This window comes from Thioalkalivibrio sp. ALgr3 (assembly GCF_000377325.1).
In the GTDB taxonomy this organism is placed as follows: domain Bacteria; phylum Pseudomonadota; class Gammaproteobacteria; order Ectothiorhodospirales; family Ectothiorhodospiraceae; genus Thioalkalivibrio.
Window position 1 is genome coordinate 55,481 of record NZ_KB897978.1, and the last position, 224,000, is coordinate 279,480.

General features: G+C 68.4%; 219 protein-coding genes, 2 tRNA genes, 1 other RNA gene, 1 pseudogene and 1 riboswitch (2 of these 224 running past the window's edge). Of the genes and pseudogenes, 128 read left to right on the forward strand and 95 right to left on the reverse strand.

Annotation, left to right across the window (positions count from 1 at the left end; all coding sequences use genetic code 11):
* The 3 genes in view from C998_RS0104540 to C998_RS0104550 are tightly spaced (at most 57 nt apart) and all read left to right on the forward strand, a layout consistent with a single transcriptional unit that may run on beyond the window.
* Positions 1-449, forward strand: partial view of a type IV pilus twitching motility protein PilT gene (locus C998_RS0104540; RefSeq protein ID WP_018869673.1) — the final stretch only. The gene continues 586 nt to the left of window position 1, outside the view; 449 of the gene's 1,035 nt are visible here — the last part of the coding sequence; its start codon lies off the left edge, out of view; its stop codon occupies positions 447-449.
* Positions 450-506: 57 nt separating this feature from the next.
* Positions 507-1,679, forward strand: coding sequence for a PilT/PilU family type 4a pilus ATPase (locus C998_RS0104545; protein WP_018869674.1), 1,173 nt, complete (start codon positions 507-509; stop codon positions 1,677-1,679).
* Between the two features lie 55 nt (positions 1,680-1,734).
* A complete protein-coding gene (locus C998_RS0104550; RefSeq protein ID WP_026279471.1) occupies positions 1,735-2,844 on the forward strand; it encodes a PilT/PilU family type 4a pilus ATPase in 1,110 nt (369 codons plus the stop codon).
* A 4-nt stretch (positions 2,845-2,848) separates the two neighbouring features.
* Here C998_RS0104550 and C998_RS0104555 read toward each other — a convergent pair whose 3' ends face one another.
* The 11 genes from C998_RS0104555 to gshB all read right to left on the reverse strand — a co-directional run bounded on the left by C998_RS0104555 (position 2,849) and on the right by gshB (position 11,462).
* Positions 2,849-3,745: a dihydroorotate dehydrogenase electron transfer subunit gene (locus C998_RS0104555; protein WP_018869676.1), complete on the reverse strand. Its 897-nt coding sequence runs from the start codon at positions 3,743-3,745 to the stop codon at positions 2,849-2,851.
* Positions 3,742-5,034, reverse strand: coding sequence for a dihydroorotase (locus C998_RS0104560; RefSeq protein ID WP_018869677.1), 1,293 nt, complete (start codon positions 5,032-5,034; stop codon positions 3,742-3,744). Before C998_RS0104560 ends, C998_RS0104555 begins: the two co-directional genes overlap by 4 nt.
* Entirely contained in the window at positions 5,031-6,041 is a 1,011-nt protein-coding gene (locus C998_RS0104565; RefSeq protein ID WP_018869678.1) for an aspartate carbamoyltransferase catalytic subunit, read from the reverse strand. Before C998_RS0104565 ends, C998_RS0104560 begins: the two co-directional genes overlap by 4 nt.
* Positions 6,038-6,559: a bifunctional pyr operon transcriptional regulator/uracil phosphoribosyltransferase PyrR gene (gene pyrR / locus C998_RS0104570; RefSeq protein WP_018869679.1), complete on the reverse strand. Its 522-nt coding sequence runs from the start codon at positions 6,557-6,559 to the stop codon at positions 6,038-6,040. Before pyrR ends, C998_RS0104565 begins: the two co-directional genes overlap by 4 nt.
* Entirely contained in the window at positions 6,549-6,950 is a 402-nt protein-coding gene (gene ruvX / locus C998_RS0104575) for a Holliday junction resolvase RuvX (RefSeq protein ID WP_018869680.1), read from the reverse strand. Before ruvX ends, pyrR begins: the two co-directional genes overlap by 11 nt.
* Positions 6,951-6,954: 4 nt before the next feature.
* The gene (locus C998_RS0104580; protein WP_018869681.1) at positions 6,955-7,533 is read right to left on the reverse strand and encodes a YqgE/AlgH family protein; all 579 of its coding nucleotides are present in this window, start codon (positions 7,531-7,533) and stop codon (positions 6,955-6,957) included.
* Between the two features lie 67 nt (positions 7,534-7,600).
* Complete coding sequence (locus C998_RS0104585) at positions 7,601-8,554, reverse strand: energy transducer TonB (RefSeq protein ID WP_018869682.1); 954 nt, start codon at positions 8,552-8,554, stop codon at positions 7,601-7,603.
* Complete coding sequence (locus C998_RS0104590) at positions 8,529-9,077, reverse strand: Gx transporter family protein (protein ID WP_018869683.1); 549 nt, start codon at positions 9,075-9,077, stop codon at positions 8,529-8,531. The genes C998_RS0104585 and C998_RS0104590 overlap by 26 nt, the downstream gene beginning before the upstream one ends.
* A 2-nt stretch (positions 9,078-9,079) precedes the next feature.
* Positions 9,080-9,460: a NusG domain II-containing protein gene (locus C998_RS0104595; protein WP_018869684.1), complete on the reverse strand. Its 381-nt coding sequence runs from the start codon at positions 9,458-9,460 to the stop codon at positions 9,080-9,082.
* Positions 9,457-10,518 carry an FAD:protein FMN transferase gene (locus tag C998_RS0104600; protein WP_018869685.1) on the reverse strand — a complete coding sequence of 354 codons (1,062 nt, stop codon included), beginning with the start codon at positions 10,516-10,518 and terminating at the stop codon, positions 9,457-9,459. The genes C998_RS0104595 and C998_RS0104600 overlap by 4 nt, the downstream gene beginning before the upstream one ends.
* On the reverse strand, positions 10,515-11,462 hold the full coding sequence (gshB, locus tag C998_RS0104605; RefSeq protein WP_018869686.1) for a glutathione synthase: 948 nt from the start codon (positions 11,460-11,462) through the stop codon (positions 10,515-10,517). Before gshB ends, C998_RS0104600 begins: the two co-directional genes overlap by 4 nt.
* Positions 11,463-11,591: 129 nt before the next feature.
* Here gshB and C998_RS0104610 point away from each other — a divergent pair, with 129 nt between their 5' ends.
* The 6 genes and pseudogenes from C998_RS0104610 (at position 11,592) to C998_RS0104635 (ending at position 21,338) form a co-directional block, all read left to right on the forward strand.
* Complete coding sequence (locus tag C998_RS0104610) at positions 11,592-12,014, forward strand: PleD family two-component system response regulator (RefSeq protein WP_026279473.1); 423 nt, start codon at positions 11,592-11,594, stop codon at positions 12,012-12,014.
* Between the two features lie 48 nt (positions 12,015-12,062).
* Entirely contained in the window at positions 12,063-12,428 is a 366-nt protein-coding gene (locus C998_RS0104615) for a PleD family two-component system response regulator (RefSeq protein ID WP_018869688.1), read from the forward strand.
* Positions 12,425-13,003, forward strand: coding sequence for a chemotaxis protein CheW (locus C998_RS0104620; RefSeq protein ID WP_018869689.1), 579 nt, complete (start codon positions 12,425-12,427; stop codon positions 13,001-13,003). Before C998_RS0104615 ends, C998_RS0104620 begins: the two co-directional genes overlap by 4 nt.
* A gap of 54 nt (positions 13,004-13,057) precedes the next feature.
* Positions 13,058-15,031: pseudogene (locus C998_RS0104625) on the forward strand (methyl-accepting chemotaxis protein); the annotation flags it as partial.
* 60 nt (positions 15,032-15,091) lie between these two features.
* Positions 15,092-20,776, forward strand: coding sequence for an Hpt domain-containing protein (locus tag C998_RS0104630; RefSeq protein WP_018869691.1), 5,685 nt, complete (start codon positions 15,092-15,094; stop codon positions 20,774-20,776).
* Between the two features lie 28 nt (positions 20,777-20,804).
* Positions 20,805-21,338, forward strand: coding sequence for a hypothetical protein (locus C998_RS0104635; RefSeq protein ID WP_018869692.1), 534 nt, complete (start codon positions 20,805-20,807; stop codon positions 21,336-21,338).
* Positions 21,339-21,360: 22 nt separating this feature from the next.
* On the opposite strand, the gene C998_RS0104640 is transcribed toward C998_RS0104635, so the two are convergent.
* From C998_RS0104640 to metK, 4 genes are all read right to left on the reverse strand, one after another.
* Positions 21,361-22,140, reverse strand: coding sequence for a 16S rRNA (uracil(1498)-N(3))-methyltransferase (locus C998_RS0104640; RefSeq protein ID WP_018869693.1), 780 nt, complete (start codon positions 22,138-22,140; stop codon positions 21,361-21,363).
* A 2-nt stretch (positions 22,141-22,142) separates the two neighbouring features.
* A complete protein-coding gene (metF, locus tag C998_RS0104645) occupies positions 22,143-22,997 on the reverse strand; it encodes a methylenetetrahydrofolate reductase [NAD(P)H] (RefSeq protein ID WP_018869694.1) in 855 nt (284 codons plus the stop codon).
* 94 nt (positions 22,998-23,091) lie between these two features.
* Positions 23,092-24,504, reverse strand: a complete 1,413-nt coding sequence (gene ahcY / locus C998_RS0104650) for an adenosylhomocysteinase (protein WP_018869695.1) — start codon at positions 24,502-24,504, stop codon at positions 23,092-23,094.
* A 19-nt stretch (positions 24,505-24,523) separates the two neighbouring features.
* A riboswitch (S-adenosyl-L-homocysteine riboswitch) is annotated at positions 24,524-24,602 on the reverse strand.
* Between the two features lie 30 nt (positions 24,603-24,632).
* Complete coding sequence (metK, locus tag C998_RS0104655; RefSeq protein ID WP_018869696.1) at positions 24,633-25,802, reverse strand: methionine adenosyltransferase; 1,170 nt, start codon at positions 25,800-25,802, stop codon at positions 24,633-24,635.
* Between the two features lie 340 nt (positions 25,803-26,142).
* Between metK and tkt the strand changes: the two genes are divergently transcribed.
* The 6 genes from tkt (at position 26,143) to C998_RS0104685 (ending at position 33,989) form a co-directional block, all read left to right on the forward strand.
* Positions 26,143-28,143 (forward strand): transketolase, encoded by a 2,001-nt coding sequence (tkt, locus tag C998_RS0104660; RefSeq protein WP_018869697.1) that lies wholly within the window; start codon positions 26,143-26,145, stop codon positions 28,141-28,143.
* Positions 28,144-28,184: 41 nt separating this feature from the next.
* A complete protein-coding gene (gene gap / locus C998_RS0104665) occupies positions 28,185-29,183 on the forward strand; it encodes a type I glyceraldehyde-3-phosphate dehydrogenase (protein ID WP_018869698.1) in 999 nt (332 codons plus the stop codon).
* Between the two features lie 131 nt (positions 29,184-29,314).
* Positions 29,315-30,493 (forward strand): phosphoglycerate kinase, encoded by a 1,179-nt coding sequence (locus C998_RS0104670; protein WP_018869699.1) that lies wholly within the window; start codon positions 29,315-29,317, stop codon positions 30,491-30,493.
* A gap of 42 nt (positions 30,494-30,535) precedes the next feature.
* A complete protein-coding gene (gene pyk / locus C998_RS0104675; RefSeq protein ID WP_018869700.1) occupies positions 30,536-31,966 on the forward strand; it encodes a pyruvate kinase in 1,431 nt (476 codons plus the stop codon).
* A gap of 62 nt (positions 31,967-32,028) precedes the next feature.
* Positions 32,029-33,093 carry a class II fructose-bisphosphate aldolase gene (gene fba / locus C998_RS0104680; RefSeq protein WP_018869701.1) on the forward strand — a complete coding sequence of 355 codons (1,065 nt, stop codon included), beginning with the start codon at positions 32,029-32,031 and terminating at the stop codon, positions 33,091-33,093.
* A gap of 107 nt (positions 33,094-33,200) precedes the next feature.
* On the forward strand, positions 33,201-33,989 hold the full coding sequence (locus C998_RS0104685) for a lipid-binding SYLF domain-containing protein (protein WP_018869702.1): 789 nt from the start codon (positions 33,201-33,203) through the stop codon (positions 33,987-33,989).
* Here the strand turns inward: C998_RS0104685 and bioD are convergent.
* Positions 33,920-34,636 carry a dethiobiotin synthase gene (bioD, locus tag C998_RS0104690; protein ID WP_018869703.1) on the reverse strand — a complete coding sequence of 239 codons (717 nt, stop codon included), beginning with the start codon at positions 34,634-34,636 and terminating at the stop codon, positions 33,920-33,922. The two genes, C998_RS0104685 and bioD, sit on opposite strands and share 70 nt — an antisense overlap.
* Complete coding sequence (locus C998_RS0104695) at positions 34,633-35,541, reverse strand: phosphoribosylaminoimidazolesuccinocarboxamide synthase (RefSeq protein WP_018869704.1); 909 nt, start codon at positions 35,539-35,541, stop codon at positions 34,633-34,635. Before C998_RS0104695 ends, bioD begins: the two co-directional genes overlap by 4 nt.
* Positions 35,542-35,640: 99 nt before the next feature.
* On the opposite strand from C998_RS0104695, the gene purE reads away from it, so the two are divergent.
* The 12 genes from purE to trpC all read left to right on the forward strand — a co-directional run bounded on the left by purE (position 35,641) and on the right by trpC (position 46,167).
* The gene (purE, locus tag C998_RS0104700) at positions 35,641-36,156 is read left to right on the forward strand and encodes a 5-(carboxyamino)imidazole ribonucleotide mutase (RefSeq protein ID WP_255349472.1); all 516 of its coding nucleotides are present in this window, start codon (positions 35,641-35,643) and stop codon (positions 36,154-36,156) included.
* Positions 36,157-36,163: 7 nt separating this feature from the next.
* The gene (locus tag C998_RS0104705) at positions 36,164-37,327 is read left to right on the forward strand and encodes a 5-(carboxyamino)imidazole ribonucleotide synthase (protein WP_018869706.1); all 1,164 of its coding nucleotides are present in this window, start codon (positions 36,164-36,166) and stop codon (positions 37,325-37,327) included.
* Positions 37,324-37,944 carry a class I SAM-dependent methyltransferase gene (locus C998_RS0104710; RefSeq protein ID WP_018869707.1) on the forward strand — a complete coding sequence of 207 codons (621 nt, stop codon included), beginning with the start codon at positions 37,324-37,326 and terminating at the stop codon, positions 37,942-37,944. The genes C998_RS0104705 and C998_RS0104710 overlap by 4 nt, the downstream gene beginning before the upstream one ends.
* Positions 37,945-37,947: 3 nt before the next feature.
* A complete protein-coding gene (locus tag C998_RS0104715; protein WP_018869708.1) occupies positions 37,948-38,613 on the forward strand; it encodes an energy-coupling factor ABC transporter permease in 666 nt (221 codons plus the stop codon).
* Positions 38,614-38,737: 124 nt separating this feature from the next.
* Entirely contained in the window at positions 38,738-39,061 is a 324-nt protein-coding gene (locus C998_RS0104720; protein WP_018869709.1) for a c-type cytochrome, read from the forward strand.
* Positions 39,062-39,211: 150 nt separating this feature from the next.
* Complete coding sequence (gene rpe / locus C998_RS0104725; RefSeq protein WP_018869710.1) at positions 39,212-39,901, forward strand: ribulose-phosphate 3-epimerase; 690 nt, start codon at positions 39,212-39,214, stop codon at positions 39,899-39,901.
* 48 nt (positions 39,902-39,949) lie between these two features.
* Positions 39,950-40,633, forward strand: coding sequence for a phosphoglycolate phosphatase (locus tag C998_RS0104730; protein ID WP_026279475.1), 684 nt, complete (start codon positions 39,950-39,952; stop codon positions 40,631-40,633).
* 98 nt (positions 40,634-40,731) lie between these two features.
* The gene (gene trpE, locus C998_RS0104735) at positions 40,732-42,219 is read left to right on the forward strand and encodes an anthranilate synthase component I (protein WP_018869712.1); all 1,488 of its coding nucleotides are present in this window, start codon (positions 40,732-40,734) and stop codon (positions 42,217-42,219) included.
* A gap of 111 nt (positions 42,220-42,330) precedes the next feature.
* On the forward strand, positions 42,331-42,924 hold the full coding sequence (locus tag C998_RS0104740; protein WP_018869713.1) for an aminodeoxychorismate/anthranilate synthase component II: 594 nt from the start codon (positions 42,331-42,333) through the stop codon (positions 42,922-42,924).
* A gap of 85 nt (positions 42,925-43,009) precedes the next feature.
* Positions 43,010-44,239 (forward strand): multidrug effflux MFS transporter, encoded by a 1,230-nt coding sequence (locus C998_RS0104745; protein ID WP_018869714.1) that lies wholly within the window; start codon positions 43,010-43,012, stop codon positions 44,237-44,239.
* An 83-nt stretch (positions 44,240-44,322) separates the two neighbouring features.
* Positions 44,323-45,354 carry an anthranilate phosphoribosyltransferase gene (gene trpD, locus C998_RS0104750; RefSeq protein WP_018869715.1) on the forward strand — a complete coding sequence of 344 codons (1,032 nt, stop codon included), beginning with the start codon at positions 44,323-44,325 and terminating at the stop codon, positions 45,352-45,354.
* Between the two features lie 3 nt (positions 45,355-45,357).
* Complete coding sequence (trpC, locus tag C998_RS0104755) at positions 45,358-46,167, forward strand: indole-3-glycerol phosphate synthase TrpC (RefSeq protein ID WP_018869716.1); 810 nt, start codon at positions 45,358-45,360, stop codon at positions 46,165-46,167.
* A gap of 15 nt (positions 46,168-46,182) precedes the next feature.
* On the opposite strand, the gene crp is transcribed toward trpC, so the two are convergent.
* Entirely contained in the window at positions 46,183-46,827 is a 645-nt protein-coding gene (gene crp / locus C998_RS0104760; protein ID WP_026279476.1) for a cAMP-activated global transcriptional regulator CRP, read from the reverse strand.
* Positions 46,828-46,951: 124 nt separating this feature from the next.
* Between crp and C998_RS0104765 the strand changes: the two genes are divergently transcribed.
* Together C998_RS0104765 and speD are read left to right on the forward strand one after the other, a co-directional pair.
* Positions 46,952-47,380 (forward strand): OsmC family protein, encoded by a 429-nt coding sequence (locus C998_RS0104765; protein WP_018869718.1) that lies wholly within the window; start codon positions 46,952-46,954, stop codon positions 47,378-47,380.
* Between the two features lie 85 nt (positions 47,381-47,465).
* Positions 47,466-48,275, forward strand: coding sequence for an adenosylmethionine decarboxylase (gene speD / locus C998_RS0104770; protein WP_018869719.1), 810 nt, complete (start codon positions 47,466-47,468; stop codon positions 48,273-48,275).
* 36 nt (positions 48,276-48,311) lie between these two features.
* On the opposite strand, the gene coq7 is transcribed toward speD, so the two are convergent.
* Positions 48,312-48,953 carry a 2-polyprenyl-3-methyl-6-methoxy-1,4-benzoquinone monooxygenase gene (gene coq7 / locus C998_RS0104775; protein ID WP_018869720.1) on the reverse strand — a complete coding sequence of 214 codons (642 nt, stop codon included), beginning with the start codon at positions 48,951-48,953 and terminating at the stop codon, positions 48,312-48,314.
* Positions 48,954-48,980: 27 nt separating this feature from the next.
* Positions 48,981-50,168, reverse strand: coding sequence for a (Fe-S)-binding protein (locus tag C998_RS0104780; RefSeq protein ID WP_081617411.1), 1,188 nt, complete (start codon positions 50,166-50,168; stop codon positions 48,981-48,983).
* Positions 50,169-50,271: 103 nt separating this feature from the next.
* On the opposite strand from C998_RS0104780, the gene C998_RS0104785 reads away from it, so the two are divergent.
* The 5 genes from C998_RS0104785 to C998_RS0104805 all read left to right on the forward strand — a co-directional run bounded on the left by C998_RS0104785 (position 50,272) and on the right by C998_RS0104805 (position 53,587).
* A complete protein-coding gene (locus C998_RS0104785; protein WP_018869722.1) occupies positions 50,272-51,009 on the forward strand; it encodes a YdiY family protein in 738 nt (245 codons plus the stop codon).
* Positions 51,010-51,057: 48 nt separating this feature from the next.
* A complete protein-coding gene (locus tag C998_RS0104790) occupies positions 51,058-51,363 on the forward strand; it encodes a ferredoxin (RefSeq protein ID WP_018869723.1) in 306 nt (101 codons plus the stop codon).
* Between the two features lie 65 nt (positions 51,364-51,428).
* Positions 51,429-51,505: transfer RNA gene (locus C998_RS0104795), tRNA-Met, on the forward strand.
* Between the two features lie 314 nt (positions 51,506-51,819).
* The gene (gene yjjJ / locus C998_RS14040; protein ID WP_018869724.1) at positions 51,820-53,214 is read left to right on the forward strand and encodes a type II toxin-antitoxin system HipA family toxin YjjJ; all 1,395 of its coding nucleotides are present in this window, start codon (positions 51,820-51,822) and stop codon (positions 53,212-53,214) included.
* A 163-nt stretch (positions 53,215-53,377) separates the two neighbouring features.
* On the forward strand, positions 53,378-53,587 hold the full coding sequence (locus C998_RS0104805; RefSeq protein ID WP_024328285.1) for a hypothetical protein: 210 nt from the start codon (positions 53,378-53,380) through the stop codon (positions 53,585-53,587).
* Positions 53,588-53,602: 15 nt separating this feature from the next.
* On the opposite strand, the gene C998_RS0104810 is transcribed toward C998_RS0104805, so the two are convergent.
* The 3 genes from C998_RS0104810 to C998_RS0104820 are packed head-to-tail and all read right to left on the reverse strand — an operon-like array spanning position 53,603 to position 56,561.
* Entirely contained in the window at positions 53,603-54,646 is a 1,044-nt protein-coding gene (locus C998_RS0104810) for a M14 family metallopeptidase (RefSeq protein WP_018869726.1), read from the reverse strand.
* A 16-nt stretch (positions 54,647-54,662) separates the two neighbouring features.
* The gene (locus C998_RS0104815) at positions 54,663-56,099 is read right to left on the reverse strand and encodes a hypothetical protein (RefSeq protein ID WP_018869727.1); all 1,437 of its coding nucleotides are present in this window, start codon (positions 56,097-56,099) and stop codon (positions 54,663-54,665) included.
* 3 nt (positions 56,100-56,102) lie between these two features.
* Complete coding sequence (locus C998_RS0104820; protein ID WP_018869728.1) at positions 56,103-56,561, reverse strand: hypothetical protein; 459 nt, start codon at positions 56,559-56,561, stop codon at positions 56,103-56,105.
* Between the two features lie 147 nt (positions 56,562-56,708).
* Between C998_RS0104820 and C998_RS0104825 the strand changes: the two genes are divergently transcribed.
* The 3 genes from C998_RS0104825 to C998_RS0104835 are packed head-to-tail and all read left to right on the forward strand — an operon-like array spanning position 56,709 to position 58,711.
* A complete protein-coding gene (locus C998_RS0104825; RefSeq protein ID WP_018869729.1) occupies positions 56,709-57,299 on the forward strand; it encodes an RNA polymerase sigma factor in 591 nt (196 codons plus the stop codon).
* The gene (locus C998_RS0104830; protein WP_018869730.1) at positions 57,292-58,215 is read left to right on the forward strand and encodes a hypothetical protein; all 924 of its coding nucleotides are present in this window, start codon (positions 57,292-57,294) and stop codon (positions 58,213-58,215) included. The genes C998_RS0104825 and C998_RS0104830 overlap by 8 nt, the downstream gene beginning before the upstream one ends.
* A gap of 19 nt (positions 58,216-58,234) precedes the next feature.
* Positions 58,235-58,711, forward strand: coding sequence for a DsrE family protein (locus tag C998_RS0104835; RefSeq protein WP_018869731.1), 477 nt, complete (start codon positions 58,235-58,237; stop codon positions 58,709-58,711).
* Here the strand turns inward: C998_RS0104835 and murU are convergent.
* From murU to C998_RS0104850, 3 genes are read right to left on the reverse strand one after another with little or no spacing between them, the layout of a single operon-like run.
* Positions 58,696-59,394 (reverse strand): N-acetylmuramate alpha-1-phosphate uridylyltransferase MurU, encoded by a 699-nt coding sequence (gene murU, locus C998_RS0104840; protein WP_019589056.1) that lies wholly within the window; start codon positions 59,392-59,394, stop codon positions 58,696-58,698. The two genes, C998_RS0104835 and murU, sit on opposite strands and share 16 nt — an antisense overlap.
* 8 nt (positions 59,395-59,402) lie before the next feature.
* Positions 59,403-60,434, reverse strand: coding sequence for an aminoglycoside phosphotransferase family protein (locus C998_RS0104845; protein ID WP_018869733.1), 1,032 nt, complete (start codon positions 60,432-60,434; stop codon positions 59,403-59,405).
* Between the two features lie 7 nt (positions 60,435-60,441).
* Positions 60,442-61,227 (reverse strand): metallophosphoesterase, encoded by a 786-nt coding sequence (locus C998_RS0104850; RefSeq protein ID WP_018869734.1) that lies wholly within the window; start codon positions 61,225-61,227, stop codon positions 60,442-60,444.
* A 110-nt stretch (positions 61,228-61,337) separates the two neighbouring features.
* Here C998_RS0104850 and dksA point away from each other — a divergent pair, with 110 nt between their 5' ends.
* Complete coding sequence (gene dksA / locus C998_RS0104855) at positions 61,338-61,739, forward strand: RNA polymerase-binding protein DksA (protein WP_018869735.1); 402 nt, start codon at positions 61,338-61,340, stop codon at positions 61,737-61,739.
* A gap of 18 nt (positions 61,740-61,757) precedes the next feature.
* Here dksA and argA read toward each other — a convergent pair whose 3' ends face one another.
* The 3 genes from argA to C998_RS0104870 form a co-directional block, all read right to left on the reverse strand.
* Positions 61,758-63,116: an amino-acid N-acetyltransferase gene (gene argA, locus C998_RS0104860; RefSeq protein ID WP_081617412.1), complete on the reverse strand. Its 1,359-nt coding sequence runs from the start codon at positions 63,114-63,116 to the stop codon at positions 61,758-61,760.
* A 129-nt stretch (positions 63,117-63,245) separates the two neighbouring features.
* A complete protein-coding gene (locus tag C998_RS0104865) occupies positions 63,246-63,779 on the reverse strand; it encodes a DUF192 domain-containing protein (protein WP_018869737.1) in 534 nt (177 codons plus the stop codon).
* Between the two features lie 15 nt (positions 63,780-63,794).
* Entirely contained in the window at positions 63,795-64,070 is a 276-nt protein-coding gene (locus C998_RS0104870) for a heavy-metal-associated domain-containing protein (RefSeq protein WP_018869738.1), read from the reverse strand.
* Between the two features lie 84 nt (positions 64,071-64,154).
* Between C998_RS0104870 and ilvD the strand changes: the two genes are divergently transcribed.
* The gene (ilvD, locus tag C998_RS0104875; protein WP_018869739.1) at positions 64,155-66,011 is read left to right on the forward strand and encodes a dihydroxy-acid dehydratase; all 1,857 of its coding nucleotides are present in this window, start codon (positions 64,155-64,157) and stop codon (positions 66,009-66,011) included.
* A 40-nt stretch (positions 66,012-66,051) separates the two neighbouring features.
* Here the strand turns inward: ilvD and C998_RS0104880 are convergent, their stop codons facing one another.
* Together C998_RS0104880 and C998_RS0104885 are read right to left on the reverse strand one after the other, a co-directional pair.
* Complete coding sequence (locus C998_RS0104880; RefSeq protein WP_018869740.1) at positions 66,052-66,654, reverse strand: DUF502 domain-containing protein; 603 nt, start codon at positions 66,652-66,654, stop codon at positions 66,052-66,054.
* 57 nt (positions 66,655-66,711) lie between these two features.
* Complete coding sequence (locus tag C998_RS0104885) at positions 66,712-67,749, reverse strand: lipid A deacylase LpxR family protein (protein WP_018869741.1); 1,038 nt, start codon at positions 67,747-67,749, stop codon at positions 66,712-66,714.
* Here C998_RS0104885 and C998_RS0104890 point away from each other — a divergent pair.
* Complete coding sequence (locus C998_RS0104890; protein ID WP_018869742.1) at positions 67,748-69,475, forward strand: potassium/proton antiporter; 1,728 nt, start codon at positions 67,748-67,750, stop codon at positions 69,473-69,475. The two genes, C998_RS0104885 and C998_RS0104890, sit on opposite strands and share 2 nt — an antisense overlap.
* Here the strand turns inward: C998_RS0104890 and C998_RS0104895 are convergent, their stop codons facing one another.
* Positions 69,476-71,536 carry a UvrD-helicase domain-containing protein gene (locus tag C998_RS0104895; RefSeq protein ID WP_018869743.1) on the reverse strand — a complete coding sequence of 687 codons (2,061 nt, stop codon included), beginning with the start codon at positions 71,534-71,536 and terminating at the stop codon, positions 69,476-69,478. It lies immediately after the preceding gene.
* A gap of 103 nt (positions 71,537-71,639) precedes the next feature.
* On the opposite strand from C998_RS0104895, the gene C998_RS0104900 reads away from it, so the two are divergent.
* The 3 genes from C998_RS0104900 to C998_RS0104910 are packed head-to-tail and all read left to right on the forward strand — an operon-like array spanning position 71,640 to position 73,221.
* Positions 71,640-72,020, forward strand: coding sequence for a thioredoxin family protein (locus C998_RS0104900; RefSeq protein WP_026279478.1), 381 nt, complete (start codon positions 71,640-71,642; stop codon positions 72,018-72,020).
* The gene (ampD, locus tag C998_RS0104905) at positions 72,017-72,625 is read left to right on the forward strand and encodes a 1,6-anhydro-N-acetylmuramyl-L-alanine amidase AmpD (protein WP_018869745.1); all 609 of its coding nucleotides are present in this window, start codon (positions 72,017-72,019) and stop codon (positions 72,623-72,625) included. The genes C998_RS0104900 and ampD overlap by 4 nt, the downstream gene beginning before the upstream one ends.
* Positions 72,622-73,221: a histidine phosphatase family protein gene (locus C998_RS0104910; RefSeq protein WP_018869746.1), complete on the forward strand. Its 600-nt coding sequence runs from the start codon at positions 72,622-72,624 to the stop codon at positions 73,219-73,221. The genes ampD and C998_RS0104910 overlap by 4 nt, the downstream gene beginning before the upstream one ends.
* Before the next feature lies 1 nt (position 73,222).
* On the opposite strand, the gene C998_RS0104915 is transcribed toward C998_RS0104910, so the two are convergent.
* Positions 73,223-73,540, reverse strand: a complete 318-nt coding sequence (locus tag C998_RS0104915) for a DUF2322 family protein (RefSeq protein WP_018869747.1) — start codon at positions 73,538-73,540, stop codon at positions 73,223-73,225.
* Positions 73,541-73,673: 133 nt separating this feature from the next.
* On the opposite strand from C998_RS0104915, the gene C998_RS0104920 reads away from it, so the two are divergent.
* Positions 73,674-74,453: an inositol monophosphatase family protein gene (locus tag C998_RS0104920; RefSeq protein WP_018869748.1), complete on the forward strand. Its 780-nt coding sequence runs from the start codon at positions 73,674-73,676 to the stop codon at positions 74,451-74,453.
* Positions 74,454-74,466: 13 nt separating this feature from the next.
* Here C998_RS0104920 and C998_RS0104925 read toward each other — a convergent pair whose 3' ends face one another.
* The 13 genes from C998_RS0104925 to C998_RS0104985 form a co-directional block, all read right to left on the reverse strand.
* Entirely contained in the window at positions 74,467-74,787 is a 321-nt protein-coding gene (locus C998_RS0104925; RefSeq protein ID WP_018869749.1) for a helix-turn-helix domain-containing protein, read from the reverse strand.
* Positions 74,784-75,794 carry a tRNA dihydrouridine synthase DusB gene (dusB, locus tag C998_RS0104930; protein ID WP_018869750.1) on the reverse strand — a complete coding sequence of 337 codons (1,011 nt, stop codon included), beginning with the start codon at positions 75,792-75,794 and terminating at the stop codon, positions 74,784-74,786. The genes C998_RS0104925 and dusB overlap by 4 nt, the downstream gene beginning before the upstream one ends.
* Before the next feature lie 43 nt (positions 75,795-75,837).
* Positions 75,838-76,689, reverse strand: coding sequence for a zinc-ribbon and DUF3426 domain-containing protein (locus tag C998_RS0104935; RefSeq protein WP_018869751.1), 852 nt, complete (start codon positions 76,687-76,689; stop codon positions 75,838-75,840).
* A 27-nt stretch (positions 76,690-76,716) separates the two neighbouring features.
* Entirely contained in the window at positions 76,717-77,598 is an 882-nt protein-coding gene (gene prmA / locus C998_RS0104940; RefSeq protein WP_018869752.1) for a 50S ribosomal protein L11 methyltransferase, read from the reverse strand.
* Positions 77,599-77,605: 7 nt separating this feature from the next.
* A complete protein-coding gene (gene accC / locus C998_RS0104945) occupies positions 77,606-78,949 on the reverse strand; it encodes an acetyl-CoA carboxylase biotin carboxylase subunit (protein WP_018869753.1) in 1,344 nt (447 codons plus the stop codon).
* A gap of 34 nt (positions 78,950-78,983) precedes the next feature.
* A complete protein-coding gene (gene accB, locus C998_RS0104950; RefSeq protein WP_018869754.1) occupies positions 78,984-79,442 on the reverse strand; it encodes an acetyl-CoA carboxylase biotin carboxyl carrier protein in 459 nt (152 codons plus the stop codon).
* A 6-nt stretch (positions 79,443-79,448) separates the two neighbouring features.
* Complete coding sequence (aroQ, locus tag C998_RS0104955) at positions 79,449-79,892, reverse strand: type II 3-dehydroquinate dehydratase (RefSeq protein ID WP_018869755.1); 444 nt, start codon at positions 79,890-79,892, stop codon at positions 79,449-79,451.
* A 139-nt stretch (positions 79,893-80,031) separates the two neighbouring features.
* Positions 80,032-80,604, reverse strand: a complete 573-nt coding sequence (locus tag C998_RS0104960) for a TlpA disulfide reductase family protein (RefSeq protein ID WP_018869756.1) — start codon at positions 80,602-80,604, stop codon at positions 80,032-80,034.
* Positions 80,601-82,910, reverse strand: coding sequence for a protein-disulfide reductase DsbD (locus C998_RS0104965; protein WP_018869757.1), 2,310 nt, complete (start codon positions 82,908-82,910; stop codon positions 80,601-80,603). The genes C998_RS0104960 and C998_RS0104965 overlap by 4 nt, the downstream gene beginning before the upstream one ends.
* Positions 82,898-83,230, reverse strand: a complete 333-nt coding sequence (cutA, locus tag C998_RS0104970) for a divalent-cation tolerance protein CutA (protein WP_018869758.1) — start codon at positions 83,228-83,230, stop codon at positions 82,898-82,900. The genes C998_RS0104965 and cutA overlap by 13 nt, the downstream gene beginning before the upstream one ends.
* A 34-nt stretch (positions 83,231-83,264) precedes the next feature.
* Complete coding sequence (locus C998_RS0104975) at positions 83,265-84,068, reverse strand: efflux RND transporter periplasmic adaptor subunit (protein WP_018869759.1); 804 nt, start codon at positions 84,066-84,068, stop codon at positions 83,265-83,267.
* Complete coding sequence (locus C998_RS0104980; RefSeq protein ID WP_018869760.1) at positions 84,065-85,369, reverse strand: TolC family protein; 1,305 nt, start codon at positions 85,367-85,369, stop codon at positions 84,065-84,067. The genes C998_RS0104975 and C998_RS0104980 overlap by 4 nt, the downstream gene beginning before the upstream one ends.
* 76 nt (positions 85,370-85,445) lie before the next feature.
* Complete coding sequence (locus C998_RS0104985) at positions 85,446-86,000, reverse strand: thioredoxin family protein (protein WP_018869761.1); 555 nt, start codon at positions 85,998-86,000, stop codon at positions 85,446-85,448.
* A 151-nt stretch (positions 86,001-86,151) separates the two neighbouring features.
* Between C998_RS0104985 and C998_RS0104990 the strand changes: the two genes are divergently transcribed.
* The 5 genes from C998_RS0104990 to C998_RS0105010 all read left to right on the forward strand — a co-directional run bounded on the left by C998_RS0104990 (position 86,152) and on the right by C998_RS0105010 (position 92,321).
* Entirely contained in the window at positions 86,152-86,652 is a 501-nt protein-coding gene (locus C998_RS0104990; protein ID WP_018869762.1) for an FxsA family protein, read from the forward strand.
* Between the two features lie 154 nt (positions 86,653-86,806).
* Entirely contained in the window at positions 86,807-87,097 is a 291-nt protein-coding gene (gene groES, locus C998_RS0104995) for a co-chaperone GroES (protein WP_018869763.1), read from the forward strand.
* 51 nt (positions 87,098-87,148) lie between these two features.
* On the forward strand, positions 87,149-88,816 hold the full coding sequence (groL, locus tag C998_RS0105000) for a chaperonin GroEL (protein WP_018869764.1): 1,668 nt from the start codon (positions 87,149-87,151) through the stop codon (positions 88,814-88,816).
* A 285-nt stretch (positions 88,817-89,101) separates the two neighbouring features.
* The gene (locus C998_RS0105005) at positions 89,102-89,749 is read left to right on the forward strand and encodes an OmpA family protein (RefSeq protein ID WP_018869765.1); all 648 of its coding nucleotides are present in this window, start codon (positions 89,102-89,104) and stop codon (positions 89,747-89,749) included.
* Between the two features lie 130 nt (positions 89,750-89,879).
* A complete protein-coding gene (locus C998_RS0105010; protein WP_018869766.1) occupies positions 89,880-92,321 on the forward strand; it encodes a transporter substrate-binding domain-containing protein in 2,442 nt (813 codons plus the stop codon).
* On the opposite strand, the gene C998_RS0105015 is transcribed toward C998_RS0105010, so the two are convergent.
* The 6 genes from C998_RS0105015 to C998_RS0105040 all read right to left on the reverse strand — a co-directional run bounded on the left by C998_RS0105015 (position 92,278) and on the right by C998_RS0105040 (position 104,765).
* The gene (locus tag C998_RS0105015; RefSeq protein WP_018869767.1) at positions 92,278-94,491 is read right to left on the reverse strand and encodes a bifunctional diguanylate cyclase/phosphodiesterase; all 2,214 of its coding nucleotides are present in this window, start codon (positions 94,489-94,491) and stop codon (positions 92,278-92,280) included. The two genes, C998_RS0105010 and C998_RS0105015, sit on opposite strands and share 44 nt — an antisense overlap.
* Before the next feature lie 96 nt (positions 94,492-94,587).
* The gene (locus tag C998_RS0105020; protein WP_018869768.1) at positions 94,588-98,775 is read right to left on the reverse strand and encodes a translocation/assembly module TamB domain-containing protein; all 4,188 of its coding nucleotides are present in this window, start codon (positions 98,773-98,775) and stop codon (positions 94,588-94,590) included.
* Entirely contained in the window at positions 98,772-100,532 is a 1,761-nt protein-coding gene (locus C998_RS0105025; RefSeq protein WP_231364955.1) for an autotransporter assembly complex family protein, read from the reverse strand. The genes C998_RS0105020 and C998_RS0105025 overlap by 4 nt, the downstream gene beginning before the upstream one ends.
* A 120-nt stretch (positions 100,533-100,652) precedes the next feature.
* Positions 100,653-101,738 (reverse strand): ABC transporter ATP-binding protein, encoded by a 1,086-nt coding sequence (locus C998_RS0105030; protein WP_018869770.1) that lies wholly within the window; start codon positions 101,736-101,738, stop codon positions 100,653-100,655.
* Positions 101,738-103,540 (reverse strand): iron ABC transporter permease, encoded by a 1,803-nt coding sequence (locus C998_RS0105035; protein WP_018869771.1) that lies wholly within the window; start codon positions 103,538-103,540, stop codon positions 101,738-101,740. The genes C998_RS0105030 and C998_RS0105035 overlap by 1 nt, the downstream gene beginning before the upstream one ends.
* A gap of 154 nt (positions 103,541-103,694) precedes the next feature.
* A complete protein-coding gene (locus C998_RS0105040; protein ID WP_018869772.1) occupies positions 103,695-104,765 on the reverse strand; it encodes a Fe(3+) ABC transporter substrate-binding protein in 1,071 nt (356 codons plus the stop codon).
* Positions 104,766-104,933: 168 nt separating this feature from the next.
* Between C998_RS0105040 and glnE the strand changes: the two genes are divergently transcribed.
* The 5 genes from glnE to C998_RS0105065 are packed head-to-tail and all read left to right on the forward strand — an operon-like array spanning position 104,934 to position 111,406.
* Positions 104,934-107,894, forward strand: coding sequence for a bifunctional [glutamate--ammonia ligase]-adenylyl-L-tyrosine phosphorylase/[glutamate--ammonia-ligase] adenylyltransferase (gene glnE / locus C998_RS0105045; RefSeq protein ID WP_018869773.1), 2,961 nt, complete (start codon positions 104,934-104,936; stop codon positions 107,892-107,894).
* A 35-nt stretch (positions 107,895-107,929) separates the two neighbouring features.
* Complete coding sequence (locus C998_RS0105050; RefSeq protein WP_018869774.1) at positions 107,930-108,850, forward strand: branched-chain amino acid transaminase; 921 nt, start codon at positions 107,930-107,932, stop codon at positions 108,848-108,850.
* 39 nt (positions 108,851-108,889) lie between these two features.
* Entirely contained in the window at positions 108,890-109,117 is a 228-nt protein-coding gene (locus C998_RS0105055; RefSeq protein ID WP_018869775.1) for a zinc-finger domain-containing protein, read from the forward strand.
* Positions 109,118-109,163: 46 nt separating this feature from the next.
* Entirely contained in the window at positions 109,164-110,600 is a 1,437-nt protein-coding gene (gene hldE, locus C998_RS0105060) for a bifunctional D-glycero-beta-D-manno-heptose-7-phosphate kinase/D-glycero-beta-D-manno-heptose 1-phosphate adenylyltransferase HldE (protein ID WP_018869776.1), read from the forward strand.
* Complete coding sequence (locus C998_RS0105065) at positions 110,597-111,406, forward strand: sulfotransferase (RefSeq protein WP_018869777.1); 810 nt, start codon at positions 110,597-110,599, stop codon at positions 111,404-111,406. Before hldE ends, C998_RS0105065 begins: the two co-directional genes overlap by 4 nt.
* A gap of 24 nt (positions 111,407-111,430) precedes the next feature.
* Here the strand turns inward: C998_RS0105065 and C998_RS0105070 are convergent, their stop codons facing one another.
* From C998_RS0105070 to C998_RS0105085, 4 genes are all read right to left on the reverse strand, one after another.
* A complete protein-coding gene (locus C998_RS0105070; RefSeq protein WP_018869778.1) occupies positions 111,431-112,723 on the reverse strand; it encodes a hypothetical protein in 1,293 nt (430 codons plus the stop codon).
* Entirely contained in the window at positions 112,698-113,378 is a 681-nt protein-coding gene (locus tag C998_RS0105075) for a sulfotransferase family 2 domain-containing protein (RefSeq protein ID WP_018869779.1), read from the reverse strand. Before C998_RS0105075 ends, C998_RS0105070 begins: the two co-directional genes overlap by 26 nt.
* 66 nt (positions 113,379-113,444) lie before the next feature.
* Positions 113,445-114,575, reverse strand: a complete 1,131-nt coding sequence (locus C998_RS0105080; RefSeq protein WP_018869780.1) for a glycosyltransferase — start codon at positions 114,573-114,575, stop codon at positions 113,445-113,447.
* Positions 114,565-115,374, reverse strand: a complete 810-nt coding sequence (locus C998_RS0105085) for a 3-deoxy-D-manno-octulosonic acid kinase (RefSeq protein ID WP_018869781.1) — start codon at positions 115,372-115,374, stop codon at positions 114,565-114,567. Before C998_RS0105085 ends, C998_RS0105080 begins: the two co-directional genes overlap by 11 nt.
* Before the next feature lie 24 nt (positions 115,375-115,398).
* Here C998_RS0105085 and C998_RS0105090 point away from each other — a divergent pair, with 24 nt between their 5' ends.
* The 4 genes from C998_RS0105090 to C998_RS0105100 all read left to right on the forward strand — a co-directional run bounded on the left by C998_RS0105090 (position 115,399) and on the right by C998_RS0105100 (position 119,046).
* Positions 115,399-116,325: a glycosyltransferase family 2 protein gene (locus C998_RS0105090; RefSeq protein WP_026279480.1), complete on the forward strand. Its 927-nt coding sequence runs from the start codon at positions 115,399-115,401 to the stop codon at positions 116,323-116,325.
* Positions 116,326-116,477: 152 nt separating this feature from the next.
* Positions 116,478-116,927, forward strand: coding sequence for a hypothetical protein (locus C998_RS14795; protein WP_155986657.1), 450 nt, complete (start codon positions 116,478-116,480; stop codon positions 116,925-116,927).
* Between the two features lie 71 nt (positions 116,928-116,998).
* Positions 116,999-117,766, forward strand: coding sequence for a sulfotransferase family 2 domain-containing protein (locus C998_RS14430; protein WP_081617413.1), 768 nt, complete (start codon positions 116,999-117,001; stop codon positions 117,764-117,766).
* A gap of 2 nt (positions 117,767-117,768) precedes the next feature.
* Entirely contained in the window at positions 117,769-119,046 is a 1,278-nt protein-coding gene (locus C998_RS0105100) for an O-antigen ligase (RefSeq protein ID WP_231364956.1), read from the forward strand.
* A 31-nt stretch (positions 119,047-119,077) separates the two neighbouring features.
* On the opposite strand, the gene C998_RS0105105 is transcribed toward C998_RS0105100, so the two are convergent.
* Genes C998_RS0105105 through C998_RS0105115 form a run of 3 tightly spaced genes read right to left on the reverse strand, consistent with a single transcriptional unit; the run spans position 119,078 to position 121,981 of the window.
* A complete protein-coding gene (locus C998_RS0105105) occupies positions 119,078-119,833 on the reverse strand; it encodes a sulfotransferase family 2 domain-containing protein (protein WP_018869785.1) in 756 nt (251 codons plus the stop codon).
* A 17-nt stretch (positions 119,834-119,850) separates the two neighbouring features.
* Positions 119,851-120,960, reverse strand: coding sequence for a glycosyltransferase family 9 protein (locus tag C998_RS0105110; protein WP_018869786.1), 1,110 nt, complete (start codon positions 120,958-120,960; stop codon positions 119,851-119,853).
* Positions 120,950-121,981 carry a lysophospholipid acyltransferase family protein gene (locus C998_RS0105115; RefSeq protein WP_018869787.1) on the reverse strand — a complete coding sequence of 344 codons (1,032 nt, stop codon included), beginning with the start codon at positions 121,979-121,981 and terminating at the stop codon, positions 120,950-120,952. The genes C998_RS0105110 and C998_RS0105115 overlap by 11 nt, the downstream gene beginning before the upstream one ends.
* A 140-nt stretch (positions 121,982-122,121) precedes the next feature.
* On the opposite strand from C998_RS0105115, the gene C998_RS0105120 reads away from it, so the two are divergent.
* From C998_RS0105120 to C998_RS0105130, 3 genes are read left to right on the forward strand one after another with little or no spacing between them, the layout of a single operon-like run.
* Positions 122,122-122,697, forward strand: a complete 576-nt coding sequence (locus tag C998_RS0105120; RefSeq protein ID WP_018869788.1) for an SIS domain-containing protein — start codon at positions 122,122-122,124, stop codon at positions 122,695-122,697.
* Complete coding sequence (gene gmhB / locus C998_RS0105125) at positions 122,694-123,266, forward strand: D-glycero-beta-D-manno-heptose 1,7-bisphosphate 7-phosphatase (RefSeq protein ID WP_018869789.1); 573 nt, start codon at positions 122,694-122,696, stop codon at positions 123,264-123,266. Before C998_RS0105120 ends, gmhB begins: the two co-directional genes overlap by 4 nt.
* Positions 123,266-124,546: a 3-deoxy-D-manno-octulosonic acid transferase gene (locus tag C998_RS0105130; protein WP_018869790.1), complete on the forward strand. Its 1,281-nt coding sequence runs from the start codon at positions 123,266-123,268 to the stop codon at positions 124,544-124,546. The genes gmhB and C998_RS0105130 overlap by 1 nt, the downstream gene beginning before the upstream one ends.
* Before the next feature lie 161 nt (positions 124,547-124,707).
* Here the strand turns inward: C998_RS0105130 and msbA are convergent, their stop codons facing one another.
* Together msbA and C998_RS0105140 are read right to left on the reverse strand one after the other, a co-directional pair.
* A complete protein-coding gene (gene msbA, locus C998_RS0105135) occupies positions 124,708-126,501 on the reverse strand; it encodes a lipid A export permease/ATP-binding protein MsbA (protein WP_018869791.1) in 1,794 nt (597 codons plus the stop codon).
* Positions 126,502-126,605: 104 nt separating this feature from the next.
* Positions 126,606-127,103, reverse strand: coding sequence for a SprT-like domain-containing protein (locus C998_RS0105140; protein ID WP_018869792.1), 498 nt, complete (start codon positions 127,101-127,103; stop codon positions 126,606-126,608).
* Between the two features lie 140 nt (positions 127,104-127,243).
* Here C998_RS0105140 and C998_RS0105145 point away from each other — a divergent pair, with 140 nt between their 5' ends.
* Positions 127,244-127,690, forward strand: a complete 447-nt coding sequence (locus tag C998_RS0105145) for a hypothetical protein (RefSeq protein ID WP_018869793.1) — start codon at positions 127,244-127,246, stop codon at positions 127,688-127,690.
* A gap of 68 nt (positions 127,691-127,758) precedes the next feature.
* On the opposite strand, the gene rnd is transcribed toward C998_RS0105145, so the two are convergent.
* The 5 genes from rnd to C998_RS0105170 all read right to left on the reverse strand — a co-directional run bounded on the left by rnd (position 127,759) and on the right by C998_RS0105170 (position 131,778).
* Positions 127,759-128,919, reverse strand: coding sequence for a ribonuclease D (rnd, locus tag C998_RS0105150; RefSeq protein ID WP_018869794.1), 1,161 nt, complete (start codon positions 128,917-128,919; stop codon positions 127,759-127,761).
* Positions 128,912-129,217 (reverse strand): DUF1244 domain-containing protein, encoded by a 306-nt coding sequence (locus tag C998_RS0105155; RefSeq protein ID WP_018869795.1) that lies wholly within the window; start codon positions 129,215-129,217, stop codon positions 128,912-128,914. Before C998_RS0105155 ends, rnd begins: the two co-directional genes overlap by 8 nt.
* Positions 129,218-129,298: 81 nt before the next feature.
* The gene (gene mreD / locus C998_RS0105160; RefSeq protein ID WP_018869796.1) at positions 129,299-129,790 is read right to left on the reverse strand and encodes a rod shape-determining protein MreD; all 492 of its coding nucleotides are present in this window, start codon (positions 129,788-129,790) and stop codon (positions 129,299-129,301) included.
* Positions 129,787-130,650 carry a rod shape-determining protein MreC gene (gene mreC, locus C998_RS0105165; protein WP_255349427.1) on the reverse strand — a complete coding sequence of 288 codons (864 nt, stop codon included), beginning with the start codon at positions 130,648-130,650 and terminating at the stop codon, positions 129,787-129,789. The genes mreD and mreC overlap by 4 nt, the downstream gene beginning before the upstream one ends.
* 81 nt (positions 130,651-130,731) lie before the next feature.
* Entirely contained in the window at positions 130,732-131,778 is a 1,047-nt protein-coding gene (locus tag C998_RS0105170; protein ID WP_018869798.1) for a rod shape-determining protein, read from the reverse strand.
* Between the two features lie 153 nt (positions 131,779-131,931).
* Between C998_RS0105170 and gatC the strand changes: the two genes are divergently transcribed.
* The 4 genes from gatC (at position 131,932) to hslO (ending at position 136,123) form a co-directional block, all read left to right on the forward strand.
* On the forward strand, positions 131,932-132,219 hold the full coding sequence (gatC, locus tag C998_RS0105175; protein WP_018869799.1) for an Asp-tRNA(Asn)/Glu-tRNA(Gln) amidotransferase subunit GatC: 288 nt from the start codon (positions 131,932-131,934) through the stop codon (positions 132,217-132,219).
* Positions 132,220-132,297: 78 nt separating this feature from the next.
* Positions 132,298-133,752 (forward strand): Asp-tRNA(Asn)/Glu-tRNA(Gln) amidotransferase subunit GatA, encoded by a 1,455-nt coding sequence (gene gatA / locus C998_RS0105180; RefSeq protein ID WP_018869800.1) that lies wholly within the window; start codon positions 132,298-132,300, stop codon positions 133,750-133,752.
* 11 nt (positions 133,753-133,763) lie between these two features.
* A complete protein-coding gene (gene gatB / locus C998_RS0105185) occupies positions 133,764-135,200 on the forward strand; it encodes an Asp-tRNA(Asn)/Glu-tRNA(Gln) amidotransferase subunit GatB (protein ID WP_018869801.1) in 1,437 nt (478 codons plus the stop codon).
* A complete protein-coding gene (hslO, locus tag C998_RS0105190) occupies positions 135,197-136,123 on the forward strand; it encodes an Hsp33 family molecular chaperone HslO (RefSeq protein ID WP_018869802.1) in 927 nt (308 codons plus the stop codon). The genes gatB and hslO overlap by 4 nt, the downstream gene beginning before the upstream one ends.
* 27 nt (positions 136,124-136,150) lie before the next feature.
* Here hslO and C998_RS0105195 read toward each other — a convergent pair whose 3' ends face one another.
* Positions 136,151-136,897 carry a molybdopterin-synthase adenylyltransferase MoeB gene (locus tag C998_RS0105195; protein WP_018869803.1) on the reverse strand — a complete coding sequence of 249 codons (747 nt, stop codon included), beginning with the start codon at positions 136,895-136,897 and terminating at the stop codon, positions 136,151-136,153.
* Positions 136,898-137,054: 157 nt separating this feature from the next.
* Between C998_RS0105195 and C998_RS0105200 the strand changes: the two genes are divergently transcribed.
* Positions 137,055-137,501 (forward strand): hypothetical protein, encoded by a 447-nt coding sequence (locus C998_RS0105200; RefSeq protein ID WP_018869804.1) that lies wholly within the window; start codon positions 137,055-137,057, stop codon positions 137,499-137,501.
* Positions 137,502-137,585: 84 nt separating this feature from the next.
* Here C998_RS0105200 and prmC read toward each other — a convergent pair whose 3' ends face one another.
* Genes prmC through hemA form a run of 3 tightly spaced genes read right to left on the reverse strand, consistent with a single transcriptional unit; the run spans position 137,586 to position 140,895 of the window.
* On the reverse strand, positions 137,586-138,452 hold the full coding sequence (prmC, locus tag C998_RS0105205; protein WP_018869805.1) for a peptide chain release factor N(5)-glutamine methyltransferase: 867 nt from the start codon (positions 138,450-138,452) through the stop codon (positions 137,586-137,588).
* Positions 138,452-139,537 (reverse strand): peptide chain release factor 1, encoded by a 1,086-nt coding sequence (gene prfA, locus C998_RS0105210; protein ID WP_018869806.1) that lies wholly within the window; start codon positions 139,535-139,537, stop codon positions 138,452-138,454. The genes prmC and prfA overlap by 1 nt, the downstream gene beginning before the upstream one ends.
* On the reverse strand, positions 139,534-140,895 hold the full coding sequence (hemA, locus tag C998_RS0105215; RefSeq protein ID WP_018869807.1) for a glutamyl-tRNA reductase: 1,362 nt from the start codon (positions 140,893-140,895) through the stop codon (positions 139,534-139,536). Before hemA ends, prfA begins: the two co-directional genes overlap by 4 nt.
* A 157-nt stretch (positions 140,896-141,052) precedes the next feature.
* On the opposite strand from hemA, the gene C998_RS0105220 reads away from it, so the two are divergent.
* The 9 genes from C998_RS0105220 (at position 141,053) to grxD (ending at position 148,430) form a co-directional block, all read left to right on the forward strand.
* Positions 141,053-142,774 (forward strand): tetratricopeptide repeat protein, encoded by a 1,722-nt coding sequence (locus tag C998_RS0105220; RefSeq protein ID WP_018869808.1) that lies wholly within the window; start codon positions 141,053-141,055, stop codon positions 142,772-142,774.
* Between the two features lie 5 nt (positions 142,775-142,779).
* Positions 142,780-143,403, forward strand: a complete 624-nt coding sequence (lolB, locus tag C998_RS0105225) for a lipoprotein insertase outer membrane protein LolB (RefSeq protein ID WP_196799377.1) — start codon at positions 142,780-142,782, stop codon at positions 143,401-143,403.
* A complete protein-coding gene (ispE, locus tag C998_RS14340) occupies positions 143,403-144,278 on the forward strand; it encodes a 4-(cytidine 5'-diphospho)-2-C-methyl-D-erythritol kinase (protein ID WP_026279482.1) in 876 nt (291 codons plus the stop codon). Before lolB ends, ispE begins: the two co-directional genes overlap by 1 nt.
* Positions 144,269-144,343, forward strand: a tRNA-Gln gene (locus tag C998_RS0105235). The genes ispE and C998_RS0105235 overlap by 10 nt, the downstream gene beginning before the upstream one ends.
* Positions 144,344-144,464: 121 nt before the next feature.
* On the forward strand, positions 144,465-145,421 hold the full coding sequence (locus C998_RS0105240) for a ribose-phosphate diphosphokinase (RefSeq protein WP_018869810.1): 957 nt from the start codon (positions 144,465-144,467) through the stop codon (positions 145,419-145,421).
* Positions 145,422-145,550: 129 nt separating this feature from the next.
* The gene (locus C998_RS0105245) at positions 145,551-146,249 is read left to right on the forward strand and encodes a 50S ribosomal protein L25/general stress protein Ctc (protein WP_018869811.1); all 699 of its coding nucleotides are present in this window, start codon (positions 145,551-145,553) and stop codon (positions 146,247-146,249) included.
* Between the two features lie 23 nt (positions 146,250-146,272).
* On the forward strand, positions 146,273-146,869 hold the full coding sequence (gene pth / locus C998_RS0105250; RefSeq protein ID WP_018869812.1) for an aminoacyl-tRNA hydrolase: 597 nt from the start codon (positions 146,273-146,275) through the stop codon (positions 146,867-146,869).
* A gap of 31 nt (positions 146,870-146,900) precedes the next feature.
* Positions 146,901-147,995 carry a redox-regulated ATPase YchF gene (ychF, locus tag C998_RS0105255; protein WP_018869813.1) on the forward strand — a complete coding sequence of 365 codons (1,095 nt, stop codon included), beginning with the start codon at positions 146,901-146,903 and terminating at the stop codon, positions 147,993-147,995.
* A gap of 96 nt (positions 147,996-148,091) precedes the next feature.
* On the forward strand, positions 148,092-148,430 hold the full coding sequence (gene grxD, locus C998_RS0105260) for a Grx4 family monothiol glutaredoxin (protein WP_018869814.1): 339 nt from the start codon (positions 148,092-148,094) through the stop codon (positions 148,428-148,430).
* Positions 148,431-148,493: 63 nt separating this feature from the next.
* Here the strand turns inward: grxD and rnt are convergent, their stop codons facing one another.
* The gene (gene rnt / locus C998_RS0105265; RefSeq protein ID WP_018869815.1) at positions 148,494-149,180 is read right to left on the reverse strand and encodes a ribonuclease T; all 687 of its coding nucleotides are present in this window, start codon (positions 149,178-149,180) and stop codon (positions 148,494-148,496) included.
* 229 nt (positions 149,181-149,409) lie between these two features.
* Between rnt and aceE the strand changes: the two genes are divergently transcribed.
* From aceE to C998_RS0105325, 12 genes are all read left to right on the forward strand, one after another.
* On the forward strand, positions 149,410-152,073 hold the full coding sequence (gene aceE / locus C998_RS0105270) for a pyruvate dehydrogenase (acetyl-transferring), homodimeric type (protein ID WP_018869816.1): 2,664 nt from the start codon (positions 149,410-149,412) through the stop codon (positions 152,071-152,073).
* A gap of 27 nt (positions 152,074-152,100) precedes the next feature.
* Complete coding sequence (gene aceF, locus C998_RS0105275) at positions 152,101-153,465, forward strand: dihydrolipoyllysine-residue acetyltransferase (protein ID WP_018869817.1); 1,365 nt, start codon at positions 152,101-152,103, stop codon at positions 153,463-153,465.
* Positions 153,466-153,481: 16 nt separating this feature from the next.
* Positions 153,482-155,263 carry a dihydrolipoyl dehydrogenase gene (gene lpdA / locus C998_RS0105280; protein ID WP_018869818.1) on the forward strand — a complete coding sequence of 594 codons (1,782 nt, stop codon included), beginning with the start codon at positions 153,482-153,484 and terminating at the stop codon, positions 155,261-155,263.
* A gap of 30 nt (positions 155,264-155,293) precedes the next feature.
* Positions 155,294-156,286: an OmpA family protein gene (locus tag C998_RS0105285; RefSeq protein WP_018869819.1), complete on the forward strand. Its 993-nt coding sequence runs from the start codon at positions 155,294-155,296 to the stop codon at positions 156,284-156,286.
* Positions 156,287-156,372: 86 nt separating this feature from the next.
* Positions 156,373-157,596, forward strand: a complete 1,224-nt coding sequence (locus tag C998_RS0105290; RefSeq protein WP_018869820.1) for an argininosuccinate synthase — start codon at positions 156,373-156,375, stop codon at positions 157,594-157,596.
* A gap of 43 nt (positions 157,597-157,639) precedes the next feature.
* The gene (locus C998_RS0105295) at positions 157,640-158,416 is read left to right on the forward strand and encodes a VacJ family lipoprotein (protein ID WP_018869821.1); all 777 of its coding nucleotides are present in this window, start codon (positions 157,640-157,642) and stop codon (positions 158,414-158,416) included.
* The gene (locus tag C998_RS0105300) at positions 158,413-158,931 is read left to right on the forward strand and encodes a hypothetical protein (protein WP_018869822.1); all 519 of its coding nucleotides are present in this window, start codon (positions 158,413-158,415) and stop codon (positions 158,929-158,931) included. The genes C998_RS0105295 and C998_RS0105300 overlap by 4 nt, the downstream gene beginning before the upstream one ends.
* Entirely contained in the window at positions 158,928-160,328 is a 1,401-nt protein-coding gene (gene mpl / locus C998_RS0105305) for a UDP-N-acetylmuramate:L-alanyl-gamma-D-glutamyl-meso-diaminopimelate ligase (protein ID WP_018869823.1), read from the forward strand. Before C998_RS0105300 ends, mpl begins: the two co-directional genes overlap by 4 nt.
* Positions 160,325-160,960: a flavin prenyltransferase UbiX gene (locus C998_RS0105310; protein ID WP_018869824.1), complete on the forward strand. Its 636-nt coding sequence runs from the start codon at positions 160,325-160,327 to the stop codon at positions 160,958-160,960. The genes mpl and C998_RS0105310 overlap by 4 nt, the downstream gene beginning before the upstream one ends.
* A complete protein-coding gene (locus C998_RS0105315; RefSeq protein ID WP_018869825.1) occupies positions 160,957-161,559 on the forward strand; it encodes an LON peptidase substrate-binding domain-containing protein in 603 nt (200 codons plus the stop codon). Before C998_RS0105310 ends, C998_RS0105315 begins: the two co-directional genes overlap by 4 nt.
* A 56-nt stretch (positions 161,560-161,615) precedes the next feature.
* Entirely contained in the window at positions 161,616-162,008 is a 393-nt protein-coding gene (gene trxA, locus C998_RS0105320; protein WP_018869826.1) for a thioredoxin, read from the forward strand.
* Positions 162,009-162,112: 104 nt separating this feature from the next.
* On the forward strand, positions 162,113-163,045 hold the full coding sequence (locus C998_RS0105325) for an AEC family transporter (RefSeq protein WP_018869827.1): 933 nt from the start codon (positions 162,113-162,115) through the stop codon (positions 163,043-163,045).
* A 3-nt stretch (positions 163,046-163,048) separates the two neighbouring features.
* Here the strand turns inward: C998_RS0105325 and C998_RS0105330 are convergent, their stop codons facing one another.
* From C998_RS0105330 to C998_RS0105400, 15 genes are all read right to left on the reverse strand, one after another.
* Positions 163,049-163,321 (reverse strand): HPr family phosphocarrier protein, encoded by a 273-nt coding sequence (locus C998_RS0105330; RefSeq protein ID WP_018869828.1) that lies wholly within the window; start codon positions 163,319-163,321, stop codon positions 163,049-163,051.
* The gene (locus C998_RS0105335; protein WP_018869829.1) at positions 163,293-163,718 is read right to left on the reverse strand and encodes a PTS sugar transporter subunit IIA; all 426 of its coding nucleotides are present in this window, start codon (positions 163,716-163,718) and stop codon (positions 163,293-163,295) included. Before C998_RS0105335 ends, C998_RS0105330 begins: the two co-directional genes overlap by 29 nt.
* Before the next feature lie 4 nt (positions 163,719-163,722).
* Positions 163,723-164,610, reverse strand: coding sequence for an RNase adapter RapZ (rapZ, locus tag C998_RS0105340; RefSeq protein WP_018869830.1), 888 nt, complete (start codon positions 164,608-164,610; stop codon positions 163,723-163,725).
* A gap of 5 nt (positions 164,611-164,615) precedes the next feature.
* Entirely contained in the window at positions 164,616-165,656 is a 1,041-nt protein-coding gene (hprK, locus tag C998_RS0105345) for an HPr(Ser) kinase/phosphatase (RefSeq protein ID WP_018869831.1), read from the reverse strand.
* A gap of 2 nt (positions 165,657-165,658) precedes the next feature.
* Positions 165,659-166,123 (reverse strand): PTS sugar transporter subunit IIA, encoded by a 465-nt coding sequence (locus tag C998_RS0105350; protein ID WP_018869832.1) that lies wholly within the window; start codon positions 166,121-166,123, stop codon positions 165,659-165,661.
* Between the two features lie 4 nt (positions 166,124-166,127).
* Positions 166,128-166,466, reverse strand: a complete 339-nt coding sequence (gene hpf, locus C998_RS0105355; protein WP_018869833.1) for a ribosome hibernation-promoting factor, HPF/YfiA family — start codon at positions 166,464-166,466, stop codon at positions 166,128-166,130.
* Positions 166,467-166,469: 3 nt separating this feature from the next.
* A complete protein-coding gene (locus tag C998_RS0105360) occupies positions 166,470-167,999 on the reverse strand; it encodes an RNA polymerase factor sigma-54 (protein WP_018869834.1) in 1,530 nt (509 codons plus the stop codon).
* An 84-nt stretch (positions 168,000-168,083) separates the two neighbouring features.
* Positions 168,084-168,824: an LPS export ABC transporter ATP-binding protein gene (gene lptB / locus C998_RS0105365; RefSeq protein WP_018869835.1), complete on the reverse strand. Its 741-nt coding sequence runs from the start codon at positions 168,822-168,824 to the stop codon at positions 168,084-168,086.
* Entirely contained in the window at positions 168,821-169,363 is a 543-nt protein-coding gene (gene lptA, locus C998_RS0105370; RefSeq protein ID WP_018869836.1) for a lipopolysaccharide transport periplasmic protein LptA, read from the reverse strand. Before lptA ends, lptB begins: the two co-directional genes overlap by 4 nt.
* Positions 169,360-169,938 (reverse strand): LPS export ABC transporter periplasmic protein LptC, encoded by a 579-nt coding sequence (lptC, locus tag C998_RS0105375; RefSeq protein WP_018869837.1) that lies wholly within the window; start codon positions 169,936-169,938, stop codon positions 169,360-169,362. Before lptC ends, lptA begins: the two co-directional genes overlap by 4 nt.
* A complete protein-coding gene (locus C998_RS0105380) occupies positions 169,935-170,471 on the reverse strand; it encodes an HAD family hydrolase (RefSeq protein WP_018869838.1) in 537 nt (178 codons plus the stop codon). Before C998_RS0105380 ends, lptC begins: the two co-directional genes overlap by 4 nt.
* Positions 170,471-171,448, reverse strand: coding sequence for a KpsF/GutQ family sugar-phosphate isomerase (locus C998_RS0105385; RefSeq protein WP_018869839.1), 978 nt, complete (start codon positions 171,446-171,448; stop codon positions 170,471-170,473). Before C998_RS0105385 ends, C998_RS0105380 begins: the two co-directional genes overlap by 1 nt.
* Positions 171,439-172,413 carry a calcium/sodium antiporter gene (locus C998_RS0105390; RefSeq protein ID WP_018869840.1) on the reverse strand — a complete coding sequence of 325 codons (975 nt, stop codon included), beginning with the start codon at positions 172,411-172,413 and terminating at the stop codon, positions 171,439-171,441. Before C998_RS0105390 ends, C998_RS0105385 begins: the two co-directional genes overlap by 10 nt.
* A gap of 18 nt (positions 172,414-172,431) precedes the next feature.
* The gene (locus tag C998_RS0105395; protein ID WP_026279483.1) at positions 172,432-173,379 is read right to left on the reverse strand and encodes an NAD-dependent epimerase/dehydratase family protein; all 948 of its coding nucleotides are present in this window, start codon (positions 173,377-173,379) and stop codon (positions 172,432-172,434) included.
* 4 nt (positions 173,380-173,383) lie between these two features.
* On the reverse strand, positions 173,384-174,469 hold the full coding sequence (locus tag C998_RS0105400) for an LLM class flavin-dependent oxidoreductase (protein ID WP_026279484.1): 1,086 nt from the start codon (positions 174,467-174,469) through the stop codon (positions 173,384-173,386).
* Between the two features lie 99 nt (positions 174,470-174,568).
* On the opposite strand from C998_RS0105400, the gene C998_RS0105405 reads away from it, so the two are divergent.
* The 11 genes from C998_RS0105405 (at position 174,569) to hisC (ending at position 183,945) form a co-directional block, all read left to right on the forward strand.
* On the forward strand, positions 174,569-175,189 hold the full coding sequence (locus C998_RS0105405; RefSeq protein ID WP_018869843.1) for a hypothetical protein: 621 nt from the start codon (positions 174,569-174,571) through the stop codon (positions 175,187-175,189).
* Between the two features lie 103 nt (positions 175,190-175,292).
* Positions 175,293-176,126: an ABC transporter ATP-binding protein gene (locus tag C998_RS0105410; protein WP_018869844.1), complete on the forward strand. Its 834-nt coding sequence runs from the start codon at positions 175,293-175,295 to the stop codon at positions 176,124-176,126.
* Positions 176,119-176,901, forward strand: coding sequence for a lipid asymmetry maintenance ABC transporter permease subunit MlaE (gene mlaE, locus C998_RS0105415; protein ID WP_018869845.1), 783 nt, complete (start codon positions 176,119-176,121; stop codon positions 176,899-176,901). Before C998_RS0105410 ends, mlaE begins: the two co-directional genes overlap by 8 nt.
* Positions 176,902-176,918: 17 nt before the next feature.
* Entirely contained in the window at positions 176,919-177,377 is a 459-nt protein-coding gene (mlaD, locus tag C998_RS0105420) for an outer membrane lipid asymmetry maintenance protein MlaD (RefSeq protein WP_018869846.1), read from the forward strand.
* A gap of 35 nt (positions 177,378-177,412) precedes the next feature.
* Positions 177,413-178,105 (forward strand): phospholipid-binding protein MlaC, encoded by a 693-nt coding sequence (locus C998_RS0105425; RefSeq protein ID WP_018869847.1) that lies wholly within the window; start codon positions 177,413-177,415, stop codon positions 178,103-178,105.
* Positions 178,102-178,434, forward strand: coding sequence for a lipid asymmetry maintenance protein MlaB (locus C998_RS0105430; protein ID WP_018869848.1), 333 nt, complete (start codon positions 178,102-178,104; stop codon positions 178,432-178,434). Before C998_RS0105425 ends, C998_RS0105430 begins: the two co-directional genes overlap by 4 nt.
* 99 nt (positions 178,435-178,533) lie before the next feature.
* Positions 178,534-179,793 carry a UDP-N-acetylglucosamine 1-carboxyvinyltransferase gene (gene murA / locus C998_RS0105435; protein WP_018869849.1) on the forward strand — a complete coding sequence of 420 codons (1,260 nt, stop codon included), beginning with the start codon at positions 178,534-178,536 and terminating at the stop codon, positions 179,791-179,793.
* Between the two features lies 1 nt (position 179,794).
* Positions 179,795-180,445 (forward strand): ATP phosphoribosyltransferase, encoded by a 651-nt coding sequence (gene hisG / locus C998_RS0105440; RefSeq protein ID WP_018869850.1) that lies wholly within the window; start codon positions 179,795-179,797, stop codon positions 180,443-180,445.
* Positions 180,446-180,456: 11 nt separating this feature from the next.
* Positions 180,457-181,524: a 3-deoxy-7-phosphoheptulonate synthase gene (locus C998_RS0105445; protein ID WP_018869851.1), complete on the forward strand. Its 1,068-nt coding sequence runs from the start codon at positions 180,457-180,459 to the stop codon at positions 181,522-181,524.
* Positions 181,525-181,546: 22 nt separating this feature from the next.
* Positions 181,547-182,851, forward strand: coding sequence for a histidinol dehydrogenase (gene hisD / locus C998_RS0105450; RefSeq protein ID WP_018869852.1), 1,305 nt, complete (start codon positions 181,547-181,549; stop codon positions 182,849-182,851).
* Between the two features lie 32 nt (positions 182,852-182,883).
* Positions 182,884-183,945 (forward strand): histidinol-phosphate transaminase, encoded by a 1,062-nt coding sequence (hisC, locus tag C998_RS0105455; protein ID WP_051076721.1) that lies wholly within the window; start codon positions 182,884-182,886, stop codon positions 183,943-183,945.
* Between the two features lie 42 nt (positions 183,946-183,987).
* Here the strand turns inward: hisC and C998_RS0105460 are convergent, their stop codons facing one another.
* Positions 183,988-185,109, reverse strand: a complete 1,122-nt coding sequence (locus C998_RS0105460; protein WP_018869854.1) for a trypsin-like peptidase domain-containing protein — start codon at positions 185,107-185,109, stop codon at positions 183,988-183,990.
* Between the two features lie 397 nt (positions 185,110-185,506).
* Here C998_RS0105460 and C998_RS0105465 point away from each other — a divergent pair, with 397 nt between their 5' ends.
* The 6 genes from C998_RS0105465 (at position 185,507) to C998_RS0105490 (ending at position 190,399) form a co-directional block, all read left to right on the forward strand.
* The gene (locus C998_RS0105465) at positions 185,507-186,253 is read left to right on the forward strand and encodes a Nif3-like dinuclear metal center hexameric protein (RefSeq protein WP_018869855.1); all 747 of its coding nucleotides are present in this window, start codon (positions 185,507-185,509) and stop codon (positions 186,251-186,253) included.
* A gap of 233 nt (positions 186,254-186,486) precedes the next feature.
* The gene (gene petA, locus C998_RS0105470; protein WP_026279485.1) at positions 186,487-187,092 is read left to right on the forward strand and encodes a ubiquinol-cytochrome c reductase iron-sulfur subunit; all 606 of its coding nucleotides are present in this window, start codon (positions 186,487-186,489) and stop codon (positions 187,090-187,092) included.
* Positions 187,092-188,501: a cytochrome bc complex cytochrome b subunit gene (locus tag C998_RS0105475; RefSeq protein ID WP_018869857.1), complete on the forward strand. Its 1,410-nt coding sequence runs from the start codon at positions 187,092-187,094 to the stop codon at positions 188,499-188,501. The genes petA and C998_RS0105475 overlap by 1 nt, the downstream gene beginning before the upstream one ends.
* Positions 188,501-189,238: a cytochrome c1 gene (locus C998_RS0105480; RefSeq protein WP_018869858.1), complete on the forward strand. Its 738-nt coding sequence runs from the start codon at positions 188,501-188,503 to the stop codon at positions 189,236-189,238. The genes C998_RS0105475 and C998_RS0105480 overlap by 1 nt, the downstream gene beginning before the upstream one ends.
* A gap of 100 nt (positions 189,239-189,338) precedes the next feature.
* Complete coding sequence (locus C998_RS0105485) at positions 189,339-189,965, forward strand: glutathione S-transferase N-terminal domain-containing protein (protein ID WP_018869859.1); 627 nt, start codon at positions 189,339-189,341, stop codon at positions 189,963-189,965.
* On the forward strand, positions 189,962-190,399 hold the full coding sequence (locus tag C998_RS0105490) for a ClpXP protease specificity-enhancing factor (RefSeq protein WP_018869860.1): 438 nt from the start codon (positions 189,962-189,964) through the stop codon (positions 190,397-190,399). Before C998_RS0105485 ends, C998_RS0105490 begins: the two co-directional genes overlap by 4 nt.
* A 9-nt stretch (positions 190,400-190,408) precedes the next feature.
* Here C998_RS0105490 and C998_RS0105495 read toward each other — a convergent pair whose 3' ends face one another.
* The 3 genes from C998_RS0105495 to C998_RS0105505 are packed head-to-tail and all read right to left on the reverse strand — an operon-like array spanning position 190,409 to position 193,958.
* The gene (locus C998_RS0105495; RefSeq protein WP_018869861.1) at positions 190,409-191,782 is read right to left on the reverse strand and encodes an FAD-binding oxidoreductase; all 1,374 of its coding nucleotides are present in this window, start codon (positions 191,780-191,782) and stop codon (positions 190,409-190,411) included.
* Positions 191,779-192,135, reverse strand: a complete 357-nt coding sequence (locus C998_RS0105500) for a YraN family protein (RefSeq protein ID WP_018869862.1) — start codon at positions 192,133-192,135, stop codon at positions 191,779-191,781. The genes C998_RS0105495 and C998_RS0105500 overlap by 4 nt, the downstream gene beginning before the upstream one ends.
* Positions 192,135-193,958, reverse strand: a complete 1,824-nt coding sequence (locus C998_RS0105505) for a penicillin-binding protein activator (protein ID WP_018869863.1) — start codon at positions 193,956-193,958, stop codon at positions 192,135-192,137. Before C998_RS0105505 ends, C998_RS0105500 begins: the two co-directional genes overlap by 1 nt.
* Before the next feature lie 105 nt (positions 193,959-194,063).
* On the opposite strand from C998_RS0105505, the gene rsmI reads away from it, so the two are divergent.
* The 19 genes from rsmI to lpxC all read left to right on the forward strand — a co-directional run bounded on the left by rsmI (position 194,064) and on the right by lpxC (position 214,247).
* On the forward strand, positions 194,064-194,960 hold the full coding sequence (gene rsmI, locus C998_RS0105510; protein ID WP_018869864.1) for a 16S rRNA (cytidine(1402)-2'-O)-methyltransferase: 897 nt from the start codon (positions 194,064-194,066) through the stop codon (positions 194,958-194,960).
* Between the two features lie 51 nt (positions 194,961-195,011).
* Positions 195,012-195,366, forward strand: an RNA gene (rnpB, locus tag C998_RS14345) — RNase P RNA component class A.
* A 274-nt stretch (positions 195,367-195,640) separates the two neighbouring features.
* The gene (mraZ, locus tag C998_RS0105515; protein WP_019021436.1) at positions 195,641-196,081 is read left to right on the forward strand and encodes a division/cell wall cluster transcriptional repressor MraZ; all 441 of its coding nucleotides are present in this window, start codon (positions 195,641-195,643) and stop codon (positions 196,079-196,081) included.
* Positions 196,081-197,016, forward strand: coding sequence for a 16S rRNA (cytosine(1402)-N(4))-methyltransferase RsmH (gene rsmH, locus C998_RS0105520; protein WP_018869866.1), 936 nt, complete (start codon positions 196,081-196,083; stop codon positions 197,014-197,016). Before mraZ ends, rsmH begins: the two co-directional genes overlap by 1 nt.
* Positions 197,016-197,300: a cell division protein FtsL gene (gene ftsL / locus C998_RS0105525; protein ID WP_018869867.1), complete on the forward strand. Its 285-nt coding sequence runs from the start codon at positions 197,016-197,018 to the stop codon at positions 197,298-197,300. The genes rsmH and ftsL overlap by 1 nt, the downstream gene beginning before the upstream one ends.
* Positions 197,288-199,000 (forward strand): penicillin-binding protein 2, encoded by a 1,713-nt coding sequence (locus C998_RS0105530; RefSeq protein ID WP_018869868.1) that lies wholly within the window; start codon positions 197,288-197,290, stop codon positions 198,998-199,000. Before ftsL ends, C998_RS0105530 begins: the two co-directional genes overlap by 13 nt.
* On the forward strand, positions 198,997-200,514 hold the full coding sequence (locus tag C998_RS0105535; protein WP_018869869.1) for a UDP-N-acetylmuramoyl-L-alanyl-D-glutamate--2,6-diaminopimelate ligase: 1,518 nt from the start codon (positions 198,997-198,999) through the stop codon (positions 200,512-200,514). The genes C998_RS0105530 and C998_RS0105535 overlap by 4 nt, the downstream gene beginning before the upstream one ends.
* Positions 200,511-201,884: a UDP-N-acetylmuramoyl-tripeptide--D-alanyl-D-alanine ligase gene (gene murF / locus C998_RS0105540; protein WP_018869870.1), complete on the forward strand. Its 1,374-nt coding sequence runs from the start codon at positions 200,511-200,513 to the stop codon at positions 201,882-201,884. Before C998_RS0105535 ends, murF begins: the two co-directional genes overlap by 4 nt.
* Positions 201,865-202,947: a phospho-N-acetylmuramoyl-pentapeptide-transferase gene (gene mraY, locus C998_RS0105545; RefSeq protein WP_026279487.1), complete on the forward strand. Its 1,083-nt coding sequence runs from the start codon at positions 201,865-201,867 to the stop codon at positions 202,945-202,947. Before murF ends, mraY begins: the two co-directional genes overlap by 20 nt.
* Positions 202,947-204,299, forward strand: coding sequence for a UDP-N-acetylmuramoyl-L-alanine--D-glutamate ligase (gene murD / locus C998_RS0105550; protein ID WP_018869872.1), 1,353 nt, complete (start codon positions 202,947-202,949; stop codon positions 204,297-204,299). The genes mraY and murD overlap by 1 nt, the downstream gene beginning before the upstream one ends.
* Positions 204,296-205,504 (forward strand): putative lipid II flippase FtsW, encoded by a 1,209-nt coding sequence (gene ftsW, locus C998_RS0105555; protein WP_018869873.1) that lies wholly within the window; start codon positions 204,296-204,298, stop codon positions 205,502-205,504. Before murD ends, ftsW begins: the two co-directional genes overlap by 4 nt.
* Positions 205,501-206,598: an undecaprenyldiphospho-muramoylpentapeptide beta-N-acetylglucosaminyltransferase gene (gene murG, locus C998_RS0105560; RefSeq protein WP_018869874.1), complete on the forward strand. Its 1,098-nt coding sequence runs from the start codon at positions 205,501-205,503 to the stop codon at positions 206,596-206,598. The genes ftsW and murG overlap by 4 nt, the downstream gene beginning before the upstream one ends.
* A complete protein-coding gene (gene murC / locus C998_RS0105565) occupies positions 206,595-208,019 on the forward strand; it encodes a UDP-N-acetylmuramate--L-alanine ligase (RefSeq protein ID WP_018869875.1) in 1,425 nt (474 codons plus the stop codon). The genes murG and murC overlap by 4 nt, the downstream gene beginning before the upstream one ends.
* Positions 208,016-208,990, forward strand: a complete 975-nt coding sequence (murB, locus tag C998_RS0105570; protein WP_018869876.1) for a UDP-N-acetylmuramate dehydrogenase — start codon at positions 208,016-208,018, stop codon at positions 208,988-208,990. Before murC ends, murB begins: the two co-directional genes overlap by 4 nt.
* Positions 208,987-209,937, forward strand: coding sequence for a D-alanine--D-alanine ligase (locus C998_RS0105575; protein ID WP_018869877.1), 951 nt, complete (start codon positions 208,987-208,989; stop codon positions 209,935-209,937). Before murB ends, C998_RS0105575 begins: the two co-directional genes overlap by 4 nt.
* On the forward strand, positions 209,934-210,713 hold the full coding sequence (locus C998_RS0105580) for a cell division protein FtsQ/DivIB (protein WP_018869878.1): 780 nt from the start codon (positions 209,934-209,936) through the stop codon (positions 210,711-210,713). The genes C998_RS0105575 and C998_RS0105580 overlap by 4 nt, the downstream gene beginning before the upstream one ends.
* A 14-nt stretch (positions 210,714-210,727) precedes the next feature.
* Positions 210,728-211,963, forward strand: a complete 1,236-nt coding sequence (ftsA, locus tag C998_RS0105585; RefSeq protein WP_018869879.1) for a cell division protein FtsA — start codon at positions 210,728-210,730, stop codon at positions 211,961-211,963.
* Positions 211,964-212,040: 77 nt separating this feature from the next.
* Positions 212,041-213,207, forward strand: coding sequence for a cell division protein FtsZ (ftsZ, locus tag C998_RS0105590; protein ID WP_018869880.1), 1,167 nt, complete (start codon positions 212,041-212,043; stop codon positions 213,205-213,207).
* A gap of 119 nt (positions 213,208-213,326) precedes the next feature.
* A complete protein-coding gene (gene lpxC, locus C998_RS0105595) occupies positions 213,327-214,247 on the forward strand; it encodes a UDP-3-O-acyl-N-acetylglucosamine deacetylase (RefSeq protein ID WP_081617416.1) in 921 nt (306 codons plus the stop codon).
* Between the two features lie 6 nt (positions 214,248-214,253).
* Here the strand turns inward: lpxC and C998_RS0105600 are convergent, their stop codons facing one another.
* Positions 214,254-214,697 (reverse strand): DciA family protein, encoded by a 444-nt coding sequence (locus C998_RS0105600; RefSeq protein ID WP_018869882.1) that lies wholly within the window; start codon positions 214,695-214,697, stop codon positions 214,254-214,256.
* Between the two features lie 51 nt (positions 214,698-214,748).
* Here C998_RS0105600 and C998_RS0105605 point away from each other — a divergent pair, with 51 nt between their 5' ends.
* The 4 genes from C998_RS0105605 to C998_RS0105620 are packed head-to-tail and all read left to right on the forward strand — an operon-like array spanning position 214,749 to position 220,665.
* On the forward strand, positions 214,749-215,618 hold the full coding sequence (locus C998_RS0105605) for a M23 family metallopeptidase (RefSeq protein ID WP_018869883.1): 870 nt from the start codon (positions 214,749-214,751) through the stop codon (positions 215,616-215,618).
* A 58-nt stretch (positions 215,619-215,676) separates the two neighbouring features.
* Positions 215,677-218,481: a preprotein translocase subunit SecA gene (gene secA, locus C998_RS0105610; RefSeq protein ID WP_018869884.1), complete on the forward strand. Its 2,805-nt coding sequence runs from the start codon at positions 215,677-215,679 to the stop codon at positions 218,479-218,481.
* Positions 218,481-219,698, forward strand: coding sequence for a bifunctional glutamate N-acetyltransferase/amino-acid acetyltransferase ArgJ (gene argJ / locus C998_RS0105615; protein WP_018869885.1), 1,218 nt, complete (start codon positions 218,481-218,483; stop codon positions 219,696-219,698). The genes secA and argJ overlap by 1 nt, the downstream gene beginning before the upstream one ends.
* A complete protein-coding gene (locus C998_RS0105620) occupies positions 219,679-220,665 on the forward strand; it encodes a Nudix family hydrolase (RefSeq protein ID WP_026279491.1) in 987 nt (328 codons plus the stop codon). Before argJ ends, C998_RS0105620 begins: the two co-directional genes overlap by 20 nt.
* A 28-nt stretch (positions 220,666-220,693) precedes the next feature.
* Here C998_RS0105620 and zapD read toward each other — a convergent pair whose 3' ends face one another.
* The 4 genes in view from zapD to C998_RS0105640 are tightly spaced (at most 55 nt apart) and all read right to left on the reverse strand, a layout consistent with a single transcriptional unit that may run on beyond the window.
* Entirely contained in the window at positions 220,694-221,464 is a 771-nt protein-coding gene (zapD, locus tag C998_RS0105625) for a cell division protein ZapD (protein WP_018869887.1), read from the reverse strand.
* A 55-nt stretch (positions 221,465-221,519) separates the two neighbouring features.
* Positions 221,520-222,131, reverse strand: coding sequence for a dephospho-CoA kinase (coaE, locus tag C998_RS0105630; protein WP_018869888.1), 612 nt, complete (start codon positions 222,129-222,131; stop codon positions 221,520-221,522).
* A gap of 9 nt (positions 222,132-222,140) precedes the next feature.
* On the reverse strand, positions 222,141-223,007 hold the full coding sequence (locus tag C998_RS0105635) for an A24 family peptidase (protein WP_018869889.1): 867 nt from the start codon (positions 223,005-223,007) through the stop codon (positions 222,141-222,143).
* 22 nt (positions 223,008-223,029) lie between these two features.
* Positions 223,030-224,000: the 3' portion of a type II secretion system F family protein gene (locus C998_RS0105640; protein WP_018869890.1), read on the reverse strand. 241 nt of this gene lie beyond the right edge of the window; only the last 971 of its 1,212 coding nucleotides appear in the window; the start codon falls outside the window, past its right edge; its stop codon occupies positions 223,030-223,032.

The window sequence follows — 224,000 nt, forward strand, 5'->3', positions numbered from 1 at the left end:
ACCCGGACACCATCCTGGTCGGCGAGCTGCGTGACCTCGAGACCATCCGTCTGGCACTGACCGCGGCCGAGACCGGGCACCTGGTGTTCGGCACGCTGCACACCAGTTCCGCGCCCAAGACCATCGACCGCATCATCGACGTCTTCCCGGCGGCGGAAAAGGACATGGTGCGCGCGATGCTGTCGGAATCCATGCGTGCGGTGATCTCGCAGACCCTGATGAAGAAGATCGGCGGCGGACGCATCGCGGCCCACGAGATCATGCTGGGAACCCCGGCGATCCGGAACCTGATCCGCGAGAACAAGATCGCGCAGATGTATTCCACCATCCAGACCAGCGCCGGCACCGGCATGCAGACCCTCGACCAGTGCCTGAAGGATCTGCTGGCCCAGGGGCAGATCAGTCGCGAGGACGCTCGCCGCAAGGCCGTGAACCCCGACGCGCTGTAAACTCGAGCCATCGCCGTGGTCGCCCGGCGGGGCGGCCACGCCAATCGGAGGATGCCCATGGATCGTGACAAGGCGATCAAGTACATGCACGACCTGATGAAGGCCCTGGTGGACCGGGGCGGGTCGGACCTGTTCATCACCGTGGGCATGCCGCCGGCGGCCAAGATCGACGGTCGCGTGGTACCGCTGACGGAGCAGAAACTGACCCCGTCGCATACCCAGGCACTGGCGCGCGCGATGATGAACGACAAGCAGTCGGCCGAATTCGAGCGTAATCAGGAATGCAACTTTGCCGTCGGTCTGGCGAGCATCTCGCGCTTCCGCGTGAACGTCTTTACCCAGCGTGGCAGCGCGGGGATGGTCATGCGCGTGATCAATTCGGAGATCCCGCGCTTCGAGGACATCCGCATGCCGCCGCAGCTGGAAGAGATCACCATGGAGAAGCGCGGCCTGGTGATCTTTGTCGGGGGTACGGGCTCGGGCAAGTCGACCTCGCTGGCGGCGATGATCGGTCATCGCAACCGGTCATCGTCGGATCACATCGTGACCATCGAGGATCCGATCGAATTCGTGCATCAGCACGGCAAGAGCATCGTGACCCAGCGCGAGGTCGGCGTGGACACCCACGATTACCAGATCGCGCTGAAGAACACCCTGCGTCAGGCCCCGGACGTGATCCTGATCGGCGAGATCCGCGACCGCGAGACCATGGACTACGCGGTTGCCTTCGCCGAGACCGGTCACCTGTGCCTGTCCACGCTGCACGCGAACAGCACCAACCAGGCGCTGGACCGCATCATCAACTTCTTCCCCGAGGACCGGCGCGAGCAGCTGCTGATGGACCTTTCGCTGAACCTCAAGGCGGTGGTCTCGCAGCGCCTGGTGCGTCGCGAGGACGACCAGGGGCGTGTGCCGGCGGTGGAGATCCTGATCAACACCCCCCTGATGGCGGATCTGATGCTCAAGGGTGCGGTGCACGACATGAAGGAGCTGATCTCGCGCTCGCGCGAGCAGGGCATGCAGACCTTCGACCAGGCCCTGTTCGATCTCTACGAGAGCGGCGAGATCAGTTACGACGAGGCCCTGCGCAACGCCGACTCGGTGAACGACCTGCGCCTGCGCATCAAGCTCGACAGCGAGCGCGCGCGGCGCGACGGTGCCCCGGCAGTGGCCGATACCGGCGGAGGGATTGCGGTGGAAGACGATCCGGAGGATTTCCGTGTCCGCTGAAGCACAGAACACCGGTTCCGACGGTGCGGCCGCCGGGGAGCCCGCGAAGCGCCAGCTGCAGATCGAGCCCTATCTCAAGCTGATGGCGCAAAAGTCGGCCTCGGACCTGTTCTTCCTCACCGGGGCGCCGGCGTCGATCAAGGTGGATGGCGTGCTGCAGCCCATCGCGCGACGGGCCCTGGCGCCGGGGCAGACCGAGGGCATCGCCCGCGAGATGATGAACGACCATCAGGCGCGCATCTTCGACGAGGAGACCGCGGTCAATTTCGGCCTCACCCGCCAGGGACTGGGCCGCTTCCGCGTAAACGTCTATCGCCAGCGCGGCGAGGTGGCGATGGTCATCCGCTACATCCGCAGCGCCATCCCCACGATCGAGCAGCTGGGGCTGCCGCCGGTGCTGAAGGACTTCATGAACTACCGTGACGGCCTGATCCTGGTCGTGGGTTCCACCGGGACCGGGAAGTCCACGACCCTGGCGGCGATGATCGACCACCGCCTGACCATCGATACCGGGCATATCCTTACCGTCGAGGACCCGATCGAGTTCCTGTTCCAGCACAAGCGGGCGATCGTCGGCCAGCGCGAGGTGGGGATCGACACGCCCAGTTACGAGCACGCCCTGCAGGAGGGCATGCGCGAGGCGCCGGACGTGATCATGGTGGGCGAGGTGCGTAACCGCGAGACCATGCGCGCCGCACTCAACTACGCCGACACCGGGCATCTGGTGCTGTCGACCCTGCATGCCACCAACGCCTCGCAGGCGCTGGACCGCATCATCAACCTGTTCCCCGAGGATCACCGTTCGCAGATCCTGTCGGACCTGTCCCTGAACCTGCGGGCGATCATCGGCCAGCGCCTGCTGCAGAAGAAGGATGGCTCGCGGGTGGCGGCGCTGGAGGTCCTGGTGAACACGCCCTACATCTCCGAGCTGATCCACAAGGAAGAGATCGGGGAGATCAAGGAGGTCATGGCGAAGTCGGCCTCGGTCGGCATGCAGACCTTCGACCAGGCGATCGTGAAGCTCTTCAAGTCGGGTGACGTGATGCTCAACGAGGCGCTGAGCAAGGCCGATTCGCGCGCGAACCTCGAGTGGAAGCTCAACTTCGGCGGCGGCGTGGGGGCCGCCGAGGAAGGCGGCGAGGAAGAGCTCAAGCCGCCGGAATAGCCCGTTACGGGGCCGGTTCGGGGAAGACGTCGGCGGAGGCGAAGACCGGCCCGTCGACACAGACCCGTTTCATCGCCACGCCTTCGCCGGTGCGCACCGGTACGGTACAGCCGGCACAGCCGCCCACCGCGCAGGCCATGAATTCCTCCAGCGACACCTGGCAGGGCAGGTCGAAGTCCGCGGCCAGTTCGGCGCAGGCCTCCAGCATCGGGTGCGGCCCGCAGGCGAAGATCTCCCCCTCCCCGCGTTCGGCGGGCTCCAGTCCGTCCAGCCAGGCGCGCGCGAGGTCGGTGACGAAGCCATCGAACGCCCCCGGAATCCCGGCCTTCGACGTGAGGCGGCAGGAGATGCCCCAGTCCTCCAGCAGCGGCAGCGTGCCGATGGCGCCGTCCGGCAGCCCCGGCCACAGGATCTGCGACGGCCGCGGGCGAAACGGGAACGGGACCTCGGATCCCAGGATCGCGCGGGTTGTGCCCGCCTCGCCCTGCTGGCGCAGACGGTCGGCGAGGAAGATCATCGGCGGGATGCCGACGCCGCCACCCAGCAGCAGGCGCCGCGGCCGCTCCGGGTGCAGCGTGAACGGCCGGCCGATCGGCCCCAGCACCTGCAGGCTGCGCCCCACGGGCTGTTCCGCCAGCGCCCGGGTGCCGTCGCCCACTGTCTTGTACAGGAATTCCACCCAGCCGGCGTCGGGGTCGACGCGCTGGATCGACAGCGGCCGCCGCATCGGCAGGCGCGGCGAGCACTGGATGTGGGCGAACTGCCCGGGCTGCGCGCGTCGCGCGCATTCCGGGGCCTCGACCCGCAGGATCCACTGGCCACTGCCCGCATCTTCATGCGCCAGGATACGGGCGGACTCTTCGAACAGGGTGCCGCGATGCGGCGGGTGCTGCGGGCTCATGCGTCGTCCTCGCCGGGGCGGGTCCAGGTGGGGCGTCCGGCGACCCAGGTCTCGCGGACCTCGCCGCCGAACGTCCAGTTGAAAAACGGGGTGTTGTGGCCGGCGCTGAGCCACTGATCCCGCCGGAGGTCGTGGATCGCGCCCGGGTCGAACAGCACGAAATCGGCCCGCGCGCCGGGCGTCAGGCGGCCATGTTCCAGTCCCAGCACCTCCGCGGGGCCGGTGGTGACCCGTGACAGGGCCTGTTCGAGGGTCAGCAGGCCGTCTTCCACCAGGCGCAGGGTCAGGGGCAGCAGCGTTTCCAGCGCGGCGATGCCGGGCAGGGTGTCGGCGAAAGGCCCCAGCTTGCTGTCGGCTTCATGCGGCTGGTGATCGGAGCAGATGGCGGTGATGCTCCCGTCGGCCACGGCCGCCCGCAGCCCGTCGCGGTCGCGCTGGCTGCGCAGCGGCGGGATTACGTGGCAGTCGGGATTGAATTCCGCTACGTCGACCTCGGTGAGGAACAGCTGGTGGGCGGCCACGTCGGCGCTGACCGGGAGGCCGTCGCTGCGTGCCTTGGCGATCATCTCCGCGCCCCGCCGCGTGGACAGCCGCGCGACATGCACCCGCGCCCCGGTCTGTTCCACCAGCGCCAGGATCGCGCCCAGCGCGGCGGTCTCCGCGGCCTCCGGGATGCCGGACAGCCCCAGGCGGGTGGACACCGGGCCCTCGTGCACGCAGCCGGAGCCGGTCAGCGCCGGATCCTGGGCCGACAGCACGGTGGTCAGATCGAAGGTGCTGGCATATTCCAGCGCGCGGCGCAGCACCAGCAGGCTGGCCAGCGGACGCTGCCCGTTGCTGACCCCGGGGGCGCCGGCGCGCACCAGCGCGGCCATCTCCGCCAGCTGCTGGCCTTCCAGCCCGTGGGTCAGGGCGCCCAGGGCGTACACCCGCACGCCACAGGCCTCGCGCGCGCGGCGGGTGATCAGCTCGAGCACCGCCGGCGAGTCCACCGGCGGATGGGTATCCGGCGGCATGACCAGGGTGGTGACACCGCCGCGCGCCGCGGCGCGGGTTTCCGAGGCGATGGTCGCCTTGTGCTCCTCGCCCGGTTCGCGGGTACGGGCGGCCAGATCGACCAGCCCCGGAAACACCCACAGGCCGCTGCCGTCGATACGCCGGCGCGGCTCGAAGCCCTCCGGGGTGCTGCCGCGGGCGAGGATCTCCTCGCCCTGCACGCACAGGTCGCCCACCGCATCGAAACCGTCGGCGGGATCGAGGATGCGGACGTTCTCGATGACCACGCTCATGACTGATGGGCCCCCATCACCATGGACATCACGGCCATGCGCACCGAGATCCCGTAGGTCACCTGTTCCAGGATCACCGAGTGGGGGCCGTCGGCGACCGCGGATTCGATCTCCACGCCACGGTTCGCGGGGCCGGGGTGCATCACCAGGCAGGTGGGCGAGGCCAGCTGCAGGCGCCGGGCGGTGAGGCCAAAGCGCTGGAAATACTCGTGCTCGGACGGCAGATGGGCGTGCTCCATGCGTTCGCGCTGCAGGCGCAGCATGATGACCACGTCCACGTCCTGCAGCCCGCTGTCCAGATCATGGTGCACATGTACGCCCAGCTGCTCGACATCCGCCGGCAGCAGGGAGCGCGGCGCGACCACCCGCACCTCGCCGGTCTGCAGGATGTTGAGGGCGTGGATCTGCGAGCGCGCCACCCGCGAGTGCAGGATGTCGCCGACGATCGCGACCTTCAGTTTGGTGAAGTCGCCCTTGTGCCGCCGGATGGTGAACATGTCCAGCAGGGCCTGGGTGGGATGGGCGTGGCGCCCGTCGCCGGCGTTGAGCACGCTGATTCCCGGGGCCGCGTGGCGGGCGATGAAATGCGCGGTCCCGCTCTCTTCGTGGCGCACCACGAACATGTCCACGTTCATCGCCTCCAGATTGCGCAGGGTGTCCAGCAGGCTCTCGCCCTTCACCGCCGACGAGGTGCTGACATTGATGTTGAGCACGTCGGCGGACAGCCGCTTGGCGGCCAGTTCGAAAGTGGTGCGCGTACGGGTGCTGGCCTCGAAGAACAGGTTCACGATGGTCTTGCCGCGCAGCAGCGGGACCTTCTTCACCGCCTTCTCGTTCATGTTGGCGAACGATTCGGCGGTATCCAGGATCTCGGTCAGCAGCGTGCGGTTCAGCCCCTCGATCGTGAGCATGTGCCGCAACTGGCCCTCGTCGGTCAGCTGCAGGCGGTTGGGGAGCGGACCGGGCTGGGGCAGGCGGCTGGTGTGCGCGGCAGGCAGCTCCGTCATCCGTCAGTGCCCTCCGGGGGCTCCACCGCCACGCGTTCGAGGCTCAGCGGCTCGGGACCGCGCAGCTTGATCTGCTCGGCCAGGCCCAGCTCCATGTGGGCGCCCGCCACCGCGGCACACACCGGCAGTTCGCGGCCGTCACGCTCGACCAGGACGACCAGCGAGACCGAGGCCGGGCGGCCCCAGTCGAACAACTCGTTCAGGGCGGCGCGGATGGTGCGGCCGGTGTACAGGACATCGTCCACCAGCAGCACGTGTTCGCCGTCCAGGTCCTCCGGGAGTTCCGAGGGGCGCACCTGCGGATGCATGCCGATGCGCGAGAAATCATCGCGGTAAAAACTGATGTCCAGCTTGCCCAGCGGACGCTGGATGCCCAGGCGCTCGCGCAGATGTTCGGCGATCCACACACCGCCGGAATGGATGCCGACCACGATCGGGGACTCGATCCCGCGGGCTTCGAGGAGCTCGCGGGTCCGCGCGGCCATGTCGTCGAGCAGGGTGGGGACTTCAGGCGTCATGGGCATTCTCCAGAAACCAGCCTTCGAGGATGACGGCCGCGGCATGGGCATCCAGCCCCGGGTCGTTGCGGCCCGACCGGCTGCGGTCGCGGGCCAGGTGCGAGCTCAGGCGCTCATCCGACCAGTATACCGGCTTGCCGAAGCGCGCTTCGAGCGCCGCACCGAATTCGCGGATGGCCGGGCCCAGCGGGGTCGCCTGGCCGTCCGCCTGGGTGGGCCAGCCGACCACGAACCCCTCCGGGCGCCATTCCGTGACCAGCGCGTCGATGCGTGGCCACGGCGGCGGCGACCCGCCGGCCAGCGTGACCAGGCCCCGCGCCGAACCGGTCAGCGGTTCGCCCACCGCCACGCCGATGCGGCGGCGCCCGTAGTCGAACGCCAGGAAGGCCACCGGCTCAGGCGTGCCCGGAGGCCGAGCTGATCAGGTTGACGTCGATGCCGATGAGTTCGGCCGCGCGCGACCAGCGCTCCGCCGGCGGCGTCTCGAACAGGATCCCCGTATCCGAAGGGGCGGTCAGCCAGGCGTTCTCGCCCAGCTCGCTTTCCAGTTGTCCGGGGCCCCAGCCGGCATGCCCCAGGGTGATCAGTACCCGCTGCGGACCCTCGCCGGCATTGATGGCCTCGAGGATGTCACGCGAGGTGGTCAGGCTGACCTGATCGGTCAGCGGCTGGGTCGCGCGCCACTGCTGCTCCGAGGAATGCAGCACGAACCCGTGCTCCGGCTGTACCGGCCCGCCGCGGAACACCGGCAGCTCCGGCAGGTCGTCCCTCGGCTCCAGCTCCACGTGCTGCAGCAGGTCGCGCAGCGTGAGTTCCGTTGGCTGGTTGATCACCAGCCCCAGCGCGCCTTCCGCGTCGTGTTCGCACACGTAGGCCACGGCGTGGCTGAACAGCCCGTCGTTGAGGGACGGCATGGCGATCAGGAACTGATCGCGCAGGCTCGATTCCAGAGTGCCTGAGCTTGCGGTATCCATGGGTTCCAGTATCGGCTTGTGCCGGGCTGCGATCAATCACCGTGTCGGGTTTGGGGTACGCCGGTGATCAGCGCACCTGCCGGACTTCGTCGCGGCGGAAGGCCCAGGTACGGGTGATGACCAGTTCGTCGTATTCCTCGCGCATGGCCTCGGTGAACGGGGCGTAGGGGGCGCCCAGTTCCACGATGCGGATGGCGGCTTCGTCGAGCACGGGTTCGCCGGAACTGCGCGCGACCTGGACGTCCATGAGCTCGCCTTCCGGGTTCAGGCGGACCGACAGGACCAGGCTGCCGGAAAGCCCCTGACGCCGGGCCTCGTCCGGGTAGTTGAGGTTGCCGACGCGTTCGACCTTGTCGATCCAGGCCTGGAGATAGGCCGCCTCCGGTGCGCTGCGCGCCGACAGGCTGTCGAGATAGCGGGTGCGCTGGCCGCGTGCGGCGAAGCTCTGGCGTTCCTCCGCCGGGGCCGCGCGGGCGCTCTCCAGTCCGCGGTTCATCAGGGTGGCGGCATCCGGGCGCGGCTCGGCCTCGGGGGTCTCGATCGGTTCCGGTTCGGCGACCTCGGGCGGGGCCGGTTCCGGCGATTCCTCGGCTTCGGGCCTCTCCGGCTGCGGTTCGGGTTCGGGGGGCGACGGTTGCGCCACCAGCGGACCGGGTTCCGGCAGCGGGGCCTCCACGCCTTCGGGGCCGGGTTCGCCGGTGCCTTCGCCTGCGGCCTCGGGGGCGGTGGCTTCCTGGTCTTCGGGGTCTTCGGCGCTCGCCTCCTGGTCGATTTCGGCGATGCGCTCGACTTCCTCGGGGGGTGGCGCGGCGGCCTCGGGGTCCGCAACCCGGGTAACGTCCAGCGGCTCGCGCGGGCTGGGGTCGGGCAGGTCCACGGTGAAGCCGATGCCCAGGATCACGAGCCCGTGGGCCAGCACCGCCAGGAAGACCATCGTGGCGAGATGGTTCGGACGTGCGGCGGCGTGTTCCGACGGGGGCGTCGGCACCGGGCGCTCAGGCTGGTCCTGGGGGGCGGGCATGGCGGATATGGCGCTGGATCCGGGGATCGGAAAGTACGTGGGCGGTCAGTATACCGGTGGCGGCGCCGGCGATCAGCGCGGCCAGCCACAGGGGTGGCAGAAGCAGGGGCAGGCCCGGGTGCGGGATGATCACCAGCCAGGCGAGCAGGAACTGCCCCGTGACATGCGCCATGGCGGCCGCGATGGCCAGCCCCGTGGCGCCGACATGTCGCGGGGCGAACGGCGCCAGCAGGGCCAGCGCGGCGAGAGCGGCCAGGGCGCCGGTCAGCGAGAGCCAGAAGGCGGGGCTCAGGAGGGTGCCCAGCAGCAGGCTGCTGCCGACCACCCGCAGCAGGGTGACGGCGACCGCGGCGCGCCAGCCGAGCGTGAGCAGTGTGACGAGGGTCACGATATTGGCCAGCCCCGGCTTGATGCCCGGGACGGGACCGGGGATCGCGGCTTCCAGGATCTGGATTCCGATGGCGATGGCGGCGAGGGCAGCGATCTGGCGATCGCGGCGGGAGGCGGGGCGGTCGACGTCCACGGTCAGTAGTGGATGCTGTCCCAGGCGGGTTCGGCGCCCTCCACTCGGAGGGTCAGGCGGTTGGGCAGGCTGATGGCCATGTCGCCGTGGGTGGAGAGCCAGCCGGCCCCCTCGCAGATGTTCTGCGTGCCGGGGGATTCCGCGCAGCGCGCGCGCCCGGTTTCGATCTCCACACGGGTAGTCCCGGCGGGGCCCTGCAGGCGCAGTTCGCGCGGGCCTTCCAGAGGCTCCCGGCGCGCGGGCTCGCCGGCCTGGGTGATGACCAGGCTGCGGGCCCCGGTCCCCGCGTCGGGGTTCCAGGCGAGGATGAAGGCGGTCACGACCAGTCCGGCCCCGGTTGCGGCGATGACCGCGTCCCCCCAGCGCAGGCCCGGAACCCTCACGGTGTGGAGCCGGCCTCCGGCCGTTCGCGGACCTCCGGCTCGGGGTGGGGCTCCCCGATCTCGACGCGCGCGGCCATCGCCGGCGTGGCCTCGATGCGACCGTCCGCGAGCACCACCAGGGCGTGGTCAATCCCGAGCCGGGCGGCGTATTCCGGCCAGTGTTCGGGGCCGGCGATCATGAGGGTGGTGGCCGCCGCATCGGCCAGGCCGCCGTCCCCATGCAGCACGGTCGCGGAGCGCACGCCCTCGGTCGGTCGGCCGGTGCGCGGGTCGATCACGTGGTGGATGCGTTCGCCCTCGTGTTCGTAACCGCGCTCATAGTCCCCGGAGGTGAACAGGCCCTCGCCTCCGCCCAGTTCGATGCCGCCGAGGGTGCCCCCGTCCGGGTGGCGGATACCGATGCGCCAGTCGCGGCCGGCGGGCCGGCCCAGCGTCATCAGGTCGCCGCCGGCGTTGACGATGGCCGCCTCCACGCCCAGGTCGGCCAGCAGGTCACGCGCGCGCTCCACGGCCGCGCCCTTGGCCAGTCCGCCGAAGTCCAGCTGCAGGTCCGGGTGGTGCCCGGTCAGGCGGACCCCGTTGCGTTCGATGTCCCCCATCGACGGCGGGTCCTCCAGCAGCTCGGCGAGCGTGTCGGCATCCGGGGGCGGGCCGGCGGGTTCATCCTGATGGAAGCCCCAGGCCGCGATCAGCTGTCCCAGCGCCGGGTTGAACAGGCCGTCGGTGGCTTCTTCCACCGCCTGGCCCTGTTCGATCAGGGGCAGCACCGAGGGCGGGGCGCTGAATTCGCGTTGCAGCGGCAGCAGCTGGTTGGTGCGTCCGAGCGAACCTTCTTCCCAGGCGTGCCAGGAGGCATGCAGGATGTCGAGCTCCGCCTGCAGCTCGCGTTCGATCTCGGCGAGGTCATATTCCCCGGCCGGGGCGACCGCGACCTCGACCAGGGTGCCGAAGGCCCGGAACTGCAGTTGCTCGGTTTCCGGCTTGCGTTCGCAGGCCACCAGCAGCATCGCGATCAGTGCTGTGAGGACCAGGAAAAACAGGGTTCGGCGCGGATTCATGCAGTTTCCCCCGTCACGAAATCGATGTAGCGGCCGGCGAGGTCCGCATCGCAGGCCGCGTCCAGCTCGCGCACGCCGGTCGGGGAGGTGACGTTGATTTCGGTCAGGGATTCCCCGATGACGTCCAGTCCGGCGAAGTGGATGCCGCGCCGCCGCAGCTCCGGCCCGACGCGCTCGCAGATCTCGCGGTCGCGCGCGGTCAGTGGCACGGCTTCGCCCCGGCCCCCGGCCGCCAGGTTGGCGCGCGATTCACCGGGTGCCGGGATGCGGGCCAGGGCGTGTCCGAAGGGTTCGCCATGGATCATGATGATGCGCTTGTCACCGGCCGTGAACTCCGGCAGAAAGCGCTGTGCAATGATCGTGCGCCGGTCGAAGGCCGTCATGGTCTCGAGGATCACCGAAGTGTTCGGGTCGCCCTCGCGGATGCGAAAGATCGAACTCCCGCCCATGCCGTCCATCGGCTTGACCACGATATCGCCGTGCTGCTCGAGGAATGCGCGGATGCGGGCGCGGTCGCGGGTGATCAGCGTCGGCGGGGTGCAGTCCGGAAACAGCGCCGTGAACGCCTTCTCGTTGATGTCGCGCAGCCCCTGTGGCCGGTTCGATACGCATACTCCCGCATGTTCCGCCAGCTCGAGCGTGTAGGTGGCGTACAGGTATTCGGCATCCGCCGGTGGATCCTTGCGCATCAGGATGACATCGAAGCGATCCAGCGGGGCGGTGGTTTCCGTCCCCAGTTCGTGGAACGCTTCGGCCCGGTCCCGAACCTCGATCGGACGGCTGCGTCCCATGGCGCGGCCGTCTTCCACCCACAGATCGTTCATTTCGAGATAGTGCACGGCGTGACCCCGGGCCCGGGCGGCGAGCATCATGGCGAAGGTCGTGTCCTTGGCCGGCTTGATCCCCGTGACGGGGTCCATGATGATGGCGATGTTGTGGGGCACGATAACGGGCCTTTTTCGTGATCCGTGTCAGTCGAGTATGCCACGCGGAGCAATATTACCGCTCGATGTTTGTGTATCCCGCGGGACTTCGTTAGATTCGAGCCTGCATATAGCCTTAGGGGGGGTAAGGTGTCTGACGCGCCAGCGGAAGCCGACTCGGCCACCGAGTTTCAGGGAGTGAAGGTCATGGTGATCGACGACAGCAAGACGATCCGGCGCACCGCCGAATCCTTGCTGCAGAAGCACGGTGCCGCGGTGGAAACCGCGGTGGACGGCTTCGAGGCCCTCTCGAGGGTGGCCGATTCCCGCCCCGACATCATCTTCATCGACGTCATGATGCCCCGTCTGGACGGGTATCAGACCTGCGCCCTGATCAAGAACAACAAACAGTTCAGGGAGACCCCCGTCATCATGCTGTCCAGCAAGGACAGCGTGTTCGACAAGGCCAAGGGGCGTGTCGTGGGGTCGGAGGACTATCTCACCAAGCCCTTCACGCGGGACGACCTCCTGGATGCCATGCGCAAGTATGCGCACCAGGGCACCCCGGAATGAATCCATCGCGAGTGAATCGCGTGCACCAACCCAGGAAAGAAGAACGCCATGGCCCGTATCCTGATCATTGACGACTCCCCCACCGAGATCCACGTCCTGCGCACGATGCTCGAGAAGAACGGGTATTCGGTATCCACGGCGGCCAGCGGGGAGGAAGGTGTCGAGACCGCGCGGGCCCAGGTGCCCGACCTGGTCCTGATGGACGTCGTGATGCCCGGTCTGAACGGATTTCAGGCCACGCGCGAACTCTCCAGGCAGGAAGAGACCGCCAACGTCCCCGTGGTGGTGGTCAGCACCAAGGACCAGGCGACCGACCGCGTCTGGGCCATGCGCCAGGGGGCGCGGGACTACATCACCAAGCCGGTCACCGAGGACACCCTGCTGCAGACGATCGAGAAATATCTGTCGGCATGAAGGTCGATACTTCCACGCCGTTTGCGCTGCTCGCGAGCCTGGATCGCGAGAGCCGGCGAGTAAACCGGGAGTACCAGCGCGATTCTTCATCCGGCTGGCGCGGCGTGCTCCTGGCCGTGGGCGAGTTTCGCTTCCTTGTGGACATGGAAGCGATCTCGGAAGTGACCGATCCCATGTCCCTGACCCATGTCCCGCTGGCCGATCCCATGGTGCTGGGGGTCGGCAATCTGCGTGGCCTGGTGCTCCCGGTGTTCGACCTGGGGCGGCTGCTGCTGGGCGAATCCCTCGCCGGTGACAGCTCGCGCCAGCGCATCGTGGTGGCTCCGCAGGGGCAGGGCATGGCCGGGCTGCTGGTGAGCCGGGTAGAGGGCATGCGTAACTGTGCCCCGCATCAGCGGCGCCTGGAAGTGGACGTGCCCGAGGCGGCACGTCCGTTTGTTACGGGGGGATTCGATCTGGGCCACCGGCTCCACCCCGTGCTGGATCTCAATCGGCTACTGAACGATACCGGACGGTTCGCGGGGCTCGAGACGGCGGAACCGGCCGAAGGTCAACAGCAGGCGGTCGCCTCCTGACGGGGCGGCATCACTGTCACAGGGAGTCAACGCTTTATGGGATTGAGTCGTCGTATGCGCAACCTCCTGCTCGGGGGGCTGCTGGTAGTCTCTCTGATCGGGACGGGCGTCGCGTTCACCCTGCATGAATACGAGCAGAGCCAGTACCGCGACCGGATCGCGCTGGCGAACGACATGCGTCTGCTGTCCCAGCGGCTGGCCACCGGCTCGCTGGAGGCCGCAGCCGGTTCCGAGCGTGCCTTCGAACAGATCGGCGAACTCCGCGATGCGTTCGACCGCAACCTCGAGGAACTGCGCGACGGTCGCGAAGGCCTGGGGCCGCTGCCGGACGACCTGCAAGCCGACCTGGAACAGGTTCAGGGCGAGTGGAGCGGTTATCGCGACAACGTGAACACGATCCTCCATGGGCGTGATGCCATCGAGGAAGTCACCGAATTCTCCGAAGCCGTGAACGAGTTCTCCCCCGAGCTGGCCCGGCTGTCCGACAGCGTGGTGCGGCGCATGTCGGAGATTGGCGAGGACCCCGACCAGATCTACGTGGCCGCGCGCCAGACCATGCTGATCCAGCGGATCGGCAACAGTCTGAACGAGGTGCTGCAGGGCGGTGCCCGTGCCGCGACCGCGATCGAACGTTTTGAACGGGACGCCACCCTGTTCGGGCGGGTGCTGGACGGACTGATCGAAGGCTTCGCGCCGCTGGGCATCGAGGCCGTGGATGATGCCGAAACCCAGGCCATGCTCAACGAGATCGGAACCCTGTTCATCGCCTTCAGCGAGGCGGTCGAGGGCGTGCTCGAAACCTCTTCTCGGGTCTTCGAGGTGAACGCCGCGGCGGCGGACGTGGAAGCCGGTTCCGGCGACATGCTGGAGGCGACGGGCGATCTGGAGACCGCCCTGACGGAAAGGGCGGACCAGGCCGGTTTCATTGCCCTGGCCGGTTTCGCCTTCGGTCTCCTGTCACTGGTGTTCCTGCTTGCGCTGGGCCTGTTCCTGTATCGCGACACCCGTCGCGAACTGGCGGAAACCGAGGCTCAGAACGAGCGTAACCAGCAGGCCATCCTGCGTCTGCTCGACGAAATGATGAACCTGGCCGACGGGGACCTCACCGTGAATGCGACGGTGACCGAGGACTTCACCGGCGCGATCGCGGACTCGATGAACTTCGCGATCGAGAACCTGCGTACGCTGGTCGCCACCATCAATAGTGTGGCGGACGATATCAATGACTCGGCCGCGAACAGCCGCGCCCAGGTGCTGGGGCTGGCCGAGAAGGCCGAGCAGCAGACCCGGGAGATCCAGCAGGCGAACGACGCGATCGACGAGATGGCGCAGTCGGTCGACAAGGTGGCCTCGGACGCGGGGCAGTCTGCGGGGGTGGCGCGAAACTCCGTGGAGATCGCCTCGCGCGGGGCCGCCACCGTGCGCCGCTCCATCGAGGGCATGGATTCGATCCGCGAACAGATTCAGGAGACGGCAAAACGGATCAAGCGTCTCGGCGAATCTTCGCAGGAGATCGGCGATATCATCGGCCTGATCAACGACATCGCCGAACAGACCAACGTCCTGGCGCTGAACGCGGCGATCCAGGCCTCGGCGGCCGGCGAGGCCGGGCGAGGGTTCGCCGTTGTGGCCGACGAAGTCCAGCGCCTGGCGGAACGCTCGAGTAGCGCGACACGCCAGATCGAGGGACTGGTCAAGGCGATCCAGGCGGATACCAGCGAGGCCGTCAGCTCGATGGAACAGAGTACCGCCAACGTGGTCTCCGGGGCCGAGATGGCCCAGGCGGCGGGCGAGGCGCTGTCCGAGATCGAGCAGGTTTCCAACGACCTCGCCGGCCTGATCGACGGCATTTCTTCCTCGGCCCATCAGCAGGCCGAAATGGCGAAGAACGTGACGTCCATCATGGCGCAGATCCGCGAGATCACCACCGAAACCACCGAAAGCACGCATACCACGGCGGCCTCCATCGACGACCTGGCCCAGCTGTCGCAGCAACTGCAGTCCTCGGTCGCGGACTTCAAGCTGCCGGCTTCGGACCAGGACGACACGGGTCGTTCAGGAACGCAGGGATAACGGCCGGGCCACGCAATGGTTGCCAGTGCACTGAACTGGGTTCGGGACGAGCTGGACGCGCTGTTCGGCGAGGTCCAGGAAGCCCTGCGCCAATACTCCGACGACCCGACCAGCGTGGATTCGCTGGACCGGGCCTACGAACGAGTGCGCCAGATTCGCGGCACGCTCGTGATGGTGCAGGTCGAAAGCGTCGTGAAGGTGTGCGACGAGATGCTCGCGGTGCTGGAGCATCTGCGCAGCGGCGAGTCCGCATCGGCCGCGACCACCGAGGCACTGTTGCGCGCCGCGTTGCAGCTCCCCGACTATCTCGAACACGGCGATGCCGCCGATCTGCCGTCTCCGATGGTGCTGCTCCCGCTGCTCAACGAACTCCGCAGCGTCCGCGGAGCGAGCATGCTCATGGACGTCGCCGAACTGATGCCCGATTTCGACGACGTCGATGATTCGCGCATGGGCGAGCCGGAAGAGGGACTGTCGCCGGCCGAGCGCCTGCGGACCCTGCAGCAGGCCCGGCGCAGTTTTCAGCGAGACCTGCTGGGACTGGTGAAGGGCGTGGACGCCGCGGCGGCCGCGGAGCGGCTGCACGAGGTCGCGCGCGAGGTCGTGCGGGCGGTCCCGGCCGGTGATTTCCGGCGTCTTTTCTGGGTGGCCGGCGCCCTGCTCGAGGGTCTGGCGCGCGGCGGGGTCGAGCTCAACAACGACATCCGGCGTCTGGTGGGGCGTGTCGATCGCGAACTGGGTCGCTACCTCAATGCACTGTCCAATCAGCTGCGCGAGGGCGGCCAGGCCGACGACCTCGATTACGAAGCCCCCGTCGACATCATCAAGACCCTCCTGTTCCACGTGGCAAGGGCCGAGGCGGATACCGAACAGACGCGCGCGGTGCGCGAGGTCTTTCACCTCGATGACCTGAATGCTCGGGACGAGAGCGCATCCAGCGGTCTGGGGCGCGAAGTCTTCGACAAGCTGCGTGCGGCCCTGGAGGATGATCTCGGAGAGGTCCGCGAACGCCTGGACGTGCTGATTCGTTCCGCGACCCGCGAGGCGGGCGACCTCGAACCGTTGCGCGAACAGGTTCGCCGGATCGGCGCCACCATGCGCATGCTGGGGCTGGAGCAGGGCGAGCACCACACCCGGGCCCTGGACGAATGTCTGGAACCCACGCGTCTGGCCCACCACGACGAACGTCTGGAGATGGAGCTGGCGCAGCATCTGCTCGCGCTGGAGTCCATCGTCGAATCGGGCCTGGAAGGCCAACGTGAGACCGCCAGCGGCGAGGCGGCCTACGACCGGAAGCTGGCGGAGGCGCTGTACCGCGAATCGCTGGTGGAGGTTCGTCGGGTCCGGGAAAACCTCATGGGCTTTCTGTCGGGCGACGCCCATGCCAGCAGCCTCGACGAGGCGCGTGACGCCCTGCATCGCACGCGGGGCGCGCTTTCCATGGGGGGCTTCCGCAGCCTGCATTCCCTGATCGATCCCCTGCTGCGTTTCCTCGATGACCGCGAGGGGATGACCGCGGCGGATCTGGCACCCGATGCAGTGGATGCACTGGCGGAGGTGCTCAGCTCGATCGAGGTTGCGCTGGAATCGTCCGGGCAGCCCTGGCGCGAACTCGACAGTGTGCATGAACGCGGTCGCAGTGCCCTGCTGCGCCTGGGGGCATCCGAGGATACTGCGCCGGCTCCGGAATCCCCAATGGAGGAACCGGCCGAGCTCGAACGGCCGGAGTCGGCTGACGGAGAGCCGGTTCCGATCCCGGATCTCGATGTTCCGGAGGCGTCGGACAGCGCGGCGGAGCCGGCCGAACGGGATGCCGTACCGGATCTCGAACTTTCGGAAGAGGACATCACGCCGGCTTCGTCGTCGGCACCGGATGCCGAAGCCTCGTCCGGTCCCGAGCTGGCTGAAGAGGGGGCGAGCGAGGAACCTGCCGGCGAGCCCGAGCCCGAGCCCGAGCCCGAGCCCGAGCGCGAATTGCCCACCGCGCGGGACGAAGCGCCGGTCAGTGCCTCGCTCGCGGAACGCCCCGGTGGTTTGACCTTCGACGAGGACGTCCTCCAGGAGCAGGTCCTCGGGCCGGACGCGGACGCGGAGATCCTCGATATTTTCCTGGAGGAGGCCGAGGAAGAAATCCAGAGCCTCGACGAGCAGTACCCGATCTGGCGTTCGGCACCGGGCGACATGGATACGCTTTCCATCGTGCGTCGATCCTTCCACACGCTGAAGGGCTCCGGTCGCCTCGCAGGGGCATTGCGGCTGGGCGAGTTCGCCTGGGTGGTGGAGTCCTTCCTCAACCGGCTGCTCGAAGGGACCGACCAGGCGGATGGAGACACGCTCTCCGCCGTGGGCGATGCGGTGTCGGTGCTTCCGGGGCTGGTGGCGGAGGTACGTGACCAGAAGGGACCGGAAACGCCGATTCTCGACATCGTCCTGCGCCTGGATGCCCTGGCCGCCGGCGAGTCCGCCGAGGCAATCACGGACGCAGAGCCGGCCCCGGCCGCTCCTGCGGCCGGCGCCGAGGACGATCTGGCGGCCCTGGCGCGCAGCATGGATGCCCTGGATGCTCCCGGCGAGCCGGAGCCGGAGCCGGAGCCGGAGCCGGAGCCCGAGCCCGAGCCCGAGCCCGAGCCCGAAGCCGAAGCCGAAGCCGAAGCCGAAGCCGAAGCCGAGCACGACTCGGTGATCGAGCTCGAGTCTCCGCTCCCGGGGGGCGAATCCGCGCCGGAGCCGGGTCTTGCCGAGGAGTGGCCGGACGCGGACCAGGAAGAAGGTTATGTACTCGACGTCCTGCCGGTCGAGGACGAAGCGCCGGCGGAGGAGCCGGTGATCGATCCGCAGCTGTGGGAGGTCTTCTCGGCCGAGGCCCGCAGCCATCTGGACACGGTTCGGTCGTGGCTCGAGGAAGCCGAAGCCGGCCCGCCGCGTCCGCCGAGTTATGGGCTGGAGCGTGCCCTGCATACCCTGCACGGCAGCGCGCGAACCGCGGGCGTCTCGACCGCGCATTCGGTCTGTCGTCCGTTCGAAAACCTGGTACATCTTCACCGCGAGATGGAGGAGCCGCTGGGCCCGCAGGCCATCGAGTTGCTGCGTCGAGTGGCCGACCACCTCGGTGCGGTGGTCGAATCGCCGGTGCCACCTCCGGTGGCCCGGCTGGAGACGCCACCGGAATGGGTGAACGAGGTCGAGGACCTGTTCGCCGATGCCCAGGATCGCTGGAACCGAACCTCCGGGGGGCTGGAAGCGGAGGCGCTGGCCGAAGTCACGGGCGAGCCGGAGTCCGAGTCCGAGCCAGAGCCGGAGCCAGAGCCGGAGCCAGAGCCGGAGCCAGGTCCAGAGCCAGAGTCCGAGTCGGTACCTGCCGCCGCAGCGCCCCCGCCGACGGAAGACGAGATCGATCCGGAGTTCGGCGAGGTCTTCATCGAGGAGGCTCATGACATTCTCGAGCAGGCCTTCCACACCCTGGCGGCCTGGCGCGAGGCCGGCGGCCGCCCCGGTCCTGACCAGGAGGCCTTCCAGCGGGAAGTCCATACCCTGAAGGGGAGCGCCCGCATGGCGGGCTTCACCGTGGTGGGTGCCATCGCCCACGCACTGGAGACCGCGCTCGGGGTCGAGACTGAAGCCGGTCAGGATCCGCGCCCGTCATTCTTTGATGCCGCGGAAAAGGCGCTGGTGGAGGTGCAGGGCCTGGTCGAGCGCGGCGTCGGGCCATGGCAGACGGACGAGAGCCAAAGCCGGGAGCTGTCGGGGCTGAGGCACTGGAGCGTCGAGGAGGGAGCGGAGGAGCCGGAGGAGGCTGACGAAGCCACCGGCGAACGCGACGCCGACGAGGTGACGGCGGATGACACCGCCGCCCCGGCGAATGAGGCGGAGCCCGCCAGCCGCAAGCTGCAGGACCAGGTGCGGATGGACGCCGAAGTTCTCGACAGCCTGGTCAACAATGCCGGCGAGCTGGCGACCTTCCACCGGCGCTTCGAACAGACGGTGGGCCGGGTTGAAAACCAGATCGAGGAGCTGGACCGGACCATCACGCGGGTGCGCGAACAGCTGCGCAAGCTCGAGATCGAAACCGAAGCGCAGGTGCTGTTCCGGGTGGAGCAGGAAACCGGCGAGGAGCAGGTGGATTTCGATCCGCTGGAGATGGACCGCTACTCCGGGATCCAGCAGCTCTCGCGCGCGCTGGCGGAGAGTGTGAGTGACCTCGACAGCCTCAAGCAGGAGGTGGACGACGAACTCCGGACCGCCGGCGGCGTGCTGTTGCAGGAAAAGCGTGTGGGTACCGAGCTGCAGGACCAGCTGATGCGGCAGCGCATGGTCCGGTTTGCTCGCATGGCGCCACGCCTGCGGCGTGTGGTGCGCGCGGCAGCCGACGACATGCAGCGCGAGGTCCGGGTGGATTTCGTGGGCCAGGATTCCGAGCTCGACCGTGCCCTGCTGGAACGGCTGGTGGCGCCGCTGGAACACCTGCTGCGCAATGCCGTCGCGCACGGCATCGAGACGCCCGACGAGCGGGAAGAGCGGGGCAAGCCGCGGGAAGGTCACATCACGGTGACCCTGGAGCAGGCCGGCAGCGAGATTCGCATGGAAGTCGCCGACGATGGCGGCGGAATCGATGCGGAAGTGGTACGGGCGAAGGCCATCGACCGCGGAGTCATCACGCCGGACGCCGAACTGAGCGACAATCAGGCACTGCAGCTGATCCTGCAGTCCGGGTTCTCGACCGCCGCATCGGTGAACCATGTGGCCGGGCGTGGTGTGGGCATGGATGTGGTCAATGCCGAGGTCAAACAGCTCGGTGGAACGCTGGACATCGATTCCATCCCGGGTTCCGGGTCGCGCTTCACCCTGCGGCTCCCGTTTACGCTGGCAATCAGCCATTCGTTGCTGGTGCAGGTCGGAGAGGAAACCTTTGCCGTACCGATGGCCTCGGTCGAGGGCGTCGTACGTGCGCGACGCGAGGAGATCGACGAATCCGGGGCGGCGCCGACCTACAGCTATGTGGGACAGGAATACGCCCTGCATTCCCTGGGCGAGATCCTCGGTATCGAGACCCAGGCCGGGGTCCACCCGCTCCCGGACGAGCCGTTCCCGCTGCTGCTGGTACGTACGGACGAGCAGAAGGTCGCGTTGCGTGTGGATGGCCTGGCGGGCAGCCAGGAGGTGGTGGTCAAGTCGGTCGGTCCGGTGCTCAGCCGGATCCCGGGCGTGGCCGGGGCCACGCTGCAGGGCGACGGGTCGGTGATGTTGATCCTGGATTTGAGCATGCTGATGCGGTTCGCAACCGTGGCACCCGGTGCCGAGGCCGGGGCCGTCGAGCCCGAAAGCAGCACCACGCGCATCATGGTGGTCGATGACTCGATCACCATCCGCAAGGTGACGGCCCGTCTGCTGACCCGCCGGGGCTTTGAGGTGGTGACCGCGCGCGACGGTCTGGACGCGGTGACCCTGCTGGACGAGCGCCGGCCGCACCTGATCCTGCTGGACGTGGAGATGCCGCGGATGGACGGTTTCGAGTTCGCTGCTCATGTGCGCGAACATCCCGAGTTCCGCGACGTACCGATCATCATGATCACCTCGCGCAGCGGCTCGAAGCACCGCGAGCGGGCCATGCGTCTGGGCGTGAACGGCTATCTCGGGAAGCCTTACCTCGAAAACGACCTGCTCAACGAGATCGAGCATCAGCTGGAAGGGGCGCCGGCATGACCCGGGTCACCGGTCGCGGAGGAGAACGATGAGCGAAAGCGAAGAGCGCGTCGAGGCAGTGATCGTCCAGCTGGAAGCAGGCTCGATCCTGCTGCCGCGCAGTGCGCTCCTGGAGGTCACCACGCGACCCGGTTCCAGCCTTGAGGAAGACGAGGTGTCGGCCGAACTGCCGTGGCTGGCGGCGCCCCTGACCTGGAACGAGCTGCAGATCCCGGTGATCAACGTCAACCACTTGCTGGATCCGGCGCGTGACACCGGTGAGGACCACCGCAGATTCACGCGTCTGCTGGTCCTGCAGGGTGCCGATGAGCCGGACAGCCTGCCGTATTACGCCCTGGAGGTGCGGGGGACACCGCACCCGGTGCGCATCACGCCGCAGAACATCTTCGCCCTGGAGGGTGTGGAGACCACGCCGTGGTCATGGCGGGTCAAGGCATCGGGCGTGACTACGCACCTGTTGCGGCTGGATACGATCGAAGCCCGTCTGCGGGAGCTGCCGCAAGGTGGCGCGCGAGAGCGGGCGGCCGGTTCAGGGACCACAGCGGATACGCCTGTGGGCTGAACGGCCGCGTCAGCCGCCCGCGTCAGCCTGCCGCGTCCGGCGGCTCGAGATCGCCGAAGCGCCACTGAACCAGAGTCAGCATCGCCATGGCCGCGGTTTCGGTGCGCAGGGTGCGTGGCCCGGTGCGGACCGGAAGGAAACCACTGTCCCGCGCGAGGTCGCGTTCCGCATCCGTCAGCCCCCCTTCCGGGCCCACCAGGAGGCTGGCGCTGTCGGGTCCGGAGGCCTCGTTTGATGCAATGGCCCGGGAGAGCGGGACACCGGCCTCGTCGGCCAGCAGGGCCAGGTCGCCACCCCCGGGTTCGGGGGTCTCGCCTGCCCGTATCTCGTCGGGCTCGCAGACCGCTTCCAGCACCGGCAGCTCGTTGCGGCCGCACTGCTCCGCGGCCGCCGCAATGACCCCCCGCCAGTGACTCTGGCGCCGGTCCAGACCCTTGTGCCCGCCGGCCGAACGACTGCGTTCGCACAAGACGGGCCGGATCCGCGACACGCCCAGTTCCACTGCCTTCTGCAGGGCGAGGTCCATGTGATCGCCGCGCGCGATGCCCTGCCACAGGGTGACCGGAAAGCGCGGGGTGGTAGGTTCGGCGGCGCGCTCTGCCAGACGAAAAACGCCCGCCCGGCGACCGGTGGTCTCCAGGCGGGCGTCGAATTCATTGCCGCGACCGTCGAATACCCGGCACGCGGCGCCGTCTTTCAGCCGGAGAACCCGGGTGGCGTAATGCAGCCGATCCTCCGGTGCCGGCAGACGCAGCCCCGCCGCGAGATCGGCATTCTCGATCAGCAGACGGGGACAGCGCATGGTCAGCGACGGTTGTCGAGGTCCAGGTCCTTCCAGATCTGCTCGGTCGGGCCGGCCTGGTTCATGGAGTAGAAATGGATGCCCGGGGCGCCTTTCTCCAGCAGCTCGTCGGTCAGACGGGTAGCCACCTCGATACCGAATTTGCGGATGGAATCCTTGTCGTCCCCGTAGGCCTCCATGCGCTTGCGGATGTAGCGCGGGATTTCCGCCCCGCACATCTCGGAGAAGCGCATGATCTGGGTGTAGTTGGTGATCGGCATGATGCCCGGGATGATCGGGATGGTGATGCCCATCGCCTCCACCCGCTCCATGAACGCGACGTACGCATCCACGTTGTAGAAATACTGGGTGATCGCGGTATTCGCGCCGGCGTCCACCTTGGTCTTGAAGTTTTCCAGGTCCTTCTCGGCGCTGGGGGCCTGCGGATGGAATTCCGGATAGGCTGCCACTTCCAGCTTGAACTGGTCGCCGAACTCGGCGCGTACGAACTCGACCAGTTCCGACGCATAGCGGAAATCACCACCGGAATGCTTGGTGCCGGACGGCAGGTCGCCACGCAGCGCCACGATGCGGTCCACGCCGATGTCGCGGTAGGCGTTCAGCAGGTCGCGCAGTTCGTCCTTCGTGGACGAGATGCAGGAGACGTGCGGGGCGGCCGGGATGCCATCGTTCTGGATGATGTCCTTGACCGTCTCGAGGGTGCGGTCACGGGTCGAACCGCCGGCGCCGAAGGTGACGGAGTAGAACTCCGGCTTGAGGGCGCCCAGACGCTTGCGGGCCTTGGCCAGGCGTTCGGCGCCGGCATCGTCCTTGGGCGGGAAGAATTCAACGCTGAAGACGCGTTCCTGATTGCTCATTGCTTGTCCTCCAGACAAAAAGAAGGCGGACCGCACGAGTATGCGGCCCGCCCGGGCTGTCACACAGTCAGTTGACTAATGTGAGGCTGGCCGATCAGTAGCGGTAGTGTTCCGGCTTGAACGGACCATCCACCGACATGCCCAGGTACTGCGCCTGGTCGTCGGTCAGGCGCGTCAGGTTCGCGCCCAGCTTCTTCAGGTGCAGGTTCGCGACCTTCTCGTCCAGATGCTTCGGCAGGATGTAGACCTGCTTGTCGTACTCCGAGCCCTTGTTCCAGAGCTCGATCTGCGCCAGCGTCTGGTTGGTGAACGAGTTGGACATCACGAAGGACGGGTGGCCCGTGCCGCAGCCCAGGTTCACCAGACGGCCTTCGGCCAGCATCAGGATGCGGTTGCCGTTCGGCAGGATGATGTGGTCAACCTGCGGCTTGATGTTGTCCCACTCGTACTTGCGCATCGAGGCGACGTCGATCTCGGAGTCGAAGTGGCCGATGTTGCAGACGATGGCCTGGTCCTTCATCCGGGTCATGTGATCTTCGGTGATCACGTCCTTGTTGCCCGTGGCGGTGATGAAGATGTCGGCCTTGTCGGCGGCTTCGTCCATCGTCACGACGCGGAAGCCTTCCATCGCGGCCTGCAGGGCGCAGATCGGGTCGATCTCGGTGACCCACACGGTGGAGCCGAGACCACGCAGCGACTGGGCGGCACCCTTGCCGACGTCACCGTAGCCGGCGACCACGGAGATCTTGCCCGCGATCATCACGTCGGTGGCGCGCTTGATGGAGTCCACGGTGGACTCGCGGCAGCCGTACAGGTTGTCGAACTTGGACTTGGTGACCGAGTCGTTGACGTTGATGGCGGGGAAGGCCAGCTCGCCGGTCTTCGCCATCTGGTACAGACGGTGCACGCCGGTGGTGGTCTCTTCGGTCACGCCGTGGATCTTGGACAGCATGTCCGAGTACCAGGTCGGCTGCTCGGCCAGGCGTTCCTTGATCTTGGCGAACAGGGCCACTTCTTCTTCGTGCTCGGGGTTTTCCAGCACGGAGGCATCCTTCTCGGCGCGGGCACCCAGGTGCAGCAGCAGGGTCGCGTCGCCACCGTCGTCCAGGATCATGTTGGCACCGCCATCGAATTCGAAGATGCGGTGGCAGTAGTCCCAGTACTCTTCCAGGGTCTCACCCTTCACGGCGAAGACCGGCGTGCCGTTGTCGGCGATGGCCGCGGCAGCGTGGTCCTGCGTGGAGTAGATGTTGCAGGAGGCCCAGCGGACCTCGGCACCCAGCGCTTCCAGGGTCTGGATCAGCACGGCGGTCTGGATGGTCATGTGCAGGGAGCCGGCGATCTTGGCGCCCTTCAGCGGCTGGGAGGCCGCGTACTCTTCGCGAGTCTGGATCAGACCGGGCATTTCGGTCTCGGCGATCGCGATTTCCTTGCGGCCGAACTCGGCCTGGTTGATGTCCTTGACGACGTAGTCGCCCGATTTCTTGGCATCCATCACAGCATTCATGGTGTTACTTCTCCGTTGGTCTGGATGAGCGCCGTGTTACTTCAGGGGAACATCCGGCTGAGCCTGACGGTGGAACCGCTGCAGCGCTCCTCAGCCGGATGGGTGTTTCGCTTACGAAATATGGACTCTTAGAGTCCGGCGGCCTTCTTGAGTTCCTCGGCCTTGTCGGTGCGCTCCCAGGGGAGGTCGACGTCTTCGCGGCCGAAGTGGCCGTAGGCGGCGGTCGCCTTGTAGATCGGACGCAGCAGATCCATCATCTGGACCAGGCCCCACGGACGCAGGTCGAAGATGTCACGGACCAGCGTCTCGATGCGACGGTCGTCGATCTTGCCGGTGCCGAAGGTGTCGATGGTGATCGAGGTCGGGTCGGCCACGCCGATGGCGTAGGAGACCTGGATCTCGCACTTGTCGGCCAGGCCGGCGGCGACGACGTTCTTGGCCACGTAGCGGCCGGCGTAAGCAGCGGAGCGGTCCACCTTGGACGGGTCCTTGCCGGAGAACGCACCGCCACCGTGGCGGGCCATGCCGCCGTAGGTGTCGACGATGATCTTGCGACCGGTCAGACCGGCGTCGCCCACCGGGCCGCCGATTTCGAACTTGCCGGTCGGGTTGATGTGGATCTGGTCATCGGAGACCTGGTTCAGCCATTCGGCCGGCAGGACCTTCTTGAAGATCTCTTCATAGATGGCTTCCTGCAGGTCCTTCTGGGAGATCTCCGGGCTGTGCTGGGTGGACAGCACGACCGCGTCCAGGCCGGCCGGCTTGCCGTCTTCATAGCGCAGGGAGACCTGGCTCTTGGCGTCCGGGCGCAGCCACGGCAGTTTGCCGCTCTTCATCAGCTCGGACTGGATGCGCACCATCTTGTGAGCGTAGAAGATCGGGGCGGGCATCAGGGTATCGGTTTCGCGCGCGGCGTAGCCGAACATCAGGCCCTGGTCACCGGCGCCCTGGGTGGCGCGGTCGGAGACGTCGCGGTCCACGCCCATGGCGATGTCCTGGGACTGCTCGCCCAGCACGTTCAGCACGGCGCAGGTGTTGCCGTCGAAGCCCTTGTGGGAATCGTCGTAGCCGATCTCGCAGACGGTCTCGCGCACCAGGCGCTCGTAATCGATCTGCGCGCCGGTGGTGATCTCGCCCAGCAGCATGACCATGCCGGTCTTGGTGGCGGTTTCACACGCGATGCGGGCGTGCGGGTCCTGCTCGATGATGGCGTCGACGATGGTGTCGGAGACCAGGTCGGCCATCTTGTCGGGGTGACCCGCAGAGACCGATTCCGAGGTGAAGATGTAGTTGGACATTAAGCGTTCCTTTTCTGTCGTTTCGATTTAGTTTTGCGCAAAACGACCGCTAGTGTAACGCGACTCGCCGGGAATTTCTAAGCCCCCCTGTCGGCGGAACCCACGAGCCCCGGCTGCGGGGGTGTCGGCGATCCGCGCCGGCGCGCCCGCTGCGGCGCGTCGGGACGCGACTTGCCCCGCTGGTTGAAAGTGGCCAAAATGCTCCGCCGTCACTGGGGTTGTGCGGCCTTGCCCGCCCGTTGTCCGGTCCGCCCGGCGCGCCTTGACGCTGCAGCGCCGGAGCCGCGAGACCGGTTCCCGCCCCGGCCAGAATCTTTCATCACTTGAGCAGGAGACCCGCATGCCCACCCGTAGAGAGCTTGCCAATGCCATCCGCGCCCTTTCGATGGACGCGGTCCAGAAGGCCAATTCCGGTCACCCGGGGGCCCCGATGGGGATGGCGGACATCGCCGAGGTGCTGTGGAACGACTACATGCAGCACAACCCGGCGAACCCGGACTGGGCCGACCGCGACCGTTTCGTGATGTCCAACGGCCACGGTTCGATGCTGGTGTACTCGCTGCTGCACCTCACCGGCTACGACCTGCCGATGGACGAGATCAAGCAGTTCCGGCAGCTGCATTCGCAGACACCGGGGCACCCCGAGTACGGCTATACCGCAGGCGTCGAGACCACCACCGGCCCGCTGGGTCAGGGCGTGTCCAACGCCGTGGGCATGGCGCTGGCCGAGAAGGTCATGGCCTCCCACTTCAACCGTCCGGGCCACGAGATCGTCGATCACAACACCTATGTGTTCCTCGGTGACGGCTGCCTGATGGAAGGCGTCTCGCACGAGGCCTGCGCGCTGGCCGGCACCCTGGGCCTGGGCAAGCTGGTCGCGTTCTGGGATGACAACGGCATCTCCATCGACGGCGAGGTCGAAGGCTGGTTCACCGACGACACCCCGTCCCGCTTCGAGGCCTATGGCTGGCACGTGGTGCGCGACGTGGACGGCCATGACGCCGATGCGGTCAAGGCCGCGATCGAGCAGGCCCGCAAGGAAACCGGCAAGCCGACCCTGGTCTGCTGCCGCACCGTGATCGGCTTTGGTTCCCCGAACAAGTCCGGCAAGGAAGAGTGCCACGGCGCTGCCCTGGGCGATGACGAAGTCGCGCTGACCCGCAAGGAGCTGGGCTGGAACCACGCCCCGTTCGAGATCCCGAACGACATCTACGCCGGCTGGGATGCGAAGGACAAGGGCGCGAAGGCCGAGGCCGAATGGAAGGAACGCTTCGAGGCGTATCGCAAGGCGCACCCCGAACTGGCCGCCGAATTCGAACGCCGCATGGCCGGCGACCTGCCCTCCGACTGGACCGAGAAGGCCACGGCTTTCATCAAGGAAACCGTCGAGAAGGCCGAGAAGACCGCCACGCGCAAGGCGTCGCAGGCGACCATCGGTGGCTATGCCCCGGCGCTGCCGGAACTGCTGGGCGGCTCCGCCGACCTGGCGGGCTCCAACCTGACCATGTACAGCGGCTCGAAGCCCGTTTCGAAGGAAGACGCCGCCGGCAACTACGTGTACTACGGCGTGCGCGAGTTCGGCATGGCCGCGATCATGAACGGCATTGCGCTGCACGGCGGGTTCATCCCGTACGGCGGCACCTTCCTGATCTTCTCGGACTATGCGCGTAACGGCATCCGCATGTCCGCGCTGATGAAGCAGCGCGTGATGTACGTGCTGACGCACGATTCCATCGGCCTTGGCGAGGACGGCCCGACCCACCAGCCGATCGAACAGACCCCGAGCCTGCGCCTGATCCCCAACCTGAACGTGTGGCGCCCCTGTGACGCGGTCGAGACCGCGGTGGCCTGGAAGGCCGGTGTCGAGCGCACCGACGGGCCGTCCGCGTTCATCCTGTCGCGCCAGGGCATGCCGCACATGGAGCGCGACGGCGAGCAGCTCGCCAACATCGCGCGCGGTGGCTACGTGCTGAAGGACTGCGACGGCACCCCGGATCTGATCTTCATCGCGACCGGTTCCGAGGTCGAGCTGGCGGTGCAGGCGGCCGAGACGCTGGCCGGCGAGGGCAAGAAGGCGCGCGTCGTGTCCATGCCCTGCGTGGAACTGTTCGAACAGCAGGATCCGGCCTACCGCGAATCCGTGCTGCCGTCCGCCGTGCGCAAGCGCGTGGCCGTGGAAGCCGGCGCCACCGCGGGCTGGTACAAGTTCACCGGCATGGACGGCGCGGTGTTCGGCATGGACTGCTTCGGCGAATCCGCCCCGGGCGGTGCGCTGTTCGATTACTTCGGCTTCAAGCCGGAGAATGTCGCGCAGATCGCCCGCGACGTGCTGAACGGCTGAGCCCCGACGATTTTCAATAAGAGCTGAAAGAGGAGACTCCCATGGCTATCAAGGTTGGTATCAACGGTTTCGGCCGCATCGGCCGCATGGCCTTCCGCGCCATCGCCCAGGACTTCCCCAACCTGCAGGTGGTCGGCATCAATGACCTGCTGGATCCGGAATACCTGGCCTACATGCTGCGCTACGATTCGGTCCACGGCCGCTTCGAAGGCGACATCAGTGTCGAGGGCAACGACCTGGTCGTGAACGGCAACCGCATCCGCCTGACCGCGGAGAAGGATCCGGCCGCCCTGAAGTGGGGCGACATCGGCGCCGACGTGGTGATCGAGTCCACCGGCCTGTTCCTGACCGGCGAGACCGCGCAGAAGCATCTGGACGCCGGCGCCAAGAAGGTCGTGATGTCCGCCCCGTCCAAGGACGACACCCCGATGTTCGTCTACGGCGTGAACCACGGCGACTACAGCGGCCAGAACATGGTTTCCGCCGCTTCCTGCACCACCAACGCCCTGGCGCCGGTGGCCAAGGTCCTGCACGACAACTGGGGCATCAAGCGCGGCCTGATGACCACCGTGCACGCCGCCACCGCCACGCAGAAGACCGTCGACGGCCCGTCCATGAAGGACTGGCGCGGCGGCCGCGGCATCCTGGAGAACATCATCCCGTCCTCCACCGGTGCCGCCAAGGCCGTGGGCAAGGTGCTGACCGAGCTGAACGGCAAGCTGACCGGCATGGCCTTCCGCGTGCCGACCTCCGACGTCTCGGTGGTGGACCTGACCGCCGAGCTCAACGGCGAAGCCGACTACAAGGCCGTCTGCGAGGCCATGAAGAAGGCCTCCGAGGGCGAGCTGAAGGGCGTGCTGGGCTACACCGAAGACCTGGTGGTCTCCACCGACTTCCGCGGCTACACCGCCCCGTCGGTGTTCGATGCCGGCGCCGGCATCCAGCTGGACCCGACGTTCGTGAAAGTCGTGGCCTGGTACGACAACGAGTACGGCTACACCTGCAACATGCTTCGCATGGTGGAGCACGTCGCCCAATAAGACCTGCGGGGAGTCCGCCGGGGCGCGTGCCGCTCCCGGCGGCATCCCGCCAGAGTCTTGGGCGCAGCCTCCCCGCCAGGGGGGCTGCACCGAAGACTTTATTCGTTCCAACCTTTTCCGCGAGGTATTCCATGTCCGTCACCAAGATGACCGATCTCGATCTGCAGGGTCGCCGCGTGCTCGTGCGCCAGGACCTGAACGTCCCCGTCAAGGACGGCAAGGTCACGTCCGATGCGCGTATCCGCGCGAGTCTCGAGACCGTGCAGAAGGCCCTGGAAGGCGGCGCCGGCGTGATGCTGATGTCGCATCTGGGTCGGCCCACCGAGGGCGAATTCTCCGAGGAGGATTCCCTGGCCCCGGTCGCCGAGCACATGGGCCAGCTGCTCGGCCGCGAAGTGCGTCTGGTGCGGGACTACCTCGACGGGGTCGAGATCCAGCCCGGCGAGGTGGTGATGCTCGAAAACGTCCGTTTCAACAAGGGCGAGAAGAAGGATGACGAGGCACTGGCGAAGAAGTACGCCGCGCTGTGCGACGTCTACGTGATGGACGCCTTCGGTACTGCTCACCGCGCCCAGGCCTCCACCCACGGGGCCGGCAAGTTCGCGCCGCAGGCCTGCGCCGGTCCGCTGCTGGCCCGCGAACTGGAAGCCCTGAGCAAGGCGCTGGACAACCCGAAGCGCCCGCTGGTCGCGATCGTCGGCGGGTCCAAGGTCTCGACCAAGCTGACCGTGCTGGAATCCCTGTCCAAGGTCGTGGACCAGCTGATCGTGGGTGGCGGCATCGCCAACACCTTCATCGCGGCCCAGGGCCATGATGTCGGCAACTCGCTGTACGAGGCCGATCTGGTCGACGAATCGAAGCGGCTGATGGAAGCCGCGCGCGCCAAGGGCGGCGAGATCCCGGTGCCGACCGACGTCACCGTGGGCAAGGAGTTTTCCGACAGCACGCCGGCGGAGACCAAAGCGGTGGACGCGATCGGCGCCGACGACATGATCTTCGATGTGGGTCCGGACACCGCTTCCACCTACGCGGAAGCCCTGCGTAATGCCGGCACCATCGTGTGGAACGGCCCGGTGGGCGTGTTCGAATTCGACCAGTTTGCGGCCGGCACGAAGGCCCTGGGCGAGGCGATCGCGGAAAGCGATGCCTTCTCCATTGCCGGCGGTGGCGACACCCTGGCGGCGATCGACAAATACGATCTCTCCGAGCGCATCAGCTACATCTCCACCGGCGGCGGTGCCTTCCTCGAGTTCCTGGAAGGCAAGACGCTGCCGGCCGTGGCGATGCTCGAGGAGCGGGCGAAGGGCTGAACGGCCTTGAATGCTACGTCATCCAACATCGGAGAGCCCCGCGTGAGACGCACCAAGATCGTAGCCACCCTTGGCCCCGCGACCGACAGCGACGAAGCCATGGATGCCATCATCCAGGCCGGCGTCGATGTCGTGCGCGTCAACTTCTCGCACGGGGATCCGGATGACCACCGTGCCCGCGTGCAGCGACTGCGCGCGGCCGCCGAACGTGCCCATCGCGTGGTCGGCGTGCTGGGCGACCTTCAGGGGCCCAAGATCCGCATCGAGCGCTTCGCCAATGGCAAGGTGCACCTGGAAGAAGGCGCACCGTTCGCGCTGGACGCGGACCTGGGCCGCGACGACGGTGACGACACCCAGGTCGGCCTGACCTACACCGACCTGCCGAAGGACGTACGCCCGGATGACATCCTGCTGCTGGATGACGGCCGCATCGTGCTCAAGGTGACCGCGGTCGCGGCGAGCCGGGTCGAAACCGAGGTCGTGGTCGGCGGCGAGCTGTCCAACAACAAGGGCATCAATCGCCAGGGGGGTGGCCTGTCCGCCCCGGCGATCACCGACAAGGATCGCGAGGACATCCGCCTGGCGGCTGAACTGGAGGTGGACTACCTGGCGGTGTCGTTTCCGCGCTCGGCGCAGGACATCCACCTGGCCCGCGGCCTCCTGAAGGAGGCCGGCTGGGAGGCCGGGATCTGCGCCAAGATCGAGCGTTCCGAGGCCCTGGACGTGATCGACGAGATCATCTCGGCGACCGAGGTGATCATGATCGCGCGCGGGGATCTCGGGGTGGAGATCGGCGACGCCGAACTGCCCGGGGTGCAGAAGACCCTGATCTCGCGGGCGCGCGCCCTCAACCGGCTGGTCATCACCGCGACCCAGATGATGGAGACCATGATTCAGAATCCGATCCCCACGCGGGCGGAGGTCTTCGACGTGGCCAACGCGGTGCTGGATGGCACCGACGCGGTGATGCTGTCCGGCGAGACCGCAACCGGACGCTATCCCGGACGGGTGGTCTCCAGCATGGACCGGATCTGCGAAGCCGCGGAGCGCCAGCGTGCCGCGCGGCAGTCGGACCACCGCATGGACTCGACCTTTGGTCGGGTGGACGAGGCGATCGCGATGGCCACCATGTACACGGCCAACCATCTGGACGTGCAGGCGATCGCGGCGCTCACGGAGTCCGGCGCCACTGCCCTGTGGATGTCGCGGATCAGTTCCGGGATCCCGATTTACGCGCTGACCCGGCGCATGGACACCAGCCGTCGCATGAGCCTGTACCGCGGTGTCTACCCGGTGTATGTTGACTCCCTGCCGGAGAGCCACGAGAGCCTGAACCGCGAAGCGGTCAACTTGCTCCAGGCCGAGGGGGTCGTGCAGGATGGCCAGCTGGTCATAATCACCAAGGGCGACCTGCAGGGTGCCCATGGCGGCACCAACGCAATGAAAATCGTCCGGGCCGGCGAAGTCGCCTGACGGCGACCGTCACCCGGACGTCCAGTTCCCAACCTGAAGTGCGAATCCCGTAAGGAGGAACCATGGCACTGATCTCGCTTCGCCAGCTGCTGGACCATGCCGCCGAGCATGGCTATGGCATGCCGGCCTACAACGCCAACAACATGGAACAGATCCATTCGATCATGGAGGCCGCGAAGGAAGTGGACTCCCCCGTGATCATCCAGGCGTCCGCCGGTGCGCGGAAGTACGCCGGTGAGCCCTTCCTGCGCCGCATGATCGAGGCGGCTGCCGAGCAGTATCCGGACATCCCGATCGCGCTGCACCAGGACCACGGCGCCGAGCCGGCGGTGTGCCTGCGTTCCATCCAGTCGGGCTTCACCTCGGTGATGATGGACGGGTCCCTGATGCCCGACATGAAGACCCCGTCGACCTACGACTACAACGTCGACGTGACCGCCAAGGTGGCCGAGATGGCCCATTCCGGCGGTGTGTCCGTGGAAGGCGAGCTGGGCTGCCTGGGCTCCCTGGAAACCGGTCAGGCCGGTGAGGAAGACGGTTCCGGCGCCGAAGGCACGCTGTCCCACGACCAGCTGCTGACCGACCCGGACGAGGCCGCGGACTTCGTCAAGAAGACCAAGTGCGACGCCCTGGCCATCGCCATTGGCACCTCGCACGGCGCCTACAAGTTCACCCGTCCGCCGACCGGTGACATCCTGGCGATCGAGCGCATCAAGGAGATCCACGCCCGGATCCCGGACACCCACCTGGTGATGCACGGCTCCTCCTCGGTGCCGGAAGAATGGCTGAAGATCATCAACCAGTACGGCGGTGACATGGGCGAGACCTATGGCGTGCCGGTCAAGGAGATCCAGGAAGGCATCAAGCACGGTGTGCGCAAGGTCAACATCGACACCGATTTGCGCATGGCCTCCACCGGCGCAGTGCGCAAGTTCCTGGCCGAGAACCCGAAGGAATTCGACCCGCGCAAGTTCCTGAAGGCCTCGACCGCCGGCATGAAGGACGTCTGCAAGCAGCGCTTCGAAGCCTTCGGCTGCGCCGGGATGGCGTCCAAGATCAAGCCGATGTCGCTGGACGACATGGTTGCCCGCTACAACAACGGCGAGCTGGATCCGAAGATCAACTGATCTCGCGATCCGCGCACGGATGCACGAAAAAGGGGGCTTCGGCCCCCTTTTTTTGTGCCATCATGTCGGGATCCTGTTCGAACCCAGGCACCTCCACGGAGGCCCCGATGCGCCCGTTTATCGTCATTGCTCTCGCTCTTGCCGTGGCCCTCTCCCTGATGGCCCCGGCCAGCGCCAACCCGTTCGCGCGCGACGTCGATCCGCAGGACATCGTCGACCGCGCGAAGGACACCCTCACCCGCATGGCCGGGCACCCCGACTATCCCGCGCTGCGCGCCGACCTGCGGGAAGCGCATGCGGTGGTGATCTTCCCGCGCGTGATCCGTGGCGGGTTCTTCATTGGCGGATCCGGCGGGCTGGGCGTGGCCCTGGCCTGGGACGAAGACGAGGGCGATTACAGTCCGGTGGGGTTCTATTCACTCGGATCCGTCAGCTTCGGCGTACAGATCGGCGGGGATGCCGCCGAGGTGGTGATGGTTGCACGGCGGCCCGATGCCCGCGATTCGCTGTTTGCCTCGTCCATGCGCCTGGGAGGGGATGCCGAAGTCGCCGCGGGCCCGGTGGGCGCCGGGCGCAGCGCCTCCGTCAATGCGGATTTCATCTCTTACGCGCGGGCCCGCGGGGCGTATCTGGGGATGAGCTTCGAAGGCTCGCGCCTGACAGTCCGCGAAGACTTCAACGAGGCCTACTACGGCGAGGACCTGCGGCCGGTGCACATCCTGGAGGGCCGTCGGGTGGATCACCCCGGGACTCATGCCCTGCGTGATGCCCTGCTCGAGCTCCGCCGCGACGAGGCCGGCGAGGCCCCGGCGCGCGGCGGTGAGGATCAGCGGCCGGAGGCCGATCCGGCCGAAGGGGGGATCAGGCCCGATGCGATGGAGGTCGAGACCCTCTGACCGGCCCGCTCCGGGGTGATCCCTTCGGCCAGTTCGATCACCGGCACTGGTGTGCGCCGTTGCAGGGCGGATGCGTTGTCCAGTTGTGGATCGGTGTCGGGCCGCCGCCGGTTGAGCACGATCCCCGCCAGTGCGAGTCCGCGCCGCTCCAGGGCCTCCAGTGTCAGCAGGCAGGTGTTCAGCGTCCCGAGGCGGTCTTCCGCCACCAGCAGCACCGGCAGGCCGAGCGCCACGGCCAGGTCGGCGTTCAGCGCATCCTCGGCCAGCGGCGAATAAAAGCCGCCGGCGCCTTCCACCAGCAGCGGCCCCTCCGCTTCTTCCCGTTGTGCCTCGCAGGCGTCGACCAGGTCCGCGAGGTACAGCGGGCGACCGATGTTGCGCGCCGCCTGGTCCGGGGCGAGGGCATCGGGGAACCGCCAGGGGGTCACCCACGCCACTGCCGCCGGGGGCAGCCCCGCGGCTGCAGTGAGGGCCACGCCATCAGCGGGATACAGGCCGTCCGGCCCTGTCTCGCAGCCGGATTCCGCCGGCTTGCACGGGACGGGGTTCAGCCCCGCCGCGCACCAGGCCTGCAGCAGCGCGCAGCCGACGAAGGTCTTGCCCACGCCGGTGTCGGTTGCGCTGACGAACAGGCCCGCGGGATTCATGACCGGTCGAGCGGCGACCCGGTCAGGCGTTCCAGCGCCTCGCGATAGCGCGCCGCCGTCTGCTCGGCGATCTCCGCGGGCAGGGCCGGGCCCGGGGCCGTCTTGTCCCAGTCCAGGGTCTCGAGATAGTCGCGCACGTACTGCTTGTCGAACGACGCGGGGCTGCGGCCCGGGGTGTATTCGTCTGCCGGCCAGAAGCGCGAGGAGTCGGGTGTCAGGACCTCGTCGATCAGATGCAGGCGGCCTTCGCGGTCGAGCCCGAATTCGAATTTGGTGTCGGCGATGATGATTCCGCGCGCGGCGGCGTGCTCGCGCGCCAGGTTGTAGATCGCGATGCTGGCGTCACGCACCTCGCGCGCGCGCTCCTCGCCAATGGCAGCGGCGACATGGTCGAAGTCGACGTTCTCGTCATGATCCCCGACCGCCGCCTTGGTGCTGGGCGTGAACAATGGCTCCGGCAGTGCCCCGGCCAGTTCCAGGCCCGGTGGCAGCGGGAGACCGCAGACCGCACCCGTCGCCTGATAGTCCTTCCAGCCGGAGCCGATCAGGTAGCCGCGTACCACCGCTTCCACCGGCAGGGCCTCCAGTCGCCGCACCACCAGGCTGCGCCCCTCGAGCGGCGCGCGCACCCCGGGGTCCGGCACCACCTCGGCCAGCGGTATATCGGTCAGCTGATTGGGGATGCCCAGCTCGCGCTCGATGCGCCGCATCCAGTACACGGTGATCGCGGTCAACACTCGTCCCTTATCCGGCACCGGGGTAGGCAGGATCACGTCGAATGCCGACAGCCGGTCGGTGGTCACCATCAGCCAGTGGTCGTCGTCCACCCGGTACAGGTCGCGCACCTTGCCGCGGTGGACGCATTCCAGGTCGGGGATGTCACTTTCGAGCAGGGTATCGTTCATCCCGCCATTGTAGCGGTTCGGCCCGTCCGGGGAATCCTCCGGTCGGCGCGTGGGCGTCAAGTCTTGTCCGCGCCGGGCCGGGCGGCTATCGTTGCCCGGATGAATATCACGGGAACGACAACGCCGCCCCGCGTAGGGGTGGTCATGGGGAGCACCTCGGACTGGGGCACCATGGAGCGCGCGGCCGAGTTGCTGGCGCGTCTGGAAATCCCCCACGAGACCCGCGTGGTGTCCGCGCATCGCACGCCGGACCTGCTGTTCGAGTACGCCGAACAGGCGCGTGAGCGGGGTCTGTCCGCGATCATCGCCGGGGCCGGCGGCGCCGCGCACCTGCCGGGCATGCTGGCCGCCAAGACGCCGGTGCCGGTGCTGGGCGTGCCCGTGGCCTCGCGTCACCTGCAGGGCGAGGACTCGCTGCTGTCCATCGTGCAGATGCCGCGCGGGATCCCGGTGGCCACCTTCGCCATCGGCGAATCGGGTGCCGCCAATGCCGCGCTGTTCGCGGCCGCGATGCTGGCCACCGGCGACCCCGATCTCGCGGCCCGGCTGGATGCCTTCCGCGCCGAACAGCGCGACGCCGTTCTCGGTCAGTCCCTGCCGCCGGACCCGGCGTGAACCGGTCATGATTGCTCCGCCCGCCACCCTCGGCCTGCTGGGCGGCGGCCAGCTGGGCCGCTATTTCGTGCTGGCCGCGCGCCGTTCCGGCTACGCCGTGATGGTGATGGACCCGGACCCGCGCAGCCCGGCCGGGGCGGTCGCGGACTGGCACCGCGTCGCCGCATTCGACGATCACGCAGCGCTGGATCAGCTGGCCGATGCCTGCGCGGTGGTCACCGCCGAGTTCGAGAACATTCCCGCCGAATCGCTGGAACGGGTCGCGGCGCGTGGTTGCCTGCGGCCGGGGGTGCGGGCGCTGACGATTGCCCAGGATCGCCTGGAGGAGAAGCGCTTTCTGGGCGAGGCGGGCATCGCGGTGGCGCCGTGGCGACCGGTGCTGGCCGGTCGTGATCCGCAGCCCCCGGCCACCGGGGCCGGCGAGCCGCGCTTCCCGGCGGTGCTCAAGACCGCTCGCCTGGGCTATGACGGCAAGGGGCAGGCCCGTCTCGAGGATCCGGACCACCTGGCCGCGGCCCATGCCGGGCTGGGCGGGGTGGACTGCGTGCTGGAAGAGCAGGTCGAGCTGGCGCGCGAGGTTTCGGTGATCGTGGCGCGCGCGCCCGACGGGCGCAGCGAGGTGTGCCCGGTGGCCGAGAACCATCATCGCCACGGCATCCTGCATTTGACCCGGGTCCCGGCGCGTCTGTCCGCCCCACTGGAGCAGCAGGCCCGTGACGTCGCGCTGCGGGTTGCCGATCATCTGGATTACTGCGGGGTGCTGGCGGTGGAGTTCTTCGTGACCGCCGGCGGCGAGCTGCTGGTCAACGAGATCGCCCCGCGGCCCCACAATTCCGGCCATTACACCCTGGATGCCTGCAGCGTGTCACAGTTCGAACAGCAGCTGCGCGCGGTCTGTGGCCTGGCGCTGGCCCCGGCCCGGGCGACGGCCCCGGTGGCCATGGTCAACCTGCTGGGCGACCTGTGGCCGGCGGCCACCGCGCCGGACTGGACCGGCGTGCTCGGCGAGGCGCGGGCCCGGCTGCATCTGTACGGCAAGGCCGAGGCCCGTCCGGGGCGCAAGATGGGGCATGTAAACGTGGTCGGCCTGCCGGACGAGGACGACGCCGACGCGGTAGCCGACGTCGCCGAATCCCTGTGGCGGGGCCTCGCCGGAGAACCATCGCAATGAGCCGGAACCATTTTCCCGATGCCGCCGCGCGGCGCGCGCGTCAGGCCGAACTGAAACAGGACCTCGAGATCGAGGAGACCCTGGAAGGCGTGCCGCTGCGCCTGCGGACCACCTGGGGCCTGTTCTCGCCGCGGCGGATCGACGACGGGACCCGGCTGTTGCTGCGGCACGCCGAGATCGGATCCGGTGATCGCTGCCTCGATCTCGGCTGCGGCTACGGCCCGATCGGCCTGGTGATGGCGCACAAGGCCGCCCCCGGGGCCTGCACCCTGGTGGACACCAACTTCATGGCGGTGGAATACGCCCGCGCGAATGCCGAGCGTAACGGGCTGAGCAACGTCGAATGCCTGCTGAGCAACGGCTTCTCGCATATCCGCGACCGTCGCTTCGATGTCGTCGCCTCCAATCTCCCGGCCAAGGTCGGGCGCGAGCTGCTCTATACCTGGCTGCTGGATGCGCACGAGCAGATGAACCCCGGAGGGCGGTTGTATGTCGTGACCATTACCGGGCTGCGACGCTTCATCGAAAAGGGGTTTCGCGAGGTGTTCGGCAACTACGACAAGCTCAAGCAGGGGCGCGACTACACCGTCGCCCTGGCGCGCCGCGAGGAGGACTGACCCGTGGCCGAGGGTGCGGCCGATCTGCCCGTCGCGCTCCAGGTGATGGTGGCCCTGCTGACCGGGGCGGGGCTGGTCGTGATGCTGCGTCGCATGCCCTGGGAGGCCTTTTTCATCCCCGGTCGCGCGCAGCTGTTCGTCGGCGCATTCATCGCGCTGCTGGTCATCTGGACCCTGCGCGCGCAGACCGTGGACGGCCTGGCCCTCCACCTGATGGGCATGACCGCAGTGACCCTGGTGTTCGGCTGGCAGCTGGCGATCCTGCTGGCGTTTCTGGTGGTGGGCGTGCTCGGACTGTTCGGCGTGCTGCCGATGTCGACCGTGCCCCTGACCGTGCTGCTGGCCGGCATCCTGCCGGTGGCGGTGACCTGGGGGCTGCTGCGCCTGACCGAAACCCGCCTGCCGCCGCACATGTTCATCTATCTCTACGGGGTGGCCTTCCTCGGAGGGGCGCTGTCGGCGGTGGTCGCGGTGCTGGGTACCGCGGCGGTGTACGGCCTGTTCACCGAACTGGCCTGGCACGAGGTCTATCGCGACTACGTGCGCTATCTCCCCCTGCTGATCCTGCCCGAGTCGGTGGTCAACGGCATCGTGGTCACGGCCCTGGTGGTCCTGCGCCCGGGTTGGCTGGCCACCTGGTCGGACGAGCGCTATCTCCACGGACGCTGACCTGCCCCGATCAAATCAGCATTTGTTTAATGAACCGTTCAGGAAGTGCCTGCTAATGTTCCTTCCACGCAGCGGCCGAGACCCTGTGCACAAAACCCGAAGGATCCAGCAGGAGACAACAACAATGAAGAACGCATTCGCGCTGATGACCGGGGCCGGTCTGGCCCTCGCCTTTACCCTCCCGGCGCAGGCGGCCGACATCAAGGCCGGGCAGTCCATGTACCAGGCCGTGTGTGCCAGCTGCCACCAGGCGGACGGGCGTGGTCAGGCGATCTTCCCGGCCCTGAAGGGTCAGGACGCCGCCTACGTCACCGACAAGCTCGAACGCTACCGCGCCGGCGAGCAGGTGGGCGACAACACCGCGCTGATGCGCCCCCACGCGCAGTCGCTGAGCGACGAGGACATCGCCAACGTGGCGGCCTTCATCGAGACCGAGTTCGCCGAATAAGGCGCGGTTTGCCCCGGGGGCGACGCTCGTCGGCCCCGCTGCGCGGTCCCGGATTTTTGCCCGGGGCCGCGCCTTCGGGTAAAGTTTTGCGGTTCAGAAGAACCGGCACGCGCCGGTCTCCTTCCCGATTTAACCTTCGCGAGGCACCGCATGGCACAACCCGACCTGATTGCTCCGTCCATCCTGTCCGCCGATTTCGCCCGGCTGGGCGAGGAAGTCGAGAACGTCCTCAACTCGGGCGCCGACATCGTCCACTTCGACGTGATGGACAACCACTATGTCCCCAACCTGACCATCGGTCCGCTGGTCTGCGAAGCCCTGCGCAAGCACGGCATCCAGGCGCCGATCGACGTGCACCTGATGGTGAAGCCGGTGGACCGCATCATCCCGGATTTCGCCCAGGCCGGTGCCAGCTACATCACCTTCCATCCGGAGGCCTCCGACCACATCGACCGCACTCTGCAGCTGATCAAGAGCGAGGGCTGCAAGGCCGGGCTGGTGTTCAATCCGGCGACCCCGCTGTCGCATCTGGATTACGTGATGGACAAGGTCGACATGATCCTGCTGATGTCGGTGAACCCCGGTTTCGGTGGGCAGAAGTTCATCCCCGGCACGCTGGACAAGCTGCGCGAGGCGCGCCAGCGCATCGACGCCTCCGGGCGTGATATCCGCCTGGAGATCGATGGTGGCGTGAAGGCCGACAACATCCGCGAGGTCAAGGCGGCCGGCGCGGATACCTTCGTCGCCGGCTCGGCGATCTTCGGCGCGGGCGAGGATTCCGATCCGAACCGCTACGACAGCATCCTCAAGAAGATGCGCGAGGAGCTGGCCGGCGCCTGAGGCGTTGGTGCCCCGTCCGTCCGTTCCGCCCGTCGCTGCGAGGTTCGCGTGAGTCTGAAACGTCCCGCCATGATCCTGATCGACCTGGACGGCACGCTGATCGACAGCGTGCCCGATCTGGCCTGGAGCGTGGACGCGATGATGCGCGAGCTCGGTCTGCCCGAGCGCGGCGAGGCCGCGGTGCGCAACTGGGTGGGCAACGGCGTCGAACGGCTGGTGCAGCGTGCGCTGGTCAACGATCTCGACGGCGAGCCCGACCCGGAGCTGTACCAGCGGGCCCTGCCGGTTTTCATGCGGATCTACCAGGAGAACACCGCCGGGCGCAGCCCGCTGTATCCCGGCGTGCGCGAGGGCCTGGACCGTCTGCGGGCCGAGGGCTACCGCCTGGGCTGTGTGACCAACAAGGCGGGCTGCTTCACCCGCCCGTTGCTGGCGGAGAAGGGCATCCTCGACGACTTTGAGATCGTGGTCGCCGGCGACGACCTGGAGAAGAAAAAACCGGACCCGGAGCCCCTGTGGCATGCCGCACGCGAGCTGGGCGTGAAGCCGGAGGATTCGCTGATGGTCGGGGATTCGAAGAGCGACGTGAAGGCGGCGCGCGCGGCGGGATTCCAGATCGTCTGCATGACCTACGGCTACAATCACGGGGACGACATCCGCGACCAGAATCCGGACGCGGTGCTGGACCGTCTGGACGAGCTCCCTGCGCGACTGCCGGCACGGGCGGCATGAGGCCGGTCATGGACGCCTGCTTCCCCGCGACCGGACGATGGCGCGACGGCCTCTGAACCGCCGTCCTTCATCCGACCCGTTGCCAGGAAATGTCCGCCATGACCCCCGAACAGTTCGACGAACTCGCCCGCGAGGGGCATAACCGCATCCCGCTGGTGCGCGAGGTGCTCGCCGACCTCGAGACCCCGCTGTCGATCTTCCTCAAGCTGGCCAACCGGCCGTATTCGTATCTGTTCGAATCGGTGCAGGGCGGCGAGCGCTGGGGGCGCTATTCGTTCGTGGGGCTGCCGGCCCGCACCCTGGTGAGGGTGCACGGCCACGAGATCACGGTGGAGACCGACGGCGAGGTGGTCGAACGCGAGACCGTGGCCGACCCGCTGGCCTGGATCGAGGCCTATCAGGCGCGTTTCCGGGTGGCCGATCTGCCGGGCCTGCCGCGCTTCACCGGCGGACTGGTCGGCTACTTCGGGTTCGAGACCGTGCGTCTCATCGAGCCGCGCCTGGACGGCCCGGACAAGCCTGACGAACTGGGCCTGCCGGACATCCTGCTGCTGGTCTCCGAGGAAGTCGTGGTCTACGACAACCTGTCCAGTCGCGCGTACCTGGTGGTGCATGCCGATGCGTCCCGGCCGGACGGGCAGGCGGTGGCGTCCGAGCGCCTGGACGAACTCGAGACCCGTCTGGGCGAGCCGCTGGTTCCGCCGGACGATCCGCCGCATCCGCACGCGGTGCCGGAATACGTTCCCGGCTGGTCGGCCGAGGGCTTCCAGGCGGCGGTGGAGAAGGCGCAGCAGTACATCCTTGACGGCGACGTGATGCAGGTGGTGCTGGCACAGCGCATGAGCGTGCCGTTTTCCGCGCCGCCGCTGGATCTCTACCGCGCCCTGCGCGAACTGAACCCTTCGCCCTACATGTATTACCTGGACCTGGGCGATCACCACGTGGTCGGCGCGTCGCCGGAGATCCTGGTGCGCCTGGAGGACGAACGCGTGACCGTGCGCCCGATCGCCGGGACCCGGCCGCGCGGGCGCGATCCGGACGAGGACCGCGCGCTGGAGGCCGAACTGCTGGCCGATCCCAAGGAGCGTGCCGAACATCTGATGCTGATCGACCTGGGGCGCAATGATGCCGGCCGGGTCAGCCGCACCGGCTCGGTGCGGGTCACCGACACCATGGTGGTGGAACGCTATTCGCACGTGATGCACATCGTCTCCAACGTGGAAGGCGAGCTGGCGCCGGGGCTGTCGGCGATGGACGTGCTGCGCGCGACCTTCCCCGCCGGCACGGTCAGCGGCGCGCCCAAGATCCGAGCGCTGGAGATCATCGACGAGCTGGAGCCGGTCAAGCGCGGGCCGTACTCCGGGGCGGTGGGGTATCTCTCCTGGTCCGGCAACATGGACACCGCGATCGCCATCCGCACGGCGGTGCTGCACGAAGGCGAGCTGCACATCCAGGCCGGGGCCGGCGTGGTGCACGACTCGGTGCCCGAGAACGAGTGGCAGGAGACCCTGAACAAGGGCCGCGCCGTGGTGCGCGCGGCGGAGACTGCGCTCGGCGGGCTGGGGCCGCGCCGCCACCGCCGCTGATTTCGCCGCCGGCGCGGGTGGGCCCCCTTTTGCCCGGGTTTCCGGGCTTCGTTCCTCGCGCCGCGCTACGCTTGTCCGCAACTCGCCGTCCAGGCCATCCGGGAGCCCGACATGATCCTGATGCTCGACAACTATGACTCCTTCACCTACAACCTCGTGCAGTATCTGGGCGAGCTGGGGGCGGAGGTGGCCGTGCATCGCAATGACCGCATCACCCCGGAGGACATCGCCACGCTGGACCCCGCCGGGATCGTCATCTCCCCGGGTCCCTGCACCCCCAACGAGGCCGGGGTATCGCTGGCGGTGATCGAGCGCTTCGCCGGCGAGATCCCGATCCTCGGGGTCTGCCTCGGGCACCAGGCCATCGGACAGGCCTTCGGCGGATCCGTGGTGCGCGCGCGCGAGATCATGCACGGCAAGACCTCGCCGGTGCATCACACCGGTCAGGGCGTGTTCACCGGGCTGGAGAATCCGCTGGAGGCCACCCGCTATCATTCGCTGGTGGTGGATGCCGGCTCGGTGCCCGACTGCCTGGAAGTCACCGCGTGGACGGAACACGCCGACGGCAGGCGTGACGAGATCATGGGATTGCGCCACCGTGAACTGGATGTGGAAGGCGTGCAGTTCCACCCGGAATCCATCCTTACCCGTCAGGGCCACGAGCTGCTGGACAACTTCCTGCGCCGCCTGCCGCAGCCGGCGTGACGCCGGGGAAACGCGAGCCCATGTGCGCGTTCGCGCTCCAGACGCCTTTGCGTGACCACCCGGCGCGACGACTGCCGTGTCGTCATTGAGCGACCGCCGTACCCGGCTGCGCTACGCGCTGCTGGTGGCGCCGCTGGTGATGCTGGCGCCATTCTCGCTGGATACCTATCTGCCGTCGTTCCCGGCGATGGCCGAGGCCCTCGCGGTGGACTCGGCGGCGATGCAGGCCACGCTGTCCGCCTACCTGGTGGCGTTTGCCCTGTCCACGCTGGTCACCGGTCCGCTGTCGGACGCCTTCGGGCGGCGCCCGGTGGTGCTGTGGGCGCTGTTCGCCTATCTGCTGATCTCCGCTCTGCTGGTGGTGTCCACCGCCTACTGGCAGGTCGTCACCCTGCGCATCCTGCAGGGGCTGGCGGCGGCCACCGGGGTGGTGGTCGGGCGGGCGCTGGTGCGCGACCGTTTCGACCCGACCGATGCGCGCCGGGTCTTTGCTCTGGTCACCATGGTGTTCTCCATCGGGCCGGCTGCCGCACCCATCATCGGGGGCTGGCTGCAGGCCGCCTTTGGCTGGCGCTCGGTGTTCGCCTTTCTCGCGCTGTACGGCGGCGTGCTGCTGCTGGCGGCGCGGGCGTTCCTGCCGGAGACGCTGCCGCCGGTCGGGCGGGTGCGCAGCCGGCCGCCGGCGATCGTGCAGGGCTATCTGCGCACCCTGCGCAACCCGCGATTCCTGCGGCCGGTGGGGGTGCACGCGGCGATGTTCGGGGCGATGTTCATCTTCATCGCGGCCTCGCCCACGCTGATCTACGAGCATCTGGGCGGGGACGAACGCGATTTCTGGTGGCTGTTCCTGCCGCTGGTGGCCGGGCTGCTGCTGGGGGCGTTCGTGGCCGGGCGCACGGCAGCGCGCCTGACGCCGCAGGCGGCCGTGAGCATCGGGCTGGGTCTGAGCGGAACGGCCCTGGTGCTGATCGGGGGCGGTGCCTGGCTGGACGGACCGGTGGTGTCGATCACCGGGCCGTTCGCGCTGTACAGTTTCGCCCTGGCCACGGCCATGCCGTCGCTGACCCTGCTGGCGCTGGACTGCTACCCCGGGGCACGCGGCATGGCCTCGGCCATGCAGGCCTTCGTGCAGCTGGGCATCAGTGCATTGCTGACGCTGTTCCTGGTCGACCATCTGGATGATGATCCGCGCCACCTGGTGGCGGGGGCCCTGGTGGTGTGGTCGGTCGGGGCGCTGATCTGGTGGCTGGGCGGCGGTCCGCGCGACGTGCCGCGCGACGTGCCGCGCGCCCCTGCGGCCGGTCGGCCTGCGTAACGGCGCGTGTTTCCCTACACTGATGCCCCGTTGACCCCCGACCGACTCCGGGCCACCGCTGCCCGCCATCCGGGAGAACCAGAGTGACACTGCCACAAGCCATTGCCCGACTGATTGAACGCCAGGACCTGGACGCCGACGAGATGACCGCCGTGATGCGCGCGGTGATGGGCGGCGAGGCGACCGATGCCCAGATCGGCGGCCTGCTGGTCGCCCTGCGGATGAAGGGCGAGACCATCGACGAGATCCGCGCCGCCGCCGGGGTGATGCGGGAACTGGCCACGCGGGTGGACGTCCCGCGCGCCGGCCTGGTGGATACCTGCGGGACCGGGGGCGATGCCTCCGGGACCTTCAACATCTCCACCGCCTCGGCACTGGTGGCCGCGGCCGCCGGGGTGCGGGTGGCCAAGCACGGCAACCGGTCGGTGTCCTCGCGTTCGGGCTCCGCCGATGTGCTGGAAACCCTGGGCGTAAACCTGGAGCTGGGCCCCGACGCGGTGGCCACCTGCATCCGGGAGGTCGGAGTCGGCTTCCTGTTCGCCCCGGCCCATCACGGGGCGATGCGCCATGCGATCGGGCCACGCCGGGAGCTCGGCGTGCGCACGCTGTTCAACGTGCTGGGGCCGCTGACCAATCCGGCCGGTGCGCCCAACCAGGTGCTGGGGGTGTTCTCCGCGGACTGGCTGCGACCGCTGGCGGAGGCCCTGAAGGGTCTGGGTTCCGAACACGTGATGGTGGTGAACGCCGAGGACGGGCTGGACGAGATCAGCATCGGCGCGCCGACCCGGGTGGCGGAACTGCGCGACGGCGAGATTACGGAATATACCCTGCGGCCGGAGGATGTCGGCCTCACCACCGCCGCCCTGGACACCGTGCGGGTCGCCGACGTGGCGGCCTCGGCGGCGATGCTGCGCGACGTGCTGGCGGGTACGCCGGGACCCGCGCGCGACATCGTCCTGCTCAACGCTGGCGCGGCGATCTTCGTGGGCGGCGGCGCGCCCAGCCTGGAGGCGGGCGTACGCCGGGCCGCCGAGGTGATCGACAGTGGCGCCGCCCGCGAACGACTGGAACAGCTGCAGGCCGTCTCCACGCGGCTGGCACAAAAGGAGAGTTGAAACATGAGTGACGACACCCCCGATATCCTCGAGCGGATCCTCGAACGCAAGCGCGAGGAGCTGATCGAGCGCTCCGACGTGCAGCCCCTGCGCGAACTGCGTGGCTGGCTGACGTCGGCGGAGGAGCCGCGCGGTTTCCGCGCCGCGCTGCAGGCGGACATCGACGCCGGGCGCGCCGCGGTGATCGCCGAGATCAAGAAGGCCAGCCCCAGCAAGGGGCAGATCAGTCCGAACTTCAACCCGGACGCGTTCGCGCGTTCGTATGCCGAGCACGGGGCCACCTGCCTGTCGGTGCTGACGGACGTGAGCTTCTTCAAGGGCCGCGACGGTGACCTGCGTGCGGCGCACGTGGCCTGTGACCTGCCGATCCTGCGCAAGGACTTCGTGATCGACCTGTATCAGGTCTACGAGGCGCGGGTGCTGGGGGCCGATGCGGTGCTGCTGATTGCGGCGGTGCTGGATGACACCAACCTGGGCGAACTGATCTTCCTCACCCGCGAGCTGGGCATGGATCCGCTGGTGGAGGTGCACGACGCCGAGGAACTGGAGCGCGCGGTACGCCTGGGTGCGGACCTGATCGGCATCAACAACCGCGACCTGCGCAGTTTCGAGACGCGTCTGGAGACCACCCTGGAGCTGCTCGACCGGGTGCCGGAAGACGTGCTGCTGGTGACCGAGAGCGGCATCCACAGCGTCGAGGACGTGCAGCGGATGCGCGACGCGGGGGTGAATGCGTTCCTCGTGGGCGAGGCCTTCATGCGCGAGGAGGATCCGGGCGCAGCCCTCGGGCGGCTGTTCCGCGGCGAGGGCTGAGCCGGGGCCGGGGGATCAGCGCGTGCCGTAGACCACGATGGTCTTGCCGTGCGCGCTGATCAGGCCGCGTTCTTCCAGTTCCTTGAGCACGCGGCCGGCCATCTCGCGCGAGCAGCCGACGATGCGCGCCAGTTCCTGGCGGGTGATGCGCAGCTGCATGCCGTCGGGATGGGTCATCGCGTCGGGTTGCTGAGCGAGGTCGAGCAGGGTGTGCGCGATGCGGCCGGTGACGTCGACAAAGGCGAGGTCCATGACCTTGCGCGAGGTCTGCCGCAGGCGGGCGGCGATCTGCCGGGTCAGCAGCATCAGGATCTCGGGGTCGCGCATCGCCAGTTCGCGAAAGCGCGTGTAGGGGATCTCCGCGGTGTCGGTGTCCTCGCGGGTGACGACCGTGGCGCTGCGCGGGTCGTCCTCGAACAGCCCGAGCTCGCCGAAGAATTCGCCTCGGTTGAGATAGGCCAGCACCAGTTCGTGGCCGTTGTTCTCGCCCAGGACAGAGACCGAGCCGCCGAGTACGTAGTACAGCGTGTCCGGTACCGTGCCCGCCTGGATCACGGTGGTGCGGCGCGGATAGTGGCGGCGCTGGCAGTGTTCCAGCAGGCGCTCCATCGCCGGAGAATGGTTGGGCGTGGCCGTTTGGACTGCGGAAGGCTTGCTCATGATTACCGGTTCGATCGGGAGAACACGTTAAAGTGTAGTGCACGAGAGTGTAATGCACCCGGCGGGGGGTTCGGTGACGATTCTGCTTCGACGGGTTCACAAAAACATCGGGCAGGGTGGATAAATGCAGGTACGCGTGAAATGGCTGGACGGTGTGGCTTTCGTCGGCGAGACGGACAGCGGCCACGCGGTGGTGATGGACGGGGCGCCGGACGCCGGCGGGCGCAACCTGGGGGCACGGCCGATGGAGATGCTGCTGCTGGGACTGGGCGGCTGCACCAGTTTCGACGTGGTGGCGATGCTGAAGAAGTCGCGGCAGGATGTGCTGGACTGTCAGGTGGACATCGACGGCACCCGCGCCGACGAGGTGCCGAAGGTCTTCACCGACATCCATGTGCATTTCCGGGTGTACGGGAACGATCTGTCGCAAAAGCACGTCGCACGGGCGGTACAGCTCTCCGCCGAGAAATACTGTTCGGCGTCGATGATGCTGGGGGCGTCGGCCCGCGTGACCCATGATTTCGAGATCGTGGAAGGGCCCGCCCCGCGCTGAGCCGCTGGCGGGTGCAAGCCGTTGACTCGCCGCGTGATGTCTCTACAATTCGCCGCTCCTTACGGCCCGGGCAAGAGGGTACGCCATGTCGCGTCACAAGAAGCAGATCAAGCTCCACGGCTTCAACAACCTGACCAAGAGCCTGAGCTTCAATATCTATGACATCTGCTATGCGTCGGGCGATCGTCATCGCGACGAGTACATCGCCTACATCGACGAGGCCTACAACGCCCAGCGTCTGACGCAGATCCTGACGGACGTGGCGCACCTGATCGGTGCCAACATCCTCGACATCTCGCGCCAGGACTACGATCCGCAGGGCGCGTCGGTGACCATGCTGATCTCCGAGGAGCCGGTGGCGACCGAGCAGATCGGCTACACCGAGGGCCCGGGCCCGCTGCCGGAGACCGTGGTCGGTCACCTCGACAAGAGCCACATCACCGTGCACACCTATCCGGAGGCGCATCCGGAGGGCGGGATTGCGACCTTCCGCGCGGATATCGACGTGTCCACCTGCGGGCGCATTTCACCGCTGCGTGCGCTAAACTACCTGATCCACAGCTTCGAATCGGACATCGTGATCATGGACTACCGGGTGCGGGGGTTCACCCGGGACGTGCGTGGCAAGAAGCATTTCATCGATCACAAGATCAACTCCATCCAGGACTTCCTGTCGCGCGACACCAAGGACAAGTACCAGATGGTGGACGTGAACGTGTACCAGGAGTACCTGTTCCACACCAAGATGGTGCTGAAGGATTTCGACCTCGACAACTACCTGTTCGGGCTGGGCAAGGACGACTACTCGGCGAAGGAAGCCAAGCGCATCGCCAAACTGCTCAAGCACGAGATGATGGAGATCTTCTACGGCAAGAACATGAGCCGCGGGAGCTGACGCGCCGCGGGGATGCCCGGCCCGGGGAAACCGGGCTCAGATCCGGTAGGCGGTGTGCGTCATGATCTTCGAGGTCAGCGGCATCAGCACGCTGCGCACCGGCCACGGCAGGGTCCGGCCCCCCATCGCCATGGCCTTTGCCCCGTGTTCCACCTCTTCCTGCTTCATCTGCTCGAGGATGCGCGCCGACACAGTGTCGGACGGCGGCAGGCGATCCAGGTGGCGGTCCAGGTGCTGCTCCACCTGGCGCTCGGTCTCGTCGACAAAGCCCAGGCTGTAACGGTCCCCGGCCAGCCCGGCCAGCGCACCCACGCCCAGCGAGCTGACGTACCAGAAGGGCGTCAGCAGGCTGGTGTGCATGCCCATCTCGTGGACCCGCCGTGCGCACCAGTGCAGGTGGTCGCCTTCCTCGCGTGCCGCCTGGTCCAGCTGCGCGCGGATCGCCGGGGTGCGGGCGGTGAGCATCTGCCCCTGATACAGCCCCTGGGCGGCCACCTCGCCGGCATGGTTGACCCGCATCAGCCGCCCGGTCTCCTGACGGTCATGGTCGTCCAGCATCGGACCGGGTTCGTCGCCGCCGGGCGACGGGCGACCGGTGGAGCGGGCATGCCCGGAGACGACCTTGACGAGGGCGTCGGCCTGGGTGATCAGATGATCCAGCGGGGAGAGTCGGCGCATGGCGGGCGCTCGGGTATGGGCCTTGTCTCAGGTTACCGCGAGGCGCCCCGCAAGGAAACGGGCCGGGGAGAGCAGCGGCGGGTCTTCAGGCGATTGCGGCTGCAGGGCGCGCAGATGCACCCGGCAACCCACGTTGCCGGAGACGATGCAGTCAGGAGCCTCGGTGCCCAGGGCCTGCAGGGTCTGCTGCCCCAGGGCATCGGCCTGTTCCGGCCAGGCGAGCATCGCGGTGCCACCCGCGCCACAGCAGTTGGGGAGGGACGGGGTCCCGGTGAGGGTCACGCCGGGCAGGCCGCGCAGCAGCGTCGGCAGGATCTCGCCTTCGCGGGTGACGTTGCGCTGGGTGCAGGGGCGGTGCAGGGCGACGCGCACCGGGTCTTCGCGCCAGCCGTCACGGGGCGGGCCGTGTTCCGCCAGGTGTCGGGCGACGAAACGCGTGAGGCTGGTCGCGCGGGTCCCGGGGAAGCTGTCAGCGGCCTCGCGCAGGGTCGCCTCGCAGCCGCTGTCGAGGACGATCACCGGCGGGCCATCCTCGGCCGCACCAAAGGCTTCGCGATTGTGCCGCTCGAGTTCCGTGGCCGCCGCGGGTCGTCCGGCGTGTCGGTCCAGGGCGCCGCAGCAGGTCCGGGAGGGGGGGATGCCCACCTTCAGACCCAGCGCATGCAGGACGGTCAGGGCCGCTTCCAGGTCGGGCCCGGTGAAGAAGGCGTCCATGCAGCCGGTGAACAGCAGCACGTCGACCGCGTCGGGCGGGCCGTCGGCGCGCAGCCGGGGAGGCGGGGCGAGGCTGGGGCGCGCATGTTCCAGGGCCCGGCGCACGGTGGCGTCCAGTCCCGGGAGCCCGGCGCGCGGCAGGCGTGCGGCGGCCCGGGCCCCGAGGCCGGCGAGTCGCCGCAGCCGGGGCGATCCCAGCAGGCGGTCGTGCAGCATGCGCGGCATGGGCAGCGGGGCGCTCGCCGGCGTTTCCGATTCCTGAAGGAGGATTTCGCGGGTGCGGTCCATCAGGGCACCGAAGGGGACTCCGGCCGGGCACACGGCCTCGCAGGAGCGGCAGCCGAGACAGCCTTCCAGATGGCTGCGCAGGCGGGGGGACTGCGGATCGAGCTCGCCGCGGGCCAGGCCCTGCATCAGGGTCAGGCGACCTCGCGGGGAGTCGCCTTCCTGCCGGTGCAGCCCGTAGGTGGGGCAGTGGGGCAGGCACAGACCGCAGTGCACGCACTGATCCACCGCCGAAAGCCCCGTGTACTTCGAGGGTTGGTCGGAGCCCCCCAGCGGCTTTGCTAGGGTCCCGGGCCCGTCTGCTGACCCGGAGGGTCCCATGTTGTCGCGTGTACCGCGTTCTGCCGCCGTACTGTTGTCTTCCGTCATGCTTGTCAGCATACCAGTCTCGCAGGCTCAGGCCTGGGATGCGGAGGGATGGGAAACCACGCTGGAGGCCGGGGCCTCGCTGACGACCGGGAATACCGAGTCGGCCACCGCCAGCGGTCGGATCCGCGCCCAGCATACCGCCGAGTTGTGGCGCAACCGGCTGCGGGGCGACGCGCTGTTCACCGAGGAAGACCGCGAGACCACGGGGCAGCGTTATATCGCGGGGTACCAGCTTGACCGGCGTCTGGCGGAACACGATTACGTGTTCGGCGCGCTGCGGTACGAACGCGACCGTTTCAGCAGCTACGACTATCAGGCCTCGCAGACCCTAGGTTACGGCCGGCGTCTGGTGGATCGCGAGCGCCTGCGACTGGATGGCGAGATCGGCGTCGGCGCCCGCCAGGCACGCCTGGCCGAATCCGGGGAGTCCGACACCGACGCGGTCGGCCGGATCGGGGGCAACCTGCGCTGGGACATCAGCGAGAGTGCGCGTCTGACCGACGAGCTGCTGATCATCAGCGGTCGGGACAACACCGAGGTCGAGAACATCCTCGCCCTGACCGCCGACATGACCGACCGCATGGCTTTGCGGACCAGCTTCACCGTCAAGCACAACACCGATGTCGAGCCCGGCAAGAAAAACACCGACACCATCAGTGAGGTCAGCCTGGTCTGGCGTTTTCGCTGAACCGGCCGGACACAGTATGATGAAACCGATTTGATCCGGGAGCATCGCATGGGCTACTACCAGCGGCATATCTTCTTCTGTACCAATTGCCGGGAAGACGGCAACTGCTGCGAGGATCACGGGGCGACCGAGATGCGCTCGTATGCCAAGAACCGGGCCAAGGAGATGGGCATCCACGGCAAAGGGCAGGTACGGGTGAACACCGCCGGCTGCCTGGACCGCTGCAACGAAGGCCCGGTGGCGGTGGTGTATCCCGAAGGCGTCTGGTACACCTACCAGGACGAGCGCGACATCGACGAGATCCTGGAAGAACACCTGGCGAACGGACGGATCGTCGAACGCCTGCAGATCTGACACGGCGGATACCCGGCGGGGCCTTGACTTCACCATCCCGGCCCGGGAGAATTCGCAACCCGCGTGGCTACGTAGCTCAGCTGGTTAGAGCACATCACTCATAATGATGGGGTCCCCTGTTCGAATCAGGGCGTAGCCACCAACCAGATTCAAGGGGCTGCTTCGGCAGCCCTTTTTCGTTTGGGCACCCACCGTGCCCAGTTGTGCCCACGCCGTACTCATTTGGTGCCCGGGCATGTTTGGCTGACATTTCCCATCGCTCCGAACCGCTGCCAGGCCATTGCGCGCGGTCGCTCCCGGGCAACCCCTTCGAACTCCCTCTCTGGCCAGGAGCGGCTCCGCGCCCTGGCGCCGCGATTGTTTCAGTCCATGTCCGGGTGGGTTTTGCAGCCATATTAATCAGAACCTTAATCGGTTAAGATCTTCTCAAAAATCCTTTCATTTAGGCGGATTCCGATGAGGAGCAAGCGGGAAGCAGCGCACCAGCAGCTCGGCCTGACGCTTGCCAGGTTCGCGCCGGCGCGTGCGGGCGATCTTGCCCGCGAACTGGGGTTGTCGGTCCCCACCCTGCACCGCCTGCTGCAGGAGACGGCCGAGCCCGTGCTTGCGGCCGGGCGGGCCCGGCGCACTCGCTACGCCCTGCGCCGAGCGCTGCGAGGTGATTTCGCGCCCCTCGCCATCCGTACGATTGATGAATCCGGCCGGCCGCACGAACTCACGGAGCTCTCGCCCGTTCAGCCGCAGGGCTGCCATGCCGATTTCGGTGGCTCGGACTGGCCTCTGGAGGAGAGCGACCATACCCGCGATGGTTGGTGGGACGGGTTGCCATACCCTTTGTATGACATGCGCCCTCAGGGCTATCTCGGGCGCCAGCTGGCGCATCGCTTCCAGGATGCCCTGGGGGTCTCGTCCAGCCCGGATACCTGGAGTGACGACGATATCCTGTGGGTTCTGAGTCGTGTGGGGTCGGACCTCCCGGGTAATCTGATCGTCGGGGACGCCGCGTTCCATGAGTGGCAAAAGGCTCGCCTGGATCCGCCCGCAGTCCTCGGGGCGGACGATATCGAACGGATGTATGTGAAGGCGGCGGAGGAGGCCATCTCGCTGGGCCTCGCGGGCTCCAGCGCCGCGGGTGAGTTCCCGAAATTCACCGCTCTCCGGGAATTGCAGGACAGCTGTAGCCCGCATGTCATCGTGAAATTCTCCGGTGCGGATGATTCCGTGACCGTGCAGCGCTGGTCGGATCTGCTGGTGGCGGAACATCTGGCGCTGGAGGCGATCGCGGCACTCCCCGGCGTGCAGGGCCCGCCCAGCCGAATCCTCCAGCATCAGGGCCGCACGTTCCTGGAAGTCGAACGCTTCGATCGCCATGGCCTGTTCGGCCGCAGCCCGGTGGTGACGCTGGAGACCGTGAACGCGGCCTTGCTCGGCCATGCGCCATCGGCATGGGACACCCTTGCCCCGGGGCTCGCCGACAAGCGTCTGCTGACGCCGGAGGCGGTTGCAGCCATCCGTCACATCACCTGGTTCGGTCGACTGATCGCCAATAGCGACATGCATCCGGGCAACCTCGCCTTTCGCCCGGCTCAGGGACGCCTCGTCCTGTGCCCGGTGTACGACATGCTGCCGATGGCGTACGCGCCGCTCCCGGGTGGCGAGCTTCCCCGAATGACGTTTGATCCCGCCATGCCATTGCCCCGCGAACATGGCGTCTGGGGGGCCGCCTGTCGCGCTGCTATCGGGTACTGGCAAACCGTGGCGGAGGATACCCGCATCAGCTCCACGTTTCGCAGGATCGCGTCCGAAAACGCCACTGAGCTGCAAAGACGCCTGGCCCTCGTCGCGCCCTGATTGCCCGTCCGGTTGCCCGTCAGGCTGTACGGGGCGGATGCCGGGACAAGTATTCACGCTCTGGCCGGGTCGTACCTTCGGTCTCCGTTGGCGCGTATTGCCGCGATTCCGGGGGATGGCTACACTTGGCGCGCTGTTTCCACTACCCGCGCAGGCCCGAACCATGAAACGTTACGGTATTCGCATTCGCATGCCCGAGGACGCGACCTTCCGCATGCCGCATCTGCTGGGTCCCGACTGGGAGGCCTGTCGCTGGTACGAGACCGAAGAGGCCCGCGAAAAGGCCTTTGCCGAGACCACCGCCGATCTGTCGAACTACCGCAAGGGTGACCGCCCCGCTCAGATCGTCGAGCGCATCGAGCGCGACGCCTGATCCCCGTTTCCCGCCTCAGCCGACGTTTCCGGTGAGTGTCCCCATGTCCATGGGTTCCATCAGGTAGCACAGGCAGTCCTGGGTGATGACCCGGCTGTCGAGGGTCAGCATGGACGGCATCGCGTCGCGCCGCAGGCGGATCTCCTCCCCGCGGGTCTCCAGATAGGTCCCGGTGACCTCCGCGCCGTCCTCCGCGGTGACCACCAGCGGGTCGTCCACCTCCGGCTGGCGCCGCACCAGGCAGGACCCGGCCGGCAGCATCTGGAAGTTGAGCCGGTCCAGGTCGGGTTCCAGGCGGACGTCCGCATCCGTTCCGGTGCTCGCCCGCATCCCCGGACGCAACCGCACCCGCGCCACGGTGTGGTAGATGTCGATCGCGTCGCGCTCCGGCGGATGGTCGGGGAAGGCGCTGAGGTGCAGCACCGCATCCACCATCTCGAAGGCGTGCTGTACCCCGGCGGCATCGTCCGGGTGCCCGCATTCCAGGGTGACCGAGGGCGCCAGCTCGGCCAGGGCCATGGAGGCGACGCCGCGCGGGCGGGTGAAATAGACCACCGTACGTCCGAACAGGGCGGCCAGCTGCATGAACGCCGGGTCGAGGCGGTTGATGCAGGCGTAATGCGGGTTGCGTCCGGTGTTGTTGTGCAGGTCGATGGCCGCGAACAGCCCCCGCTCGCGCAGCCGGGCCACCAGTGCGGCGAAGCTCTCCGCCTCGGGTGATCCCGGCTGTTCGGTGCCCGGCCAGATCCGGTTGAAGTCGGGCTGCTGGTCGAGGTGGCGCTGGTCCAGCGCGGCGGCCTGCGGGTTGCCGATTACCAGGGTCAGCGCGCGCGGCAGCTCGCGATGGGTGTAGTGGCGCAGCAGCTGCTGGATGGCATGCAGGCCGACCGGTTCGTTGCCGTGCAGCAGGAGCACCACGGCCACCGCGGGCTCGCGGCGCCCGCCGAGGTGGATCAGGGCCGGTTCCGGCACGACCTCGCTCAGGGTGCGTGGCGTGGCGTCGAGAAAACCGTCGGGCAGCTCGAAATATTCGCGGATCGCGGGTCGGTCTTGCGGCATGATTCGGTATCTCGGGTTACAGGCCCCAGGTATGTACCGGGGCGCCGGTGTTCTGCCAGCCGCGATAGGCGCGCACGAGTCCCGCCCAGTCGCGTCCGTGTCGCGCGACCCAGCGGCGCTGCCAGACGCTTCCGGTCTGGCCGCTGTCCACGCGCGCGGCGATGATGCCCAGCAGCGCGTCGCGCTCGCCGGGGTCGATCTCCAGGTTCTCCAGGCCCTCGGCGGCCCGCGGCAGCAGCTGGTGCCGGATCAGGCGCGGGGCCGGGAGCGGGTCCGCGTGGCCCCAGCGCAGTCGCGCGTGCAGGCCTTCGCGGGCGGCATGATAGAAGTTGTCGCGGGCTTCGGCGAACGGGGTGTGGGCGGTGCCGTCCCCGGGGGCATCGCGCAGCCATTCGATCAACCCCAGCGCGAAGGCGGCGTTGGCCAGCATGTCGATCAGCGACGGGCCGGCGGGCAGGCAGCGAAACTCCACGCGCAGGTGATGCCGGCCCCCGGCGTCGGTGCCGACGATCGGCCGGTTCCAGCGCCAGATGGTGCCGTTGTGCAGCGCGAGATGGGCCAGATCCTCCGGCGGATGCTGCAGGTCGACCGGCAACATCACCGGAAAATGGTCCCGGTTCTCGCGGAAGAGCTCACCCACCGACTGGTGCAGATAACCGCTGCCGAAGGTGACCCGGCGGATCGGCCCCCGGGCCGAGTCGGCGAAGCCGCCGCTTTCCACCGCTTGCTCGAACAGCGGGATGCGGCTCTCTTCCCACAGCTCGTGCCCGAACAGATAGGGCGAGTTGCCGGCCGCCGCGAGTACCGGGGCGCTGGCGACCATGGCCGCGTTCAGGCTGCGATGTGCCTCACCCGGTGCGCAGCCGATATGCACCTGGAACGACGTGGCGAGGGCCTCCAGCATCACGTCGTCGTGGTCGTGCAGCAGGTGTTCGCGGCCGCGGATGTCGACGTGCAGCGGCCGCCGCGCCCGGTTCTCCAGTACCGCCTCGTTCAGCGCGCGAAAGCGCGCCTGGGGTGACATGCGGTGCTGGCCCAGCTCCTCCGGGGGCAGGGTGGCGAGGCTGCCGGCCATCAGGATCCCGCCATTGAAGCGCGCGGCCGCGCGATCCGCCCGTTTCACGGTGTCCCGCAGCTCCTGCAGGATCGCGGTGAAGCAGCCCGGGCCCGCGGTGAACACGCTGGTGTTCAGTTCCACGTTGAAGCGGGCCAGCTCGCGCGACACCAGCGGGCTGTCCATCGCCTCCAGGAAGGCATCGTTCTCCGCCAGCGCCCGGCCCTCGGCGTCGCACAGCCAGGCCTCGATTTCGAAGCCCAGGGTGGTCGGACCCCGCGGAGTATCCCGGTGGCTGTCCAGCCAGGTCAGCAGCAGATCGGTCTCGTGGGCCAGGGCCCGGCGGAACCGTTCACGGTCCTCCGGGGTGAAGTACTCCGAGCCGATCTCCTCGCCCATGGATCAGTCCTCGTCCGTGTCCGCGTCGTCCGGGGCGTCTTCGTAAAGCGACTCGAGGAGGTCGCCCCAGAGCTGCTCGTGGTGTTCGATGAACGCCAGCAGCGCCTTGCGGAAAGCCAGGTAGTCGGCCTCGAAGCGCTCGAAGTCCTCGCCGCCGTTGAGCAGTTTGGCTGCGCGGTCGGTCTGGTTGAGGCTGTCGCGCAGGTTGAGGCTGGCGGCCATCGCCCCTTTTACCCGTTCGCGTTCGTGCGGGATCCAGGCGCGATCGGACAGCAGGGAGCGCAGGTTTTCGCCCAGCTCCAGCAGGCGCTTGCGCAGGCGTGGCACCGCGCCGATGGTGCCGGTCTTGAGGTCGGCCCACACCGCGTCGGTCATCAGTTGCGCCCAGCGCTCGCGCAGGTCCGTTGTGGTGTCCGGGTCAAAGGCGAACGAGGCCTCGAGCTGTTGCGGATCGAAGGGCATTGCGTATCCTTGGCCAGAGAAGTGTGTCGCGTGCGCGCGGCAACCCGGTCCGGAACCGGGAATAGCGTCCCCGGGGACCGCGTCCTACAGGGTACAAGAACAAGCAGGGCCGCACAGACGGCCTGCAGGATGTGAGGAGACAGAACAATGGCGACCTGGTTCGCGCAAAGGCGGCTGCGCCAGCAGGTTTGCGACCTGCGGCCGCAGATGTACCGCATGGCCTATGCCTGGTGTCACGACGCCGCGCTGGCCGACGATCTGGTGCAGGAGGCCATGATGAAGGCCCTCACCCGGCTGAAGTCGTTGCAGGACGAGAATGCCCTGAAGTCCTGGGTGTTCCGCATCATGACCAACTGCTACCGCGACTGGGGACGGCGGCAGAAGGACACGGTGGACGTCGACAACATGGAGCTGGCCTGCGAGGACTGCCCGGAGCAGCAGACCGAGCGCAACCGCCGGGTGGCGGACGTGCACCAGGCGATGGCCCGGCTCAGCAGCGATCACCGGCAGGTGGTGTCGCTGGTCGATCTGGAGGGCTTTGCCTATGCCGAGGTCTCCGAAGTGCTGGACGTCCCGATCGGCACCGTGATGAGCCGCCTCAGCCGCGCCCGGGCACAACTGAAAAAGCAGCTGCTGGAACAGCAGCAGGCCCCGCAGGACACAGCGGCGACGGAATCCGCCGCGGAACCCGCTGAAGAGGGGCCGCAACTCAGGGTAGTAAGGAGCCAGAATGGCTGAAGACCGACTCAAGGCGCAGGACCGTCCGAGCGAAGAGATTCTCAACGCCTTCGTCGATGGCGAATTCTCTCCGGAGGACCGGCTGCAGACCCTGCAGGCGATCGCCTCCAGCGAGCACCTGAGCCGTGAGGTCTGTGACATGCACCAGCTCAAGGAGCTGGTGGCGATGGCGTACGAGGGCGTGGAACCGCCGGCCCGGGATCACCGTGGCGGCGCGGATGACCACGGCGGTGCCGGCGGCCGCTCCGGTGGTGCGGGATTGCTCCGCTCGCCGAGGGGCGGTCCCCGGCGTACCGGCTGGTTCTCATCGGTGGCCGCCGGTGTCGTGGCGCTGGTGCTGGGCTCGGTGGCCGGTTACGAAGTGACCCGGGACGCCGGCTGGTTCGTGGACGGGGCCGGGTCCGGTTCCGCAGCTCATGCGACGGCGTCCGAAGGCCAGGGGGTGCCCGAGCTCGACGACACCGTCAGTGCCCTGTTCACGGAGATGGCGGAAGCCGAATCCGCGGGCGGAGCCGCCGCACCGCAGCCGGTCCATGCAGCCAGCGAGACCGATCAGATCCTTCTGCATGTCAATGACGCCGACCGGGTCGCGATGGAGGAGCTGCTGGACGACATCGAGGCGATGTTCAATGAGGCCGCGCGCGATGGCCGGCAGCTGAATGTCCAGGTCGTGGTGCACAACAAGGCCATCAACATGCTGCGCGCGGACCGGGCCCCGTTCCCGGAGCGGGTGGACAGCATGAGCCGGGAACACCCCGGTCTGCGGTTTACGGCCTGCAACGAGACCCTCGGCCGCCTGGCGCGGGAAGAGGGGCGACAGGACATCGATATCCTGCCGCAGGCCGAGCGCATTGATTCGGGTGTGGCCGAAGCTGCCCGTCGTCAGGCGGAAGGCTGGATCTACATCAAGGTCTGATCCGGGGCGGGAGCGTCGAGTGCCCTCCTCTCGGACGCTTCCGCTGCTCCGGTGGGCCGGTCTGTGCCTGCTGCTCGCGGCCCTGCAGCCGGTCGCGGTCGCGGGGGCGGATGGCGCGGCACCCGACGCCGGCCCCTCCGTCACCCGGATCGTCTACCACCTGGATTCCGGCGACCGGGCGCATTTCTCCAACGTCCTGCGCTATCTGAAGGAGCACCTGGGCGCCCCGGGCCACGGGCCGGCCGACGTCCGCATCGTGCTGCATGGCGAGGGGGTGCGCCTGCTGGAATCGGCCTCCATGGACACCGCCACCGCCATTCGCATCGACACCCTGCGGCTGCAGGGCTTCGAGTTTCTGGTCAGCCGGCGATCCATGGAGGCCCGTGGCCTGGAGCGCGCCGACCTCCACGACGTGATCCGCGACGAGATGGTGACCAGCGGGATCACCGAGCTGTATCGCCTGCAGCGCAAGGGGTTTACCTACATCAAGCCCTGATCCGTGGTCGCGAGATCGCGATCCAGCGCCGCCAGGCGCTGCGGCGTGCCGATGTCCCGCCAGTCGCCGAGGTAGTGTTCGCCGCTCACCCGCCCCTGCGCGATCGCCTCGCGCAGCACCGGCCCCAGCGGGCGGCGGCCCGGCTCCAGCGACGCGAACAGGGCCGGGTGATACCAGCCGATGCCACTGAAGGTCAGGCGTTCCGGGCCGGTGTCGGTGGTGACGCGGCCGTCGGCGCCCAGGGCGAAGTCCCCGTCCGGATGCTGCGGCGGGTTGTCCACCAGCACCAGATGGGCCAGTGGGGCATCGTGTTCTTCGATGGCCCCCGGCAGCCGCGAGGGGGGTACGAGCGGGTGGTCGCACCAGATGTCGCCGTTGATCACCAGGAAGGCTTCGGGGCCCAGCAGGGGCAGGGCCTGGCGGATGCCGCCGGCGGTTTCCAGGGCGCCGGCGGGTTCCGGCGAATAGCGGATCTTCAGCCCGAAGGCCGAGCCGTCGCCCAGCCGCCGGGGGATCTGCTCACCCAGGTGGGCGGTGTTGATGATGACCTCGCCAAACCCCGCGCGGGCCAGGCGTTCCAGGGTCCAGACGATCAGGGGTTTGCCGCCGGCCTCCAGCAGGGGCTTGGGGCGTTCGTCGGTCAGCGGGCGCATGCGTTCGCCGCGCCCGGCGGCGAGGATCATGGCCCGTTTCACGCGCGTGCCTCCGGCGCGGGTCCGGGAGTCGCGGGATCGCCGGGGAGATGCCGCCGAAACCACTGCGCCACGGGCTGCAGGTCCGGGTGCGCCAGTCCGCGCCGCACCAGCGTCTGCAGGCGCGGTTCGTGGCGGCGGTAGTCGGGCTTGCCGTCACGCCGGTGCAGCCGGGTGAAGATGCCGAGGATCTTGATCGCGCGCTGGACCCCGAGCACCCGGTAATGCACGCGAAAGGCCTCATCGGGCCACCCGGTGGCCTGCAGGTAGCGCGCGAGGGCCTCCCGCGCGACTGCGGGTGAAACGTCGCGTCGCGCATCCTCCAGCAGCGATACCACGTCGTAGGCCGGGCTCCCGAGCACCGCGTCCTGGAAGTCCAGCAGCGCGCAGCCCGTACCTTCCGGCGGGATCATCAGGTTGTCCACGTGAAAGTCGCGCAGCACCAGCGTGGGCTCCAGGTACGGCAGGGCGTCCAGGGTCTGCGTCCAGGCCGTTTCCCAGGCGCCGCGGGCGGCCTCCGCCGGTGGATGGCCCTGTTGTTCCGGGACATACCAGTCGATGAACAGGCGCGCCTCGTCCAGCAGGCGCGGGGTGTCGTAGGCGGCCAGCGCGGGTGTGGCCTCCGCAGGCCGCTGTGGCCAGGCCCGGTGCAGGTCGGCCAGCCGGTCGATGGCCCGCTGATACAGGGCCTTCTCGTCCTCGCCCTCGGCCAGTGCCCGGGTGAACGTGCGGTCGCCGAGGTCCTCCAGCACCAGGAAACCCGCGTCCGGGTCCTCGTCATGGATGCGTGGCGGACGCTGGCCGAGGGCCTCCAGCAGACGGGCGATGCGCAGGAACGGGACCACCGGTTCGCGTTCCGGCGGGGCATCCATGATGACCACCGGCTCACCGTCGCGTCGCGCGCGGAAATAGCGGCGGAAGCTGGCATCCGCGCGCAGCAGTTGCAGCCCCTCGAAGTACCCGGGTCGCTGCTCCAGCCAGGCCTGCAGGGCGGTGGCGCGGGTATCCTCCGGCACCGAAGATGCGCTCATGCGGCCCTCACGCGGGCGGCGCAGGCAGCCGCTCGACCCGCGTGTCCAGGCGGCCGTCGGGATAGAGTTCGAGCACGCGGTAACCCGGGCGCCCGGTGTCCGGGTCATCGTCGAGCTGATATTCCGTGGCCCCGGGGCGGAACTGCACGCAGGTGGCGGGGCAGCCGAGCAGGCGTACGTCGCCATGAAAGGTGTCGACCACCTGGTGCGCGTGGCCGAACACGCAGGCCCGCACCTGCGGATGGTGGTCGAGCACGGCGAACAGCGCGTCGGCATTGGTCAGGCCCATGCCGTCCATCCACGGGCTGCCCACCGGTACCACCGGATGATGTACGGCGATCAGGGCCGGGCGTTCCGGGTGCGCGGTGAGGGCCCCCTCGAGGCGTTGCAGTTCGGCGTCGGACAGATGGCCGGCCGGCCCTCCGGACTGCGAGGAGTCCAGGGCGATCAGCTGCCAGCTGCCCAGGCGTTCGCTGCGATGGACCGCATGGCCGGCCGACTCCAGGGTCACCGCCAGTTCGCGTGCGTCGTCGTGATTGCCGGCCAGCGCGCTGGTGGGCCAGGGTCCCGTTTCGTCCAGCAGTGCCTTCAGGCGGCCATAGGTCTCCGGCGACGGGTTCTCGGCGAGGTCGCCGGTCAGCAGCAGGCGGTCGGGCAGGCCTTCCCGCGCTCGCGCGGTTTCCAGGACGTGGCGCAATGCGAGGTCGCTGTCCGGGTAGCCCGCGCGCACCGGGCCCGGTTCGGTCCCCAGGTGACTGTCGGTTACCTGGATCAGGCGCAGCGGTTCGTGCATGTTCGATCCCTGTGGTCTGGCGGTCTGTACTGAGTCCGGCACATGTGTTCTAGTGCAGGTTTACCCGTTGTGGCGGGCCCGTGGCTCGGGTCACGATCCGGAGGTGCAACATGGTGGATCCCGACTATCGTCCCTCCGAGGACGAACCCTACATGAATCCGCGCCAGCTGGACTATTTCCGGCGCAAACTCGAGGCGTGGCGGGCCGAGCTGATTGCCGAGTCGGAAGAGACCCTGGAGCATCTGCGCACCGAGAACTGGCAGGAGCCGGATCCCTCCGATCGCGCCACCCACGAGGCCGATGCCGGCGTGGAGCTGCGCACCCGCGACCGCGAGCGCAAGCTTCTGACCAAGATCGACGAGGCGCTGGCGCGCATCGAGCGCGGCGAGTACGGCTACTGCGAGGAGACCGGCGAGCCGATCGGCCTCGAGCGCCTCGAGATCCGTCCCATCGCCACCCTCAGCGTGGCCGCGCAGGAGGCCCACGAACGCGACGAGGCCCGCGGCCGCTGAGCCCGGCGCTGCCCCGGGTCAGCCCTCCAGCTCGCGCGTGAAGACCCGCGAGTTGCGCGCCTGATTGTAGCGCTGGCGGCGCTCCGGCGGGAGGTCGTCGACGCTGCCGGGGGCGTAACCGCGTTCCTGGAACCACTGCGCCGTGCGGGTGGTGAGCACGAATACCCGGCGAACCCCCTGTTCGCGTGCCAGATCTTCCATCGCGGTCAGCAGTCGGTCGCCCCGGCCGTGGCCGCGGTATTCGGCGTGCAGCGCCAGGCAGGCGATCTCCGCGGCGTGGTCGCCGAACGGGTACAGCGCCGCGGTGCCGATAATCAGCCCGTCGACCTCCAGCACGTGGAAGCGGTCGATCTCCAGTTCCAGGTGCTCGCGGGCGCGGTGCACCAGCACACCCTCGGCCTCCAGTGGTTCCAGCAGCGCATGGATGCCGCCGACATCGTCCAGGGTCGCCGGGCGCAGGCGCTCCAGCGGCTCGCGCGAGACCAGGGTGCCGATGCCCTGGCGGGTGAACAGTTCCGTCAGCAGCCCGCCGTCATCGCGGCGGTCGACCAGATGCACGCGCAGGTCGCGTGCATGGCAGGCATCCACCGCGCTGCGCAGGTGGCTGGCGAGTTCCTGCGGCAGATCGTCGCGCTGTTCCAGGATGCGCTCTGCGGCGGGTACGGTCAGCTGGTCGAGGACGTCGTCCTGCGGCCCGCGCAGCACGCCGGCTTCGGTCAGGAAGATCAGCTTGTCCGCGTCCAGGGCGATCGCCACGCGGGTCGCGACCTCCTCGCCCGACAGGTTGAAGACCTCGCCGGTGGGCGAATACCCCAGCGGCGAGACCAGCGCGACCTGCTCCTGATCCAGCAGTGCGGTGAGCGCGGCGGTGTCTACCCCGCGCACCTCGCCGGTGTAATGGAAATCGACCCCGTCGCGCACTCCCAGCGGGCGCGCAGTGACGAAGTTGCCGCCGGCCACCCGCAGGCGTGCATTGCCGGTACCCGGCTGGCCCAGGCTGCGGGACAGCAGGCCCTCGATCTGCAGCCGCAGGCGGCCGACCGCGTCCAGCACGGCATCCAGCGCCGGGGCATCGGTGATCCGCAGACCCTCGGCGTACTGCGGCTGCAGGCCGCGTTCGGCCAGGCGCGCCTCGATCTGCGGGCGTGATCCGTACACCAGTACCACCCGCACGCCCAGCGCGTGCAGCTTGGCGATGTCCCGCATCAGGGCCGGGAACTCCGCAGCCTGCGCGGCCTCGCCGGCCAGCGCGATGACCATCGTGCGTCCGCGGTGCGCGGCGATGTATGGCACCGCGTCGCGGAACCACGCGAGTTCCCCCGGGGCCGGGGCACGACGTGCGGGATGCGGGCGGGTTGGTTGGTCTGGCGGGTTCACGCGGCTCCCTCGCAATCCAGTTGGCCAATACAGTTGGGTGATGCGGCGGACGGGCACGGGTTCGGTCCCGGTGCCTGCATTGATTCCGGAGGCGGCGCGCGCATGGTCAGCAGGCGCCCGGTCAGGCTGTCAGTGGTCCCGGGCGGCCTCGCGCGCGGCATCCAGGCCGGGGATGCGCTCCCCCGCCTCGATCCCGTGCTGCGCGAACCATTGCGCGTTGACCTCCAGTGCATACTCGATCGGTGCCACGGACCAGTGCAGGCGGGTGGTCTCGGGCGCCATGGTCTCGATGTTGGTGATCTCGCCGTCGCCGTCGATAAACGCGACGTCCAGCGGGATGAGCGTATTGCGCATCCACATCGCCCGGCGATCCGGCGTATCCCAGATGAACAGCATGCCGCGGTCGTCCGCGAGCGCCTCGCGGAACATGAGGCCCTGGCTGCGGCTGGCGTCATCCGCGGCCAGCTCCACCGTCAGTTCCCGCTCGCCGACCTCCAGGGTGGTCTCCGGCAGACCGTCGTGTTCGGGCGGGGTGGCCGCGGCCGGCGCGGCCAGCGCCACCGCAGCCACCAGAACGACCAGGCCGGCCCGCCACCGTGCCGGATGTCGGTGGCGGACGGCCGGGGCCGGCCGGCTCCGGGCATGCCCCGCGTCATGGTTCATGCCGGATGCCTGCGCTCAGCTGTCACCGCTCATGCGTCCGACCGCGCAGCTGGCGAACGACTTCGCCCGGGCCCCGGCGGAGCGCAGTCCGGAGACCGAGCCGACCTCCGGATAGCCCATGTGGGCCAGTTTCTCGCGGATCGCGTCGGTGGCGGACTCGGGCGCGGTGACCTCCACGGCCCCGTTCTCGACGTCCACCTCGGCGGATTCCACGCCCTCGACCTGCATCAGGCCCTTGCGGATGGAGCTGGCGCAGCCGCCGCACTTGATGTTCTCGACCTCGAATTTCATGAACGCTTCCTCCCCTACTGGGTATTGATGCTCGCATTATGTACGATTTCGCATTTCCACGAACGTTCGCGAGACCTGCCCATCATGCCTGCCTATCGTTCCCGCACAACCACCCACGGCCGCAACATGGCCGGGGCCCGCGCCCTGTGGCGCGCCACCGGCATGAAGGATGGTGACTTCGACAAGCCGATCGTCGCCGTCGCCAACTCCTTCACCCAGTTCGTGCCGGGACACGTGCATCTGAAGGACATGGGCCAGCTGGTCGCGCGCGAGATCGAACAGGCCGGTGGCGTGGCCAAGGAATTCAACACCATCGCGGTGGACGACGGTATCGCGATGGGCCACGGCGGGATGCTCTATTCGCTGCCGTCGCGCGAGATCATCGCCGACTCGGTGGAGTACATGGTCAACGCCCACTGCGCCGACGCGCTGGTGTGCATCTCCAACTGCGACAAGATCACCCCGGGGATGCTGCTGGCGGCGATGCGCCTGAACATCCCGGTGGTGTTCGTCTCCGGCGGGCCGATGGAGGCCGGCAAGGTGCAGGCGCCCGGGCAGGACAACGTGATCCACCTCGATCTGGTGGATGCGATGGTCAAGGCCGCCGACTCCAGCGCCAGCGACGAAGAGGTGGAGGCCGTCGAGCGTTCCGCCTGCCCGACCTGTGGTTCCTGCTCCGGCATGTTCACCGCCAACTCGATGAACTGCCTGACCGAGGCTCTGGGGCTGTCGCTGCCGGGCAACGGTTCGCTGCTGGCCACGCATGCCGCGCGTCAGGCCCTGTTCGAGGAGGCCGGGCGGCGCGTGGTCGACCTGGCGAAACGCTACTACGAGCAGGACGACGCCTCGGCCCTGCCGCGTTCCATCGCCACCTTCGAGGCGTTCGAGAACGCGATGAGCCTGGACATCGCGATGGGCGGTTCCACCAACACCGTGCTGCACCTGCTGGCGGCCGCGCGCGAGGGCGAGGTCGATTTCACCATGGCCGACATCGACCGCCTGTCGCGCCACGTGCCCAACCTGTGCAAGGTGGCCCCGGCGACGCAGCAGTACCACATGGAGGACGTGCACCGCGCCGGCGGCGTGGTCGGCATCCTCGCCGAACTGGACCGCGGCGGGCTGATCCACCGCGACATCCCCACCGTGCATGCCCCGACCCTGGGCGCCGCCCTGGAGCAGTGGGACGTGATGCGCCATGCGGCGGAGTCCGAGCGCCTGTACAGCGCAGCGCCGGGCGGGGTGCCCACCCAGACCGCCTTCAGCCAGGACCGCGCCTGGGACAGCCTCGACCTCGACCGCGAGAACGGCTGCATCCGCGACATCGAGCATGCCTACTCGCAGGACGGGGGGCTGGCCGTGCTCTACGGCAACATGGCCCCGGACGGCTGCATCGTGAAGACCGCCGGCGTCGACGAGAGCATCCTGACCTTCTCCGGCCCGGCGCGGGTGTTCGAGAGCCAGGACGCCGCGGTGGAGGCCATCCTCGCTGACCGTATCCGGGCGGGCGACGTGGTGATCATCCGCTATGAGGGTCCGAAGGGCGGTCCCGGCATGCAGGAGATGCTCTATCCCACCTCGTACCTGAAGTCGAAGGGCCTGGGCAAGGACTGCGCGCTGATCACCGACGGGCGTTTCTCCGGCGGCACCTCCGGGCTGTCCATCGGCCATGTCTCGCCGGAGGCGGCGCAGGGCGGGGCGATCGGCCTGGTTGAAGAGGGCGACACCATCGTGATCGATATCCCCGCGCGCGACATTCGCATCGACGTGGACGACGCCACGCTGGCGGCGCGGCGCGAGGCGATGGAGGCCCGCGGGGCGAAGGCCTGGAAGCCCGAGTCGCGCAATCGGCCGGTGACCCAGGCCCTGCGCGCCTATGCCCTGATGACCACTTCGGCCGCGTTCGGCGCGGTGCGCGACATCTCCCCGCTGGAGGACGGCTGACGCCGGCCGCCGCGCTGCAGCGTCCGGTTTACGTCCCCGTTTACACTCCGGGCTCGTCCTTGCGCGCGGAGACCCCGGCGGTCAGGGCGTAGCGCATCGCGTCCTCCAGCGACAGCTCCAGCGGTTCCACCCGGTCGCGCGGCAGCATCAGGGTGTAACCGCCGATCTGGTAGCTCATCGGCATGTAGACCGCGAGGGTCTCCGCCCCGCCCAGTGCGTCCGGCAGGCCTTCGAAGTCCTCGCGCGTGACGAAGCCGATGACGCGCGCTTCCAGCCCCGGCAGCGTGACCAGCACTGCCTGGCCGAACTGCTGGTGGATGTCGCCGGAGACCAGGTTGGTAACATCGCGCACCGTGCCGTGGATGGTCTTGACCACCGGGATGCGCTGCATCAGGCCTTCCAGCCAGTTGAACAGCCAGCGCACCACGTAGGCCTGCAGCAGTACCCCCACCGCGAATACCAGGCCGATCCCGGCGGCGATCCCCATGCCCGGCACGTACAGCAGCTCCGGCAGGATGGCCTGCAGCAGGCCGCCCAGGACCTGTTCCGCGGTGCTGCCCAGCCACCACAGCAGGGCCAGCGTGACCATCGCCGGCAGGATCGCGGCCAGGCCGGTGAGGAAGGTTCGGGAAATCTTGCGCACGCGGGTTCTCCGGAAGGGGCGACGCCTCGATCGTAACAACGCCGGGGCGGGCGGGGTTCAGAACTGCCAGGTGGCGTGCAGCGAGCCGAATTCCGCGGCGCCGGTTGCCTGGCCGCTGAATTCGCGCGAGCGCCAGACATGGGTATAGCCCAGGCGTACCCCGTGCCAGTGGAACACCACGCCCGCGGTGAATTCGCCCACTACCGGGTGCTTGTCCACCGAGGGCCCGTCGCGGAACAGCGGCCCGTCGAGGAACAGATCAAAGGCCATCAGGCGGGTGTCCACCCCGGCGAACAGGTAGCCGCCGGCGGTGTCGACCGCCTCGAAGGTGTGCGACCCGGACAGTGCCGGGTTGATCCGCGGTGGGCCGAAATCGCGTGGCAGGTTGCGGCCCGTGCGCAGGATCGCGCCGGCATTGGCGAAGGTGAAGGGGCTGCCGATGGAGGCGCCCCAGTGCGGGGTCAGATCCCAGTCCCAGCCGCTCCCCAGATGGCCGGATCGGCCGCGCAGCTGGCGTTCGTAGCCCAGCATCAGCGTGGGCTCGTTGCCGATCTGCGCGTCCCATCCGCGCGGATCGGGGGCGCCCGTCAGGTCATGGACCGTCTCCTGGGTGCGGTCGGCCAGGGACGCCGGGCCCACTGTCCCCAGCGTGACCTGCAGCCGGTCGAGCCGGTCGCCGTGGTCCTCGGCCAGGCTGAAGTTCAGGTACAGCCAGCCGGCGTAGGGGCGGTCGTCCGGGTCCGGCTGCTCGCGTTCGATGTCTTCCGGGGTGTACATGTTCTGCGCCAGGTGCACCGAGGTCTTCAGGCGGCCGCGTTCCTCGCGATCGACGAACAGCGGGAAGAAGTCCGCCACGTCCTGGAGCCAGGGCGGGACCCGTTCGCCGCGCCGCGTCCAGCCGGCGCGCACGCCATTGGTGTAGTAGCGGTCCTCGCCGGCGAACAGGTCGTTCTCGAACTCGAAATGCAGGGCATCCACGCCGCCGCGTTCGGCCGCCGCGGGCGAGCCGGCCAGCGACCCCGCCAGCAGGGCGGTGACGGCGATTACGGAGACCGCGGGCCGGATGCGGGGAACGCTCCGGTATGATGGCGCCATGGATTTCTCCAGTCAGATCATCTTTCTCGTCGCCGTGGTCCTGCTCGGCAGCATCCTGTCCAGCGTGGTCACCTCGCGGCTGGGCGTACCACTGCTGCTGGTGTTCCTCGGCATCGGCATGCTGCTGGGCCCGGAGGGGCCCGGCGGCGTGGCATTCGAGAATATCACCCTGGCGCATCTGATCGGCTCCGCGGCCCTGGCCATCATCCTGTTCGACGGCGGGATGCGCACGCCGGCGCGCAATTTCCGTATCGGGCTGAAACCGGCGGTGGGGCTGGCCACCGTGGGCGTGCTGATCACCTCCGGCCTGACCGGGCTGTTCGCGGTGTGGTGGCTGGGGCTGACCTGGCTGGAGGGGCTGCTGCTGGGGGCGATCGTCGGCTCCACCGACGCGGCGGCGGTGTTTTCCCTGCTGCGCTCGCGCGGGCTGGAGCTGAAGAGCCGCGTGGGGGCGACCCTGGAGATCGAGTCGGGATCCAACGACCCGATGGCGATCTTCCTCACCATCGTGCTGATCGAGCTGATCCTGATGGATCAGCCCGATTTCGGGGTGGTGGTGCTGGTCGAATTCGTGCAGCAGATGGGGCTCGGGGCCCTGCTGGGGGTCGGCGGCGGACTCGCGCTGCTGGCGCTGATCAACCGCGTGCCGATGTCGGCCGGGTTCTATCCGCTGTTCGCGCTGGCCGGGGCGCTGGCGATCTTCGGCCTGACCGGCATGGTGGGCGGTTCGGGCTTCCTCGCGGTGTATCTCGCCGGGCTGCTGCTGGGCAACCGCCCGCTGGAGGCCTCGCAGAACATCAAGCGTTTTCACGACGGCATCGCGGCGCTGGCGCAGATCGGCATGTTCCTGATGCTGGGGATGATCGTCACGCCCTCGGAACTGCCGCCGGTGGCGCTGGACGCGGGCCTGCTGGCGCTGGTGCTGATCCTGCTGGCACGCCCGCTGGCGGTGGCGCTGTGCCTGTACCCGTTCCGCTTCCCGTGGCGCGAGCAGCTGTTCATCGCCTGGGTCGGACTGCGCGGGGCGGTGCCCATCATCCTCGCGCTGTTCCCGCTGCTGGCGGGGCTGGAGCTGGCGGAATACTTCTTCCACGTGGTGTTCTTCGTGGTCCTGATCTCGCTGATGGTGCAGGGCTGGACCGTGGCCTCCTCGGCGCGCTGGCTGGGGCTGGAACTGCCGCCGACCACTACCCGGGTCCAGCGCACCGAGCTGGACATCCCGGGGCAGCAGGAGATGGAGCTGGTGGGCTACCGGCTGGCGGAGACCACGCCGGTGGTGCGCGAGGCCTGGTCCGGTTTCCGTCTGCCCGGGTCGGCGCGGGTGGTCGCGCATCTGCGGGAAGGGCAGCTGCTGGAGACCCTGGAACTGCTGGACCTGCAGGCCGGCGACCATCTCTACATCATGGTCGCGCCGGCCGACCTGCCGGATCTGGACCGCCTGTTCGTGCCGCAGGAAGAGGTGCCGGAACGCCTGACCGAGCGCAGCGTGTTCGGCGAATTCGCCCTCAACGGCGATGCCCTGCTGGGGGCGGTGGGCATGACCTACGGCGCGCCGGTGCCGTCCGAACGTCAGGGCGAGACCCTGGAGGCCTTCCTGCGTGCCGAACTGCAGACCGAGCCGGTGGTGGGGGACTTCGTGGATCTCGGGCCGACGCGCCTGGTGGTGCGCGAGATGGACGGCGCGCGCATCACCCGGGTCGGCCTCAAGCTGCTGAAGAAGGAGTGATCACTTCTCCAGCATGGCCTTGAGCCCGGCGAGATGGGCGCGCGCCGTGAGCTGCTGGGTCTCCGGGTCCGGCGGCTTTGCGTCGGGCCAGTCGAGGTGTTCCTCGGGCAGCTCGTCGAGAAAGCGCGAGGGTTCGCAGTCGAGGGTCTCGCCGTAGCGCTTGCGGCTGCGCGCGTAGGTGATCAGCAGGGTCTGCTGCGCGCGGGTCAGCCCGACGTAGGCCAGGCGGCGCTCCTCTTCGATGGCGTCGTCCTCCAGGCTCACGCGGTGCGGCAGCAGCTCCTCCTCGAAGCCGACCAGGCACACGTGCGGGAACTCCAGGCCCTTGGCGGTGTGCAGGGTCAGCAGTTGCACGGCTTCGCTGTCGTCCTGGGCATCGCGGTTGCGGTCGAGGATGTCCATCAGGCTGATGCGGTTCACGATGTCGGCCAGTTCCATGCCGTCCTCGTCGTCCGCCGTGTCGTCGCCGTATTCGGCTTCCGGCGCGCGCGAGCCGGCCAGGCGTGCGACCCAGTCGATGAATTCACGCACCTGTTCCATGCGCCGGGTGGCGGCGCGCGGGTTGGCGCTGTTGTCCAGCAGCCAGGATTCGTAGTCGATGTCCTCGACCAGCGCGCGCAGCAGGGCATCCGGGGCCTCCTCGGCCGCGCGTGCGCGGAAGCCGTCGACCCAGTCGACGAAGCGCTCCAGGCGTGCCCGGGCGCGCTCGTCCATGTATTCGGCCAGGCCGGCCCCGCGCGCGGCCTGCAGCAGCGAGACCCCGCGCTGGTTGGCGTAGTGGCCGAGCTTTTCCAGGGTCGCCGGGCCGATCTCGCGGCGCGGCACGTTGACCACGCGCAGGAAGGCGGTGTTGTCATCCGGGTTGGCCAGCAGGCGCAGGTAGGCGACCAGATCCTTGATCTCGGCCTTCTCGAAGAACGACTGCCCGCCGCTGAGGCGGTAGGGGATGCCCTGCTCGCGCAGCAGTTTCTCGAACACCCGCGACTGGTGGTTGCTGCGGTAGAGGATCGCGAAATCGCCCCAGCCGGCGTTCAGGCGGAAGCGCCGCCGCATCAGCTCGGAGACCACCCGCGCGGCCTCGGCGTCGGAGTCCGCGCAGTCGATCACCTCCACCTTCTCGCCCTCGCCCAGCGCGCTCCACAGGCGCTTCTCGAATACGTGCGGGTTGTTGGCGATCAGCGCGTTCGCGGTATGCAGGATGCGGTTGGTGGAGCGGTAGTTCTGCTCCAGCTTGACCACCTCCAGGCGCGGGAAGTCCTGCTGCAGGCGTGCGAGGTTCTCCGGGCGCGCGCCGCGCCAGGCATAGATCGACTGGTCGTCGTCGCCGACCACGGTCAGCCCGTCACTGACCCCGACCAGCAGCCGTACCAGCTGGTACTGCGCCGAGTTGGTGTCCTGGTATTCGTCCACCAGCAGGTGGCGGATGCGGTCCTGCCAGCGGTTGCGCAGGTCGGCGTCCGCGCGCAGGCAGTCCACCGGGCGCTTGATCAGGTCGTCGAAATCCACCGCGTTGTAGGCGCGCAGGGCCTGCTCATAGCGCGGGTAGAGATTGGCCGCGAGCAGGGCCCCGGGGGCTTCGTCGCCTGCCTGGCTGGCCTCGGCCAGCGCCTCGTCGGGGGTCAGCAGGTCGTTCTTCCAGCGGCTGATGTGGCCGATCAGGTCATCCACCTCGGCCGCGGTGTCGTCGCGGTGGGTGATCTCGCGCAGCAGCTGGCGACAGTCGCCGGGATCGAGGATGGAGAAGCCCGGGCGCAGGCCGGTGGCCGCCAGTTCGCGGCGCAGGAACTGCAGGCCGAAGGTGTGGAAGGTGGACACGCCCAGCCCGCGGCTCTGTTCCCGCGACAGCCGCCCCTGCACCCGCTCGCGCATCTCGCGCGCGGCCTTGTTGGTGAAGGTGATCGCGACGATCTGGCGCGCGTCCAGGCCGCGCTTTTCCACCAGGTGCGCGATCTTCTCGGTGATCACGCGGGTCTTGCCCGAGCCCGCGCCGGCAAGGACCAGCAGCGGACGGTCGGTGGTGGAGACGGCGGCGTGTTGCTGGGGGTTGAGCTGTTCGGACACCGGCGGGTCGCTTCCTCGGGACGCGGGCGCGTAAACTACCCCACGCGTCATTGATCATAAAGCCCCGCGGCGAGTTTCCCCGCGGGGACGTCGTGGAGGCAGCGTGTCGCAATCGTCCAGTGCCGACAAGCCGGGTGCTTCCGGGGACCTGCCAGCCCTGGATGCAGGAGGTTTCCATCACCGTCTGCAGGAGGTGCCGGGTGCGGCCGTGGTCCTCTTCACCCGGCGCGGATGCAGCGCCTGTCACGCGATGGGCGACGCCCTGCGGCGCTGGCAGGTGGACGCCGATCCCCCGGCGCTGTTCTGCGTGGATGCCGAGGTCGATACCGCGCTGGTGCGCGAGTTCGAGGTCTTCCACCTGCCGGCGCTGTTCGTGTTCGTCGATGGCGAGTACCACGGCCCGTTGCAGGCCCCGCCGCGCGTGCCGCTGCTGCGTGCGGCTCTGGAGGAACGCCTGCGCCAGCCGCCGGAGGAGGCGCCATGAGCGCGGTCGGCGAGGACAGCGGGGCGCGTGACTGGTGGCCGGCCGCCGAGTGCAGCGAGAGCCCGAATCAGGATGCGCGCCCGGCCGGGATGCAGCCGGAACTGATCGTGGTGCACGCGATCAGTCTGCCGCCGGGCGAGTTCGGCGGATCGCACGTCGAGGCCCTGTTCCACAACCGCCTGGACCCGGACGCGCATCCGTTCTTCGCCGGGATCCGTGACCTGCGGGTGTCGGCGCATGTATTCATCGACCGCGAGGGCCGGGCGACCCAGTTCGTTCCGTTCAGCCGGCGCGCCTGGCATGCCGGCGTTTCCACGTGGCGCGGGCGCGAGCGCTGCAACGATTTCTCCATCGGGATCGAACTGGAGGGGGACGACCATACCCCCTTCACCGCGGTGCAGTATGCCGAGCTGGCGGCGCTGATCCGCTGGCTGCGGGAGTATTTCCCGGCGATCGCCGCGGACGCCCTGGCGGGGCACAGCGACATCGCCCCGGGGCGCAAGACCGACCCCGGTCCTTGCTTTGACTGGGATCGGTTGCACGCCCTGCTGGGGAACCTCGAGCCATCGACCCCTGGTGAATCCACCCCTGGAGCAAGTAGATGATCGTCGACCTGATGCGACACGGAGAGCCCGCCGGTGGCCAGCGCTTTCGCGGCCACGGCTGCGACGACCCCCTGAGCGAGACCGGCTGGCGGCAGATGGAACGCGCCGCGGCCGCCGAGACCGGCTGGCAGCGGATCGTGACCTCGCCGCTGGCGCGCTGTCGCGCGTTTGCCGAACACCTGGCGGACGAGCGTGGTGTGGCGCTGTCGACGGCGCACGATCTGCGCGAGATCGGCTTCGGTGCCTGGGAGGGGCGCACGCGCGCCCAGTTGCAGGAAGAGCGTCCGGAGGAATACCGCGCCTTCTACGCCGACCCCGAGCACAACCGGCCGGAGGGGGCGGAGATGCTGGATGCGTTTCGTCAGCGGGTGGCGGCGGCCTTTGCCGAGAGCGTGGAAGCGCCCGGCCGGTCCGACGAACACGTGCTGCTGGTGGTCCACGCCGGCGTGATCCGCGCGCTGGTCGGCGGCGTAATGGCCGTACCGGACGGCCACCTGTTCCAGCTCGACTGCGACTACGCCAGCCTCACCCGGATCCATCGCCAGGCTGACCGCGGCTGGCGGCTGGCGTTCACCAACCGGGTCGTGGCGGACTGAGTCAGCCGGCGTTGCGCTTGCGCTTCGGGACCGCCTTCACCGACAGGTAGTAGTCGTTCTCGAGGATGTCGATCAGACGGTCGATGTTGGGGTGCCTGCCCGGGTTGGCGCGGGCGTCGTCGGCATGGCTGCCGTACATCAGCAGACCGGAATTGGCCGCCTTGGGGCCGATCCCGCCGAAATCCAGCGCCAGCTGGTAGTACACCTGCAGGGAGAGCTTCTGCCCCTCCTGGTTCTCGATGGTGGCGGTGGGGTTGTAGTCCTCGCCAAACAGTTCGAGGCGTTCGATATTGCTCACGTCGGGCAGTTTTTTGGACATGCCGGGCTCCTCGGATGAATCGCCGGCATTATCGGGGCTGCCCGGCCCGGCCACAACCGTCCGCAATCATGGCGGGTTCGTCGCGTCGTGCCGCTCCTGCTACGATAGCGGCTTTTCCCCGAGGACCGAGAACATGCAGGCAAGCCCGTTCCTGGAAGCCGCGCAGGCTGCGGCCGACGCCGCCGAGAAGGTGATCCGTCACTACTACGAACACGGCGTGGACGTTGAAACCAAGGCCGACGACACGCCGGTCACGCGTGCCGACGTGGAGAGCGAAGAGGCGATCCGCTCGATCATCCGCGAGCGCTTTCCGGATCACGGTTTCTACGGCGAAGAGACGGGCCAGTCGGACATGGACTCCGACTATGTCTGGCTGATCGACCCGATCGACGGCACCAAGAGCTTCGTGCGCCGCTACCCGTTCTTCTCCACCCAGATCGCGCTGATGTACAAGGGCGAGCTGATCCTGGGGCTGTCCAGCGGGCCGCAGTTCGGCGAGCGCGCCTGGGCCGAGAAGGGGCAGGGGGCGTTCCTCAACGGCGAGCGCATCGGCGTGGAGAAGGGCATCACCGCGGTGGATCGCGCGACCCTGTCCACCGGCAACCTGCGCTCGCTGGCGGCGCACGGTGACTGCTGGAACGCGCTGGGCGGGATCGTCGCCGAGGTCAACCGCGTGCGCGGTTACGGCGACTTTTACCATTACCATCTGCTGGCCCGCGGCAGCATCGATTGCATCGTCGAGTCGGACGTGAACATCCTCGACATCGCGGCCCTGGCCGTGATCGTGCGCGAAGCGGGCGGGACGTTCACCGACCTCGCCGGTGGCGAGCTGGACCTCGACACCAGCACGGTGCTGGCGGCGGGCACCCCCGAGCTGCACGCCACCCTCCGCGAGCGTCTCGCCTGGGGGTGACCCGCCGAGCTGGCTAGTCGAGCAGCCCGTGGCTGCGCAGCTTCTTGCGCAGGGTCGCGCGGTTGAGGCCGAGCACGGCCGCCGCGCGGCTCTGGTTGTGGCCACAGCGTTCCAGCACGCAGGCCAGCAGCGGGCGTTCGACCTCCTCCATCACCAGGGCGTAGAGGCCGTGGCTGGACTGTCCGTCCAGGGTGTCGAAATAGTCTTCCATGGCCTGATGGACGGACTGCGCGAGGACGCTGTCCGATTCCGGCTGTCCGGCCGGACCCTGTCCCGGCCATGTCGTCTGTCCGTTGCCGTCCTTGCGACGCGCGGGATTCCCGTTGCTGCTCATGCGGCCCTGTCCGAATCGTCCGCAGGCGAATCGCCTGATGGAAACATTGCCTCGAGGCGCCGGAGCTGTTCGCCGGCGTCCTCCAGGGCGAACAGTTCGGCCCGCAGTGCGCGGGTCTCTGCCTCGCCTCTCCCCAGCTGCTCAAGATACCAGCCGATGTGCTTGCGGGCGATACGCACGCCCTGATGCGGACCATATTGCCGGTGCAGGGCGGCGACGTGCTCGCGCATCAGCGCCGCGATGGACGCGGGGCCGGGTTCGTCCGGCAGGACCTCGCCGGCCAGCGCGGCGCGGATCCGTCCCGGCAGCCACGGGCGTCCCTGCGCGCCGCGCCCGATCATGATCCCGGTGGCGCCGGTGCGGGCAAGGGCCCGCCGGGCATCCTCGACGTCGCGGATGTCCCCGTTGGCCAGCACCGGCAGGTCCGTGGCGGCCACCACCCGGGCGATCGCCTCGTGATCGGCCGCGCCGCGATACCCCGCCGCCCGGGTACGACCATGCACCGTGAGCATCGCAATCCCGGCATCTGCGGCGATCCCGGCAATGGTTCCCGCGTTCATGCGTTCGGGGTCCAGGCCCAGGCGCATCTTCAGGGTGACCGGTACGCCGGCGTTGTCGGTGAGGGCCTGCAGCAGCTCGCGGACCAGCCCGGTGTCGCCCATCAGCGCCGAACCGGCGGCGCGGCTGCAGACCTTCTTGGCCGGGCAGCCCAGGTTGAGGTCGATGATATCGGCACCGCGGGCGACGTTTTCACGCGCTGCGTCGGCCAGGGCCCCGGGCTCGTTGCCCAGCAGCTGGACGATGCGCGGTGACGGTTCGGCCGCGTGATCCAGGCGGTGCCGGCTCTTGGCGCTGTCCCACAGGTTTTGCTGCGAGGTGACCATCTCCGAGACCGCCGCGCTGGCCCCCAGGCGGCGCGCGAGCAGGCGGAAAGGCCGGTCGCTGACCCCGGCCATGGGCGCGAGGAAGACCGGCGGGTCGGAGAAATGGTGGCGGCCGAGCTGCATGCCGTCAGTTTAGCAGCCCGCACGCCCGGCGCAGGAATCCGCGTCAGCGGGGGCGGACGTGGACCCCGCTCAGGCGCGGGTGCTCGGTGCGTATGCGCAGGGCGACGGGCCAGGGTCGGTGGGCGGCCATTTGCGGAGGGGGATCACCGTCCGGGGCATAGACCCGCGGATGGATGCGCTCGCGGGCATGGGTGCGGCCCAGAGTGTCCGACAGGGCAATATCCAGCAGCGGCCAGGCCTGAGCGCGTGATTCTCGGTTGTAGAGCTCGAAGATGAGCCAGCGGCCGCTGCCGGCGCCGGCCGGGTGCAGCGAAGGAGTGGAGACACGAACGGACTCGGGCGCGCGATGGGCGCGTTCGGGGCAGTGCAGGCGCTCGCACAGCGAGGTCCGCAGGGTCTCCAGCGCGGGTTCTTGCGTGATGGCGCGTGGCGGGAAGGCCAGCAACTGGAAGATCAGCCCCAGCAGGAGGAGGCTTGCCAGCGCGGCACCGCCGAAACGGGTCCGGTGTGCGCTTCGGGCGGGTCGTATCTGCGGGCCGTCCGGGCGCCCCGGAGCCCCCCGGGCGGGACGCTCGCGCTCCGGCTCGGGATCGGGGGCTGCGGGGGGGCGCGTGGACGGTTCCGGGTACGGCACGGAGCGCGCGGACTGGGTGTCGGGAGATCCGACGGTCGGGTGCGAAAGGGTGGGCGCTCCTTCGTCCGGCCTGCCGGGGGCGGCGGGGACCGGCTGCAGGCCGGCCCCGTTTGCGGGTTCGCCCGCCGGGGCGATCTCCAGAGCGGGGAACCAGGCGAACGCACGGCCGCAGGCCTCGCAGCGGACCCGTGCGTGGTGCGCGTTGCCGGGCGGGCGGGCCACCACATGGGCAACGCTGCAATGCGGGCAGCGGACCAGCATTACGCGGCAGGCCGTCCGGCCGGTGGGTCAGCGGCGGCGGCCGTCCAGCAGGGCCCAGCCATCGCGGGAATCGCGGACACCGATGTCGAAAGCATGGGCATAGGCCTCCATGACCTCTTCCGCCTGACGATCCAGCAGTCCGGCCATCAGGATGCGCCCGCCGGGACGGGTGGCCGCGGTGAGCTCCGGGGCCAGCTCGATCAGCGGGCGCGTGAGGATGTTGGCCAGCACCAGATCGGAGCCGCCCTCGGGCAGCGGGTGATCGGTGAGCCCGGCCTGCAGACGGTCGCTGCCGATGCCGTTGGCGGCCGCGTTGGATTCGGTGGCCTGGACCGCCTGGGGATCGTTGTCGATCCCGAGGGCGTGGCGCGCCCACAGCTTGAGGGCGGCGATCGCGAGGATCCCGGAGCCGCAGCCGTAGTCCAGCACCTCGAGGTCACGCGGCGGGTCCTCGGCCAGCGCGGTCAGGCACATGGCGGTGGTCGGGTGGTTGCCGGTGCCGAAGGCCAGGCCGGGGTCGAGGTGCACGAAGACCCCGTCCTTCACGTCCGGCTGTTCCTCCCAGGACGGCACGATCCACAGCGGACCGCCGCAGTGGATGGCCTCCAGCCCGTCCAGGCCCGCGCGTACCCAGTCCTGGTCGGTGATGTCGGTGACCTGGAGTTCGGACGGGGCGGGGTCGCGCTGGAGCATCGAGGCCGAGGCCAGCTCCGCCGCGGTGCGGTCGGAGAACACGGCCTTCAGGCGGATGTCCGACCATAGCGGGTGGGTGCCCGGTGGCGGCTCGAACAGGGGTTCGTCGGCGGCATCGAACAGTTCCACGCTGACCGCACCCAGTTCGAACAGCAGCTCCTCCAGGGCCTCGGCATCGCCGGGTTCGGCCCGGCATTCCAGTTCGGCAAGACTCATGCGGCCCTCAGTGTGCCTTCAGTTTCTTTTCCAGGTAGTGGATGTCGGTGGCACCCCGCTGGAAGTTGGCGTCGTTCATCAGATCGGAGTGCAGGCTGATGTTGGTGCGGATGCCGTCGACGATGATTTCGCCGAGGGCACCGCGCATGCGCGCGATGGCGATGTCGCGCGTGGTGCCGTGGGCAATCAGCTTGCCGACCATGGAGTCGTAATGCGGCGGGACCGCGTAGCCGTTGTAGATATGCGTGTCCATGCGGATCCCGGGGCCGCCCGGCGCGTGATACTGCTGGATGGTGCCGGGGCTGGGGACGAAGGTTGTGGGGTCCTCGGCGTTGATGCGGCACTCGATCGCATGGCCGTGGATGGTGACGTCGTCCTGGGTAATGCCCAGCGGTTCCCCGGCGGCGATGCGGATCTGCTCACGCACCAGATCGATGCCGGTGACCTCCTCGGTCACCGTGTGCTCGACCTGCAGCCGGGTGTTCATCTCGATGAAGAAGAACTGGCCGTCCTCGTACAGGAACTCGAAGGTCCCGGCGCCGCGATAGCCGATCTCCTGGCAGGCGCGGATCAGGCGTTCGCTCATGTCGCGGCGCTGTGTGTCGGTGATCTCCGGGGCCGGGGCCTCCTCGATCACCTTCTGGTGGCGCCGCTGCATGGAGCAGTCGCGCTCGCCCAGGCACACCGCGTTGCCGTGGGTGTCCGCGAGGATCTGGAACTCCACGTGGCGCGGGCGCTCGAGGAATTTCTCCATGTACAGGGTGTCGTCACCGAAGCCCTGACGGGCCTCGTTGCGGGTCAGGGAGATCGCGTTGAGCAGCGCGCCCTCGGTATGCACCACGCGCATCCCGCGGCCACCGCCGCCGGCGGCGGCCTTCACGATGACCGGGTAGCCGATCTCGCGGGCCAGCTGCAGGTTGGCGTCGGGGTCCTCGCCCAGCGCGCCACCGGAGCCCGGCACGCAGGGCACCCCGGCGGACAGCATGGCCTGCTTGGCCGAGACCTTGTCGCCCATCAGGCGGATGGTCTCGGCACGCGGGCCGATGAAGGCGAAGCCGCTGGATTCGACCCGTTCGGCGAAATCGGCATTTTCCGACAGGAAGCCGTAGCCCGGATGAAGGGCGCCGGCGTCGGTGACCTCGGCCGCGGCGATCAGCGCCGGGATGTTGAGATAGCTCTCGTTCGAGGGGGCGGGGCCAATGCAGACCGACTCGTCGGCCAGGCGTACGTGCTTGAGGTCGCGGTCGGCGTCGGAGTGCACGGCCACGGTGGCGATGCCCATCTCGCGGCAGGTGCGCAGTACCCGCAGGGCGATTTCGCCGCGATTGGCGATCAGGATTTTTTCAAACATGCTCGGACCTGTGTTCGGCGAAGACGGTGAAGGCTCACGCGATGATGAACAGCGGCTGGCCGTATTCCACCGGGTTGCCGTTCTCCACCAGGATCTGGCGGACGGTGCCGGCCTGGTCCGCTTCCAGCGGGTTGAGCATCTTCATCGCCTCGATGATGCACAGGGTGTCGCCCACCTCCACCTGCTGTCCGACCTCGACGAACGGCGTGGCACCGGGGCTGGGGGCGCGGTAGAAGGTGCCGACCATGGGCGCGGTCACGCGGTGGCCCTCGAGTTCCGCGGGCTCTTCCGAGCCCGCTTCCTCGGCCGCGGCCGAGGGAGCGGGCGGTGCGGGCGGCGGCGCGGCGGCCGGCATCGGTGCGGGCTGTGCCTGGGGGACGCCCCCGGGCGAGCGGGTGATGCGCACCGACTCCTCGCCCTCGTTGATCTCGATTTCGTGGATCCCGCTCTCCTCGAGCAGGTCGATCAGTTTCTTGACCTTGCGGATATCCATGGGTGCCTATGACTCCTTGATGGCTGCAATCGCCGCGTCCAGCGCCAGCCGGTAGCCCCGGGGGCCGAAACCGGCCAGGGTAGCGGCGGCGACGTCGGCCAGCAGCGATGTCTGCCGGAACGCCTCGCGGGCATGGACGTTGCTGATATGGATCTCGTAGAACGGGATCGCGACCCCCAGCAGGGCGTCACGCAGGCTGACGCTGGTGTGGGTCAGTCCGCCCGGGTTGATCAGGATACGGCGCACGTCCTCGCCCGGCGCCGCGTGGATGCGGTCGATCAGGGCGCCCTCGTGATTGCTCTGAAAGCAGTTCAGGCGGATCCCCGCCTCGTGCGCCCGGTTCTCCAGATCCGCCTCGATGTCCGCCAGCGTGGCATGGCCATAGCGCTCCGGCTCCCGCTGTCCGAGCAGGTTCAGGTTGGGGCCGTTGAGCAGCAGGATGGTGGCCATGACGGGAATCGGCGGCGATCCGGACGTGAATGGGGGCGAACGCGCCGGAACATGCCGGCGAATCCATGGCCGCGATTCTGCCGCAGGGCGCGCGGGGTGTCCAGCACCTTCGCCGTGCGCCGGAGCGTGCCCGCGCGGGTCAGAGGTATTGCTCCAGCCAGCCGTTCAGGTCGTTTTCGGTAACCTCGCCGCGGTGGGTCTCGCGCACGGTCCCGTCACGATCGATGACCACGGTGTAGGGCAGGGCCCCGATCCGGTTGCCGTATTCGGTCTGGATCTGCATGGCCTCGTCCTGCCCGATCAGGATCGGGAATTCGATGCCGTAGGTGGCGACGAACTGCTCGGTGGCCGACTGTTCGTCCACCGCGACCGCGACGATGTTGAAGTCCTCGTCCCGGTATTCTTCCCAGGTTTCCTGAAAGAGCGGCATTTCCTTCTTGCAGGGCGGGCACCAGGTGGCCCAGAAGTTGAGTACCACCAGGTCGTCGTCCCACTGGTTGAAGGCCTGCTCCTCGCCGTCCAGGTCCGGCAGGGTGAAGTCGACGCGCGACTCGCCGGTCGGGGTGTCCTCCGGCCCCGCGACGTCGGCGGCATCGACATCCGGGTCGCCGCCGGTCGCGGTGTCGCCGGACCGGTCGTTATCCAGGCAGGCGGTCAGGGCCGGGGCGCACAGCCCGATGGCCAGTGCCAGCCACCAGCGGTTCCCGTTCACGGGCGCACCCCCAGGGCATTGTCCAGGTGCTCGAGGAAGGCCTCGGCGTTGAGGTAACCGACGCGGCGAAACTGCGGCAGCGGTTCGCCGTCGCGGTCGTAGAAGACCATCGCCGGCGGGCCGAACAGCTCGAAGTGCTGCATCAGTTCGCGGTGCTCCGAGGTGTTGTCGGTGACGTCGGCCTTCAGCAGATGGACATCCGCGGTGGCGCGGATGACCTGCGGGTCCTGGAAGGTGGTGCGTTCCAGGCGTACGCAGTCCACGCACCAGTCGGCATAGAAGTCCACGAACACCGGTTCGCCGCGTGAGGCGGCCTCCGCCACCTCCCGTTCGAGGTCTTCCAGGCTGTCGATGTAGGTGAACTCCATCTCCGTCGGTCCGCCGTCCGCGGTGGTGACGGCGGGCTGACTGAGGGTGGCCAGCGGGCGGGTCATGTCCTTGCCGCCGGTGGCCGCCCCCAGCATCAGCAGGATGCCGTAGATCAGGATCACCAGGCCGAGCCCCTTCCACAGGGTGTGCCAGCCGGACTTGCCTTCGGGCAGACTCTGCAGCGCCCCCATGTACACCGCGACCACGATGAACAGGGTAGCCCACAGGAACATCGCCACTTCGCCCGGGATGACCCGTTCCAGCAGCCAGATGCCCATGGCCAGCAGGCCCACGCCGAACACCGCCTTGATGGTATCCATCCACGGGCCGGCCTTCGGCAGCAGGCGTCCGGCCGAGGTGCCGATCGCCAGCAGGGGGGCGCCCATGCCCATGCTCAGGGAGAACAGCGCGATCCCGCCCAGCACGGCGTCGCCGGTCTGGCTGATGTAGAGCAGGGCCCCCAGCAGCGGCGCGGTGACGCACGGCCCGACGATCAGGGCCGAGAGAAAGCCCATGACACCGGCGCCGAACAGGGTGCCGCCCTCCTGGCGATTGCTGATGTTCGACAGCTTGCTCTGCACGCCCGCGGGCATCTGCAGGTCGTAGAAGCCGAACATCGACATCGCCAGCGCGACGAAGATGGCGACGAAGGTGCCGATAATCCAGGGATTCTGGAAGGCGGCCTGCAGGTTGGCCCCGGCCATGCCCGCCAGCACCCCGGCCACGGTATAGGTGAGCGCCATCGCGAGCACGAACACCAGCGAGATGAAGAACGCCTTGCGGGTGTTCATCTCCTTCTGGCCGAGGATGATGTTGGACAGGATCGGGATCATCGGGAACACGCAGGGCGTGAAGGTCAGCAGCAGGCCGAAGCCGAAGAACGCCAGGGCCACCAGCCACACGCGCCCGTCGGCCAGCTGCGCCGCGATGCGGTCCTGTTCCGAGGCCGGCGGGGCGACGGCGTCCTCGTCCTCGGGTGCGGCTTCGCCTTCATCGGGCATGGCCGACGGGTCGGCCTCCTCGGCCAGATCGGAGGCAAAGCTGACCGCGACCTCCTGGGTCAGCGGCGGGTAGCAGATACCCGCGTCCGCACAGCCCTGGTAGTCCACCGCCAGCACGATGTCGGCGACGTCGTCGGCATCGCGCTGCACCGGCACCAGGATCTCCACCTCGTCGCGGAAGATGCGGGTCTCGCCGAAGAACTCGTCTTCGTGCAGTTCGCCGTCCGGCGGGCTGATGTTGCCCAGCTCGATGCCTTCCCCTTCGGCGACGCGCACGTCCAGCTGGTCGCGGTAGAGATAGTAGCCGTCGGCGATGTCGAAGCGCAGCACCACGGCGTTCTGGCTGATCGCCTCGGCGGAGGCGGCGAACGCATCCTCGGGGTCGAGCAGGTCCTCGTCCCCGGCGAGGTCGCCGGACATCTGGCCGAGCTCGTCCAGTGCGCCTTCCCCGGCCGCCGCGGTGTCGGCCTCGGCGTCACCCGGCAGGCCCGGCAGGGTGATCGACACGGTCTGGAAATGCGGCGGGTAACAGATGCCGGCATCCGCGCAGCCCTGCGAGCGTGCGGTCAGCTCGATGGTCTCGTTTTCGGCGGCCAGTACCGGCAGCTCGATGCTGACCTCGCCGCGATAGGTCTCGACCCGCCCGAAGAACTCGTCTTCCTTGATCTCGCCGTCCGGGATCGCCGGATCGCCCAGTTCCAGGCCGGGGCTTTCCGGTTCGAACTCGAACTGCTCGCGGTACATGTAGTACTCGTCCGCGATGTCCCAGGTCAGACGGATGGTGGATTCATCCACCGCCTCGGCACTGATCGCGAAGGCGTCGTCCGGGTCGAGCAGGTCGTCGTCCATGCCGAACTGTGCCGCGGCCACTCCGGGCAGCAGCAACAGCGCGGTGAACAGGGCGGCAAGCCAGTAACGGAGGTTCATCGGGTGCATTCGCGGATCCAGTTCAGGTAGTCGGGCAGTCCGTCCTCGATCGGCAGGGCGATGATTTCGGGCGTGTCGTACGGATGTTGATCGTGCAGGGTGGCCCGAAGTTCGGGCCAGGCCTCGCGCGAGGTCTTGATCAGCAGGGTGACTTCGCTGTCGACCTCGATGCGGCCCTGCCACTGATAGATCGAGCGGCCGGGCGGGAGCATGTGCACGCAGGCGGCGCGGCCGGCCTCGACCAGGTGGCCGGCCAGGCGTTCGGCGGCGTCGGCATCGTCCAGCGTGGTGATGACCAGCCAGGCCGGTGCGGGGTCGGGTTCGCTCATGGTGAAGTGCGTCCTCCTGGTTCAGTCCGGATGCTCATTCCAGGCCGAGTTCGATCCGTGCCGCCTGGCCCGCCCGCGGGGCGAGGCCCTCCGGGGGCGTGAACTCGACCCGCAGACGATAGGCGGGGGCGTCCTCTTCGCCGCTGCGCTCCCAGTCCACGTGCTCCACCCGGCCGTCGACGCGGGTGTCGTTCAGGATGACGGTGACCGGGTGCCCGGGTTCCAGGCGTGCGGCGGTATCCGCGTCCACGCGGCCGCGTGCATGCATCGGGTCGTCGCGTCCGATCACCGCGAGAACCGGCGGAACCAGCGCGGGGTTCACGTATTCGTTGCGGGTGACGTCCAGGCGCAGCACGCGGCCCTCTCCGGGCGCGGCGATCTCGGTGTCGTGCACGTCCGCGCGGGCCTGGCGGACCCGGGCGCGGGCCTCGGTCAGGCGCGATTCGGCCGCGGTGTGGTCGATTCGGGCCAGTTCCAGTTCGCGCTCGGCGATCAGGGTCTGGTCGTACAGGTCGCGGGCCTTGCGCAGTTCGCGTTCGGTTTCCGAGGCTTCCAGCTCCAGGCGTTCGACCTCGGCCTGCGCTGCGGACAGTTCCGCACGGGCCCGGCGATCGTCGATGCGGAACAGGGTGTCATCTTCCATCACCCGGTCGCCGGGCCGGACCCCGATCTCCCGGACCTGGCCCGCGACGGGCGCGGTGATCCGGTACTGCTCGCTCCAGGCGAGCTCCGCGTCCACAGTCTGGGCGCCCGCGGCCGGGCTCAGCAACAAGAGCGCGAGGCTCGCGCCGATCGCTCGCCGGGTGGTGTGTGGGATGGTGTGAATGCGGGTGTTCATGGGGTCCCTCCAAAGGCGGTGGCGTCGGCGGCGAACGGACTCAGGTCTTCGCGGCCGGTCAGCAGGGCAAGGCGTTCGTAGGCGAGGGCCAGCTCGAATTCGGTGCGGGCATTGAAATGCGCGGCCGCGCTCTGCTGGACCATGGAGTCGCCGAGGTCGGCCTCGTCTTCCATCTGATAGAGATAGCGAGCCCGGCTGATGTAGAGGTCGCGGTAGTCCATGCGTGCCAGCGCCTCGTCCCGCTGTACCTCCAGGGTCCGGATTTCGTGAACCAGTTCACGCACCCGGTTGCGGGCCCGGATCATGGCGTGGTCGCGTTCGGCCTCGGCTTCCCGGCGCTGGGCCACCGCGCGGCCGACGCGGGCATCGCCGCGGCGCCCCTCGAACAGCGGGACCTCCAGTACCAGCGCGGCGGCGAAGGGGTTGCGGTCTCCGCCGAACTCCTTGTTCCAGTAGCCGGTCTCGGCCTCGGCATACAGCCGGGGACGGCTTTCACTGCGGGCCGCCTGCACGCGGCCGGTGGCGGCCTCGACCCGCTGGCGTTCGGCGGCCAGGGCCGGGCTGCCGGACTCCAGGTCCGCCAGCAGGCTGCGCAGCTCCGGAAGCTCGGGCAGGTCCAGCGGCAGCGGCGGGCCGAGGACGTCGGCCGGCGGGCGTCCGCGGTGATGCAGGGCCTCGGCCAGCTCCGCGCGGCTGCGCTGCTGGCGGTACAGCGAGCGTTGCCGCTGGGTGAAGTGTTCCTGGTAGTCCGCTTCCGCCTCGAACAGGTCGATGTCGGAGACCTGGCCCAGCTCGTTGCGCTCCTGCATGCGTTCGAGTGTTACGAATGCGGAGGCCATCGCTTCGGTGTCTCGGGCGAAGGCCAGATCGGCGAGGACCACGTCGAAGTAGCGCTCCAGGACCTCCAGGCGGTGTCGGGCGAACGCCAGCCACTCCTCCTGGCGCGCGGCCTCCAGCGCGCTGGCCCCGGCCTCCTCGCGCGCCCGGGAGTGGCCGAAGTCGCTCAGCAGCTTGCGCGCGACCAGGGTCGCCCGCGAGTCGTTGTTGCGGTCGTCGGCGATGTTGTCGTTGGGCTCGATCCAGCGGGCTTCCAGCCGCGCGTCCACGCGCAGGTCACGGTCGGCGCGCGTGGCTTCCAGCTCCGCTTCGGCCGCTTCGCGTCGGGCGCGGGCCTGCTGCACGCGGGGGTGCATCGCATTCACCGCCTCGATGGCATGCTGCAGCCGCAGGGGCTGGGGCAGCGGCTCGATGTCCGGCACCACCTCGGCCGACGCGGGACCGCCCGTGCCGACGGCCAGCACGAGGCACGCCGTCAGGAGGGCGCCGGCACGGCGCCCCCGGACAGGGAGACGAGGAGTCATGTCCGCTCCTTTGCGTTCAGCGGCCGCGCTGCTCGCGGCGGAAGCGATTGAAGTTGGTTTCTTCGTGGTGCCCCTCGGCGACAAAACGCCCCAGGGTCAGGAATTCGTCCGCATCGCGGGTGGCCCCGGTAAAGCGGTGGACCGGTTCGCCGTCCAGGTCGAAGAACTGAAAGACCGGCGTGGCGCGCACACGGAAGTCGCGCGTGGCGAAATCGGCCATCCGCCGGGTCTCGCCGTCGAAGTTGGTGATCTCGACGTCGCCTTCGATGTCCACGCTGAAGATGGCGAAGTGTTCGCGGTAGTAGTCCTGCACCTGCGGCTGATTGAGTACCTGGTTCTTCATCCGATGACAGAACGGACAGGCATCCATCTCGAAGAAGATCAGGATGCCCTTCTTGCCTTCCTCGCGGGCGAGCTCGAGCTCCTCCTGGAAATCGCCGAAGGTCGGCTGGAAGAAGTGTTCTTCCGGATCACGCGGGTCGTCCTGGGCGACGGCCGTTCCGGCCAGCATGAACGCGAGGGTCAGCAGCAGGACCGGAATCACTCGTTGGGACAGCGGGCTGCGTTTCATGTGGCCTCCTTTCTCCGGTGGGCGTCTTCTGTCATTGAGACGCAGGGGAGGGTCGCTAAATTCCGGGGTCACGGCAAGGGAACCCGGCCGAATCGACACCCGTACCCGTGACGTGCTCCAATGATCCCCTCTTTGTCGAATCCTCCTCGCGATGCGCAATCCCCTGTTACCGCTTCTGGTCTTTCTCGGTTTCATCCTGCTCGAGATCTTCGGGTTCGCCTGGGTCGGGGATGCCGTCGGTGCGCTCGCCACAGTGGCGCTGGTCGTGGCGACCGCGGTCGGCGGGATCGTGCTGTTCCGGGTGCAGGGTTTCTACCACTGGCGGCGGCTGCAGCAGAGCCTGGCGCGCGGCGAGGTCCCTGCGCGCGGCCTGCTGGAGGGCTGGCTGCTGATGGCGGCCGCGGTGCTCCTGCTGGTCCCGGGGTTCTTCTCCGATGCGGCCGGCGCGGTGCTGCTGGTGCCACCACTGCGCCGGTTGATTGCCGCGGGCATCCTGCGCCGCGGTCTGGTGCGGGCGCGGAGCGGCCCGTTCCAGGGGCCCGGCCATGATGCCGGCGGCCCGATCGAGGGCGAGTTCCGCCGGCACGATGACGAGGCCGGCGGCCGCGACGTGCTCGACCACGATTCCGGCGACGACGATCGGCGTCGCTGAGGGGAATCCCCGGCCCCTCCCGGACGCGTTTCCGTGCTCTTGACTCGTGTTCGTTCGCCCCTATGATTAGCACTCGTTGCGGGTGGCTGCTAACAGGGCATCCATCCGGTTCCCTCAGACCCCTGTTATGAACAGACAGAAAGGAGTTTCCACCATGAATCTGCGGCCTTTGCACGATCGCGTGATTGTGAAGCGCATGGAAGAAGAACGCACCACGCCCGGCGGCATCGTGATCCCGGATTCGGCGGCCGAAAAGCCGATCCGCGGTGAAGTTGTGGCCGTGGGCAACGGCAAGATCCTGGAGAACGGCGAGAAGCGCGCGCTGGACATCAAGGCCGGCGACAAGGTGCTGTTCGGCAAGTACTCCGGCACCGAGGTCAAGGTCGACGGCGAAGAAGTCCTGGTGATGCGCGAAGACGACATCATGGCCGTCATCGAGGGCTGAGCCCGCATTCGCGTCACGTAGTTTTATTCAATTTCAGGAGCAGAATCCGACATGAGTGCAAAAGAAGTCCGCTTTGGCAACGATGCCCGTACCCGCATGGCCAAGGGTGTGAACACCCTCGCCAACGCCGTGAAGGTCACCCTCGGTCCGAAGGGCCGCAACGTGGTGCTCGACAAGGCCTTTGGCGCCCCGACCGTGACCAAGGACGGCGTGTCCGTGGCCAAGGAAATCGAGCTGGAAGACAAGTTCGAGAACATGGGCGCCCAGCTGGTCAAGGAAGTCTCCTCGCAGACCTCCGACAGCGCCGGTGACGGCACCACCACCGCGACCGTGCTGGCCCAGTCCATCGTGCACGAAGGCATGAAGGCCGTGACCGCCGGCATGAACCCGATGGACCTCAAGCGTGGCATCGAGAAGGCCGTGACCTCCGCCACCGAAGAGCTGAAGAACCTGTCCAAGCCGTGCACCGAGCACAAGGCCGTGGCCCAGGTCGGCTCCATCTCCGCCAACTCGGATACCGCCGTGGGCGAGATCATCGCCGACGCGATGGACAAGGTCGGCAAGGAAGGCGTGATCACGGTCGAGGAAGGCTCCTCGCTGGAGAACGAACTGGACGTGGTCGAAGGCATGCAGTTCGACCGCGGCTACCTCTCGCCGTACTTCGTCAACAACCAGCAGAGCATGAGCGCCGAACTGGATGACGCCTACATCCTGCTGGTCGACAAGAAGATCTCCAACATCCGCGAACTGCTGCCGGTGCTGGAAGGCGTCGCCCAGAACAGCAAGCCGCTGCTGATCATCGCCGAGGACATCGAAGGCGAGGCCCTGGCCACGCTGGTGGTCAACGCCATGCGCGGCATCGTCAAGGTCGCCGCGGTGAAGGCCCCGGGCTTCGGTGATCGCCGCAAGGCCATGCTGCAGGACATCGCCGTGCTGACCGGCGGCCAGGTGATCTCCGAAGAGGTCGGCCTGTCGCTGGAGAAGGCCACGGTGGAAGATCTGGGCCGCGCCAAGAAGGTGCAGGTGTCCAAGGAAAACACCACCATCATCGACGGCATGGGCAACAACGACGACATCCAGGGTCGTGTCGCCCAGATCCGCAAGCAGATCGAGGAAGCCACCTCCGACTACGACAAGGAAAAGCTGCAGGAACGCGTGGCCAAGCTGGCCGGCGGTGTTGCGGTGATCAAGGTCGGCGCGGCCACCGAGGTCGAGATGAAGGAGAAGAAGGCGCGCGTCGAGGACGCCCTGCACGCCACGCGTGCGGCGGTCGAGGAAGGCGTGGTGCCCGGCGGTGGTACCGCCCTGCTGCGGGCCTGCAATGCCATCCGCGACCTCAAGACCGACAACGAGGAGCAGAACGCCGGTATCAACATCGCCCGCCGCGCGATGGAAGAGCCGCTGCGCCAGATCGTCTACAACACCGGTGACGAGCCGTCCGTGGTCCTCAACCAGGTGCTGGAAGGCGAGGGCAACTACGGCTACAACGCCGCAACCGGCGACTTCGGCGACATGATCGACATGGGCATCCTGGATCCGACCAAGGTGACCCGTTCGGCGCTGCAGAACGCGGCATCGGTCGCGGCCCTGATCATCACCACCGAGGCGATGGTGGCCGATCTGCCGAAGAGCGACGACAACGCCGGCGGTGGCGGCGGTGACGACATGGGCGCCATGGGCGGCATGGGCGGCATGGGAGGCATGGGTGGCATGATGTAATGCCGGCCCGGCTTCACCGGCCAGCCCCCGGGACCCCGCTTCGGCGGGGTCTTTTTGATGGAGTCGACGTCAAAATGTCTCATGTATGGCACAGCGTTGTGACACCGAGACAGAATCCACGTTTGATTGCGTGCAAAACCGTGAATGGTGTGCCACTATCAAGGCGATGTGGAGGGTCCGGGCCGTGAGCCGTCCTTCCGTCCGGATAGGGCCGGGATCGGTGTGCAGGCGTCGCTTCCTGAATTCCCGCAATCCGTCGTCATCGTTTCTCCAAGGAGGCAAAGAATGAATCAGAAGCTTGTCAAGAACCTGCTGGCCGCCTCGGTGGCCTCGCTCATGTTCGGCGCGGCCGGCCAGGCCGTGGCGGGCAGCCACTCCACCCCCGCCGCCAACGTCACCGACTCCTCCGGTGCCGTGGTCATCGACGGTTCCGGCGAGTGCGTGCGCACCTCGAGCTGGGCGCCCGAGTACGTGCGCCATTCGCAGTGCGCCGGCTACATCGAAGAAACCGCCGAAGCGCCCGAGCCGGATCCGGAACCCGCTCCGGCCCCGAGCCCCGAGCCGGAATTCGAAACCACGACCCTGAGCGCCGAAGTGCTGTTCGAATTCGACAGCGCCGAGCTGCGTTCCGAAGGCCGTGCCGAGCTGCGTGACCTGGTGGCCGACCTGACCGCCGACGGTGCCTCCTACACCTCCGTGCTGGTTGAAGGTCACACCTGCACGATCGGTCCGGCGGACTACAACCAGGGCCTGTCCGAGCGTCGCGCGCAGACCGTGGCGGACTTCCTCGCTTCCGAGGGCATCCGCGAGAGCGACATCGAGTCCATGGGGCATGGCGAAGACCGTCCCACCGCGGACAACTCCACCCGTGAAGGCCGCGAGGCCAACCGTCGCGTGGAAGTGACCTCCGACGTGGAGCGCCGGGTCGACTGATCGACCCCGCTCCGGATCGGAGTGCCGGACCCCCGGCCGCTTTCGCGGTCGGGGGTTTTTTTGTGTACGCTCCCGGAAAATCGCGATGACCGCCGAGCGCGCGTCGTCCGCTGCCGCGACAGGGAGGGTCATGCCAAGCGCATTCCGCCGGGGTCCGAATTCGCGCCGTACCATCTGCTTCCGGTCGGACGCGGCTTTCTTTGCGCTCGCCTGGCTGCTGGCCGGGCTGCTGCTGTCGGCCGTCCCCGCGCACGCTGCGGACGAGCCGTGGCGGGTGGCCGTGGCCGAGACGGGCTGGCCCCCGTTCGAGTATCTCGACCATCGGGGCGAGTGGTCCGGGCTGACCTCGGATTACCTGCGCCTGATCGCCCAGCGCCAGGGTCGTGAGCTGGAGACCGTGGTGGTCCCGGACTGGGACGCGGTCCTGGAGGCGGTGGAGACCGGAGACGCGGACGTCGCGGGCTCCTTCGCGCGGGTCGAGGGCCGCGCCGAAGCGCTGAACTACACCGAAAGCTATGTCGACAATCCCGTCGTTCTGGTCACCCGGCGGGACACGGAGGACCTGCGCCGTCTGGAGGACCTCGCGGGCCGCAGCCTCGCGGTCGAATGCGGTCACGCCCTGGATCAGCTGATCCCCGACGCCCATCCGCAGATCGATCTGCAGCGTTTTGCGGACGCCGAGACCGCGCTGCGGGCCGTGGCGACCGGCGAGGTGGAGGCATGGGCCGGCAGCCTGCTGGTGATGGCCTGGGTCGCGGAACGCCATGGCCTCGCCAACCTGCAGGTGCGCGGGCCACTGCCCTTCGCCACCGGTTCGCTGCGTTTCGTGACCGGGCCGGAGGATGCGGCGCTGCGGGATACGCTCGACCGGGAACTGGAGGCGATGGATGATCGCACCCACGCCGAGCTTCGGCGTCCGTGGATGGCGGACGCAGTGACGGCCTGGGGCACCGGACGGCTGGTCGAGCTGACCGACGAGGAGCGCGCCTGGCTGGGCGAGCACGGCGCAATCCGCTACGCCGCCACCCCGGACTGGCCGCCGTTCGACGACCTCGGCCCCGAGGGCCAGCATCGGGGGATCAGCGCGGACTTCCTCCGGCACGTGGCGGAACGCACCGGGCTGGTCTTCGAGCATGTCCCGGTGGAATCCTGGAGCGAGGCCGTGCGCCTGTTCCGGGACGGCGAGGTCGATTTGCTGACCAGCGTGCAGCAAACCCCGGAACGCGATGAATTCATGGACTTCACCCGTCCCTATCTGGAGATCCCGCTGGCGCTGGTGACCACGGTGGACGGCCCGTCCGTCGGCTCACTGTCGGATCTGGCGGGTCGGCGGGTCGCGGTGCTGGCCGATTCGGGGATGCTGGCCGATCTGCGGCGTGAGCAGCCGGACGCGGAGATTGTCGAGCGCCCCTCCACCGATGCGGTGCTGCGGGCGGTGGCCGATGGCGACGCCGAGGTCGCGCTGGACAACCTGCTCGTGGTGGCGGGGCCGGTCAGGGCGCGCTACGCCGGACTGCTGGAGGTCGCTTCCACCGTCGAGGGCGCGGACGAGCGCCTGCGCCTCGCGGTGCAGCCCGGCGAGGAGCGCCTGCGCGAGATCCTCGACCGGGGACTGGACAGCGTGACCCCGGCCGAGGCGGCGGCGATCCAGCAGCGCTGGACCACGATCACCATCGAAGAGGACATCGACTGGGGGCGGGCCCTGCGGCTGGCCGCCCTGGTCGCCGGGGTCGCCCTGGTGATCCTTGCCATCGTGCTGTATTTCAATCGCCGCCTGCGCCGGGCCTATGCCGATCTGGAGGCCGCCCAGGCGCAGCTGGTCGAATCGGAGAAGATGGCGGCACTGGGTTCCCTGGTGGCCGGCGTGGCACACGAGATCAACACCCCGCTGGGCGTGGCGATGACCACGGATTCGCAGCTCAAGTCGGATCTGGACACGTTGCAGCGGCGCTACACCGCGGGCGAGATGACCCGTTCCGATCTGGAGCGGCTGCTGGAACGCGCGCGTGAAGGCCACGACATCGTGGCCTGGAACCTCGAACGCGCCGCCGGTCTGGTGCGCGACTTCAAGCAGGTGGCGGTGGACCGCCAGCGCGACGAACGGCGCGAATTCGAACTGCGCGGCTTTGTCGACGAGGTGCTGCACGGGCTGTCACCGCGTCTGTCCCGCGCCGGGATCGAGGTGGCGAACGCGATTCCGGAAGGCGTGATCCTTGATTCCTGGCCGGGGTCCCTGTCGCAGATCCTGACCAACCTGCTGATCAACGTCGAGGAGCATGCCTGTCCGGAGGGCTGCCGGGTATGGCTGCGTGGCCGGGTGCAGGACAACGATTGGGTGGAGATCGAGTGCGCCGACGAGGGGCAGGGCATGGATGCCGCGACGCGTGCGCGGGTGTTCGAGCCCTTCTTCACGAGCCGCCGCTCACAGGGCGGCAGCGGGCTCGGTCTGCACATCGTCTGGAACCAGGTGACCGGGCGCCTGGGCGGCAGCGTGCGAGTGGAGAGCGAGCCGGGTCAGGGCGCCCGCTTCATCCTGCGTCTCCCCCGGCGGGGCGGGCCTGCCACGAACTGAATTCGTCGGCGGGCAGGGCCGGGGCCCACAGAAAGCCCTGCCCCTCGTCGCAGCCCATGCTCAGCAGCAGGTCGCGCTGCGCCGGGGTCTCCACCCCTTCGGCGATCACCCGCATGCCCAGATGATGCCCCAGCTCGATGATCGCGCGGGTGATGCTGCGCGCGTCCTCGCTGGTCTCCAGCGGGGTGATGAAGGCGCGGTCGATCTTCAGGCGGTCGGGACGCACGCGCCGCAGATAGGCCAGGGACGAGTAGCCGGTGCCGAAGTCGTCGATCGCCAGCTCCAGGCCCAGCTCGCGCAGGGCGTCCAGGCTCGCCATGCTGGAGTCCACGTCTTCCATCAGCACGGTTTCGGTGATCTCCATCTCCAGCGGCGCGTCCAGCGGCTCGTGGCGGCGCAGCAACAGGCGCAGGCGGGCGGGAAATCCCTCGTCCGCCAGCTGCATCGCGGACAGGTTGACGCTCAGCCGGCAAGGGCGGTCGTAGCGACGGGCCAGCGCACGCTGGTATTCCAGCGCGAGTTCCAGCACTCGTTCCCCGATCGGCCGGATCAGACCGGAGGATTCCGCGATCGGGATGAACTCCGCAGGTGACACCAGTTCGCCCTGGCGACGCCAGCGCAGCAGGACCTCCGCACCCACGGTCTCGCCGGTGGCCAGGTCGATCTGGGGCTGGAACCACGGCATGAGTTCGTCGCGTTCCACCGCGCCCCGCAGGTCCTGGAGCAGGTTCAGGCGACGTGCCAGCCCCTCGTCGATGGCACGCGAATAGGCCGCGATCTCGCCCGGGTGGTCGCGCCGCGCCAGGCCCAGGGCCACGTCGGCGTTGCGCAGCAGGGTCTCGGCGTCAGTGCCGTCCTCGGGGTAGCGGGTGAGTCCGGCACTGATCTCCAGGCGCAGCGGGGTGTCGACGATGTCGAAGGGATCGGCGGTCGCCTGGAACAGGCGTTCCGGCGGGGTGTCCGCCGGCAGCAGCAGGACGAAGGTGTCGCCGCTGATGCGACCGGCGGCATGGGCCTCGGGGAAATGCTCGACCAGCCGCTGCCCCAGGGCCACCAGCAGGCGATCCCCTGCGGCGCGACCCAGCACCGAGTTGAACTCGCGAAAGCGCACGATGTTCACCATCGCGATCTGCAGGCGCAGGGGGTGCGCCGGTGCCGCATCGTGCTGGATCAGGGCATCCAGCTGCTGGGCGAACAGCGCGCGGTTGCCCAGCCCAGTCAGCGTGTCGAAATAGGCGAGCTGGCGGGTGCGTTCGTACAGTGACAGGTTGTCCAGGGCGACTCCCACGTTCATGCTGAACACCCGCAGCAGCTGGCGTTCCACCGCCTCCAGCGGCCGCCCGACCCGCAGCCAGATCACTGCGGTTGCCTCGTGTTCTCCGGATCCCAGGTGGACGAACAGGTCACCGTCGCCGTCGTCGCCGATGCCGCGTTCCAGGCAGCGCTGGATTGCGTGCACCGGCATCAGCGCACCCTGGGTCCCCAGTGCCTCGCCCGGGCTGGCGTCGATGCCGGCGGCCGCCAGCAGCCGCGGCGGCTCGGTACCTTCCACCACCGCCCCGCAGGGCTCGGTGTCGAGGGCGCGGGCAAGCTGCTCGAGCATGTGGGTCGCAAAGCGACGCCGTTCACGGTCGCGCAGCAGCAGGGGCACGGTATCGACGATGAAGCGCAGGCCTTCCTCGCTGCGGTGCACGATCATCAGGTCGCGATAGGCGCGCAGCGCCGCCAGCGTGGTGGCGTACAGCCGCTCCGCGCTGAGCTCGGTCTTCACCCGGTAGTCGTTAATGTCGTAATCCGCGATGACCTGATATTCGGGTGCCAGTCCCGGGTAGCCGGTGCGCAGCACGATGCGCACGTCGCGGTTGCCGATCTCCTCGCGGATGCCCCGCACCAGTTCCAGTCCGGCGTGGTCGTCCTCCATGACCACGTCGAGGAAGACCAGCGCGATGTCGTCCTGCTGCTGGAGCACGCGCCGCCCTTCGGCGGCTGAGTAGGCGCTGAGGAACTCGAGCGGGCGTCCCTGAAAACGGACGTCGCCCAGGGCGAACCGGGTCGCGCGGTGTACCTCGGGCTCGTCGTCGATGATCAGCACCCGCCAGGCGCGTTCTTCGGTGGCGGCGGCGGGCGGATCCTCGTCGCGAAACAGCGGCGGTTCGGTGGAATCCGGCAAGGGGCCCTCCGGCATGTCGGGGCAGCTCCCGCAAGTATCGCACGGGATATCTCGGCGTAACAGGTGCATGGCCCGCAGCCCCGGTCCGGGGCGGGGTCAGCGCTCGTGACGGTAGATCAGGTCGATCGCCTGGCCCTCGCTGCCCGAGGAGGTCTCCACGCTCAGCGAACGGGTCAGTTCATAGCGCAGCAGCACCCGCGAGGTGTTGTCGAACAGCCCGACCGTGTAGCGCAGCAGCAGTCGCGGCGACAGGTAGAGCCCCAGGGTCAGCGCGCTCTGGTCGAGGCCGGCCTCGGTGTCCAGCTCCACCTCGTCCAGGCCCAGCTCGGTGCCGATGCGCTGGGTGATCATCGCCCCCTGTTCCAGGCCCCAGCCGGCGGCTGCGGCGGCCAGCAGGTTGCCGTCGGATTCCGATGCCCCGGACAGCGGCCGCCCGGTCAGCAGGTAGGACAGGGCCTCGGTCTCGTCCATCGGCGGTTCGGAGAAGATCCGGCTGCGCAGGGCATCCGGGGTGCCGCCGATCTCCAGGCCCACGGTCACGTTGTATTCGGGCACCCGGCGTACCGCGCGCAGGTCGAGATCGGGCGCCTCCGGCGGTCCCTGGAACAGCAGGATGCCGCGGTCGATCTGCAGGTCCTGGCCGTAGGAGGTGTATTCGCCCTCGGGGATGCGGATCTCGCCGAACATCTGCGTCGGGCGGCCGGTGACCTGTTCCACGTCCACTTCGCCGGCAAAGCGGGCCGTCAGGCCGAAGCCGTCGAAGCGTACGTCATCGCCCAGATGCAGGCGCACGCGGATATCGATGGGAAACGCCGCCGGACGCTCCTCTTCCTTACCGACAATGACCTGGTCGCCCGATACCCGCACCGCGCCCGGCGGCAGGTCGGGCGGGCGCAGGCGCGCCCACGGCACGCTGATACCGCCACGGATCGCCAGGCCCTCGTCCGGGCGGAAGCGGATGCGCAGGGCCGGATCGATCAGGGCCTCCGCATCGGCGCGGTTGACCGCCAGGAAGTCTTTCCCGTCGACCCGCAGCAGGACCTGCGGGCCGTCCTCACCGAGATCGGCGCGGCCGTCGAGGTCGATCCGGCCCTCGCCGGACTCCAGGGCCCCGCTGATGGTCATCTCGCGCGCGGACAGGACATCGGCGCGCAGCTCCGGGATCGCCACGTCGATGCCCGCCTCGGGGATCGCGACCCCGCCGTCGTGGAAGCGCAGCCCGCCCTCCACCAGCGGGTCCTGCAGCGGACCGTCCAGCTCCAGCGCCAGCTCGAACGCGCCGCGCAGGTTCTCGATCTCCGGGGTGGTGGCCGCGAGCCAGGCAAGATCCTCCAGCCGCGCCTCCAGGTCGCCCTGAATGCCTGTCACCCCGTCTTCCTCGCGCAGGGCGATATCGGCCCGGGCCATGCCGTTGTCGAGGAAGTCCATGCGCAGCTCGGCATCCACGTCGCGGTCGCGCACGCGGGCCGTCAGCCGGGTGTCCCGCCACGGGACCTCCTGCAGCAGGTCGTCGCCGTCGCGCACCTGCAGCACGCCATCGCTCGGGGTGACCGCGAGATCCGCATCCAGCCGGCCGTCGGCATCCAGACGCCCGTCGGCCTGCGCATCCACGGCGCCCTGCAGCGCCAGTTCCGGGGGCAGCAGGGGTTCCAGCCAAGCCAGGTCGATGGCTCCCAGGCGGGCGGCGAAGCTCGCCTCCCTGGAGGGGTCCAGGCGGCCTTCGGTGCAGATCTCGCCGTCATCGCGGCGCAGGCACAGCCGTTCCAGGCGCGCCGACTCGGGACCGCCTTCGACCGCCACCGGCTCCGCCAGTGACCAGCGTCCGGCGAGCGGCTGGTCGAGCGTGAGCTGCTGGATGCGACCCCTCCAGTGCAGCACTTCGGTGTCCAGACCGCCATCCACGGCCAGCTCCAGCTGGCCGAATTCGGCGGACTCCAGATCCAGCCGCGCCCGATGCTCGCCGGCGGTGCCATCGGCGCTCAGCTCAAGGTGTTCGATCAGGGTCTGCCCCGCGCTCGCGACCCCGTGCAGGCTCAGGTCGATCTCGGCCGGGGCGGTCTCCGCGAGCCCGGCGTCCGCCTCCAGTTCCAGCCGCTGCAGCGCGAAGTCCTCGAAGCGCAGCCCCGAGCCGCGGCCGCGGGCGGTCACGCGTGGGGCCGCGCGCTCGCCGTGCAGGCGCGCGTCCAGTTCCAGTTCGCCGCCCAGTCCCGGCATCAGGGCGTCCAGCCCCGGCGCCTGCAGCGCGATGTTGAGGTCGAGGGTGTCGGCCACGCGCCCCGCGATCCGGGCGTGGTTGTCTCCCATCCCCAGCACAAGGTCGTCGATTTGCAGGACCTCGTCCGCCAGCTGCAGTCGGCCCTGGCCGGATACCGGCTGCCCGCGCAGGGTCCCGTCGAGCCGGTCGATGCGGGTATCGACCTGCGGCCCGGTCTCCGGGTCCAGGCGCCCGGAGCTTTCCAGATCCAGCGCCAGGCGGCCGGCGAACTCGGGGGCGGCCAGTCCCGGATCGAGATCCCGGGCTTGCAGGTCCAGTGCCCAGTCCAGCCCTTCGGCGTAGCCGACTTCGCCGCTCAGGGCGAGTCGGGCCCCGGGATCGCTGTGCAGGTTCAGCGCCCGGATTCGGGCGCGGCTGGCGTCGAGGTCGATGCGGCCGTCGCCGCGTACCCCTATGCCCCGCGCGGTGGCATCCAGCGCCGCGATCTCGAGGCTGGCGTCGAAGTCGGCTTCGGCCGGGGCCAGGGCACCGCTCAGGCCCAGCCGCAGTTGTTCGAGGCGGGCGTCGGCCCCGGCCCGAAAGGCAGAGGCGTCGACGTCCTCCAGATCGAGTTGCAGGTCGAACGGCCAGCGGGTGTCGGGGCCGTCGGCGGCGGCCTGGAGCCCTTCGAGATGGCCCTGCAGCGTCAGGCGGGCATCGCCCAGCGCGAAACTTCCCCGCTCGAAGCGGGCGCGGCCTTCGGCCAGCAGCAGGTCCAGCTCGCCGGTCAGCGGCTGGTCTTCGAAATGGCCGTCCAGCTCGGTGAGGGTGACGGCGGCCTCCAGCGCGGCCAGCGGATTCTCAGCCGCCAGCGGCAGGCGTCCCCGGCTGCTCGCGCTCAGGCGCCGGATTCCGGCATCCAGCTCCGGCATGTCGTCCAGTGCCGTTTCCAGCGCCGCGAGGTCGAGCGCGTCGAGGTCCAGACCGAGGTCCCAGGTGAGGTCATCGGCGAACCCCGCGTCGCCCCTGACAGTGAGGTTCCCCGCCGCGGAGCGCAGAGCCAGGGTCTCCACGCGTGCGGACTCCGGATCGCCGTGGGCCACCAGCTGCAGGTCCAGCGCGGGCCACGGATCCAGCCGCGCACCGGCGGTCAGCGCCAGATCCCAGTCGTCCGGGGTGGCATCCGCCTGCAGCCGTCCGGCGTCCAGCGCCAGCCGGGTGTCGGGTTGCAGCGCCAGCGTGAACGCCTCCCAGGCGTGCTCCAGCTCCAGCGCGGGGGCGTCGAACGGGTCGTGCAGGGTGACGCGGGTCTCCATCGACGGGCCGGCCTCCACCCGGTGGTTCAGGCGCAGGCTGCGCAGCAGATCACCTTCCAGATCCAGCGCGCCCGCGACGTCCTCGCGTTCCAGCCATTCGCTGGCCGCCTCGGGCAAACCCAGCCGCCAGCGTCCGCCGGCCTCCAGCGGGAACGCGCCGTCGGCCTGCAGTCGGGCGTGCAGGTTCAGCCGCAGCTCCGGGTTCGGCAGGGCCACGTCCAGGTGGTGCAGGTGCAGTTGCGTATCGCGGGCACTGGCGCGGGCCTCCAGGTGCGTGAGGGCGAACAGATCCTCGCCGGATCGGGTTACGCGCAGATCGGCCAGCCACAGGCGGTCGAGGTGGATGCCCAGCAGCGGGATGGCGATGCGCTCGGGCAGCTCGAAGGCCGGCGGATCTTCCACCTCCTCGGGCTCGGGCACCTCTTCCGGGGCCTTCGGCAGATCCACCCGCAGGCCGCGCGCGCCCAGCTCGGCCACGCGCACATCCAGGGCCAGCAGCCCGGCGATGTCCAGGGCCACGCGGGCCTCGTCCACCGCGATGTTCGGGCCCTCGGGCAGCTCCAGGGTCAGTCCGCGCACGGACAGGCCGCGGAACAGAGTGCCCTCCACCTCCGCGATGGCGAGATCCACCGGGGCGTGGCGTTCGCCCTGTTCGGCCAGCCAGCGGGTGCCGGATTCGGTGGCCAGCAGGGTGACCAGGGCGGCCACCAGCCCCGCAAGCAGGACCAGCAGCACCCCCAGCCCGCGGCCCCCGATGCGCAGCCAGCGCTTCACAGATCCGGCCCCATGGAGAAGTGGATGCGGAAATCATCGTCGGAGTCCGGTCCGTGGGCGATATCCAGACGGATCGGACCGACCGGTGAGCGCCAGCGTACGCCGACACCCGCGCCGTAGACCGTGTCGAAGTCGGAGAAGTCGTCGAAGGCGTTGCCGGCGTCCACGAAGATCGCCGCGCTCCAGTCACCCACCACCGGGATCTCGTATTCGGCACTGCCCACCAGGCGGTGTCGTCCGCCGATGATGTCGCCGTCCTCGTTCTTCGGCCCCAGTTTCTGGTAGCCATAACCGCGGATGGAACCGTCGCCGCCGGCGTAGAAGCGCAGGGAACTGGGCAGTTCCCGCACCGAATCGACCTCGGTGAAGCCGACATCGGCGCGCAGCAGCGCGCGTCCCGGTCCCAGACCGCGGATGTAGCGGGCGTTGCCGCGCACCTGGGCGAAGCTGGTGGTGGACAGGAGTTCCTCCGCGGCCCCCTGGACCGTGCCCTCCAGGCGGTAGCCCCGGCGCGGGGTCATCGGGTCGTCGGCCTCGGTCCGGCTGACGCGGTAGGAGGGGATCAGCAGTCGGGAGGTGTCGGTCTGATCGCTGACGGTGTAATCCTCGTATTCGTAGCGCACCATCTCGGTGGTCTGCCAGCCGGACTCGCGCTGCAGTACACGGCTGGTGCCCAGCTGGAAGCGGTCGAACTGCTGGGTGCTGGTGTCCTCGGTGCGCCAGGAGGTGAACAGGTTCAGGCGTTCGCGCAGCGGGTCGCGCAGCGGGATCTCGTAGTTGAAGGCCACGCCGGAACGCACGGGCGAGGCCTCCACCTCGCCGGTATAGCGGTGACCGCGGCGGTTGGCGTAGCGGTTTTCCATGCCGAAGCGCGTGCGCGGGCCGATGTCGGTGGAGTAGCCGATGCCGGCCTCGAAGGCCAGGCGGTTGCGCGGCTCCAGTTCAACCATCACCGGTACCCGGCGCTCCTCGGCCTCGTCACGCAGCGGGCGCACGCGCACCGATTCGAAATAGCCGCTGTTGTTGAGATTGCGCTGCAGTTCGATGATCCGCGCGGAGGCATAGGGTTCGCCGGGCTCGAATGGCAGCAGACGCTGCATGAAACGCCCGCGCAGGATGTCCTGCTCGATGCGGATCTCGCCCAGTTGGTAGCGCGGTCCGGTGTCCATGTGCAGCCGGATGGACGCGGTACGCTGTTCGGTGTCCACCTCCAGACGGCGCAGGGTGAGCTCGGCATCGAAATAACCGCGTTCGGCCGCCACCCGGGTAGAGCGCGAACGCAGGGCCTCGTAGCGGTCATGGCGCAGCACGTCGCCGGTGGCGATCTGCGTCTGCATCAGGATGGCCTCGAATGCGGGGTCCATGCGGCCCTCGCCGGTCACCTGCAGGTCCAGCCACTCCACCGTGGTCGGCGGGCCGGGGTCGAAGTCCAGGTTCAGGGTCCAGCAGGGGCCGGAGTCTCGGTCCAGCGACAGTTCCAGCTCCGGATGGTAGTAACCGATGGCGCGCAGGGCGTCGCGGGCGCGGCTTTCGGCGTCGCGCAGCACCCGGCTTTCGCGGAATTCGGGCAGCTCGCAGCGCTGGCGCGCAAGGTCGAGGGTTGCCTCGATGTTGTCGCGCTGTTCGGTGGTGCCGCCATCCAGCGCCAGGCGAGGGCGTTCGTCCCCCGCTGCCGGCGCGGCCAGCAGGAGCTGCAGCGCGAGCAGGGCCGCGAGGCAGGGACGGCACAACCGGGCGGGAACGGGGATGGAAGTCATCGATGGCGGGTCACGCGATCACGGGGGAAGGGCCGAATGGGTGTCGACAGGCCTGACGGGTCTCTCTTCCGAGTCCGGACGCGGGCTGCGGGTTCCGCGCTCGCTCGTTTCCCGCGAGGGTCAGCCGCCCGGGCAGTCGACGCCGCTTTCCCGCGAGAATACCACCAGATGGGAGAAATCCAGGCGCAGGCGGACATGCTCCCCGATCACGAAGTTGTCGTGGGACGGTGCCATGCACTGCACGCTGAGGCCATCGGGCAGGCGCAGGGTGTAGAGGAAATCCGCGCCGCGGAAGGCCTTGTCCAGGACCTCGGTGCGGACCTCCCCGTTCTCGTTGTCGATGGCGATGTCGTCCGGGCGAACCAGCACGTCCACTGCGGTCCCCGGGGGCAGCGCCTCCGACAGCGGGCCCTGCAGGTGGCCCAGGGCAGTGTCGACCTGATTGCCGGGCTCCACCATGCCGGGGATCAGGGTGCCCTCGCCGATGAAATCCGCGACGAAGCGGTTGGCCGGGCGGTGGTAGAGGTTGTAGGCGCTGTCCAGCTGGGCGATGCGCCCCTCGTGGATGACGGCGATGCGGTCGGCGAAGGCGAATGCTTCGTTCTGATCGTGGGTCACCAGGACCGCGGTGGTGTTCTCCGCGCGCAGGATTTCGCGCACCTCGCGCGCCAGTTCGCCGCGCAGCTCGACGTCCATGCTGGAAAACGGCTCGTCCAGCAGCAGCAGGCCCGGCCGCGGCGCCAGCGCGCGGGCCAGCGCCACGCGCTGCTGCTGCCCGCCCGACAGGGCGTGCGGGTAACCCGGTTCATAGCCGATCAGGCCGACCAGCCGCAGCAGCTGCCGGACCCGCTCGTCCTGGGCTTCGCGGCTCCAGTGGCGGATGCCGAAGCGCAGGTTGTCGCCCACCGACAGGTGCGGGAACAGGGCAAAATCCTGGAACACCATGCCCACACCGCGTTTTTCCGGGGGCAGGGTGAACCCCGGGTGACTCATGGCCTGACCGTTCAGGCGGACCTCGCCGCGCATCACCGGCTCGAAGCCGGCGATCGCACGCAGCAGGGTGGTCTTGCCGCAGCCGGAGGGGCCCAGCAGGCAGCCGATCTGGCCCTCCGGGAGCTGCAGCGAGGCGTCGTGGACGACCGGCTGCCCGTCGTAGCCGATGTCGACGTGGTCGAGATCCAGAAGCGGCGTATGGGGTACCTGCATCAGCGTTCCTGTGGGTCGTCGGCGCGCGGGTTCGCGGCCGTGCCCGCGGGCATCGCCAGCGGCCGCGAACGCGGGCGGCGGTCGGGGTCGTCGGTGGTGGCCTGCGCGGTTTCGGCGCCCTGGCCGGGGCGCGAGCGCCCGATGGTCATCGACAGGAGGATAACCGGAACCAGCCCCACCAGCACGATGGCGAGGGCGGCGCTGGACGACTCCCGCAGGCGTTCGTCCCCGGCCAGCTCGAAGGCGCGCACCGCCAGGGTGTTGAAATCGAACGGCCGCAGGATCAGCGTGGCCGGCAGTTCCTTGAGGACGTCGACGAACACCAGCAGGAGTGCCGTCAGCAGGGTGCCGCGCATGATCGGCATGTGCACCCGCCACAGGGTCTTGAGCGGATGCAGGCCGAGCGAGCGCGCGGCGTCGTCCATGCTCGGCTGGATCTTGCCCAGTCCGGCCTCGACGGTCTGCAGCGACACCGCGAGGAAGCGCACGGCGTAGGCAAACAGCAGCGCGAACACCGTGCCCGACAGCAGCAGTCCGGTGCTGACGCCGAAGGTCTCGCGCATGAAGCTGTCCAGCGCGTTGTCGAAGGCCGCGAACGGGATCATGATGCCGATGGCGATCACCGTGCCCGGTACCGCGTAGCCCATGCCGGCGATGCGCACCGCCACGCGGGTGATCCGTCCTCCCTCCATGCGCTGGGCGTAGGCCAGCACCAGCGCGAGACCGACGGCGATGATCGCGGCGGCAGTCGCCAGCCAGAAGGTATTGAACACCAGACCGTAGAACCGCGGATTCATCCACTGATCGGTGGTCTGTACCGCCCACAGGGCCAGCTGCGCCGTCGGGATCAGGAAGCCGAACAGGATGGGCAGCAGGCAGGCCAGAAACGCCCCGGTCGCCTTCCAGCCGCGCAGGCGATAGCGCGGCAGCGTGGAATAACGCCGGCTGGTGTGATGGAAGCGGGCCTTCGCGCGCGACCAGCGCTCCAGCAGGATCAGTATGAAGACAAAGCTCAGCAGCACGGCCGCCAGCTGGGCGGCCGCCGCCGGGTCGCCGAGGCCGTACCAGGTGCGGAAGATGCCGGTGGTAAAGGTGCTGACACCGAAATAGGCCACGGTGCCGTAGTCGGCCAGTACCTCCATCAGTGCCAGGGTCAGCCCGGCGATGATCGCCGGACGGGCCAGGGGCAGTGCGACCCGGCGAAAGCCCTCCCAGGGGCCGGCGCCCAGAGTACGCGAGACCTCCAGCACGCAGACCGACTGTTCCAGGAAGGCCGCCCGGCTGAGCAGGTAGACGTAGGGGTAGAGCACCAGCAGCAACATGACCATGGCGCCGCCCAACGAGCGGATCTCGGGGAACCAGTACTCACCGTAGCCCAGCCCCGTGAGCTCGCGGATCAGCCCCTGCACCGGCCCGGAAAAGTCGAGCATGCCGGTGTAGGTGTAGGCGATGATGTAGGCGGGCATCGCCAGCGGCAGCATCAGCGCCCACTGGAAGACCGAGCGGCCCGGAAACTCGCACATGCTGATCAGCCAGGCTACCGGCACGCCGATCAGCAGTACGCCGATCCCCACCCCGACCAGCAGCACCAGGGAGTTGGTGACGTAGTCGGCCAGCACCGTCTGGCGCAGGTGTTCCCAGACTTCCCCGGCGGGGATGAACACGTGTCCGAAAATCACCAGCACCGGCAGGGCGAGGACCAGCGCGGTGATTACCGCCACCAGCGACCACGGGCTGAGCGGCAGCCGCGGGCGGCGAAAGGCGGGCATGCGGGCCCCGGTGCTGGTGGTGGCTTGGCTCATGGAGTGCAAATAGTAAAGGTTCTTGTTTCGAATTCCATGGGTGACCCCGCAGACCGCGGGGAGTACGGCCACTGCTGCGCTCCGGGGGCCCACACGCAAGCGCCCCGACCACGGGGTGGCCGGGGCGCTGCGGGGGTCTCCGGGTCAGGCGGGATCAGCGCCAGCCACCCCGGTCGAGGATACGCACCGCCTCGGCGTTGTTCTCGCCCAGCAGGTACAGGTCGATGTCGTCGGAGACGAAATCACCGAAGCCGGCGAGGATGTCGCTGGCGGGAACGTCGTCGCGGATCGGATATTCCTGGTTGGCCTCGGCGTACCACTCCTGGGCGGATTCGGAGGTCAGGTACTCGATCAGCCGCACGGCGTTCTCCTGGTTGGGCGCGTGGGCGGTGACCCCGGCGCCGGAGATGTTCACGTGCGTGCCGCGGTCGTCCTGATTGGGCCAGAAGACCCCGATCTGCTCGGCCACCTCCCGGTCACGGCCTTCACCTTCCAGCATGATGCCCAGGTAATAGGTGTTGGCGATGGCGATATCGCACACCCCGTCGGCCACCGCGCGGATCTGGTCGCGGTCACCACCCTGCGGGCGCCGGGCCATGTTGGCCACGATGCCGTTGACCCACTGCTGGGCTGCATCCTCGCCCTCGGTGGCGAGCATGGAGGCGACCAGCGACTGGTTGTAGATATTGTCGGAGGAGCGGATGCAGATCCGGCCTTCCCACTGCTCGTCGGTCAGGGCCTCGTAGGTCGACAGCTCGGACGGGTCGACCCGGTCGGTGTGGTACATGATCGGGCGGGCGCGCATGGACAGCCCGAACCACTCGCCATCCGGGTCGCGGTAGCGCTCGGGGACGTTGTTCTCGAGAGTCGTGCTCTCGATGCCCTGGAGAACCCCGGCCGCATGGGCCTGGTGCAGGCGGCCGGCATCCACGGTGATGAAGACGTCGGCGGGCGAATTGCGGCCTTCCTGCCGCAGCCGCTGAAGCAGGGCGTCGGCACCGCCGGTCACCAGGTTGACCTCGATCCCGGTCTCGTCGGTGAAGCGTTCCAGCAACGGCTGGATGAGCTGTTCCTGACGTGCGGAATAGAGATTGACCTCACCGGCGTCCGCGGTGGCCGCGTCGTCGGCACCGTTATCGGCGTCGGGGCCACAGCCAGCAAGCGGCAGAGTGATGGCCACCGTGGCGGCGGCACCGATGATCCAGTTCAGGGGGCGGGTACGCATGGCTGTTGGTCCTCGAGACGGTTGGTTCCTGTAGTTGATTCGCCATAAAAGCGAGAACGATTGTTATTTGTATTAGCTTCCGTGGTCAAGTCCCATCATCCGGATTGTTTCTCGCGGCGGCCCGACCCGGACGTGCACATCGATCGGTGTTTCCCTAATCTGAGACCCATGGACAAGCCACTGCCGCAGACCCCCGCCCCGCTGCCCGCCGCGCTGGAGGACGAGATCCGGTGCCTGTGGGAGGAGTTGGAACCCGCGGAAGGCGCAGTGCCGGACTCGCCTCCCGCCGAGCACCGGCCGCTGGCCTTCAGCCATTACCTGGCGCAGACGGTGCGGCGCCATCCGGCCTACCTGGTGGAGGCGCTGGATGCCGAGGGCCGCATGCCGGCCTGCACCGACGCGGACTTTCATGCGGCCCTGCAGGCCCGGGTGGACGCCGCGGAGGACGAGGAGGGCCTGCGCCGGGCCCTGCGCGAGACGCGCCACCGCGAGCTGCTGCGGATCGGCTGGCGGGATCTGGCCGGCGCGGCGGATCTGGAAGAGGTGATGCACGACCTCAGCCGCCTGGCGGACGGCCTGATCGGCGCGGCGCTGGGATGGCTGGATGTGCGTTACCGCGCGCGCCACGGCCAGCCACGCAGCGCCGAGGACGGTTCGCCGCAGTCGCTGGTGGTGCTGGGGCTGGGCAAGCTGGGCGGCGGCGAGCTGAATTTCTCCTCGGACATCGACCTGATCTTTGCCTTCGAGGATAACGGCGAGACCGACGGCGCGAAGCCGCTGGACAACCCGACCTATTTCCAGCGACTCGGCCGGGCGCTGATCGCCGCGCTGTCCGAGGTGACGGCGGACGGCTTCTGTTATCGCGTGGACATGCGCCTGCGGCCGTTCGGCGACAGCGGGCCGCTGGTGATGCATTTCGACGCGATGGAGGACTACTACCAGGCCCACGGCCGCGAGTGGGAGCGCTACGCGCTGATCAAGGCGCGGGTGATTGCCGGCGACGGCGAGGCCGGGGCACGCCTGATGCGTCGGCTGCGGCCGTTCATCTATCGCCGCTACCTGGATTACGGCTCGCTGGCCAACCTGCGCCAGCTCAAGCAGATGATCAACGACGAATCCGCGCGCAAGGGCCGGTTCGAGGACGTGAAGCACGGCGAGGGCGGCATCCGCGAGATCGAGTTCATCGGCCAGGCCTTCCAGTTGATCCGCGGCGGGCGCGACCAGGCCCTGCAGCGGGGCGACCTGCTGGGCGTACTGCGGGTGCTGGGCGAGCGCGAGCTGCTGCCGGGCTACGTGGTGGAGCAGCTGGAACGCGGCTATCGCTTCCTGCGGCGGGTGGAGAACCGCCTGCAGATGCTCAACGACCAGCAGACCCACCGTCTGCCGCGCGAGGGCGATGACCGCGCGCGCCTGGCGCTGGCCATGGGGTTCGAGGACGAGGGCAGTTTCGAGGCCGCGCTGGTACGCGAACAGCACCGGGTCCATGCCCATTTCGATCAGGTCTTCGTCGCCCCGCAGCGGGCCGGCGAAGAAAGCATGGAGGACTCGCCGGAGGCCGATCGCGAGCAGCAGATCCAGCGCCTGTGGATGGGCACCCTGAACGAGGAGGAAGCCCGTGAGGCGCTGGCCGGACTCGGCTTCAACGATCCCGGGTCGGCCTTCGCCGGCATCCATGATCTGCGCGAAAGCCCCGGGGTGCGCGCGATGAGCACCACCGGGCGCCAGCGCCTCGACCGCCTGATGCCGCTGCTGCTGGGGGCCATCGGCGAGCAGGACGCCCCCGACGATGTCCTGCCGCGGGCGCTGCAGCTGATCCGCACCATCGCGCGGCGCTCGGTGTATCTGTCGCTGCTGGTGGAAAACCCGCTGGCACTGTCGCAGCTGGTGCGCCTGGTGGGCGCGAGCCCGTGGATCGGCGATCAGCTGACCCAGCACCCGCTGCTGCTGGACGAGCTGCTGGATCCGCGCGCGTTGTATGCACCGCCCGACCGCGAGGGCCTGCAGGCGGAACTGGAAGACGAGCTGGCGCGCTTCCCGGGGCAGGACCACGAGCAGATGCTGGACCGACTGCGGCAGTTCAAGCAGGTGCAGACCCTGCGCGTGGCGGCCGCCGACATCACCGGCTACCTGCCCCTGATGAAGGTCTCGGACCACCTGACCTGGCTGGCGGAGGTGCTGCTGGAACAGGTGCTGCATCTGGCCTGGGAGTACATGGTGGAGCGTTTCGGCGCGCCGCAGTGCGGCGAGGATGCCAGCGCCTGCCGTCCGGCGCGTTTCGCGGTTATCGGTTACGGCAAGCTGGGCGGCTTCGAACTGGGCTACGGTTCGGATCTCGACGTGGTGTTCCTGCACGACAGCGACGACAGCGCCAGCGCGCGCACCGCCGGGCCGAAGGTGATCGACAACAGCGAGTTCTTCGCCCGGGTCGCCCAGCGGGTGGTGCACCTGCTGGGGGCGTTCACCGCCTCGGGGCGGCTGTACGAAGTAGACACGCGGCTGCGCCCCTCGGGTACGGCCGGTTTGCTGGTTTCCGGGCTGGAGGCGTTCCGTCGCTATCAGGACGAGTCGGCCTGGACCTGGGAACACCAGGCACTGGTGCGGGCGCGCTTCGTGGCCGGAGATCGTCTGCTGGGCGAGGACTTCGCCGCCCTGCGCCGCGAGGTGCTGACCCGCCCGCGCGATGCCGATGAGCTGCGTCGCGAGGTGGTGGAGATGCGCCGGCGCATGCTGACCGAGCACGCGTCGAAACCGGGTCAGGGCTTCCACCTCAAGCGCGACCGTGGCGGTATCACCGATATCGAATTCATGGTTCAATACTGGGTTCTGGTTGCCGCGCACGAGCATCCGTCGGTCTGCGAGTACCCGGACAAGATCCGCACCCTGGAGGCCCTGGGCACCAGCGGGGTGATCGACGCCGGATTCAGCAGCGAACTGGCCGATGCCTATCGCGACCTGCGCAACCGCATCCATCGTTTGACCCTGGCCGGGCGCGACGCCCGCGTGGAACAGCCGGATGCGGAGCTGGAGGCGGTGCGCGAGCGGGTGATGCGTGCCTGGGAGAGCGTGTTCGGTGACGCCGGCCCCGATACTGAACCCGGGGGCGAATCCGAGGTCGATTCCGGGGCCTGACCCGACGAAACAACACGAAACAGAGGACACAAGCGATGTCGATGGCCGACCGGGACGGGGTGATCTGGCTGGATGGCGAGATGGTGCCCTGGCGGGATGCGAAGACCCATGTGCTGACCCATACCCTGCATTACGGCATGGGGGTGTTCGAGGGCGTGCGGGCCTATCCCACCGATCACGGACCGGCCATCTTCCGCCTCGAGGAGCACACCCGGCGGCTGTTCAACTCCGCCCGGATCCTGGGCATGACCCTGCCGTTCACCGCCGAGCGCCTGAACCGCGCGCAGCAGGCGGCGATCACCGAGAACAACCTCGAGAGCGCCTATCTGCGGCCGATGGCCTTCTTCGGTTCCGAGGGCATGGGCCTGCGCGCCGACAACCTCGAGGTGCACGTGATGGTGGCGGCCTGGAGCTGGGGCAGCTATCTGGGTGATGACGGCATCGAGAACGGCATCCGCATCCGTACGTCGTCGTTCAGCCGGCACCATGTGAACGTGACCATGTGCAAGGCCAAGGCCAACGGCAACTACATGAATTCGATGATGGCCCTGCAGGAGGCGACCCGCTGCGGCTACGACGAGGCCATGCTGCTGGATACCGAGGGCTACGTCGCCGAGGGCAGTGGCGAGAACATCTTCATCATCCGCGACGGGGTGATCTATACCCCGGATCTGACCTCGGCCCTGGACGGCATCACCCGGCGCACGGTGCTCGAGCTGGCGGCCGAGGAGGGCTTCCGCGTGGTGGAGAAGCGCATCACCCGCGACGAGGTCTACATCGCCGACGAGGCCTTCTTTACCGGGACCGCCGCCGAGGTCACCCCGATCCGCGAGGTCGACGACCGGCCGATCGGCTCCGGCAGCCGCGGTCCCATCACGGAATTGCTGCAGTCGCGCTACTTCGACGTGGTCCATGGGCGTGATTCCCGCCATCAGGACTGGCTGACCTACGTCTGATTGATTCACGCGACCCCGACCCGGAGCGAGACCCGAACCATGGTGAATCCCGAAACCGCCAAACATCAGGATCAGTACGAGACCGCCAACGCCGAGACGACCGTACGGGTCACCAGTGCGGACCTTCCGCTGCACTGCCCGGGTCCCAGGGCGGCGCTGTGGGCCTCGCACCCGCGGGTCTACATCCCGATCGACGAGACCGAGGACGGGCGCTACCAGTGTCCCTATTGCGGCACGATCTACATCCTCGAAGACGCCGCCGACTGATTTCGCGCCCCGGGGCTGTCGCTCGACAGAACCCCGGCGCGAGCGCATGACCATGACCCTGCCTCCCCTGGACCAGGCCCGCGTGCTGGTCGCCGGCGACCTGATGCTGGATCGCTACTGGCACGGCGCGACCGATCGCATCTCGCCGGAGGCCCCGGTGCCCGTGGTGCACGTGCGTGACATCGAGCAGCGTCCGGGCGGGGCCGGCAACGTCGCCCTGAACCTGGCCGCGCTGGGCGGGCGTCCCGATCTGGTGGGAGTGACCGGCGACGACACCGCCGCGGCCGATCTGTCCGCCTTGCTGCAGGAGGCGGGCGTGCACTGCCACTTTCGGCGCCGGTCGGGGGGCGCGACCATCACCAAGCTGCGGGTCATCAGTCGCCATCAGCAGCTGATCCGGCTGGATTTCGAGGACGGTTTCCCCGGGGCGACGGCCGGTGACCTGCTGGCGGATTTCGAACCGTTGCTGCGCGACTGTCAGGTGGTGGTGCTGTCCGACTACGCCAAGGGTGCGCTGCGTGACCCGCAGCCGCTGATCCGCGCGGCGCGGGCCGCCGGCCGTCCGGTCTTGGTGGACCCCAAGGGCACCGATTTCTCCGCCTACCGCGGCGCCAGTCTGGTCACGCCCAATCTCGCGGAACTGGAGGCCGTGGCCGGTCCCTGTCCGGACACGGCGGCGCTGGAGCACGCAGCCACCGATCTGCTCCGCGAGCACGGCATCGAGGCGTTGCTGGTCACCCGCGGCGCGGAAGGCATGACCCTGTTCCGTCCCGACCGGCCGCCGGTGCATCAGCCGGCCAGGGCACGCGAGGTGTTCGACGTGACCGGTGCCGGCGACACGGTGATCGCGACGCTGGCGGCCGCGGTGGCGGCCGGCGAGACGCTGGAGGATGCGATGCATCTGGCCAACCTCGCCGCCGGGATCGTGGTCGGCAAGCTGGGCACCGCGACGGTATCGCCGGACGAACTGCGCGCGGCGCGGCACGAGCCGGAGGGCGCCGATCGCGGCGTCCTGTCCCGCGCCGGGCTGATGGCCGTGCTGGAGCGCGCGCGGGCCGCCGGCGAGCGCATCGTGATGACCAACGGCTGCTTCGACCTGCTGCATGCCGGGCACGTGGCCTATCTGGAGCAGGCCCGGGCACGCGGCGACCGGCTGGTGGTCGCGGTCAACGACGACGCCTCGGTACAGCGCCTGAAAGGTGCCGGACGACCGGTGACCCCGCTGGAGGGCCGCATGGCCGTGCTGGCCGGGCTGGCGGCAGTGGACTGGGTGGTGCCGTTCGCCGAGGACACCCCGGCGGAGCTGATCGGCGAGGTGCTGCCCGACGTGCTGGTGAAGGGTGGCGACTACAGGCCGGAAGACATCGCGGGTTATGATGCCGTCACCGCTGCCGGCGGCCGGGTCGAGGTGCTGGACTTCGTCGACGGCTGCTCCACCAGCGCGGTGATGGAGCGTATCCGACAGGGCGAATCCGACACATGAAAGTACTCTATCTCGTGGGCATGGGCCGCAGCGGCTCGACCCTGCTGGACATCCTGCTGGACGCGCACAGCCAGGTGCGCGCGCTGGGCGGGGTCCGGCGCCTGGCGCATTACGCGCGCAAGCATCCCTGCCCCTGCGGCGCGCCCAGCTTCTGGGCATGCGAGTTCTGGTCGGCGGTCAACGCCCGGCTGGAGGAGCGCCTGGGCTGCAACCTGGAGACCCTGGACGTGCATGCGCGCGACCCGGCCCGTTTCAACGAGCACAACCGCACGCTGTTCGAGGTGGTCTCCGAGGTCAGCGGGGTCCCGTTCGTGACCGACAATTCCAAGTCGGTGCAGCGCCTGCGCCGGCTGATGGTCGCGCCCGACATCGACGTGGTGCCCATCCACGTGCTGCGCGACCCGCGCGGGCGGGCGCAGTCGCTGCGCAAGCGCAAGCAGCAGAACTACCTCCCTACCTTCTCCTATTCCCACCGTTCGCTGCGGCTGTACCACCTGCTGCGCAACGAGCCGCACATCGTGGTGAACTACGAGAAGCTGGCCTATGACCCCGAGGATCAGCTGCCGAAGCTGATGGAGCGTCTGGGGCTGGAGTTCGAGCGCCCGCAGCTCGACTCCTGGGCGGAGATGGCGCATCACAATATCGGTTCGGCGGATGTCTTCCGCAAGACCGAGGGCAGCGTGATCTGGCCGGACGATGCCTGGAAGAAAGTGATCCCGCCGTACATGCAGCGCATCCAGAACGTGATCGCCTGGCCCGGGCGGGTGGCCAACGATGCCAAGGAGCGTCGCTGGGGGCTGGACTGACGCACCCGCGTCGTCAGCGCCGGGTCAGCGCGCCTCGCTGACCTGCCGCAGCCACTCCCGGTCGCGCTGCGCGGCGCGCAGAAGACCGCGCGCCCCCGGCCGGGCAAAGGCCAGCGGCAGCGGGTCGAGGATCCACAACGCCTGGCCGTCGCTGCCCAGCATGCGCGGGTCCCGCCCGCGGAACCGGATCCCGTAGTCCCGCAGACCCGCCCACAGGGTCTCGGCCGCTTCCGGTCCGGGCGGAGGGCCGCCGTCCGTCAGCGGGTGCATGTCTGCGATTGCTTCCTGGACCAGCCAGATCATGCCGCGATCCGCGGCGACCACGGCCACCGGCCGTGGCGCCGCCAGCCCCAGCCGCCGGAGGGTGAGCGCATGGCTCCAGACCCGACGCGCGGTCCGGCGGGTGAGGGCCGGGCGCAGCAGGGCGGGCAGGGTCTGCCAGGGTGCATCAATCCGCCGGGCGCAGAGTTCGGGCGTGTCCGATGAGGCGACGGTCTCCGGCAGCTCGCCGGTCGCGTACAGGTGGCGGGCGATCTCGCCGGCCTGCTCGCGCGTGAGGCTGCGCCGGTCGTGGATGATCCCGAGGTCGTCGCTGCGAAAGCGCGGGTAGTGTTTCCAGCCGCGTGCCGCGCGGTGCGCAACGCGGCGGGCATGGCGCACGCGGGCGTGGCGCAGTACCCGCAGGAAACGTTCCAGTTCGGCCTCGCTCGCGTCCCAGCCGCGCAATTCGTGGTAGCGCCGGAAGCCCTCGCGGATGCGCGCCTCGGGCACGCGGGTCTTTGAGGCGTACAGCCGCTGGAGGTGGCGCAGGGCGGGCCCGCGGGCCAGCGCCCCGGCGCGGCGCCGGACCCGGTCCCCGTCGATCGCGTACAGCTTTCCGCCGTGGGGGATGAAGTTCAGCCAGTTGAGATCGTTCTGCACGATACCGGCGCGGTGGTGTTCGGCCAGGGTGGTCAGCAGCCGGGCATGGGCCTCGTGCCCGGGATCACCGCCGGGCGGTGGCCAGGGGGTATCCGCCTCGACCAGGTCCAGCACCAGTAGCCACGCGCGGTATTGCGGGCAGTAGCCGGCATGGTGCACCGCCGGCGCCGGCACGCCGGCCGCCTCCAGCCGGCGCGCCCCGCGGGTGCCACGGCGCCATTCGGCCCACTGCGCGATGCGCCCGAGATAGAATTTGGCGACCACCGCCCGATCGTCGGGCAACCGTGCGCGAAAGATCCGCCGCTTGCCCGGGTACTCGTGGAGGCAGTCCTCCAGCGCGAGGGTCCCGAGGCCCGGGATCTCCGGGCGGTCACCGGTTTGCGGAAGTCGGGGCATCGAATTCGTAGCCCAGCAGGTCCAGGTCGCGGCGGTAATGCTGCGCCACCATCTCCGCCAGGGTGTCGTCGTAGTAGCTGCGATAGTCGTCGCGTTCGCTGGCGCGGCGCAGGTGCGGGAGTTCGGGCGTCGGGATCCCGATGCGCTGACAGATCGTGGCGAAATCTTCGTGCAGGTTCTCGTAGCGGCCGATGAAATCCACGATCACGCGTCCCTGCAGATCGACGATGTACTCGTGCTGCAGCTCCGCCGAGGTGTCCAGCATGTAGTCATACGGCCGTTCGGGGTCGAACTTCAGCCGCAGGAAATCGCCGAAGGTTTTGACCCCTTCCAGGACCTCCGGCTTCTCCCGCCGGATGTGGTGCCAGGAGCTGACCTGCAGATCCCAGGGGTTGCGCACGATCGCGCACTTGAACAGCTCGCGGTAGACCGGCTCCGGCAGCATTTCCTTGGCCGCGATCGCCTTCGCGTGGCGCGGAAACTTCAGCCCCAGCTTGTGCCGGGGCCGGGTCAGCTGACTGACCTGGCTGGCCGCCCACAGCGGGATGCTGTACCAGCCGCCCCAGCGATACGGCCGCAGCGCCGCCCGGATGCTGGTCCCGCCCGTCTTGGCGATGTGCACGAACAGGAAATTCTTGCGATAGGAAATCAGCATGGATCGGGGCTGCTAGGGATCGGTGGCGGTATTGTAACCGCGATGTCTCCGGTCAAGCGTATCCGTTCACGGGGCGTTGAGTGAGCTCGGCTCAATGTCCAGTACCCTCAGGTATTCCCGACTGCTTCGCTCCGCCTCGAATGGCCGCACGGCAGTGCGCAGGTCCTCGGACGGGGCGGGATGATCAATCGCTTCTTCGATCCCCCTGGCCAGGGCCATGACGTCCTCCACCGGCACCAGCGGGCCCAGAAGGCCATCTTGCAGGATGCCCCGGGGACCGCTGGGGCAATCGGTCGCTACCACCGGGGTGCCCAGGGCCATCGCTTCGACGAGGACGTTGGGGGAGCCTTCAAAACGGGAGGGCAGCACGAACACGTCTGCAGCCCGCATGAGCGGGTAGGGGTTTTCCACGAAGCCGGTGAATTGCACCACGTCATCGATTCCAAGTTGCTTCGCTTCGTCTTCCAGTGGTTTGCGATCCGGGCCATCGCCGGCTACCAGGAGGCGGACTTGCCGATTCTTCCGTACCCGGGCGACGGCGTTCAGCAGCAGGTCCATACCCTTTTGCGGCCTCAAACGGCCAACGGCGACCAGCACGGGTACCTCTCGAGGGCGAGGGGGCAGCCATGGATGCACGAAGGGCTGACGTGCAAGTGTTTCCAGGTCGGCCGGGATCGAGGGGTTCGCAATGACATGGAATCGTTCGGGGGGCAGGCGGCCGATCTCGGCCAGGTCCTCGGCAACGGGACGGGCTACCGCCACAATCGCGTCTGCGTGCGGGAATATCCACCGTACGGGGAGATGACGGGCCAGCTTCTGCCACCGGGACTTGCCCTGGAGAGAACCGGACAGGTGCATCCCGATGCGCAGCACGATACGTACAGGCACTCCGGCGAGTGCTCGTGCCAGGATCGCCACGCGACCGGCCCGATCCTTGGCGGCAAGAAGCGCTGCCGGGCGTTCACGACGCAGGTATCGGACCACCGCCGGCAGTGCCAGAATGGAGGTCAGCGCATTGATCCGGATGACGTTGACTTCTTCGGGAATGCCCTTCAGGTGCCCCCCGCGCGCCTTGAGCAACAGGAGATCCACTGTCACGCCGGAATCCACGAATCCGCGCAGCAGATGGTTGATCATTTTTTCGACGCCGCCGTCTCCGGTATAGGCGACCAGAACCGCCAGGCGTTTATCCTCCATGGCGGTTCCTTTCCTCGTGGTAACCCTGTAGCAGGTGAGTCCAGCCCTCTCGGGCCCGTTCCCGGGTTTCGGGCCATTTCTCCAGGGATCGCGCCAGTCGTTTCAGGTTGCCCGAAAGGCTCCAGACGGGATTTTGCCGTCCTCTGTCCCAGTCGATGAGCCAGACGTTGTTCCCTCTCTGGATCAGTATGTTGCGTGCATTCAGGTCCGCGTGCCAGACGCCGTGGCGATGAAATGCCGCGATCCTGCGGCCCACGGAGTGCCAGGTGGAGGGCGAGTCCTCCTCGCTCTTGATTACGTCAAAAAGAGTCCTGGTATGGGGTATCAACTCCGTGATCAGGTCCCCCCTCCAGAAGGGTCCTTGAAATTCGACCCGGGCGGCCACCGGTCGCGGGACCGCCAGTCCGAGCTCATGCAACGTACACAACAGTCGCCACTCCCGCAGGGGGCGGCTGCGGGCCAGTCCCGTTCTCAGGTACCGGTCGCTAAGGACATGCGCCATGAGCCCCCCGCGCCAGTAGTGCCGTAGCACCCAGTCATGACCACCCCTGCGCACGAGATGGACCGGCCTGCGACCGTCCCCGAGCATGGAACACTCTCCCGGTCGTTCGGGGGAGACGGGATCGAACAGCGCAAGATCGCAGCGATCCATTCGTGAGGCGTCGTAGATGCAGGCCTGGCCGGCTGGCCGTTCAAGCCGTTCCACGATGGGGGCCGGGGCGGTCGCGAATTCGTTCATCGGGTAGCTGGTGCCCGCCACCAGTAGCGCGGGGAGGCATCTGGCCGGGGCGCGCGCCATTTGCCTTCTGGTAGTATTGTGCTCATGCGAAATTCACCCGCCTTCACGGTGTTCATCCCGGCATACAACCGTGCACATACCCTGCGCCGGGCGCTCGATAGTGTACGCGAGCAGACCTTGCAGGACTACGAGGTCCTGGTGGTCGATGACGGGTCCGAGGACGACACTGAAACGGTCGTGAGTGAATGGGCGGAGGATTCCGATATTCCCGTGCGGTACTACCGGCAGCCCAATGGAGGCAAGCATAGGGCGCACAACCGGGCGGTGGGGCTGGCGCGTGGCGAACTGCTGATGGTGCTCGACTCCGATGACATTCTGCTTCCGGAATGCCTGGCTCGGGTGCATGAGGCGTGGTCCGCGATTCCCCCGGACCAGAGAGAGGGCTTTGTGGGTGTCGAGGGCCTGTGCCGCGACGGGGAGGGGCGCCTGCACGGCAGCGCCTATCCCTCTGACGTCGTCGATGGTTATTACCTGGAGATGATCGGTCGGTACGGGGTGACGGGAGAAAAGAGACACGCCCTGCGCGTCGATGTGCTCCGTGACTTCCTGTATCCCGAAGTGCCCGGGGAAGACCGAATGCGTGACAGCTATCTGTGGAAGCAGCTCTCTGCGGCGGGCTGGCGCGTCCGTTTCATCAACGAGGTCCTTCAGGAAATCGAATTCCAGGAAGGAGGGCTTACGCGCACGGCTTCGACCCGGCGCCAACGACATGTTCGTGGTCTGTATCTCTACTGGAAATCGGACCTACTCCATCATCAGATGTATCTCAGCCGTTCGGTCCGCAGACGGCATTATGCGGAGTACATACGGTACGCTCTGCACAGCGGCATCCATTTTTCTGCCCAATGGCACGAGGTGCCAAGCCGCGTCCAGTGGCTCAGCGCGTTGCCGCGCGCGCTGCCAAACTACCTTGGCGATCGTTTCAAATGGCAGCGGACGGCAGGCAGGTGACCGCGGGCCGATTACTGGTCACGGTCGACCCCACTGCGATCGACCGTTCGTTCGTGAGGCGGAGCTCCTGGGACAAGCTTCGGTTTGGTCTGAATGGTCTCGGGCAGCCCGAGATGCTTCGTTCGGGGAGCTGGGACCGGCGAACCATCCCTGTGACCCAGCATCCCGGATATCGTCTTATCCGCGAGCTCGCCGATAACCAGTTTGAACCTGAAGCCAGCCATGAAACCCTCGTTCGCTATTTTCGCGACAAGGGCCGCAGTGTCGATCGAGCGAGGCGGAAGGCTGCTGAGGAAGGCGACGCTTACATCCGACAATATCACGCACTTTTTCAAAGCATGAAGGCCAGTGGTTATGTCCCAAACCTTGCCGCAGATGAAATCGGCCTCGCCATCGATCGCGAAGGTCGCTGGGTCAAGGTGCCCAATGGGAATCATCGTTTCCATACAGCCCTCGTCCTCGGCCTGTCGTTGGTCACCGCGGAAGTCCGTTTTGTCCACCGCAGGTGGATTCTCGCGCGATCGGGGCCGGGACCGGCGGACATGCGATCAAGGATCGCGTACCAGTTGCAGGAGAACGGGGTGCAGCCCTGTTGGTGCTAGGGCCAGTTCTTCGCCCCGGGCGCCTTTACGGTCCGTGCTCCGTCGTTCGTGATTCCTCAAGGTGGATTCCCATGTTTCGTTCTCCCGATCAGGCAATCGTCTTTCTCCATATTCCCAAAACCGGCGGGAGTTCCATTGCGAAGGCGGTGGGTCGCCGATATCGGGGGTCGCGATATCACGTAAAGGCCGCCGAATCACGACACGCCGCCGCAAGGACCCACGATATAAACGCGCCTGGTTTTGAGGAGCGTATGCAGGGCCTGCGCTCGGATCTTCTGCTTTACGCCGCCGAGTCAGGGACCCGCTACCTCACGGGGCATGTGTGGTATACAGGTGGCATCAGAAGTTTGCAGAAAGCCGGATATCAGGTCCTGACCTGTCTTCGTGATCCGGTGGATCGTTTTATCTCGAATTTTCTCTATAACCGCTTCAAGACGACCCCTCACATGCGTACATCGCTGGATATCGATTCTTATCTTTCGTCGCCTGAGGCCCGATCCCAGGCGACGACATATGTTCGATACCTCACAGGGGGATGCGCTGATCGCGTGTACGAGACGGAAGCGGCAGTGAAACAGGCAAAGGCCGCCATTCATGAACTTGATGGGGTTGGTTTTCTGGATGAGATCAGGCTGTTTGCGGAGCAGATTGAGGCCCTCGTTGGCGCGCGTATAAAGATCCCGCACGAGCGGCGAAACCCGGCTCCGGATCGGTACGCCCGGGAAATCAAAAATTCGTCCGAGATTCGTGATCGCGTTTCCGAGATGTGTGCATATGATATCGAGCTGTATCGGTATGCCAGAGCGCTTCGCCCTTCCGTTGCGGCGGGTGAGTCTTGAGGGTGGCTGACGTGGAAGCGCGGCGTTATCGGTCGTTTCATGGGGTTGGTATCGTTGTTGGTTTCCTTGGGGTCTACCTTTTTGCGGTCTCGCAGGCGTGGTCTACTACCCTTGTCGATGTGGGACTCTTTCTGGTGGTAGTCGGGAGTCTTTTCCTTCTTCCGCGTATCTGGTCAGATATAAAACGCGAGCCAGTGTTCTGGCTGGCTGTCGGCATAACAGGCTATATTCTTTTGCATTCCCTGGTTTATCTCCAGTTTGCCCCTGCGCTTGATGATTCGATAAACCCCAACTGGAATCATTGGCTTCGGGTAGGGGGTTTGTGGTCTGTCCTCCTGGGGTGGTGGCTCTGGTGCTTCCCCGGTCATCTCAAGCCATTCCTTGTGACCCTTGTTGTCGGCCTGTTCTTTGGGGCGGGGGTGGATGGTGATGTAGGGGCGCTGCTGGATGGAGATATCTGGGACAGGTCCGTTTGGGGGTATTCGCCGAATTATCTAGGTATGTTCAGCAGTATGCTGATGCTGGGCTTGCTCTCGTGGGTCCTCTACGAGCGTAAGGGGCGGCTGCGAGGCTGGGAATGGATACTTGGTGCCGGGGTCTTTCTGGGTCTCGTGATGATGTTGTACACGTCCGGCTCACGGACCGCCTGGCTGGCGTTTCCGGCTGGTTTCGGGATCCTTCTGTTGTATGGGTTGTTGAGCCGTGCCGTCGGTGGAATGAATAAAGCCACAATATTCCTTTCCGGTCTCGCGCTGGTGATTCTGGCGGCGGTAGTTTTTAGTAATATGGAATATTTCGTTGAGCGCTTCAGCAGAGAATGGGAAGCGCTTCAGGCATTTTTGTACCTGGACTGGTCGACATCAGCCGAGATCGGGGGGTCCTTCGGATCTCGTGTGGCGATGTGGCTGGTTGGCTTGGAGGCAATACTGGATCGGCCCGTATTCGGTTGGGGAGGTGGTAGCGGGTCGATGATTCTGAATCCTGCGGGCCTGGATTACGGGCACTTTCATAACATCTATCTGGAGATTCTGACCAGTTTCGGTGTGGTTGGCGGGGCGCTTTTTCTGGCGTTCCACGTATTGCTCTACGCGGGGGTTGTGCGGTCGTACTTTGGGGCGGTGATTTCTCCCGCGCTGTTCGTGGGGCTACTTAGTGCAACCGTGGTTCTTTTGATAATGCTCATGAACGAGATTAGGATCGGGCAGAGTGAGGGGCGGGCTCTGATAACGTCGCTGTACGCGTTATACTTTTATTCACTTTTCCGTTTGAAAAGCAGATAGCTGTCGGTATATCCGTGCGGTCCGCCTCCCCTTAGGAAGATGGAAATGAGGTGTCGTCGTACTCCAGCTGGTCAAAGTCAACGCGGTAGATGCGGCGAACGATCTGAACGGCTTCGGTTGTATAGAATTCGTTGAGCTGTGAGGCTGCGCGCGTGGCTTTGTCCTTGTCCGAGGCGTAGGTCGCATGCAGGGCAGAGGGTAAGGGCTGGTTGGTGCGTTCCTGAAGTAGATGTCGGAGATCGTCCGCGAAATGTTCGAAACGGATGACCGTGTCATACAGGGTCGGCGGGAGTGCCATTAGTTTGATTTGCAGGTCCCAGTGGGGGTCTTTGGTTAGGCCGCCTTCATCGAGCCAGCGTAAGAAGGATTCGAACCCCTCGGGTGTCAGGTCAAACTGACCATGGCGGTGTCTGAACCGTTCGTGGCGGAACTTTTCGAGGAATGCGGACAGGACTCGGGTATATGGGTTCCGTTTGACCGTGATGATTGAGTATTTTTCGAGATTTCGGTGGGCGCGCGCCTGGTTTTTGCAACCGAGGATGGGTGTGGTTTTTTTTATGGTCTTGTGATGAGGTGTCTGACCTGTCTCGAGTTCGGTCAGGATTCCGAGCGTGGTGGTGTTGGCATTCTTCTTGACCCGGTTGAAAAGGATCCCGGTCTTCGGGAAGACGGCAATGCGTTTCAAGCCAGCCGGGTTGACCCTGCGCCATCCGTATTTCTGACACATGGGCAGGTATGCGTGGGTGAGGACCTGCAGGTTCTCGATATTCCGCGTTACGAACGACATCCCTGAATGGTGTCGGCTCAGGGAGCGCTTGGCAAGATTTGGCTCGGACGGTTCGCCAGCAGGGCATCCAGGCGCTCGGTGACCTCGGGCACCGTGATGCGCTCCATCACGTCGGGTTCACGCACGCGCCGGCCCCAGCGCAGGTCTTCGGGCGGCTTGCCTAACGCGGCCCGGCAGGCCTCGGGGTACTGGTTGACCACCCATTGCCGGCTGCAGTAGGGGCCGGTGCGGTCGGGGTTCGAGCCGGCGTACAGGCCGATCACCGGGGTGCCGGTTGCGTTGGCCATGTGGGCGGGGCCGGAGTCGGGCGAGACCAGCACCTGCGCGCGTTCGAGCACGGCCAGCAGCTGCTTGAGGTCGGTCCGGCCGACCAGGTTGGTGACGGGGTGGCGGCATTGCGCGGCGATGGCCTCGCCGTATTCGCGCTCGAGCTGCGTGGGGCCGCCGGTCAGCACGATGCCCATGCCGTGGCGTTCGGCGGCGTGGTCGGCCACCGCCGCGTAGCGTTCGGGTGCCCAGTTGCGGAAATTGCGAAAGCGGGCGCTGGAGCACGGGTTGATGGCGAGCCAGGGTCGGTTGGCGGGCAGGTGCTGTTCGGCCCAGGCCCGGGCCTCCCGCGGCACCGGGATGTCCCAGCGCAGGATGCGTTCGCGCACGCCCAGTGCCTCGGCGAAGCCGAAGAAGCCGTCGAGCACGTGTTCGCGCGGGCGGTGGGCGATGCGGTGGCGGGTGAACAGCCACTGGAAGTCGCGCGCGCGCCGGCGGTCGAAGCCCAGGCGCAGGCGTGCGGGGACCTGCAGGCCCAGCAGGCTGGCGCGCAGCGAGACCTGCATCTGCAGCAGCACGTCGAAGCGGCGGCTGCGCAGGGCACGGCGCAGGTCGCCGTAGGCGCGGCGGCCGCGATTCTTGTCCACGACCACGAATTCGACCCCGGGCAGTCCTTCCAGCAGCCGGTGTTCCAGCCGCCCGATAATCCAGGTGATGCGGGTCTGCGGCCAGGCGGCCTGCAGGCTGCGCACCACCGGGACGACGTGGGTGCAGTCACCCAGGGCCGACAGCCGCAGCAGGCACAGCTCGTCCGGCGGGGCCTCGATCAGCGGGCGGTCGGCCGAGTACTCAGGAGGCATCGTCCGGGCCCTGTTCGCGGGCGGCCTTCTTGCGCTTTTTCTTCAGCGCCTTCTTTTTCTTGTTCTTCTGCCAGGGCATGCGCCCGATATGCTTGGTCCGCAGGCCCGGGTACGGGTCGGGTGCATCCTCGGGCTGGGTCTTGAACCGTCGATGGGCCCAGAAGTACTGCTGCGGTGCGTGCCGGACGGCGTCTTCCAGCACCGCGTTCATGCGTGCGGCGTCGCGGGCGCGATCCTCGCTCGGGTAGTCCTCCAGCGGTGGCCCCACCACGAACTCGTAGCCGTCACCGGCGTCGTTCACGTAATAGAACATCGGCAGTACGCGCGCCCGACCCATGCGCGCCAGGCGCGACAGGCCGGTGGTGGTGGAGGCCTGCATGCCGAAGAACGGGGCGAACACCTGCTCGGTGCGCCGCATGTTCTGGTCGCCGGCGTACCAGATGGTCCCGCCCTTTTTCAGCTTGCGCAGGATCCCGCGGATGTCGTCCTTGGAGATCACGCGTTCCAGCTTGCGCTCGCGGCCGGAGCGCAGGGCGCGTTCCAGCACCGGCTTCTTGTCCATGGGCTTGTAGATCGCGGCCATGGGCACCTGCGCACCGAACAGCCGGCCGGCCATCTCGATGCAGGAGAAATGCCCGGACAGCAGGATCACCGGGTCACCGGCTTCGTGCGCCGTCTCCAGGTGCTCCATCCCGTGGAAGCGGCACGGCACGCGGTCCACCGCCGGTCCGCCGAACCAGCCCAGCGCCACCTCGGCCACCCCGCGACCGGTGTAGCCGAAGTTCGCGCGCACCCAGCGTTCGCGTTCATCCGGGTCGAGGTCCGGGAAACACAGCTCGAGGTTGCGGCGCACCACGTAGCGCCGGTCCCGCGCCAGGTAGTAGAGCAGGTGGCCCAGCCCGGTGCCCAGGCGGATCGCCAGGCGCCAGGGCAGGCGGGCGAGCAGCCACAGCAGGGCGGTGGCCAGGGCCTGTCCCCAGTTGGCCGGATGCCAGGCTTGTTCGCGGCGTTGCGATGTCATCGTTGGTCGAAGTCGGGTGTCGGGTAGATAATGTTGCGCATTGTACATTCGGGACCGCCGGGACGGGGCGTCGCCGGTGGCCGTCTCCGGGGTCGCCCCCCGAAAGTGAGGAACGCGTGCAGGAAGGGATCGCAGCAGAGTTGCAGGCCGCCAGCCGGCTTTTCGGACAACTGGCCGAGGATGCGGAATTCCTCGGGGAGGTGGAGGCCGTCGCGCGGCGCTGGCTGGCCAGCCTGGATGCCGGCGGCCAGATCCTGCTTGCGGGTAACGGCGGCAGTGCGGCGGATGCCCAGCACATCGCGGCCGAGATCGTGTGCCGTTACCGCGTGGTGCGGCCGGGCGCGGCGGCGGTTGCGCTGACCACCGACACCTCGGTGCTGACGGCCATCGCCAACGACTTCGGTTACGAGCAAGTATTTGCGCGCCAGGTCGAGGCGCTGGGGCGTCCCGGCGACGTACTGGTCGGCTTCACCACCTCGGGCGAGTCGCCCAATGTGCTGCGCGCGCTGGAAGCCGCCGGGCGCCAGGGCCTGACCACGGTCGCGCTGACCGGCGCGCGGGGGCTGCCCGCCGGCCCCGCGGTGGACCACCTGCTGGCGGTGCCGGACGCCGCGACCGCGCGGGTGCAGGAGGTGCACGGGCTCATCGGGCATCTGTTGTGCGCCGTGCTGGAAGATGCCCTGGTTGCCCGCGCGCAGGGCGACGGGGCCCCGTGAGCCGGCCGGCGCTGTTCCTCGACCGTGACGGCGTGATCAACGTGGATCACGCCTATGTGTACCGATCCGAGGATTTCGATTTCATGCCCGGGATCTTCGAGCTGGTGGCCCGGGCCGGTGCCGCCGGCTACCCCGTGGTGGTGGTCACCAACCAGTCCGGAATCGGTCGCGGGTACTACGGCGAGGACGACTTCGAGCGGCTGACGCAGTGGATGCGGGCGCGGTTTGCCGAACGCGGCGGACGTCTGGATGCGGTCTATCACTGCCCGCACCATCCGCGCGATGCGCTGGAGCCCTGGCGGCGCGACTGTCCGGACCGCAAACCCGCTCCGGGCATGCTGCTGCGGGCGCGGGACGCGCTGGACGTGGATCTGGCGCATTCGGTACTCGTCGGGGACCGCCCCTCCGACCTGGAGGCTGCGCGCCGTGCCGGGGTGGGCACGCGGTTGCTGTTCGCCCCGGAGACCCCGGATGCGGAACAGACGGTCGCGCTGCAGGCGGATCCGCAGGCACGCCGGATCCGTTCCCTGCAGGAGGCGGCGGCGCTTCTGGAGACGGAACGCTCCTGATGCGGCGCGCCGGCTACGCGGTCCTGTCGCGCCTGTTGGGGCTGGTCATGGGCGCGGTCCTGTGGCGGCGTGCCGCGCGCAACCACGTACCGGCGGCGCGCCGCCTGGAATGGTTGGGCCGGGGTGCCGCGCCGCCGTCGGGGGCGTGGTGGGTGCATGCCGCCTCGGTGGGCGAGGTGGAGGCCGCCCTGCCGCTGATACGGGGGCTGCGCGAGCGCTTCCCCGAAGTGCCCGTGCTGGTGACCACCACTACGCCCGAGGGTGCGGCGCGGATCACCGCGGCGGGCATCGAGAACGTCCACCACCGTTTTCTGCCGCTGGATCTCCCCGGCGCCGTGCGGCGCTTCGTGGCCGCGGCCCGACCGCGTGCCGGGGTGATCGTGGAGACCGAACTGTGGCCGCATCTGTTCGCGGCCTGCGAGCGCGCCCGGGTGCCTCTGGTGCTGGCCAGCGGTCGGCTCTCGGATCGTGCGTTCCGGCGTTATCAGGGCCGGCAGCCGCTGATCGCCGAGGTGCTGGGCGTGCCGCGGCGGATCCTCGCGCAGGATGCCGCTGCGGCGGAGCGCTTTCGCATCCTCGGCGCGCCGCCGTCGCGGGTCGAGGTGGGCGGCAACCTGAAGTTCGATCGCGATCCGCCTGCGGGCGCCGAGGGGGGCGCGGCGCTGCGCGCCGCCCTGTGGTCCGCGGAGGTGCCGGTGTGGGCGGCGGTCAGTACCCGCGAGGGCGAGGACGAGGCCTTGCTGGCGGCCCATGCCGCCTTGCGCAGGCGCCACCCGGACGCGCGGCTGATCTGGGTGCCGCGCCACCCGCAGCGTTTCGATACGGTGGCCCGGGCGGCCACAGACGCAGGCCTGTCGGTGGCGCGACGCTCGCTGCAGGCGGACGCACCCGGCCGCGCGGAGGGCGAGGCCGACGTGCTGCTGGGGGATACCCTCGGCGAGATGGGGCTCTATCTCGCGGCGGCCGACGTGGCCTTCGTCGGTGGCAGTCTGGTGCCACTGGGCGGACAGAACCTGCTGGAGCCGGCGGCCCTGGGGCGACCGGTGCTCACCGGTCCGGATGTGTCGAATTTCGCCGCCGTCGCTCGCGCCCTGGATGCCGTGGATGCCCGCATCGAGGTCGCCAATGGCGACGCGCTGGGCGCGGCACTGGCCGAACTGTTCGACGACCCGGAACGAGGGCGGCGCATGGCCGCGGCCGGCCAGGATGTGGTGGCCTCCGGGCGCGGTGCCGTGGCGCGGGTCCTGGGTGTGCTGGAAGAGACGGTGGCGACTGTCTGATTCCGCGCGGGCGCCGCGTGGCTTCCTGGCACAGAACCAGCCGATCGGTTATGGCCGGATTGAGCGCGTCCACCGGCCATGTTCGCGTGCTCGCACGCGAACCGGCAGGGTCCGGGGGGTAATTTCCCGGAACCGCCGCCAGCCCGGTCAGCGCCGGAGGATCACTCTTCGGGGCCGGCCTGTTCCTCCTCGCCGAACTGGCCCTTCTGCAGCGCGGCGTAATGCCCGCCGGCCTCCATCAGCTCGTTGTGCGTACCGGATTCCACCACCCGGCCGTCGTCCAGCACCAGGATGCGGTCGGCGTCCTCCACCGTGGACAGGCGATGCGCGATCACCAGGGTCGTGCGCCCGCGCATCAGCTGTTCCAGGGCGTCCTGGATCTTCTGCTCGGACTCCGAGTCCAGCGCCGAGGTGGCCTCGTCGAGGATCAGGATGGGTGCGTCCTTGAGCAGGGCGCGGGCGATTGCCAGTCGTTGCCGCTGCCCGCCGGAGAGCATCACGCCGTTCTCGCCCACCACGGTGTCGAAGCCGTCGGGCAGGTCGTCGATGAACTCCAGGGCGTTGGCCGCGCGCGCAGCCTCGTGCAGCTCCTCGGCGGAGGGTTCCCGTGCCAGGCCGTAGCCGATGTTGTTGGCCACGGTGTCATTGAACAGCACCACCTGCTGGCTGACCAGCGCCATCTGCCCGCGCAGGTCGCGCAGTGGATATTCCCGCACCGGATGGCCGTCCAGGCGCACCTCCCCATGTTCGGGTTCGTAGAAGCGCGGGACCAGACTTGCCAGGGTGCTCTTGCCGCTGCCGGAACGTCCGACCAGGGCCACGGTCTGCCCGGGCCGGATCTCCAGCGAGATGTCGCGCAGCACCCAGTCTTCGGTCTGGGGATAGCGGAACCAGACACGGTCGACCTCGATATGCCCCTCCGCCCGCTCCAGTCGGCGTTCGCCGTGATCCGGTTCCGGGGTGGTGTCCAGGACCTCGAACACGCTCTCGCCCGCGGCCAGCGCCTTCTGGATCTCCGAGTTGACCTTGACCACCCGCTTGAGCGGCGGAAGCAGCAGGAGCATGGCCGCGATGAACGAAATCATGCCCCCGGGGGTGATGGTGTCCATCACCATGTCCATGGTGGCGAGATAAACGATGATCGCGAGCGCGATGACCGCACCGAACTGTGACAGCGGCTGGCTGGCGGCCTCCACCGTCTTGTAACGCATGAACTGGCGGTGGTGGCGGTCATTGATCTTGCGAAAGCGGTCGGATTCATAGTCCTCGGCGCCAAAGATCTTGACCTCCGAATGCCCGCGGATACTGTCCTCCGCAACCTGGGCATAATCCCCCACCGAACGCTGCATGCGCCGGCTGAACTTGCGAAAACGCTTGTTGGCCCCGCTGATGACCAGGGCCACCGCCGGCGCCAGCCCGAACACGATCAGCATCAGCCAGCCACTGAGCCAGGTCATGTACATCAGCAGGAACAGGATGGTGAAACTGTCCTTGACCAGGATCAGGATCGCCTTGGAGGCCGCGGCACTGATCTGATTGACGTTATAGGTCAGCTTGGCCAGCAGGGTGCCGGAGGAATGGCGGTCAAAGAATCCCGCCGGAAGTCGCAGATACTGATCGAATACCGCCTGCCGGATGTCCTTGACCACTTTGCGCCCGACCCAGGCCACGGTGTACTGCGCGGCAAAGGTGGTGAACGCATAGAAGAAAAAGATCCCGACCAGCCCCAGGGGGACCCAGATGCGCGCGTCGGGGTCCTGTTCGATGAACGTGCCATCCACCAGCGGCTGGATGATCCAGGCGAAGGCGGCCTGTCCGGCGGCGGCCAGGATCATCGAGATGATCGCCACGATCCCCATGCGCCAGTAGGGCTTGATGAACTCGAAGATGCGGCGGAACAGGCGCCAGGATTCGCCGGCGCTGGGGTGGGTGGCGTCGAGGGCTTTGCTCTTCATGCGATTGCGAGGTCCTGGTCGGAACGCCGGCTGCGGGATTGGCTGCGAAACCGGGCAGGCATGATAACAGACCTTCCCGTGCGCCTCCGGAGCCCGGCGGTGTGTCATTCGGCCGGGCGCAGCCAGCCCCCGCAATGCCGGCACTGGTAGCGATACCCCTTTTTCTGGATCAGGGCATGTCGTTGCGGACTGAGCGCGTGGTGGGTGCAGTCGCAGATATAAGCATAGGTTCGTTGCCGGCGTGCGGGTGTGAGCGGGGTGGCATGCCGCACCCGCGGTGCCACCCCCAGGTGATGCATGATGGCCTGCCATTCCGCGCCGTGCGGACGGACCCGGCGTCCGCGATAAAGGACATGGACCGCGGCGTGGGCGACTTCGTGTGCAATGGTTTCCGGGAAATGCGTATTCCAGTCGCGTACAAAAGCCTCGGGATTGAAACGGATGGCTGGATGGCCGCGGTGGACCCGGAACTGACCGGCGGCGCGGCCGCGCAGATCAAAAAGAACCGCCGGGGTGGAAGACGCCGGGTGGCCGGTGGCCTCGATATAAAAGGAACGCGTGCGTCGGCAAATACGGTCGCGGGTTTCAGGGTCGAGATTCATGCGATGTTTTGGTTTTGCGCCGGGTTTCGTGGCATATTTGTCAAAAGATGGATCGAACGCAACATTTTGTGCCTGTGGCCCGCTCCGGTATGTAAGTCCTCCGGAGCGGGCAGAGAACGAAACGAACAATGGAGAAAAGTATGACCGTGGATGACAAGAAGGCCTCCGAACTCTCGGCCGAGGAACTTTATGCCCTGGCGCGCGAACGCGAGCGCGAGGAAGAGGAACGCAAGGAAGCCGAGCGCAAGGAAAAACGCGAGGCGCTGAAAGAAAAGCGCCGCGAAATGCTCGCCCGGCACAAGGCCGAACTGCGCGAAATCGATCGCCAGATCGAGGAACTGGGCGGGCGCGTCGGGGGCAGGCGGAAGGCCTCGTCCGCACGCGGCGGGCGTCGCGGCGGCGGTGGTTCCATCAGCCAGAAACTGTGCGACATCGTGGCCTCTCAGCCCGAAATGAGCGTGAAGGACATCAAGGCCGAGGCCGAGAAGGCCGGGCTGGATACCCGCAACATCAGCCAGACGCTGGCCTACCTCAAGCGTCAGGGTCGTCTGACGTCGCCGCGTCGCGGCGTTTACAAGGCCGCCTGAGAAAGGGGCACCCGGGAGCGGGCGGTCCGCCCCTCCCCCTCCCGTCCCGCGGGGGAAAGCCGACGGCCTCATCCGGCCGTGGATTTCAGCTCGAGTCCGTTTGCGGGGTCGCGTGACAACGCGGTTTCGCCGTTCAGCCAGCGCTGGATCTCGGCGCCCGCCACGTGATGGCGCCAGCCGCTGCCGAGGCGGCTGTCTTGCGGGCGTCCGCGCACCAGTTCCACAACATCCTTGCGCTGGGCGATGGCCGCGGGCGTGATCTCCTGCCGGCGGGCGAGTTCGCGCAGCAGGGCCATGGCCATGTCGGCGAGCACCTCGTCGGCCTCGGACAGCGGCTTCTGCTTCGGCAATGCCGGCCATTCCGACTGCGGACGTTCGCGTCCTGCCCGAATCGCCTCCAGCAGGCCCTGTACCCGGTCGTCGTTCATGCCCGAGGGGAAACCGCGCAGCCCGCGCAGTTGTGCGGTCCCTGCGGGTGCCCGGCGGGCGATCTCCAGCAGCAGGTCATCGCTCAGGACCCACTTGCGCGGCCGGTCGCTGCTCTGCGCCGTGCGTTCGCGCCAGGCGGCCACGGTCTGGAGTACGGAGAGTTCGCGCGGTTTCAGACGCTTGTGGCCGGAGACCCGGCGCCAGGCTGCTTCCGGATCGGCGCGGTAGGCCTCGGGATCGGCGAGGGCATCCATCTCCGGCTGCAGCCATTCCAGGCGCCCGCTGCTTTCCAGGTCCGCGTGCATCTGCTGGTACAGGGCCGCGAGATAGCGCACATCGTCGGCAGCATATGCCAGCTGCTCCGAATCCAGCGGACGGCGCGACCAGTCGGTGCGGGTCTGGCTCTTGTCCAGTTCGTGGTCCAGCACCGCGCGGACCAGATTGGCATAGCCGACCTGATCGCCGTGACCGAGCATCGCCGCGGCAATCTGGGTGTCGAAGGCCGGTGCGGGTACGTCGCCGGTCTCGCGCAGCAGGATTTCCATGTCCTGCCAGGCGGAGTGAAACACCTTGGTGACGGAACGGTCGTGCAGCAGCGGGGCCAGCCGTTTTACGTCCAGCGCCAGCGGGTCGATGCTGGCGATGTGCTCCGGGGTGGCCGCCTGGATCAGGCAGAGCTTCGGGTAGTAGGTCTTTTCGCGCAGGAACTCGGTGTCCAGCGCGATCCACGGGGCACCCCGGACGGCCTGCAGGAATGCCTGCAGTGCCTCCGGGGTATCGATCAGGCCATGATCATGCATGGTCGTCGTCGGGGCGGTTCTGTGCGAATGCCTCCAGCTGCTCGTTGCTGGCCGGTTTCTGATACCGCTCCTTCCACTCGGCGTAGGGCATGCCGTAGACGATCTCGCGGGCGGCCTCGTAGTCAATGGACTCGCCGCGTTCCTCGGCGGCCGCGACATACCATTTGGACAGGCAGTTGCGGCAGAAACCGGCGAGGTTCATCAGATCGATGTTCTGCACGTCCTTGCGCTCGTCCAGATGCTGCAGCAGCCGCCGGAAAACCGCGGCCTCGATCTCGGTCTGCTTGTTCGGGTCCATGGGGCCTCCGAAGGGGTCACGACTGAATGGCCGGGAGAGTATGCCGCAGCCGGCCTTCCGGGTGCGATGGCCACGGGTGGATCAGGTCAGGTGCAGCAGCCAGCGCTTGCGCACGTCGCGCAGCAGCACGAAGATCAGCGGCCATATCAGAGCGCTGCTGAGCACGGGCGCCCAGTACCACGGGGTGCCCGGCGGCAGGCCGGCCAGGCCCTGCGGCCACAGGGCGGTGAGCTTGTACAGGGCGATCAGGCCGGTGACCACGATCATCTGCTGCCACAGCGGATAGACCCGCAGGCGTGAATGCAGCTGGATGGTGAGGTAGGCCACCAGGGCCATCGCAACGGCATTCTGGCCCAGCAGCTGGCCCTGCAGGACATCGAGCAGCAGACCGGCGCCGAAAGCCGTGAACACCCCGACCCGCTGGGGGAAGGCCATGGCCCAGTAGATCAGGACCAGCGCTACCCATTCGGGTCGCAGCAGCGCGAGGCCCGCGGGCAGGGGCACGATCGCCAGCGCGAGGGCCGCCAGCAGGCTCAGCGGGATCGGCCAGGGAACGCCCGTGCCGCCACTCATGGCGCCGGCGCGGATTCGGTTGCGCTTTCGGCGGGCAGCGGCGTGGGGATCGCGTTGCGTTCGCGGTCCTGCATCCACAGCAGCAGCACCTCGCGCGAGCGGTCCAGCGCGGCCAGCGGTTCCGCCTCAATGGCGAGAAAGGGCTCGCCCGGCGGGCGTTCCACCGAGGTGACGCGCGCGACCGGGTAATCCGCAGGAAAACGACCGCCCAGCCCCGAGGTCAGCAGCAGGTCACCCTCCTCGATGTCTTCCTGTGGCGGGACGTGGCGCATGTGCAGGCGCTGGGGGTTGCCGGTGCCGACGACGATGCCGCGCAGGCCGGTGCGGGCGCTGACTACCGGCAGGGCATGTCCGGGGTCGGAGATCAGCAGGGCCGTGGCGCTGGAGTATTCGGCGGAGAGGATCTGACCGACAACGCCGTCGGCGTCGATCACCGGTTGTCCGGCATACACCGCATCGCGCTGTCCCTTGTCGAGCACGATCTGCTGGCGGAAGGGGTCCAGGTCCACCGCAAGGATCTGCGCGACCTGGACCTCCTCGTCCGCCTGACGGGCGGTGTTGAGCAGGGCGCGCAGGCGGTCGTTCTCCGCCTGCAACGCCTCGAAACGCAGCTGGCGGGCGCGCAACTCGCTGTTCTCGCGCCGCAGGATGCGGTTCTCCACCACCAGATCCTCGCGGCTGGAGAACGATTCCAGCACCCGTGAGCCCGCGCGGATGGGCGCATCCACCGCGACCTGGATCGGGTAGGCCACGGTCGCGAGCACGCTGCGCACCGTCTGCAGTTCGTTCAGGCGGTGGTCGAGCACCATCAGCGCGATCCCCAGCAGGACCACGAACAGCAGACGCAGCGTGGGCGAGATGCCCAGTCTGAACAGCGGCTTGCTTATAACCGAACCTCCGGAACGCGGGGCGACTCCCGGGGACGAGCCCGGGACCGGAGTTTACTCCATGGAGAGGAAGTCGACCCGCTTCTCGTCGAGCATTTCCAGGACCCGGCCGCCTCCGCGGGCGACGCAGGTGAGGGGGTCGTCGGCCACGACTACCGGAATGCCGGTCTCCTCCATCAGGAGACGGTCGATCTGCTGCAGCATCGCCCCGCCGCCGGTCAGCACGATGCCGCGTTCCGCGACATCGGAACCCAGCTCCGGCGGGGTCTGTTCCAGCGCCGTGCGCACGGCCGAGACGATCCCGTACAGCGGATCCTGCAGGGCCTCGAGGATCTCGTTGGAATTCAGGGTGAACGAGCGCGGCACGCCCTCGGACAGGTTGCGGCCCTTGACCTCGATCTCCAGCAGCTCCTTGCCCGGATAGGCCGAACCCACCGCATGCTTGATGCGTTCAGCCGTGGCCTCGCCGATCAGGACGCCGTAGTTGCGGCGCACGTAGGCCATGATGGCCTCGTCGAAGGTGTCGCCGCCAATGCGCACCGACTCGGAATAGACGATCCCGTTCATCGACAGCACGGCGACCTCGGAGGTGCCGCCGCCGATGTCCAGCACCATGGAGCCGACCGCCTCGTCCAGCGGGATGCCGGCACCGATCGCCGCGGCCACCGGTTCCTGCAGCAGGTAGACCTTGCGCGCCCCGGCGCCAAAGGCGGATTCGCGGATCGCGCGGCGCTCCACCTGGGTGGCGCCGCAGGGCACGCAGACCAGCACCCGCGGGCTGGGGCGGAAGATCCGCCGTTCGTGCACCTTCTTGATGAAGTACTGCAGCATCTTCTCGGTGGTGGTGAAGTCGGCGATCACGCCGTCCTTCATCGGCCGGATGGTCACCACGTGCTCCGGTGTGCGCCCGAGCATCTTCTTGGCCTCGATGCCGACGGCCTCGATCGAACGCGGTCCCCCGGGGCCCCGGTCCTGACGAATGGCCACGACGGAGGGTTCGTTGAGCACGATGCCCTGGCCGCGCATGTAGATCAGCGTATTGGCCGTGCCGAGGTCGATGGAGATGTCGTTGGAGAACAGCCCCAGGAGGCGTTTGAGCATGGGGTACGAACCTGCTTGCATGGTCGGCGGGAAAGCCACGGACTCTAGCAACCGCCCCGGGTTTGGGCAAGGTCGGGGTTGTGGTAAGTTTGCGCTCCGTCTCAGCGTATCCCTGAGTGTTTCGTTATCGCCCGCAGCGAGGGTCCGCAAGCCATGTCCGTAGACACCGAACACGTCCAGCGCATCGCCGAGCTTTCGCGTCTGGCGATGGATGACGACCAGGCCCGCGAGTTTGCCGGCGGGCTGAGTGACATCTTCGACTTCGTCGAGCAGCTCGACGGCGCCGACATCGAGGGGGTGGAGCCGATGGCCCATCCGATGGACGCGGCCCAGCGCATGCGCCCGGACGCGGTCACCGAGCCCGACCGGCGCGACGACTACCAGGCCATTGCCCCGGCGGTGGAAGGGGGGCTCTACCTGGTGCCGCGCGTCATTGAATGACGCGTCATCCGCCGAATCGCCTGCGGCGCGCCCTGTGCGCCGCTTTCAGCCACGCTTGAAGGAAAGAGTCCCGAGTCCATGACCCAGGAAACCCTCTCCGACTGGGTACGCAAGCTGCGCGCCCGAGAGATCAGCTCGCGCGAGCTCACCCGCCTGTACCTGGACCGCATCGAGCGTCTGGATGCGGATCTCAACAGCTTCGTCACCGTAACCGCCGATTCCGCGCTGGAGCAGGCGGACGCCGCCGATGCGCGTCTGGCGAAAGGCGAGGAGGCCCCGCTGCTGGGCGTGCCGGTGGCGCAGAAGGACATCTTCTGCACCCGTGGCGTGCGCACCGCCTGTGGCTCGCGCATGCTGGACCCGTTCGTCTCGCCCTACGACGCCACGGTGGTCGAGCGCATGCACGCCGCCGGCGCGGTGATGCTGGGCAAGACCAACATGGATGAGTTCGCCATGGGTTCGTCCAACGAAACCAGTTTCTACGGTCCGGTGCACAACCCCTGGGACACCGCGCGGGTCCCGGGCGGCTCCTCGGGCGGTTCCGCGGCCGCGGTGGGCGCGCGTCTGGTGCCCGGCGCGACCGGTACCGACACCGGCGGTTCCATCCGCCAGCCGGCCGCGTTCTGCGGCATCACCGGGCTCAAGCCGACCTACGGTCGGGTCTCGCGCTACGGCATGATCGCCTTCGCCTCCAGCCTGGATCAGGGCGGGCCGATGGCGGCCTCGGCCGAGGACTGCGGGCACATGCTCAATGCCATGGCCGGGTTCGACGAGCGCGACTCGACCAGCCTCGAACGCCCGGCCGAGGACTTCACCGCAGCGCTGGACGCCGACCTCACCGGGCTGCGCATCGGTCTGCCGCAGGAGTTCTTCGGCGAAGGCCTGGATGACGGCATCCGCGCCGTACTGGACGAGGCGATCCGGGTGCTGCGCGAACGTGGCGCCGAGATCCGCGAGGTCAGCTTGCCCAACAGCCACCTGTCGGTGCCGGCCTACTACGTGGTGGCCCCGGCCGAGGCCTCGTCCAACCTGTCGCGCTTCGACGGCGTGCGCTACGGCTATCGCTGCGAGGATCCGCAGGACCTGCTGGACCTGTACACGCGTTCGCGCGGCGAGGGCTTCGGCGCGGAGGTGAAGCGGCGCATCATGGTGGGTACCCATGTGCTGTCCGCCGGCTACTACGACGCCTACTATCTCAAGGCGCAGAAGGTCCGCCGGGTGATCGCCGACGACTTCCGCCGGGTGTTCGCCGACGTCGATCTGCTGCTGGGCCCGACCACGCCGGAACTGCCGTTCGAGCTGGGAGCCAAGAGCGCCGACCCGGTCAAGATGTACCTCTCGGATATCTACACCATCGCCGCCAATCTGGCGGGGCTGCCGGCGATGTCGCTGCCGGCGGGCGAGGTGCAGGGGCTGCCGGTCGGGCTGCAGCTGATCGGCAACTATTTCGACGAGGCGCGCATGATCGGCGTCGCACACCAGTTTCAGCAGGAGACCGACTGGCACGCCCGCGTGCCGTCGGCCTTTGCCTGAGGGGTCGCAGCATGGAATGGGAAACCGTCATCGGGCTGGAGATTCACGCCCAGCTCAATACCGTCTCCAAGATCTTTTCCGGGGCGCCCACCGCCTACGGCGCCGAGCCCAACCGTCAGGCCTGCCCGGTGGACCTGGGCATGCCCGGCGTGCTGCCGGTGCTCAACCGCGGGGTGGTCGAGCGCGCGGTGATGCTGGGCCTGGCGCTGGACGCCGAGGTTGCCGGCCGCTCGGTCTTTGCACGAAAGAACTACTTCTACCCGGACCTGCCCAAGGGCTACCAGATCTCGCAGTTCGAGCTGCCGATCGTTGCCAGCGGGCATCTGGACATCGAGCTGGAGGACGGCTCGACCAAGCGCATCGGCGTGACCCGTGCGCATCTCGAGGAAGACGCCGGCAAGAGCCTGCACGAAGGCTTCGAGGCGATGACCGGCATCGATCTCAACCGCGCCGGCACCCCGCTGGTGGAGATCGTCTCCGAGCCGGACCTGCGTTCGGCGAAGGAGGCGGTCGCCTACATGAAGAAGCTGCACTCGCTGGTGCGCTACCTCGACATCTGTGACGGCAACATGCAGGAGGGCAGCTTCCGCTGCGACGCCAACGTGTCCATCCGTCCGAAGGGCCAGGCGGAATTCGGTACCCGTGCGGAGCTGAAGAACCTCAACTCCTTCCGCTTCGTCGAGCGTGCGATCAACTTCGAGATCGAACGCCAGATCGACGTGATCGAGGGTGGCGGCCGCGTGGTGCAGGAGACCCGCCTGTACGATCCGGACCGCGACGAGACGCGTTCGATGCGCACCAAGGAAGAGGCCAACGACTACCGCTATTTTCCTGATCCGGACCTCCTGCCGGTGGAGGTCGATCAGGGCTTCATCGAAGAGATCCGCGGCCGCCTGCCGGAGCTGCCCGACGCCAAGCGCGAGCGTTTCGTGCGCGAGTACGAACTGCCGGAATACGATGCCGGCGTGCTCACCGCGACCCGCGAGATGGGGGACTTCTACGAGGCGGTGGTGCGGGGCTGCAATGCGCCCAAGCTGGCCGCCAACTGGGTGATGGGCGAGTTCTCCGCCGCGCTCAACCGCTCCGAGGTGGAGCTCGCCGAGGCCCCGGTGGATGCCGGGGCGCTGGCCGGGCTGCTGGCGCGCATCCAGGACGAGACCATCTCCGGCAAGATCGCCAAGGAGGTGTTCGAGGCGATGTGGAACGGCGAGGGCGATGCCGACAGCGTGATCGAGGCCAAGGGGCTCAAGCAGATCACCGACACCGGCGCGATCGACGCCATTATCGACGAGGTGATCGCGAACAATCCGAAACAGCTCGAGCAGTACAAGGGCGGCAAGGACAAGCTGTTCGGCTTCTTCGTCGGCCAGGTGATGAAGGCCACCCAGGGCAAGGCCAACCCCGCCCAGGTCAACGAGCGGCTGAAGGAACGCCTGGATCAGGCATGAGTGAGGCGGGCATGGGCGCGGCATCCGCGCGCGAAGCCGATACCCTGCACCGCTTCATGCTGGAAAACACCGGGGTGCGCGGCGAATGGGTGCACCTCGACCGGGCATGGCAGGCGGTGCTGGAGCGCCACCCCTACCCGCCGGTGGTGCGCGACCTGCTGGGACAGGCCTGTGCCGCGGTCACCCTGGTCGCCGCCACGCTCAAGTTCAAGGGCTCCCTGATCCTGCAAGTCACGGGTTCCGGGCCGCTGCACATGCTGGTGGCACAGGCCGACGGGCAGGGCCATCTGCGCGGCGTGGCCCGTTATCACGAGACCCCGCCGGAGGACGGCACGCTGGACGCGATCCTGGGCGAGGACGCGCGGGTGATGATGACCCTGGACCCCGGGGACGGCGGCGAGCGCTATCAGGGCGTGGTGGAGCTGCGCGGGCAGACCCTGGCCGACGCCCTGGACGGGTATTTCGAACAGTCCGAGCAGCTCCCCACGCGGGTCTGGCTGGCCGCCGACGGCCAGCGCGCCGCGGGCATGCTGCTGCAGGGGCTGCCGGATGACAGCGGGCAGCCGCTGTCGCGCGACAGCGAGGACTGGAACCGCGCGACCACCCTGGCCGAAACCACCACGGCGGCCGAACTGCTGCAGCTGGACGCCGGCTCGCTTCTGGGGCGGCTGTTCGCCGAGGAACGCGTGCGCCTGTTCGACGGCTCCACGGTGGAATTCCACTGCCACTGTTCGCGCGAGCGCGTGGCCACCACCCTGCAGAACCTCGGGGTGGACGAGATCCGTTCGATCCTGGCCGAGCAGGGCCGCATCGAGGTCACCTGCGAGTTCTGCAACGCGCAGTACGTCTTCGATGCGGTGGATGCCGAGGCCCTGTGCCGCCCCGACAGCGCGCGGCCGCCGGGGTCCGATACCTCGCAATAGGGCCGCATCGGCCAGGGGGCTGGCCTCCTACGGGGGATCTCCGCAGACCGGGCAGGCCGGGTCGCGCTGCAGGCCGATCTCGCGGAACTGCATGTGCAGGCCGTCGATCAGCAGCAGGCGGCCCGCCAGGGTCGGCAGGCCGGCCAGCAGCTTGAGGGCCTCGGTCGCCTGCAGGCTCCCGACCACTCCCGGCAGGCTCGCCAGCACCCCGCTGGTCGCGCAGGTGTCCTCGTCCGCCCCTTCGTCGCCGTACAGGCAGTGGTAGCAGGCCGCCTGCGGGTCGCGGAAATCGAAGGTGGTGAGCTGGCCCTCGAAGCGGATCACCGCGCCGGAGACCAGCGGCGTGCCGGCGGCCACCGCCGCGCGGTTGATCGCGCCACGCGCGGCGAAATGGTCGGTGCCGTCCAGCACCACGTCGGCCCCGGCGAACAGCGCGCGCATCGCGTCCGCGTCCAGCCGTTCGGCGCGGGTCTCCACCCGGCAGGCGCTGTTCAGCGCCGCGAGGCGCTGCGCGCCGGAGGCAACCTTGTCCGCGCCCACGTCGGCCTCGCCGTGCAGGATCTGGCGCTGCAGGTTGCTGGCCTCGACGTGATCCGGGTCCACCAGGGTCAGCCGGCCGACCCCGGCCGCGGCCAGATAGGCCGCTACCGGCGAACCCAGCCCGCCCACGCCCATCACCACCGCATGCGCCCGGCGCAGGCTTTCCTGGCCCTCGACCCCGATGCCGGGCAGCATGATCTGGCGTGCGTAGCGCAGGAGCTCGTCGTCATTCATGGGTGGATTGTAACTCCGTCACATGGCCGCGCGGGCAGCGTGCCGGAACTGCGGGGGACTTCACGCAACGCGGCAGGCGGTTCAAGGGGGGTTCAGTCGGGAGGGCTAGTCTGGTTCCCGGCAATCCGGCCAGAAGAGAAAGGGAAGGAGGCGTCCCATGAACCCTGAACAAAAATCCATCCTGCAGCGTCTGACCGCCGTGGTCGTGCCCGCCGCACTGCTCGCCTTTGTGGTCGTGGCACCGGCCCAGGCCGCGACACCGGTCAAGGGGGCATCCGGCGGGGCCACGCTGCAGTTCTCGGTCGAGGGCCTGCAGGAGGTCCGCCATGATCGGCGCTCGGGCAAACGCGGTTACAAGCACAAGCGCGGGCATCCCGGGAGTCGTGGCCACAAGCACAAGCGCGGGCATCCGGGTGCGCGCGGCCACAAGCATTCCCGGCGCGGTCATTCGCGCGGGCGTGGACCCGGCCACCGCGGCGCGGAACGGCACTACCATCATCACTACTACGGTCGTTCGCACCGTTCGGGGCCGCGGGAGCATCGTGACCGGCGTTCCTCCGGCAGCATCCACCTCAAGCTGCCACTGCCGCTGCCGCGTCCGTGATGTGCCGTCGGGCCGCTCGCCGGTCTGGAGCATGGCACGCAGGGCCCCCGGTGCATGCGCCGGGGGCCTCGGCATGTCTGTCAGTCAGCGCCGGGCCCGCAGGCGTGCCCCGGTCACGCGGGGATGACCGGCGGTGTCGGGCCAGGTCGTGACGTCCGTCCATGGCCCGGTTTCCAGTCGTGCCCGTACCGCCCGCTCCTGGTCGAATCCGTGTTCCAGCAGCAGCCAGCCGTCGTCCGTCAGGTGATCGGGTGCGGTGGCGATCAGTTGATGCAGGTCCGCCAGTCCCGTTTGCGCCGCGACCAGCGCATCCCGTGGCTCGAAGCGCAGGTCGCCGCGTTGCAGATGCGGGTCGTCCGCGGCGATGTACGGCGGATTGGAGACGATCAGGTCGAAGCGTGCCGCGGGCGCCAGCGGTTGCAGCCAGGCCCCGGCGAAGAAGCGGACGTCCAGATCCAGTTCGCGGGCGTTGGCGCGGGCGCGGGTTAGGGCGTCGAGGCTGGTGTCGCTGGCGAAGCCGTCGATCGCCGGCCGTTCGGCCTTGAGCGCAAGGATGATGGCCCCGGAGCCGGTGCCCGCGTCCAGCACCCGGGGGTGTTCTTCCGAAGCCGCGTCGATGGCCCCCAGCGCGGCCTCGACCAGCACCTCGGTCTCGGGGCGCGGGATCAGGCAGGCCGGGGAGACCCCCAGATCCAGGGTCCAGAAGCCGCGCCGGCCGAGGATGTGGGCGATCGGTTCGCCCTGCAGGCGCCGCCGGCAAAGGGCCTCGGCTGCGGCCGCCTGCGCGGGGTCGGGGGCATCGCCACCGCGTGCGACGAGCTGCGCGGTGCTCAGGCCGGTGGCCGTGCCGAGCAGCAGGCGTGCCTCCAGGCCGGCGGCCTCCACGCCGGCCTCCTGCAGCCGGTTGCGCAGGCTGGCCAGCAGGGCGTCCAGCGTGGCCGGGTGGTCCATCAGGCGTCGGCGAGGGAGGCGAGCTGTTCCGCCTGGTATTCGTGGATCAGCGGGTCGATCACCGGGTCGAGGTCGCCGGCCATCACCTGTTCCAGCTTGTACAGCGTCAGATTGATGCGGTGGTCGGTTACCCGCCCCTGGGGGAAGTTGTAGGTGCGGATGCGTTCCGAGCGGTCGCCGCTGCCCACCAGACCCTTGCGCTCGGCGCTCTGGGCCTCGGCCTGCGCGGCGCGTTCGTCCTCGTACAGCCGCGCGGCGAGGAAGTTCATCGCGCGGGCGCGGTTCTTGTGCTGGGAGCGCTCTTCCTGGCATTCGACCACGATGCCGGTGGGCAGGTGGGTCAGGCGCACGGCGGAATCCGTCTTGTTCACGTGCTGGCCGCCGGCACCGGAGGAGCGGAAGGTGTCCACGCGCAGGTCGGCCGGGTTGATCTCCGGCATCTCGACCTCCTCCAGTTCCGGGAGGATCGCGACCGTGGCCGCCGAGGTGTGGATGCGGCCCTGGGATTCGGTTTCGGGGACGCGCTGCACGCGGTGGGCGCCGGATTCGAACTTCAGCCGCGAATAGGCCCCCTGGCCGGCGAGGCGGGCGATCACCTCGCGGTAGCCGCCGTGTTCGCCCTCGCTGGCCGACAGGATCTCCAGCTGCCAGCGGCGCTGTTCCGCGTAGCGGCTGTACATGCGCAGCAGATCCCCGGCGAACAGTGCGGCCTCGTCACCGCCGGTGCCGGCGCGGATCTCGAGGAACACGTTGGCGTCGTCGTGCGGATCCTTCGGGATCAGGTGGCGGTAGAGTTCGGCCTCCAGTTCCTCGTTACGCGCATTGAGGGTCTCGATCTCGCCCTCGGCCATCGCGCGCAGTTCGGAGTCGTCGTCCTCCAGCATCGCGCGCGCCTCGTCCAGCGCGGCGCGGTTTTCGTTCCATGCCTTCCACGCCTCGGCCACCGGTTCCAGCTGGCTGTATTCCTGCGACAGCCGGCGCAGCTGCTCGGGGTCCTCGGCGGCATCGGGCGTGGCGAGCAGGCCGGCGATCTCGGCGTGGCGTTCGGCCAGGCCCTCCAGTTTGGCGCGAAAGGAATCCTTCACGCGTCGTCCCTGGTGTCGTCGGGTTCCGCGCCGTGGCCATGCCCCGGGGCATGACCGTGCTCAGGCCCGTGATCACGCCCGCGATCATGTCCGGGGTCGTCCTCGCGTTCGGGCAACTGGAAAAGCTGATGCGCGGCCTCCAGCAGGCGGGCGTCGCCCTCGTGGGCCGCGGTGTTGAGGCTCTTGCAAGGATGGTGCATCAGCTTGTTGGTCAGGGTGTGGGCCAGCCAGGGCAGGACCTCGTCGGGCGACCGACCGGCGCGGATCATTGCCAGGGCACGCTCCACGGTCTCGTCCTTGACCGTCTCCGCGCGCTCGCGCAGCTGGCGGATGCTGTCGATGGAGTCGCGCGCCCGCAGCCAGCGCATGAACTCCCCGGCGCGCTGGTTGATGATCTCCTCGGCCTGTTCCGCGGCGGCCTGACGCGAGGCCATGTTGTCGTCGATCACCTCCTGGAGGTCGTCGACCGTGTATAAATAGATGTCCTCAAGTTGCCCGACCTCGGGTTCGATGTCGCGCGGGACCGCGATGTCGACCATGAACATCGGCTTGCGGCGGCGCTTGCGCAGCGCGCGTTCCACCGCCCCCTTGCCGAGGATGGGTACCGGCGCGGCGGTGGAGGAGATCACGATGTCGGCCTCCGGCAGGCGTTCGCCCAGATGGTCCAGGCCGATGGGCTCGCCGTCGAAGCGTTCGGCCACGCTGCGCGCGCGTTCCTCGGTCCGGTTGGCCACGATCACCCGGCCGATACCGAGGCCCCGCAGGTGCTGCAGGGCCAGTTCGATGGTCTCGCCGGCGCCCACCACCATCGCGGTCAGTGGCTTGAGGTCGCCGAAGATCTGCCGCCCCAGGGACACCGCGGCGAAGGCCACCGAGACCGCGCTCTGGCCGATCGCGGTCTCGGTGCGCACGTCCTTGGCGGTGGCGAAGGCGTGCTGGAACAGCCGCTCCAGCGACAGTCCGAGGGTGCCGGCGTCATGGGCGTACTGGTAGGCGGTCTTCATCTGGCCGAGGATCTGCGGCTCGCCCAGCACCATCGAATCCAGACCGCTGGCGACCCGCAGGGTGTGGCGCACCGCCGAGCCGTCGTGGTGCAGGTAGAGATAGGGTCGCAGTTCGGCGCGGTCGATCCCGTGGTAGCCGCCCAGCCAGTCCACCACTCGGTGTTCGCTGTCCTCCCCGCTCTCGCGGAAATAGACCTCGGTGCGGTTGCAGGTGGAGAGGATCGCACTCTCCGGCAGCCGCACGCCGGAGCGCAGCGAATGCAGCGCATCGTCCAGTTCGTGCTGGCTGACCGACAGCCGCTCGCGGATCTCGACCGGCGCCGTCTTGTGATTGATTCCGAGTGCGAAGAGCATAACCTGCGTATTGTGCCGCAAAACGTCCCCTGCGGGTCAGTAGTGTACGCGGTGAAAGGGTTCGGTACAGTGCGCAGGAATCCGGATGCCGGGCCCGAAGGAACCTGGCGCGGCCCGGTGCCGTCTCACTGAAAGCTGACATGCATGGAAAGCCTTTATGACCCGAACCCTGCTGGCCGCGGCCGTTGTCCTCCTTGTCAGCGGCTGTGCGCACCATTCGCTCGGTGCCGGCGAGCCGCTGGAAACCGACGCCCCGGAGATCGTGACCCTGCCCGAGAGCGGATTGCAGGAGGATCCGGAGGCGGCGCTGATGTTCAGCGTGCTTGCCGGCGAGATCGCCGTGCGTTCCGGGCAGACCGCCGACGCGGCGGCCTTCTACGGTGCGGCGGCGGCGCTGAGCCACGACCCGGAGATCGCCGAGCGGGCCACCCGCATTGCCCTTTTCGCGCGGGATCGTGAGCAGGCCCTGCGTTCCGGGGAGCGCTGGCTGGCCCTGTCGCCCGAACACATGGAGGCGGTACAGATCGTTGCGCTGCTGCGCATCGACGCCGGGCAGGTCGAGGCCGCCGCGCAGCAGCTGGATGAACTGATGCAGCGGCGCGCGGGGGAAGGCGCCAGTCCCTATTCATCGCTGGTCTCGCTGATGGTGCAGGCCGACAACCGGGACTACGCGCTGGAGACCCTGGACCGCCTCGCCACGCGGCGGGCCGGGGATCGCGACACCTGGCGGGTGTATGCCGAACTCGCGCTGCGGTTCGACGCAACCGGGGCGGCCCTGCAGGCCACCGAGCGGGGTCTCGAGCAGCATCCCGACGCCATCAGCCTGTACCTGTTGCGGGCGCAGGCGCTGGAGCGCGACGAACGCGGGGAGGAGGCCCTGGACCTGATGCGCGAGGCCGTCGCCGCCCACCCGGACAGTCGTGACGCCCGCATCGGTTATGCCCATGCGCTGACCGACCATGCCGACGACGCCCGGGGCCCGGAGGAGATCGCGCGGCTGGCAGAGCTGGCCCCCGACGACCACGAGGCCCGCCTGACGCTGGCCCTGCTGAGCCTCGAGAGCGGCTGGAACGAGGCCGCGCGCGAGCAGCTGGAGGCCCTGGATGCCCGCGGCGTGCGCGAGAACGAGGTGGCCTATTATCTGGGCCGTCTGCACGAACTGGAGGGGGATACGGACCGGGCCCGGACATTCTTCGAGCGGGTCGGCGAGGGCGAGTTTCGCGCGGATGCGCGGCTGCGCCTGGCGGCCCTGACTCTGCGCGAAAACGGTGCCGGGGCGGCGCGCGCTGCGTTCGACGAACTGCAGACGCACGACGATGCCGACGTGGCGCGCGAGGCCTGGGTCGTGGAGGTCAACACCCTGCGCGAGGAAGAGGCCTACGAACGTGCGCTGGAACGCGCCGATGCGGCCCTGGATGCCTTCCCCGAGGAGGGTGACCTGCTGTATCTGCGCGGGCTGATCCACGAGCGCCTGGACCGGGTGGACGCGGCGCTGCAGGACTTCCGCACGATCCTTGACAACGAACCGGACAATGCCACGGCGATGAACGCGCTGGGGTACACCCTGGCCGACCGGACCGACCGCTACGAGGAGGCCTACGAGCTGATCACGCAGGCCCTCGATCAGCGTCCCGATGACGCAGCCGTGGTCGACAGCTACGGCTGGGTGCTCTACAAGCTCGGGCGGCTGGACGAGGCCGAGGAGCAGTTGCGGCGGGCCTGGAGCATGATGGAGGACGGCGAGATCGCCAGTAATCTGGCCGTCGTGTTGTGGGAGCAGGGCGAGCGCGACGACGCGCGCGAGCTGCTCGAGAAGGCGCTGGAGCGCGAACCCGGACACGAGCGGCTGCAGCGGGTCCGGCGCGAGCTGCTCGAATGAGTCGAATGAGGGGGTCGGGTGTGCGCGCGGCACTCGCGCTGATGACCGTAATGCTGCTCGCCGGGTGTGCCGCCCTGCCCGAGGTGGATCGGGGCGACGCCGCGCAAAGGGCCTTCGAGGAGCGCAGTGAGCGGCTCGCCGCCATCGAAACCTGGCGCCTGGTGGCCCGCCTGGGGCTGGATACCGAGCGTGAATACTGGTCCGCACAGCTCAACTGGCGGGTGCAGGAAGGTACGCATATCCTCGATCTGTCCGGTCCGATGGGACGGGGTGGCGGTCGATTGACCCTCGCCGAGGGGCAGCCGGCGCGGCTGGTGACGCGCGACGGCCAGCATCACAGCGCGCGCGATCCGGATGTCCTGGCGCAGCGTCTCACCGGCGATGCGATTCCGGTGTCGGGGATGGTCTACTGGGTACGCGGGCTCCCGGACCCGGCGCATGCCTACGAGCGCGAAGTGGATGCCGAAGGGCGTCCGATCCGCATCCGTCAGGCCGGCTGGGAAATCGAATACGGCGAGTACGAGGAATTCGACGGCGAGTCCCTGCCGGTGCGCATGGAGCTGCAGCGCGATGCGCTCACGCTGCGCGCCGTGATCCGCCAGTGGCAGATGGGAGACGGATCCGCCTGATGGACAAGCCCTTTGCGCAGACCTTCCCCGCGCCCGCGAAGATCAACCGCTTTCTGCACATCACCGGTCGGCGCGCGGACGGCTACCACGAGCTGCAGACCGTGTTCCAGTTCCTCGATCTGGAGGACCGGCTGTGCTTCGAGCCGCGCCCCGGCGGGGAGGTGGCGATGGCCTCCGCGGATGCGGTGGACGGGTCGGAAAACCTGTGCGTGCGCGCTGCCCGCCTGGTGTTCGAGGCTGCCGGCCGGCACGAGGGGGTGACGATCCACCTCGACAAGCGCCTTCCGGTCGGTGGCGGGGTGGGCGGAGGCAGCTCCGACGCCGCCACTACCCTGGTTGCGCTGAATTATCTGTTCGAGCTGGGCCTGGACGAATCGACGCTGGCCGATCTCGGCCTGCGTCTCGGCGCGGACGTGCCGGTCTTCGTGCGCGGCCGCGCCGCATGGGCCGAAGGCGTGGGCGAAACCCTGGTTCCGGTGCGGCCCGACTGCCCCTGGGCGCTGCTGATCGACCCCGGTGTCCCGGTCGCCACCGGAACCATGTTCGGATCAGGAGAATTGACACGCGACTGTCCCACCGAGAGAATTTCGCACGCGGTCGACGGCGCGGCATTTGGGAACGTCTTCGAACCGGTGGTCCGGACGCGCTATCCGGATATCGCCCGGGCGCTGGACTGGCTGGGCTCGCAGACCGACCGGGCCCGCCTGAGCGGAACCGGCGGTTGCGTGTTCGGGCTGTTTCGCGAGCGCGCCGACGCCGAAAGGGCACGCGAGGAGCAGCCGCTGCCTTGGAGCAGCCGGGTCACCCGGCTGCGCAACGAGTCGCCCCTGCGGGCGTGGTTGCCCGAGTCGGGCCGCCATTCTACTGGGCCGTAGCCAAGCGGTAAGGCAACGGGTTTTGATCCCGTCATGCGCAGGTTCGAATCCTGCCGGCCCAGCCATACAATCGCCCCGCGCCGAAGGCGAGGGGCCATATTCCCGAACCCCGGCCCCGGCCGGGGTTCCTTACTGGAGACCGCGCCATCCGGGCGCGGTTCCGCACCACCCAGACCGGGACAAGTCGTGGTCGACAAGAGTCGCATGATGATCTTCGCGGGGAACGCCAACCCGCGACTGGCACAGGGCGTTGCCGAGCATCTCGGCCTGCCGATGGGCAAGGTAACCGTCGGCCGGTTCAGTGACGGCGAGGTCCAGGTCGAGATCCTGGAAAACGTTCGCGGACGCGACGTCTTCCTGATCCAGCCCACCGGGCAGCCCACCAACGAGAACCTGATGGAGCTCGTGATCATGGTGGATGCCCTGCGCCGCGCCTCGGCCGGGCGTATCACCACGGTGATTCCGTATTTCGGTTATGCCCGCCAGGATCGCCGCGTGCGCTCGGCAAGGGTGCCGATCTCGGCCAAGGTCGTGGCCAACATGATCGAGGCGGTGGGCGCCGATCGCGTGCTGACGATCGACGTTCATGCCGATCAGGTTCAGGGGTTTTTCAACGTTCCGGTGGACAACATCTATGCCTCGCCGGTGCTGCTGGGCGATGTCTGGCGGCACGTCTCCGGCGACCTGACGGTGGTCTCGCCGGACGTCGGCGGGGTGGTGCGCGCCCGCGCCATCGCCAAGCGGCTGGACGATGCCGACCTGGCCATCATCGACAAGCGCCGTCCGCGCGCCAACGAATCCGAAGTGATGCACATCATCGGGGACGTGCGCGGCAAGTCCTGCATCATCATCGACGACCTGGTGGATACGGCCGGCACCCTGTGTCAGGCGGCGAAGGCGCTGAAGCAGCATGGCGCCTCCTCGGTCAGCGCCTATGCCACTCACCCCGTGCTTTCCGGCGCGGCGATTGATAACATAAACGGTTCGGCGCTGGACGAGCTGGTGGTGACCGACACCCTGGCCCTCCAGCCCAACGCGCAGGCCTGTCCGAAGATCCGGCAGCTTTCGGTCGCGGAGATGCTCGCGGAGACCATCCGCCGCATCAACCGCGAGGAGTCCGTGAGCTCGCTGTTCGTGGACTGAGCCCGGGCCGGCGGAACCCGGCCTGCGTCGCCGGCGGTCGCCGGCTGCCCCGAATCCGGGAGGATGGGCCTCCCGCTTTACGCCTCACCTGGTCGCGGGTGGGGCGCGTTCATTCTGGAGAACGTCATCATGAGCATGAGTTTTACCCTTGAAGCCGAAAAGCGTGACGAACAGGGTTCGAGTGCGAGCCGCCGCCTGCGTCGCGCCGGCAAGCTGCCTGCCATTCTGTATGGCGGCGAAGATCCCGCAGTGCCGATCACGCTGGATCACAACGCGATGGTCCACAACCTGAAGGAAGATGCGTTCTACTCGCACATCCTGACGGTCAAGCTGGACGGCCAGTCGCAGAAGGCGATCCTGCGCGATGTGCAGCGCCATCCGTTCAAGCCCACCATCTATCACGTGGATCTGCTGCGCGTGAGCGCCAACCAGCCGATCCGCGTGAACGTGCCCATCCATTTCCTCAATGAGGAGACCTGCAAGGGCGTGAAGCCCGGCGGCGGCATGATCAACCGTCAGGTCAACGAGATCGAGGTCGAGTGCCTGCCGGACGACCTGCCGGAATCGATCGACATCGACATGACCGACGTCGACGTGGGCGAGACGCTGCACCTGTCCGACCTGAAGGGCAATCTGCCCAAGGGTGTCGAGATGGTCGCGCTGATGCAGGGCGACGAATACGACTACGCGGTCGTGACCGTGCAGCTGCCGCGTTCCGCCAAGGGTGGCGGCGGTGGTGGTGCGGCCGCCGCCGAGGGCGCCGAAGGCGAGGAAGGTGGTGACGAGGCCGCGGGCGAGGAAGCCGGCGGCGAGGAAGACAACGGCTGAACGCCGCGGTCACGACCTCCCGCATGACCAGCCGACCTGCGCCGATTCGCCTGGTGGTCGGGCTGGGCAACCCGGGCCCGCGTTACGCCGAAACCCGGCATAACGCGGGCTTCTGGTTTGTGGATGCCCTGGCCCGTGATCACGGCGTCCGCTTTCGCCCGGAGAACCGCTTCGATGGCGAGGCTGCCCGGCTGACCCTCCCCGAAGGTGATGCCTGGCTGCTCAAGCCGATGTCCTTCATGAACAGGAGCGGCCTGCCGGTGCGCAAATGCGCCGATTTCTATCGCATCGCCCCGGAGGAGATCCTGGTCGTCCACGACGAGCTGGATCTCGAGCCCGGGGTGGTCCGCCTGAAGCATGGCGGAGGGCATGGCGGGCACAACGGTCTGCGCGACCTGCACCGGCACCTGGGCGGCCCCGCCTACTGCCGTCTGCGCGTCGGTATCGGTCATCCCGGCGAACGCGACCAGGTGGTCCCGTTCGTGCTGGATCGTCCCGATCGCGATGCGGCTCGGGCGATCGGCGAGGCACTGGACGACGCGGCGCGCGAGATCCCGGCCCTGCTGGCCGGCCGCTGGGACGAGGCCGTGCGCCATCTGCACGGTCGCGGCTCCGGCTGAGCCCGCACCGAGTTACATCCGAGGAAATCCCATGAGTCTGAAATGCGGCATCGTCGGCCTGCCCAACGTCGGCAAGTCGACCCTGTTCAACGCCCTGACGCGCGCGGAGATCGCCGCGGAGAACTACCCCTTCTGCACCATCGACCCCAACGTTGGCGTGGTGGAGGTGCCGGATCCGCGGCTGGAGAAACTGGCAGCGCTGGTGTCGCCGGAGCGGGTCCTGCCGACGACCGTGGAGTTCGTCGACATCGCGGGGCTGGTGTCCGGGGCGGCCCAGGGCGAGGGGCTCGGCAACCAGTTCCTCGCGCATATCCGCGAGACCGATGCCATCGCCCAGGTGGTGCGCTGCTTCGAGGACGATGACATCGTTCACGTATCCGGGCGCGTGGATCCGCTGGCGGACATCGAGACCATCAGCACCGAGCTGATGCTGGCGGACCTGGAGACCGTCAACAAGGCCCTTACGCGCCTGACCCGGGCCGCCAAGTCCCAGGACAAGGAGGCCATCGCCCGGCTGCAGGCCGCGGAGAAGGTCGCCGAGGGACTGGGCGAGGGCATCCCGGTGCGTGCCCAGGCGCTGGAGCCCGAGGAGCTCGAGCTGCTGCGCGATCTGCACCTGCTGACCATCAAGCCGCTGATGTATATCGCCAACGTGAATGAAGCGGGGCTGACCGAGGACAACGAGCAGGTGCGCGCGGTGCGCGAAAAGGCCGCCGAGGAGGGGGCGCAGGTGGTCAGCGTGTGCGCTGCCATCGAGGCCGAGATCGCGGTGCTGGAACCTGACGAGCGCGCCGAGTTCCTGGCCGATCTGGGTCTCGAGGAACCCGGCCTCGACCGCGTGATCCGCACCGCCTACGAGCTGCTGGACCTGCAGACCTTCTTCACTGCCGGGGAGAAGGAGGTGCGCGCCTGGACCGTGCGTCGGGGGTCCACCGCGCCGCAGGCCGCGGGCGTGATCCACACCGATTTCGAGAAGGGTTTCATCCGCGCCGAGGTGGTCGGTTACACCGACTATGTGGAGCACGGCGGCGAGCAGGGTGCCAAGGATGTCGGCAAGTGGCGGCTCGAAGGCAAGGAATACGTCATGCGCGAAGGGGACGTTGTACATTTTCGCTTCAATGTCTGAGTATAATACTCGGACTTTGTCGCGGGGGCGGCACCGCTGCGCCCGGCACGTTTCCTTATCGCAATCACCCATCAGGCCCGTATCAGGAGTACAGCAATGGATGTAATGGACCGTATCCGCCAGCAGGTGGAAGAAAACCCGGTCGTGATCTTCATGAAGGGGAGCCCGCAGTTCCCGATGTGCGGCTTCTCGAGCCGCGCGGTGGAGGCGCTGAAGCGCTGCGAGCGCGAGTTCGGCTACGTCAACGTGATCGCCGACCAGGAGGTCATGCAGAATCTGCCGCGCTTCGCCGACTGGCCGACCTTCCCGCAGGTCTACATCGACGGCGAGCTCGTCGGCGGCTGCGACATCACCCTGGAGATGTTCGAAAGCGGCGAGCTGAAGAAGATGGTCGACGAGGCCCACGACAAGCACGCCCAGCGCAACGCCGGCTGAAGCGCCCGGCCCGCGGCGTGCCCGGCCCGTCATCGCGATCGCGGTGGCGGGCCTTTTTTGTGGTCAGCTGCCGGGCGGCAGCTCCTCGGGGTCGGGCAGCTGCAGCGCGGCCTGCGGCACGCCGATGTGGTCCTGCCAGTGGTTGGCGACCGCGCAGAACAGGTCGGCGGTCTTTTCGGCATCGAAGGCCGCGCTGTGAGCGGAATCGTTGTCCCACTCCAGCCCGGCGGCGCGCGCCGCGCGCGCGAGTACGGTCTGGCCGTAGGCCAGTGCGGCCAGCGAAACGGTGTCCAGGCTGCTGAACGGGTGGAAGGGGTTGCGCTTGATCCCGCAGCGGTCCGCCGCCTTGTGTACGAAGCCCAGGTCGAAATGGGCATTGTGTCCCACCAGGATCGCGCGCTTGCACAGGTTCAGCTTGACCTCGCGGCGCACCTCGCTGAACAGTCGGCCCATCGCCTGATCTTCCGGCCACGCCGCGCGCAGCGGATGGTAGGGGTCGATCCCGTTGACCTCCAGCGACTTCGGATCCATCTCCGAGCCTTCGAACGGACGCACGTGCAGGCTGACGGTATGGGCGCGCTCCAGGCGATCCTGCTCGTTGCGGCGCAGGAAGACCGCGGCCACCTGCAGCAGGGCGTGGCGTTCGCAGTCGAACCCCCCGGTTTCCACATCGACGACCACGGGCAGGAAGCCGCGGAAGCGGTGGGCCATGGGGCGGTGCGACGGATCGAGCTGGGCGGGTGCGGCCATGCGGTTACCTTGGTTCGAATCGATTCCGGGAAGATCTTTGCGTATCCCGCCCGTTTTGCGGGAGATCGGCGCCATAGAACGCTTTCGCTTGACCTGTTGGCAACACAGTCGGGATACTTGCGCCTTTCTGTCCGCCCGGGCCGCGGCATGGTAGCAGAACCGCCCTGCGCCCGGTGGCACGGCCCCGCGCCCGCGAACCGTTTCCCAACCCGTTTTCAGGGGTAGACGCATGGACCTGAACGCCATCCCGAACGACATCGATCCGCAGGAAACCCAGGAGTGGATCGACGCCCTTGCCTCCGTGATGGAGGCCGACGGGCCCGAACGGGCGCACGCCCTGCTGGAGGCCCTGGTGGACAAGGCCCGGCGCAGCGGTGCCTATCTCCCGTACTCGGCCAACACCGCCTACGTGAACACCATCCCGCCGCACCTCGAGCCGGTATACCCCGGCGACGGCGCGCTGGAACACCGCATCCGCTCCTACATCCGCTGGAACGCGATGGCGATGGTGGTCAAGGCCAACCGGGTGTCGCCGGAACTGGGTGGTCACATCGCGTCCTTCGCCTCCGGGGCCACGCTCTACGACGTCGGCTTCAACCATTTCTGGCGCGCCCCGTCGCACGAGCACGGCGGTGATCTGGTGTTCGCTCAGGGGCACTCCTCGCCGGGGATCTACGCCCGTGCCTTCCTCGAAGGTCGCCTGACCGAGGAGCAGCTGGATCATTTCCGCCGCGAGGTGGACGGCAAGGGGCTGTCCTCCTACCCGCATCCCTGGCTGATGCCGGACTTCTGGCAGTTCCCGACGGTGTCCATGGGGCTCGGCCCGATCATGAGCATCTACCAGGCACGATTCATGCGCTATCTGCAGGATCGCGGGCTGGCGCAGACGGAGAACCGCCGTGTCTGGAGTTTCGTTGGCGACGGCGAGGTCGACGAGGCCGAGACCATGGGGGCGATCACCCTGGCCTCGCGCGAGAAGCTCGACAACCTGACCTGGGTGGTGAACTGCAACCTGCAGCGCCTGGACGGTCCGGTGCGCGGCAACGGCAAGATCGTGCAGGAGCTGGAGGCGATCTTCCGTGGCGCCGGCTGGAACGTCATCAAGGTCCTGTGGGGGCGCTACTGGGAGCCGCTGCTGGCCAAGGACACCGACGGCCTGCTGCAGAAACGCATGATGGAGGCGGTCGACGGCGACTACCAGAACTACAAGGCCAACGACGGGGCCTACGTGCGCGAGCACTTCTTCGGCAAGTATCCGGAGCTCAAGGCGATGGTCGCCAACATGTCCGACGAGGAGATCTGGCGCCTGAACCGCGGCGGGCACGACCCGGTCAAGGTCTACGCGGCCTACAAGGAGGCCATGGAGCATACCGGGCAACCGACCGTGATCCTGGCGCACACCGTCAAGGGCTACGGCATGGGGTCGGCGGGCGAGGCCCAGAACCGCACCCACAGCCAGAAGAAGATGGACACGGAGGACATGAAACACTTCCGTGACCGCTTCAACATCCCGCTGTCCGACGAGCAGGTGGAACGGGCCGAGTATCTCAAGCCGGATCCCGACTCCGACGAGATGCAGTACATGCACGAGCGGCGCAAGGCGCTCGGCGGTTACCTGCCGCAGCGGCGGCACATGACCACGCCGCTGGAGGTCCCCGGACTGGACGCCTTTTCCGGGCTGCTGGAGGACTCCGGCGATCGCGAAATGTCCACCACCATGGCCTTCGTGCGCATGCTGCAGATCCTCGCGCGCGACAAGAAGATCGGGCGGCACGTGGTCCCAATCGTCCCGGACGAGGCGCGTACCTTCGGCATGGAAGGCCTGTTCCGCCAGCTGGGTATCTATTCCTCGGTCGGTCAGCTCTATGAGCCGCAGGACAAGGACCAGGTGATGTATTACAAGGAGGACAAGGGCGGCCAGATCCTGGAGGAAGGGATCAACGAGGCCGGCTCGATCTCCTCCTGGATCGCCGCCGCGACGTCCTACTCCACCCACGGCGTCGCGACCATCCCGTTCTACATCTTCTATTCGATGTTCGGGTTCCAGCGCATCGGCGATCTGATCTGGGCCGCCGGCGACCAGCGGGCGCGCGGTTTCCTGATCGGCGGCACCGCCGGCCGCACCACCCTGGCCGGCGAAGGGCTGCAGCACAACGACGGCCACAGCCACATGATGGCGGCCAACGTGCCCAACTGCATCGCCTACGATCCGACGTTCGCCTACGAGCTGGCGGTGATCGTGCAGGACGGCATGCGGCGCATGTTCCGCGAGCAGGAGAGCGTCTTCTACTACATCACGGCGATGAACGAGAACTACCATCAGCCGGCGATGCCGGAGGGCGCCGAAGAGGGCATCCGCCGTGGCCTGTATCGTTTCCAGGCCGGCGGACGCAAGAAAAAGAAGGTCCGCCTGCTGGGTTCCGGTACCATCCTGCGCGAGGCGATCGAGGCCGCGGCGCTGCTGGAGCAGGACTTCGGTGTGTCGGCCGAGGTCTGGAGCGCGACCAGTTTCACCGAGCTGGCGCGTGACGGTCGCGACTGCGAGCGCCACGCCCGGCTGCATCCGGACGCGAAGCCGCGTCGCAGTTGGGTCGAGCAGTGCCTGGGCGGTTCCGAGGCGCCGGTGGTCGCGGCCACCGACTACGTGTCGAACTTCGCCGATCAGATCCGCGCTTATGTGCCCGCCGACTATCGCGTGCTGGGCACCGACGGTTTCGGCCGTTCGGACCTGCGCTCCGCGCTGCGGCGCCACTTCGAAGTCGACCGCTACCACATCGCGGTGACCGCGCTGAAGGCCCTGGCCGATGCCGGGACCGTCGAGGCGAAGACCGTCCGCGAGGCGATCGACAAATACGAGATCGACACCGATCGTCCCAACCCCCTGCAGGCCTGAGGCCGGCGTCCCGAGGCAGGAGCAGACATGAGCGACACGATTACGGTTGAAGTCCCCGATATCGGTGACTTCAAGGACGTCGAGATCATCGAGGTACTGGTCAAGCCGGGTGACACCGTGGCGCCCGAGGACCCGCTGATCACCCTGGAGTCGGACAAGGCCTCCATCGAGATCCCGGCACCGCAGGGCGGTACCGTGCAGGGCATGAAGGTCAAGGCCGGGGACCGCGTCTCGCAGGGGGATGCGATCCTCGAACTGGCCCCCGCGGACGAGGCTGCCGCCAGTGGTGCCGCGGAAGCTCCGGCGGAGGCCGCCGCCGAGCCGGCCGCCTCCGCCGGAGGCGAAGAATCGGCACCCGCGGCAGCGGCCAGCGCGCCGGATACCGGGTCCGCGCCGGCCAGGGCATCGGCCGGCGACTCGGGTGGTACCGGCGGGCAGGGCGGCCAGGGTGGCCCGCGGCCATCGCCCACCGCCCATATCGAGAACGAGTCTGCGTTCCGTCGCGCCCATGCCTCGCCCGTGGTGCGCAAGTTCGCGCGCGAGCTGGGTGTGGACCTGTCCAAGGTCGAGGGGAGCGGTCGCAAGGGGCGCATCCTGCGCGAGGACGTGCAGGCCTTCGTCAAGCGCGCGCTCAGCCAGCCCGCCGGTTCCGGACTGGGGGTCGAACCCATGCCGGAGATCGACTTCTCCGAGTTCGGTCCGATCGAGACCCAGCCGCTGTCGAAGATCAACCGGCTCACCGGCCAGAACCTGCATCGCAACTGGGTTACCGTTCCGCACGTGACGCAGTTCGACGAGGCCGACATCACCGAGCTGGAGGACTTCCGCAAGTCGCTGAAGGCCGAATACGAGAAGCAGGGGGTCAAGATCACCTTCCTGCCGTTCCTGATGAAAGCGGTGGTCTCCGCGCTCAAGGAATACCCGCGCTTCAATGCCTCGCTGGACGCGACCGGCGAGAATCTGGTGATCAAGCAGTACTATCACCTGGGCGTGGCCGTGGATACGCCGGATGGTCTGGTGGTTCCGGTCGTGCGTGACGTGGACCGCAAGAGTCTGGTGGACATCGCCTCCGAACTGATGGACCTGTCGAAGCGGGCGCGCGAGAAGAAACTCAAGCCCGCCGACATGCAGGGCGGCTGCCTGACCATCTCCAGCCTCGGCGGCATCGGCGGTACCCAGTTCACGCCCATCGTCAATGCCCCGGAGGTCGCCATCCTCGGGGTGTCGAAGGCCTCGATGCAGCCGGTCTGGAACGGCGAGGAATTCGAGCCGCGTCTGGTGCTGCCGATGGCCCTGTCCTACGACCACCGGGTGATCGACGGGGCCCTGGGTGCCCGCTTCACCACCACGCTGAGCGCGCTGCTGTCCGACATGCGGCGCATGCTGCTGTAATCACCGGAGCTTTGTCATGAGTCAGACCACCACCGTCGAAGTCCCGGATATCGGCGATTTCAAGGATGTCGAGATCATCGAGGTCCTGGTCCAGCCGGGCAGTACCATCGCCCCGGAAGACCCGCTGATCACGCTCGAATCGGACAAGGCGACCATCGATGTCCCGGCACCGCAGGCGGGTACGGTCAAATCCGTGCACGTGAAGACCGGCCAGCGGGTGTCTCAGGGGGATCCGATCCTGGAACTGGAGGCCGGTGCGGAGGCCGCGGACAGCGAGGCTTCGCCCGCCCCGGCGGAGGATACCGAGGCGGCGTCCGCGGAACCCGCCGGCGCGGCCGGGGCATCCTCCACCCCGGCACCGCAGGCCGCGGCCGACCCGAATACCGACAGCCAGTGCCAGGTGCTGGTGCTGGGCTCCGGCCCCGGCGGCTACACCGCTGCGTTCCGCGCCGCGGACCTGGGCCTGGACGTGGTGATGGTCGAACGCTATCCCCAGATCGGCGGGGTCTGCCTGAACGTCGGCTGCATCCCGTCCAAGGCACTGCTGCACGCCGGCGAGGTGCTGCACGAGGCCGAGCGCTTCGCCGCGCTGGGCATCAAGTTCGGCGAGCCCGAGATCGACCTCGACGGCCTGCGCGGCTACAAGGACAAGACGGTCAAGAAGCTGACCGGCGGCCTCAAGCAGCTGGCCAAGCAGCGCAAGGTGCGCGTGGTGCAGGGCGTCGGCGAATTCACCGGGGCCCACAGCATCGCGGTCGAGGGGGATGATGGCCGCGAGGTGATCGGCTTCGAGCACGCGATCATCTCCGTCGGCTCGCAGGCGGTGAAACTGCCCGGCTTCCCCTGGGACGACGACCGGGTGATGGACTCCACCGATGCGCTGGATCTGGCCGACATCCCCGAGCGCATGCTGGTGATCGGCGGCGGCATCATCGGCCTGGAGATGGCCTGCGTGTACGAGTCGCTGGGCACGAAGGTCACGGTGGTCGAGCTGTCCGACACCCTGATGCCGGGGGCGGACCGCGACATCGTGCGCCCGTTCGAGAAGCGCGCGAAGAAGCGCTTCGAGAACATCTTCCTCAAGAGCAAGGTGACCGGGGCCGAGGCCACCGAGCAGGGCATCTTCTGCCGTTTCGAGGGCGAGGCCAAGGGTCTGCCGGAAGAGGACACCTTCGACCGCGTGCTGGTCGCCGTGGGGCGCAGCCCGAACGGTGCGAAGATCAACGCCGAGGCCGCCGGGGTGCAGGTCAGCGAGCGCGGCTTCATCGAGGTCGACAGCCAGCAGCGCACCAATGTCGAGCACATCTTCGCCATCGGCGACGTGGTCGGCCAGCCGATGCTGGCGCACAAGGCGACCCACGAGGGCAAGGTCGCGGCCGAGGTGATCGCCGGGCACAAGGTGCACTTCGACGCCCGCGCGATCCCGTCGGTGGCCTACACCCACCCGGAGGTCGCGTGGATGGGGGTGACCGAGGAGCAGGCGCAGGCCGACGGCATCGAATATACCAGGGGTGTGTTCCCCTGGGCCGCCTCCGGCCGGGCAATCGCGCTGGGCGCCGAGGACGGCATGACCAAGCTGCTGTTCGATGCCGAGGGCCGGGTGATCGGCGCCGGCCTGGTCGGCCCCTCCGCCGGCGACCTGATCGGCGAGGCGATGCTGGCGCTGGAGATGGGCGCGGAGATGGAGGACATCGGCCTGACCGTGCATCCGCATCCGACGTTGAGCGAGACGGTGGCCTTTGCCGCCGAGGCCGCGCACGGCTCGATCACCGACATCCTGCCGCCGAAGAAGGGTTAGGGGCGGGTGCGCCGCGAGTCACGTCCGGGGTTGCCGCGGGTCGCCGGGCGGCTGGCGGCCTGGCTGACCGGCGCCGCGCTGGTCCTGCTGGCCGCTCCGGCGCCGGGCGGCACGCTGTATCAGGAGACGCTCGAGCGCTCGGACTGGACCCGGGTCGAGATCGACGACCTGTGCCGCCTGGAACAGCGGGTGCGCCACGGTGGTTCGCTGCAGTTCGAGACCCGTCCCGGTCTGGCGGTCCGTGCGTTCTGGGATCCGCCCTATCCCGTGCCCGGGCGCTCGCAGGCGCCGCTGGAAACCGGGGCACCGGAATGGCTTCCCGGCGACGGCCCGGCGCCATTGTCGCTGATGCTGCGGGCGGGCCCGGACGACCGCTTCCGTGTGCCGGACGATCGCGTGCAGGCCCTCAAGGCCCGTCTGCTCGCCGGCCATGATGTGCGCATCGGGTTCCCCGACGGCGAGGACATCGTGCATTTCCGTGGCATCCGTTTTGGGCGCCGGGTCGAGGGCTTCCGCATCTGTCAGGCGGAGCAGGGGATGGCCGAAGGGGCCCCGGAGGCCGGTGACGGAACGGCACGCGAGCGCTGGGTGGTCTATTTTGATTCCGGGCGCACGGCTCTGGATGGTGAGGCCCGGGCGACGCTGGACCGGGTGGTGGCGGCCCTGGACGGGGTCGAAGGACCGCGTTTGCGGGTGATCGGCTTGACCGATGCCGAAGGCCCGGACAGAGTGAACCGGCGAATCAGCCAGCAGAGGGCCGAAACCGTGCGTGACGCGCTTGGCGAGGCCGGCCTGGGCGAAGCCGACATCGAAATCGAGGCCGGGGGCGTCGCTCCCGGGGTCGAGGACGAGTCACGCGATGCCCGTCGCGCCGAGATCTGGTGGGTGGGCGAGCGCGACAGCAGCGGCTCCGGGGCTCCGGGTGAGGATCCGGCACCGGAGGCTGCCGGTGACGCCGACCCCGCACTGGATGACCCGGCCGCTCCGCAGCCGGTGGAACCCGGGGACGGTACGGCCTGGTAGCCGTACCCGCCGCCATGGCTTGATAGGCCCGGCCGACTGGCCGGCGTAAACATTGATTCAGTGTCTTTCCCAAGGATTGCATGCCCATGAGTTCGAACATCAAGCGCGTCGTCCTCGCCTATTCCGGCGGTCTGGATACCTCGGTCATCCTCAAGTGGCTGGAGGAGCAGTACGGCTGCGAGGTCATCACCTTCACTGCCGATCTGGGCCAGGGCGAGGAGGTCGAACCGGCCCGCGCCAAGGCCGAGGCCCTGGGGGTGAAGCAGATCTACATCGAGGACCTGCGCGAGACCTTCGTGCGCGACTACGTCTTCCCGATGTTCCGCGCCAACACGGTCTACGAGGGCGAATACCTGCTGGGGACCTCCATCGCCCGACCGCTGATCGCGCGGCGGCTGGTGGAGATCGCCGAGGAGACCGGCGCCGACGCGATCGCCCATGGCGCGACCGGCAAGGGCAACGATCAGGTGCGCTTCGAGCTCGGGGCCTACGCGCTCAAGCCGGGGATCGAGGTGATCGCTCCGTGGCGCGAATGGGACCTCAATTCGCGCGAGCGCCTGATGGCATACGCCGAACAGCACGGCATTCCGGTGGACTATGCCCAGGCGGGCAAGAAGTCTCCGTACTCGATGGACGCCAACCTGCTGCACATCTCCTACGAGGGCGGTCCGCTGGAGGATCCGTGGACCGACTCCGAGGAGGACATGTGGCGCTGGTCGGTGTCGCCCGAGGCCGCGCCGAACGAGCCCGAGGTCCTCACCATCGGTTTCGAGAACGGTGATCCGGTCTCCATCAACGGCAAGCAACTCTCGCCGGCCGCGCTGCTGTCGAAGCTGAACGAGCGCGGCGGGGCCCATGGCATCGGTCGGCTGGACATCGTCGAGAACCGTTATGTCGGCATGAAGTCGCGCGGCTGCTACGAGACCCCGGGCGGTACCATCCTGCTGCGCGCGCGCCGGGCGCTGGAGTCGATCACCCTGGATCGCGAGGCCGCCCACCTGAAGGACGAGCTGATGCCGCGCTACGCCAGCATCATCTACAACGGCTACTGGTGGAGCCCCGAACGGCGCATGCTGCAGGCGGCGATCGACGAGTCCCAGGGCGTGGTCAACGGCGAGGTGCGCCTGCGCCTGTACAAGGGCAACGTGATGGTGGCCGGTCGCCAGTCGCCGGACAGCCTGTTCGACGAGTCCATCGCGACCTTCGAGGACGACGCCGGCGCGTACGACCAGAAGGACGCCGAAGGCTTTATCCGGCTCAACGCGCTGCGCCTGCGGATCGCGGCCAGCCGCAACCGCAGCGGGACCTGAGGTCATGGGCTTCCCGGGGCGTCCGCGAGGGTCGGCGCGGGGCATGCTGCGGTGGCTGGTCGTGCCCGGGCTGGCGCTCGGTCTGCTGCTCGGCCTGGCCGGCTGCGCCAGCGTACCGTCCGAGGACCGCCATCCGGATGATCCCTGGGAGTCCTACAACCGCGCGATGTTCGCCTTCAACCAGGAGGTGGACCAGGCGATCCTCAGGCCCACGGCCGTGCAGTACCGCCGCCTGCCCGACCCGGTGCAGACGGGCGTCGGTAATTTCTTCTCCAACCTCAACGACGTGACGGTCCTGTTCAACAACCTGTTGCAGGGCAATCTGCACGCCGCGGCCTCGGATACCAGCCGGCTGATGTTCAACACCACGTTCGGTCTGGCCGGCCTGATCGACGTCGCCTCGCCGATGGGACTGGACAAGAACAACGAGGATTTCGGCCAGACCCTCGGTGCCTGGGGCGTGCCGTCCGGGCCCTATCTGCAGCTGCCGCTGCTGGGGCCCAGCACCGCGCGGGATGCGCCCGCCCGCCTGGTCGACAGCCAGACCGATCCGCGCAACGTCCGCAGCATCCGGCGCGATCGCACGCCGCTGTGGGTCGGCCTGGTGGTGGTGGACGTGGTCGACATGCGTGCGGGGCTGATCGACACCGAGGCCATGATCGACCAGCTTTCCGATGACCCCTACATCGCCATGCGCAGGGCGTATCTGCAGCGGCGCGATTTCCTTACCGGGGGCCGGCGAGCCGACGAGCGGGCCGAAGAAATGCTGGACGAACTCGAGGAACTGGAGGCGCTGGAAGCCATGGAGGCCGGGGAGTGAACGGCCTGCTGGTCATGCTGGACATCCTGCGCGCCCGCCGCGGACCGCAGGACCTGCCGGCGGATCCCGCGCTCGCGGTGTTCTGGACCGGGGTCGCGGTGGCCGTGGGGCTGGCCATCGGCGTGCCGATGTATGGCGCGACTGCGGCCCTGGTCATGAATCTGGTGGACGTGGCGGTGCTGTTCGGCTTCGTGGCCCTGGCACTGCGGTTTCAGGGCTTTGTCGGGCGCCAGGTGCAGACCTTTACCGCGATGGTGGGTACCGGGGCGATCCTCGGGCTGCTGATGGCGTTGCTGACGCTGGTCGCTCCGATTGATCCGGAGGCCGGGGAGGCCCCGCCGCTGGCGGTACTGGGCATGTTGCTCCTGCTGGGCTGGTTGCTGTTCGTGTATGGCCATATCCTGCACCAGGCCCTCGAACTGTCGAACCGCATGGCGGGGGTCGTGATCGCGCTGGGGTTCGTCCTGATCTCGTCGGTGATCACCCAGGGCGTGGCCGGGGCGGTGACGGCATGAACCGCTCCGCCGATCTGCACATCCTCGGGATCGGCGGGACCTTTATGGGCGGGCTGGCGCAGCTGGCGCGCGCCCGCGGCTATCGCGTGAGCGGGGCCGACGCGCAGACGCTTTATCCCCCCATGAGCGAGCAGCTGGCGGCCGCGGGCATCCCTTACCACGCGGGTTACGAGGCCGAAGCCCTGCCCGAGGACGTCCCGGTGGTGGTGGGCAACGTGATGACCCGTGGCACGCCCGCGGTGGAAGCGATGCTGGACCGCGGGCAGGCGTACACCTCCGGTCCCCAGTGGCTGGCGGAGCACGTGCTGCACGACCGCTGGGTGCTGGCGGTCGCGGGGACCCACGGCAAGACCACCACCAGCTCGCTGCTGGCCTGGATCCTGGAATACGCCGGCATGGCGCCAGGATTCCTGATCGGCGGGGTCCCCGGCAACTTCGGCGTGAGCGCGCGTCTCGGCGAGTCGCCGTTCTTCGTGATCGAGGCGGACGAATACGACAGTGCGTTCTTCGACAAGCGCGCCAAGTTCGTCCATTACCGACCACGGACCCTGGTGCTGAACAACCTGGAGTACGATCACGCCGACATCTACCCGGATCTGCAGGCGATCGAGCGTCAGTTTCATCATCTGGTGCGCACCGTGCCGGGCCAGGGCAAGATCCTGATGCCCGCCGGGGACGCCGCGCTGGAACGCGTGCTGGAGTCCGGCTGCTGGACACCGGTGGAGCGGCTCGCGACCGGCGAGGATGGCCCCGCAGACTCGCCGGTCGCGCTGAGCGCTCGCTCGCTGTCAGCCGACGGGCGCTGCTTCGAGGTCCTGGAAAACGAACAGCCGTGTGGTCGCGTTGAATGGTCGATGTGCGGTCGGCACAACCAGGCCAATGCCCTGGCGGCGCTGGCCGCGGCCCGCCACGCCGGCGTGCCGCTGGCCACCGGGCTGGCGGCGCTACCGGAGTTTCGCGGGGTCCGTCGACGCCAGGAACTGCGCGCGGAGATCGCCGGGGTCCGGATCCTGGATGACTTCGCCCATCACCCCACCGCCATCCGCATGACGCTCGAGGGCCTGCGCGGCGGACTGGACGAGGGCGGGCGCCTGCTGGTGGCGCTGGAGCCCCGGTCCAACACCATGCGCATGGGGGTGCACGCGGGTGCGCTGGGCGATGCCCTGGATCGCGCCGATGGCGTGCATCTGTACCGGCCGCCGGACCTGGACTGGGCCATCGGTCCGCTGCGCACCCGGCTGGAAGAACGCCTGACAGTGGCGCCGTCGGTGGACGAGCTGCTGCAGGGGCTGCTGGACGGCCTGCGACCCGGCGACACCCTGGTGATTATGAGCAACGGCGGTTTTGGCGGGCTGCATCAGCGCCTGATCGACCGCCTGCGGGAGGAGCGGTCATGAGTCGGCGCATCGCCCTGGCCCTGACCGGCGCGTCGGGGGCCCCCTATGGCCTGCGCCTGCTGGAGTGTCTGGTGCAGGCCGGGGTCGAAGTGCATCTGATGGTGTCGAAGCCGGGGCAGGTGGTGCTCGGGATGGAGACCGACCTCGGCGTGCCCGGGCGGCCGGCGGAGATCGCCCGGTTCTTCAGTGAACGCTACGCTGCCGCGCCGGGTCAGATCCAGTGTTACGGCCCGGATCAGTGGACCGCCCCGGTGGCCAGCGGCTCGGCGGCCCCCGAGTCCATGGTCGTGTGCCCCTGTACCACGGCCACGGTCTCGGCGGTGGCGACCGGGGCCTCGCGCGGGTTGATCGAACGCGCCGCCGACGTGGTCCTGAAGGAGCGCCGCCGCCTGATCCTGGTGGTGCGCGAGACCCCGTTCTCCGAGATCCATCTGGAGAACATGCTGCGCCTGACCCGCATGGGCGCCGTGGTGATGCCGGCCAATCCGGCGTTCTACCATCGCCCTGAAGGTCTGCAGGACCTGATCGATTTCATGGTGGCGCGGGTCCTGGATCACCTGCAGATCGAACACGCACTGGGTCCCCGCTGGGGGGCCGGGCATGGCCAAGCCGGAGAGGACGGCCCCGAATGAAGACGCTTCCGCTGTTTCCGCTGAACACCGTACTGTTCCCGGGTGGTCTGCTGCCGTTGCGGATCTTCGAAACGCGCTATCTCGACATGGTGCGTGGCTGCCTGCGCGACGACAGCGGCTTCGTGGTGGTGGCGATCGAGCCGCCGGCCGAGGGCGAAGAGCCGCCGGACGAATCGGATCCGACGGTGGGGTTCCATGCGGTGGGCACCGAGGCGCGCATCATCGACTGGGACCAGCGCTCCGACGGTCTGCTGGGGATCCTCGCCAAGGGGGCGCAGCGCCAGCAGATCCACAACCCGCGGCGCGGAGATGACGGACTGTGGCTGGGCGAGGTGGAGCCGCTGGACGAATGGCCGGCGGTCAGCCTGCCGGTGGACTATGCATCGCTGGCCGATCTGCTGGAGCGTCTGCTGGATCAGCTGGGCACGCCCTGGTCGCACCTCGAACGGCACCTGGATGATTCGGCCTGGGTGGCCGGGCGGCTTGCCGAGCTGCTGCCGGTGGATCTCGCGGTCAAGCAGTCGCTGCTGGAATCCGATGATCCGATCGATCGTCTCGAGCGTTTGCGGGCGGCCATGCTCGCGCAGTCGTCTCCCTGACAGCATCCGGGCGGCCTGTTAAGGTAAAGGGCCGTAATTTCAAGCCGGAGCCGATCATGGCCGTTCAGGAACTCACGCAGGACAACTTCGAATCCACCATCACCGGGAATGACATCGTCATCCTGGATTTCTGGGCGCCGTGGTGCGGCCCGTGCCAGCAGTTCGCGCCGACCTTCGAGGAAGCCTCGAACAAGCACGACGACGTCGTCTTCGCCAAGGTCAACACCGACGAGGAGCAGGGCATCGCCGGGGCCTTCCAGATCCGCTCCATCCCGACCCTGATGATCTTCCGCGAGCAGGTCATCGTGTTCTCGCAGCCCGGCGTGCTGTCCGCGGCGCAGCTGGACGAGGTGCTGGGCAAGGTGCGCGAGCTGGACATGGAGGCCGTGCGCGCCGACATCGAAAAGCAGCAGCAGGAACAGGAGCAGCAGGCCGGCGGCAACGCCTGAGTCCGGCACCTGCCGCAATAACCTGACCTCCCGCGGCCCGTTCCCGGGCCGCTCCGTCCGCCACTCGAACCGACCCTGACAAGCCGACGAGGTCCCTCCCCCCCGTGTTCAGCGTGATGACCCAGATGGGGGCCCTGATCGTTGCCGGGGTCGGCTGGCGGATCCTGCAGCCCGGCGGTCTGGATGCCGAAACCACCCGCCGGGTCCTCACCACGCTCGTCTATTACCTGCTGCTGCCCGCGCTGGTGCTGCAGGTCCTGTGGACCGCACCGCTGGGTCTGGACTCGGTCCGCATCGCCCTGGTCGCCGGGGCGACGGTCCTGATCACCCTGGCCGTTACGGCCGGGGCGTGCCGAGCATGCACCGCCGACCGCGCGGCGGTGGGCGCGATGCTGCTGGCCGCTGCCTGGCCCAACGCGACCTATCTGGGCCTGCCGATCCTCGACAGTCTGTTCGGCGAGGCGGGGCGCGCGGTGGCCATCCAGTACGACCTGTTCGCCTGCCTGCCGCTGGTGCTGACCCTGGGCGTGGTTCTCGCGCGTCGCTACGGCGATGGTCGCATGCCGGCGGTGCATCCGCTGCGCGGCCTGTTGTCGGTGCCGTCGATCTGGGCCGCCCTCGCCGGTGTCACCCTGAACCTGGGCGGGGTGCCGCAGACGGTCTGGCTGGAGGAGTGGCTGGGACTGCTGGCGGATTCGGTGTCGCCGCTGATGCTGTTCGCGCTGGGCCTGGCACTCGTGTTCCACCGCTTTCACGGGCGCGACGCGCGGCCGCTGGCGGTCGTCGTGGTGATCCAGCTGTTGCTGGCACCGGCGGTGGCGCTGGGGCTGGTGTGGCTGCTGGGGATGGAGGGGATCCCCGCGACCGGAACGGTGCTGGAGGCGGCCATGCCGGCGATGGTGCTGGGGCTGGTGTTCTGTGACCGCTTCGGGCTGGATACGGGGCTGTACGCGGCCGCGGTGACCCTGACCACGGCCCTTTCGCTGATTACCCTGCCGCTGTGGTTCGCCCTGGCCGGCGGTCTTCTGGGGGGGTGAGCCTCAGGATTCCTCGCCGAAGCGGTCCGCGACCAGTTCGGTCAGGGCATCCAGCGCCGCCTCGGCATCCTCCGCGCCGTCGGTCCGGATGGTGATCTCCGAGCCCTGGGCGGCGGCCAGCATCATCACCCCCATGATGCTCTTGCCGTTCACTTCCTGTTCGTTGCGGGCGACGGTGACATCGGCGGTGTACTGACTGGCGAGGCTGACAAACTTCGCGGCGGCCCGGGCATGCATGCCCAGCCGGTTAACGATGGGAACTGCGCGCTGCGGCATCGCTGGATTCCTGGTCGCAGAGAAGGATTCCGTCATGGCCCCCGGACAGCGCCTTGTTGACCAGTTCGCTCAGGGGCAGATGGCGGTAGTTGAGTACGCGGACGAGCATCGGCAGGTTGACGCCCGCGATCACGCGCGCGTTGTGTCCGCGCGCCACGCGGCTGGCCACGTTGGCCGGCGTGGAGCCGAACATGTCGGTCAGGACCAGCACACCGGCACCGCTGTCGAGGGTCTCCATGCGGGCGCGCGCCTGCGCCTGAATATCGTCCGGATCGTCGCTTTGCGACATCGCCATGGACTCGCAGTCCTCGGGCAGGTCTCCCAGCATGCTCTGCGCGGTCTGCAGGAGTGTGTCGCCCAGGTTTTGATGCGTGATCAGGATCAGACCGACGCCCATGGAACTACTCCGTTTCAGGGGAGAGAGAATCGAGCTCGCGATGACGGGTGCTAACAGTAACATGTTCCCGTTCGCGCCACGCAGCCGCCAGCCGTTCCACAAGGTAGACCGAGCGGTGGCGCCCGCCGGTGCAGCCGATGGAGACCGTGGCATAGCTGCGATGGTCCGCCACCAGTCGCGGGATCCAGGTGTCGAGGAAGCCGTGGATGGATTCGAACATCGCCCCGACCTCGCCATGGCTGTCGAGGAAATGCGCCACCGCCGGATCCAGCCCGGTCAGTGGCGCCAGTTCGCGCTCGTAGTAGGGGTTGGGCAGGCAGCGCACGTCGAACACGAAATCGGAATCCAGCGGCGAGCCGTGCTTGAAGCCGAAGGACTGGAACAGCAGCGACAGGCCGGCGGTCTCGCGGCTGCCGACCCGGGCCCGGAGCGTGCGCGCGAGGTCGTGCATCGACAGCCGGCTGGTGTCCACGGTCAGGTCGGCCTCCACCGCCACGTGCCCCAGCCAGGTCCGTTCCATGCCGATCGCTTCCACCAGCGGGATGCCGTCGCGTGCCAGCGGATGGCGTCTGCGGGTCAGGTGGTAGCGACGCAGCAGGACCTCGTCGGAGGCATTGAGGAACAGCACCTCGACCTCCAGGCCCGATCCACGCAGCGCGCCCAGCAGTTGACCGAATCCGCTGAGGGCGTCGAGGCCCGAACGGACGTCCACGCCCACGGCCAGATGGCGGTCACCGCCGGTGTCGTAATGGCCGCTGCGGACCTTCTCCACCAGTTCCGGCAGCATCGGCAGCGGCAGGTTGTCGACACAGAAGTAGCCGGCGTCCTCCAGGGTATGCAGGGCGACGGTCTTGCCGGAACCCGACAGACCACTGACCAGCAGCAGACGCATGTCGGTCAGCCCTCGGGATCGGGGTTGGGGACCGTGGTGCTGGGCCCGCCGATGTGGAAGGTGGATTCCTCCTGCTGATCCTCGCCCATCTGGCGCCGCTGGCGGGCGCGCAGGTCGTCCCCGGCGATGTAGCCCTGCATGTGCAGCAGGTGGTTGCGGACCGCGGCCTCGATCATGACCGCGATGTTGCGCCCCGGCGCCACCGGCAGGCTGATCAGCGGGATGCGCAGGCCGAGGATCTCGCTCTCGCCGCGGCGCCCGTTCAGGCGATCGTCCGGCACCGGCGAGGGCTCGTTGTGGTCGCGCAGATCGATGATCAGGCGCAGATACTTGCCGCCCTTGATCGCCGAGTCGCCATACATCGCGCGGATGTTGAGCACGCCCAGGCCGCGCACCTCGAGCAGATCCTGGAGCAGGGCGGGGCAGTGTCCACGCACGATATCGGGGGCAATGCGCGCGAACTCGGGGGCATCATCGGCGATCAGCCGGTGGCCACGCGAGATCAGCTCGAGTGCGACCTCGCTCTTGCCGACGCTGGAGGCCCCCGAGATCAGTACACCGATCCCGAGGATCTCCATGAACACCCCGTGGCGCACCTCGAAATGGGCGAGGCGCTGCTGCAGGAAATAGCGCAGCAGCGCGATGACTTCGTGCGAGGATGTGCGTGTGCACAGGATCACCGGCAGGGGGTCGTCACCTGTCTGCGGCATGCGCGGGAACGGGCAGGTGTCCTCGGCGAAGATCACCATGGTAGTACCGGTGCGGGCCATTTCCAGCACCAGGTGGTCACGCTGCTCGTCGGACAGGCCGGCGATGTAGCGGGCCTCGTAGTCGCCGATGACCTGGATGCGGTTGGGGCGGATCAGGTTCAGGTGGCCGGCCAGCGGCAGGTCGCCATCCCCGAATCCCAGGAGTTCGCGGTCGCCCGCGGCCTCCTCTCCGTGGACGTAGCGCAGGTCCAGACGGCTCCCCATCGCCCGCGTGAGCGCGGCGATGGTGATGTTGCTCGCGGTGCCGTCGGCTGCCGCTTCCGCCCGGTCGGCCATGGTCAGGTCTCGCCCAGGGCCCGGGTGAGGGCCTGCTGGACCCCCGCGCTGTCCGCGGCGCGCCGGATGCCGGCGAGGGTGTCCGGCTGCGACAGCCCGCGCGCGAGCTGGGCCAGCAGGTCCAGGTGTTCGCTGGTGGCCTCTTCCGGCACCAGCAGGGCGATCAGGATGTCCACCGGTTCGTGGTCCATGGCTTCGAAATCCACGCCCTGATCCAGACGCAGGACCGCGATGCGGGGCGTATCCAGCTCGGCGAGACGGCCGTGCGGGATCGCCACGCCATGGCCGAGCCCGGTGGAGCCCAGTTTTTCACGGGCCGACATGGCTTCGAACGCGGCACTGGCCGCCAGTCCGTCCGCGGCCCCGTCCACCAGCAGATCGGCGAGGGTTTCCAGCGCTCGTTTCTTGCTGGAGCAGTCGGTTTCCAGTCCGATGCGCTCCGGGGTGATGAGCTCGGCCGGATTCATCGGCTTACTCGGGTTGTTCGCGGTTGCGCTGGGCGCCCTCGGCGCGATGATGATCCTTGACCTTCTCCTTGTGCTTGATCAGCTGGCGGTCGACCTTGTCGATCAGGCCGTCGATGGCGGCGTACATGTCATCGTGGCTGGCCTCGGCGTGGATGTGGTTGCCGCTGACCTGCAGATTCGCTTCCGCCTTGTTGTGCAGCTTCTGCGTCTTCTCGTGGTTCAGCACCACGTGCACGTCGATCACCTTGTCGAAGTGGCGTTCCAGCTTCTGGAATTTCTCGTTGACGTAGTCGCGCAGGGCGTCGGTGATGTCGACGTGGTGTCCGGTGAGATTGATCTGCATGGGTCAGGCTCCTTTCGGTTTGCTTCCGGTCGGCATGGCGGCCATCTGGCGGCGCTCGCTGGAGGATGGCAGGTTCATGCCCTCCCGGTATTTGGCCACGGTACGCCGGGCCACGTTGATGCCCCGATCCGCCAGGATCTGGGCGAGGCGGGAATCGCTGAGCGGTTTGCCCGGCGTTTCCTCTTCGATGAGTTCGCGGATCATGGCACGAATCGCGGTCGCGGAGCATTCCCCGCCGTCGCTGGTGCCCACGTGACTGGAGAAGAAATACTTGAATTCGAACACCCCGCGGGGGGTGTGCATGTATTTCTGCGTGGTGACCCGCGAGATCGTGGACTCGTGCATCTCCAGGGCTTCGGCGATGTCGCGCAGGATCAGCGGCTGCATCGCCACCTCGCCGTGTTCCAGGAACCCCTGCTGGCGTTCGACGATCGCTCGCGCCACGCGCAGCAGGGTGTCGTTGCGGCTGTGCAGGCTCTTGATGAACCATCGCGCCTCCTGCAGCTGATCGCGCATGAAGGCGCTGTCGCGGGCATCGGAGACCTGGCGGACCATGCCGGCGTAGAGGTCGTTGATGCGAATGCGCGGGGCGATCTCGGGATTCAGGTCGACCTGCCAGCCCCGGTCGGTATGACGCACGTAGACATCCGGGACCACGTATTCCGGCGGTGTCTCGCTGATCTGGGCGCCGGGGCGCGGGTTGAGCGTGCGGATCAGGTCCAGCGCCGCGGCCAGTTCGTCGCCATCGCGTACGCCGCTCTGGCGCTGCAGGGCCTTGTAGTCACGCCGGGCAAGGGCGTCCATGCCGTGTTCCAGGAGCGCGCGCGCCGCCTCGCGCGAGGGCGCGTCCGGCGCCAGCTCGCCCAGCTGGACCTCCAGGCACTCGCGCAGATCCAGCGAACCGACCCCCAGCGGGTCGCAGTGCTGCAACCAGTGGCGTACGGCCTCGACCTCGTCGGTGTCGACGGGGGGGTCTTCACTCCGGCTGATGGTCTCGGCCAGGGTCTCGACGTCGCCCTCGAGGTAGCCGTCGCCGTTGATGGTGTCGATCAGGGCGGCGCCGATGCGCTGGTCGCGCGGGGTCAGGTGCGACAGATGCAGCTGCCACAGCAGGTGATCCTGCAGCCCGCCGCCGTCGTCGTCCGAGGTGTTCTCCAGCGGGTCGCGGTCGTCCGGACCGCGCGGGCTGGCGCTGGCGTCGTAGATGTCTTCCCAGCGGCTGTCGGTCACCAGCTCGTCGGGGATGATGTCCTCCGAGCCGCCGGCATCCACCGTTTCGCCGGTGCCGGCGGCGTCGCTGCCGCTCTCGCCGTCGTCGGTGTTCGCGTCGCTGTCGGTGTCCGCGGTGTCCCCCGCGTCGGCACCGAGTTCGTCATCCTCGGCCTGTTCCAGCATGGGATTGCTTTCCAGCGCCTGCTGGATCTCGGCCTGGAGCTCCAGCGTGGACAGCTGCAGCAGCCGGATGGCCTGCTGCAGCTGCGGCGTCATGGTCAGCGTCTGACCGAGCTGCAGATTCAGCCCGGGCTTCAGCATGAGTTGGGAAAGGCGTTGGTCACCATAAGTGAATAGTAATCCCTTGCTGCGGGCTTGTGCACCGCCCCGGTGCGGCGGTCGGTGTCACAGGCGGAAGTTTTCGCCGAGGTAGACCTCGCGCACGCGGGTGTCGGCCAGCAGTTCGTCCGGCGTGCCCGCGCTCAGCAGGTGCCCCTCGCTGAGGATGTAGGCGCGGTGGCAGATGCCCAGGGTCTCGCGCACGTTGTGGTCCGAGATTAGTACGCCGATGCCGCGTTCGGCCAGGTGGCGGATCACTTCCTGGATCTCGCTGACCGAGATCGGGTCGACCCCGGCGAAGGGTTCGTCCAGGCAGATAAACCGCGGATCACCGGCCAGCGCACGGGCGATCTCGGCGCGCCGCCGTTCGCCTCCGGACAACGCGATGCCGGGGCTGTGGCGCACGGTTTCGAGCTGGAATTCCTCGATCAGGGCATCGCCGATGCGGCGGCGCTCGTGGCGGTCCAGTCCGGGCCGCAGTTCCAGCACTGCCTGCAGGTTGTCCTGGACCGACAGGCGGCGGAAGATCGAGGCCTCCTGCGGGAGATAGCCCAGCCCGGCGCGGGCGCGTTCGTGGATGGGCGCCCGGGTGATGTCGCGCCCGCCCAGGGTGATGCGCCCGGTATTGGGCCGGATCAGGCCGACCAGGCTGTAGAAACAGGTGGTCTTGCCGGCCCCGTTGGGTCCCAGCAGGCCGACCACCTCGCCGGGCACCAGGTCCACGTCCATTGCGTCCAGCACGGTACGCTGGCCATAGCGCTTGCTCAGCTCGCGGGCGACCAGATGGGCGTCGGCCGCGGGCCTCATGGATCGTCCTCGCGTGGCTGCAGGCGGATGTGCACGCGCTCGTCGTCGGTGTCGCCGCGTTCGGCGCGGATCACGTCGCGTTCGAGATCGTAGGTGATGCGCTGCCCGCGGGCATCCTCGGCGGCGGTGATGACGCGTGCCCGTTCGGTCAGGATCACGCGTTCCTCGTCGAGGAAATAGTCGATGCGCAGCCCCTCGGCGATGCGCGTCTCGCCGGTCTCGGGATCGGGCGACTCCAGGCGTGCGGGCTCGCCGTGGGCCTCGATCTCGTAGGGGCGGCGCTCGCGCATGTGCACGATCACGCGGTCCGCTTCCAGGGTGGCATCGCCGCGCACCACGATCACGTCGCCGGTGTAGGTTCCGGTGCCCGCGCGCTCGTCCATCTCGGCGTGGTCCGCGGTGATCTCCACCGGCAGGGCATCCTCGCGGCCGGTCGCCGGCGGGGCCGCCAGGAACAGTGCGAGTACCCCCGTCACGGCAAGCAGCAGGGCCGGTCGACGGATGCCCGCGCGGCGATGTTCGGTTGTGGCCGGGTTCATTCCGGGCGGTCCTCCTGCGGCAGGTCGCTGTACAGCGTGTAGACCTCGGCGAGCAGCTCAATGGTATCCGCTTGCGGGTCGGCGCGCAGGCCGGTGCCCCGCTGGAACAGTCCCGGCTGTTCCAGGGTGCTCGGGGCCGACGAAGTCGTCAGCCGGGTGTCCAGCGCCACGCGCACGTCACGTGACTCGATCACCGTGCGCACGCGCTCGTCGCGTTCGGGGCGCAGGCCGCGGGTGTGGCCGAAGGTATGCAGCAGTTCGCGATCGGGCTGATGTGCCGCGCGCGGGGCGCGCCAGGTCCAGTTCAGGCCCCGTTGGTCCAGCAGATCCAGCTCCGGGTCATCGATGAACTGGACCGCATCCCGGTCGTATTCGCGCAGCCGCGACCCCTGCAGGCGGTGGGTGGGCCGCCCGTCCTCGCCGGTGACATGCGCGGTAAACCCCTCGATCTGCAGCGTGGGTTCCGCGTCGGCCGCGGGTTCGGCGGGCGGCTCGGCCGCTGCCGGCCCGGCGAGCAGGCATCCGGCGGCGAGCAGCCGGGCGGCGAGCGGGGCGCGGCGGGGATCCGGGATCATGCGTGCAGGTAGCTTTCGAGCACGGCCTCGAGGCGGCCGCGTGCAGCCAGCAGGTCCTCGCAGACTTCGCGGACCGCGCCGCGCCCGCCACCGGCCGTGGTGACCCATTGCGCGTGCTGGCGCACGAACGGATGGGCGTCGCCGACCGCGATGCCCAGGCCAACCCGGCGCATCGCCGGCAGATCGACCACGTCGTCGCCGACGAACGCGGCCTCGTCGGCGCGGTGCCCGGTCTGCTGCAGCAGTTGCGTCAGTGCCTCCCCCTTGTCCCGCCGGCCCTGGATGCAGTGGCGGATGCCGAGATCCTGCAGGCGATGTTCGACGACCGCCGACTGCCGCCCGGTGAGGATTGCGACCTCCAGCCCGTCGTCCATGGCCATGCGCAGGCCGTGGCCGTCGCGGCTGTGGAAGGCCTTGTACTGTTCGCCACCGTCGCCGAGAAACAGCGCGCCGTCGGTCAGCACGCCGTCGACGTCCAGGATCAACAGTCGGGTGGTCCGCTGCAGGGTGGAAAGGTCGGTTTCGGTGTTCATCAGGCCACCCCCGCGCGCAGCAGGTCGTGCATGTTGATGACTCCCTGCAGGCGGCGGTCGGCGTCGGCCACCGGCAGGGCGTTGATCCGGCGGCTCTCCATCATCTCCAGGGCCTCGGCCGCCAGCCAGTCGGCACCGGCGGTGTGGCCGTCGCGGGTCATGACCTCGCCGATGGTCAGGCTGTCGAGGCTGTGGCCGAGGTCCAGGGTGCGGCGCAGGTCGCCGTCGGTGAAGACCCCCAGGATCCGGTCCTCCGGGTCGCTGACGATCACCAGTCCCAGCCCCTTGCGGGTGATCTCGAACAGCGCATCCTTCAGCGGCGCGTCTGGTGCGATGCGCGGGATCGCTTCGCCGGTATGCATGATGTCGCCGACGTGGATCAGCAGGCGACGCCCGAGGCGGCCGCCGGGATGCGAGCGGGCGAAGTCGTTCGCGGTGAAGCCGCGCGCATCCAGCACCGCCACCGCCAGGGCATCGCTCATCGCCAGGGCCGCGGTGGTGCTGGAGGTCGGCGCCAGCCCCAGCGGGCAGGCCTCGTGTTCCACGCTGACATCCAGGTGTACGCTGGCATCGGTGCCCAGGCGCGAGCCGGGGTTGCCGGTCATCGCGATCAGCGGGACGTCCAGGCGTCGGATCAGCGGCAGGATGGTGAGGATCTCGTCGGTCTCGCCGGAGTTCGACAGGGCGATCACTACGTCGTCGCGGGTGATCATGCCGAGATCGCCGTGGCTGGCCTCGCCCGGATGCACGAAGAACGCCGGCGTGCCGGTGGAGGCGAGGGTGGCCGCCAGCTTGCTGCCGATGTGGCCGGACTTGCCCATGCCGGTAACCACCACCCGCCCGCGACAGGCGAGGATGTGCCGGCAGGCCGCGAGGAAGGCGTCGTCGATGCGCGCGGTGAGGGCGCGCACCGCGTCGGCCTCATTTTCGAGGACGGCCAGTGCAAGCTTGCGGGTTGTGTCGGGGTTCAGATCCATGCCGGTGCCGTGATTGCGAGACTCACAAGGTAGCCGCTGAAGGCCAGCAGGAGAAGGGCCCCGTGCCAGCGGGTGATGCGGCCGGCGCCGAAGCGGGCGGCCAGCAGCACCGCCACGGTCAGGCCCAGCATCACCGGATAGTCACGGGTCAGCACTGCGGGTTCCACCGCCAGTGGCGCGATCAGGGCGGGTACCGCCAGCACCGCCAGCAGGTTGAACAGATTGGAGCCGACGACGTTGCCGAGGGCCATGCCGGTTTCGCGCCGCAGCGCGCTGGCCACGGTGGTGGCCAGCTCCGGCAGACTGGTGCCGATCGCGACCAGGGTCAGGCCGATCAGCAGTTCGCCGGCTCCCAGGGCGGTGGCGATCTCGACTGCCCCCCAGACCAGCGCCTGGCTGCTCGCCAGCAGCACCACCAGACCGCCGGCGAGCCACCCCAGGGCGGTCGGGAGACCGCCGGGCGTGGCCGCCGGCGGGGGCGGGGCCAGCCCGGGGTCGGACTCCGGGGGCGTGCCGGGGTGGCGGGCCGCGCGGATCATCCAGACCACGACCGCGATCAGGCCGGCCAGCATGATCACCCCTTCCGCCCGCGCCAGCCGGCCGTCCAGCAGCAGCAACAGCACGCCGAGCGTGGCCAGCAGCAACAGTGGCAGTTCGCGTCGTACCAGCCCGTGACCGGCGATGATCGGGGCGATCAGGGCGGCCAGCCCGAGTACCAGTCCTAGGTTGGCGATGTTCGAGCCGATCGCGTTGCCCACCGCCAGCCCCGGCGCCCCCTGCAGGCTGGCCAGCAGCGAGACGATGATCTCCGGGGCCGAAGTGCCGAAGGCGACTACGGTAAGGCCGATCAGCACCGGCGAGACCCCGAGCCCGCGCGCCAGGCCGGCGGCGCCGAACACGAAGCGATCGGCACTGGCGGCGAGCAGCACGAGACCACCGACGACGGCGAGCAGCGGCAGCAGCATGCGTGGTCCGGTCGCCCCCTATCGATTGCCGACCCGCAGGCGCTCGAGGCACTCCGGGGTCGTGACCCGGGGTTGCCAGTCGAGTTCCCGGCGTGCGCGCGTGCAGTCCAGGACCAGCGGGCCGTCGAGCCCGCGCACCCAGCCCGGGTCGCCGGCGCGCGCGCTCAGGCGCCAGGCCAGCGGGTGCAGTCTGCGGATGAGGCCGGCGGGCACCGGCAGGGTCAGGCGCCGACCGTGACGGGCCATGGCGCGCAGCGACCACACCGGTTCGGTGCCCAGGTTGAAGCAGCCCGGGGCACGGCGGGTGACTGCGGCGGCGATTGCCCGCGCGGCGTCCTCCTCCCACAGGATCTGCACCGGTGCGTCGATCCCGGCGGGGTGAAGGCGGCTGCGGGCGATCCGCTGCAGCAGCGGCTGGGCATGTGGCCCGACCACCGCGGGCGGCCGCAGCACGGTGGTCACCAGCTCCGGATGCTCGCGGTCCAGAGCCTCCAGGGCCTGTTCGGTGGCGACCTTGTCCTCGGCATAGGGGAAGCGCGGGCGGGGCGGCTGGTCCTCGCTCAGGGGGACGGGCGAGTCCGGCCACGGGCCGTAGACCGCGGCGCTGGAGAGGAACACCACATGGCGCACACCGGCCTGCGCGGCGGCCGCGAAGACCGACCGCGACAGGTCCACGTTCTGCCGGCGAACCCAGTCGCGGTCGTGGCGCCGGCGTCCGCCGTGCCCGCCCATCAGCTGGAAGGCCAGGTGCACCAGGGTATCGGTCCCGGCGAGGTCTTCGGGCGTCAGTTGCGCCAGATCCTTCTGGCGCAGGTCGTAGCGGTCCGCCGGCAGGGTCGCGGCCCCGGGGAAGTCCGCCGGTTCGCGATCCAGGGCAATGATCCGCTCCACCTCCGGGGTGTGCAGCAGTTCGGGCAGCAGGACCCGGCCGATGCGACCCGCCGCACCGGTGACGGCAACACGCATGCGGTTATCCGGTCGGGGCGGGGCCATCGAGGAATTCCGGCATGACCTCTTCGGCGAAGCAGCGCATGGACTCCTCCGCCAGTTCGCGCGGCACGGCCCCGGCGCCGAAGGCCAGCAGCAGGTGGTCCACGCCCGACTCGCGCAGGGCCTCGATGCGCTCGCGGCATTCCTCGGGGGTGCCGACCAGCGTCATGCCCAGCATGTCGAGGATCTTCAGATTGATCCCGGCCTTGACCAGGTGGCGGAAGCGGCCCAGCGAGCGGTAGTAGTCGTAGCCCTCGATCAGACGTTCCAGCACCGGCAGGGTCTGCCGGAACATGTTGCGGTAGAACCATTCGAACGCGGGCTTGGCCTCGCGTCGGGCACGCTTGCCGTCCGGCAGGCACAGCACGCCGAGGGTCATGCCGACCCGGGGCGGGTGCGGGGTGTCGCCGGCGGCATGGGCCCAGCCCTCGCGATACAGGCGGATGTCCTCGCGGATCATCTGCCACGGCTTGAACGGGCCGGCCAGCGCACCGATGCCCTGTTCGGCTGCCCAGGTGAACGACTCGGGACTGACCGCGGCGGTCCACAGCGGCGGGTGCGGGTCCTGCAGCGTTGCCGGCATCACCGGGACGTCGTCGAGGTGGTGGAAGGGCCCGTGCTGGGTGATGCGGCCGGTGGCGAAGGCCTGGCGCAGGGCATCCAGTCCGGCATCCACACGGGCGCGGCCCTCGCTCATCTCGGCGCCGAATGTGGCATATTCCGGCGGCGAGAAGCCGCGGCCGATGCCCAGCTCCAGGCGTCCCCCGGAGAGCTGGTCGAGCATGCCGACGCGCTGCGCGACCCGCAGCGGGTGGTGATAGGGCAGGGGCACGACCCCCAGGCCCAGGCGCAGGTTCCGGGTGCGCTGGCTGGCCGCGGCGAGCACCAGATCCGGCGCGGTGGAATGCGAGAATTCCGGCATCAGGTGGTGTTCCACCAGCCACGCGGTGTTGAATCCGAGGGTGTCGGCGAGATCCCACAGTGCCAGGGTGTCCTCGATCGCGCGGTGTTCGTCGATACCGAGGAATTCGGGGACCGAGATCTCGTGGAAGAGGTCGAAGTGCATCGGGAAACTGTGCCGCGCCACCGGGGTGCTGGCAAGTCGCAACGGGGGAGGGACATGACGGCAGGAGATCCATCGGACGCGGCAACCGAAGGGGGGCGCGTGCAGCTTCAGCCGGCCGCGGTCGCGCGGCCGGGTACGCCGGCCTGGGACGGGTATTTCCCGGCCAGTCTGCCGCTGGACTGGCAGCTGGCCTATCTTGGCCATTTTCGTTCGCGGGTGTTCGTGCCCGGGGTGCTGGGGACCGACGGGGCGCTCTCCGCCCCGTTCGGGGACTGGGACGACGCGGTGCCGCCCAACCTGCGCGTGACCGTCAGCTGGCCCGCGGACGTGCCCGCGGAGGCGGGGGCCGCCGCTCTGGCCCGTCTCGCCGCGACCCTCGGCGAGCGTCTCGAGGGTGTGGCGTTCGAGCCGGGGGCGGCCGTCGAGGCGGCGGTTGCCGGGCTGCGGGGCGCAGGCCTGGAACGCCTGCAGGCGACAGGTCCGGGCGAATCCGTGGGGTTGCCCGGGGTGGACGAGGCGATCTGGTACCCGCAGCTCCATGCCGGCGAGGGGCCGGGGCTCTGGCGTCTGCGTCCTGCGGGCGAGCCGGATCCCGCCGGCTGGCGCGTGCTGGTGGAGGCACTGGCCGGATGCAGCCCCGCCGGGGCGGTGCCGGTGTTCCTCGAGGCCTCGCCGGGTGTGCTCGACGATGTGCGCACCATCGCGAAACTGTTGACGTGATTCACCCTGGTTTGACGCACCGTGCGGCCGGGGCCAGACTCCGGCGTCCATGCCTGCGCCGCGCCGCAAGGGACGCCGCGCCCGCATCCCGGGAGACTCGAATGTGAGCCAGTCCGCATCCGCCGAAACGCCGCACATCGTGGTGGAGGACCTGCATTTCCGCCGTGGCCGGAAGCCCGTGTTTGACGGGCTTTCGCTGGAGGTGCCGCGCGGGCGCGTGACCACCGTGATGGGCCCCAGCGGCAGTGGCAAGACTACGCTGCTGCGGCTGATCGGCGGCCAGCTGCGTCCGGATGCGGGACGCATCCTGGTCGACGGCGAGGAGATCGGGCGGCTGTCCACACGCCGTCTGTACGCGGTGCGCAAGCGCATGGGACTGCTGTTCCAGACCGGGGCCCTGCTGACCGACCTGTCGGTGTTCGAGAATGTGGCCTTCCCGCTGCGCGAGCACACCGATCTGCCCGAGGATATCCTGCGTACCCTGGTGCTGATGAAGCTGGAGGCGGTCGGCCTGCGCGCGGCGCGCGACATGGACCCGGCCGAGCTGTCCGGCGGCATGGCCCGGCGCGTGGCGCTGGCGCGGGCGCTGGCGCTGGATCCGGAACTGATCATGTACGACGAGCCGTTCACCGGTCTCGATCCCATCACCATGGGCCAGATCGTGACCCTGATCCGGCGCACCAACCACAGCCTCGGGCTCACCAGCGTGCTGGTGTCGCACGACGTGAACGAGGCCATGAGCATCTCCGATCACGTGGTGCTGATCGCCGAGGGACGCGCGGTGGACGCCGGCCCGCCGGATGCGCTGCAGGCGCGGGCCTCCGACTGGTCCGCCCAGTTCCTGGAAGGCCGGCCGGATGGTCCGGTGCCGTTCCATTACCCCGGGATCTCGTATCAGGACGATCTGCTGGACGCGGGAGGGCGTGACCATGATTGACGCGATCGCGTCGGTCGGGCGCTTCAGCCTGAATGCCCTGGCGGTGCTGGGGCGGGCCTCGATGTTCCTGCTGCGGACCTTCGCCGCGCTGGATGCGGTGGTGCGGCGCTTCGGCCTGACCGTGTGGCAGGTCTATTCGGTGGGCGTGCGCTCGCTGCTGATCGTGGTGGTCTCGGGGCTGTTCGTGGGCATGGTGCTGGGCTATCAGGGCTATATCACCCTGGTGGACTTCGGCGCCGCCGAGGCCCTGGGCGGGGTGGTCGCGCTGTCACTGGTGCGCGAACTGGGGCCGGTGGTGACCGCGCTGCTGTTCGCCGGACGCGCCGGCTCCGCGCTGACCGCCGAACTGGGCCTGATGAAGACCACCGAGCAGCTCTCGGCGATGGAGATGATGGCGGTGAATCCCTACCGCCGGGTGTTCGCACCGCGCTTCGTTGCCGGCTTCCTGTCCATGCCGCTGCTCGCCGCGATGTTCAGCGCGGTGGGCGTGATGGGCGGTTACATCGTCGGGGTCGGGCTGCTGGGCGTGGACAGCGGGGCCTACTTCTCGCAGATGCAGGCGGTGACCGACTGGAACGAGGATGTCCTCTCCGGGGTCATCAAGAGCATCGTGTTCGGCTTCGTGGTCACCTGGATCGCGGTGTTCCAGGGCGTGGACGCCTCGCCGACCTCGGAGGGTATCTCGCGCGCGACCACGCAGACGGTGGTGGTCTCCTCGCTGGCCGTGCTGGGGCTCGATTTCATCCTGACCGGCCTGATGTTCGGCGGGGACTGAGAAGTGGAGAAGCAATCATGAAGATGCGTTTCGTCGAACTGGCCGTCGGGGTGTTCGTGCTCCTGGGCGTGGCGGCGCTGTTCTATCTGGCGGTGCAGGTCAGCAACATCACCGAATATCGCGACGGCGACACCTACGAGGTAACCGCCTACTTCTCCAACGTGGGCGGGCTGAAGGTGCGCGCGCCGGTGAACATCTCCGGGGTGCGGGTCGGCCGCGTGGCCGACATCCGCTACGACCCCGAGGCCTTCGAGGCGAAGGTGACCCTGGCGATCCGTTCGGAACACGACTACCTGCCTGCGGATACCCAGGCGAGCATTCATACCGCGGGCCTGCTGGGCGAGCAGTACGTCGCGCTGGAGCCGGGTGGCGACTACGATACCCTGCAGGACGGTGATCGGATCCTGTTCACCCAGTCGGCCGTGGTCCTCGAGAACCTGATCGGCCGGTTCATGACCAACATGGGGGATGACTGAGTCATCCCGGCCACCCAATCCCGAGGGAGTGTGTCATGCGTTTTTTGCCGAATTTTGTTCGTTCCCCGCGTACCGCGCCGGCATGGCTGGCCGCGGCAGCCCTGCTGCTGGCGACGCTGGCCCCGGCCGCTCAGGCCGAAAGCCCGGTGCAGATGATGGAGCGCTCGGTGAACGAGGTGTACGAGGTCCTGCGCGAGAACCAGGAGCGCGCGCAGGAAGAGCCCGAATTCGTGATCGAGGTGCTGCGCGAGCGTGTGCTGCCGCATGTCGACGTGGACGGCATGGCACGGCTGGTACTGGCGCGGCACTGGCGCGATGCGTCCGACGAGCAGCGCAGCCGCTTCACCGAGGCCTTCACCACGACCCTGCTGCAGGTCTACGGGGTGCAGCTGGCGGATCACCTGGACAAGGAAGTGCGCATCATCGAACGGCGCTCGCGCGAGGACGACCGCATGGCGGTGGTGGCCAGCGAGATCGTGATGGGGTCCGGGCAGTCCAATCTGCAGGTCAATTACCGCCTGCGTCCGGTCGATGGCGAATGGAAGGTGTTCGATGTGGAGGCCGAGGGGCTGTCCTTCGTGGGCAATTTCCGCAGCCGCTTCGGTGACGAGATCTCCCGCAACGGGCTCGAGGAGCTGATCGTGCGCCTGGAGGATGGCGACGAGGAGCTGATCGAGGAGGCGGTGGACGACGTGGCCGAGGAGACCGGCGCTGCGGAGGACCGGTGAGCGACGCCCGGATTACCGCCGATGACGCGGGCCTGGTGCTGCGCGGTCATCTGACCTTCGTGACCGTGCCGGGGCTGGAACGCCAGGTGCGGCCGCTGTGGCAGGGCCTGCCCGAACATGCCCGGGTGGCGCTGGACGACACCGGGCGCATCGACAGTGCCGGTCTGGCGTTTCTGGTGACCCTGTGGCGCCAGGCCCGGCACCGGGGGCATTTCCTGGTGTTCGAGCCGGTGCCCGCACGGCTGGCGCCCCTGCTGGAACTGTACGACCTGCGGGGCGTGATCAGTGAATCCGCGGCGAAGGCGGCGGATCCGCCCGGCTGCCACTGACCGGCCCGGGGCGGGGCGCCGCGCGCCGGCGACGCAGTTTCGTTATCATTGCGGGTTTTGCCGGTCCGCTCCTGGCCCGGCGTGCGAACCGGGCAATACATGGACAAGCTCATCATCACCGGCGGCGAGCCCCTGGACGGTCAGGTCTGGGTCTCCGGCGCCAAGAACGCGGTACTCCCCATCCTGTCGGCGACGCTGCTGGCCGACAGCCCCATGGTGATCGGCAACGTGCCGCACCTGCAGGACGTGACCACCACCATGGAGCTGCTGGGGCGCATGGGCGTGAGCCTGACGGTGAACGAGCGCATGCGCATCGAGGTGGATCCCGCCACCCTGACCCAGTGCGTTGCGCCCTACGATCTGGTCAAGACGATGCGTGCGTCCATCCTGGTGCTGGGGCCGCTGCTGGCGCGCTTCGGCGAGGCCGAGGTGTCCCTGCCCGGGGGCTGCGCGATCGGTTCGCGGCCGGTGAATCTGCATCTGCGCGGGCTGGAGGCGCTGGGCGCCGAGATCGATGTCGATGGTGGCTACATCCATGCGCGGGCCGGACGCCTGCAGGGCGCGCGGGTGGTGTTCGACCAGGTCACCGTTACCGGCACCGAGAATCTGCTGATGGCGGCGACCCTGGCCGAGGGCGAGACGCTGATCGAAAATGCCGCCCGCGAGCCGGAGGTGGTGGACCTGGCCGACTGCCTGACCGCGATGGGAGCGAAGATCCGCGGTGCCGGGACCGACACCATCCGGGTCGAGGGCGTGGAGCGCCTGCATGGCTGCGATTACGACGTGATGCCCGATCGCATCGAGACCGGGACCTTCCTGGTCGGGGCCGCGATGACCCGGGGGCATGTGCGCACCCGCAACACCCGGCCGGAGCTGCTCGACGCGGTGCTGGCCAAGCTGGACGAGGCGGGCGCCCGGGTGGAGACCGGTCCGGACTGGATTGATCTGGACATGCGGGGGCGTCGCCCGCGGGCGGTGAATCTGCGGACCGCGCCGTTTCCCGCATTCCCGACCGACATGCAGGCGCAGATGATGGCCATGAACACGGTCGCCGAGGGGACCGGTTCGGTGGTGGAGACGGTGTTCGAGAACCGCTTCATGCATGCGCTGGAACTGCAGCGCATGGGCGCCCGGATCACCATCGAGGGGAACACCGCGATCGTCGAGGGCGTGGAACAGCTGGTCGGTGCGCCGGTGATGGCCACCGACCTGCGCGCCTCGGCCAGCCTGATCCTTGCCGGTCTGGTCGCCGAGGGCGAGACCGCCGTGGAACGTATCTACCATATCGATCGCGGTTATGAATGCATCGAGGAAAAACTGAGCCAGATCGGCGCAACGATTCGCCGGGAGCCTGCCTGACATGATGGACGCCAACACCCTGACCATTGCCCTGTCCAAGGGCCGTATCCTCGAGGACACCCTGCCGCTGCTGGCACAGGCGGGGATCGAGCCGCTGGAGGATCCGGACAGGACGCGCAAGCTGATCCTCGACACCACCCGCGAGGACGTGAAGATCGTGGTGGTGCGGACCACCGACGTGCCGACCTACGTGCAGCACGGTGCCGCCGCGGTGGGAGTGGCCGGCAAGGACGTGCTGATGGAGCACGGGGCCGCCGGGCTGTACGAGCCGCTCGACCTGGGCATCGCCCGCTGCCGCATGATGCTGGCGGGCCACCCGGGGCAGCAGCCGGACCCGGGCACGCGCCTGCGCATCGCGACCAAGTTCGTGAACATCACGCGCAACTATTTCGCCAGCCAGGGGCGCCAGGTGGAGATCGTCAAGCTGTATGGCTCGATGGAACTCGCGCCGCTGGTAGGGCTGGCCGACTACATCGTGGATCTGGTGGATACCGGCAATACGCTGCGCGCCAACGGCCTGGAGCCGCTGGAGGAGATTACCCCCATCAGTTCCCGGTTGATCGTGAATCAGGCAGCCATGAAGATGAGACATGGACTGATTCAAAATCTCATTGAGAACCTGCGCGAGGCCGTGACGCCCGCGACGACGTAACCGAGACTGCCATGACCGCCGATACCGACGACCTCAGGATCCGTGACATCCAGGAGGTGTCCGCCCCGGACACCGTGCGCGACGAACTGCCGATCACCGATGCGGCATCCGACACGGTGTACGAGGCCCGCCAGGCCTGCCATCGGATCCTGCATGGCGAGGACGACCGCCTGCAGGTGATCGTGGGCCCCTGCTCGATCCACGACGTGGATGCCGCGCTGGACTATGCCGACCGCCTCAAGCCTCTGCGTGACGAGCTCTCCGATGCGCTGAACATCGTGATGCGGGTGTATTTCGAGAAACCGCGCACTACGGTGGGGTGGAAGGGCCTGATCAACGATCCGGATCTGGATGGCAGCTTCCACATCAACAAGGGCCTGCGGGTCGCGCGCGGCCTGCTGCGCGATCTCGCGGTCAAGGGCATGCCGGCGGCCACCGAGTACCTCGACCTGATCAGCCCGCAGTACATTGCCGACCTGGTCGCCTGGGGCGCGATCGGCGCCCGCACCACCGAGAGCCAGGTGCATCGCGAGCTGGCCTCCGGGCTGTCGTGCCCGGTGGGCTTCAAGAACTCCACCGACGGCAGTCTGCGGGTGGCGATCGACGCTATCCGGTCGGCGTCGCGGCCGCACCACTTCCTGTCGGTGACCAAGGCCGGGCGCTCGGCGATCTTCTCCACCACCGGCAACGACGACTGTCACATCATCCTGCGCGGTGGCAAACAGCCCAACTACGATGCCGAAAGCATCGACCAGGCGTGCCGGGAGCTGCAGATGGCCGAGCTGCCCGAACAGGTGATGGTGGACTGCAGCCATGCCAACTCGCGCAAGGACCCGGCGCAGCAGATGGAGGTCGCGCGGGTGCTGGGCGAGCAGATCGCCGGGGGGGATCGGCGGATCATCGGGGTGATGCTGGAAAGCCATCTCCTCGGCGGGCGCCAGGATATCCTCCCGGGGCAGCCGCTGAACTATGGCCAGAGCATTACCGACGCCTGCATGGGCTGGGATGACTCCGAGGCCACCCTGCGCGGGCTGGCGGAAGCCGTGCGCGCGCGCCGCAAGCACAACACCCCGGCCTGACGCCCGGGCACGAGGACACGCCATGCCTTCGATCAAGCGACTCGATACGCGGGAGACCGGATTCGTAACCGAGCTGGAGCGCCTGCTCGCCTGGGAGTCGGGCGAGGAGGCCGGGGTGCGCGACGCGGTGCGCGAGATCCTCGACGCGGTGAAGGCCGAGGGGGACGCCGCGGTGCTGCGTTACACCGAGCGCTTCGACCGCCTGGAGCGCGACTCGGTCGCCGGGCTGGAAGTGCCGCAGCAACGCCTGCAGGCGGCGCTGGAGGCGATACCCGCTGCGCAGCGCGAGGCGCTGGAGACGGCCGCCGAACGCATCGGCGAATACGCCCGACACCAGTCGATGCAGGACTGGCAGTTCACCGACGCCGACGGCACGGTGCTGGGGCAGCGGGTGACGCCGCTGGACTCGGTGGGGCTGTATGTGCCGGGCGGCAAGGCCGCCTACCCGTCCTCGGTGCTGATGAATGCGGTGCCGGCGCGGGTCGCGGGGGTCGAGCAGCTGATCATGGTGGTGCCGGCGCCGGACGGCGAGCTGAATGATCTGGTCCTGGCAGCTGCTGCGGTCGCCGGGGTGGACCGGGTGTTCACCGTGGGCGGTGCCCAGGCCGTCGGGGCGCTCGCGTTCGGAACCGCCACCATCCCGGCGGTGGACAAGATCGTCGGCCCCGGCAACATCTTCGTCGCCGCGGCCAAGCGCGAGGTCTTCGGCACCGTGGGGATCGACATGATCGCCGGTCCGTCGGAGATCCTGGTGGTCTGCGATGGCGAGACCGACCCCGAGTGGATCGCGGCCGACCTGTTCTCGCAGGCGGAGCACGACGAACAGGCCCAGGCGATCCTGGTGTCCTGGGACCATGCCTTTCTCGATCGGGTGAACGAGGCGATGGACCGCCTGCTGGCGGACATGCCGCGGGCCGACATCATTCGCACGAGTCTGCAGGACCGCGGCGCGCTGATCGCCGCGCGCGACCTGGACGATGCCGTTGCGGTGGCCAACCGGGTCGCCCCCGAACACCTGGAGCTGTCGCTGGCCGACCCGCAGGCGGCGCTGGACGCCGGACTGCGGCACGCCGGCGCGGTGTTCATGGGCCGGCACACCTCCGAGGCCCTGGGCGACTACTGCGCCGGGCCCAACCACGTCCTGCCGACTTCGCGCACCGCCCGTTTCTCGTCCCCGCTGGGGGTCTACGACTTCCAGAAACGCTCCAGCATCATTCAGTGTTCGCCCGAAGGCGCGGCGCGGCTGGGTCGCACCGCTGCGGAGCTGGCCCATGGCGAGGGGCTGACCGCGCACGCACGCTCCGCGGAACTGCGGCGGGAATCGTGAGCGCGGGCCGCCACGACCGGCCGGAAGATCTGATGCGCCCGGAGGTCCTGGCGCAGCCGGCCTACGCGGTGGCGGACGCCACAGGGCTGCTCAAGCTGGACGCGATGGAGAACCCCTGGCCCTGGCCGGGCGAGCTGGAGGCCGCCTGGCTGGAAGCCCTGCGCGAGCCCGAGCTCAATCGCTACCCGGATGCCGCGGCCCGGGGGCTCGCGGCACGCCTGCGCGCGGCCGAGTCGGTGCCCGAGGGCGCCGGCCTGATGTTCGGGAACGGCTCCGACGAGTTGATCCAGATCCTGATCCAGGCGGTGGCCGGAAGCGGGCGGCCGGTGATCGCGCCGGAGCCCGGATTCGTGATGTACGGCGTGCTGGCGCGCGCGCTGGGCGTGCCCTTCCGGGGCGTATCCCTGCGGCCCGATTTCTCCCTGGACCTGGAGGCCCTGCTGGCAGCGATCCGCGAGGAGCAGCCGGCGATCGTGTTCCTGGCCCATCCCAACAATCCGACCGGCCGTCTGGAAGACCCCGCGACGGTGCAGACGGTGATCGAAGCCAATCCCGGCATCACGGTGGTGGACGAGGCCTACGCGCCGTTCGCGGGTCACAGCTTCATGCCACAGGCCGGGAGTACCGCGGGCCTGCTGGTGATGCGGACGGTATCCAAGCTCGGCCTGGCGGGTACCCGGCTGGGTTATCTGGCGGCGGAGCCTGCCTGGATCGATGCGCTGGACCGGCTGCGTCTGCCCTACAATATCAACACCCTGACGCAGCGCAGCGTCCGCTTTGCCCTCGATCACCGCGATGTGCTGGATGGTCAGGCGCGGGCGATCGTGGCCGAGCGCGAGCGTCTGCTGCAGGCCCTGGAGGCGCTGGGCGGGGTCACTTCGGTGGTGCCCTCGCAGGCGAATTTCGTGCTGTTCCGCGTGCACGAAGGGCAGGGGCCGGCGGTGTTCGCCGGGCTGCGCGAGCGCGGGGTGCTGATCAAGGACGTGGGTCGCGCGCATCCGCTGCTGGCCGACCACCTGCGGGTCACCGTGGGCCGCCCGGAGGACAACGACCGTTTCCTCGAGGCGCTGGAGGCCGCGCTGGGGCAGAGCTGAGGCCCCGAGGCCGCGGCACCCGGGAGAGGGTGGCGGCCGGCGTCAAATGGGGCGCTGGGCGACTTCCGCTGCCAGCTCGTGGCGGTCGCCGGCGCGCTCGATGCGGATGTCCAGTGATTCGCCCGGCGCCGTGCGGGCGATGATGTCGAGGGCATCGCGCGGCGATTCCACCCGGTCACCGTTGAGGTGAGTGATCACGTCCCCGGGCTCGATGCCGGCCTGTGCGGCGGGTCCTTCGCGCAGCACACCGGCGACCAGTACTCCCAGGGCATCGTCGACACCGAACGAACGGGCGAGGTCCGGGCTCAGGGACTGGACTTCGATCCCCAGCCAGCCGCGCGTTACATAGCCCTGTTCGATGATCTGGGTCATCACGTCACGGGCCAGATCCGCCGGGATGGCAAAGCCGATCCCGTGGGAACCGCCGGAGCGGGAAAAGATCGCGGTGTTGATCCCCACCAGCTCGCCGTGCGCATTGATCAGCGCCCCGCCCGAATTGCCGGGATTGATGGCGGCATCGGTCTGGATGAAATCCTCGAAGGTGTTGATGCCCAGACGGTTGCGGCCGGTGGCCGACACGATGCCCTGGGTCACGGTCTGGCCCACCCCGAAGGGATTGCCGATGGCGAGGACCACATCGCCCACCCGCAGATCGCTGGACCGGCCGAGGGGGGCGACCGGCGGCTCCTCGGTCTCCACCCGCAGCACCGCCAGGTCGGTGTCCGGATCGATCCCGATGATCTCCGCGGGCAGCGCCCGGCCATCGGGCAGGACCACCGCGATCGCCTCGGCTTCTTCGATCACGTGATGGTTGGTCAGTATGTGCCCCTGCCCGGTCATGATCACGCCCGAGCCCAGGCTGGATTCCTCGCGTTCGCCGGGCGGCGGGACCCGGCGGCCGAAGAATTCCTCCAGCAGCATGCCCGGGTCCGGCTCCACGGTGCGCGAGGCCATGATGTTCACCACGGCCGGGGCCGAGCGTTCCACGGCCGGCGCATAGGAAGCGGGCGCGGCTGTGGCATCCTCGGCCGGCGTTGCCACCCGGTCCACCGTCGTGCCGTCCTCGCCGGTACCGAGCCAGTCCGGGAAGAACACCGCGATCGCCACCGCGATCAGCACGCCGGTCGCCGCAGCTTGCAGGAAGAAGCGAGAAAAATTCACCATATGGGGCAGCTTAAGGAAACACTGGTCCATGTGCACGTGCGCGTTGGTGCCCCGGGTTTTCCGAGACAAGGCGCGTCGTGCAGCGGGTAGTGGTTCTTACCCGCAAGCGGCGCAACGCAGGATCGGGGAACCCGGGGCGCCAACCCCGAAGGGGCTCGGCCGCTTTTGCGCGCGCACGGCGTTGCGGCTTCCTTGTGCAGAATGACTGCACGGCGGTCGCCGCGCCTTGTTCGCACGCAAAAGCGTCTCGAGCGCGAACGTGCACATGGACCAGTGTTTCCTTAAGGAAACGCGGGTCCATGTGCACGCCCGCCCGCGCGGATCATGTGATCCTGGCACCCCCCAGTCCCAACCCCTTGCCCGGGTCGTCGGCCCGGCCGGAACCGGAGTCCCTCCCATGCATCGTGACGAGCTGCTTGCGGGCCTCGACGCCAAACTCGAGCCTGCCCGGTTTACCGATTACTGTCCCAATGGCCTGCAGGTCGAGGGCCGCGCCGAGGTACGCCACGTGGTCAGTGCCGTGACCGCCTCTGCTGCCACCATCGAGGCCGCCGCCGAGCGCGGCGCCGATGTCCTGCTGGTGCATCACGGCTATTTCTGGAAAGGCGAGCCGCAGGTCATCACCGGCATGAAGCAGCGACGCATCCGTCGCCTGCTGGAGAGCGGAATGAACCTCGTCGCCTACCATCTGCCCCTGGATGCCCATCCGGAGGTGGGCAACAACGCCTCCCTGGCACGCGACCTGGGGCTGGTGGCCGACGGTACGCTGCGCGACGACGGCGTGGGCCTGGTCGGCGCGCCGGACGAGCCGCTCTCGGCCCCGGGGCTTGCCAGCCGCATCGCCACCGCCCTCGGGCGCGAGCCCCTGCTGGTCACCGCCGGCGAACGCCCCGTGCGCCGGGTGGCCTGGTGCAGCGGGGGCGCCCAGTCATTGCTGCCCCGCGCCGCCGAGCTGGGCGCCGATGCCTACATCAGCGGCGAGATCTCCGAACAGACCACGCACGAGGCGCGCGAGCTGGGCGTGCACTACCTGGCCGCCGGCCACCACGCGACGGAGCGGGGCGGACCGCGGGCGCTGGGCGAATGGTGCGCGCGGACGTTCGACCTGACCCACGAATTCCTCGATCTCGACAACCCGGCCTGATACCCTGCGCCGCGGGCCGCAGCCGTCTGCTGCCGGCGGGCGCCCCGGATCCTGCGACGCCGCGACGATCCGCGTCGTACTTGACCTTATTAGCGTGTTCGGGAATTCTATTACGATTTTCCTGCCCGCCCGTCGGGTCCGAACAAGAGAGCCACAAGGCTCCTTCGAGCAGGCTGCGCCCGGCGGGTGCATCCTCGCATCACGCTTTCAACACGTTGTTTGGAGAGACAAACATGGCAAACCAAGGCGTAAATCGAGGCCGTCGCCGGTTCCTCGTCGCCGCGACTTCGGTCGTGGGCGGGGCCGGTGTGGCTGCAGTAGCCGCACCGATGCTGGCGTCCCTGCAGCCGAGTGCGCGCGCCCAGGCGGCCGGGGCTCCGGTCGAGGTCGCCCTCGGCGAGATCGAACCGGGCCAGCGCATCTCCGTCGAGTGGCGCGGCCAGCCCATCTGGGTGGTCCGGCGCACGGACGAGATGATCGAAGGGCTGTCCAAGATCACGGACCGTCTGCGCGACCCGCACTCCGAAGTCGAGGAGCAGCAGCCTCCTTACGCCCAGAACGAACACCGTTCGATCGATCCCGAATTCCTCGTCGTGATCGGCATCTGCACCCATCTGGGATGCTCGCCGAGCTATCGTCCGGAAATCGGTGATCCCGAGATGGGGGCCGCCTGGCAGGGCGGCTGGCTGTGCGGTTGCCACGGTTCCCGCTTCGACATGGCCGGACGCGTCTACTCCAACATGCCGGCGGCCACCAATCTCGTGATCCCGCCGTACAAGTACCTCACGGACGACGTGATCCTGGTGGGCGAAGACGACGAAGAAGGAGGGACCGTCTGATGGCCAGTAATCCGGACGAAAAGATCCAGGGCGGCTTCCTGGGCTGGGTGGACGCACGCTTCCCCCTGTCCCAGATGTGGAACGACCACCTGGCCAAGTATTACGCGCCGAAGAACTTCAACTTCTGGTATTTCTTCGGCTCGCTGGCCCTGCTGGTGCTGGTCATCCAGATCGTCACCGGCATCTTCCTCACCATGTTCTACAAGCCGGACGCGGAGCTCGCCTTCTCGTCCGTCGAGTACATCATGCGTGACGTGGAATGGGGCTGGCTCATCCGCTACATGCATTCCACCGGCGCCTCGATGTTCTTCGTCGTGGTCTATCTACACATGTTCCGGGCGCTCCTGTACGGCTCCTACAAGAAGCCGCGCGAGCTGATCTGGATCTTCGGCATGCTGATCTACGTCGTGCTGATGGCCGAGGCCTTCGCCGGCTATCTGCTGCCGTGGGGCCAGATGTCCTACTGGGGCGCGCAGGTGATCGTGAACCTGTTCCAGACCATCCCGTACATCGGGCCGGAACTGGTGACCTGGATTCGCGGTGACTTCCTGCTATCCGACGCGACGCTGAACCGCTTCTTCGCGCTGCACGTGGTGGCCCTTCCGCTGGTGCTGATCCTGCTGGTGGCCGCGCACATCATCGCGCTGCACGAGGTGGGTTCGAACAACCCCGACGGCGTCGAGATCAAGGCCCACAAGGACGAGAACGGCATTCCGAAGGACGGCATCCCGTTCCACCCGTACTACACGGTGAAGGACATCGTGGGCGTGGGCGTGTTCCTGATCGTCTTCTTTGCCATCGTGTTCTTCGCCCCCGAGGGTGGCGGCTACTTCCTGAAGCCGGACAACTTCATCCCGTCCGATCCGCTGGTGACCCCCGACCTGATCCCGCCGGTCTGGTACTTCACGTCGATGTACTCGGTGCTGCGCTCCGTGCCGGATCCGTTCCTGGGCGTGGTGGCCATGGGGGCCGCGGTGGTGATCCTGTTCGTCATCCCCTGGCTGGACCGGAACCCCGTCAAGTCGATGCGCTATCGCTCGTTCGCGGCCAAGTTCAACCTGGCGGTGTTCGTGGTTGCGTTCGTGATCCTCGGCTGGCTGGGCCTGCAGCAGGCCACCACCGCGGTGAGCGACATGAGCCTGCGCTTCGCTCAGGTGTACTTCCTGTTCTTCTTCCTGCTGTGGTTCCTGTCGCGGGAGCGTTCGGCCGGCTTCAGCATCCTGGCATTCCTGGTGCTGGTCGCGATCTACACGTTCTACGACGTGGTCCGCTTCGATCCGGACGAGGCCTCCCTGATCATGTGGGGCTGGCTCATCCCGACCGTTTATCTGTTCGTGACCATGGTGGCCCCCGTGTTCGCACGTGGTCTGGGCCGTGACCGTGCCGTTCCGCAAAGGGTGACTTCGTGATGAAAAAGCTGATTGCTGCAACCTTCGTGGGCCTCGCGGCCCTGTTCATGGGGCCGGCGGGTACCGCCGGCGCCAGCGAACTGATGTCGGCCAACGTGGACATCTCCAACCAGAACGCGCTGCAGCGGGGTGCCCGCCTGTTCGCGGACAACTGCATGGGATGCCACTCGACCAAGTACGAGCGTTACAACCGGGTCGGCAAGGGCATCGGCCTGACCGAAGAGCACATGGAAGAGCACTTCATCTTCGTCACCGACGAAGAGGGTGAGCCGGTAGGTGTCGGTTCGCTGATGGAGATCGCCATGGAAGACGACTATGCCGAAGAGGCCTTCGGCGTTGTCCCGCCGGATCTGACCCTGACCGCCCGCATCCACGGCGAGGACTGGCTGTATACCTTCCTCAAGTCGTTCTACCGTGACGAGTCCCGTCCGCTGGGCGCCAACAACACCATCTTCAGTAATGTCGGCATGCCGCATGTCCTGTGGCACAAGCAGGGCTGGCAGGAGCTGGTCGAGGACGAGGATGGCAACGAACGCCTGGAACTGGTCGAGAGCGGCAGCATGAGTCCGACCGAATACGATCGAGCGGTGCGCGACATCGTCACCTATCTGTCGTACATCGGCGAACCCGTGCAGCTGGAGCGCCAGCGGATCGGGGTCTTCGTGATGATCTTCCTCGCCTTCTTTACCGTGCTGGCGTACTTCTTGAAAAAGGAATACTGGAAGGACGTACACTAGGCGGGACGAGCCGTAGTCGGCGTGCCCCGGAAGACCGGGGTGCGCCGGCATCCTGTACCGTCGACCCGGCGGAACCCCATGCCGGGCTAGGGAGAATGCCATGGCGCTGGTCGCCAACCGCCGTTCCGTTATGACGCTGTTTTCTGCACACGACTGCGTGCGCTGTCACCGGGTGCGCATCATCCTCGCCGAGAAGGACATCGCGGTGGACGTGGTCAATCTCGGGCCCGACGACATGCCCGAAGATCTCTCCGACCTGAACCCGTACAACGAGGTCCCCACCCTGGTGGACCGGGATCTGGCCCTGTACGGGACCCATGTCATCACCGAGTATCTCGACGAACGCTTCCCGCATCCGCCACTGATGCCGGTGGATCCGGTCTCGCGCGCGGCCGCGCGTCTGGCGCTCTATCGCGTCGAGCGCGACTGGTACGAGGGACTGGACAACCTCGCGAAGGCTTCGGGTTCCGGGGTCAGCAAGGCCCGCAAGGTGCTCAAGGAGAGCTTCATCGCGTCCGGCGAGATCTTTGAACTCAAGCCGTACTTCCTGAGTGACGAGTTCAGTATCGTGGATGCGGCCATCGCCCCGGTCATCTGGCGGTTGCCGGCCGTGGGCATCGAACTGGAAAGCCTGCCGCAGGCGATCCAGGACTATGCCGAACGGGTGTGCCGGCGCGAATCCTTCTCCATCAGCCTGACCGAAGCCGAACGGGAGCTGCGGCTTTGACTTCTTCCCGCCCCTATCTGCTGCGTGCCCTGTGGGACTGGATCACCGACAACGGCATGACACCGCACCTGCTGGTGGATGCCACGGTCGACGGCACGGTCGTGCCGGACGCCTTCGTCGAGCAGGGCAAGATCACCCTGAATGTGGGCCCCACGGCCGTGCAGGGGCTGGAGCTGGGGGACGAGTACGTGTCGTTCTCGGCACGGTTCGCCGGCAGTCCGATGGATGTCTTCGTGCCGCAGACCGCGGTGATGGCGATCTACGCGCGCGAGAACGGTCAGGGGATGATGTTCGGCAGTGAGCCCGGGCCGGATCCGGACCCCGGTCCCGGAGACGGACCGCCGGATGACGGCGACGACGCGGGTGATGGCGGCGAGGGCGGCGACGAGGCGCCCCGGCGCAAGGGCGGCCCGTCCCTGACCGTGGTCAAGTAAGGACGCGCGTCACGGCGCGGGCGGCGCCTTCCCCGGATTGAGGATTCCGTCCGGATCGAACACCGCCCGCACCCCTTCCATCAGCGTCAGTGCGGCCGGATCCAGTTCGCGATCCACGAACGGTCGCTTGACCAGTCCCACACCATGTTCCCCCGACAGGCTGCCGTCGAGCGACAGGACGAGGCGGAACACTTCATCCAGACACACTTCGGCCCGTTGCATCTCTTCCGGATCGTCCGGATTGACCAGCAGATTCACGTGGATGTTGCCGTTGCCGGCGTGGCCGAAATTGACGATGCGGATGGCATGCCGCTCGGCCAGTTCCTCCAGGCCGCCGATCAGGGCGGGGATCCGCGATACCGGCACCACGACATCTTCGTTGATCTTCTTCGGGGCAATGGTCCGCAGCGCCGGTGACAGGGCCTTGCGTACCTGCCAGAGACGCTCCATTGCCTCCGGCGTGTCCGCGACATCCACGCTCAGGGCCCCTTCGGCGGCCGCCCCACGGATCCCGTCGGTCCGGGTCTCGATGATCTCGGCGGGACCGTCGGCCTCGATCATCAGGATGGCCCCGGCGTCTTCCGGCAGTTCTACCCCGCCATACCCGCGGATCATCCCGATCGCCGAGCGGTCCATGAACTCCAGCGCCGAAGGCGATTCCGCGCGCGCCATCAGTCTTGCGACTGCCCGGGCCGCCGCATCGATGCTCGGGTAGACCGCCTGCAGCAGGCGGGTACACTCCGGGCGCGGTGTCAGCTTGAGGGTCGCCTGGGTGATGATCCCCAGAGTTCCCTCCGAGCCGATCAGCAGGCGGGTGAGGTCGTAGCCGACCACACCCTTGGTGGTGCGTACGCCGGTGCGAAAGTGTTCCCCGGTGCCCGCGACGGCCTCCAGACCAAGCGTATTGTCGCGCGGCGTTCCGTACTTCACTGCGTGCGGCCCGGCCGAGTTGTAGGCGAGATTCCCTCCCAGGGTGCAATACGCGGCACTGGTCGGGTCGGGGGGCCAGAAGAAACCGTGTTCGCCTGCCGCGGCCTGAATCTCGGCGTTGGTGACCCCGGGTTCGGCAATCAGCCAGCGATTCGCGGGATCCACATCCACGATGCGGTTCATGCGCTCCAGGGACAGCACCAGTCCTCCGCGGTCGGGAACCGCCGCGCCGGTTGTGCCCGTGCCCCGGCCGCGCGCCACCAGCGGCGCCCCGAGGCGCCGGCACAGGCGGACGAGTTCGACGACGGTCTGACTGTCGCGGGCGAACGCCACGGCTTCGGGCGCGGCGTGCAGGCGCGAATTATCGGCGCCATAGGCCCAGCAGTCCGCCGGGTCCAGCAGGCGGTCCTCCGGCGACAGCAGGCGTTCGATCTCGCGCGCCAGATCGCTCATGAGTCGTCCGCCCGGATCGCGTCCACGATCCATTCCACGCCGCCATCACCGTCCAGCGCCACCACGTCGAAGCGCGCCGGGCCGTTCCAGTCTTCCTCCAGCATCCAGGTTTCCGCCATGCGCACCAGCTTGCGGCGCTTGCGCCGGTCGACGCTCTCCAGTCCGCCTCCGTAATCCTGATTGCTGCGCATGCGGACCTCGACAAAGACCACGGTGTCCCCCTCGCGCAGAATCAGATCCAGCTCGCCCCAGGGACGCCGGACATTGCTGGCCACGAGGCGCAGCCCGCGATCCTGGAGATAGCGCGCGGCGCGTTGTTCGGCCTGCTGGCCGGATTTTCCCGGACGGAACATCAGTCGGAGGGAGTTCCGGCATCCAGCCGCCGGGGTTCACCACGGACGAACCGCGCCCAGGCCGGCGTCCGCTGCCAGTCACCGGTCAACGGGTTGAGTTGCCACTCGCCGGCGGTACCGACGAGCGTTGTATGCGGGGCCGCGTAGCTTGTATCGGCGCGTACGGCCAGGCGCCGGGCGTCCATGCCCAGGGCATAGAAGCGCGGCAGCCCGGATTGTTCCCGCAGCGGCTCGGCTCCGGTGTTCCCCAGCGCGGCGATTTCAGTGAACAGCCCGGGCGCATCCGGGAACGCGATCCCGTTGAGATCGCGGTCGCGCGAGGCGTCGGGGCGACCGGGATAGACATGTGGTGTGGACATCATCGGCAGGCGTGAGGCCTGGTGGAAGTGCAGATGCGGCGCGATGCGGCGTACGTCGGCAGCGCTTCCCGCGACGAAGATGTAACCGACATCGGCGCGGATCTGCGGGTCGCCTTCGAGGCCGAGTCCGAGGCGGCGGGACACCGACGCAATGCGCTCGCGACTGCGATCAATACCGACGTGGGCGGCGATGCGGTCGTTGAGGTCCCCGGCACGGGTGTCCACTCGCGCCACCTCCCGTGGGGGTGCCCCGTGTTCCTCGGCGGCCAGTGACCATGCGGATGCCAGGCGATCACCGAAGGCCCCCTCGGCGATGATGCCGAGGCCGGCGCCCCAGCCGGTGCGAGCCGCGCGGTCGGCCACGGCGCGGGCGTCGGCCTCGGGATCCAGCGCCAGTGTGGTTACGCCGCGCGGCAGGGCGTTGGCGGTGCGGTTGAGGAGCACGCCGGGGCGATGATCCTCGAGGTCGGCGACCGCGGCGACGGCATCGCGCTGCAGCGGGCCGATAATGTGATCGGCACCTTCGAGTACTGCATCGCGATAAAGGGCAACGGCCTGGCGTGGATCGCCGCGGGTATCGCGCACCCGCAGCTGCCCCTGGCCGTCGGCGTAATGAGCCCGGGTGATGCCGTCGAGAACCGCCTCCCCCAGGTCGGCCAGATTGCCCGACAATGGCAGCAGGACCACCGCATCTCCGGCCGGGTCCGCGCTGGCGGGTGACGCCGCGAGCAGCTCCGGGAGGTGGCTGTTCGCGGGATGCCGGGGGAAGGCTTGCTGCCAGCGTCGGGCAAACGTTTCCGCTGCAGCGGCATCGTCCGCCCGGCCCAGTCCCCCAAACAGTTCGTGCCAGCCATCGGCCCCGACGATGTTCTCGCGCCCGAGTCGTTCCCGCTGGGTCGGGCGCAGGGCGGCCATCAGGCCCCAGATCCGCTCATGGTTGGCGGTCTGCAGATCGGGTTCCAGGGTCAGCAGCGAATCCAGCCGAAATCGCACATTCAGGGCCTGATACCATTGCTGTTCCCATTCCAGCAGCCGGGCATGCAGCTCCATACCGCGCCGATGGAATTCCGGGGTGCGTGTCGGATCGTCCGGATCGTCAGCCCCCAGGCGCTCGGCCGCGAGGTCGGCCTCCCCACGGTGCCAGGCCAGCCAGCCGCCGCGCACGCGGTCGGCAAGCGGGCGTGGCTCCGCGTCGGGCAGGCGGTTCCAGGCCGCCTCCGCGCGTTCCAGCAGCGGTTCCGGGACCGGGTCCAGTGCCAGCACCGCGTCGACCGCGGCCCGCAATTCCTGCGGCTCGGCCTGCTCGTCCGGCAACGCCTCGATTCGCTCGAGCCGATGCTCGGCCAGCGGCTCCGGGGCCAGCTCGATCTCGGCCGGGATTTCGGGGTCCGGGTCCGGTGTCGGCGCGGGATCCGGTTGCGGTGCAGCGCAGGCGGCCATCAGGCCGGCCGCCAGCAGTACCATGAGCGGGCGCGTCAGGCCCGGGCCCGGCACGGAGCGGTGTAGCGGGCGGAAGGGGAGCGGGAGTCGGTTCACGGCAGACATCGGATTGGCGATAAGGAGTCAGTATTGGAAGCGCGCGAAACAGTGTCAACGCAGGGCGGAACCCTGTGGGTGGTGGCCACCCCGATCGGCAATCGGGCCGATCTGGGACAGCGCGCCCGGGATGTATTGTCGCATGTCTCGCGCATCGCGGCGGAGGATACGCGTCACAGCCGCGCGCTGCTGGCGCCGCTGGGCATCGACACGCCGCTGGTCAGTCTGCACGAACACAATGAAGAACAGCGCGTCGCGGGGCTGCTCGCGCAGCTGGCCGCGGGCGAAGATGTGGCGCTGATCTCGGATGCGGGCACCCCGCTGGTGTCGGACCCCGGGTTTCGCCTGGTCCGCGGGGCCCGCGAAGCCGGCCATGCCCTGCGCGCGGTGCCCGGCCCGAGCGCCCCCCTGGCCGCGCTGGCGGTCTCGGGGATGCCGAGCGACCGGTTCTGTTTTGAGGGCTTCCTGCCGCACGCCGCGGGTGCGCGCGAAAGACGCCTGGCCGAACTGCTGGCGCGTCCGCAGACCGGCATCGTGTTCGAGTCCGCGCATCGCATCCTTGCGGCGGCCCGGGAGCTGGCCGCGCAGGCGCCGGACCGCTCCGTGTTCCTCGGGCGCGAGCTGACCAAGCAATACGAGGAACATTATTACGGTCCGGCCGGCTGCCTGCCCGAATGGCTGGAGGTGGATGCCTGGCGCACCCGCGGCGAATTCGTGCTGGTGCTGGCCCCGGCGCCGACCGTCGACGAAGACGGCGACGCGCTGTCCGGTGAACATGAACGGCTGCTGGCCGGCCTGGTCGCCGAGCTTCCCGTCAAGCGGGCCGCGCGCCTGCTGGCCGATGCCACCGGGCTGCCGCGCAACCGGCTCTACGCCCGCGCGCTGGAACTGCAGCAGGCGGACCGCGAAGAGGGCGACGGTCCCGCCTGACTGCCCCGGATATCCTTGCATCGGGAGCAGGGCGCGGGTAAAAGGGGAACGGGAGTCGGCCGGACGGTCGCTGCGCCTGCGTGGCGTGGAGGAAAGTCCGGGCTCCGCAGGGCAGGACGCCAGGTAACACCTGGGCGGCGCAAGCCGACGGAAAGTGCCGCAGAAAACATACCGCCGATGGCCCGGCTCGTTCGGGCACAGGCAAGGGTGAAATGGTGCGGTAAGAGCGCACCGCACGGCTGGTAACAGTCCGTGGCACGGCAAACCCCGTCCGGAGCAAGGCCAAATAGGGGTGCATGGTGTGGCCCGCATCGCACCCGGGTAGGCTGCTCGAGGCGTCCGGTGACGGACGTCCCAGATGAATGACTGTCCACGACAGAACCCGGCTTACAGGCCGGCTCCCACTTTTTCCCACCATTGTCCCCGCGTGTCTCGCGCGTCCCGGCCGGGCGCTCGCGAAATCATCAAGTAATTTCTCAAGAGTGATCGCCAGGCTTCTGGTTTTGAACGGTCCGCTCCCGTCCTCTCCCGTCGCATTGACGGGGTTCCGTAAGTCTCTGTGATGCAAGGCTTATTTTTCTCGTGCAAGCCCGTTTTTCCTTGACCCTCAACAGGGGTGTACCTATAGTGGGTTCAAGTGGGGAAAAGTGGGAGAAGGTGGGATTCCACCGCCAGCGGCCATGTTTCGAGGCGTCAGTCAGCTCAATCTGGATGCGAAAGGACGCCTGGCCATGCCGGCGCGTTATCGCGATGAGCTCGTGGCGTCCTGCGACGGCCAGCTGGTGGTTACGGTTCACCCGGATCGCTGTCTTCTGGTGTATCCGCGTCCGGAATGGGAGCGGGTCGAGCAGAACCTGATGTCGCGCCCCAACCTGAAGCCGGCCGTGGTCCGCCTGCAGCGCCTGCTGGTCGGGCATGCCTCCGACTGCGAGCTGGACGGCAACGGGCGCCTGTTGCTGCCGCAGCCGCTGCGCAAGTTTGCCGGCATGGACAAGCAGGTGGCCCTGCTGGGTCAGGGCAAGAAGTTCGAGATCTGGGATCAGGCGACCTGGGATCAGCGCTGCGAGGAGATGTTCGAGGATGGCATCGATACCGAAGAACTCGAGTCGATCTCGCTGTGATGCAGGAATCGCAACAGGCCCATGTCCCGGTCCTGCTGGACGCCGTGCTCGAGGGGCTGGCGGTGCGCGCTGACGGCTTCTACGTGGACGGTACCTTCGGACGGGGCGGCCACAGCCGCGCCTTGCTCGACCGTCTGGGGCCGGACGGTCGCCTGCTGGCGATGGACCGGGATCCCGAGGCGGCCGAGGCCGCCTCTTCGTTTCTGGGGGATCCGCGCTTCGCGTTCGAGTCCGCGCCGTTCTCGTCCATGGCCGAGGTGCTGCGGCAGCGCTACCCCGATCGCCGGCCGGATGGCGTGTTCCTCGATCTCGGGGTGTCATCGCCGCAGCTGGACGATGCCGCGCGCGGTTTCAGTTTCCAGCATGACGGCCCGCTGGACATGCGCATGGACCCGTCGTCCGGCGAAAGCGCGGCCGACTGGCTGGCGCGCGCCGAGGAAAAGGAGATCGCGGACGTGATCTACCAGTACGGCGAGGAGCGTTTCTCGCGGCGCATCGCTCGCGCGATCGTGCGCGCCCGTGCCGAAGGTCCGATTACCCGCACGGCGCGCCTGGCGGAACTGGTGCGTGCCGCGGTGCCGCGCCGCGAGCCCGGCAAGCACCCCGCGACGCGCACCTTCCAGGCCCTGCGCATCCACGTGAACGCCGAGCTGCGCGAGCTGGAGACGTGGCTGGAAACCATCCCCGAGGTCCTGCCGGCCGGGGCGCGCCTGGTGGTGATTGCCTTCCACTCGCTGGAAGATCGCATGGTCAAGCGGGCCTTCCGCGGGGACCGTGACGATGCCCCCCGCATCCCGCGCGGGCTGCCGGTCATGCCGGAGGCGGCACCGCGCCCGTTGCGCCCGCTGGGCAAGCCGGTGCGGGCGGATGCCGGGGAACAGCAACGCAATCCGCGGGCACGTTCGGCCGTGCTGCGCGTGGCGGAGCGCAACTGATGGTCTGGCGCGGGCTCGCGATCGTCGCGCTGTCGGTGGGCGCGTTTGCGTCGGCGATTGGCGTGGTGGTGGCGCGCCACGAGGCGCGTCAGGCGTTCGTTGAGCAGCAGGCCGTGCTGGCCGAGCGCGACCGGCTCAACCTGGAATGGACCCGGCTGCAGATCGAGCAGTCCACCTGGGCGACGCCCGGGCGTATCGAGCGTCATGCGCGCGAGGAGCTGGGCATGTTGCGCCCCGATGCGGATCGCCTCGTGGTGATCGGGAGGGACGCATGGGCGCGCTGAAACGCGAAATCTCGATGGGCCGTCTGCGGGCGCTGGTGGTCCTGCTGGTCCTGATGCTGATCGCGCTGGTGTTGCGCGCCGCCGATCTGCAGATGTTCAAGAGCGAGTTCCTGTCCGCCCAGGGCGAGGCGCGCCAGGTGCGCACGCTGACCGAGACCGCCCACCGCGGTGCGATTACCGATCGCCACGGCGAACCGCTGGCGATCTCGGCACCGGTGCAGACCGCGTGGGCGCATCCGGGGGCGCTGCTGGAGGCGCGCGAACGCTGGGGCGAGCTGGCCGCGGCCCTGGACATGGACCGCGAGACCCTGGCGGAGCGCATCGAAAATCGCGCCGACCGCGAGTTCGTCTATCTGCGTCGGCACATGCTGCCGGCCCGGGCCGAAGCGGTGGCCTCCCTGCGCGTCCCCGGGGTGTCCCTGACGCGCGAGTTTCGCCGTTACTATCCGCATGGTGAGGCGGTCGCGCATGTGCTGGGTTACACCGACATCGACGACCAGGGCCAGGAAGGGGTCGAGCTCGCGTTCGACTACTGGCTCTCCGGGCAGCCGGGCGCCAAGCGGGTACTGCGCGACCGGCATGGTCGTACCATCCGCGACGTCGCCAGCATCCGTCCGGCGCGCGAAGGCAACCCCCTGCGGCTGACGCTGGACGCACGGCTGCAGTTCCTGGCCTACCGCGAACTCAAGGCCGCGGTGCAGCGCCACGACGCGCGCGGCGGATCGGCCGTGCTGCTGGATGCGCGCAGCGGCGACATCCTCGCGATGGTCAATCAGCCCGGTTTCAACCCCAACAATCGCAGTTCGATCCGCTCCGATCGCGCTCGCAACCGGGCGGTCGTGGACGCGTTCGAACCCGGCTCGGTCATCAAGCCGTTTACCGTCGCGGCGGCCCTGGATGCCGATGCGGTCGACCCTCACGTGACCCTGGACACCGCGCCCGGCACGATGCAGGTGGGACGTCTGACGGTCCGTGATCTGCGCGACTACGGCACCATCGACCTGACCACGCTGATCGCGCGGTCCTCCAACGTGGGCGCAACGCGTCTTGCCCTGGACACCGATCCGGCCGATTTCTGGCAGACGCTGCACCGCGCCGGTTTCGGGCAGGCAACCGGCCTGCATTTTCCGGGCGAGGCGCGTGGCACCCTGCGCGACTTCACCGCCTGGCGCGAGGTCGAGCAGGCCACGCTCGGCTACGGTTACGGGCTCGCGGTCACGCCGCTGCAGCTGGCTGCCGGGTACACGGCCTTTGCCAATGACGGACGTCGCCTGCCGGTGCGCCTGGTCGAGACCGCCGATGATGCCCGCGAGCCGCAACGGGTGATGAGCGCGGACACCGCCGGACGCCTGCGCGCGATGATGGAACATACCGTGGGCAGCGAGGGCACCGCGCGCCAGGCCGTGATCGACGGATATCGGGTCGCCGGCAAGACCGGCACCGCGCGCAAGGCGGTGCGCGGCGGTTATGCCGAGGACCGTTACTACTCCAGTTTCGTCGGTCTGGTCCCGGCATCCGAGCCACGGTTCGTGATGGCGGTGGTGGTGGACGAACCCGCCGACGTGCATTACGGCGGGGCGGTCGCGGCGCCGGTGTTCCGCGAGGTCACCGCCTCGGCCCTGCGCATGTACAACGTGCGCCCGGACGCGATGCCCGAGATCCCGATGCAGCTCGCCACCGGCGAGGAGGCGCAGCCATGACCGCCGCGGCGACCGATCCACGGGTGGCCGGGGTGGATCTGCACGCGCAGTTCCCCGAGGCCCTGGAGGGCCACGGCCCGCTGGTCGTGACCGACCTTGTGCAGGACAGCCGCGCGGTGACCCCGGGCGCCGGGTTCGTGGCTCTCCGGGGAACCCGCGAGCACGGTCTGGCCCACGCCGAGGATGCCGCGGCGCGCGGCGCCGGCGTGATCCTGTGGGACGAGGCCGATGCGGGGCCCCCCGCCGGCTCGCCCGGGGTGCCCGGCGTTCATGTGCCGGGGCTGCGTGCCCTGTTGCCGGTCATGGCGCAGCGGGTATTCGGCGCCTGGCCGGAGGCCGCACCGATCGTCGCGGTGACCGGCACCGACGGCAAGACATCGGTGACGCATCTGATTGCAGCGGCACTCGAACGTCTGGGTACCCCGACCGGACTGGTTGGCACCCTGGGCGTCGGGCGTCCGGGGCAGCTGCGCCCGGCCGGGCACACGACCCCGGGCGTGCTCGAGCTCCATCGGCATCTGGCCGGGCTGGCGCGCGAAGGCTGCGAAGCCGCGGCGCTGGAGGCCTCTTCGCACGGGCTCGTCCAGGGGCGTCTGGACGGGGTTCCGGTGCGTGTCGCGGTGCTGACCCGCCTGGGCACGGATCATCTGGATTTCCATGGCAGTCAGGCCGCGTATGCCGAGGCCAAGGCCATGCTGTTCGACCGCCCGGGACTGCGCACGCGGGTGATCAACGCCGATGACGAGCTCGGTCACGAGCTTCTGCGCCGTCCGGTGCCCGAGGGCATCACCGACATCACCTGGGGTCTGGGGTCTTCCGCAGCGATGGCGCGTGCCGAGGCGATCCAGGCCGGCCCGGAGGGACTGCACTTCGTGCTCGTTGCCGACGGGCGGCGCGTGCCGGTGCGGTCGCGGCTGTACGGATGGTTTCAGGTCGAGAACCTGCTGGCCACTCTGGCCGCCCTGCATGCCCTCGGACATGCCTGGGAGGCCGCCGCGGACGCGGTGGCCGAGCTGCCCGGGGTCCCCGGGCGCATGGAGCGTCACGATCTGCCGGGCGGAGCCCAGCTGGTGGTCGATTACGCCCACACCGCGCAGGCCCTGGAGGCCGCATTGAGTGCGTTGCGTCCGCATGTGCGTGGCCGCCTGTTGGTGGTCTTCGGCTGCGGCGGCGATCGCGACCGGGGCAAGCGTCCGGCGATGGGGCGCGTGGCCATGCGTGCCGCGGACCGGGTGATCGTGACCGATGACAATCCGCGCCACGAGGATGCGGCGGCCATCCGTCACGCCGTGCTCCAGGGCTGTGACGATCCCGCGCGCTGCCGCGAGATGGGCGATCGCGAAGCCGCGGTGCGTACCGCGGTCGCCGATGCCGGGCCGGGCGACATCGTGCTGCTGGCGGGCAAGGGGCACGAAACCACCCAGCAGATCGGTGACCGGTTTCATCCATTCAGTGATCGCGAGCTGGCGGCCCGGCTGGCGCGCGAGGGGATTTTCGGGGAGGGGGAGCGATGATCCGGATGACGGCCGGAGAACTGGCGACCGCCGTGGGCGGGCGCCTGCAGGGGGACGCCGGGGTGGCATTCACCGGCGTGTTCAGCGACACGCGTACCCCGCGTGAAGGCGGGCTGTTCGTCGCCCTGCGCGGTCCGAACTTTGATGCCCATGACCATCTGCACGCCGACTTGCCGGCACCGGTGCTGCTGGTTCGCCGCGCACGCGAAGACCTGCCGCAGACCCAGGTGGTGGTGCCCGACACCGGCGAGGCCCTGGGGCGACTGGCCGCGACCTGGCGCAGGCGGTGCCATGCGCGGGTGATCGCGCTGACCGGCTCCAACGGCAAGACCACCACCCGCGAGATGCTGCGCTCGATCCTCGCGCGCATGGGGCGGGTGCATGCCAGCGAAGGCAACCTGAACAACGAGATCGGGACACCGCTGACCCTGCTGGCGATGCCGGAGGATACCGATTTCGCGGTGATCGAACTGGGTGCCAACCACGCCGGCGAGATCGGCCGCATGGCCGCCTGGACCCAGCCGCACGTCGCTATGATCACCAACGCCGGTCATGCCCACCTCGAAGGTTTCGGCAGCCTGGAAGGCGTGGCGCACGCGAAGGCCGAGATCTATTCGGGGCTGCCGGCCCAGGGCGGAACCGCAGTGGTGAATCTGGACGACCCGTTTGCCGACTACTGGCTCTCGCTCAACGAGCACCATCATCTGCAGCGCTTCTCCCTCGAGGGGGGCGGCGAGGTCGAGGGCGTGTGGGTCGCCCCGGATCGCCTGCGCCTCACGATCCTCGGGGCCAGCCGCGAGATCCGCCTTGCCGGTCCCGGCCGCCATGTCGCGGCGAATGCCGTGGCGGCCGCTGCCGCCGCCAATGCCGCGGGCGCCGCGATCGACATCATTGCGCAGGGACTGGGCGACTGGCGCCCGGTCGCCGGTCGCCTGCAGGCACTGCAGCACGCCGGCGGTGCCCGCATCTGGGACGACAGCTACAACGCCAACCCCGATTCCCTGCGGGCCGGCCTGGAGGTGCTGGCGGCGGTGCCCGGTCGGCGCATCCTGGTGCTGGGGGAAATGGGCGAGCTGGGCGGCGATGCCGCGGCCCTGCACGCGGCCACCGGGCAGGAGGCCCGCGCAATGGGGATCGATTTCTGCCTGGCGCTCGGCGAGCTGGGCCGCGAAACCGCCGATGCCTTCGGCGAGCAGGGCGAGTGGTTCCCCGATCATGCCGCACTGGTCGCGCGGCTGCAGGGGTTGCTGGACGAGCGAACCACCGTGCTGGTCAAGGGTTCGCGCAGCCAGCACATGGAATCCATCGTGGAGGCGCTGGACGCGCAGCCCGTGAATCCGGAGGCGGCGGATGCTGTTCGCACTGACTGAATATCTCGCCCAGTTCCATTCCGGGTTCACGGTCTTCCAGTACCTGACCCTGCGCGCCATCCTCGGGGTGGTGACGGCGCTGGCGATCGCGCTCCTGATCGGTCCCTCGGTGATTCGCCGTCTGACCCTGGGCAAGGTGGGTCAGAACATCCGCGAGGACGGCCCCGAATCGCACCTGAGCAAGGCCGGCACGCCCACCATGGGCGGTGCGCTGATCCTGGTGGCCGTGGCGGTGGCCACCCTGCTGTGGAGCGACCTGACGAATCGTTTCGTCTGGATCGTGCTGCTGACCACGCTGGCCTTCGGCGCCGTCGGCGGCTGGGATGACTACCTCAAGCTGCGTTACGGCAACAGCCAGGGGCTGTCGGCCCGATCCAAGCTGCTGTGGCAGACCCTGTTCGCCCTGGTGGCCGCCGGGGTGATCATGCTCACGGCCCAGGATCCGGTGGAAACCACCTTTTATCTGCCGGTGTTCAAGGACATCGAGTTCAGTCTGGGCTGGCTGTTCATCCCGCTGGTGTGGCTGGTGGTGGTCGGCTCGTCCAATGCGGTCAACCTGACCGACGGGCTCGACGGCCTGGCCATCATGCCGGCGGTGCTGGTCGCCGGCGCGCTGGGCATCTTCGCCTATGCCGCGGGCCACGCGGTGTTCGCCGACTATCTCGGCATTCCCGCGGTCCCCGGGGTTGGCGAGGTGGGCATCTTCGCCGCCTCGCTGGTGGGGGCGGGGCTCGGGTTCCTGTGGTTCAACACCTATCCCGCGCAGGTGTTCATGGGCGATGTCGGGGCCCTCGCCCTGGGCGCGGCGCTGGGGATGATGGCGATCTTGACCCGCCAGGAGATCGTGCTGCTGATCATGGGCGGCGTGTTCGTGCTGGAGACCGTCTCGGTCATGCTGCAGGTCGCCTCGTTCAAGCTGACCGGACGGCGGATGTTCCGCATGGCGCCGCTGCATCACCACTTCGAACTCAAGGGCTGGCCGGAGCCGCGCGTGATCGTGCGTTTCTGGATCCTGACCGTGGTGTTCGTCCTCATCGGTCTGGCGACCCTGAAGGTGCGCTGATGGAACGGGTGCGAAGCGACAACCTGATCGTCGGGCTGGGCGCCACCGGGCAGTCGGTGGCGCGCTACCTGCTCGCGCGCGGGATGTCGTTCGCGGTCACCGATACCCGTCGCGAGCCGCCGGCCTGTGCCGATCCCGAACTGGCGCGGATCCTGAACGAGCGTTGGGTCGGCCCGCTGGACGGCCTGGATGCGAGCGGGGTGCGTCGCCTGATCGTCTCGCCCGGGGTGGCCCTGGAACACCCGGTGATCGCCGCCGCCAGTGAGGCCGGTGCCGAAGTCACCGGCGACATCGACCTGTTTGCCCGCGAGGCCGGAGCCCCGGTGATCGCGATCACCGGTTCCAACGGCAAGAGCACCGTGACCGCGCTGGCCGGCGAACTGCTGGATGCGGCCGGCTACGCGGTGGCGGTGGGGGGCAACTACGGGACCCCGGCGCTGGACCTGCTGGAACGCGACCCGGAGGTGTTCGTGCTGGAGCTGTCCAGCTTCCAGCTGGAACGGTGTCACGATCTGGCGCCCGCTGCAGCGGTGGTGCTCAACCTGTCGCCGGATCACCTCGATCGCTATCCCGACATGGCCGCCTATCTGCGCGCCAAGCAGCGGGTGTTCCGCGGCGCGCGGCGCGGACTGCTCAATCGTGACGACCCGATGGTGGCGGAACTGACCACACCGCCGGGCATGGCACGCGAGACCTTCGGTCTGGGCGTGCCGGCGGCGGACGCCGACTGGGGCGTTTGTGTCGGCGGCCACGGGGAGGGACCGCACCTGTGTCGTGGCGGCCAGGCCCTGCTGGAGACCGCGCGCCTGCGCATGCGTGGCCAGCACAACTGGGCCAACGCCCTGGCCGCACTGGGCCTGGTCTGGCCGTGGCTGGACTCGGCCGGGCGCCGGGCGCGGGCCCTGGCGGCGCTGGCCGATTTCCCGGGGCTGCCGCATCGCTCGCAGTGGATCGCCTCGGTCGACGGCGTGGACTGGATCAACGATTCCAAGGGCACCAACCTCGGTGCCACCCTGGCCGCATTGCGCGGCACGCCCGGGCCGCTGGTTCTGATCGCCGGTGGCCAGGCCAAGGGGCAGGATTTCGCCCCGCTGGCCGATCAGCTGGCCGGCAAGGTGCGCGGCGCAGTGCTGCTGGGAGAGGACGCACCGTTGATCGCGCGTGCCCTCGCCCCGGTGGTGCCGGTGCAGCGGGTCGACGACATGGATGCGGCGGTGGCGCATGCCGCGGAATGGGCGCAGCCGGGTGACACCGTGTTGCTGTCGCCCGCCTGCGCCAGCCTGGACATGTATCCGGACTATCGCGCCCGGGGTGACGCCTTCGCCCGGGCCGTGCGGGAGCTGGCCGCATGAGCGCCCCGGTCAGCCAGCCGACTTCGCCCATGGTCCGGCGCCTGCAGCAGGAGGTGGACCTGCCGCTGCTGGCGCTGACCGCGGCGCTGGTGGCGCTGGGGCTGGTGATGGTCGCTTCGGCCTCCATGGAGATGGGTGCGCGTGATTTCGGCAATGCCTGGCACTTTCTGCAGCGCCAGGTGCTGTTTGCCGCCCTGGGTACGATGGCCGCGGTGGCGGCATGGAACGTGCCGCTGGCGCGCTGGGAACGCGCCGGCCCGTGGCTGCTGGCGCTGTTCCTGCTGATCCTGGTGGTGGTCCTGCTGCCCGGCGTCGGACGCACGGTCAACGGGGCAACCCGCTGGATTCCGCTGGGAGCGTTCAACCTGCAGGTGGCCGAGCTGGCCAAGTTGCTGGTGGTGATGTACCTGGCGGGCTACATCGTGCGCCATTACTCCACCCTGCGCCTGCAGCTGGCCGGGTTCGTGCGTCCGCTGGTGGTGCTGGGGGCCGGTACCGTCCTGCTGTTGCTGCAGCCGGATTTCGGCGGGGCCGCGATCATGCTGGCGATCGGCATGGGCATGCTGTTCCTCGCCGGCGCCCGCCTGTCGCAGTTCCTCGCGCTGGGGGGCACGATCGCGGCGGGCATGGCGGTCGCCGCGGTTGCGGCGCCTTACCGCATGGCTCGCCTGACGGCCTTCCTGGACCCGTGGCAGGACCCGTTCGCGAGCGGTTTTCAGCTGACCCAGTCGCTGATCGCGATCGGCTCCGGCGGGGTGACCGGGTCGGGGCTGGGCGGCAGCGTGCAGAAGCTGTTCTACCTGCCGGAGGCACACAACGATTTCCTGTTCGCGGTGTTCGCCGAGGAGTTCGGTTTCTTCGGTGTGCTGGTGCTGATCGCACTGTTCGCAGGGCTGGTCTGGCGCTGCCTGCGCATCGGCCTGGAGGCCCAGCGCAGCGGTCATGCCTTCGGTGCCCATCTGAGCTTTGGCGTGGCGATCTGGCTGGGCCTGCAGGCGGCCCTGAACATGGGCGTGAACATGGGGCTGCTGCCGACCAAGGGGATGACGCTGCCGTTTTTGTCCTACGGCGGCAGTTCGCTGATCGTCAGTCTGATTGCGGTCGGTCTGGTATTGCGGGTGGCCCGCGAGGCGCGGACCCCGGCACCGGCCCCGGTGCCTCGCCGGCGTTCGCGCACCGCCCGGCAGAGCGGAGGTGCGGCATGACGGCCCCGCGCGTGCTGATCATGGCCGGCGGTACCGGCGGCCATGTCTTCCCCGGGCTGGCGGTGGCCGAGGCCCTGCGCGAGCGCGGGGTCGAGGTGGTCTGGCTGGGGACTCGTGCGGGCGTGGAGGCGCGCCTGGTGCCGCAGGCCGGGATTGACCTGCACACCCTCCCGATCGCCGGTATTCGCGGCAAGGGGCTGTTCGGCCTGGCCTTCGCCCCCTGGCGCCTGGGGCTGTCGCTGTGGGCGGCCCTGGTGCTGCTCCGGCGCATCCGCCCGCAGGCGGTGATCGGTTTCGGCGGGTTTGCCGCCGGACCCGGCGGGCTGATGGCCGCGGCCCTGGGACGCCCTCTGGTGATTCACGAACAGAATGCGGTGGCCGGCCTGACCAACCGCTGGCTGGCGAAGGTCGCCGACCGCGTGTACGCCGGTTTCGACGGTGCCTTCCCGCACGGTGTGCGCGCCACGCGGGTTGGCAATCCCGTGCGCTCCGCGATCGCGGCCCTGCCTGCGCCGGGCGAGCGCTACGCCGCACGCAGCGGGCCGCTCAATGTGCTGGTCCTGGGGGGCAGCCTGGGCGCGCGTTCGCTGAATCACGCGGTGCCCGCCGCGCTCGGCCTGCTGCCGTCGGAGCAGCGCCCGCAGGTTCTGCACCAGGCCGGCTCGCGCACCCTGGAAGAAGCCCGCGCGGCGTATGCCGAAGCCGGGGTGGAAGCCACGGTCACCGAGTTCATCGCGGACATGGAGGCGGCCTGGGCCGAGGCGGATCTGGTGATCTGTCGCGCCGGGGCGCTGACCGTGGCCGAGGTGGCGGCCGCCGGTGTGGCCGCGGTGTTCGTGCCGTATCCGCATGCGGTGGACGATCACCAGTACGCGAATGCTCAGGCCCTGGTGGACGCCGGGGCGGCCTGGCGTTTCCGCGATGCCGAGCTGGAGCCGCAGGCGCTGGCGCAGCTGCTGGGCTCGCTGGACCGCGAGACCCTGCGCGACCGTGCCGAACGCGCGCGGGCGCTGGCCTGCCCCGACAGTGCCGCGCGCCTCGCCGATGTCTGTGTGGAACTGGCGGGGCCGGGCCCCGCGGGGGAGGGATCATGAGCCACGCGCGCCTGCCGGAACATGCGATGCGCCGCATCCGCCGGATCCACTGCGTGGGGATCGGCGGCTCCGGGATGAGCGGCATCGCCGAGGTGCTGCATCAGCTGGGTTATCGGGTCTCGGGTTCGGACCTGGGGCGGTCGCCGATGATCGACCGCCTGGTGGAGATGGGCGTGCGCGTGGTCGGCGAGCACCGGCCGGAGAACGTGGCCGAGGCCGATGTGCTGGTGGTGTCTTCGGCCATCGATCCGTCCAATCCCGAGGTCGCCGCGGCGCGCGAGCGCGGTATCCCGATCGTGCGGCGTGCCGAGATGCTGGCGGAACTGATGCGTTTCCGCTTCGGGATTGCGGTCGCCGGGACCCATGGCAAGACCACCACGACCAGTCTGGTGGCCAGCGTGCTGGCGGAGGCGGGGATGGATCCGACCTTCGTGATCGGCGGCCGACTCAATTCCACCGCCAGCCACTCGAGCCTGGGCGCCGGTGACTACCTGGTGGCAGAGGCGGACGAGAGCGATGCCTCGTTCCTGCATCTGCAGCCGCTGCTCGCGATCGTGACCAACATCGATGCCGATCACCTGGGGACCTATGGCAATGATTTTCGCCAGCTGCACGAGACCTTTCTCGAGTTCCTGCACCATCTGCCCTTCTACGGGCTGGCGATCCTGTGCGCCGATGACCCGCAGGTGCGCGAGCTGATGCCGGAGCTGGAACGCCCGCGGCTGACCTACGCGATCGATGCTGACGCCGATGTGCGCGCCCTGGACGTGCGCCAGGAGGGCGTGCAGACGCGTTTCCGCCTGCAGCTGCCGGAGGCCGGCGAGCCGTTCCCGGTCACCCTCAATCTCCCGGGGCGGCACAACGTGCTCAACGCCCTGGCCGCGGCCGCCGTGGCCTGGGAGCTGGAGGCCCCGCGCGAGGCGATCGCCACGGCGCTCGAACGCTTCCAGGGCATCGGGCGGCGGTTCCAGGTCCACGAGTGGGCGGGGCCGGCCGGGCCGGTGACGCTGGTCGACGATTACGGCCATCATCCGCGTGAGATCGCCGCGACCCAGGCCGCGGCGCGGGATGCCTGGCCCGGTCGCCGGCGGATCACCGTGTTTCAGCCGCATCGCTACACCCGCACCCGTGACCTGTTCGAGGACTTCGTGGAGGCGCTGTCGGAGACCGACGTGCTGATCCTGCTGGAGGTGTATGCCGCGGGCGAGGCGCCGATCGCCAGCGCCGACGGGCGCAGCCTGGCGCGGGCCATCCGTCTGCGCGGCCAGGTCGAGCCGATTTTCGTGGAACAGGCCGCGGACGTGGCCGGCGTGCTGGAGGGCCTGCTGCAGGCGGACGACGTGATCATCGCCCAGGGGGCGGGCGACATCGGTCGCCTGGCGGCCCTGCTGCCGCAAGAGCTAACCGGAGGTGGCGCATGACACCGCTGGACCCTGCCCTGGCCGCGGCGCGTCATCTGCACGAGCTGCAGCCACGCGGCGAACTGCAGGCGCGGGCACCGCTGGCACCGCTGACCTCATGGCGTGCCGGCGGGCACGCCGACTGGCTGTTCCGCCCCGCGGACCGCGAGGATCTCGCGAACCTGCTGGCGCAGGTCGCCCGCCTCGCGCCCGACCTGCCGATCACCTTCCTCGGGCTCGGCAGCAACGTCCTGGTGCGCGACGGCGGCGTTGCCGGGCTGGTGGTGCATCTGCAGGGCGTTCTGGCCGAACGCGAACGCCTGGACGGCGACCGGGTGTTCCTGGGTGGCGGGCTGGCCTGTGCCCAGGCGGCGCGCTTCTGTGCCCGCGAGGGCCTGGTGGGGGCGGAGTTCCTCGCCGGCATCCCCGGCACCGTGGGCGGCGCCCTGCAGATGAACGCCGGGGCCTGGGGCGGCGAGACCTGGCCCCTGGTGGAATCGGTGGAGGTGATCGACCGTGAGGGCCGGCTGGAAACCCGCCGCCCGGATGCGTTCCGGGTCGGTTACCGCCGGGTCCAGGGGCTCGATCCGCGTGAACGCCTGTGGTTCACCGGGGCGACCCTGCGTCTGAGCCCGGGCGACCCGGAGGCCGGTACCCGGCGCATCCGCAAACTGCTGCGCGAACGCTCGGCGAAACAGCCGCTGGGTCAGCCGTCCTGCGGCTCGGTGTTCCGCAACCCGAAAGGCGATCACGCCGCACGCCTGATCGAGGCCGCCGGGCTCAAGGGCCTGCGCGCCGGCGCGGCCGAGGTGTCGCCGGTGCATGCCAATTTCATCACTCATGACGGTACGGCGCGGGCGGAAGACATCGAGCGCCTGATCGACACGGTGCGCAACACGGTGGAGCAGCGGTTCGGCGTCCGCCTGGAGCCGGAGGTACGCATCCTGGGCCGGTTCATCGACCCGGGCGACGACAGCGAGGGAACGGCATGAATCGTAACGACGCAGAACCCCGCGACTATGGCCGGGTGGCGGTATTGATGGGCGGCTGGTCCGGAGAGCGCGAGGTCTCGCTGGCCAGCGGCAACGCCGTGCTGGCGGCCCTGCGACGTCAGGGCGTGGATGCGCATCCGGTCGATCTCACGCGGGCGCACATGGGGCATCTGCACCTCCCCCTGGAGGGGTTCGACCGGGTCTTCATCGCGTTGCATGGAGAGTGTGGCGAGGACGGGGCCCTGCAGGGCTGCCTGGACCTGGCCGGCATGCCCTACACCGGCACCGGCGTGCTGGGTTCCGCCCTGGGGATGGACAAGCTGGCCTGCAAGCGACTGTGGACCGGGAGCAACCTGCCCAGTGCGCCCTACCGGTTGCTGAACCCGGGGTTCGACCCGGATGCGGTGGCCGAGGCGCTGGGGCTGCCCCTGATCGTGAAGCCGGCCCGCGGGGGCTCGAGCCTGGGCATTACCCGGGTGGATCGGGCGGCCGATCTCCCGGCCGCCTGGGAGGCGGCGCGCAGCCAGCCCGGGCAGATCTTCGCCGAACAGTGGATCGAGGGCCACGAATACACCGTGGCCATCCTCGACAACCAGCCGCTCCCGGTGGTCGAGATCCGTGCCGACGGCGGGTTCTACGACTACCACGCGAAATACGAGTCGGACCGCACCGGGTATGTCTGCCCGCCGCCGCTGGATGAAAGCTCGTTACTCGAATTGCAGTCACTGGCGCTGGGTGCGTTTGCCGCGCTGGAAGGCTGCGGCTGGGGTCGGGTCGACATCCTGCAGGACGAGCACGGCGACAACCATCTGATCGAGATCAACACCGTGCCCGGCATGACGGATCACAGCCTGGTGCCCAAGGCGGCGGCCGAGGCGGGGATCGATTTCGACACCCTGTGCCTGCGCATCCTGGACTCCAGTTTCCAGTGCGGAGGGCTGCGATGAATCGCCGGCGCACCCCGCCGGCAGCGCGCTTCGCGCGGCTGCGCAGCGTGTCCGGCCCGGCCCTGCGCCTGCTGGCCGGAATGGCGCTGGCCGCGGCGATCGTGCTGGTCCTGCTGGCGACGACCCGCTTCGAGCCGGACGCGCTGGTGCCGGTGGAAAGCATCGAGATTGCCGGCGAGCCGCGCTACGCCGACGTGGAGCGGGTGCGTGAACTCGCGCGTCGCCACGCGCCGGGGTTCATTACCGCCGATCTGGCGGCACTGGAACGTTCGCTGGTCGCCGAGCCCTGGATCGATGGTGTGCAGCTGCGCCGGCAATGGCCGGGGACGCTGGTGGTCGAGGTGCGCGAACCGGTGCCGGTGGCGCGCTGGGGCGAGGAGCAGCTGGTCGATCGGCATGGCCGGGTGTTCGGGCCGGTGGATCAGGCCGAGTGGGACTACCTGCCCGCTCTGGAGGGGCAGGACGGGCGCCAGGTGGTGCTGATGCGCCGCTACCTCGAGGTGTCGGCACGTCTGGCGGATGCCGGCCTGGAGGTGGCCGGCGTGGCCGAGGGGCGTCGGCATGACTGGACCATCCGTCTGGAGTCCGGGGGGCGGATCCTGATGGGGCGGGACGCCGAGGCGGCCCGCCTGAATGCTCTGGTACGGGCGGCCGACGTCGTGCGCGAGCGCCGCGACGCGCCGGTGGAACGCTGGGACCTGCGCTATCCGCACGGCATGGCGGTGGCCTGGGCCGAAGAAGACGGGGACGCCGCCGGCGATCCCGGGACACAGTGAAAGGACGCGGGGAGATGATGGCAAAGAAGGCGGAATCGGGTCTGATCGTCGGGCTGGATGTCGGGACCTCGAAGATCGAGGCCATCGTCGGCGAGCTGAAGGACGATGGCGAGATCGAGATTATCGGCATCGGCTCGTCGCCCTCGCGCGGCCTGAAAAAGGGCGTGGTGGTCAACATCGAGTCCACCGTTCAGTCGATCCAGCGCGCGGTGGAGGAGGCCGAGCTGATGGCCGGCTGCGAAATCCACTCGGTGTATACCGGCATCGCCGGCAGCCACGTGAAGAGCTACAACTCGACCGGCGTGGTGGCCATCAAGGACGGCGAGGTGGGGCCGGGCGACGTCGAGCGGGTTATCGACGCCGCGCGAGCCATCGCGATCCCCGCCGACCAGCGCATCCTCCACGTGCTCCCGCAGGAATACATCATCGACGAGCAGGAGGGCATCCGCGAACCGGTGGGGATGTCCGGCGTGCGCCTGGAGGCCAAGGTCCATCTGGTCACCGGCGCGGTGTCGGCGGCGCAGAACATCGTGAAATGCGTGGAACGCTGCGGGCTGCGGGTGGACGACATCATCCTCGAACAGCTGGCGTCGTCGTATTCGGTGCTGACCGAGGACGAGAAGGATCTGGGGGTCTGCCTGGTCGATGTCGGTGGCGGCACCACCGACATCGCGGTGTTCTCCCACGGCGCCATCGCGCACACCGCGGTGCTGCCGATCGCCGGCGACCAGGTGACCAACGACATCGCGGTCGCGCTGCGCACGCCGACGCAGTACGCCGAAGAACTGAAGATGAAATACGCCTGCGCGCTGCGCTCGCTGGCCGACCCCGGGGAGTCCATCGAGGTCCCGGGGGTGGGCGACCGCGAGGCGCGCCGGCTGTCGCGGCAGACCCTCGCCTCGGTGGTGGAGCCGCGTTACGAGGAGCTGCTGCAGCTGGTTCAGGCCGAACTGCGCCGTTCCGGGACCGAGGAGATGATCGCCGCCGGTGTCGTTCTGACCGGCGGATCGTCGCGAATGGAAGGTGGGGTGGATCTCGCCGAGGAGGTCTTCCACATGCCCGTTCGCCTGGGTGTTCCGCAGCACGTGACCGGGCTGCTGGACGTGGTGCGCAACCCGGTGCACGCCACCGGGGTGGGCCTGCTGCTGTATGCCCGCGAGTCACGGGCCCTGCAGGAGGCCCGCCCGGTGGAATCCGGGTTCCAGGGGATCTGGGCGCGCATGAAGCGCTGGTTTACCGGCCAGTTCTAGGCCGGACCGAAGGGCCGGACCGCTCTCCGGCTACCGAGAAGGAAGGACATGTACACACGAAACAAGAGGACGCAATCATGACGTTCGAACTGATGGATACCTTTAGCCAGAGCGCCACGATCAAGGTCGTGGGCGTGGGTGGCGGCGGCGGCAACGCCGTACAGCACATGGTTCATTCGCAGCTGGATGGCGTGGATTTCATCTGCGCCAATACCGATGCCCAGGCGCTCAAGAGCCTGGATTCCAAGACCCTGCTGCAGCTGGGCGGGGACATCACCAAGGGCCTGGGCGCCGGGGCCGATCCGTCGGTGGGCCGCGAGGCCGCACTGGAGGATCGCGAGCGGGTGCAGGACCTGCTGCACGGCGCGGACATGGTGTTCATCACCGCCGGCATGGGCGGCGGCACGGGCACCGGCGCGGCCCCGGTGGTGGCGCAGATCGCCAAGGAGATGGGCATCCTGACCGTGGCCGTGGTGACCAAGCCGTTCCCGTTCGAGGGCAAGAAGCGCATGCAGGTCGCAATGTCCGGGATCAAGGCGCTGACCGAGCAGGTGGACTCCCTGATCACCATCCCCAACGAGAAGCTGCTCACGGTGATGGGCAAGAACACCACCCTGCTGGATGCCTTCAAGGCCGCCAACGACGTGCTGTTCGGCGCGGTGCAGGGCATCGCCGAGCTGATCACCCGTCCGGGCCTCATCAACGTCGACTTCGCCGACGTACGCAACGTGATGCGCGAGATGGGCATGGCGATGATGGGTACCGGCACCGGTTCCGGCGAAGACCGTGCGCGCCAGGCCGCCGAGGCCGCGATTGCCAGCCCGCTGCTGGAGGACATCGACATCTCCGGGGCCCGCGGCATCCTGGTCAACGTGACCGGCGGCATGGATGTCGGTATCGGCGAATTCGAGGAAGTCGGCGAAGCGGTGAAGGCGCTGGCCTCCGAGGACGCCACCGTGGTGGTGGGTACCGTCATCGATCCCGAGATGAGCGACGAGATGCGGGTCACGCTGGTGGCCACCGGCCTGGGCGCGCAGACCGAGCAGCCCGAACGCCCGCAGGTGCGCGTGGTGGATGCCCAGCCGCAGCAGGCGGCGGGTTCCGACGTGGATTTCGACCGCCCCACGCACCAGCGTCAGCGCCGCGGCCAGGACGAGGTCGCGACCGATTACGGCAGCGGTAACCAGCAGTCGAACATCGACGTGCTCGACATCCCGGCTTTCCTGCGCAAGCAGGCTGACTGAGGGACTTGACATGCAGGAGGAGCGGAATCCTGCAATAATGGAGCATTCGTTGTGTGCATGAACGGAGCCCGGGAGGGCCCGGGCTCCCCTCCATGCGCTCTCGCAGAAGAGGCAGTGCGTTGATCAGGCAAAGAACGCTCAAGAACAGCATCCGGGCGACCGGAGTCGGGCTCCATACGGGCGAGAAGGTCGTCCTTACGCTGCGTCCGGCCCCCCCTAATACCGGAATCGTGTTTCACCGCGATGACCTCGACCCGCCGGTGGAAATCCCGGCACGGGCCGAGAACGTCGGGGACACGCGGCTGTCGACGACCCTGGTCAACGGCGATGCGCGGGTCTCCACCGTGGAACACCTGCTGTCGGCGGTGGCCGGTCTGGGCATCGACAATCTCTTCGTCGACGTGAGCGCGGCGGAGGTCCCGATCATGGACGGCAGCGCGGGACCGTTCGTGTTCCTGCTGCAGTCCGCGGGTCTCAAGGAGCAGGATGCTCCCAAGGAATTCATCCGGGTGAAGCGCAGCGTGGAGGTTCGCGACGGCGACAAATGGGTGCGCTTCGATCCCTATGAAGGGTTCAAGGTCGGCTTCTGCATCGACTTTGAACACCCCATGTTCACCGACGGGAGCCAGCGCGCCGAGCTGGATTTCTCGTCCACCTCGTTCGTGAAGGAAGTCTCGCGCGCCCGGACCTTCGGGTTCATGCGCGACATCGAGGCCCTGCGTGCGAATCAGCTGGCACTGGGCGGCAGCCTGGACAATGCCGTGGTGCTGGACGACTTCAAGATCCTCAACGAAACCGGGCTGCGCTACGACAACGAGCTGGTCAAGCACAAGATCCTCGACGTGGTCGGCGATCTCTACCTGCTGGGCCACAGCCTGATCGGGGCTTTCACCGGGCACAAGTCCGGCCATGCCCTGAACAATCAGCTCATCCGTCAGCTGGCCGCGGACCGGACGGCCTGGGAAAAGGTTACCTTCGAGGATCCCTCCGAGCCGCTGCCGATCTCGTTCGGGCAGCTGGAGCCGGGCGCCACCGGTTGAGGGACGTCAGCCGGTGTCGTTCCCCGTATCGCGGGGACGGGCGCGGGCCAGCCGCCGCAGTGCTCCCGCCAGCCGGGGATCGTCGACCTCGCCGGCCGTCTGTTCCAGGGTCTGGCGGGCGCTGTCCGGGATCGGCGGACGGCTGCGCACCGGATCCGGTTCGGTGGAGCGGGCCGCACCACCCAGGGCGACCCGCACGCGCTCCACTTCGGGGTAGCCGGCCGCCTGCAGGGTCTTGAGGATCTCGCGCTGCTGGAAGCGCATCTCGGTGCACAGGGCACGGTCGCGGCAGACCGCCACCAAAGTGGTGTCGTGGCGCACCAGCTGGAGGCGCCCGCTGGCGACGTGCGTTCCGACCAGCCCGGCCAGCGCCCGTTCCAGTGCCCGGTCCGGGGTGACGTGGCTCTGCCACGCGGCGCGGATGTATCGGCCGATGCGGGGCGGCGTCATGGCTGACATGGCGCCTCCCGCTCGGGGCTTGGAGGAATCAACGGAGGTTGCATGGACCTGATGCTACTACGAGCCGGCGGTGTCTGTACCCGGATCCCGCTGTGGCTGGTGGTTCCGGCGCTGCTGGGGATGCTGGCCGCGGTCGTGACCGCCGGCTATCAGCTGGGCCAGCAGCAGCGTGACGTGGTCGAAATCCCCGTGCTTCCGACCGTGGGCTCGCCCGATCTCGAACTCGCGGAACGCGAGCTCGCGCGCGAGGGGGTGGAGTCGCTGGCGTCCCGTCTGGTCGAGCTGGAAAACCGCCAGGCGCGTCTGGACCTGCGCATGTCCGGTCTGGGCGACGCCCTGGATCTGGACCCGGAGGCGCTGGAACCGGAGGCCGGCGGTCGCGGCGGACCGGCGCCGCCGGACTCCGCGGCCGCGGTGGACCGTCGCATCGCCGCGCTGGATCACCTGCTGGGGCGGCGCGACACGACGGTCGCGCGCCTGGACGAGGCGGTGCGCGGCGATGCCCGGGACGAGCGCATGCGCCCCGGCGTGCGGCCGGTGGAATCCGAGGCCTGGGTCAGTTCGGCCTTTGGATACCGCGACGATCCGTTCACCGGCGAGCGGCGTTTCCATTCCGGCATCGACTACGCCGGACGTGAGGGCTCCGAGATCCGGGCGGCCGCGGACGGGATCGTGGTGCGGGCGGACACCAACGGCGGGTTCGGGCGCAGCGTCGACATCGTTCATGCCGACGGGTTGCTGACCCGTTACGCGCATAATTCGGAGTTGCTGGTCGATCCCGGGGAACGGGTGGAAGCGGGCCAGCCCATCGCCCGCATGGGCAGTACCGGACGGGCGACGGATACCCACCTCCATTTCGAAGTCCACGGTCCCGGCGGGCCGGAAAATCCGGCCGACTACGTTCATCGCTGAGCGTGACCTCCGCGGATCGTTTATCCTAGGTCGGTTTCAGCCAATCTTCCGGATCCCCATGAAGCAGCTCGTACGCAAGTTCTTCGGCAGTCGCAACGACCGCATCATCAAGCGCTACGCGAAAAAGGCCGAGCGCATCAATGCCCTGGCCCCGGCCATCGACGATCTGCCGCAGGAAGAGCTGCGGCACAAGACCGATGAATTCCGCCGGCGGCTGCAGTCGGGCGAGGACGTGGATGCGCTGCTGCCGGAAGCCTTCGCGGTCTGCCGCGCGATGAGCGACCGCGTACTGGGCCTGCGCCACTTCGATGTCCAGCTGATGGGCGGGATGGTCCTGCACGACGGACGGATCGCGGAAATGCGCACCGGCGAGGGCAAGACCCTGGTCGCGACCCTGACGGCCTATCTCAATGCGCTGCCGGGCGATGGCGTGCACGTGGTGACCGTGAACGACTATCTCGCCCGCCGCGATGCGGCCTGGATGGGACGGCTCTACCAGGCCCTGGGGCTGACGGTCGGCGTCATCAACTCCTCCGGCGGGCAGTCGGGCGGTGCCTCCTCGTTCGTGTTCGACCCCGACCATGTGGCGGGTGAGGACGGCATGGACGGCCTGCGGCCGGTCACCCGTACCGAGGCCTACGCGGCCGACATCACCTATGGCACGAACAACGAGTTCGGTTTCGACTATCTGCGCGACAACATGGCCTTCTCGGCCGATCAGCGCGTGCAGCGGGGCCTGAACTACGCGCTGGTCGACGAGGTGGACTCGATCCTGATCGACGAGGCGCGCACGCCCCTGATCATTTCCGGCCCGTCCGGCTCGGACTCCGAGCTGTACGAGCGCATGAATGCGATCCCGCCGCAGCTGACGCGTCAGGAAGACGAAGAGAGCGAGGGCGACTACTTCGTTGACGAGAAGGCCAAACAAGTCTTCCTCAGCGAGGACGGCCACGAGAAGGCCGAGGCCCTGCTGCGCGAGGCCGGCCTGCTGGAGGAGGACCAGTCGCTGTACGACGCCGGCGCGATCGCGGTCCTGCACCATCTGAACGCGGCGCTGCGCGCGCATGCCCTGTTCCAGCGGGATGTCGACTATCTGGTGCGCGACAACCAGGTCCAGATCATCGACGAATTCACCGGCCGCATCATGACCGGCCGGCGCTGGTCCGAGGGGCTGCATCAGGCGATCGAGGCCAAGGAGGGCGTGCCGATCCAGCGCGAGAACCAGACGCTCGCCTCGATCACCTTCCAGAACTATTTCCGCCAGTACGACAAACTGGCGGGCATGACCGGTACCGCGGACACCGAGGCCTACGAATTCCAGACCATCTACGGCCTGGAGGTCGTGGTGGTTCCCGGGAACAAGCCGCTGATCCGCGAGGACATGCAGGATCTGGTGTACCTGACCCAGGACGAGAAGTACGACGCGATCGCGAAGGAGATCCAGTGGTGCGTCGAACGCGGCCAGCCGGTGCTGGTCGGCACGGCCTCGGTCGACAGCTCCGAGCGGCTGGCGAAGTCCCTCAAGGAGAAGGGCATCGAATTCGAGGTGCTCAACGCCAAGCAGCACGAGCGCGAGGCGCACATCATCGCCCAGGCGGGACGTCCGGGGGCCGTGACTCTGGCCACCAACATGGCCGGGCGCGGTACCGACATCGTCCTCGGCGGCAGTCTCGACGCGGAACTGGCCGGTGTTGATCCGAACGACGAGCAGCAGCGCGAACGCATCCGCGAGGACTGGCAGAAACGTCACGACGACGTCATCGCCGCCGGCGGCCTGCACATCATCGGCTCGGAGCGGCACGAATCGCGGCGCATCGACAACCAGCTGCGCGGGCGTTCGGGGCGCCAGGGTGACCCGGGCTCCAGCCGTTTCTTCCTGTCCCTGGAAGACAACCTGATGCGGGTGTTCGCGTCCGAACGGGTGAAGTCCCTGATGGGACGCCTGGGCATGAAGGAAGGCGAGGCGATCGAGAACGCCTGGGTCTCGCGCGCCATCGAGAACGCCCAGCGCAAGGTCGAGGCGCACAACTTCGATATCCGCAAGCAGCTGCTGGAATACGACGACGTCGCCAACGACCAGCGCCAGGTCATCTACGAGCAGCGCGCGGAACTGCTGACCACCGAGGACATCAGCGACACCATCGATGCCCTGGTGGCCGACGTGATGAATGCGCAGATCAGCGAGTACATCCCGCCCGGCAGCATCGAGGATATCTGGGATCCGGAAGGGCTGGAGCAGGCGCTGCGCAACGAATTCGGCCTGGAACTGCCGGTCAAGCAGTGGCTGGATGACGAGGACGACCTGCACGAGGAGCCGCTGCGCGAGCGCATTGTCGAGCGGGCGCGCGAGGCCCTCAACGGCAAGCGCGAACAGCTGGGCGATGCCACCATGAATCGCCTGCAGCGCGACGTGATGCTGCAGGTGCTGGATTCGCAGTGGAAGGAACACCTGGCGGCGATGGACTATCTGCGCCAGGGGATCGGCCTGCGCGGGTATGCCAACCGCAATCCCAAGCAGGAATACAAGAAAGAAGCGTTCGCGATGTTCCAGTCGCTGCTGGAGCGCATCAAGCACGACGTGATCAAGATGCTGCTGCGTATCCAGCTGCGTTCCGCCGAGGACGCCGAACAGCTGCAGCCGGAACGCCAGGCACCGGACACCGGGGCCATGAATTTCCGCCACGAGAACCCCGACAGTCCGCTGGCCGCGGACGAGGACGACGGGGGCGCCGCGGAAGATGACGCGCGCAAGGTCGCCGGTGGTGACGAGACGTACCGGCGGGAGGAGCCCAAGCTCGGCCGCAACGAGCCCTGCTGGTGCGGTTCCGGCAAGAAATACAAGCACTGCCACGGCCGGCTCTGATGGCCGTGGGACTGCAGGAACCGTCGGCGCCGCCGGCCGTGTCGGGCATCCGTCTGGCTGCCGGCGCGGCCGGCATCCGTTATGCGGGTCGTGATGACCTGGTGCTGATGGACGGTGGCGAACACGCAGTGGTCGCCGCGTTGTACACCACCAGCGCGTTTCGCGCCGCGCCGGTGGAGGTTGCTCGCCGCCATCAGGCGGACGGGCGCCCCCGCTGGCTGCTGATCAACGCCGGGAACGCGAACGCGGGTACCGGCGAGCCCGGGCTGCGTGCGGCCGAGGCCAGCTGCACGGCCCTGGCCCGGCTGGTCGACAGCGAGGCCTCGGCGGTGCTGCCGTTTTCCACCGGGGTGATCGGCGAGCCGTTTCCGCTGGAGCGGCTGGAGGCGGCCCTGCCTGCGGTCCACGCCGGACTGGCCGAGGATGGCGAGAGCTGGCTGCGGGCGGCGCGGGCGATCATGACCACCGACACGGTGACCAAGGTCGCAAGCCGCGACGTCCAACTGTCCCAAGGGCGCGTGCGCCTGACAGGCATGGCGAAGGGATCGGGGATGATCCATCCCGACATGGCGACGATGCTGGGTTTTGTCGGCACCGATCTGGCCACCGATGCGGACGAGCTGGACGCGCTGCTGCGCGAGGCGAACCGTGACAGTTTCAACGCCATTACCGTGGATGGCGATACCTCGACCAATGACGCGCTGGTCTGCATGGCCAGCGGGGCCAGCGGTGTCCGCCTGGCTGGCGATGCCGACCGCACCGCGTTCGCGCAGGCGCTGGGGTCACTGTGTCTGGAACTGGCGACCGCGATCGTGCGCGACGGGGAAGGGGCGACCAAGTTCGTGACCGTGGAGGTGACAGGCGCATGCGAGCGGGCGGAAGCCGAGCGCGTTGCCGAGACGGTCGCGTTGTCCCCTCTGGTGAAGACCGCGCTGTACGCCAGCGACCCGAACTGGGGGCGCATCCTCGCGGCCGTGGGACGGGCCGGCGTCAGCGATCTCCGGATCGAGGGGGTCACGGTCGACATCAACGGTCTGGCGATCGTGCGCGCTGGCGGCCGCGCGCCCGAATACCGCGAGGAAGACGGCCAGGCCGCCTTCGCGGCCGACGAGATCACCATCGCCATCGACCTCGGACGGGGCGATGCGCGGGCGCGCAAGTACACCTGCGATTTCTCCCACGAGTACGTGCGCATCAATGCCGAATACCGCTCCTGAGGCGGCACCGCTTGATGTGGCGCTGGGCGTGATCGAGGACGGGGCCGGCCGGGTCCTGGTTGGTCAGCGCGGGGCCGGGCAGCATCAGCCGGGCCGCCTCGAATTCCCCGGCGGCAAGCTGGAGGCGGACGAGTCCCCGGTCGCGGGCCTGGTACGCGAGATCCGGGAGGAGACCGGCCTGGGGGTCGAGCAGGCCATCCCCTGCCTGCGGCTGGAGCACGACTACGGCGACCGCCGCGTCAGGTTGCACGTGTTCCGGGTGCCGGACTGGAGCGGCGAGGTCCGGGAGTGCGAAGGACGTGCCCTGTGCTGGCGCGAGGCGGCCGCGCTGGATCCGGCGGATTTCCCGGCCGCCAACGGCCCGATACTGCGCCTGTTGCAGCTCCCCGATTTCCTTCTGGTGACGCCCGACCCGGCCGGGTCCGACGGCATCGCCGCCGTGGTGGACCGTGTGGCGGCCCGCCTCCGGCACGGGGACGTGGGGCTGTTGCAGATCCGTGCGCCGGGGCTGGCACGGGACGACTATCTCCGCTTTGCCCGGGATCTGGTGGCGGTGTCGCAGTCGCTGGGTACCGAAGTGCTGCTGAACGCGCCGCTGGACTGGCTGGACGAGCTGCCGCCGGCCGGGGTGCATCTGCCGGAGCGGCGCTGGCGGGCGCTGTCCCGGCGCCCCGCGGTAGCCGGCCGTATCAGCGTCTCGGCGCACGATGTCACGGGTCTCCAGGAGGCGGGGAGGCTGGCGCCCGATCTGGCCGTGGTCGGTCCGGTCCGGCCGACCCGGACGCACCCGGGGGCGACGCCGCTGGGCTGGGACGGTCTGGCACGTCTGACCGCTGCGAGTCCGGTGCCGGTCTACGCCCTGGGGGGGCTGGACGCGGGCAGCCTCGCGCCGGCCCGCGCCGCCGGTGCCTGCGGGATTGCGGCCATTCGTGGTCTGCTCGGAGAGCCGCCGGGCGGCGGGGAGTGACGGCACGGGCGGTGCCGCCCGGTCCTAACTACAGGGCGCAGCAGCAAAGGCCGAACGTCACATCCTCGCGCACCGGATTCGGGCGCGAGCGGAAATCGCCGGGATCCATGAAGCGCACGGTGAAGCGCTGACGCCCGCCCGAGATCTCGGGGTAGATGCCCAGCTGCGGGTCCACGCTGACCCGGATCATCTGCCAGGCGTGCTGGCTGTCCAGGGGCTGTTCCAGGAAGCCCTCCTCCGCGGTGACGCTGCGGTCGTTACCGGATCCGCGGATATAGCGCAGCACGTGCTGCGTGGCCTCGGTCACGCTCTCCAGCGGCCGGAACCACTCCAGCAGCAGCTCGGTGCGTGCTTCCACGGGCTGTGACAGCCAGTGGTGGTAGATCGGCAGATCGAAGTCGAAGGCTCCCCCGGGCAGGGCCATCCGCTGGCGCACACTGTTGAAGAATTCGTTCTCGCGGACCGCCCCGTCCAGCGCCCCGGCCTGCTCTTCGAGTGCGGTATGCAGGCGTCGCTGGTCGTCCATCGTGCTTCGGAAACGGCTGGCGTCGATCCCGGGCTGGTCGGCCAGCCGTTGCAGATTGGCGGTCTGGCGTTCGATCTCGCCCATCAGTTCGCGCTTGATGTCGACGCGCGTGACCAGCGCATAGATGTCGACCAGGGAGACCAGGGCTTCGTGATGGTCGTAAGGTTGCCCTGCCTGCAGGGCGTCACCGAAACGTTGCGTGAGCGCCTCCAGCCGGAGCAGGAGGCGGATCCGTTCGTGGAGGGGCTGTTCGAAGATCAGCGGACGGGTCACGGCGGCGCCATTGGATTGAAGATCCTGCAGTATCGAACATTGGGGGGCATGGTTTCTACCCGTCGGAAGTGAGGGAGCGCAATTCGCGGTCGATGGTCAGTACCTGTTCACGAAGCCGGGCATCGTCCACGCTGTCCCGATTGTCGATCCAGGCGTCCGCCCGCCGGCGCCGTTCGTCGGACCCGAGCTGACGCTCCATGATGGCGGCGACCTCCTCCCGGGTCCGGTCGTCGCGCCGGGTGACTCGTTCGATTTGCTCCTCGGGCGTGCATTCGACGGTGATCACCCGAACAAAATCGTCCTCCCAGCCGGCCTCGAACAGCAGCGGGACCACGATCAGGGCATACGGGGCGTCCGTGTCGTATTGCTGGAGTCGGGCATGGATCTCCCGATGGACCCGCGGGTGAACGATGGCTTCCAGCGCTTCGCGCTCGGCCGGGTCGGCAAACACGCGCGCGGCCAGCGCACGGCGATCGAGGTGACCGCGCGGATCGAGCACCCCGGGGCCGAAGTATTCAACGATGGCCCCGTGCAGGGGCTGGCCGGGTTCCTGCAGTTCGCGGGTGACGCGGTCGGCATCCAGAACCGGTACCCCCAGTTCCGCGAACAATGCCGCCACCCGGGTTTTCCCGGATCCAATGCCGCCGGTCAGGCCCGCCCGTTCCATACCCCCGGATTATAGGCCGTGAGGAAAATAGATGCGCAGCAACGCGTCGCCGGTGATCAGCGTCAGCCAGCCGGCGGCGGCGAGGTACGGGCCGAAAGGGATGGGGATGTTGCGGTCGCGCCCGCGCAGGGCGATCAGCGCGATCCCGACCACCGCACCCACCAGTGACGCGAGCAGCAGAATGACGGGCAGGGCCTGCCAGCCCAGCCACGCGCCCAGGGCGGCCAGCAGCTTGAAATCGCCATACCCCATCCCTTCCTTCCCGGTGAGCAGGCGGAAGCCGTGGAAGATCAGCCACAGGAGCAGGTAACCCGCCATGGCCCCGAACACCGCGGACTGCAGGTCGGTGAACAGCCCGAAGCTGTTGACCAGCAGGCCGAGCCACAGCAGCGGGAGCGTCAGCTGGTCCGGCAGCAGGGTGGTGCGGGCGTCGATCCCCCCGGCCGCGATCAGGACGGCCGTCAGGATCAGGGCCATGCCGGCTTCGATGCCCGTGCCGAAATACCAGACGGTGACTGCGAACAGGATCCCGGTGAGCAGTTCCACCGCCGGATACTGCCAGCTGATGCGCACACCACAGCCGGGACAGCGGCCACGCAGGAACGCAAAGCTGAGCAGCGGGATGTTCTCGATCGCGCGGATGGCGCGCTGGCAGTTCGGACAGCGCGAGCGGGGATGGATCAGGTCGAAACGTTCCGCGGTGGTATCCGCCGGCGGTTCCTCGCCATCCAGGACGTAGCGGGCCTCGGCCTGCCACTCCCGTTCGAGCATCACCGGCAGCCGCGCGATCACGACGTTGATGAAGCTGCCGATCACGAGCCCGAGAACGGCGGCGACCGCGATCGCGATCGCCGGATTGGCCAGCAGATCGCTCATGGCCGGCGGCCGCGGGTGGCCGTCACAGAACCTGCCCCATGTGGAAGATCGGCAGATACATGGCGATGACCAGGCCGCCGACCAGCACGCCCAGCACGACCATGATCAGCGGCTCGAGCAGGCTGGACAGGCTGTCCACCGCGTTGTCGACTTCTTCTTCGTAGAAGTCGGCGACCTTGCCCAGCATGGTGTCCAGCGAGCCGGATTCCTCGCCGATCGCGACCATCTGCACCACCATGTTGGGGAACACGGCGGTATTGCGCATCGACCATTGCAGCTGGCCGCCGGCCGCGGTCTCATCGCGCATGCGCTCGGTCGCTTCGCGATAAACGGCGTTACCCGTGGCGCCGGAGACCGAGTTGAGGGCGTCCACCAAAGGCACGCCGGCGGCGAACATGGTGGACAGCGTGCGGGCGAAACGGGCCACCGCGGCCTTGCGCAGGATGGGCCCGAATGCCGGGGCACGCAGGATCGCGATGTCGAGGAAGCGATCGAATTTCGGGAGACGCTGGCGTGCCTGGACGAAGAGGAAACCGGCCAGAACGGCCCCGCCAAGCAGGGCCCACCACCAGGCCTGCACGAACTCCGACATGTTAATGACCATGCGGGTGAACACCGGCAGGTCCGCGCCGAAGCCCTGGAACAGGGATTCGAACTGCGGCACCACGTAGATCAGCAGGATCGCCGTTACCACGATGGCCACCACGATGACCGCCGCCGGATAGAACAGGGCCTTGCGGATCTTGGCCTTGAGGGCCTCCGTTTTCTCCTTGTAGGTCGCGATCTTGTCGAGCAGCGTCTCCAGGGTTCCGGACTGCTCGCCCGACTCGACCAGATTCACCACGAGGTCGTCGAAGTGCTTCGGGTGCTTCGACAGGGCGGTGGCGAAGGTGTCGCCGCCCTCGACGTCGGTCTTGATCTGCATGATCAGATCGCGCATCGAGGCCTTTTCGTTGCCCCGTCCCACGATTTCGAAGGCCTGCACCAGCGGCA

What these genes read in the sequence shown, in the direction of transcription:
- murF (WP_018869870.1), top strand. Translation starts at nt 200,511, where the DNA reads ATGATCCGGATGACGGCCGGAGAACTGGCGACCGCCGTGGGCGGGCGC.
- C998_RS0104850 (WP_018869734.1), bottom strand. Translation starts at nt 61,227, where the DNA reads ATGCACGAACCGCTGCGCCTGATCCAGGTAACCGACAGTCACCTGGGG.
- C998_RS0105290 (WP_018869820.1), top strand. Translation starts at nt 156,373, where the DNA reads ATGAGTTCGAACATCAAGCGCGTCGTCCTCGCCTATTCCGGCGGTCTG.
- C998_RS0105220 (WP_018869808.1), top strand. Translation starts at nt 141,053, where the DNA reads ATGACCCGAACCCTGCTGGCCGCGGCCGTTGTCCTCCTTGTCAGCGGC.
- C998_RS0104920 (WP_018869748.1), top strand. Translation starts at nt 73,674, where the DNA reads ATGCAGGCAAGCCCGTTCCTGGAAGCCGCGCAGGCTGCGGCCGACGCC.
- hprK (WP_018869831.1), bottom strand. Translation starts at nt 165,656, where the DNA reads ATGGCCGACCGGGCGGAAGCGGCAGCCGACGGCACCGCGAGCAACATC.
- accB (WP_018869754.1), bottom strand. Translation starts at nt 79,442, where the DNA reads ATGGATATCCGCAAGGTCAAGAAACTGATCGACCTGCTCGAGGAGAGC.
- C998_RS0105580 (WP_018869878.1), top strand. Translation starts at nt 209,934, where the DNA reads ATGAATCGCCGGCGCACCCCGCCGGCAGCGCGCTTCGCGCGGCTGCGC.
- C998_RS0105065 (WP_018869777.1), top strand. Translation starts at nt 110,597, where the DNA reads ATGAAAGTACTCTATCTCGTGGGCATGGGCCGCAGCGGCTCGACCCTG.
- purE (WP_255349472.1), top strand. Translation starts at nt 35,641, where the DNA reads ATGAATATCACGGGAACGACAACGCCGCCCCGCGTAGGGGTGGTCATG.
- C998_RS0105500 (WP_018869862.1), bottom strand. Translation starts at nt 192,135, where the DNA reads ATGTTCCGTCCGGGAAAATCCGGCCAGCAGGCCGAACAACGCGCCGCG.
- C998_RS0105080 (WP_018869780.1), bottom strand. Translation starts at nt 114,575, where the DNA reads ATGGAGGATAAACGCCTGGCGGTTCTGGTCGCCTATACCGGAGACGGC.
- C998_RS0104820 (WP_018869728.1), bottom strand. Translation starts at nt 56,561, where the DNA reads ATGCCCTTCGATCCGCAACAGCTCGAGGCCTCGTTCGCCTTTGACCCG.
- speD (WP_018869719.1), top strand. Translation starts at nt 47,466, where the DNA reads ATGTCGCGTCACAAGAAGCAGATCAAGCTCCACGGCTTCAACAACCTG.
- C998_RS0105460 (WP_018869854.1), bottom strand. Translation starts at nt 185,109, where the DNA reads ATGGTGAATTTTTCTCGCTTCTTCCTGCAAGCTGCGGCGACCGGCGTG.
- C998_RS0105200 (WP_018869804.1), top strand. Translation starts at nt 137,055, where the DNA reads ATGAACCCTGAACAAAAATCCATCCTGCAGCGTCTGACCGCCGTGGTC.
- mpl (WP_018869823.1), top strand. Translation starts at nt 158,928, where the DNA reads ATGAACCGCTCCGCCGATCTGCACATCCTCGGGATCGGCGGGACCTTT.
- C998_RS0104870 (WP_018869738.1), bottom strand. Translation starts at nt 64,070, where the DNA reads ATGAAATTCGAGGTCGAGAACATCAAGTGCGGCGGCTGCGCCAGCTCC.
- glnE (WP_018869773.1), top strand. Translation starts at nt 104,934, where the DNA reads ATGGACAAGCCACTGCCGCAGACCCCCGCCCCGCTGCCCGCCGCGCTG.
- C998_RS0105010 (WP_018869766.1), top strand. Translation starts at nt 89,880, where the DNA reads ATGCCAAGCGCATTCCGCCGGGGTCCGAATTCGCGCCGTACCATCTGC.
- C998_RS0104635 (WP_018869692.1), top strand. Translation starts at nt 20,805, where the DNA reads ATGAGCGAAAGCGAAGAGCGCGTCGAGGCAGTGATCGTCCAGCTGGAA.
- C998_RS0105335 (WP_018869829.1), bottom strand. Translation starts at nt 163,718, where the DNA reads ATGGGCGTCGGTCTGATCCTGATCACGCATCAAAACCTGGGCGACACA.
- C998_RS0105400 (WP_026279484.1), bottom strand. Translation starts at nt 174,469, where the DNA reads ATGCACTTCGACCTCTTCCACGAGATCTCGGTCCCCGAATTCCTCGGT.
- C998_RS0104810 (WP_018869726.1), bottom strand. Translation starts at nt 54,646, where the DNA reads ATGCCGCAAGACCGACCCGCGATCCGCGAATATTTCGAGCTGCCCGAC.
- C998_RS0104710 (WP_018869707.1), top strand. Translation starts at nt 37,324, where the DNA reads ATGAGCCGGAACCATTTTCCCGATGCCGCCGCGCGGCGCGCGCGTCAG.
- C998_RS0105575 (WP_018869877.1), top strand. Translation starts at nt 208,987, where the DNA reads ATGAATCGTAACGACGCAGAACCCCGCGACTATGGCCGGGTGGCGGTA.
- pth (WP_018869812.1), top strand. Translation starts at nt 146,273, where the DNA reads ATGACCAGCCGACCTGCGCCGATTCGCCTGGTGGTCGGGCTGGGCAAC.
- petA (WP_026279485.1), top strand. Translation starts at nt 186,487, where the DNA reads ATGGCAAACCAAGGCGTAAATCGAGGCCGTCGCCGGTTCCTCGTCGCC.
- C998_RS0105620 (WP_026279491.1), top strand. Translation starts at nt 219,679, where the DNA reads ATGCCGAATACCGCTCCTGAGGCGGCACCGCTTGATGTGGCGCTGGGC.
- secA (WP_018869884.1), top strand. Translation starts at nt 215,677, where the DNA reads ATGAAGCAGCTCGTACGCAAGTTCTTCGGCAGTCGCAACGACCGCATC.
- accC (WP_018869753.1), bottom strand. Translation starts at nt 78,949, where the DNA reads ATGTTTGAAAAAATCCTGATCGCCAATCGCGGCGAAATCGCCCTGCGG.
- C998_RS0105425 (WP_018869847.1), top strand. Translation starts at nt 177,413, where the DNA reads ATGCGTTTTTTGCCGAATTTTGTTCGTTCCCCGCGTACCGCGCCGGCA.
- C998_RS0104740 (WP_018869713.1), top strand. Translation starts at nt 42,331, where the DNA reads ATGATCCTGATGCTCGACAACTATGACTCCTTCACCTACAACCTCGTG.
- C998_RS0105395 (WP_026279483.1), bottom strand. Translation starts at nt 173,379, where the DNA reads ATGCGTGTTGCCGTCACCGGTGCGGCGGGTCGCATCGGCCGGGTCCTG.
- dksA (WP_018869735.1), top strand. Translation starts at nt 61,338, where the DNA reads ATGGTGGATCCCGACTATCGTCCCTCCGAGGACGAACCCTACATGAAT.
- prmC (WP_018869805.1), bottom strand. Translation starts at nt 138,452, where the DNA reads ATGGACCACCCGGCCACGCTGGACGCCCTGCTGGCCAGCCTGCGCAAC.
- metK (WP_018869696.1), bottom strand. Translation starts at nt 25,802, where the DNA reads ATGTCCAACTACATCTTCACCTCGGAATCGGTCTCTGCGGGTCACCCC.
- C998_RS0104935 (WP_018869751.1), bottom strand. Translation starts at nt 76,689, where the DNA reads ATGCTGGTCCGCTGCCCGCATTGCAGCGTTGCCCATGTGGTGGCCCGC.
- gatC (WP_018869799.1), top strand. Translation starts at nt 131,932, where the DNA reads ATGTCCGTAGACACCGAACACGTCCAGCGCATCGCCGAGCTTTCGCGT.
- C998_RS0105485 (WP_018869859.1), top strand. Translation starts at nt 189,339, where the DNA reads ATGGCGCTGGTCGCCAACCGCCGTTCCGTTATGACGCTGTTTTCTGCA.
- murB (WP_018869876.1), top strand. Translation starts at nt 208,016, where the DNA reads ATGACACCGCTGGACCCTGCCCTGGCCGCGGCGCGTCATCTGCACGAG.
- argJ (WP_018869885.1), top strand. Translation starts at nt 218,481, where the DNA reads ATGGCCGTGGGACTGCAGGAACCGTCGGCGCCGCCGGCCGTGTCGGGC.
- C998_RS0104565 (WP_018869678.1), bottom strand. Translation starts at nt 6,041, where the DNA reads ATGACGGAGCTGCCTGCCGCGCACACCAGCCGCCTGCCCCAGCCCGGT.
- C998_RS0104785 (WP_018869722.1), top strand. Translation starts at nt 50,272, where the DNA reads ATGTTGTCGCGTGTACCGCGTTCTGCCGCCGTACTGTTGTCTTCCGTC.
- ftsZ (WP_018869880.1), top strand. Translation starts at nt 212,041, where the DNA reads ATGACGTTCGAACTGATGGATACCTTTAGCCAGAGCGCCACGATCAAG.
- C998_RS0104890 (WP_018869742.1), top strand. Translation starts at nt 67,748, where the DNA reads ATGGATTTCTCCAGTCAGATCATCTTTCTCGTCGCCGTGGTCCTGCTC.
- ftsW (WP_018869873.1), top strand. Translation starts at nt 204,296, where the DNA reads ATGAGCGCCCCGGTCAGCCAGCCGACTTCGCCCATGGTCCGGCGCCTG.
- C998_RS0105170 (WP_018869798.1), bottom strand. Translation starts at nt 131,778, where the DNA reads ATGCTCAAACGCCTCCTGGGGCTGTTCTCCAACGACATCTCCATCGAC.
- C998_RS0104845 (WP_018869733.1), bottom strand. Translation starts at nt 60,434, where the DNA reads ATGAGCGCATCTTCGGTGCCGGAGGATACCCGCGCCACCGCCCTGCAG.
- mraY (WP_026279487.1), top strand. Translation starts at nt 201,865, where the DNA reads ATGCTGTTCGCACTGACTGAATATCTCGCCCAGTTCCATTCCGGGTTC.
- C998_RS0105465 (WP_018869855.1), top strand. Translation starts at nt 185,507, where the DNA reads ATGCATCGTGACGAGCTGCTTGCGGGCCTCGACGCCAAACTCGAGCCT.
- C998_RS0105145 (WP_018869793.1), top strand. Translation starts at nt 127,244, where the DNA reads ATGACCGTGGATGACAAGAAGGCCTCCGAACTCTCGGCCGAGGAACTT.
- mlaE (WP_018869845.1), top strand. Translation starts at nt 176,119, where the DNA reads ATGATTGACGCGATCGCGTCGGTCGGGCGCTTCAGCCTGAATGCCCTG.
- C998_RS0105050 (WP_018869774.1), top strand. Translation starts at nt 107,930, where the DNA reads ATGTCGATGGCCGACCGGGACGGGGTGATCTGGCTGGATGGCGAGATG.
- hpf (WP_018869833.1), bottom strand. Translation starts at nt 166,466, where the DNA reads ATGCAGATCAATCTCACCGGACACCACGTCGACATCACCGACGCCCTG.
- ftsL (WP_018869867.1), top strand. Translation starts at nt 197,016, where the DNA reads ATGGTCTGGCGCGGGCTCGCGATCGTCGCGCTGTCGGTGGGCGCGTTT.
- rnt (WP_018869815.1), bottom strand. Translation starts at nt 149,180, where the DNA reads ATGGCCGCACCCGCCCAGCTCGATCCGTCGCACCGCCCCATGGCCCAC.
- aceE (WP_018869816.1), top strand. Translation starts at nt 149,410, where the DNA reads ATGGACCTGAACGCCATCCCGAACGACATCGATCCGCAGGAAACCCAG.
- C998_RS0105445 (WP_018869851.1), top strand. Translation starts at nt 180,457, where the DNA reads ATGACCGCCGATACCGACGACCTCAGGATCCGTGACATCCAGGAGGTG.
- coaE (WP_018869888.1), bottom strand. Translation starts at nt 222,131, where the DNA reads ATGGAACGGGCGGGCCTGACCGGCGGCATTGGATCCGGGAAAACCCGG.
- C998_RS0104885 (WP_018869741.1), bottom strand. Translation starts at nt 67,749, where the DNA reads ATGGCGCCATCATACCGGAGCGTTCCCCGCATCCGGCCCGCGGTCTCC.
- C998_RS0105055 (WP_018869775.1), top strand. Translation starts at nt 108,890, where the DNA reads ATGGTGAATCCCGAAACCGCCAAACATCAGGATCAGTACGAGACCGCC.
- C998_RS0104990 (WP_018869762.1), top strand. Translation starts at nt 86,152, where the DNA reads ATGCGCAATCCCCTGTTACCGCTTCTGGTCTTTCTCGGTTTCATCCTG.
- fba (WP_018869701.1), top strand. Translation starts at nt 32,029, where the DNA reads ATGGCACTGATCTCGCTTCGCCAGCTGCTGGACCATGCCGCCGAGCAT.
- C998_RS0105390 (WP_018869840.1), bottom strand. Translation starts at nt 172,413, where the DNA reads ATGCTGCTGCCGCTGCTCGCCGTCGTCGGTGGTCTCGTGCTGCTCGCC.
- yjjJ (WP_018869724.1), top strand. Translation starts at nt 51,820, where the DNA reads ATGAGGAGCAAGCGGGAAGCAGCGCACCAGCAGCTCGGCCTGACGCTT.
- C998_RS0104630 (WP_018869691.1), top strand. Translation starts at nt 15,092, where the DNA reads ATGGTTGCCAGTGCACTGAACTGGGTTCGGGACGAGCTGGACGCGCTG.
- C998_RS0105535 (WP_018869869.1), top strand. Translation starts at nt 198,997, where the DNA reads ATGACCGCCGCGGCGACCGATCCACGGGTGGCCGGGGTGGATCTGCAC.
- murC (WP_018869875.1), top strand. Translation starts at nt 206,595, where the DNA reads ATGAGCCACGCGCGCCTGCCGGAACATGCGATGCGCCGCATCCGCCGG.
- coq7 (WP_018869720.1), bottom strand. Translation starts at nt 48,953, where the DNA reads ATGCGCCGACTCTCCCCGCTGGATCATCTGATCACCCAGGCCGACGCC.
- groL (WP_018869764.1), top strand. Translation starts at nt 87,149, where the DNA reads ATGAGTGCAAAAGAAGTCCGCTTTGGCAACGATGCCCGTACCCGCATG.
- C998_RS0105030 (WP_018869770.1), bottom strand. Translation starts at nt 101,738, where the DNA reads ATGCAGGTACCCCATACGCCGCTTCTGGATCTCGACCACGTCGACATC.
- C998_RS0105195 (WP_018869803.1), bottom strand. Translation starts at nt 136,897, where the DNA reads ATGAATGACGACGAGCTCCTGCGCTACGCACGCCAGATCATGCTGCCC.
- gatA (WP_018869800.1), top strand. Translation starts at nt 132,298, where the DNA reads ATGACCCAGGAAACCCTCTCCGACTGGGTACGCAAGCTGCGCGCCCGA.
- C998_RS0104825 (WP_018869729.1), top strand. Translation starts at nt 56,709, where the DNA reads ATGGCGACCTGGTTCGCGCAAAGGCGGCTGCGCCAGCAGGTTTGCGAC.
- C998_RS0105245 (WP_018869811.1), top strand. Translation starts at nt 145,551, where the DNA reads ATGAGCATGAGTTTTACCCTTGAAGCCGAAAAGCGTGACGAACAGGGT.
- murD (WP_018869872.1), top strand. Translation starts at nt 202,947, where the DNA reads ATGGAACGGGTGCGAAGCGACAACCTGATCGTCGGGCTGGGCGCCACC.
- lptB (WP_018869835.1), bottom strand. Translation starts at nt 168,824, where the DNA reads ATGAGGCCCGCGGCCGACGCCCATCTGGTCGCCCGCGAGCTGAGCAAG.
- ychF (WP_018869813.1), top strand. Translation starts at nt 146,901, where the DNA reads ATGAGTCTGAAATGCGGCATCGTCGGCCTGCCCAACGTCGGCAAGTCG.
- C998_RS0104580 (WP_018869681.1), bottom strand. Translation starts at nt 7,533, where the DNA reads ATGGATACCGCAAGCTCAGGCACTCTGGAATCGAGCCTGCGCGATCAG.
- mreD (WP_018869796.1), bottom strand. Translation starts at nt 129,790, where the DNA reads ATGAGTGGCGGCACGGGCGTTCCCTGGCCGATCCCGCTGAGCCTGCTG.
- C998_RS0105600 (WP_018869882.1), bottom strand. Translation starts at nt 214,697, where the DNA reads ATGACGCCGCCCCGCATCGGCCGATACATCCGCGCCGCGTGGCAGAGC.
- C998_RS0104705 (WP_018869706.1), top strand. Translation starts at nt 36,164, where the DNA reads ATGATTGCTCCGCCCGCCACCCTCGGCCTGCTGGGCGGCGGCCAGCTG.
- C998_RS0105475 (WP_018869857.1), top strand. Translation starts at nt 187,092, where the DNA reads ATGGCCAGTAATCCGGACGAAAAGATCCAGGGCGGCTTCCTGGGCTGG.
- bioD (WP_018869703.1), bottom strand. Translation starts at nt 34,636, where the DNA reads ATGAATCCCGCGGGCCTGTTCGTCAGCGCAACCGACACCGGCGTGGGC.
- C998_RS0105075 (WP_018869779.1), bottom strand. Translation starts at nt 113,378, where the DNA reads ATGCTGATTTCCTATCGCAAGAATTTCCTGTTCGTGCACATCGCCAAG.
- ahcY (WP_018869695.1), bottom strand. Translation starts at nt 24,504, where the DNA reads ATGAATGCTGTGATGGATGCCAAGAAATCGGGCGACTACGTCGTCAAG.
- trxA (WP_018869826.1), top strand. Translation starts at nt 161,616, where the DNA reads ATGGCCGTTCAGGAACTCACGCAGGACAACTTCGAATCCACCATCACC.
- ftsA (WP_018869879.1), top strand. Translation starts at nt 210,728, where the DNA reads ATGATGGCAAAGAAGGCGGAATCGGGTCTGATCGTCGGGCTGGATGTC.
- gatB (WP_018869801.1), top strand. Translation starts at nt 133,764, where the DNA reads ATGGAATGGGAAACCGTCATCGGGCTGGAGATTCACGCCCAGCTCAAT.
- C998_RS0104560 (WP_018869677.1), bottom strand. Translation starts at nt 5,034, where the DNA reads ATGAGCGTGGTCATCGAGAACGTCCGCATCCTCGATCCCGCCGACGGT.
- C998_RS0105040 (WP_018869772.1), bottom strand. Translation starts at nt 104,765, where the DNA reads ATGCGTACCCGCCCCCTGAACTGGATCATCGGTGCCGCCGCCACGGTG.
- C998_RS0104555 (WP_018869676.1), bottom strand. Translation starts at nt 3,745, where the DNA reads ATGAGCCCGCAGCACCCGCCGCATCGCGGCACCCTGTTCGAAGAGTCC.
- tkt (WP_018869697.1), top strand. Translation starts at nt 26,143, where the DNA reads ATGCCCACCCGTAGAGAGCTTGCCAATGCCATCCGCGCCCTTTCGATG.
- C998_RS0104640 (WP_018869693.1), bottom strand. Translation starts at nt 22,140, where the DNA reads ATGCGCTGTCCCCGTCTGCTGATCGAGAATGCCGATCTCGCGGCGGGG.
- murA (WP_018869849.1), top strand. Translation starts at nt 178,534, where the DNA reads ATGGACAAGCTCATCATCACCGGCGGCGAGCCCCTGGACGGTCAGGTC.
- ispE (WP_026279482.1), top strand. Translation starts at nt 143,403, where the DNA reads ATGGACAAGCCCTTTGCGCAGACCTTCCCCGCGCCCGCGAAGATCAAC.
- C998_RS0104695 (WP_018869704.1), bottom strand. Translation starts at nt 35,541, where the DNA reads ATGAACGATACCCTGCTCGAAAGTGACATCCCCGACCTGGAATGCGTC.
- trpE (WP_018869712.1), top strand. Translation starts at nt 40,732, where the DNA reads ATGACCCCCGAACAGTTCGACGAACTCGCCCGCGAGGGGCATAACCGC.
- C998_RS0104685 (WP_018869702.1), top strand. Translation starts at nt 33,201, where the DNA reads ATGCGCCCGTTTATCGTCATTGCTCTCGCTCTTGCCGTGGCCCTCTCC.
- lptC (WP_018869837.1), bottom strand. Translation starts at nt 169,938, where the DNA reads ATGATCCCGGATCCCCGCCGCGCCCCGCTCGCCGCCCGGCTGCTCGCC.
- C998_RS0105480 (WP_018869858.1), top strand. Translation starts at nt 188,501, where the DNA reads ATGAAAAAGCTGATTGCTGCAACCTTCGTGGGCCTCGCGGCCCTGTTC.
- hisC (WP_051076721.1), top strand. Translation starts at nt 182,884, where the DNA reads ATGCGCCCGGAGGTCCTGGCGCAGCCGGCCTACGCGGTGGCGGACGCC.
- C998_RS0105315 (WP_018869825.1), top strand. Translation starts at nt 160,957, where the DNA reads ATGAAGACGCTTCCGCTGTTTCCGCTGAACACCGTACTGTTCCCGGGT.
- crp (WP_026279476.1), bottom strand. Translation starts at nt 46,827, where the DNA reads ATGAGCAAGCCTTCCGCAGTCCAAACGGCCACGCCCAACCATTCTCCG.
- C998_RS0104720 (WP_018869709.1), top strand. Translation starts at nt 38,738, where the DNA reads ATGAAGAACGCATTCGCGCTGATGACCGGGGCCGGTCTGGCCCTCGCC.
- groES (WP_018869763.1), top strand. Translation starts at nt 86,807, where the DNA reads ATGAATCTGCGGCCTTTGCACGATCGCGTGATTGTGAAGCGCATGGAA.
- C998_RS0105295 (WP_018869821.1), top strand. Translation starts at nt 157,640, where the DNA reads ATGCTGCGGTGGCTGGTCGTGCCCGGGCTGGCGCTCGGTCTGCTGCTC.
- hemA (WP_018869807.1), bottom strand. Translation starts at nt 140,895, where the DNA reads ATGCTCTTCGCACTCGGAATCAATCACAAGACGGCGCCGGTCGAGATC.
- C998_RS0104585 (WP_018869682.1), bottom strand. Translation starts at nt 8,554, where the DNA reads ATGCCCGCCCCCCAGGACCAGCCTGAGCGCCCGGTGCCGACGCCCCCG.
- mlaD (WP_018869846.1), top strand. Translation starts at nt 176,919, where the DNA reads ATGAAGATGCGTTTCGTCGAACTGGCCGTCGGGGTGTTCGTGCTCCTG.
- aceF (WP_018869817.1), top strand. Translation starts at nt 152,101, where the DNA reads ATGAGCGACACGATTACGGTTGAAGTCCCCGATATCGGTGACTTCAAG.
- C998_RS0104765 (WP_018869718.1), top strand. Translation starts at nt 46,952, where the DNA reads ATGCAGGTACGCGTGAAATGGCTGGACGGTGTGGCTTTCGTCGGCGAG.
- C998_RS0104615 (WP_018869688.1), top strand. Translation starts at nt 12,063, where the DNA reads ATGGCCCGTATCCTGATCATTGACGACTCCCCCACCGAGATCCACGTC.
- C998_RS0104910 (WP_018869746.1), top strand. Translation starts at nt 72,622, where the DNA reads ATGATCGTCGACCTGATGCGACACGGAGAGCCCGCCGGTGGCCAGCGC.
- C998_RS0105005 (WP_018869765.1), top strand. Translation starts at nt 89,102, where the DNA reads ATGAATCAGAAGCTTGTCAAGAACCTGCTGGCCGCCTCGGTGGCCTCG.
- C998_RS0105035 (WP_018869771.1), bottom strand. Translation starts at nt 103,540, where the DNA reads ATGAGCCAAGCCACCACCAGCACCGGGGCCCGCATGCCCGCCTTTCGC.
- lptA (WP_018869836.1), bottom strand. Translation starts at nt 169,363, where the DNA reads ATGAACCCGGCCACAACCGAACATCGCCGCGCGGGCATCCGTCGACCG.
- C998_RS0105385 (WP_018869839.1), bottom strand. Translation starts at nt 171,448, where the DNA reads ATGGATCTGAACCCCGACACAACCCGCAAGCTTGCACTGGCCGTCCTC.
- aroQ (WP_018869755.1), bottom strand. Translation starts at nt 79,892, where the DNA reads ATGGCCACCATCCTGCTGCTCAACGGCCCCAACCTGAACCTGCTCGGA.
- murG (WP_018869874.1), top strand. Translation starts at nt 205,501, where the DNA reads ATGACGGCCCCGCGCGTGCTGATCATGGCCGGCGGTACCGGCGGCCAT.
- murU (WP_019589056.1), bottom strand. Translation starts at nt 59,394, where the DNA reads ATGATCCTCGCCGCCGGGCGCGGCGAACGCATGCGCCCGCTGACCGAC.
- rnd (WP_018869794.1), bottom strand. Translation starts at nt 128,919, where the DNA reads ATGCATGATCATGGCCTGATCGATACCCCGGAGGCACTGCAGGCATTC.
- hldE (WP_018869776.1), top strand. Translation starts at nt 109,164, where the DNA reads ATGACCATGACCCTGCCTCCCCTGGACCAGGCCCGCGTGCTGGTCGCC.
- C998_RS0105140 (WP_018869792.1), bottom strand. Translation starts at nt 127,103, where the DNA reads ATGAATCTCGACCCTGAAACCCGCGACCGTATTTGCCGACGCACGCGT.
- C998_RS0105350 (WP_018869832.1), bottom strand. Translation starts at nt 166,123, where the DNA reads ATGAATCCGGCCGAGCTCATCACCCCGGAGCGCATCGGACTGGAAACC.
- ilvD (WP_018869739.1), top strand. Translation starts at nt 64,155, where the DNA reads ATGCCTGCCTATCGTTCCCGCACAACCACCCACGGCCGCAACATGGCC.
- C998_RS0104600 (WP_018869685.1), bottom strand. Translation starts at nt 10,518, where the DNA reads ATGAATCCGCGCCGAACCCTGTTTTTCCTGGTCCTCACAGCACTGATC.
- C998_RS0104830 (WP_018869730.1), top strand. Translation starts at nt 57,292, where the DNA reads ATGGCTGAAGACCGACTCAAGGCGCAGGACCGTCCGAGCGAAGAGATT.
- C998_RS0105025 (WP_231364955.1), bottom strand. Translation starts at nt 100,532, where the DNA reads ATGACTTCCATCCCCGTTCCCGCCCGGTTGTGCCGTCCCTGCCTCGCG.
- C998_RS0104985 (WP_018869761.1), bottom strand. Translation starts at nt 86,000, where the DNA reads ATGAAACGCAGCCCGCTGTCCCAACGAGTGATTCCGGTCCTGCTGCTG.
- hisD (WP_018869852.1), top strand. Translation starts at nt 181,547, where the DNA reads ATGCCTTCGATCAAGCGACTCGATACGCGGGAGACCGGATTCGTAACC.
- gap (WP_018869698.1), top strand. Translation starts at nt 28,185, where the DNA reads ATGGCTATCAAGGTTGGTATCAACGGTTTCGGCCGCATCGGCCGCATG.
- C998_RS0105360 (WP_018869834.1), bottom strand. Translation starts at nt 167,999, where the DNA reads ATGCTGAAGCCCGGGCTGAATCTGCAGCTCGGTCAGACGCTGACCATG.
- C998_RS0104915 (WP_018869747.1), bottom strand. Translation starts at nt 73,540, where the DNA reads ATGTCCAAAAAACTGCCCGACGTGAGCAATATCGAACGCCTCGAACTG.
- C998_RS0105070 (WP_018869778.1), bottom strand. Translation starts at nt 112,723, where the DNA reads ATGCCCCGACTTCCGCAAACCGGTGACCGCCCGGAGATCCCGGGCCTC.
- C998_RS0104865 (WP_018869737.1), bottom strand. Translation starts at nt 63,779, where the DNA reads ATGAACCATGACGCGGGGCATGCCCGGAGCCGGCCGGCCCCGGCCGTC.
- C998_RS0104815 (WP_018869727.1), bottom strand. Translation starts at nt 56,099, where the DNA reads ATGGGCGAGGAGATCGGCTCGGAGTACTTCACCCCGGAGGACCGTGAA.
- C998_RS14430 (WP_081617413.1), top strand. Translation starts at nt 116,999, where the DNA reads ATGTTTCGTTCTCCCGATCAGGCAATCGTCTTTCTCCATATTCCCAAA.
- trpC (WP_018869716.1), top strand. Translation starts at nt 45,358, where the DNA reads ATGAGTGACGACACCCCCGATATCCTCGAGCGGATCCTCGAACGCAAG.
- C998_RS0104545 (WP_018869674.1), top strand. Translation starts at nt 507, where the DNA reads ATGGATCGTGACAAGGCGATCAAGTACATGCACGACCTGATGAAGGCC.
- C998_RS0104670 (WP_018869699.1), top strand. Translation starts at nt 29,315, where the DNA reads ATGTCCGTCACCAAGATGACCGATCTCGATCTGCAGGGTCGCCGCGTG.
- rpe (WP_018869710.1), top strand. Translation starts at nt 39,212, where the DNA reads ATGGCACAACCCGACCTGATTGCTCCGTCCATCCTGTCCGCCGATTTC.
- C998_RS0105635 (WP_018869889.1), bottom strand. Translation starts at nt 223,007, where the DNA reads ATGAGCGATCTGCTGGCCAATCCGGCGATCGCGATCGCGGTCGCCGCC.
- C998_RS0105110 (WP_018869786.1), bottom strand. Translation starts at nt 120,960, where the DNA reads ATGCCTCCTGAGTACTCGGCCGACCGCCCGCTGATCGAGGCCCCGCCG.
- C998_RS0105495 (WP_018869861.1), bottom strand. Translation starts at nt 191,782, where the DNA reads ATGAGCGATCTGGCGCGCGAGATCGAACGCCTGCTGTCGCCGGAGGAC.
- C998_RS0105105 (WP_018869785.1), bottom strand. Translation starts at nt 119,833, where the DNA reads ATGTCGTTCGTAACGCGGAATATCGAGAACCTGCAGGTCCTCACCCAC.
- C998_RS0105130 (WP_018869790.1), top strand. Translation starts at nt 123,266, where the DNA reads ATGCGGCGCGCCGGCTACGCGGTCCTGTCGCGCCTGTTGGGGCTGGTC.
- C998_RS0105310 (WP_018869824.1), top strand. Translation starts at nt 160,325, where the DNA reads ATGAGTCGGCGCATCGCCCTGGCCCTGACCGGCGCGTCGGGGGCCCCC.
- dusB (WP_018869750.1), bottom strand. Translation starts at nt 75,794, where the DNA reads ATGCAGCTCGGCCGCCACCATTTCTCCGACCCGCCGGTCTTCCTCGCG.
- C998_RS0105530 (WP_018869868.1), top strand. Translation starts at nt 197,288, where the DNA reads ATGGGCGCGCTGAAACGCGAAATCTCGATGGGCCGTCTGCGGGCGCTG.
- C998_RS0104790 (WP_018869723.1), top strand. Translation starts at nt 51,058, where the DNA reads ATGGGCTACTACCAGCGGCATATCTTCTTCTGTACCAATTGCCGGGAA.
- C998_RS0105085 (WP_018869781.1), bottom strand. Translation starts at nt 115,374, where the DNA reads ATGGCGCGCGCCCCGGCCAGATGCCTCCCCGCGCTACTGGTGGCGGGC.
- C998_RS0105155 (WP_018869795.1), bottom strand. Translation starts at nt 129,217, where the DNA reads ATGGACCCGAACAAGCAGACCGAGATCGAGGCCGCGGTTTTCCGGCGG.
- C998_RS0104965 (WP_018869757.1), bottom strand. Translation starts at nt 82,910, where the DNA reads ATGCACCCGATGAACCTCCGTTACTGGCTTGCCGCCCTGTTCACCGCG.
- hslO (WP_018869802.1), top strand. Translation starts at nt 135,197, where the DNA reads ATGAGTGAGGCGGGCATGGGCGCGGCATCCGCGCGCGAAGCCGATACC.
- hisG (WP_018869850.1), top strand. Translation starts at nt 179,795, where the DNA reads ATGATGGACGCCAACACCCTGACCATTGCCCTGTCCAAGGGCCGTATC.
- cutA (WP_018869758.1), bottom strand. Translation starts at nt 83,230, where the DNA reads ATGAGCGAACCCGACCCCGCACCGGCCTGGCTGGTCATCACCACGCTG.
- C998_RS0104805 (WP_024328285.1), top strand. Translation starts at nt 53,378, where the DNA reads ATGAAACGTTACGGTATTCGCATTCGCATGCCCGAGGACGCGACCTTC.
- msbA (WP_018869791.1), bottom strand. Translation starts at nt 126,501, where the DNA reads ATGAAGAGCAAAGCCCTCGACGCCACCCACCCCAGCGCCGGCGAATCC.
- C998_RS0104620 (WP_018869689.1), top strand. Translation starts at nt 12,425, where the DNA reads ATGAAGGTCGATACTTCCACGCCGTTTGCGCTGCTCGCGAGCCTGGAT.
- C998_RS0105505 (WP_018869863.1), bottom strand. Translation starts at nt 193,958, where the DNA reads ATGGTACTGCTGGCGGCCGGCCTGATGGCCGCCTGCGCTGCACCGCAA.
- C998_RS0105330 (WP_018869828.1), bottom strand. Translation starts at nt 163,321, where the DNA reads ATGCCGCAGCGCGCAGTTCCCATCGTTAACCGGCTGGGCATGCATGCC.
- rapZ (WP_018869830.1), bottom strand. Translation starts at nt 164,610, where the DNA reads ATGCGTCTGCTGCTGGTCAGTGGTCTGTCGGGTTCCGGCAAGACCGTC.
- grxD (WP_018869814.1), top strand. Translation starts at nt 148,092, where the DNA reads ATGGATGTAATGGACCGTATCCGCCAGCAGGTGGAAGAAAACCCGGTC.
- rsmH (WP_018869866.1), top strand. Translation starts at nt 196,081, where the DNA reads ATGCAGGAATCGCAACAGGCCCATGTCCCGGTCCTGCTGGACGCCGTG.
- C998_RS0105115 (WP_018869787.1), bottom strand. Translation starts at nt 121,981, where the DNA reads ATGACATCGCAACGCCGCGAACAAGCCTGGCATCCGGCCAACTGGGGA.
- ampD (WP_018869745.1), top strand. Translation starts at nt 72,017, where the DNA reads ATGAGCGCGGTCGGCGAGGACAGCGGGGCGCGTGACTGGTGGCCGGCC.
- prmA (WP_018869752.1), bottom strand. Translation starts at nt 77,598, where the DNA reads ATGAGTCTTGCCGAACTGGAATGCCGGGCCGAACCCGGCGATGCCGAG.
- C998_RS0105605 (WP_018869883.1), top strand. Translation starts at nt 214,749, where the DNA reads ATGGACCTGATGCTACTACGAGCCGGCGGTGTCTGTACCCGGATCCCG.
- C998_RS0104975 (WP_018869759.1), bottom strand. Translation starts at nt 84,068, where the DNA reads ATGAACACCCGCATTCACACCATCCCACACACCACCCGGCGAGCGATC.
- mraZ (WP_019021436.1), top strand. Translation starts at nt 195,641, where the DNA reads ATGTTTCGAGGCGTCAGTCAGCTCAATCTGGATGCGAAAGGACGCCTG.
- lpdA (WP_018869818.1), top strand. Translation starts at nt 153,482, where the DNA reads ATGAGTCAGACCACCACCGTCGAAGTCCCGGATATCGGCGATTTCAAG.
- C998_RS0105380 (WP_018869838.1), bottom strand. Translation starts at nt 170,471, where the DNA reads ATGAACACCGAAACCGACCTTTCCACCCTGCAGCGGACCACCCGACTG.
- C998_RS0104925 (WP_018869749.1), bottom strand. Translation starts at nt 74,787, where the DNA reads ATGAGCAGCAACGGGAATCCCGCGCGTCGCAAGGACGGCAACGGACAG.
- metF (WP_018869694.1), bottom strand. Translation starts at nt 22,997, where the DNA reads ATGAGCAATCAGGAACGCGTCTTCAGCGTTGAATTCTTCCCGCCCAAG.
- pyrR (WP_018869679.1), bottom strand. Translation starts at nt 6,559, where the DNA reads ATGACGCCTGAAGTCCCCACCCTGCTCGACGACATGGCCGCGCGGACC.
- C998_RS0105090 (WP_026279480.1), top strand. Translation starts at nt 115,399, where the DNA reads ATGCGAAATTCACCCGCCTTCACGGTGTTCATCCCGGCATACAACCGT.
- lolB (WP_196799377.1), top strand. Translation starts at nt 142,780, where the DNA reads ATGAGGGGGTCGGGTGTGCGCGCGGCACTCGCGCTGATGACCGTAATG.